Origin of the sequence: Serratia sp. 2C06 (assembly GCF_050037615.1) — a bacterium.
Classification (GTDB): Bacteria; Pseudomonadota; Gammaproteobacteria; order Enterobacterales; family Enterobacteriaceae; genus Serratia; species Serratia ureilytica.
Genome location: NZ_CP188299.1, coordinates 3,747,458 through 3,974,856, shown reverse-complemented (window position 1 = coordinate 3,974,856; position 227,399 = coordinate 3,747,458). Strand labels below are relative to the sequence as shown.

The window sequence follows — 227,399 nt, the reverse complement described above, 5'->3', positions numbered from 1 at the left end:
TCGGTTTGCCGCTGTCGCGGAACTCGCGCAGCGCTTTGCCGATATAGCGCAGCGACGGCTGATCGGCGCCGGCGAAGTCATTCAGCTGCAACACCATGCCGGTAATGTTTTTGTCGTCTTTGGCCTTGCGGATGCTGTCCACCACGTCGAACAGCGAGTTCTCCTGCAGGCGGCTGCTGGAGGCGCCCAACAGTTCACGCCCCCATTGCCGCACCCGGTTGTTTACCGAAGGCTGATCGACCACCACGCCGCTTAAATCGACCAACAGCGCGCCGCGCGCCGGGGCCGTCGAGGTGGAGGAACTTTGGAAGGACAGATAGATGCCGACCCCAACCAGGATCAGCAGGACCAGGAACAGGTTAAGGATCAGTTCCCTGATAAAATTCAGCAGACGCCATGTCCACCGGAAAATGCCGGCAATAATTTGCCACAATGTGCGCATGTGCTCTCCAACAAGAGTCGAGAATGTTCCGCTATCCTAATGAGCGGCCGGGTAAATGTCAGCTTTAAATCGTGGCACACAGACGCTACCGCCGAGGCTGTAACTCGCCGTTTAGCTATGTTAACGTGGCCGGAATGAAAATTGTTATCAGGAGTTTACGATGGATGCTCTGGATCTTTTATTGAATCGTCGCTCGGCTTCGCGCCTGGCGGAACCGGCGCCGGCGGGGGAAGTGCGCCAAAACATCATCAACGCGGGCCTGCGTGCGCCCGATCACGGCGCGCTGCAGCCGTGGCGTTTCGTGATGATCGAGAATCAGGGCCTGGAGCGCTTCAGTCAGCTGCTGCAGGCGGCGGCGAAGCAGGATCAGTTGGATGAAGCGGCGATCGAAAAAGCCACCAAGGCGCCGTTCCGCGCACCGCTGATCATCACCGTCATCGCGCATTGCACTGAAGAGACTAAGGTGCCGCGCTGGGAGCAGGTGGTTTCCGCCGGTTGCGCCGTGCAGGCGATGCAGATGGCGGCGCTGGCGCAGGGCTTTAACGGCATCTGGCGCACCGGCGCCTGGACCGAGCATGCGCTGGTGCGCGAAGCCTTCGGCTGCCGCGAGCAGGACGAGATCGTCGGTTTCCTCTATCTGGGCACGCCGCAGCTGAAGGCCGCCACCAAAGTGACGCCGCCGGACAGCACGCCTTTCGTCAGCTATTTCTAAGTATTATCCGACGGGGCGCGGCGAAAATGCGCCAAACCCCGCAAAATTGCATGGTTTCTGAGCAGGCCGTTCGCTTATCGGCGGCACGCTCTTATCAATCCCCTCGGCAAGCGCTACCCTATGTTATCTTGAGTGCCGTTATCGAAGGGAGTGGACTATGACATCGCCAGCGATCCGTTTAACCCAGTACAGCCATGGCGCTGGCTGCGGCTGCAAAATCTCACCGAAAGTTCTCGAAACCATCCTGCACAGCGAGCGGGAGAAATTTGTCGATCCGCGTCTGCTGGTCGGCAATGAAACCCGCGACGACGCGGCGGTATATGACATCGGCAACGGCGTCGGCATTATCAGCACCACCGACTTCTTCATGCCGATCGTCGACGATCCGTTCGATTTCGGCCGCATCGCCGCCGCCAACGCCATCAGCGACGTGTACGCCATGGGCGGCAAACCGATCATGGCGATCGCCATTCTCGGCTGGCCGATCGCCAAACTGCCGCCGGAGGTGGCGCAGCAGGTGATCGACGGCGGGCGTTTCGCCTGCCAGCAGGCGGGGATTGCGCTGGCCGGCGGCCACTCCATTGATGCGCCTGAACCTATCTTCGGCCTGGCGGTCACCGGCGTGGTCAATACCGAGCGGGTGAAGAAGAACAGCGCCGCGCGGGCCGGGGCTAAACTCTATCTGACCAAGCCGCTGGGCATCGGCGTGCTGACGACCGCCGAGAAGCAAAGCAAGCTGCGCCCCGAGCATCAGGGCCTGGCGACGGACGTGATGTGCCGCCTGAACAAGCCGGGCGCCGACTTTGCCGAGGTGGCGGGCGTCACGGCGATGACCGACATCACCGGTTTTGGCCTGCTGGGCCACCTGAGCGAGGTATGTCAGGGCTCCGGCCTGCAGGCGACGGTCTGGTTCGATCGGGTGCCGAAGCTGCCGGACGTCGAGGCGTATATCGCCGAGGGCTGCGTGCCGGGCGGTACCGGGCGCAACTTCGACAGCTATGGCCATCTGGTGGGCGAGATGAGCGATCTGCAGCGCCAGTTGCTGTGCGATCCTCAGACCTCCGGCGGTTTGCTGTTGGCGGTATTGCCGGAGGCGGAAGCGCAGGTGCTGGCGATTGCCGAACAGCATGGCATTACGCTCAACGCCATCGGCGAGCTGCATGTGGCATCGGCCGATAAGCCGCTGATCGAGGTCGTGTAGTGTCCAACATGCAAGGAAGGCCGGACAGCGACAATTACCAACGCATTTTCCTGCAGGACGTGCCGCTGATTGACGTGCGCGCGCCGATCGAGTTTCAGCAGGGCGCCTTCGCTCAGGCGCTGAACCTGCCGCTGATGATCGACAGCGAGCGGCAGGCGGTGGGCACCTGCTATAAACAGCATGGGCAGCAAGCGGCGATAGCGCTCGGCCACAGTCTGGTGAACGGCAAACTGCGCGAACAGCGCACCGCCGCCTGGCTGGCGGCCTGTGCGCAGCGGCCCGAAGGCTATCTCTATTGCTTCCGCGGCGGTCTGCGCTCGCAGCTGGTGCAGCAATGGCTGCATGAGGCCGGCGTCGAGTACCCGCGTATCATTGGCGGTTATAAGGCGCTGCGCAATTATTTGCTCGGCGTGCTGGCGCAAAGCGCAGCATTGCCGATGGCCCTGGTGGGCGGCAATACCGGCAGCGGCAAGACGTTGCTGGTCAACGAACTGGCCGACGGCGTCGATCTGGAAGGTGCGGCGCGCCATCGCGGTTCATCTTTTGGTCGAACGCTGGCGGGCCAGAGCTCGCAGATCGATTTTGAGAATCGTCTGGCTGTGTTATTGCTGAAAAAACAGCATGGTGGCAGCCGCCGTTGGGTGCTGGAAGACGAAGGGCGGATCATCGGCAGCAACAATTTGCCGCTGCCGTTGTTCAATGGGATGCAGCAGGCGCCGGTGGCGGTGATCGACGATCCGTTCGACATTCGCCTGGCGCGTTTGCAGGCGGAATATATCGACGGCATGCGCGAACAGTTCGAACAGGCCTATGGCATGGAAGAGGGCTGGCGACAGTACGACGACTATCTGCACCACGGCCTGTACGCCATACGCCGCCGCCTGGGGCTGGAACGCTTCCAGCAGCTGACGCAGCGGTTGGAAGCGGCGCTGCGGACACAGCGGCTCAGCGGCCAGGGCGAGGCGCACCGCGAGTGGCTGGCGCCCCTGTTGCAGCAGTACTACGATCCGATGTATTGCTATCAGTTGGAAAAGAAAGCCCAGCGGATTGTCTTCCGTGGGAACTATGCAGAAGTAAGAGAATTCTTGATGACGTTCAGCCAGAAAAACGGTGAATAATGCGACTGTTCATAGCCGAGAAACCGAGTTTGGCGCGCGCCATTGCCGACGTATTGCCCAAGCCGCATCGCCGCGGCGACGGGTATATCGCCTGCGGCAACAACGATGTGGTGACCTGGTGCGTCGGCCACCTGTTGGAGCAGGCTCAGCCTGACGCTTATGACAGCCGCTATGCGCGCTGGTCGTTGGCGGATCTGCCGATCATTCCTGAAAAATGGCGGTTGCAGCCGCGGCCGTCGGTCAGTAAACAGCTCAACGCCATTAAAAAGTTGCTGCTTGAAGCCGATGAAGTGGTTCACGCCGGCGACCCGGATCGCGAAGGACAACTGCTGGTGGATGAGGTGCTGGACTACCTGGATCTGACGCCGGAAAAACGCCAGAACGTGCGCCGCTGTCTGATCAACGATCTCAACCCGCAGGCGGTGGAGCGCGCGGTTGAACGCCTGCGCGACAACCGTGACTTCATCCCGCTGTGCGTGTCCGCCCTTGCGCGCTCACGCGCCGACTGGCTGTACGGCATCAATATGACCCGCGCTTATACGCTGCTGGGCCGCAACGCCGGTTATGACGGCGTGTTGTCGGTGGGCAGGGTGCAGACGCCGGTGCTGGGGTTGGTGGTGCGGCGCGATGAAGAGATCGAAAACTTCGTGCCGAAAGACTTCTTTGAGGTCAAGGCGCACATCGTTACGCCGAAAGAAGAGCGTTTCGTGGCGCTGTGGCAGCCCAGCGAGTCGTGCGAGCCTTATCAGGACGAAGAGGGGCGCTTGCTGCACCGGCCGTTGGCGGAGCACGTGGTTAAGCGCATCGAGGGCCAGCCGGCGCTGGTCACGTCCTATAACGATAAACGGGAATCAGATACCGCGCCGCTGCCGTTTTCGCTCTCCACGCTGCAAATCGAAGCGGCCCGGCGTTATAACCTCAGCGCCCAACAGGTGCTGGACGTTTGCCAGCGGTTGTATGAAACCCATAAATTGATCACCTATCCGCGTTCCGACTGTCGCTACCTGCCGGAAGAGCATTTCGCCGGTCGCCACGCGGTGCTGAACGCCATCAGCGTGCACCAGCCTGAACTGTACCCGCAGCCGGTGATCGACAGCGATCGCCGCAACCGTTGCTGGGACGATAAAAAAGTCGATGCGCACCACGCTATCATTCCCACCGCCCGTGCCGGCAAGATTAATCTGACGCAGGATGAACGGAACGTGTATGGGCTGGTGGCGCGCCAGTATCTGATGCAGTTTTGTCCGGATGCGGTATTCCGCAAATGCGTGATTGAGCTGGATATCGCCGGCGGCAAATTTATCGCCAAGGCGCGTTTCCTGGCGGAAGCCGGTTGGCGTACGCTGCTGGGGAGCAAGGAACGCGACGAAGAAAACGAAGGCGCACCGCTGCCGGTGGTGGCTAAAGATGATGAGCTGCTGTGTGAGCGCGGTGAGGTGGTGGAGCGCCAGACGCAGCCCCCGCGGCCGTTTACCGACGCCAGTCTGTTGTCGGCCATGACCGGCATCGCGCGCTTCGTACAAGATAAAGCGCTAAAGAAAATCCTGCGGGCGACCGATGGTTTAGGTACGGAAGCGACGCGAGCGGGGATCATCGAATTGCTGTTCAAACGGGCGTTTCTGTACAAGAAGGGACGCTATATTCACTCCAGCGAAACCGGGCGCGCGTTGATTCACTCGCTGCCGGATCTTGCTGCGCGTCCTGATATGACGGCAAACTGGGAGGCAACGCTGACGCAAATCAGCGAGAAATCCTGCCGTTATCAGGACTTTATGCAGCCGTTGGTCGGCACGCTGCAAGAGCTGATTTATCAGGCCAAGCAGAGCCGGGCGAGCATGGCGTTCCGTGGGTTGCCGCCGCCGCCTTCCAGCGGAGGCAAAAAACGCAGGAAAAGCGCCGGCAAGGCGCAGGAGAAGAGTGAATGAAGCACGGACTCAATGGGGTGCTGGCTGCCGCTGCCCTGGCCTACTGCGGCCTGGCGGCCGCCAACCGGGGCGATGTGGACGTGGTGTTGCCGGTTTCGCCGGAGATTTGGGGGACGGCGAAAAACGGCGCCAATTCGCCACCGGCGCAACCCTGCAACCGCTGTTGCGTCTACCAGAATCAAAACTATTCCGAAGGCGCGGTGCTCAAAGTCGAAGGCGAAGTGCTGCAGTGTGTGCGTGAGCCTAACACTATCGGCACCAACCCCTTGATTTGGGTGCGATTGAAGAAGTGACCATGTAACCTATCGCCGCGCTCAGCGTGCATCGCCTTGCGCGGCGATATAGTCCGCCAGCAGTGGAACGTCGGCCGGGGCCAGGGTATATTCCTGCGCCTGTTGCGGCGTGACCCACACCAGCGCTGAGTGACAATGCAGCTGCAATTCACCGGAGAACTCCGCGACTCGCCAGGCGTGTAGCCGGATGAGGCGTTCGCCTTGCTGCCACTGATTGCTGCCTACATAGTTGCCGATACGGGCGCAAATCCCCAATTCTTCATCCAGTTCGCGCGCCAGCGCCTGCGGTTGGCTTTCACCCGGCTCAACTTTGCCGCCGGGAAACTCCCACAAACCTGCCTGATCGCTGCCTGCGCCGCGTTGGGCCAGCAAAATGCGCCCATTTTGTTCCAGAATGGCGGCTACCACGTCAATAATTTTCATTGGCTTCACAGAGTAAAACCCCGGCGGGCGCCGGGGTGATGGGGTTACAGCGTAAATTCCGCCCAGACCGGCGCATGGTCGGAAGGTTTCTCCATGCCGCGGGTTTGGTAATCGATGCCGGTGGCGATGCAGCGCGAAGCCAGCGGGGTGCTGGCCAGCAGCAGATCGATACGCAGGCCGCGGTTGTCGTCGAACCCTTTGGAGCGGTAGTCGAACCATGAGAACTCGTCGTTGCGCCCCGGGTTGGCGTGGCGGTAGGTATCGACCAGGCCCCAGTTCAGCAGGCGATCCATCCATTCGCGCTCTTCCGGCAGGAAGGAACATTTACCGGTGCGCAGCCAGCGTTTGCGGTTGTCTTCGCCGATGCCGATATCGTAATCGCTGGGGCTGATATTCATGTCGCCCATGATCAGCACCGGGGATTCCGCCGACAGCTGCTGCTCCAGGTAGTTTTGCAGATCCTGATAAAAGCGTGTTTTAGCCGGGAATTTGATCGGGTGGTCGCGGCTTTCACCTTGCGGGAAGTAGCCGTTGATCACCGTCAGCGTGCCCTGCGGCGTAGCCAAATCGGCCATGATGATGCGACGCTGCGCGTCTTCTTCATCGGTCGGGAAGCCGCGGCGCACGGCCAGGGGCTCCGCTTTGGTCAGCAGCGCCACGCCGTAATGGCCTTTTTGCCCGTGATAGAACACGTGATAGCCGTGCTGGCTGACTTCTTCCAATGGGAACATGTCATCGTGAACTTTGGTTTCCTGCAGACCGATCACGTCGGGCTGGTGCTGTTCGATAATTGCCGCCAGCTGATGCGGACGCGCGCGCAGTCCATTGATATTAAAAGAGACAAACTTCATGAGCGGTGCCGTTTTCACGAGAAAAATGTGCTGTGATAGTAGCAGAGTTTGGCGGGAAATGTAACGCAGACAGCGGCGAGCCCGCTGACTGCGCAGCCGGCATTATTTCGCCCAGCGGTCGTAATTTTTGGGTTGATAGTCGTCAAACTGTTGCAGCAGCGTTTGCGCCGATTCGCTGATGTGCAGCGTACCGAGATAGTCGTGGCGCATGAAGCCCTGATCGGCGACGTGTTCGAGGAACTGGCTCAGTGGGCGGTAGAAACCGTTGACGTTCAGCAGGCCGACCGGTTTGTTGTGATACCCGATTTGCCCCCAGGTCCAGATTTCAAACAGCTCTTCCAGCGTGCCGATGCCGCCGGGCAGGGCGATAAAACTGTCCGCCAGCGCCGCCATACGGGCTTTGCGCGTATGCATGTCTGGCACCACTTCCAATTCAGTCAGGCCGCGATGCGCCGTTTCCGCTTCAACCAGGCGCTCGGGGATAATGCCGACAGCTTCACCGCCCGCCGCCAACACCGCGTCCGCCACAATCCCCATCAGTCCTTTTTTGCCGCCGCCGTAGATTAAACGGCGTCCCTGTGCGGCCAGCAATTGCCCCAGTTGGCGAGCCTGCTCGGCATAAGCGGGATTGACACCTTCGCTGGCGCCACAAAAAACGCAAATATTGTTTCGCATCCACCTGTTCCTTACTGCACTAAAGAAGCCAGTGGTATAGCGAATTGTCGGCCGGAGTTCAAGTTACGGGCGGAGGAGAGAAATAAAACGTCTGGATGAAAGCGGTAAATAAGGGGGAGATAACTTGATTTATTGATACGAGAACATTGGATGCAACGTGTTGGATGCGATGTGCTTTAAGTGGGTTTTGGGATTTTCTGTAAGAAATGGTGGTGGGGGAAGGATGATTCGTCGCTGCGCGACTCACCCTGCGGGCCGCGCTGAAGCGCGTTGTCTCACTGCGTGAGACTCGAACCTTGGTCGAAGCTTCTCATCCTTCCCCAATACGGAGCATTATGAATGCGATGTGCTTTTAATTCGGTTTTGGGATTTTCTGTAAGAAATGGTGGTGGGGGAAGGATTCGAACCTTCGAAGTCAGTGACGGCAGATTTACAGTCTGCTCCCTTTGGCCGCTCGGGAACCCCACCATGGTATTCATGGATTTGCTGATTTTTTAAGGAATGGGCTAAATTCCTATTGTGTGCTTCTAAGGATGACCGCGCTAAAGCGCGTTGTCTCGCTGCGCTCGGCTCGAACCTTGTCGAAGCTTCTCATCCTCCCCCTCGGCGTTTAATGATATTTCAGCTTTCGCTTCAAGTTCATCAACAGAGATGAAGATGGTGGTGGGGGAAGGATTCGAACCTTCGAAGTCAGTGACGGCAGATTTACAGTCTGCTCCCTTTGGCCGCTCGGGAACCCCACCATATACATGGCTATTTAACTGGCCTTGCTTGCGAGAGCGCTGTCTCGGTAAGCGGGGCGCATCATATCAAATGAAGCGGATGTGTAAAGCATTGAAATGCAGAAAATGAATCGTTTGCCGTTTTTTTATTCTTGGCGGTGCATCCCTGAACGAAATGCACCGATTTATTGAGCGATTACAGAATAACGGTGCGATTGCCGTAGACGAAGACGCGCTGCGCCAACACCTGATACAGGGCTCGGCTGAGCACGTTTTTCTCTACGTCGCGGCCGGCGCGCATCATATCCTCGGCGGAATAGGTGTGATCGACGTGGATCACGTCCTGCATGATGATCGGGCCTTCGTCGAGATTGTCGTTAACGTAGTGAGCCGTGGCGCCGATGATTTTCACGCCGCGTTCGTAGGCCTGGTGATAAGGCCGCGCGCCGATAAACGCCGGCAGGAACGAATGGTGAATGTTGATCACCTGATTCGGATAATGTTGCACGAAGGCCGGCGTCAGCACGCGCATATATTTGGCCAACACCACGTAATCCGGCTGATATTGATCGATCTTGGCCGTCATTTCGCGGTCGTGCTGTTCGCGCGTCAATCCTTCGTGGCTCACCAGATGGAAAGGAATATCGAAACGCTCCACCAGCGTTTGCAGCGTGTCGTGGTTGCCGATTACGGCGGCGATCTCAACGTCGAGGCCGCCATAGGCGCTTTTCATCAACAGATCGCCCAGGCAGTGTGCCTCTTTGGTGACCAGCACCACGATGCGCCGACGTCCGGTGCTGTGCAACTCACGCAGCGAACCTTCCGGCAGCGCGCTGTCCAGATCGGCCAGCAGCGTGTTGTCGTTGAAAATGCCTTCCAGCTCGGTGCGCATGAAGAAACGCCCGGTGCGGTGATCGACGAACTCATTATTCTGGACGATATTGAGCTCGTGTTTGTAACAGATGTTGGTGATCTTGGCGATCAGCCCTTTGGCGTCCGGGCAGATGGTGCGTAACACTTTTCGTTGTACATTTTGGTGTGGCATGGGTTTGAGGATCCTGTCTGATACTGAACGGCCTGTCTGCGCAGGCGTTAACGTGAAGCGCCGGCCGGCTAGCGCCCGCAGCACTTCTTATATTTTTTCCCTGAGCCGCAGGGACATATCGCATTTCGGCCGGGCTGGGGTTTGCTGCCGTCGATATAATACCAACGTTGATCGCGACGAAGGAAGCGTGAGCGCTCATGCATCGCCTGGGGCTCGCCGCTTTCGCCATCGGTGAAGCGGGCGATGAATTCGACGAAGCCTTCGTCCGGCTCATGGCCGGTTTGCTCCTCGACGATCGTCAAGCCCAGCCATTCGGTGTTTTTGAAACTGTCGACGATCGCATTGCGCCACGCTTCGGCGCCGCAGTCGGGGTGCCAGGTGGCGATCAGATAGTCGACGTTATGATTCACGTAGGCGGTGAAGCGTGAACGCATCAGTTGGCCGGGCGTCGGCGCCGGCTGACTGCCGCTGATAAAAGGGGCGCAGCACGCGTTATACGCCAGTCCGCTGCCGCATGGGCATGATTCGGGCAAAATAACTCCTGAGAAAACGAGGCTGAAAATGAATTTAGCGCATATGTTACCTAACAATATTCGTCAGTGACAATCTACCCTGAAAGCAGAGAACACCTTTTACCGAGAGGATGGCGCTATGCGGCAAATCAAGATCGGACTGGCGCTGGGGGCGGGCTCGGCTAAAGGCTGGGCGCACATCGGCGTGATCAATGCGTTAAAGAAACTGGGGATTGAGGTCGATATCGTTGCCGGCTGCTCTGTTGGCGCGTTGGTGGGGGCGGCATTCGCCAGTCACCGTTTGCCGGTGATGGAGCAGTGGGTACGGTCGTTCAGCTATTGGGATGTCATCCGTCTGATGGATTTTTCCTGGCAGCGCGGCGGTTTGTTGCGCGGCGATCGGGTGTTCAATGCCGTCGGGCAACTGTTGAAGATTAGTGATATTGCCGAATGTGCGCTGAAGTTCGGCGCCGTGACGACCAATCTCAGCACCGGCCGCGAACTGTGGCTGACCGAAGGCGATATTCATCAGGCGGTGCGCGCTTCTTGCAGCATGCCAGGCCTATTGGCGCCAGTGTGGGCCGACGGTTATTGGCTGGTGGACGGCGCAGTGGTTAATCCGGTACCGGTGTCGCTCTGCCGGGCGCTGGGCGCCGATATTGTCATTGCGGTCGATCTGCAGCATGACGCGCATTTGATGCAGCAGGATCTGTTCTCGATACGCGGCGAGGACGAAAGCCCGGACGATACGCCTGCGGAGACCTGGCGCGGGCGCCTGCGGGAGCGCGTCGGCAGAATGCGCAAGCGCAAACCGACGACGGCGCCGACGGCGATGGAGATTATGAGCACATCGATTCAAATGCTGGAAAATCGCCTGAAGCGCAACCGGATGGCGAGCGATCCGCCGGACGTTTTGATCCAGCCTTTTTGCCCGCAGATCTCAACGCTGGATTTCCACCGCGCCGATGAAGCGATCGAGGCGGGGTTGCTGGCGGTTGAAAAACAACTGGATCGGTTGTTGCCGTTGATAAAAAATAGATAATTATCGGTTCTTGGTTGGCAATGCGCGGTTGGTCTGTTTCAGACGAGCATAAGTGACCTTTTTGAGCCACTATTACACTATGGAAAGGGACGAGGCTCGGCTGATGGCATTACCACTCACTCACAAGCGTATCTTGATCGTTGAGGACGAACAGGTTTTTCGTTCCGTGCTGGTCGGTTATCTGACCTCGCTGGGCGCTGAAACCGGCGAGGCGACCAACGGTTTACAGGCGCTGAGTGCCGTCGATGACTTCAAGCCGGATCTGATTCTGTGCGATCTCGCGATGCCGGAAATGGGCGGCATCGAATTCGTTGAACACCTGCGTCTGCAGGGGCTGCAGATCCCGGTGCTGGTGATCTCCGCTACCGACAAGATGGCGGACATCGCCAAGGTGCTGCGTTTGGGCGTACAGGATGTGCTGCTGAAGCCGCTGACCGATCTCAATCGCCTGCGTGAGGCGGTGCTGGCGTGTTTATACCCCAATATGTTTACCTCCCAGGCGATTGAAGAGGTTGAGCTGTTTCAGGATTGGGACGCGCTGAGCAAGAATCCTTCCGAAGCCGTCAAACTGCTTAAGCAATTGCAGCCGCCGGTGCAGCAAACCATTGCGCATTGCCGGATCAACTATCGCCAGTTAACCACGGGCGAAAATCCCGGGCTGGTGCTGGATATCGCGGCATTGTCAGAAAAAGACCTGGCGTTCTATTGCCTGGACGTCACGCGCGCCGGTGATAATGGCGTATTGGCGGCGCTGCTGTTACGCGCATTATTTAATGGGTTGCTGCAAGACCATCTGGCTAATCAACAACATCGCCTGCCGCAAATGTCGGCATTGTTAAAGCAGGTTAATCAATTATTGCGGCAGGGGAAATTAGACGGTCAATTCCCGCTGTTGCTGGGATATTATCACGCCGAAAATAAAAACCTGATTCTGGTTTCCGCCGGGCTGCATGCCAACGTCAATACCGGCGACAATCAAATTCAGCTGAGCAACGGCGTGCCGCTGGGCACGCTGGGCGCCACCTACATGAACCAGATCAGTCAACGCTGTACGGCCTGGCAATGTCAGGTATGGGGCAGCGGCGGCCGATTGCGGCTGATGCTCAGCGCTGAATAATGGGCGTTGATCGGCGATATCTTAAGCTATTCACTTATCGGTAATTAAACCGTCTATTTCTTCTCCCGATTATCAGAACGGGTAATAGTCCTAAATGTTTTCTATTTGTGTTCTGGTTAATGCCAGGCGCGCATAAGCTGGTATACTCCGAAGGTTTTTTTATATCGAGCCCAAGCTCATAAAATGAGCGCTTCAGCTTTAAGAGAGGAAATAATGCCTGCTGTAAATCGCAAAGTCAGAAAAGCCGTGATCCCGGTTGCAGGCTTGGGTACGCGGATGTTGCCGGCCACCAAAGCCATTCCGAAAGAAATGCTGCCGCTGGTTGATAAACCGCTGATCCAATACGTCGTCAATGAGTGCATTGCAGCAGGGATTAACGAGATTGTGCTGGTCACCCACTCCTCCAAGAACTCGATCGAAAACCATTTTGATACCAGTTTCGAACTGGAAGCGATGCTGGAAAAACGCGTCAAGCGTCAACTGCTCGATGAAGTGCAGTCAATCTGCCCGAAGGGCGTTACCGTGATGCAAGTCCGCCAGGGGAATGCCAAAGGCTTGGGGCATGCGATTATGTGCGCCTACCCGATGGTGGGCGATGAGCCGGTCGCGGTGGTGTTGCCGGACGTGATCCTTGACGAATACAGCGCCGATCCGAAAAAAGACAACTTGCACGACATGCTGCAGCGCTTCGAAACCACCGGCATCAGCCAGATCATGGTTGAACCTGTGCCGCATAAAGATGTTGGCAACTACGGCGTAGCCGACTGTAAGGGCGTCGAATTGCATCCGGGCGAAAGCGCGCCGATGGTCAGCGTGGTCGAGAAGCCGTCGCCGGAGAAAGCGCCTTCCAACCTGGCGATTGTCGGTCGTTATGTCCTCTCCGCCGATATCTGGCCGCTGTTGGCGAAAACGCCTCCGGGCGCCGGCGACGAAATTCAGCTGACTGACAGTATCGAAATGCTGATGCAGCAGGAAACGGTGGAAGCGTATCACCTGAAAGGCGTGAGCCATGACTGCGGTAACAAACTCGGTTACATGCAGGCCTTCGTGGAATACGGCATGCGCCATGCCAGCCTGGGCAAAGAATTTTCTCAGTGGCTGCAACAGGTTGTTGCCGCTGACAAGAAGTAATTGAGTGATCTTTCGTCTTAATTTGAAAAACTAGGATTTTCACATGAAAGTAACAGTTTTTGGTATTGGTTATGTGGGTCTGGTGCAGGCCGCCGTACTGGCTGAAGTAGGCCATGACGTTATGTGTATTGACGTCGATGAGCGAAAAGTCGAAAACCTGAAAAAAGGGAATATCCCGATTTTCGAACCGGGTCTGACGCCGCTGGTGCAGCAAAACTATGAGGCCGGCCGTCTGCATTTCACCACCGATGCCAAAGCGGGCGTGGCGCACGGGACTATCCAGTTTATCGCCGTCGGCACGCCGCCGGATGAAGACGGTTCCGCCGATCTGAAGTACGTCACCGCGGTGGCGCGCACTATCGCCGAGCACATGACCGATCGCAAAGTGGTGATCGACAAATCCACCGTGCCGGTCGGTACGGCGGACAAGGTGCGTCAGGTGATGGCTGAAACGCTGGCGAAACGCGGCAGCAACGTGCCGTTTGACGTGGTATCCAACCCGGAATTCCTGAAGGAAGGCGCGGCGGTGGCAGACTGCATGCGTCCTGAGCGCATCGTGATCGGTACCGACAATAAAGATGTGATCGAGCCTATTCGCGAGCTGTACGAACCGTTTAACCGCAATCACGATCGTATGATCATGATGGATATCCGCAGTGCGGAGCTGACCAAATATGCCGCTAACTGCATGCTGGCGACCAAGATCAGTTTTATGAACGAAATGTCCAACCTGGCGGAAATGCTGGGCGCGGACATTGAGAAAGTGCGTCAGGGCATCGGTTCTGACTCACGCATCGGCTATCACTTCATCTACCCGGGTTGCGGCTACGGCGGCTCTTGTTTCCCGAAAGATGTCCAAGCGCTGATCCGCACGGCGGAGCAGATCGGTTACCAACCGAAGCTGCTGCAGGCGGTAGAGCAGGTCAACTATCAGCAGAAAGACAAGCTGAACAGTTTTATCAACGACTACTTCGGCGGCGATCTGAAGGGCAAAACCTTCGCGCTGTGGGGGCTGGCGTTCAAGCCGAATACCGATGACATGCGTGAAGCTTCCAGCCGCGTGCTGATGGAACAGCTGTGGGCCGCAGGCGCCACCGTTCAAGCCTACGATCCTGAGGCGATGAACGAAGTTCAGCGCATCTATGGCCAGCGTGACGATTTGAAGCTGGTGGGCACCAAAGAGGCTGCATTGCACGGCGCCGATGCGCTGGTTATCTGCACCGAATGGCAGAACTTCCGCGCGCCGGACTTTGATGTGATCAAGGGCGCGTTGAAGCAGCCGGTGATCTTCGATGGCCGTAACCTGTACGATCCGGAGCGTTTAGAGAGCCGCGGTTTCACCTATTACGCAATTGGCCGTGGCGCCTCGATTAAACCGGTTATTTAAGGAGTGAGCATGAAATTCCTGGTTACAGGCGCCGCAGGGTTTATCGGTTATCACGTTGCAGAGCGTTTATTGACCGCCGGTCATCAGGTTGTCGGCATTGATAACCTGAATGATTATTATGACGTGGGCCTGAAAATGGCCCGTCTGGATCGACTGGCGGATAAGCCGGGATTCCGCTTTATCAAGCTGGATTTGGCCGATCGTGAAGGCATGGCGGCATTGTTTGCCGAGCATCAGTTCCAGCGAGTCATTCATTTGGGGGCTCAAGCCGGCGTACGTTATTCGCTGGTCAATCCGTTGGCTTATGCCGATGCCAACCTGATCGGTCATTTAAACGTTTTGGAAGGCTGCCGTCATAATAAGGTTGAGCATTTACTTTACGCCTCTTCCAGCTCGGTATATGGCCTGAATCGCAAGCTTCCATTCGCCACCGAAGATTCTGTCGATCATCCGGTGTCACTGTATGCGGCGACTAAAAAAGCCAATGAGCTGATGTCCCACAGCTATTCCCATTTATACGGTCTCCCGACGACCGGGCTGCGGTTCTTTACCGTATATGGTCCCTGGGGGCGTCCGGATATGGCGCTGTTCAAATTTACCAAAGCCATATTGGCCGGGGAGAGCATCGACGTATATAACCACGGTGAAATGCACCGCGATTTTACTTACATCGATGATATCGCCGAGGCGATAGTGCGGTTGCAGGCGGTTATTCCGCAGGCGGATCCGTCATGGACCGTTGAGCAGGGCTCGCCGGCAACCAGTTCCGCGCCGTACCATGTTTATAATATCGGCAATAGTGCTCCTGTTAAACTGATGGAATATATCAGCGCTCTGGAGCAGGCATTGGGGGTAACGGCCCGTAAGAATATGCTGCCGATGCAACCGGGCGATGTGATGGATACCAGCGCGGATACGGAAGAGCTTTATCGTGACATTGGTTTTAAACCGGAAACCAGCGTTGAAGAGGGCGTGAAGCGCTTTGTTGACTGGTATAAGGCATTCTATCAGGTTAAATAATTGAACGAGGATAAATGCGATAGAAGGGGCCTTTAGGTCCCTTTTTTTTCGCTGCGCTCTCATGTACGGCGCAAAAGCGAATTAGGATATTTACTAAAAGGAGAGAGGAATGACGGGATCAGGGTTATACGCTCTAAAAATGAAAAGGCCCCCCGCAGGGAGCCTTTCAGATACGGACTGAATCGCTATTACAGCAGGAAATCATCCAGAGATTTACCTTGCTCTTCGATTGCTTTCTTAATCACCGCAGGAGTACGGCCTTGGCCGGTCCAGGTTTTCAGCTCGCCGTTTTCGTCTTTATATTGGTATTTAGCTGGACGTGCTGCACGTTTTGCTTTGCCGGCAGCCTTGTTGGCAGCCATGGTTTGCAGCAGTTCATTTGGATCGATACCGTCAGCAATCAGCATTTCGCGGTATTGCTGCAGTTTACGAGTGCGTTCTTCGATTTCTGCTTGAGCCTGGCTGTCTTCTTCGCGACGTTCGTTCACAACAACTTCCAGTTTCTCGAGCATTTCTTCCAGCGTTTCCAGTGTGCATTCTCTTGCCTGGGCGCGCAGAGTGCGGATGTTGTTCAAAATCTTTAATGCTTCGCTCATTGTCCTAGTCTCAAATTATATTGGTGGGGGGCGTCTCGATAATAATAGAGTGCTCTTTTCTTTTCTGCAATAGCCAAATTGGCTTGAATACTCAAATTTACCTTTAAAAAAACCGTTAATCGGATCAGTCCGACTAATAATAGGAAGGGCTGTTAACTATTACCCTTGGCACGCTTAAGTCAAAATTTCAGCAGACAGGCTTTAAAAGGCGCGTATCACAAGGCTTTCATCGATAAGTTATCGTAGTAATTTATATCAATATTACAATGAGTTCTGTGGACTTAATCACGCCACGGCAGGCCAGACATTGTAAACAATAGGGGTATATAGGTAAAGATTGCGTCAGTAAACCTTGGCGCGTCGGCGCAGGTGATTAAATGCCCGGTATTGGGCTCGCGTATAATAGACGGGGGCTCCGCCGCGGCTGCAGCGCCAGCGAGAGGGAATGGGCAAGTCGGCATTAATGGGCAAATCACCGGGCTTAACCATTAGCAAGAATTAATAGTGATGACAGGCATACATTATCCTGTAAATAGCTGTAAAAAGAACAGGCCGACAGAACGATATGTTTCGCTTGAAAGCGCATTATTACGGCGAACGCAATATTCGTTCGCTTTGGGCTGAGCCGGGGGGGCGGGTTATGGTACACTTACCGTCCTAATCAACATTTTGAATATTTCTTATACCATCGGAGTTGCGGGGCCATGGCTCAACTTTATTTTTATTACTCTGCGATGAATGCCGGCAAGTCCACCGCGCTGCTACAGTCTTCATATAACTATCAAGAGCGCGGTATGCGCACGCTGGTGTTCACTGCGGAGATCGATCACCGCTTTGGCGTAGGCAAAGTCAGTTCGCGCATTGGTTTATCCTCGCAGGCGCAGCTCTATAACAACGACTCGATGCTGTACGCCATGATCCAGCAAGAGCATCAACAGCAGCCGGTGCATTGTGTGCTGCTGGATGAAAGCCAATTCCTGACCAAAGCGCAGGTTGAGCAATTATGCGATGTGGTGGACCAACTGGACATTCCCGTATTGTGTTACGGCTTGCGTACCGATTTTCTCGGCGAGTTGTTTACCGGCAGCCAATATTTGCTGGCCTGGGCCGATAAGCTGGTGGAATTGAAAACCATCTGTCACTGCGGGCGTAAAGCCAACATGGTGTTGCGGTTGGATGAGCATGGCAAGGCGATGCACGCCGGCGAGCAGGTGGTGATTGGCGGTAACGAGAGCTATGTCTCCGTCTGTCGCAAGCATTATAAAGAGGCGATCCACTCCCTGGAGTAGGGGCGAAAATGCCGCCAGCGCCCGCTGAGGCGTTTTGGCGGCGGGATAAGAAAAACCGCGCGCCAGACGCAATAAAAAACCCGCCATTCGGCGGGTTTTTTCATCGGTTCACGGAACCGTTATTTCTTGGGCTTCTTTACTGCGGTTTTGGCTGCGACCGGTGCAGCCGCTTCCTCTTCCACCGTTTCGCTGAACTCGCGGCCATAGAAGGTATCCAGCATGATTTGCTTGAGTTCGGCAATCAGCGGATAGCGTGGGTTGGCGCCGGTGCATTGGTCGTCGAAAGCGTCTTCCGACAGCTTGTCGACTTTCGCCAGGAAGTCGGCTTCTTGCACACCCGCCTCACGGATGGAAGCTGGGATGCCCAACTCGGTTTTCAGCTCGTCCAGCCAGGCCAGCAACTTCTCAATCTTCTGCGCGGTGCGGTCGCCCGGTGCGCTCAGGCCGAGGTGGTCGGCGATTTCAGCGTAGCGGCGGCGCGCCTGAGGGCGGTCGTACTGGCTGAAGGCCGTCTGCTTGGTCGGGTTGTCGTTCGCGTTGTAACGAATGACGTTGGAAATCAGCATCGCGTTAGCCAGGCCGTGCGGAATGTGGAACTCCGAACCCAGTTTGTGCGCCATGGAGTGACAAACCCCGAGGAAGGCGTTGGCGAAAGCGATACCGGCGATGGTGGCGGCGTTGTGCACGCGTTCACGGGCAACCGGGTTCTTCGCGCCTTCTTTATAGCTGGCCGGCAGATACTCTTTCAACAGTTTCAACGCTTGCAGCGCCTGGCCGTCAGAGTATTCGTTCGCCAGCACCGACACGTAGGCTTCCAGCGCGTGGGTCACCGCATCCAGGCCGCCGAAGGCGCACAGGGATTTCGGCATGTTCATCACCAGGTTGGCGTCGACAATCGCCATGTCCGGGGTCAGCGCATAGTCGGCCAGCGGGTATTTCTGCCCGGTGGCGTCGTCGGTCACGACGGCGAATGGCGTGACTTCCGAACCGGTGCCTGACGTCGTGGTGATGGCGATCATCTTCGCTTTGACGCCCATTTTCGGGAACTTGTAGATACGCTTGCGGATGTCCATGAAGCGCAGCGCCAGATCCTCGAAGTGGGTTTCAGGATGTTCGTACAGCACCCACATGATTTTCGCGGCGTCCATCGGCGAGCCGCCGCCCAGCGCGATGATGACGTCCGGTTTGAAGGAGTTCATCTGCTCGGCGCCTTTACGCACGATGCTCAGCGTCGGATCGGCTTCCACTTCGAAGAACACTTCGGTTTCGATGCCGTGTGACTTGAGAACCTTGGTGATCTGGTCAGCATAGCCGTTGTTGAACAGGAAACGGTCGGTCACGATGAAGGCGCGTTTCGCCCCGTCGGTCGCCACTTCTTCCAGCGCGATTGGCAGTGAGCCACGGCGGAAGTAGATCGATTTCGGAAGTTTATGCCACAACATGTTTTCTGCTCGCTTCGCTACAGTTTTCTTGTTGATCAGGTGCTTAGGTCCGACGTTTTCAGAGATGGAGTTACCACCCCAGGAACCGCAACCCAGCGTCAGCGAAGGCGCGAGTTTGAAGTTATACAGGTCGCCGATACCGCCCTGAGAAGCCGGGGTGTTGATCAGGATGCGAGCCGTTTTCATTTTATCGCCGAAGTAGGCGATGCGAGCCGTTTGGTTATCCTGGTCGGTATACAGGCAAGAGGTGTGGCCGATACCGCCCATGGCGACCAATTTTTCGGCTTTGGCGACGGCGTCTTCGAAGTCTTTGGCGCGGTACATCGCCAGCGTCGGCGACAGTTTTTCATGGGCGAAAGGTTCGGACTCGTCGACCAGCTTCACTTCGCCGATCAACACTTTGGTGTTGGCCGGCACTTTAATGCCCGCCATCTCGGCGATTTTCGGCGCGGATTGCCCGACGATGGCCGCGTTCAGGCCGCCGTTTTTCAGGATGATGTCCTGCACCGCCTTCAGTTCTTTGCCCTGCAGCAGATAGCCGCCGTGGGAAGCGAAGCGCTCGCGTACCGCATCATAGATAGCGTCAACGACGATGACCGACTGTTCGGAAGCGCAGATAACGCCGCTGTCGAAGGTTTTGGACATCAGGATAGAGGCGACCACGCGTTTGATGTCTGCGGTCTCGTCCACCACGACCGGCGTGTTACCGGCGCCTACGCCGATTGCCGGTTTGCCGGAGCTGTAGGCGGCTTTCACCATGCCCGGGCCACCGGTGGCCAGGATCAGGTTGATGTCAGGGTGGTGCATCAGCTGGTTGGACAGCTCGACGGTAGGTTGGTCGATCCAACCGATGATGTCTTTCGGCGCGCCGGCGGCGATAGCGGCTTGCAGCACGATGTCGGCGGCTTTGTTGGTGGCATTCTTCGCACGCGGGTGCGGCGAGAAGATGATGCCGTTGCGGGTTTTCAGGCTGATCAGCGCTTTGAAGATCGCGGTAGAAGTTGGGTTGGTGGTAGGAACGATACCGCAAATCAGGCCGATAGGTTCGGCGATGGTGATGGTACCGAAAGTGTCATCTTCAGACAGGATGCCACAGGTTTTTTCATCTTTATAGGCGTTGTAGATGTACTCGGAAGCGAAGTGGTTTTTGATCACTTTGTCTTCGACGATACCCATTCCGGATTCTTCCACGGCCATTTTGGCCAACGGGATACGGGCATCAGCAGCGGCGAGGGCGGCAGCGCGGAAGATTTTATCCACTTGCTCTTGAGTGAAGTTGGCATATTCGCGCTGGGCTTTTTTGACACGTGCGACAAGCTCGTTCAGTTCAGCGACATTCGTTACAGCCATAATGCTCTCCTGATAATATTAAACTCTTTCAGTAAATAAGCCGTGCGAGCCACTAGTATAGTCGTAACGGGGATAAGCGGTGATGAGAATACCGGGGTCTTCCCGCGTTATTTCTTCGCATGCTGCTGATTTGCTTAAAGAGCTTCACCCTACGCCAACCGGAGGGGCAGGCAATGAGGAGAACGGAACCGGCGATGCCGCGGCCTACTTTGTTCTACTCCCTGACTACGACTAAGAGCTTACCCACTGTTGGGTAGTTGATTTGTGATCTAAATCATGAAAAGTGCAAGCTGACACCTTTCAGCTTGGTGTTTTTGAGAGTGATTCTCAATAACTGTGATCGGTGACTCTTTTTTCAACATAAAAAATCAAAAGGCCATACATCACTTTAACAAAGGGCATTTGTTTTGTTGCCTAACTTGCTGGTAGTCAAAAATGCTGCTCTGGCCGGATGGATTACCCGCGGCAATTCCATTACATTAGCGCGCATAGTCAGCACACCTTTACAGCAATTAACGCGGAGCCATCTGTGGGCCAATCTCTGTTGGATCTTTCCGGCTTTATCAAGTTCTTTGTCGGTCTGTTTGCGCTGGTCAACCCGGTGGGCATCTTGCCGGTATTTATCAGTATGACCAGTTACCAGGCGGAAGCGGGGCGCAATAAAACCAACCTGACCGCCAACCTGTCGGTTGCCATCATTCTATGGACATCGCTGTTCCTGGGGGAAGGGATATTGCGGATGTTCGGCATCTCCATCGATTCGTTCCGCATCGCCGGCGGTATTTTGGTGGTGACCATCGCCATGTCGATGATCAGCGGCAAGCTGGGTGAAGATAAGCAGAACAAACAGGAGAAATCGGAGAGCGCGATCCGCGAAAGCATCGGCGTGGTGCCGTTAGCGCTGCCGTTGATGGCGGGGCCGGGGGCGATCAGTTCCACCATCGTGTGGAGTTCCCGTTATCACAATTGGCAAAGCCTGCTCGGCTTTACGGTGGCGATCGCCTTATTCGCTTTTTGCTGCTGGTTATTGTTCCGCGCCGCGCCGCTGTTGGTGCGTTTGCTTGGGCAGACCGGCATCAACGTGATCACCCGTATCATGGGCCTGTTGCTGATGGCGCTCGGGATCGAATTTATCGTTACCGGCATTAAGGCGATATTCCCCGGCCTGTTGTAATCGCTCTCGCTTGGCCGCGCCTCTGACCTTGAGCGCGGCTAAAATTAATTTTAAAAGTTAAATTATTTATTGGTTCGCATTATTATAGTGCACAAGATGAATAAAATTTATGCCATTGCACTCTTATGTTGCATAAATCTCATGTTGCTGCTTAAAAAAAACGCTAAGCGTTATTTCAGACACTTTTCTTTCCCCATTTCCGCGCGTTTTCTCCTCGTTAAACGGTAAAGCTGTTGTTAAATTAATCACATCATTCTGTGGGGCTTGTCTCACTTTCATCCAGGTGTTATTAGTGATTAACCGCCTGTAGGCAGGTGTTTGTTCTTTGAATGGCTGGTTTGTTAACTGAATGTTTCTTTGTGCGGCAATGGTATTGCGTCGACAGTTTCAAATGAAACTAATTTTGAGTTTTCTCCTTTAAAATCAAAGTTTTTTTCATGTCTTCCTTTGCCCTTCATCACAAGGGCCGGATCGGGCTTGGTGCGATAAAAGAGAATTGCTTAACATTTTTGTAAAATTTATTGGCTATGGAATTTGGCTTCTGCTAATTTCCGAGCAACTTTCCCGTGGTCAATTAACTGAAATGCGCCATAAAAACGGGAATGATTTTTGCTGGTATCCGTTTATTTAGAATTCTTATAAACACTTCACAAACTTCGATAAGCGATGCTTGTCGGTGAAAAGGAGCCTCGATTATGCAGCAAACCCTGAAGCGCACTTCTTTGACCTTGTTGATTAGCGGCGCGTTGAGCGTCATTGCCGTAAATAGCAGTTTGGCGGCGGAGGTTCCGGCCGGCGTCCAATTGGCGCAGCAGCAGAATATTGTCATCAACAACGGCAGCGAAGTGGCTTCATTGGATCCGCATAAGGTCGAGGGCGTGCCCGAAAGCAATATCATTCTTAACCTGCTGGAAGGGCTGGTGAGCACCGACGCCAACGGGCATGTGGTACCGGCGGCGGCGGCGAGCTGGGAAAACCAGGATTATCGGCAGTGGACCTTCCACCTGCGCCCCGGCGCGGTATGGAGCGACGGCAGCCCGGTCACTGCGCAAGACTTCGTCTACAGTTGGCAGCGCCTGGCCGATCCGAAAATCGCTTCTCCCTACGCCAGTTACCTGCAGTACACCAAAGTCGAGAATATCGACGACATCCTGACCGGCAAAAAGAGCCCGCAGACTCTCGGCGTCAAGGCGTTGGACGATCAAACGCTGCAGGTGACCCTGAGCGAACCGGTGCCGTATTTCATCAGCATGCTGAGCCACACGTCGCTCAAACCGGTCAAACGCGCGGTGGTGGAGAAATTCGGCGATAAATGGACGCTGCCCGCTAACTATGTCGGCAACGGCGCTTACCGCCTGAAAGAGTGGGTGGTGAACGAGCGCATTGTGGTGGAGCGCAGCCCGAGCTACTGGAATAACAAGCAGACGGTGATCAACCAGGCGACCTTCCTGCCGATCGCTTCTGAAGTCAGCGACGTCAATCGCTTCCGCAGCGGCGAGATCGATATCACCAACAGCGCCATTCCGCCGTACCTGTACGTCAAAATGAAGCGCGAGGTGCCCGAGCAACTGCACGTTAACCCTTATCTGTGCACTTTCTATTACGAACTCAATAACCAGCGGGCGCCGTTCACCGATCCGCGGGTGCGTGCGGCGGTGAAGATGACGCTGGATCGCGACATTATCGCCAACAAAATCATGGGCCAGGGGCAGATCCCGGCCTACAGCTTCACGCCGACCTTCACCGAAGGCGTCAACTTCACGCAGCCCGCGTGGGCCGGCTGGAGCCAGGAGCAGCGCAACGCCGAAGCCAAAAAACTGCTGGCGGAAGCGGGTTACAGCGCCGCCAAGCCGCTGAAGTTCTCGCTGCTGTACAACACCTCCGATCAAAACAAACAGCAGGCGATCGCCGCCGCATCGATGTGGAAGAAGAACCTCGGCGCCGACGTCACGCTGCGCAACCAGGAGTGGAAGACTTCGCTGGAAAGCCGCCATCAGGGGCAGTACGACGTGGCGCGCGCCACCTGGTGCGGGGATTACAACGAGCCGAGCGCCTTCCTGAACCTGGTGCTGTCCAACAGCAGCATCAACACCGTGTTTTACAAGAGCCCGGCGTTCGACGCCATCATGGCCGCCACGCTGAAGGCGCCGGATGAAGCCGCGCGCGCCGCGCTCTACCAACAGGCGGAAACGCAGTTGGACAAAGACTCCGCATTGATTCCGGTGTATTACCGCGTCAGTGCGCGTTTGATCAAACCGACGGTAGGCGGGTTCACCGGCAAAGATCCGCTGGACTATACCGACGTTAAAAATCTGTACATCATCAAGCAGTAAAAGGGGTATTCCTCACGCTGAACCGCAGGGGAATATGGGGAAGGCCCGCCGCCGCATTCGTTCCGCAGCGGCGGGAAAACAGAGTCCGCTTACGGGCAACGCAGGTTCCACGAAGAGCCTGTGATAATAAAAAACTGGAGTCGATAAGTATGACCAACATCACGAAGAAAACCCTCATTGCCGCCGGCGTCATCGCCGCGCTCGGCATCACAGCAACCACCTCCGCCTTCGCGGCCGACGTTCCTGCAGGCGTGCAACTGGCCGACAAGCAAGAAATCGTCAAAAACAACGGTTCCGAAGTGCAGTCGCTTGACCCGCATAAAATCGAGGGCGTGCCGGAAAACAACGTGACCCGCGATCTGATGGAAGGCCTGGCGAACAACAGCCCGGACGGTTCCATCGTGCCGGGCGTCGCGGAAAGCTGGGATAACAAGGATTTCAAAGTCTGGACCTTCCACCTGCGTAAAGACGCCAAATGGTCCAACGGCAAGCCGGTGACGGCGCAAGATTTCGTCTACAGCTGGCAGCGCGTGGTGGATCCGAAAACCGCGTCGCCTTACGCCAGCTACCTGCAGTACGCCCACGTAGAAAATGTCGATGACATCATCGCCGGTAAAAAAGACAAGTCGACGCTGGGCGTGAAGGCCATCGACGACCACACCTTCCAGGTGACCCTGAGCGAGCCGGTGCCTTATCTGGTTGAAATGACCCCGCACTACGCCATGAAACCGGTCTATAAGGACGCGGTAGAGAAGTTTGGCGAGAAGTGGACGCTGCCGGCCAACTACGTCAGCAACGGCGCCTACAAACTGAAAGACTGGGTTGTCAACGAACGCATCGTACTGGAACGTAACCCGGAATACTGGGATAACGCCAAAACCATCATCAATAAAGTGACGTTCCTGCCTATTTCGTCGGAAGTGACCGACGTTAACCGCTACCGCACCGGTGAAATCGACATGACCTACAACAACATGCCGATCGAACTGTTCCAGAAGTTGAAGAAAGAGATCCCGAAAGAGGTGCACGTCGATCCTTATCTGTGCACCTACTATTACGAAATCAACAACCAGAAGGCGCCGTTCACCGATGCGCGCGTGCGTGAAGCGCTGAAGCTGGGCATGGACCGCGACATCATCGTCAACAAGGTGAAAAACCAGGGCGATCTGCCGGCCTACAGCTTTACGCCGCCATACACCGACGGCGCCAAGCTGACCCCGCCGGAGTGGTTCGGCTGGACGCAGGAAAAACGCAACGAAGTGGCGAAGAAACTGCTGGCGGACGCCGGCTACGGCCCGGGTAAACCGCTGACCTTCTCCCTGCTGTACAACACCTCCGATCTGCACAAGAAGCTGGCGATCGCCGCCGCCTCCATCTGGAAGAAAAACCTGGGCGTGGACGTGAAGCTGGTGAACCAGGAGTGGAAAACCTTCCTGGATACCCGCCATCAGGGCACCTATGACGTATCGCGCGCCGGCTGGTGCGCCGACTACAACGAGCCGAGCTCGTTCCTGAACATGATGCTGTCCGACAGCAGCAGTAACACCCCGCACTACAAGAGCGCCGAGTTCGACAAGCTGATGGCCAACGTGTTGACCGCGAAGACCAAAGACGAGCGCGCCGATCTGTATCAGAAAGCGGAAGTTCAGCTGGATAAAGATTCCGCCATCGTTCCGCTGTATTACTACGTGAACGCCCGTTTGGTGAAACCTTACGTCGGTGGCTACACCGGCAAAGACCCGCTTGATAACGTGTACGACAAAAACCTGTACATCATCAAGCATTGATACGGTAAGAGCCGGCGGCGCAGGCCGCCGGCCCATGTTGAGAATAATAAGCCGTCATCAGGCTGTCGCACAGGGTTAGGGCAATGCTGAAATTTATACTTCGTCGCTTGTTGGAAGCGATCCCGACACTATTTATCCTTATTACCATCTCATTCTTCATGATGCGCCTCGCGCCCGGCAGTCCATTTACCGGGGAACGCGCATTGCCGCCGGAAGTCATGGCGAATATCGAAGCCAAATACCATTTGAACGACCCGATCTGGAAACAGTACGGTCATTATCTGGCGCAGCTTGCGCAGGGAGACTTCGGCCCGTCCTTTAAATACAAGGACTATTCGGTCAACGATTTGGTGGCCAGTTCTTTCCCGGTGTCCGCCAAGCTCGGCCTGGCCGCGTTTCTGTTGGCGGTGGTGCTGGGCGTTAGCGCCGGCGTGATCGCGGCGTTGAATCAAAACACCAAATGGGACTATACGGTGATGGGGTTCGCCATGACCGGGGTGGTGATACCCAGTTTCGTGGTGGCGCCGCTCTTGGTGCTGATCTTCGCGATTACGTTGAAATGGCTGCCGGGCGGCGGCTGGAACGGCGGCGCGCCTAAGTTCATCATCTTGCCGATGGTGGCGCTGTCGCTGGCCTATATCGCCAGCATCGCCCGTATCACGCGCGGCTCGATGATTGAAGTGCTGCACTCCAACTTCATTCGCACCGCGCGCGCCAAAGGTTTGCCGATGCGCCGCATCATTTTCCGCCACGCGCTGAAGCCGGCGCTGCTGCCGGTACTGTCCTACATGGGCCCGGCGTTCGTCGGGATCATCACCGGCTCGATGGTGATCGAAACCATCTACGGTCTGCCGGGGATCGGCCAGCTGTTCGTTAACGGCGCGCTGAACCGCGACTACTCCCTGGTGTTGAGCCTGACCATTCTGGTGGGCGCTCTGACCATTCTGTTCAACGCGATCGTCGATGTGCTGTATGCGGTCATCGATCCGAAAATCCGTTATTAATCTGGAGCACGCGAATGATGTTGACTAAAAAGAACAGCGAAGCTCTGGAACACTTCAGCGAGAAGCTGGAAGTGGAAGGGCGCAGCCTGTGGCAAGACGCGCGTCGGCGTTTTATGCACAACCGCGCGGCGGTCAGCAGCCTGTTCATCCTGGCGCTGATCACGCTGTTTGTGGTGCTGGCGCCGATGCTGTCGCAATTCGCCTACGACGATACCGATTGGGCGATGATGTCCGCCGCCCCCAGCGTTGAATCGGGGCACTATTTCGGCACCGATTCCTCCGGGCGCGATCTGCTGGTGCGCGTGGCGATCGGCGGGCGTATCTCGCTGATGGTCGGCGTGGCGGCGGCGCTGGTGGCGGTGATCGTCGGCACCCTGTACGGCGCGATGTCCGGCTATCTGGGCGGCAAAATCGACTCGGTGATGATGCGCCTGCTGGAGATCCTCAACTCCTTCCCGTTCATGTTCTTCGTGATCCTGCTGGTGACCTTCTTCGGCCAGAATATCCTGCTTATCTTCGTGGCGATCGGCATGGTGTCGTGGCTGGACATGGCGCGTATCGTGCGCGGCCAAACCCTCGGTCTGAAGCGCAAGGAGTTCATCGAAGCGGCGCTGGTGTGCGGCGTCTCCACGCGCAACATCGTGCTGCGGCATATCGTGCCGAACGTGCTCGGCGTGGTGGTGGTGTATGCCTCGTTGCTGGTGCCGAGCATGATCCTGTTCGAATCCTTCCTCAGCTTCCTGGGGCTGGGCACGCAGGAACCGTTGAGCAGCTGGGGCGCATTGCTCAGCGACGGCGCCAACTCAATGGAAGTTTCACCGTGGTTGCTGCTGTTCCCGGCGGGTTTCCTGGTCGTCACTCTGTTCTGTTTCAACTTTATCGGCGATGGCCTGCGTGACGCCCTCGACCCGAAAGATCGTTAAGGAGTGCAACCATGAGCACCATTGAACATCCTCAACTGCAAACCGCCGCCGGCGTCAAAGCGTCGCCGCTGCTGGACGTGAAAGACCTGCGTGTCACGTTTTCCACCCCGGACGGCGACGTGACGGCGGTGAACGATCTGAACTTCGATCTGCGCGCCGGTGAAACGCTGGGCATCGTCGGTGAATCCGGCTCCGGCAAATCGCAGACCGCGTTCGCGCTGATGGGGCTGCTGGCCAGCAATGGCCGCATCGGCGGCTCGGCCAAATTCAACGGCCGTGAAATCCTCAACCTGCCGGAAAATCAGCTCAACAAGCTGCGGGCCGAGGAAATCTCGATGATCTTCCAGGACCCGATGACCTCGCTCAACCCGTATATGCGCGTTGGCGAACAGCTGATGGAAGTGCTGATGCTGCATAAGAAAATGAGTAAAAGCGAAGCCTTCGAAGAGTCGGTGCGCATGCTCGACGCGGTGAAAATGCCGGAAGCGCGCAAGCGCATGCGCATGTATCCGCACGAGTTTTCCGGCGGCATGCGCCAGCGCGTGATGATCGCCATGGCGCTGCTGTGCCGGCCGAAGCTGCTTATCGCCGACGAGCCGACCACCGCGCTGGACGTGACCGTTCAGGCGCAGATCATGACGCTGCTCAACGAGCTCAAGCGCGAGTTCAACACCGCCATCATCATGATCACCCACGATCTGGGCGTGGTGGCCGGCATCTGCAACAAGGTGCTGGTGATGTACGCCGGCCGCACCATGGAATACGGCAGCGCGCGCGAGGTGTTCTACCAGCCGAGCCACCCGTACTCCATCGGTCTGTTGAACGCGGTGCCGCGCCTCGACGCCGAAGGCGAAGCGTTGCTGACCATTCCCGGCAACCCGCCGAACCTGCTGCGGCTGCCGAAGGGCTGCCCGTTCCAGCCGCGCTGCCCGTACGCCATGGAACAGTGCGCGAGCGCTCCGCCATTGGAGCAATTTGGGGAAGGGCGCCTGCGCGCCTGCTTTAAACCGGTGGAGGCGTTGGTATGACAGCGGTAACCGACAAGAAAGTGCTGCTCGAAGTGGCCGATCTGAAAGTGCACTTCGACATTCATGACGACAAGCAGTGGTTCTGGCAGCCGCCGAAAACCCTGAAGGCGGTCGATGGCGTTACGCTGCGGCTGTTCGAGGGGGAAACCCTGGGCGTAGTCGGCGAATCCGGCTGCGGCAAATCCACCTTCGCGCGCGCCATCATCGGCCTGGTGAAGGCCACCAGCGGGCGTGTCGCCTGGCTGGGTAAAGATCTGCTGGGCATGAACGACGCCGACTGGCGCAAAACCCGCAGCGATATCCAGATGATCTTCCAGGATCCGCTGGCTTCGCTCAACCCGCGCATGACCATCGGCGAAATCATCGCCGAGCCGCTGCGCACCTACTACCCGAAAATGCCGCGTCAGGAAGTGAAGGACAAGGTCAAGGCGATGATGCTGAAGGTCGGCCTGCTGCCTAATCTGATCAACCGTTATCCGCACGAGTTCTCCGGCGGCCAGTGCCAGCGTATCGGCATCGCGCGCGCGCTGATCCTCGAACCGAAGCTGGTGATCTGCGACGAGCCGGTCTCCGCGCTGGATGTGTCGATTCAGGCGCAGGTGGTGAACCTGCTGCAGCAGCTGCAGCGCGAAATGGGGCTGTCATTGATCTTTATCGCCCACGATTTGGCGGTGGTGAAGCACATTTCCGATCGCGTGCTGGTGATGTATCTGGGCCATGCGGTGGAGCTGGGCACCTATGACGAGGTGTACCACAATCCGCAGCACCCTTACACCAAGGCGCTGATGTCGGCGGTGCCGATCCCGGATCCGGACAAGGAGAAGGAAAAGCAGATCCAGCTGTTGGAAGGGGAGCTGCCTTCGCCGATCAACCCGCCGTCCGGCTGCGTGTTCCGCACCCGCTGCCCGATCGCCGGGCCGGAGTGCGCCAAGACGCGCCCGCTGCTGGAGGGCAGTTTCCGCCATGCGGTTTCGTGCCTGAAGGTCGATCCGCTGTAATGCGCCGCTAGCCGGCAACAAAAAGCCCCGCTTATTCAGCGGGGCTTTTTTTATCCGAAACGTTAGCGGTGAATCACTCTTTCCACAGAATGTGGCACAGCTTGTGGTCTTTCTCGCGGCAGATCAGCACGCGGGCGAACACGTCGTTGATCGGCTCGCCGTCGCTGTCCGCCAGACCGATCACCACTTCGGCGAAGAAGTCCGGGTTCAGGTCGTAATCCACGTGCTCGCTCCAGTCTTCGGAGGGGTCGTACAGTTCTGCGCCGCCGCGCTCTTCAAACTGCAGATTGAACAGCAGAATATCCGCCGGATCCAGATTGTCGCCGGCCAATTCGAGGAAGATGTCGTAGGCCTGTTCCAGCGTTTCGTCTTCGGTAAGGCGGTTATTCAAATCCATAAAAAAATCCTGATAACAAATGATTTGGCGCTATTAAAGCACGCTCGCCGCGGCTTTTACAGCAACGGGCTGAAAAAGTAGAACAGGCGCTCGACCAGGCGGTGCCAGAACGGCCGCTTCAGCCACTCTTTGGCGTTCAGCAGCTTGGAGCGAGCGATGTAATCTTCCTGCACGCAGGCCAGATCGCTGCCGAAGCCGTCGTCGTCGATCACCAGGGTGATTTCGAAATTCAGCCACAGGCTGCGCATATCCAGATTGACGGTGCCGACCAGGCTGAGCTGGCCGTCGACCAGCACGCTCTTGGTGTGCAGCAGGCCGCCTTCGAACTGATAGATTTTCACGCCGGCTTCCAGCAGCTCGGAGAAGAACGCGCGGCTGGCCCAGCGCACCATCATCGAATCGTTGTCGCGCGGCACGATGATGCTGACCTCGACGCCGCGCAGAGCGGCGGTGCAGATGGCGTGCAGCAGATCGTCGCTCGGCACGAAGTACGGCGTGGTCATGATCAGCTGTTCGCGCGCGGAATAAACCGCGGTCAGCAGTGCCTGGTGGATCATTTCCTCGGGGAAGCCGGGGCCGGAGGCGATCACCTGAATGGTGTGGCCGCTTTCCTGCTCGAACGGCATGATGTTGACGTCCGGCGGCGGCGGCAAAATGCGCTTGCCGGTTTCAATTTCCCAGTCGCAGGCATAGACGATGCCCATGGTGGTGGCCACCGGGCCTTCCATGCGCGCCATCAGATCGATCCATTGACCGACGCCCGCATCCTGTTTGAAATAGCGTGGATCGACCATGTTCATGCTGCCGGTATAGGCGATGTAGTTGTCGATCAGCACCACCTTGCGGTGCTGGCGCAGATCCATGCGGCGCAGGAATACGCGCAGCAGGTTGACCTTCAGCGCTTCGACCACTTCGATGCCGGCGTTGCGCATCATCGCCGGGTAGGGGCTGCGGAAAAATTGCAGGCTGCCGGCGGAGTCCAGCATCAGACGGCAGTGTACGCCGCGCCGCGCGGCGGCCATCAGCGATTCGGCCACCTGATCGACCAGGCCGCCGGGCTGCCAGATATAGAACACCATTTCGATGTTGTGGCGTGCCAGCTCGATGTCGCGGATCAGCGCTTTCAGCGTGTCGTCGGTGGTGGTGAGCAACTGCAGCTGGTTGCCCTTGACGCCGTCGATGCCCTGGCGGCGGTTGCACAGCTGGAACAGCGGTTCGGCGACTTTACTGTATTCGGTGGCGAAGATGCGGCGACTCTCTTTCAGCTCTTTCAGCCAGCGCGCGGTCGACGGCCACATGGCCTTGGCGCGCTCGGCCCGGCGCTTGCCCAGATGCAGCTCGCCGAACGATAAATAGGCGACGATGCCGAACAGCGGCAGAATATAGATAACCAGCAACCAGGCCATGGCAGAGGGAACCGCACGGCGTTTCATCAAAATGCGCATCGTCACGCCGGCGATCAGCAGCCAGTAGCCGAACACCATGAGCCAACTGATTACGGTATAAAATGTTGTCATAAAGGCGAAAAATCCCGTTCGCAAACCACCAATGATGAGTGTACGCACAGATCGGTCAAGGCGAAACCTTTTATCGGCGCTTATGTTACATAAATATGATGAAGTTAAGGCACTTGCCGAAATCGAAAGGGCGGCTTTTAGCGGCGCGGCGCCTGCGATGTCGCCGATAACGGCGACTTGGATCGCGGGCTGAAAGGGCTATAATGCCCGCGGTTGGCATTAGACGAACGAGTGACGGAATTATGAGACGCAGTAGAAATGAAGTGGGCCGTTGGCGAATGTTGCGGCAGAGCCAACGCCGTCGGCATCGTTGGCTGGAGCGCCAGTCTTGCAGCAATCGCCATATTATCCGGGTGCGCCGTCGCCTGGACGATCAGCATCGGCGCGCGCTGCTGTTTGCGGTATCCTGCGAGTGGTAAAACGAAAACAGTCCCGTGAGGGACTGTTTTGTTATGGCGCCTGGGTTTATTTGCCGAGGTAGGCGTTAAGCATCCAGACCTGTTTTTCCTGCTCTTTGATGTAATCGCTCATCAGCGACGCGGTGCCTTCGTCGCCGGCGTCCGCCGCGACCGTCAGCAGTTCACGCTGCTGTTGCAGCAAGATTGAATACCCTTCCAACAGGCCGCGCAGCGTGCCCTTATCATCGGTCACATTGGTGTGTTCCTTGATATCGGCGGTTTTCAGATAGTCGCTGTAAGCGTGGCGCGGCTGCGAGCCCAGCGTCAGAATGCGTTCCGCCAGCTCATCCACCTTGGTCAGCAGATCGTTGTAAGTTTCTTCGAATTTCGCGTGCAGCTCAAAGAATTGCGGGCCGGTAATATTCCAGTGATAGCCGCGCACATTCATATACAGCACCTGATAATTCGCCAACAGCGCATTTAGCGCTTCGGCGAGTTTTGCCGATTGTTTACTGTCGAGGCCGATATGGGTTTTCGCTGCTTTCTTCGCCGTTGCCATAATAATCTTCTCCTGATTATTCGTTCCAAGGGTAGACAGAATCAATTTCCATAGCTGTTACAGTAACCGGATTTATCGCAGGGTTAAACACGATAACAGGCATCATTGCCATCGCTCAAACCGATGACGATAAATCCGTCGAGCAAATTGCCGAATCAGTTTACGCAGGATCCGCAGGCGAAAAAAGCCGCTTTTATCGGTTACTTGCGCAGCGCCAGTTTTACCACGCCGGCGCCCAGCGCCATTAACAGCGCGGCGGCGATCAGTACCATGATAAACGCGCGATCGAAGGCCAAACGCGCCAACTGCGTCAGCTGCTGCGCGCGATCGGCCGCCATCCCGGCCGCCAGGCGCAACGCCTCGTCGATGCTGTCGTAGGCCAACTCGCTGACCGGCAGCTCCGCTGGCAGCGCCAGACTATGGCTGTAGACCGCCGTCATCAGCCCGCCGAGCAACGTCACGCCCAGTACGCCGCCCAGCTCGTAGGAGACGTCTTCGATAGAGGCCGCCATACCGGATTTCTCCTCCGGCGCGTTCAGCATGATGGCGGTGGACGCGGCGGTGATCACGCCGCCGAGACCAAAGCCCACCAACGCCAGGCTCACCAGCTGCAGCGCTATGCTGCTTTGATACAACAGGGCGAGGCCGGCGATGCCGAAGGCGGTCAGGGCGAAACCGCCGAGGATGATGCTGCGTTCGCCATAGCGCGGCAACAGTAAACCGGCCATCGGCCCCGCCAGCGCCGAGGCCAGCGGGATCGGCAAGATGAACAGCGCCGCCTGCAGCGGACTGAGGCCGAGCACCAGCTGCAGGCGTTGGCTGAGCACCAGCTCGACGCCGATCAGGGCCACCATCGACAGCAGCGCCACGCCGATGCCGCCGGCGAACAGCCGGTTGCGGAACAGGGAGAAATCGATCATCGGGTGGGCGCTGCGCTGCTGGCGACGCACGAACAGCGCCAGGAACAGGATGCCGATCAGGGCCGCTGCGAGCAACGCGCTGACGTCAGGCGCCGGCTTACTCAGTTCCTTCAGCGCATAGATAGCGCCGACCAGACCGATCATGATTTGCACCGAGCCGACGATATCGGCGGGGCGCGGGTTATCGCCGCCGCAGCGGGGGATCAGTTTCCACGCCAGCGGCCAGACCAGCAACACCACCGGTACGTTGATCAGGAACACCGATCCCCACCAGAAATACTCCAGCAGCAGGCCGCCGACCACCGGGCCGATGGCCGCGCCGCCCGAGGCCACTGAAGCCCAGATGCCGATCGCCAGCGCGCGTTCGCGTTCGTCGGTAAAGACGTGGCGCACGATGGACAACGTGGCGGGCATCATCATTGCCGCGCCAACGGCGAGGAACACCCGTGCGGCGATCAGCCATTCGGCGGTTGGCGAAAAGGCGGCGCACAGCGAAGCGACGGCAAACACCGGCAGCCCGGCGAGGAACAGCCGCTTATGGCCGACGCGATCGCTCAGCATGCCGGCGCCGGGCAGCAGCCCGGCGACCACCAGCGGGTAGGCGTTGACGATCCAGAGTTTTTGCGAGGCGCTGGCGTCCAGCGCCTGGGTTAAACGTGGCAGAGCGGTATAGAGCACCGTCATGTCGATAACAATCAGGAAAAGGGCGCTGGCGACCATCGTCAGGATCAACCAGCGGTTCTTGGCGTACATAAGTCATAATCCAGTTTACGTGGGCGGCGCGAAGGCGCCGCCATTGCGGTAACCCTCCGGCGATGCCGGGTGGTATACTGGTGATAATATATATCCATACGTTCGTATTGAAAAGAAGGGTTTCTTAATGGGACGTCAACGCAGCATCGATCGCGACAAGGTTTTGGACACCGCCGAAGAGATCGTCGCCACCCAGGGCGCCGCCGGTTTAACCATCGACGCCGTCGCCAAAGCGATGGGGATCTCCAAGGGCGGGGTGCAGTATTGCTTCGGCAGCAAAGACGCCCTGATTGACGCAATGTTCGATCGCTGGGGCAGCGCCTATGAAACGCTGTTCGCGGAGATCGCCGGCGACGATCCTTCGCCGCAGACCAGCGTGCGGGCGCATATGTTGGCTACCCAAAGTTCGGATCAGACCGCCAGCGCCAAGGCCGCCGGGTTGATGGCGACGCTGATTCAAACGCCGGAGCATCTGGCGAGCACGCGCGAATGGTATCGCAGCCGCATCGCCGGGCTGGATTTGACTACCGAAGAGGGTAAGCGCGCGCGGCTGGCGTTTCTGGCCACCGAAGGCGCCTTTATGCTGCGTTATTTCGGTTTGATGGATATCGGCCAGGCGGAATGGGAAACGATGTTCGCCGATATGCAGGCGTTGATTTTAACGGGCAGCGCCTATCGCACTGATAGCTAGTAAAGCGTGCGGCGAAAGGCGTATGTTTATCGCACAAGATATTCCCTCGAAGAACTTTTTAGCCAGCCCCTCCGTGCTGGCTTTTTTTTGCCTGCGGCAAGCTTCGGAGCAAAGGCCCCCTGAGTGCAGGGGGCGCCGGACATTACTTGCGCGCGTCCAACAGTTGCTGGGCATTCTCTGCGGTGACGACGGTCCACGGAATATAATAATGCTTCTGCGTGCCGCCCTCCCATTTCAGATCTTTGGCGTACTGTTTCCAGATATCCGACTGTGGTTGATAACTTTTCCCTTTCACGGCGCGCAGCGCGACGTCGATGGAACCCTGCATCTGGCCTTTGGCATCTTGCAGGATAGAGACCATTTCACCGGCCTGCACCGCATGAATCGCGTCGGAAACGCCGTCAACGCCGGCAATCGCGAAGTCCTTCACATTCAGGCCGGCCCCTTTAATCGCTTCGATGGCGCCCAGCGCCATCTCGTCGTTCTGGCCAATCACGCCGTTGATTTTGCCCCGGTGTTTCTGCAGCCAGTTTTCCATCAGCGGCTGCGCTTCAGCGCGTGACCAGTTGGCCGTTTTACGTTCAAGCACGGTCACCTGGCCGGCGCCGCACTCGGCAATCGCTTTATCATTGCCCTTGCCGCGCTGGATCTCGCCGCTGCCGCCTTTCGGGCCTTCGATAATCACCACGTTCACCTTCTGGTTCTTGCAGTCGAGTTTGTCCAGTACGGCTTTGGCTTCCAGATACCCGCCCAGCTCGTCATTAGACACCACTTCAGACGTCATCGCGTCCGTGTTCAGGCGCGCGTTGGTGACCACCACCGGGATTTTGGCTTCGTTGGCATTGGTGACGATATCGATATTGGCCTCAAAATCCATCGGGTTGACGATAATGGCATCGGCGCGCGTCTGGATAGCGGTGGCGGCCTGATCGTTTTGCACCGATGCATCATAACGCCCATCGTAGAAAGTCAGTACGGCTTCGCCGCTTTTCACCGCCGGGTGTTCCTTGCCGAACCTTTCCATCAATTGCACGAACTCGGCTTTGTTGCCGTACATCAATACCGCGATTTTAACCGGGGTGGCCTGAGCCGCCGACAGGCTGCCGAACAGCATGGCAGAGGCAAACAACGCTATCTTGGTCTTATTCATGGTTTTCTCCTGGTAGAGTTGGGTCTGATGTTATTAATCGCGCTGTTGCTTACGCGATGGGTCGAGCAAGACGGCAAGAACGATCAATGCGCCTTTGATAATTTGTTGGTAGTACGATTGCACGCCGAGCAGATCGAGGCCGTTATTCATCACCCCGATAATCAGCACGCCGAAGAAGGTGCCGACCAGCGTACCGACGCCGCCGGCCATGCTGGTGCCGCCGATCACCACCGCCGCGATGGCGTCCAGCTCATACCCAGCGCCGGCGTTGGTTTGCGCCGAACCGGTGCGCGCGGTGAGGATCAGGCCGGCGATGCCGGCCAGCGCGCCGCACAGCGTATACACCAGTATTTTGATGCGCGTGACGTTAATCCCCGAGGTGCGCGCGCTTTTCGGGTTGCCGCCGACGGCGTAGATGTAGCGCCCGAAGAGGGTTTTATTCAGCACGAGCCAGGCGAGGGCGAACAGCACGATGAAGATGATGACCGGCACCGGAACGCCGCCGAGGTAGCCATTGCCTAACCAGCGGAAATCGCTGTTCAATTGCGATACCGGATTGCCGTTGGTGGTCAACATGGTTAACCCGCGCGCCGCGGAGAGCATGCCCATGGTGACGATAAACGGCTGCAGCCGGTAGCGAGCCAACACGGTGCCGTTCACCAGGCCGCAGACGATGCCGATCCCCAGCGCCACGATCAGCGGCGCCATAACGGCGGTCGCGGTATCACCGATAGCCAATCCGCTATTGTTGGTGGCGAAGCGGGCGGCGACGATGCCGCTTAACGCCAGCACCGAGCCGACGGAGAGATCGACGCCTGCCGTGATGATGACGAAGGTCATGCCTATCGCCAGAATGCCGTTGATCGAGACCTGGCGCAGTACGATCAGGGTGTTTTCATTGCTGAGAAAATAATTGCTGCTCCAGGCTCCCTGGGCGACCTGATATTCGCCAATCAGCGCCACGATCAGGCACAGCGCGAAAAAGGCGATGATAATGCCGTATTTGTGCATACGGCGCTTATTGCGGGTGAAAAATGACATTCCTGGTGATAAGGAGTGGGCGCTGCTCATTTTGTTTTTCTCTCTCTGTTAAACCGCAAGTTTCATCAGTGCTGCCTGAGTCGCATCGGCTGCCGCAAGCTCGCCGGCCAACTGCCCGTCACGAAACACCAGGATGCGATCGCTCATGCCGATAATTTCCGAAAGCTCGGAGGAAACCATGATGATCCCTTTGTTTTGCAAGGCGAACTCCGACATAAATCGATAGATCTCTTTCTTGGCGCCGACGTCGATACCGCGCGTCGGCTCGTCGAGCAACAACACCTCCGGATCCAACAGCGCCCAGCGGCCCAGCACCACTTTTTGCTGGTTGCCGCCGCTCAGGTTGCCCACGGGCTGTTCGCCATCGTGGGTTTTAACGTTAAAGCGCTGGATCATGTCGCGGGTTCGCGCTTGCTCCCGTTTTTCGCTGACGAACCCCATTCGGCTTATGCCGGCAAAAGAGGCGATATTGATGTTTTCACTGACGGAACGGCACAGCACCAGGCCGGTTTCCTTGCGATCTTCCGTCACGTAGGCAATGCCGCTGTCGATGGCCTCTCGCGGGGAATGGCGGTTCAGCGTCTTGTCGCCCAAGCGAATCGTGCCGGCGTCGGCATGCTGAATGCCGAAGATAAGATCGAGAAACTCGCTGCGGCCTGATCCCACCAGGCCGTAGATGCCCAGGATCTCACCGTGCTTCAGTTGCAGGCTGATATCCTTTATCTTGCTGCGCCAACACAGGCCGTTGACCTCCAGCAAGACCTCTTCGCCGGGTTGATTGAACTTGGCGAACTCGCTGTCGTACTCGCCGCCGATAATGTGTTCGATCAACTGCTCGCGGGTAATGTCGGCGATATAGCCCTCATGGATATAGGCGCCGTCGCGGAAAATGGTGTAGCTGTCCGCGATTTGGAATATCTCGGACAAACGGTGGGAGACGTAGATAATGCCTTTACCTTTCGCCGCCAGTTGCTGAAGTGTATGAAAGATTTTTTGCGCATCCTCTTCGCCAATCGCCGAGGTGGGTTCATCCATGATGATGATGTCGGCATTGGCGTGCGACAGCGCTTTGGCGATCTCGACCAGTTGCTGCTCGGCGACGCTCAGGTTGCGCATTTTTTCTCGCGCGTCGATCTTGAAATCAAGTTCCTCGAGCAGACGGGTGGTGCGTTGGTTGAGCGTCGCAAAGTCGACGAAACCCAGGCGTCTCGGCTCGCGGCCCAGCCAAATGTTTTCTGCCACCGTCAGGTCCGGGATCGCGCTCAGCTCCTGCTGCACGATGGCGATGCCGGCATTGAGGGCTTCCCGGGGATGATGAAATTCACAGCGTTGACCATTGATAAAAATGTCGCCGCCATCGGGTTGAATAAAGCCCATCAGAATGCTGAGAAAGGTGGATTTCCCCGCGCCGTTGCCGCCGCACAGGGCATGGATGGATCCGCGCCGCAGGCAAAACTCGGCGTTCTTGAGCGCCACGACCGGGCCAAAGGCTTTCCTGACGCCGCTGACTTCCAGCAGATAGGCAGGGGCTTGCGTATGGGGATCTCGCGTCACGATTGAACCTCCGGGTATGTCCGCTGCAAACGCTGCAGGTACCGTTGATAAAGCGTCTCGTATTGCGTTTGCCTGTCGGCGTTTGGCGTCGTGCGCGTGGCTTCATCCAGGGAAACGAAGCGTTGGCACAGTTCAGCCAAGAGCCCGGCGGCGTTCTGGTGCGGGCGATCGGCCAACGACGTCGCCCACATCGCTTGAATGGCGCCGCCCAGCGCGGCGGTCTCTTTGACGTTCAGGCAGACCACCGGGCACCCCATCACGTTCGCGACGATTTGTCGCCAGGCGGTGCTGCGGGCGCCGCCGCCGGTGAGGCGGATCTCGCGCGTTTCGATGCCCTGGCGGCGAAACAGCTCGATGCCATAGCGCAGGCCGTAGGTGGCGCTTTCAACCACCGCCAGGCAGAGATTGGCGCGAGTAAAATTGTCGCTATCGAGGTTATGCAGGCTGGCGCGCGCGTGGGGCAGCGGGGGAACGCGTTCGCCGTTGAAGAACGGCAGCATCTCGACGCCGCCGGCACCCGGCGCCGCCTGCGCCAATAAGCGGTTAAAGCCGTCAAGATCTTCGTCCAGCAGCGTCTGCATGGCCGTGGTGGCCGAGGTGACATTCATGGTGCATATCAAGGGCAGCCACCCGTTGGTGCTGGAGCAGAAACCGGCAATCATGTCGGATTCCGCCACGACGGGCGCGGCGGACCAGGCGAATAGCGTGCCGGAGGTGCCCAGGCTTAGGGTAACGGTGCCGGCCTCGATGTTGCCGGAACCGATGGCCGCCATCATGTTGTCGCCGCCGCCGGTCGAGACCCGAACTGCCGGGCCAAGGCCGAGCTTTTCCGCCGCGAAGGGGCGCACCGTGCCGATGCAGCATTCCGCGCTTTTGAGCGGCGGCAGGGCATGCCATAAACGGCCGCTGTCATCGATAAGATTGACGGCGGCTTGACTCCAGCTACGGGCGCGCACATCGAACAGCCCGGTGCCGGAAGCATCGCCATATTCCGCTACACGCTCCCCGGTCAGCCAGAAGTTCAAATAATCATGCGGCAACAGCACGGTGTGCAGTTTTGCCCAGAGCGCCGGATGGTGCGTCTTGAACCAAAGGATTTTTGACGCGGTATAACCGGTGGCGAGCCGCAGGCCGAGCTTGTCCAGCGAGCCCTTGGCGCCGCCGAGCCGCTGCAGCAGCAGTTCGTTTTCCTCCGCGGTTTCGGTATCGCACCACAGCTTGACGCTGTGCAGCACGTTGCCGTCTGCGTCCAGCGGCACAAATCCATGCTGTTGGCCCGAGACCCCCAGAGCGTTAATTTCCCCGGCATCAATACCGGCGTTAGTCACGGCTTGGCGAAACGCGGTGACCAACGCCTCAATCCACCAGTCGGCCTCTTGTTCGCGCCGGCCATTGGCTTGGCTGATGAGGCGGTGAGGGGCGCTGCCCTCACCGAGGATCACGCCCTGTGTGCTGTCGACAATCACGACTTTCGTGCCTTGCGTACCGCAGTCTATGCCAGCATAGAGCGCCATAGGATCACTCCATTTCCAGCATGATTTTGATGTCCGAGGCATATCCCGCCGCCGCGCGCTCGAAGGCGGCCACGCTGTCGGAGAATTTGTAGGTTTGGCTTATCAACGGTTGGACGCGCAATTTGCCGCTGCTCAACAACCGCAGCGTGCGCGGATACATGTTGGCGTAGCGGAAAATGGTCTTGAAGGTGATTTCCTTGGCCTGCGCGGCGACGATATCCATCGGCGCGGCGTCGATCGGCATGCCGACCAGCACGGCGGTCGCCCCTGGCGCCGCATGTTCGGCCAGCGTAGCGATAGCCGGTTTTGCGCCGCTGCATTCAAACACGATATCGACGCCATTGCCGCTGGTGAGCGCAGCCACTTTCCCCGCCAGGTCGCCGGTTTTGATATTGACGGCGTGCAGCCCTTCATAGCTGGCCGCCACGGCGAGTTTCTCGTCAAACAGGTCGCAGATAATGACGTCCGAGCAGCCACCCGCCAGCGCCGCGAGGGCGGTGACCACGCCGATCGGCCCAGCGCCGATCACCAGCGCGATATCGCCGGGTTTGATCCCGGCTTTGGTGGCCGCTTGCATGCCGATGGCCAGGGGTTCAACCATGGCGCCTTCAGCGAAACTGACGTTGTCCGGCAGTTTGAACGTGAATGCGGCGGGGTGGATGACGGTTTCGCGCAAACAGCCGTGCACCGGCGGCGTCGCCCAGAAGCGAACGGCGGGGTCCAGGTTGTAAATCCCGGCGCGCGTCTGCGCCGAGTTGAGGTCGGGAATGCCGGGCTCCATGCAAACGCGATCGCCGACGCTGAGGTGAGTGACGTTTTCACCTGTCGCGAGCACCACGCCGGCGGCCTCATGGCCGAGCACCATCGGGGCTTTGACCACAAACGGGCCAATGCGGCCATGCTGGTAATAGTGCACATCGCTGCCGCAGATGCCCACGGAATGAATTTTTATCTGTACATCGTCGGGCCCCAGCGTTTCGGCCAGTTGGACGTCCTCGATAGCGATTTCCCCCGCTTTGGCCAGCACTAATGCTTTCATATTGCCTCCTGGTGAATCATTTTTATGGTAACGATATCATTTCAATGCGGCGATAGTGAGCTAATGCGGGTGGTTAAACTGTGATCAATGTTGGAATTACTCGACGAGAGTTAATTTTGCTGGCGGGTTGTTATTCAATATAGCGACGGTGGTCACAAAATCGGCGTGGTAATGACGGTTTTAATATCGGCCTGCTGATATCGATACCGTTACTTTGCCGGGGGAATGATGAACAAACAACAAAGCGCCAGAGCCGCTACGCTGGAGTATTTGCGCCAGGCGGACATTATCTTGACCGAAGAAGAACAGCAACGCATTGAAATTGCGACGTTTGGTCTGGCCGACTATCCCGCGTCCGGGTTGCAGCTGCTGACCTACGTCAACTCACCTCGGTATTGCGCGAAAGAGCTGGTGCTGTTTCCTGGGCAGACTTGCCCGGAACATTTACACCCTCCCTTTGCCGGCACGCCCGGCAAGCAAGAGACGTTCCGTTGCCGTTGGGGAGAGGTGTTTTTGTTTGTCGATGATGAAAATCTGACGCCCAACGATCGCGGCGGCCAACCGGTATGCCGGGTGCCAGAGGGCGCGGAGCAGTGGTATACCTGTCATCGCTATATCCTCTTGCGGCCGGGGGAACAATACACCATTGCGCCCAATACCCGTCACTGGTTTCAGGCGGGGAAGCAGGGCGCGGTGGTGTCTGAGTTCTCTTCCGAGAGCCGTGACGAGCTGGATATTTTTACCGATCCGCGAATTAACCGTCTTGCCGGCGTAAACCATTAGCGCCAAGAACAAAGTTCTGTCATGATGCCGGAAATGATACAAAATGATACCTTCAAGCTAAGGAGCTGCATTTGGCCGTGGGTCGAGGACGGAAAGCGACGCTGGCTAGCGTCGCCGCACAGGCGAACGTCAGCAAAATCACCGCTTCGCGGGCATTTTCACAGCCGGACAAGGTCCATCCGGAAACGTTGAGGAGAATTCGGGAGACCGCCGCCGAACTCGGTTACGTGGTCAATGCCGCGGCGCGCAATCTGCGGGCGAAAAGCAGCAGAACCATTGGCATCGTCAACCCCGACATGGCCAACCCATTCTTTGGCGGCCTGACGCGTCTGATGACGCTTGAAGCGCAAAAGATGGGGTACGACACGCTGGTGTTCGACTCCTATGAGTCTCAGGAAAGCGAAGACAGGATCATCGACAAACTCATTGGCTACAACGTCGATGCGATTATTCTCTCGGTCATTTCCAACGATCATCTGTACCGGCCTTCCTACCTCAAACGTCTGGAAACGCTCAATATACCGGTGGTGTTGATCGATCGGGAATTGGAGAGTCACCACTGCAGCGGAGTGTATATTGATAATCTGGATTGCGGCCTTCAGGCGGGGCGTTGGCTTCTGGAACAGCAGGCGCAGCGGGTGGTGGTGATCTCCGGGCCGGAGAATTCCAACGTTGCGCGTGACAGGGTCACTGGCTTGCAGGCGGCATTGCAAGGGAAGGTGGCTTCGCTCGACGTGCGGTATGCCGATTTCTTTATGGATGTCGCCTGGCAAGAGACGAGCCGCTGGCTGGCCAATAACCCCGCCCCCGATTTTTTCGTCGGCTGCAATAACCAGATCTCACTGGGCATCATCAAGGCCTGTATCGAACATCGGTTGCCGTTGATGCAGGACGTGTCGTTGTTCAGCATCGATGAGGTTTCACATGCCGAGATCTACGGTTTCCATTTCCCCTGCGTGTCACACGACTTGCAAGAGATCGCCTGGCAAGCGTTGAATCTGGCGATCCGCCGTATTGCCGATCCCGAGATAAAGCCGGGCAAGGTGGTGGTGCGGGGAAAACTCGTCGTGTAACGGTGCCGGCAACGTGTAGCCGACATCTCCGTTAACCTTATCTGCCATTATTCATTTCAGCGCGTTCAGTCCGGCCCCTCATCGGGGGGCGGATAAGCAGCCACAAGCCGCTCCCCGCCGTTGCTGCACCCAGCAGCATGGGCCAGGAAAGGGGCTCATCGAACATTAACCATGCCCAGCAGAAGGTGACGAAGGGGCTGAGGAACAGCAGGCTCGTCACACGCAATGCAGAGGTATGCCTAAGGCAGAACCAATACAAACCGTAACCGGCCAGGGTGGCCAAAAGCGCGGTCCAAAGCACGCCGATAACCAACCCTGTCGTCATGGTTGGCAGCAGCGGGCTTTCTGCGCCTGCCAGTGGGGCAAAAGCCAGCGCTGAAATCGCGCTTTGTATCCCCAACCTGGCGGGCAGGCTCACCGCTTGCGCCTGCGGCAGCCGTTGCTGCCACAGCGTCGCCAGTGCCAGTGACAGCATCCCCGCCAGCGGCAACAGGTAGCTCCACAATGGCGCATTTCCCCAGGAAATAGCACCGCCCGTCGCCAATATCACCCCGAGAGAGCCTAATGCCAGGCCGAGCCAGACGCGGCCATCGGGCAGCCGGCGTAGAAACAGCATGTTCAAGAGTGCGGTGCCGAGAGGGAGCAAATCGGCGATGAGCGCGGCCAACCCGGTCGGCACGCCGTACTCGATGCCTTTACTGACGCCGGTCAGGTATCCGGTCATGGCAAGCAGCCCGATCCCGGCATGAGCGGCTACCGACTGCGGCGAGGAGCGCCTGATGGCGCGAAGGCTAAACGGCATCAGCAGTAAAGCGACCACGACACAGCGCCAGAACGCCACCAGCAACACCGGCGCGTAATCGGCGGCGAAACGGATGCCGACAAAGCCCGAGCTCCAGGCGACGATCAGCAGGACTTCCGCTGCCGGCAACCAGACGGCGGCTTTGTCGCCCACCTTATCGCGGCAGGAAGGTGGACGAAATTCTGACAGGGGCATGGTGATCTTCTCCTTTTTCCCCAAGGGTAGTGAGCCGCTATAATTTAATAAATCGAATAATTTTCGTTCAGTTGTTTAATGGAGTTAAACCATGCGGCCAACCCTGGACATTAATCTTTTGCGCACTTTTCACGCTATCGCCTGTTTGGGGCAATTTCGTGCGGCGGCGGCCTTTGTTCATCGCAGCCCAGCCGCGGTGAGCGTTCATATTCAGCGTCTGGAACAGGTCGTGGGCGGCCGCTTGCTGGAGCGCGACAATCAGTCCGTCGTGTTGACGCCCTTAGGCGACAAACTGCTGGCCTCGACGCTCGGGCTGTTGAATGCCCACGACGATATTCTGCGTGAGCTGCAGGGCGCACCGCTGAGTGGGCACATCAAGCTGGGAGTGCCTGATGAATACGCATCACATGTCATGCGCGATGTGCTGCCGGCGTTTGCCACCCGTTTTCCTGCGGTGATGCTGGAGGTTTCTACGGCCGCCAGCCAGGCGTTGGTTGAACAGATCGGACGCAACCGGCTACAGCTGGCGTTGGCGGTGCTGCCGATGGGGGGACTGCGCCAGATGCCGCTTGCGGTGACTGCGCCGGTTTGGGTTGGCGGCCGCCGGTTGGCGCTGGATATGGCCCAACCGATACCATTGGCGTTGCATGCCGCCGATTGCCCTTACCGAGAGGCTATGATCGATGCATTGAGCGGGGCGGGAAGGCATTGGCGAGTGGTTGTGAGCAGCCCTTCGGCCAGCGTGGTGGCTGCCGCCGTCGAGGCAGGATTGGCCGTCACGCTGCTCGACCGCGCACGCGTGACGGCGGCGATGCGGATCCTCGACGAATTGCCGTCGGTCGCTCCGCACGAAGTGCAGCTGCTGCGCTCTGCCGCTGCCGCCGGTCAATCGGCGGTGGCGATGCTGGAAAGCGTTATCGGTGAGTATTTCCGGGGCGGAACATGAATATCGACCGCGCGGGGAAGACGAACCGAGCGCGACGGTGACGCTGAGGTGTGGCTAGCGCCGGAAACGCCGTATAGCGGGGCGTTCCCGGTATTCGGAGGGCTGGAGATCAGAACACCTGCTTGAACGGCTTCACCGTCACGTCGGCGTAGACGCCGGCGGCGACGTACGGATCCTGCTGCGCCCAGGCCTGGGCTTCCGCCAGTGAGGCGAACTCGGCGATCACCGTTGAACCGGTGAAGCCGGCGGCGCCGGGATCGTTGCTGTCGATGGCCGGGTTGGGGCCGGCGACCACCAGACGGCCGGCGTCACGCAGCGCCTGCAGGCGCGCCAGATGTGCCGGGCGCACCGCCAGACGGTTTTCCAGTGAGTGGGGAACGTCTTGCGCGTAGATCAGATAAAGCATATTTCACCTGTAAAATCATGGCTATAAAACGGTGCTACCAAGGTAGCGCAAAAGGCGCGGCAGGGGAACGGCGCGCGGTGAATTTATGGGGGGGATTGGCGCTTATGCCTTGAAGCCGCTACTTTTTATTCGTATAGTGCGGCGCGCTTAAACAGATATGCCATTGAGGTGAGGACATGACGGAACTGGTAAGGGAAAAACTCGATTTGCCTGCGGGCAAAAGCAAACTGCTGCTGCATTCTTGCTGTGCGCCCTGTTCCGGCGAGGTGATGGAAGCGATCCAGGCGTCCGGCATCGAGTACGCTATTTTCTTCTATAACCCCAACATTCACCCGCAAAAAGAGTATTTGCTGCGTAAGGAAGAGAACATCCGTTTCGCCGAAAAGCACGGGGTGCCGATCATCGATGCCGATTATGACACCGACAACTGGTTCGAACGCGCCAAGGGCATGGAACATGAGCCGGAGCGCGGCATTCGCTGCACCATGTGCTTCGACATGCGTTTTGAGCGCACGGCGCTGTATGCGCATGAGCACGGTTACGACACCATCTCCAGCTCGCTCGGCATCTCGCGCTGGAAGAACATGCAGCAGATTACCGACTGCGGCATTCGGGCGGCGGAAAAGTATCCCGATCTGGTGTATTGGGATTACAACTGGCGCAAGAAGGGCGGCGCGGCCCGCATGATAGAGATCAGCAAGCGCGAACGCTTCTATCAGCAGGAATACTGCGGCTGCGTCTATTCGCTGCGCGACACCAACCTGCACCGCAAAGCGCAAGGGCGGCCGCTGATCAAACTGGGCGTGCTCTACTATGGTGATGAAGAATAACGCTTAATTACCGCAATCCACCCGCTACGGCGGGTTTTTTATTTTTTAGCGCCGTCTGAACGTTAACGAAGCGTGTTGATTCGGCGGTAAAAAAGCAACGTTCAGGTTAATATCCTTATGAGTTTGCTGGTTTTCGCCGCGGAGACTGACGATTAAAGCGATAGTTTGCCTTTCGTTATTGAATATGATTGCTATTTGCATTTAAACTTGGCGAACCAGAGGAAACAGAATCATTATGCCGCTAAAAAAGATGTTCCTTAATCGCCGTATATCCGTGCCTTTCGTCTTGTCCGTAGGCCTGCACAGCGCCCTGGTGGCGGGACTGCTTTACGCTTCGGTAAAAGAAGTGGTTGAGCTGCCAAAGCCTGAAGAGGCGCCGATCAGCGTCATGATGGTCAACACCGCCGCGATGGCTGAACCGCCGCCGCCTGCTCCGGCAGAACCGGAGCCGCCGCAGGTGGAACCTGAGCCGGAACCTGAACCAGAACCTATTGTGGAGCCGCCGCCGAAGGCGATTGTGAAACCGGAGCCGGTCAAGCCGAAACCGAAGCCCAAGCCAAAGCCGAAGGTAGAAAAACCGGTGAAACCGGAGCCGAAGAAGGTCGAGCCGCGCGAGCCTTCGCCGTTCAATAACGACTCGCTGGCCAAACCGATCGATAAAGCGCCGGTGAAACAAGCGCCCGCCGCGCCGGTACAGGGCAACTCGCGCGAGGTCGGGCCAAAACCGATCAGCCGTGCGGAACCGATTTATCCGCCGCGCGCCAGAGCCTTGCAGATCGAAGGCAACGTGCGGGTGCAGTTCGACGTCGACAGCGATGGCCGCGTGACCAACGTGCGCATCTTGTCGGCTGAGCCGCGCAACATGTTCGAGCGTGAAGTGAAACAGGCGCTGCGCAAATGGCGGTATCAAGCCAAAGAAGCGAAGGATCTTATCGTCAATATTCGTTTCAAGCTGAACGGCACCACCGAAATGAACTGATTTCGGTTTGCGCCAAGAAAAAAGGGTCGCCTCGGCGACCCTTTTTGCATTTGCGGCGCAGCCGCAGGCTTACTCTTCGAAGCCGACGCGGAAATTCATTTTACCCTCAGGCAGCGCGCGCGAGTTGCCTTCCGCATCGACCGCCACGTAGGTGAACACCGCTTCGGTCGCCCGGTAGCGTTGGCCGATTGGGGCGGAGGAGACTTTCTTTACCCACACTTCGATATTGATGGTGATCGAGCTGCGCCCGGTGCGGATGCAGTGCGCATAGCAGCAAACCACGTCGCCTACCGCCACCGGTTTCAGGAAGGTCATGCCGTCTACGCGTACCGTCACTACGCGCCCCTCGGCGATCTCTTTTGCCTGGATGGCGCCGCCGATGTCCATTTGCGACATCAGCCAGCCGCCGAAAATATCGCCGTTGGCATTGGTATCGGCCGGCATCGCCAGCGTGCGTAGCACCAGCTCGCCGCTGGGTAAAGGTCGTTGTTGTGTCATAGCAGTCTGCTTTTAAAAGGAAGGGATAACATCATACTGCCCGCGGCAAATGCCGCAGGCATTAACAATTTTGTAACTATTTTGTTTCTTCTGCCGGTACGTGCCGGTATTTGTAACTATTTTTTCTGTTCTGCCGGCATGTGCCGGTAAATATAGATGCCGCTGAGCAGGGTGAATACCAGCGTCAGCACCGTCAGGCCAAAGACTTTGAAATTGACCCAGACGCTTTGCGGCAGCCAGAAGGCGACATAGATGTTCGCCAGGCCGCAGGCCAGGAAGAAGAGGGCCCAGGCCAGGTTGAGGTTGCTCCACACTTTGTCCGGCAGCGTCAGCTCTTTGCCCAGCATGCGCTGAACCAGCGGCTTTTTGAGCACCCACTGGCTGATCAGCAGCGCCAGCGCGAACAGCGCGTAAATCACCGTCACTTTCCACTTGATGAATAAATCGTTGTGGAACACCAGCGTCAGGGTGCCGAACACCAGCACCATCAGGAAGGTGATCAGCGTCATCTTCTCGACCTTGCGGTATTTCACCCAGGTGAACACCAGCGCCAGCGCGGTGGCGACGATCAATGCGCCGGAAGCGACGTAAATGTCGTACAGCTTGTAAAAAGCGAAAAAGACAATTAACGGGAGGAAATCAAGAAACTGCTTCATAAATCAATCCATCATCTGTTCATCGGCCGACTATACCGGATTCGGCGAGTTCTGTGTACCGCCGGGCGCTGCCGATTATCGGCGTTTGGCCGGCGGATTTCTGCCGCGAAAGCAGGAATTTGCATAAACTTACGCAAGAAAGCACGGGCGCATTGCCAGCGCTGGCCGCAGATCGCATAGTAAGTGCCATAATAACCAGATAATTTACCGCGGAAAACAGCATGCAGTGGAAATCTCTCCAGGCCCTGACGCCTGGTTTGACGCATTTATTGGGCTATCAACGCAGTTGGCTCAAACCGGATATGCGCGCCGGTCTTTCCGTCGCCGCCGTCGCCTTGCCGGTGGCCATCGCCTATGCCGAACTGGCCGGGGTTAGCCCGGTGGTGGGGCTTTATTCCTGTATCTTGCCGATGGTGGCCTATGCGCTGTTCGGTTCGTCACGCCAGCTGATCGTCGGGCCCGATGCCGCCACCTGTGCGGTGATCGCCGCGGTGGTGACGCCGCTGGCGGCGGGCAATATGGAACGCCATTGGCAGTTGACCATCATGATGACCGCGATGATGGGCGGCTGGTGCCTGTTGGCCAGCCGGTTCAAGCTGGGGGCGCTGGCGGATCTGCTGTCGCGGCCGATCCTCAGCGGGCTGCTTAACGGGGTGGCGCTGACCATCATCGTCGATCAGATCGGCAAGGTGTTGGGGTTCACGGTGCGCCCGGCGCAGCTGATCGAGCGCATCTACGCGCTGCCGGCCAACCTGTTGCACAGCGACTGGCTGACGATGGCGGTGTCCTTGCTGACGCTGGTGACGCTGCTCGGATTTAAAAAATGGCGGCCTAACTGGCCGGCGCCGCTGTTCGCCATCGTGCTGGCGGCGTTCGTCACCTGGGCGGGCGGATTGCAGCAGTATGGCGTGGTGACGGTGGGCGGTTTCAGCGGCGTGTTGCCGATCGTCCAGTGGCCGGACTTTCAGCCCGGGCTGCTGCGCGACATGGTGATCCCGGCGCTCAACCTGGCGGTCGTGAGCTTTGTCAGCATGATGCTGACCGCCCGCAGTTTCGCGGCCAAAAACGGCTATGAGGTCAACGCTGACGCTGAGTTTCGCGCGCTGGGGATGGTGAATATCGTCTCCGCATTGTCGCAAGGCTTCGCCATCAGCGGGGCGGATTCGCGCACCGCGGTGAATGACGCCAACGGCGGCAAGAGCCAGCTTGTGTCGATCATCGCCGCCGCGGTGATCGCTTTCGTCTTGCTGTTCCTGATGGCGCCGCTGCAGTTTATTCCGGTGGCGGGATTGGGCGTGGTGCTGATGTATGCGGCCTGGTCGCTGCTGGATTTTCGCGGCATCTGGATCTTGCGCCGCCGCAACGCGCAGGCTTTTCGCCTGGCGATATTTACCTTCCTCAGCGTCTTGTTGGTCGGGGTGATCAGCGGCATCGGGCTGGCGGTGTTGCTGGGGCTGATGCAGTTTCTGCACACCGTCTTTCGGCCGACGGAACAGCTGCTGGGCGTTAACGACGAAGGCATGATCCATTCCATGGGCAACAACAATGGGGTGAAGGCGGTGCCCGGCGTCATGATGTATCGCTTCAATTCGCCGCTGACCTACTTCAACGTGGCCTACTTCAAACGCCGCATTCTCAATTTGGTCGACAGTACGCCATTCCAGCCGCGCTGGGTGGTGGTGGACGCGGTGGCCAGCTTTACCCATGCCGATATCAGCGTGCTGGCGGCCATCGACGAACTGAAACGCGATCTGTTGCAGCGTAACGTCAAACTGGTGCTGGCCGGGCGCCGCACTGAACTGACGCGCTGGTTCCGCATCAATCGGTTGGGGCGGGACAAGGAGCTGATTTTGGTGCCGGATCTCTATCTGGCGCTGAAGCTGATTCAGAGTAAGGAACAGGCGGAAGCCGCCACGGTGGGGTAAACAAAAAGGGGCGCGCCGAAGCGTGCCCCTGGGCATTTGTTGCGCCGGCGTCAGCCGCGCAGCAGCATATACAAACGGAACAGATAGATCAGCAGCAGGGCGGAGACCAGGTTGCTTAACGCGGTCAGCACGACGCTGGCCACGTTCGGCGTCAGCACTGACAGATGGCTCACTAAAAACAGCACCAGTAGCTTGGCCGCCAACCACAGCATCATCGCCGGCACAATCACGCGCGCATTGGCGAAGGCCAATTTGCTGCTCAGCTTGAGCGAAGCGAAGACGCCTTTCTTGTCGACGGAGGCGATCACTGGCGCCAACGCGAAGGCGATAGCCATGATCACGCCCGGCACCACGAACAGCGTCAGGCCGAGCTGGATCAGCAAGGTGCAGATAAACAGCAGCAGCAGCAGGCGCGGCAGATCGGGCGCCGAGGCGCCGAGCGCGCGCAGGGCGCTGGTGCGTTGCCCCTGAGACACCAGACGGATCAACGTCAGCATCCCACCGACCAGCAGCACGTTGCCGACCAGCGCGGAGAACGTGGCGGCGGCCGACACTTTCAGCAACACCATCTGCTGTTCCGGCGTCATCTGCTGGATCACGTCCTGAATGCCCATGCCGGTCGACGACGCAAAATCGCTGGTGGAGGCGGCCAGCGTCGCCAACTGTTCGGCATCGGGGCTGAAAGCTTGGTTCAGCAGCACCGAGATAAACGCCGTCAACAGCGCCAGCATCAGGATGCTGGCCAGTTGATTGCGTAAAAAGTTAAAACTGTCACGGTACAAAGCGTTGGCCGTGATAGGCATGCAGACTCCTTGGCGTCGAGAAAACAGAGATAAATCAGTGGGTGATTGTACCCTGTTCCACGCCGCTGTGGCACCCCGCGAATTGCACTACGTCTATTTCTTCAACGATCGTCGTCTCAGGCAACGACAGCGGCAAGGGCACCGGCAAGGGGGGCAGGCCGTAGCGTTCGCGAGCGCGATCGCAGGCTTCGTTGCGCAGGCCGTTTTCACCGGACTGATCGAACTCTCTGCACGGGCTTGGCCGATTAAGATAAATCGAGCACGACACGGCTTTGCCAATCTCGCCGTCCAGCGCGGTGCAGCGCGGAGACTTGCTGTTGGTCCCCTGCATGCAGCGCAGGAACGGGGTCAGAGGCTCCGTCAGGGAAAGGGGAACGGTGCCGCCGCCGTCTTCGGCTTCGGCCCAATAGAATGACACTCGAAAATAACCGCAGCATGCGCCGCAGCTGACACAGGGATTAAGGATTTCGCTCATCTTGATTGCCCGCCGACTCCTCACGGCACCAACCAAAACCAACACGGAAGATGAAATTACCTCAGCCGTATTTTTTTCCGCAACTGAAATTTGAACATGTAGATAATTTGCAACAAAATCGTTTTTTTGATGCAGATCAATCCTTGATTTATTAAGCGGTTAGGTAACCTTGTTTTTGGTGGGATTTTAAAATTTTACACATAAGATGTGATCTCGATGGGATCACAAATACCCGAAAGTAGGTATATTCCCCCTCGAGAGATTAACCACACAAATGGAATGGATAATGAAAAAGACAACTCTGGTGGTATTGGCGACGATGATGGCGCCTATGTTGGCAAGTGCGCATCAGGCCGGTGATTTCCTGTTCCGTGCGGGCACCGCGACGGTGCGTCCAAATGCGGGCTCGGACAACGTATTGGGTTTGGGATCGCTGGATGCGAAAAACAATACTCAGCTCGGTTTGACCTTCGGTTATATGGTGACGGACAACATCGGCGTTGAGTTGTTGGCCGCGACACCGTTCCGCCACAAGGTTACCCTGGGCGGCACCGATCTGGCGACCGTTCATCAACTGCCGCCTACGCTGATGGCGCAATACTACTTCGGCGACAAGCAGGACAAACTGCGTCCTTATCTGGGCGTCGGCGTTAACTACACCACTTTCTTCGACGAGAAGTTCAACGACTACGGCAAAAGCGCCGGGTTGAGCAACCTCGATCTGAAAGACTCCTGGGGCGTGGCGGCACAGGCCGGTCTGGATTACAACCTGGATGAGCACTGGATGCTGAACATGTCGGTGTGGTGGATGAACATCGAAACCAAAACGCGTTTCAACGACGCGAACGGTGGGCACCACAGCTTCGATACGCGATTGGATCCGTGGGTGTTTATGTTTGGGGCGGGTTATCGCTTCTGATGAAGGCCGCAAACAGGGAGGCATTGCGCCTCCCTGTGTCGGTATTATTTAACCTGCATGACGTTCTCAACAGATTTCACGCCGGCCACGCCGCGTGTGACCTGCACCGCACGATTGGCGTCATCGCTTGACGTCACGAAGCCGCTCAACTGCACGCGTCCTTTAAAGGTTTCCACGCTGATTTCGCGCGACTTGATGTTTTTATCCGCCAGCAGCGCCGATTTCACTTTGGTGGTGACCACGGTGTCATCGATATAACCGCCTGTTCCCTCCGATTTCGCCGTCGGTGCGCAAGCGCTCACCGCGACCGCCACAACGGCTGCCATGCACAAGGCCGAAAGGGTTTTAAACAGCTTCATAAATTACTCTCCATGCAATGTTATGGTTGAAATTCGATGCGGTTTTTTCGCCGCAGCGAACGCATTCCCCAAATCAAATGAAGAAATGCATAGCGAACAATGTTTATTGTGAGACAAGACGCGGGTTTGTTCAAATTTTTGCTGTAAATAAATAGAACAAACTTTGAGGGGAAACAAGCTGTTAAAGCGAGCGCCGGCAAGGCGCTCGCCGAAGGGGATCACGCGCGGGTCGCGTGCTTCATCGCGCTGACGAAGGCCGCCAGCTTGGTCAGCATTTCCGCCGGGTTGGCATGGTGCCGTTCGATGATTTTGACGATTGCCGATCCGGAGATGGCGCCGGCGGCGCCGGCCTGCAGCGCAGCCTTCACCTGCTCGGGCTCGGAGATGCCGAAGCCCTGCAGCGGCGGCGCGGCGTGATACTCGCGCAGCTTGTTCACCAGGTGATGCAGCGGCAACTGCGCCCGGCTTTCGGTGCCGGTGACGCCGGAACGCGACAGCAGATAGGTGTAGCCGCGACCGTGCGACGCGATTTCACGCAGCAGATCGTCATCGGCGTTCGGCGGGCAAATGAAGATGGGCGCGATACCGTGGCGCACGGCCGCGGCGCGGAACGGCGCCGATTCTTCAAACGGCACGTCGGCGACCAACACCGAATCCACGCCCACTTCCGCACAGCGTTGGTAAAAAGCATCGATGCCTTTATGGAACACCAAATTGGCGTACATCAGCAGGCCGATGGGAATGGTCGGGTGCTTCTGACGAATGGCCGCCAGCAGCTCGAAACACTGGGTCGGCGTAACGCCGGCGGCGAAGGCACGCAGCGTCGCGCTCTGGATGGTTGGGCCATCCGCCAACGGATCGGAGAAGGGGATACCCAGCTCCAGCGCGTCCGCGCCGGCTTCGATCAGGGTGTCGATAATCTGCAGCGACAGCGCCGGATTAGGATCGCCCAGCGTCACGAACGGGACGAAGGCGCCTTCCTTGCTGCTTTCCAGACGCGTGAACAGTTGCTGATAACGTTCCATCAGATTTCTCCCCGTGCTTTCAAAATGTCGTGAACGGTAAATATGTCTTTGTCGCCGCGGCCGGACAGGTTGACCACCAGGATTTGCTCTTTTTGCGGCGTTTCACGGATCATTTTCAGCGCGTGCGCCAGGGCGTGTGAGGATTCCAGCGCCGGGATGATGCCTTCATGGCGCGACAGCGCTTTGAACGCCTCCAGCGCTTCGTCGTCGGTGATCGACACGTATTCGGCGCGACCGGTGCTGTTCAGGTAGGCGTGTTGCGGCCCGACGGACGGGAAGTCCAGCCCGGCGGAGATTGAATAGGATTCTTCAATCTGGCCTTCGGCGGTCTGCATCATCGGCGCCTTCATGCCGAAATAGATGCCGACGTGGCCATGCTTGAGCGGCGCGCCGTGCTGACCGGTTTCGATGCCCAGACCGGCGGGTTCCACGCCGATCAGCCCAACGTCGGCGTCATCGATAAAATCGGCGAACATGCCGATGGCGTTGGAGCCGCCGCCGACGCAGGCGATGACCGCATCCGGCAGGCGGCCTTCGCGCTCCAGCACCTGCGCTTTGGTCTCTTCGCCAATCATGCGCTGGAATTCACGCACGATGGTGGGGTACGGGTGCGGGCCGGCCGCGGTGCCGAGCATATAGTGCGCGGTTTCATAGCTGCCGGACCAGTCGCGCAACGCTTCGTTGCAGGCGTCTTTCAGGGTGGCGGAGCCGCTGTGCACCGGGATCACTTCCGCGCCCATCAGCCGCATGCGGAACACGTTCGGCGACTGGCGCTCAACGTCTTTGGCGCCCATATAGATACGGCATTTCAGGCCGAGCAGCGCGCAGGCCAGCGCCGAAGCGACGCCGTGTTGGCCGGCGCCGGTTTCCGCGATGATCTCGGTTTTGCCCATGCGCTTGGCCAGCAGGGCCTGGCCCAGCACCTGGTTGGTCTTGTGCGCGCCGCCGTGCAGCAGATCTTCCCGCTTCAGATAGAGCTTGGTGTTGCTGCCGGCGGTGAGATTTTTGCACAGCGTCAGCGCCGTAGGGCGGCCCGCGTAGTTCTTCAACAGATCGATGAATTCCGCCTGAAACGCCGGATCGCGCTGAGCGCTGACAAAGGCTTCTTCGAGTTGTTTCAGGGCCGGCATCAGAATTTGCGGTACGTATTGACCACCAAATTCGCCGAAGTAGGGGTTAAGCAGCGTCATGAGAGTTCCCGTCATTATCCGTTATTAATATAGAGCCGTATTCAGTAAGCGCGCAGGGTTTGGAAGACCGAGGCCAGGCGCGCGGGATCCTTGATGCCCGGTTCGCTTTCCACGCCGGAATTGAAGTCCAGCCCGGCGCAGCCGAGCTTGGCCGCTTCGACGCAGTTGTCGGCGCGCAGACCGCCCGCCAGCATAACGTTGGTCAGATCTTCGCCTTGCAATACCGACCAGTCGAAGCGTTGGCCGGTGCCGCCTGCGCCGTTGTCCAGCAGATAGCGATCGACATGCTGCAGATCGCGCGCCGGTACCCGTTCTTTCACGCTCAGCGCTTTCCAGATGCGGCAATCGGCCGGCAAGCGGGCGCGCAGGGCGCTGATATAGGCCTGGTCCTCCGCGCCGTGCAGTTGCACCGCCTGCAGACCGAGGCGCTCTACGGTCAGCGCCACGGTATCAAGCTGGGCGTCGCAGAAGACGCCGACGTACTTCAGCGGCGCGCCGGAAATGACTTCGCGGGCGCGGACGATATCCACATAGCGCGGCGAGCGGCCGACGAAAATCAATCCGCCGTAGATGGCGCCGGCTTGATACGCGGCGGCGGCGTCCTGCGGGCGAGTCAGGCCGCACACTTTATTGTCGCCCAGGATCACACGGCGCACGGCGGCGCGCAGATCGGGTTCCGACATCAGCGCGCTGCCGATCAGGAAACCGTTGGCGTAGTGGCTGAGCTCGCGGATCTGCCCGTAATTGTTGATGCCCGACTCGCTGATCACCGTCACCCCATGCGGCACGCGCGGCGCCAACTGCCGGGTGCGGTCCAGATCGATGCTCAGATCGCGCAGATCGCGGTTATTGATGCCGACCACGCGGGCTTCCAGCGCGATCGCCCGCTGCAGCTCTTCTTCACTGATCACTTCGGTCAGCACGCCCATATTGAGGCTGTGGGCCACCGCCGCCAGCTGGCGGTACTGTTCGTCGGTCAACACCGACAGCATCAGCAGGATAGCGTCGGCCTGATAGTAGCGCGCCAGGTAAATCTGATACGGGTCGATGATAAAGTCTTTGCACAACACCGGTTGGCTGACGGTTTTGCTCACCAGCGGCAGGAAATCAAAGCTGCCCTGGAAGTATTTCTCGTCGGTCAGCACCGAGATCGCCGAGGCGAAATCTTTATAGACCGTGGCGATCTCCACCGGATTAAAGTTCTCGCGAATCAGCCCCTTGGAAGGCGAGGCCTTCTTGCATTCGAGAATGAAAGCCGTACGGGTGCCCTGCAGCGCGTGGTAGAAGCTGCGTTCGCTCGGTACGATGTCATTCTGAAAGCCGGCCAGGGGCTGTTGCTGTTGTCGCGCCGCGATCCATTGCGCTTTGTCGCGGACAATCTTGTGTAGCACGGTTTCCTGCATCATTTATCCTCTTGCCGCCAGTGCGATGACACGCTCATAGGCCTGCCCGCTGTTGATCATATCCAGTGCCTGCCGCGCATTTTGGCGCAGGTCTTCATGTCCGAATAACTTCAGAAGCAACGCGACGTTGGCCGCGACCGCCGCAGCGTGCGCCGGCTCGCCTTTACCTTGTAACAGCCGCGCCAAAATGTCACGGTTTTCTTCCGGCGTGCCGCCCAGCAAGGCCTCCAGCGGATAGGTTTCCAATCCGAAGGACTGCGGGGTAAGCTGATAACTGCAGATTTCGCCGTTGTTCAACTCCGCCACGTGCGTCGGGGCGTGGATCGCCACCTCGTCCATGCCGCCGCCGTGAACCACCGCCGCGCGCTGATAGCCCAACACGCGCAGGGTTTCGGCGATCGGCAGCACCAGTTCCGGGCTGTAAACGCCGATCAGCGCCAGCGGCGGACGCGCCGGGTTGATCAGCGGGCCCAGCACGTTGAACAGCGTGCGGGTCTTCAACTGCTGGCGTACCGGCATGGCGTGACGGAAGCCGGTGTGGTACTGCGGCGCAAACAGGAAGCACACGCCAAGATCGTCCAACGCCTTGCGCGCCTCTTCCGCCGGCAGATCCAAGCGGATGCCGAATGCCGCCAACAGATCCGAAGAGCCGGAGCGGCTGGAGACGCTGCGGTTGCCGTGTTTGGCGATTTTCGCGCCGCACGCCGCCGCCACAAAGGCGCTGGCGGTGGAAATATTGATGCTGTTGGTGCCGTCGCCGCCGGTGCCGACGATATCGGCAAACAGATAGTCAGGGCGCGGGAACGGTTGAGCATCTTCCAGCAGCGCTTTGGCGGCGCCGGCGATCTCTTCCGGGCGCTCGCCGCGGACTTTCATGCTGATCAACGCCGCCGCCAGTTGGCTCGGCTCCAGTTCGCCGCGCACGATGGCGCTGAACAGCTGCTGGCTTTCCTGCTGGCTCATCGATTCAGCGCGGTACAGTTTCTCAAGGATAGGTTGCATCGTCGTGTTCCTTTTATGACTTCGCCAGCGCCCAGGCCAGGGTCTGCTCAAGCAGGCGCGCGCCATGGGTGGTCAGAATCGATTCCGGGTGGAACTGGAAGCCGCATACGCGGCGGCGATCGTCGCGTACCGCCATCACCATCTCGCCGAACCGGGCGTTGACGGTCAGATCGGCCGGGATGTTGCTGCCGACCAGCGAGTGGTAACGCGCCACCGGCAGCGGGTTGGCCATGCCGGCGAACATGCCTTCACCGTCGTGAACGATCGCCGAGGCTTTGCCGTGCAGGATTTCCCCCGCCTGGCCGACCTGGCCGCCATAGGCTTCGACGATCGCCTGGTGGCCGAGGCAGATGCCGATGATCGGCAGCCGGCCGCGCAGGCGTTGCAGCAGTTCCGGCATGCAGCCCGCTTCGGAAGGGGCGCCGGGGCCCGGCGACAGCATCAGCACCGGCTGTTCCATCTGCGCCAGACGCTCGATGATCACCTCGGCGGCGATCTGGTTACGGTAAATCACCACCTGGTGGCCGCTGGCGCGCAGCTGATCGACCAGGTTGTAGGTAAAGGAGTCGACGTTGTCGAGCAGCAGGATATCGGCCATCAGAACACCTCCTTGGCATGGTGCGCAGTGGCGATGGCGCGCAGCACGGCACGGGCTTTATTACGGGTTTCGTCGGCTTCCGCCTGCGGGATGGAGTCCAGCACGACGCCGGCGCCGGCCTGCACGGTGGCGATGCCGTCTTCGACGTAGGCTGAGCGAATGACGATGCAGGTATCCAGATCGCCGGTGGCGGTAAAGTAGCCTACCGCGCCGCCGTAGCTGCCGCGGCGCGTGCCTTCGGAGGCGGCGATCAGCTGCATCGCCCGCACTTTGGGCGCGCCGCTCAGGGTGCCCATATTCATGCAGGCCTGGTAGGCATGCAGCACGTCGAGATCGGCGCGCAGGGTGCCCACCACGCGGGAAACCAGGTGCATGACGAACGAATAGCGATCCACTTTGGTCAGGTCGGCCACGTAGCGGCTGCCGGCCTGGCAGATGCGCGCCAGATCGTTGCGCGCCAGATCGACCAGCATCAGGTGCTCGGCCAGCTCTTTGTGGTCGGTGCGCATTTCCAGCTCGATGCGGCTGTCGAGATCCAGATCCAGTGAACCATCGGCTCGGCGGCCGCGCGGGCGGGTGCCGGCGATCGGGTAGATTTCGATCTGGCGATTGCCCGCGTCGTATTTCAGCGCGCTCTCCGGCGAAGCGCCGAACAGGGTGAACTCGTCATCTTGCATGAAGAACATGTACGGGCTGGGGTTGTTGTCTTTTAACGTCTGGTAGGCCGCCAGCGGCGCCGGGCACGGCAGGGAGAAGCGGCGCGACGGCACCACCTGGAAAATCTCGCCGTGACGGATCGCTTCCTGCAGCCCGCTGACCACCGCGCCGTACTCTTCGTCGCTCTGGTTGCAGCTCAGCTGCATGTTTTCCAGCTTTTGGTGCGGGATTGGCTGCGGGGTTTGTTTCAATTCGGTCTGCAATTGCGCCAGACGCTGCTGCAGGCGTTGTATTTCACTCGCTTGCTCGCTGAAGACGCTGGCCTGCAATCGGGCGGAACCGCGTTGATGATCCAGCACCAGCAGGGTTTCCGCCAGATAGAAGCAGAAGTCCGGGCAACGTTGATCCTGGCGCAGCGTCGGCAGGTTTTCGAAACCGGCGACCAGATCGTAGGCGAACAGGCCGCCCAGCATCACGGCTTCACGCTCGTCCGCCGGGGAGTCGACCAGGGTCAGCAGCGTGCGCAGCGCGTCGAATACCGACAGGGAGCGCAGGCGCGCGTCTTCGTCCTGCACCTCGTCGATCGCCGGGAAGGTCAGCTCGCGGCCGTTTGGGCGCGCCTGAATGCTGACCTCGGGCGGCAGCGCTTCGTCCAGCAGCGGCAGCAGCGCCGCGCCATTGGCGGTGAGCGCCTGCACGCTGACGGTGTGACCCAGCGCGGTGATGCGCAGCGCGCTGTCGATCACCAGCAGGCTCTGCAGATTCTGTTTACTGTTGATTTCCGCCGACTCCAGCAGCAGGGTGGCCGGCCGGGCGCCGCACAGCTGGTGGAAAAGGGTGGTGGGATCGCCCCGGTAACTGGCCTGCGCCTTCAGTAATGTCAATTGTGGTTTGATGTTCATCATCGGTGGTTCCAGTGAATTCTGTCCATAAAAAAGCCCGCATCAGGTGCGGGCTCAGGAAATCTGCATTGTCAGATGACAGCTATGCGCGATTACACCGCCCGCAAGAGGGAGGTACGCCACCAACCGTGAAGAGAAATGTATGTGTTCATTTGCAGACTCTCTTTGTTAACTCTCATCCGACACGGCCACTGCCGTGAACTTGTGTACTAGTTAACTGGTTCGCGAGGGCAAAGTCAACCCCCTTTTTGTACAATGTTTTAGCGGTCAGCATGAATTCTGTTCATCATCCCGCCCGCGCGCCCAGCCGGGGCAGAATAGATTTCCGTCCGGCCGCCGATCGCAGGTATGATAGAAAACCAAGCCATTGCCGGATAGCCGTTTTGACAGACAGTAACCCTCAATCCACCGCTTTTACCCTGTACGATCTCCACAGCCATACGACCGCCTCCGACGGCTACCTGACGCCGACGCAGCTGGTGCAGCGGGCGGTAGAGATGCGCGTGGGGGTGTTGGCGATCACCGATCACGACACGACCGCCGGGCTGGCCGAGGCCGCCGCCGCCATCGCGGAGCAGGTGTTGCCGTTGCGGTTGGTCAATGGAGTGGAAATCTCGACGCTGTGGGAAAATCATGAAATCCATATTGTTGGGTTGGGTATGGACGTCGCGCATCCGGCGCTGGTGGCGCTGTTGGCGGAACAAACCGAACGCCGCAACCGGCGGGCGCAGGAGATCGGCGTGCGGCTGGGCAAGGCGCGTATTCCCGACGCCTATGCCGGCGCCCAGCGCCTGGCCGGAGCCGGCGCGGTGACCCGCGGCCATTTCGCCCGTTACCTGGTGGAGATCGGTGTGGCGGACAATATGGCTCAGGTGTTCAAGAAATACCTGGCCAAGGGGAAAACCGGCTATGTACCGCCGCAGTGGTGTACAATAGAACAAGCCATTGATGCGATTCATCAATCGGGCGGCCAGGCGGTGATGGCGCACCCGGGCCGTTACGATTTGACCGCGAAATGGCTGAAACGCTTGCTGGCGCATTTCGCCGAACACGGCGGCGACGCCATGGAAGTGGCGCAGTGTCAGCAGGCGCCGCATGAGCGCACTCAGCTGGCGAAATACGCGCAAGACTACCGCCTGTTGGCCTCGCAAGGCTCTGATTTCCATCAACCTTGCTCGTGGATCGAACTGGGGCGCAAGCTGTGGCTGCCGGGCGGCGTCGAGCCGGTGTGGCGCGATTGGCCGCAGCCGGGCCAGGCGGTCTGATTTTACGCGCGTGGCAACGCGCGCGGGCATTATTTTAGGAGCAAGTCATGAGTCAGCTTTTTTATATTCACCCGGACAACCCGCAGCCGCGCCTGATCAACCAGGCGGTAGAGGTGCTGCGCAAAGGGGGGGTGATCGTCTATCCCACCGATTCCGGCTATGCGCTGGGCTGCATGCTGGAAGAGAAGGCGGCGATGGAGCGCATTTGCCGCATCCGTCAGCTGGACGGCAACCACAACTTTACCCTGATGTGCCGCGATCTGTCCGAGTTGTCGACCTATGCTCACGTCGATAATACGGCGTTCCGTCTGATCAAAAACAATACGCCGGGCAACTACACGTTCATTCTGAAAGCGACCAAAGAAGTGCCGCGCCGCCTGATGAATGAAAAGCGCAAAACCATCGGCCTGCGCGTGCCGTCGAACCCGATCGCGCTGGCGCTGTTGGAGGCGTTGAACGAACCGATGATGTCCACCACGCTGATGCTGCCGGGCAATGATTTCGCCGAGTCCGATCCGGAAGAGATCAGCGATCATTTGGGCAAGGTGGTCGATCTGGTGATCCACGGCGGCTTCCTCGGCCAACAGCCGACCACGGTTATCGATCTGACCGAATCCTCGCCGGAAGTGGTGCGCGAAGGCGCCGGCGACGCGGCGCCTTTCCGCTGATGTAAAATATTGCCACCTTGCCCATTGTCTGAAAAACGGCTGAAGCGACGCTATTTCGCGTGAAAGCCGCTATTCTTGAAGACTTCAGAATTGATAATGGGCAGGATGCGCAGCAATGATTAAACAGGTTTCTTTTTTAGCGGCCTTATTATTTTCCTCAATGGCGAATGCGGGTTTTTATTCGGGCAGCGGTTTGCTGGCGGAATCCGGCGGTTACGTAAAAAATAAAAGCGGTGAAGCCACCGTGGCCGAAGCGCTGAATGGCGGCATGTTTATGGGATACGTCGCCGGCGTATTCGATACCTATTCCATGCAGGGCAATCGCAATATCTGCCCAGAGGCCGGAATGAGCATCGGCGTAGCCGCCGACGCGGTAATGCAGTACTTGAACGAACATCCCGAGCAACTGCATTATTCCGCACCGTCGGTGATTATGCTGGCGTTGAGCGCCGCCTATCCCTGCGTGCGCCATTAAATTCCCATTCCAATAAGTGCGCATTTTTTCATAAGGTGCGCTCGGGTCTTTTCCGCACGAACTTCAATAGATCATGACCTGCTGCGCTGTCACCCTTAGCCCGTCGGTAATTCCCGAACGGGTCGGGGAGAGACGCGCAGGAGGTAATATGACCGCATTTCACAGTGCCAACATGACGCTCGATTATCAGGATATCGGCTCAGGGCCGCTCACGTTGGTGTTGCTGCCCGGCTGGTGCGAACCGAAAACCGTGTTTGAGCCGTTCATCGCGCTGGCGGCCGACGGTTATCGGACGATCAGCATCGATTGGCGTGGCCACGGCCTGTCGTCAAAAGCGGCGGAGATGTCGCTGACGGCGGACGATTTGCTGGAGGATGTGCGCCAATTGCTGACGGCGCTGCGTTTGGACAACGTGATCACCCTGTCGGTGGCGCACGCCAGTTGGTTGGCGGTGGCGTTGGCCGAGGCGTTGCCGCAGCAGGTGCAGGGCATGGTGTTTCTCGATTGGATCATGACGCAGCCGGAGCCAGCGTTCTTTGCGGCGGTGAGCCGCATGCAGCAGCCGCAGCAGTGGCTGGCGGCGCGCGACGCCTTGTTCGACTTCTGGCAGGGCGGCATCCGCCACGATCGGGTCAAATGCCATCTGGAGGTCGAGATGGCGCAGGAAGATGACCGGCTCTGGCGCGCCGCCGGCGTGGCCATCGAACAGGCCTACCGGCAGTTCGGCTCGCCGCTGCAACGCCTGGCGGGAATGAGCGCGCCGCCGCCGTGCCGGCATATTTACTCGCTGGATCGCCGCGATGACTATCTGCGGCAACAGCAGACATTTGCCGCCGAGCGGCCGTTTTTCTCCGTGGCGCGTTTAGAAGAGGCCCGCACTCACCTCGGCATTCTGGAACGGCCCGACGCGGTGCTGAGGGCGGTGGAGGACTTCTTGGCGCCGTGAACGCCGCTTGGGGGCACCGCCGATAAAGTGGGTTTCAACACCTTAGAAAGCCTGTATAATGCGCGGTTCGATCTTGATAAACGTATTATTACCGTTGCGGCGATTGGCCGCGGCGGTTATCCCCCCGACGCCTGTGAAGGCGACATTAGAGGTTGCTCAATGAGCGAAAAGTTACAGAAAGTATTAGCGCGCGCCGGGCACGGCTCGCGTCGTGAAATCGAAACCATGATTGAAGCCGGGCGCGTCAGCGTCGACGGCAAGGTCGCCAAGCTGGGCGATCGCGTTGAAGTGACCCCGGCGATGAAAATTCGTCTGGATGGTCATGTCCTGTCGATCAAAGAGTCCGAAGAGGTGGTCTGCCGCGTGCTGGCTTACTACAAACCGGAAGGTGAGCTGTGTACCCGCAGCGATCCTGAAGGCCGCCCGACGGTGTTCGATCGCTTGCCGAAGCTGCGCGGTTCGCGCTGGGTGGCGGTAGGGCGACTGGACGTCAACACTTCTGGTCTGCTGCTGTTCACCACCGATGGCGAACTGGCCAACCGTCTGATGCACCCAAGCCGTGAAGTGGAACGCGAGTACGCGGTGCGCGTGTTTGGCCAGGTCGACGATGCGAAAGTGAAGCAGCTGAGCAAAGGCGTGCAACTGGAAGACGGCCCGGCCGCGTTCCGCACCATCAGCTTCCAGGGCGGTGAAGGCCTCAACCAATGGTACAACGTGACCCTGACCGAAGGCCGCAACCGTGAAGTGCGTCGCCTGTGGGAAGCGGTGGGCGTGCAGGTGAGCCGCCTGATCCGCGTACGCTACGGCGATATCGATCTGCCGAAAGGCCTGCCGCGCGGCGGCTGGGCCGAGCTGGATCTGCCGGCGATCAACTACCTGCGCGAGCTGGTTGAATTGAAACCGGAAACGGTCAGCAAGATGCCGGTGGAGCGTGAGCGCCGCCGCGTGAAGGCTAACCAAATCCGTCGCGCGGTCAAGCGTCACTCGCAGGTGGCCGGCAGCGGCCGTCGCAGTGCGCCGGGCAGCAAACCGAGTAAATCGGGCAAACCGAGCAAACGCAGCTAATCCCGTCATTCTGGCCCCGTTCGGGGCCAGAACGTTTTGTTACCAATCGATCCCCTGTTGCGCCTTGATGCCCGCGTCGAACGCGTGTTTCACCGGCCGCATCTCCGTAACCGTATCCGCCATTTCCAGCAGCTCGCGATGGCAACCGCGCCCGGTCAGTATCACCGTTTGGTGCGCAGGGCGCTGCCGCAGCGCTTCTTTGAGCTCTTCCAGCTCCAGATAGCCGTAGGTCAACATGTAGGTCACTTCGTCCAGCAGCACCAGATCCAGGCCGCTGTCGGCCAGCATGCGTTTGCCGTGCTGCCACACCGCCTGGCAGGCGGCGGTGTCGCCTGCCTTGTTCTGCGTCTCCCAGGTGAAGCCGGTAGCCATCACCTGAAATTCAACGCCATGTTGCTGCAGCAGATTCTTTTCGCCATTGGGCCACTCGCCCTTGATGAACTGGATCACCCCGGCGCGCATGCCGTGACCGACCGCGCGGGTGACGGTGCCGAAGGCGGCGGTGGTTTTGCCTTTGCCGTTGCCGGTAAACACCAGCAGCAGGCCGCGGGTGTCCTGCGCCGCGGCGATGCGTGCATCGACCTGTTCTTTCAGGCGCTGCTGGCGCTGTTGATGACGATCTTCCGCCATGAAACGCTCCTTATTATTCGGCCGCGCCGGGTTTGCGGTTCGGCTGGGCGTCGAAGCTCATGCCGGTTTTTCGCCGGCTGTCCTCGCCCATCAGATACAGGTACAGCGGCATGATGTCAGCCGGGGTTTTCAGCTTGTTTTTGTCTTCGTGTGGGAAGGCGGATGCGCGCATTTTGGTGCGAGTTCCGCCCGGATTGATGCAGTTTACCCGCAAATTACGATTTTTGTATTCATCGGCCAATACCTGCATCATGCCTTCGGTGGCGAACTTCGACACCGCATAAGCGCCCCAGTCGGCGCGGCCGGTGCGCCCGACGCTGGAACTGGTGAACACCAGCGACCCGGCGTGGGATTTCAGCAGCAGCGGCAGCAGCGCCTGAGTCAGCATAAAGGTGGCGTTGACGTTAACCTGCATCACCTCTTGCCACATGGTTATCGACAGGTCGGCCATCGGCGCAATGTCGCCCAGCAGGCCGGCGTTGTGCAGCACGCCGTCCAGGCGCGGAATTTGGCGCGCCAGATCGTCGGCTATCTGCCGGCATTGCTCCGGCGTGGCGTGCAGCAAGTCGAGCGTGACCACCAGGGCCGGGGCGCCGCCCTGGGCCGCGATCTCTTGTTGTACCGCCAGCAGTTTGCTCTCGGTGCGTCCCAGCAGCACTAACTGGGCGCCGAAGCGAGCGTAGGTCAGCGCCGCTTCGCGGCCGATGCCGTCTCCGGCGCCGGTGACCAAAATAATGCGTTGTTCGAGTAGATCTTGTTTGGGTTGGTAATGCACGATAAATCCTCGCCTGGGTGGCTGTTCTCCCGCGTATCGTGGGGAGCAAGGGTGAAACGCGCGGCCAGGGCGGGAGCGAGAGCTCGACCTTCTGCGGGCCGCGCAGCGAATCTGTCTCATCATATTGATGAATAATGGGTGTTATATGCCTTAATCCGTACGCATTTTCAATGCGTAGCAGGCTGAAATGACATTCTTTTGTAACAAAAGCGGCGCGGCGGCGGCTTGGTTCGGCCTTGAATCGTCCCCATAGTGACGTGCAGAACGCAATGAATTTTCATTTAGCCGCGACAGCAGGCGCTGCGGTTGGCTAAAATGGAAAGAATCATACTAACAACCTGTAAATAAAGGCGGAATCTGTGGAGTTTATATCTGTTTATGGCCTGTTTCTGGCCAAGGTCGCCACGGTGGTGCTCGCCATCGCCGCGTTGGCCATCCTGGCGGTCAGTCTGGGGCAACGCAAGAGCCGTCAGAAAGGGGAGCTGCAGTTGACCGATCTCGGTGAGCAGTATCGCGAAATGCAGCGCGATATGCGCCTGGCGCGTATGGATACTGCCGAGCAAAAGGTTTGGCTGAAACAGTTCAAGAAGCAGACCAAATCTGATGACAAATTGAAGAAGCAGCGCGCCAAATCCGGCGCGGTGGAAGTGGCCAAGCCGTGCCTGTACGTGTTGGACTTCAAGGGCAGCATGGATGCGCACGAGGTGACGTCGCTGCGCGAAGAGATCTCCGCGGTGCTGGCGGTGGCCTCGGCGCAGGATGAAGTCCTGCTGCGTCTGGAAAGCCCGGGCGGGGTGGTGCACGGCTACGGCCTGGCGGCTTCGCAGCTGGAGCGCTTGCGCAAAGGCGGCATCCGCCTGACGGTGGCGGTGGATAAAGTGGCGGCCAGCGGCGGCTACATGATGGCCTGCGTCGCGGATCGCATCGTGGCGGCGCCGTTCGCCATCATCGGTTCCATCGGCGTGGTGGCGCAGATCCCGAATTTCCACCGCCTGCTGAAGAAGAACGACATCGACGTGGAGCTGCATACCGCCGGGCAGTTTAAACGTACGCTGACGCTGTTCGGTGAAAATACCGAGCAGGGGCGCGAGAAGTTCCGCGAAGATCTGAACGAAACGCACGAGCTGTTCAAACGCTTCGTGCACGAGCAGCGCCCGTCGCTGGACATCGACAGCGTCGCCACCGGTGAGCACTGGTTCGGGACCCAGGCCAAAGAGAAAGGCCTGATCGACGCCATCGGCACCAGCGACGATTTGTTGATCGCCGAGTTGGATAACCACGAAGTGATCGCCGTGCGCTATGCGCGTCGTAAACGTTTGATGGATCGTTTCACCGGCAGCGCGGCGGAAAGCGTCGATCGTTTGCTGTTGCGCTGGTGGCAGCGCGGGGAAAAGCCGTTGTTGTAAGGCGAGAAGAGCAGGAATCAACGGGGGCCAGGCGCCCCCGTTTTGTTTTCTCAATCGACCAAATGGTATTTTTCCGAAAGCAGGTGAGCCAAATGTTTAAACATATTAAATACGGCGGTGGTTTTGGCGGTGGGCAATCCATCGGCATCTAAAAAGTATTCGCCGCGAAAAACTAAAACGCCGCTTTTTTGTTCAACGTCGGTGGCGATCATGCCGTGCAGATAATCTTCGTGTTGGCGGATGATGTTATTTGCTTCCGCCAGCAGGGCCTCGCGGCCGATAGGTGCAGTATTCTTGTGCATTTATTAGACTCCAAACAAAAAACGCTGCGCATATTCTAACGCCGGTTCGCTTTTATCCGCAAACCGACTAAGGTTTATTTGCCGTCTGGATGGCCATGGGCGGCGGCCGGTTGGCGAAATCTGCCTTTCCGTGCTAATTAGGTTGCGTGACGCTTTTTATCAGGTACAGTGTGGGATTTTGCGGCGTCGGGTGGAAGGTTTTGTTTACGCCATGAATAAAAATCACGCAGCCATACTTCTGGGGCATGGGTGAATAGCAGGCAGGATCAACAACTTGCGTTCAGGTTGAGCAGTTGGGCAACCAAAAGAAAAAAATCTGTTGATCTCTTGCCAGACTGCCGCAATATAAAAAAAGAGACACGAATTGCCGCGGCACGGCGAGATAAAAGACTTCTTTTTAGAAGAAATAAATTAGGTAAAGGTAAATATGGGTAAAGCTCTCGTAATAGTTGAGTCCCCGGCAAAAGCCAAAACTATTAATAAATATTTAGGAAGTGACTACGTGGTGAAGTCCAGCGTCGGTCACATCCGTGATTTGCCGACCAGTGGCTCAGCCAGCAAAAAGAGCGCTGACTCAACCGAAGACAAAGCCAAGAAAAAAGTTAAAAAAGATGAGAAGGCGGCGCTGGTAAATCGCATGGGCGTCGACCCTTACCACGGCTGGAAAGCGCATTATGAAATCCTGCCGGGTAAAGAAAAAGTGGTCGCCGAGTTAAAATCGTTGGCGGAAAACGCCGACCACATTTATCTCGCAACCGACCTTGACCGCGAAGGGGAAGCCATCGCCTGGCACCTGCGGGAAGTGATCGGTGGGGATGACAAACGCTTTAGCCGCGTGGTGTTTAACGAAATCACCAAAAACGCGATCCAACAGGCGTTCAAACAGCCGGGCGAGTTGAACATTGACCGCGTCAACGCGCAGCAGGCGCGCCGGTTTATGGACCGCGTGGTGGGCTATATGGTCTCGCCGCTGCTGTGGAAAAAAATTGCCCGCGGCCTGTCCGCCGGCCGCGTACAGTCGGTGGCGGTGCGTCTGGTGGTTGAGCGCGAACGCGACATCAAGGCGTTCGTGCCGGAAGAGTACTGGGAGCTGCATGCCGATCTGCTGGCGAAGGGTGAAACCGCGCTGCAGATGGAAGTGACTCACGCGCACGACAAACCGTTCAAGCCGGTCAACCGCGAGCAGACGCACGCCGCGGTCAAGCTGCTGGAAAAAGCCCGCTACACGGTGCTGGATCGCGAAGACAAACCGACCAGCAGCAAGCCGGGCGCGCCTTTCATTACCTCCACGTTGCAACAGGCCGCCAGCACCCGCCTGAGCTTCGGCGTGAAGAAAACCATGATGATGGCACAACGGCTGTATGAAGCCGGCCACATCACCTATATGCGTACCGACTCCACCAACCTGAGCCAGGATGCGCTCAACATGGTGCGTGGCTACATCGGCGACAACTTCGGCGATAAATACCTGCCGAAGGCGCCGAATCAGTACAGCAGCAAAGAGAATTCACAGGAAGCGCACGAAGCCATCCGTCCTTCGGACGTGAACGTGCTCGCCGAACAGCTCAAAGACATGGAAGCGGACGCGCAGAAGCTGTATCAGCTGATCTGGCGTCAGTTCGTCGCCTGTCAGATGACGCCGGCGCAATACGATTCCACCACGCTGACGGTGAAAGCCGGCGATTATCAGCTGCGCGCCAAGGGCCGTACGCTGCGCTTTGACGGCTGGACTAAGGTGATGCCGGCTCTGCGCAAAGGCGATGAAGATCGCACGTTGCCGTTCGTCGAAATCGGCAGCGAGCTGGATCTGCAGAAACTGATCCCGAGCCAGCACTTCACCAAGCCGCCGGCGCGTTACAGCGAAGCCTCGCTGGTGAAAGAGCTGGAGAAACGCGGCATCGGCCGTCCGTCCACTTACGCCTCCATCATCTCGACCATTCAGGATCGCGGTTATGTGCGGGTGGAAAGCCGCCGTTTCTATGCCGAGAAAATGGGTGAGATCGTCACCGATCGTCTGGAAGAGAACTTCCGCGAGCTGATGAACTATGACTTCACCGCGCGCATGGAAGACGGCCTCGATGAGGTCGCCAACAACCAGGCCGAGTGGAAAGCGGTGCTGGACGAATTCTTCGTCGACTTCAGCGAGCAGCTTGAAACGGCGGAGAAGGATCCGGAAGAAGGCGGCATGCGGCCTAACCAGATGGTGATGACCAGCATCGACTGCCCGACCTGCGGCCGCAAGATGGGCATCCGTACCGCCAGCACCGGGGTCTTCCTCGGCTGTTCCGGCTACGCGCTGCCGCCGAAGGAACGTTGCAAAACCACCATCAACCTGGTGCCGGAAGCGGAAGTGCTCAACATCCTCGAAGGCGACGACGCGGAAACCAACGCGCTGCGCGCCCGCCGCCGCTGCCAGAAATGCGGTACGGCGATGGACAGCTATCTGATCGACAACCAGCGCAAGCTGCACGTCTGCGGTAACAACCCGGCGTGTGACGGCTATGAGATCGAAGAGGGCGAGTTCCGTCTGAAAGGCTATGATGGCCCGGTGGTGGAGTGCGACAAGTGCGGCTCGGAAATGCACCTGAAAATGGGGCGTTTCGGCAAGTACATGGGCTGCACCAACGAGAACTGCAAAAACACCCGCAAGATCCTGCGTAACGGCGATGTCGCGCCGCCGAAGGAAGATCCGGTGCCGTTGCCGGAGCTGCCGTGCGAGAAGTCCGACGCCTATTTCGTGCTGCGTGACGGCGCTGCCGGCGTGTTCCTGGCGGCCAACACCTTCCCTAAATCGCGCGAGACCCGCGCGCCGCTGGTGGAAGAACTGGCTCGCTTCAAGGATCGTCTGCCGGAGAAACTGCGCTACCTGGCCGATGCGCCGGTGGCGGATGCCGAAGGCAACAAAACGCTGGTGCGTTTCAGCCGTAAAACCAAGCAGCAGTACGTCTCCTCTGAAAAAGACGGCAAGGCGACCGGTTGGTCCGCGTTCTACGTGGACGGCAAGTGGGTCGAAGGCAAGAAGTAAGGCCGATGTCCTGCCCGCAAGATGAAAAACCAGCCCTGGCGGCTGGTTTTTTTATTGGTGAAAAGGGGCAAACGGATCTATCCTTTGCTGTTTTTATCCCTCCGACACCGCCGTTTCACGTTGATACCCATGCAAAATAATCGTTATCATAGTGTGACGCGGATCTATACTTGAAGCTGCATCGTGGTATAGTGGTTATATAAAAAGTTTTTTTATTATTAAAGCTTATTAACAACGGCGTTTTCTTCACCATCAGGGTAGAACACGGGGTTTATGGCTTGTGAGTTTCAGCATACCGGGGCGACACCGATATACCTGGCTGCGGGTAAGCCGCAGTGTTTAACCTAGGATGGTATAAGATATGAAATTGCAGCAGCTTCGTTACATTGTGGAAGTGGTTAACCACAACCTGAATGTCTCCTCGACGGCAGAAGGGCTCTATACCTCTCAACCCGGCATCAGCAAACAGGTGCGCATGCTCGAAGATGAGCTGGGCATCCAGATTTTCGCCCGCAGCGGCAAGCACCTGACCCAGGTCACCCCGGCCGGCCAGGAAATCATTCGCATCGCGCGTGAAGTGCTGTCCAAGGTAGACGCCATCAAGGCCGTCGCCGGTGAACACACCTACCCGGACAAAGGCTCGCTGTACGTCGCCACCACGCATACCCAGGCTCGTTACGCCTTGCCTAACGTGATCAAAGGCTTCATTGAGCGTTACCCGCGTGTCTCGCTGCACATGCATCAGGGCTCGCCGACGCAGATCGCCGAAGCGGTCTCCAAGGGCACCGCAGATTTCGCCATCGCCACCGAAGCGCTGCACCTGTATGACGATCTTATCATGCTGCCGTGCTACCACTGGAACCGTGCGGTGGTGGTGAAGCCCGATCATCCTTTGGCGGGCAAAAGCAGCATCAGCATTGAAGAACTGGCGGCTTACCCGATCGTCACTTACACCTTCGGCTTTACCGGTCGCTCGGAGCTGGACACCGCCTTCAACCGCGCCGGCCTGACGCCGCGCATCGTCTTTACCGCCACTGACGCCGACGTGATTAAAACCTATGTTCGTTTGGGATTGGGGGTAGGGGTGATCGCCAGCATGGCGGTGGATCCGGTGCAGGATCCGGATCTGGTGACGGTGGATGCGCGCGATATCTTCACCTACAGCACCACTAAAATCGGCTTCCGCCGCAGCACCTTCCTGCGCAGCTACATGTACGACTTCATTCAGCGCTTCGCGCCGCACCTGACGCGCGACGTGGTCGACAGCGCAGTGGCGCTGCGCTCCAACGAAGAAATTGAAGCGATGTTCAAGGACATCAAGCTGCCGATTAAGTAATCGTTGACGATATCAAATCAAACCCGGTTAGGCGCCTGCTAAACCGGGTTTTTTTAGCCCGGAAACCCGCACCTTCCTTGTTTCTCAGGATCATCCTGAAAAGCCGCCGTCCTCTTTTCAACCCGTTAGCCTCTAAGTAGACTGCAAAACGTTCGGATAATTGAGTATGGAAATTCAACGTTATGCAGATATGCAGGCTTAACTACGCTGATTTATCGAGTGATTTCCAGATCCTTCGGGATGCGCTGCTAAGACGTAGAAAGGTGAGAGTGCCTGGAGGTCGAGGGCTGATGGCGTACGGTCGTATAGATGTTCAAGGCGAGCCTGATTACAGTAAATGCGTGGTATCACAATGAAAAAAAGTCTCTGGATTGTTCTGTTCTTGTTGCTAACCTTTTTGTTGTTGCGCTACCTGCCAGACGGAATTTTCGACAGCTTCGTTTCCAACAACATAGAAATTAGCGGTGATGGTGAAATAGGGATGAATAGTTTCGACTCGGCTGTCATTGCCATTAAATTGGGTGTCTCTGCTATCATTGCTGCAGTTGTGCTCACAGTATGTCGCCGCCTGGTGCGCAAACCCCGCTAAAGCCGCGAGATTTTCGCTGCCAAAACGCCGCCTCGTTGCGGCGTTTTCGTTGACGCGTGGCCTAACCCCTTGGCTGCGCTCGCACTTCCTTCTTCTTGATTGTTCTCACCTATCGCTGTGATCAAATCGTGTTGTTATCAAAACGTTAACTTATCTTTGTGGTATCTTTAAACAAGACCTCACTGATTACCCTGTTTTAATCACAATAAGAAATGGAGGAGCTATGTCGTCCGATCTTCGTGAAACAAGTCTGGATAAGCTGGTTGCGCTGAATAGCGAATATTACTACTACAGTCTGCCGCTGGCGGCGAAGCAGCTGGGTGATATCGACCGGTTGCCGAAATCAATGAAAGTGCTGTTGGAGAACCTGCTGCGCCATGTGGATGGCGATACCGTGCAGGTTGACGACCTCAAGGCCATCGTCGCCTGGTTACAAACCGGCCATGCTGACCGTGAGATCGCCTACCGTCCGGCGCGCGTGCTGATGCAGGATTTTACCGGCGTTCCGGCGGTGGTGGATCTGGCGGCGATGCGTGAAGCGGTGCGGCGGCTGGGCGGCAATGTCGACCAGGTGAACCCGCTGTCGCCGGTGGATCTGGTGATTGACCACTCGGTTACCGTCGATGAATTCGGCGATGACAACGCCTTCGAAGACAACGTGCGTATCGAAATGCAGCGCAACCACGAGCGCTACACCTTCCTGCGCTGGGGGCAGAAAGCCTTCAACCGTTTCCGCGTGGTGCCGCCGGGCACCGGCATCTGCCACCAGGTCAACCTCGAATACCTCGGCCAAACGGTGTGGCACAGTGACGAAAGCGGTCGCCGCGTGGCCTATCCGGATACGCTGGTGGGCACCGATTCTCACACCACCATGATCAACGGCCTGGGCATTCTCGGCTGGGGCGTCGGCGGTATCGAAGCGGAAGCGGCGATGCTGGGCCAGCCGGTGTCGATGCTGATCCCGGACGTCGTCGGCTTTAAGCTGACCGGCAAGCTCCGCGAGGGCATTACCGCCACCGACCTGGTGCTGACGGTCACCCAAATGCTGCGTAAGCACGGCGTTGTCGGCAAGTTCGTCGAGTTTTACGGCGACGGCCTGGCCGATCTGCCGTTGGCGGACCGGGCGACCATCGCCAACATGTCGCCGGAGTTCGGCGCCACCTGCGGTTTCTTCCCGGTAGATGACGTCACGCTCGGCTACATGAAACTCAGCGGCCGCAGCGCCGAACAAATCGCGCTGGTGGAAGCCTACGCCAAGGCGCAGGGCATGTGGCGCAACCCGGGGGATGAGCCGGTATTCACCAGCTCGCTGGCGCTGGATATGTCGACGGTCGAGGCCAGCCTCGCCGGGCCGAAACGCCCGCAGGATCGCGTCGCGCTGCCGAATGTGCCGCAGGCGTTCAAGGCCGCTACCGAGTTGGATATCGGCGGCCACAAGACCAAGGCAGACAGCAAACCCTTTACGCTGGATGGGCAGCAGCACGAGCTGCACGACGGCGCGGTGGTGATCGCGGCGATCACCTCCTGCACCAACACCTCCAACCCGAGCGTGATGATGGCGGCTGGCCTGCTGGCGAAAAACGCCGTCAAGAAAGGGCTGCGCAGCAAGCCTTGGGTAAAAACGTCGTTGGCGCCGGGTTCCAAAGTGGTGACCGACTACTTCGACAGCGCCAAGCTCACCGCTTATCTGGAAGAACTGGGGTTCAACCTGGTGGGATATGGCTGTACCACCTGTATCGGCAACTCCGGGCCGCTGCCGGATCCTATCGAGCAGGCGATCAAAGAGGGCGATCTGACCGTGGGCGCGGTGCTGTCGGGCAACCGTAACTTCGAAGGGCGCATCCACCCGCTGGTGAAAACCAACTGGCTGGCCTCACCGCCGCTGGTCGTGGCGTATGCGCTGGCGGGCAGCATGAAGATCGATCTGACCAAAGAGCCGCTGGGCGAGGGCAATGACGGTCAACCGGTCTACCTGAAGGACATCTGGCCGAGCAGCCAGGACATTGCTCAGGCGGTGGAAGAAGTGCGCACCGAGATGTTCCACAAAGAATACGGCGAAGTGTTCGATGGCGACGCCAACTGGCAGGCGATCCAGGTGACCGGTTCGGCGACCTATCAATGGCAGGAGGATTCTACCTATATCCGCCATCCTCCGTTTTTCAGCACCATGAAGGTGAAGCCGGATCCGGTGCAGGACATCAAGGACGCGCGCATTCTGGCGATTCTGGCCGATTCGGTGACCACCGACCACATCTCGCCGGCGGGCAACATCAAGCGCGACAGCCCGGCGGGGCGTTACCTGAGCGAGCACGGCGTGGCGCCGCAGGACTTTAATTCCTACGGTTCGCGCCGCGGTAACCACGAAGTGATGATGCGCGGCACCTTCGCCAACATCCGCATCCGCAACGAAATGGTGCCGGGCGTGGAGGGGGGCTATACCCGCCATATTCCGTCGCAGCAGCAACTGTCTATCTACGACGCCGCCATGCAGTACCAGCAGGAGCAAGTGCCGCTGGCGGTGATCGCCGGTAAAGAGTACGGTTCCGGCTCCAGCCGCGACTGGGCGGCGAAAGGGCCGCGCCTGCTGGGCGTGCGGGTGGTGATCGCCGAATCCTTCGAGCGTATTCACCGCTCCAACCTGATCGGCATGGGTATTTTGCCGCTGGAGTTCCCGCAGGGCGTGACGCGCAAAACGCTGGGGCTGACCGGGGACGAGCAGATCAGCGTCGGCGGCCTGCAACAGCTGCAGCCGGGCCAGACGGTGCCGGTACATATCACCTATGCCGACGGGCGCAAGGAGGTGATCGACACTCGTTGCCGCATCGATACCGGCAATGAGCTGACCTACTACGAAAACGACGGCATCCTGCACTACGTAATCAGGAAAATGCTGTAAATCGGGCAGTAAAAAGGGCGCCGCAAGGCGCCCTGATTGTTTTCACCGTGGCGGCGATCACTTCTGGTCGAGCAAATGGCCCATTTTGGCGGCCTTGGTGGCCAGATAGTGTTCGTTCTTCGGATTGCGGCCGACGATCAGCGGCACGCGCTCGCTGATATTGATACCGGCTTCGGTCAGGATCTCGACCTTTTTCGGGTTGTTGGTCAGCAAGCGCACCGCGTCGACGCCCAGCAGTTTGAACATGTCGGCGCACAGGGTGAAGTCGCGTTCGTCGGCGGCGAAGCCGAGCTGATGGTTGGCTTCCACGGTGTCTGCGCCCTTATCCTGCAGGGCATAGGCGCGGATCTTGTTCAACAGGCCGATATTGCGGCCCTCCTGGCGATGATAAAGCAGGATGCCGCGGCCTTCTTCGGCGATCTGCTCCAGCGCGGCTTCCAGCTGAAAACCGCAGTCGCAGCGCAGGCTGAACAACGCGTCGCCGGTCAGACATTCGGAATGCACGCGTGCGAGCACCGGCGCTTCACCGGAAATATCACCGAATACCAGCGCCAGATGATCGTGCCCGGTCGCCAGTTCTTCGAATCCTACCATCAGGAAATCGCCCCAAGGTGTCGGCAGTTTAGCCTCTGCCACCCGTTTAAGCTGCATGTCACTCTCCACAAAAACCTACGATTCAATCATTGTCGCGCATCCTAAGTCCGGTCAGTGCATTGACCAAGACTAAAACGTGCTACGCCGATCTCTATTTCGTTAATTATCGGCTATTTTGCCACAACTTCTTGCCGGGCGGTGCTCAGCAAACCAGCAGATGGCGTTTTCTGGCCACCTATTATTGCGATAGGTTGTCTATCTGTTTAATTTTTCGCGTGTTATCAAGATTGCACTCTTGTTACACTGCAGCGTGATTCACGCAGAGGAAAACGGGAATGTATGAGATAGCAAAACGCACGGCGGGCGGCGCGTTGCTGCTGCTGGTGATGCCGCTGGCGGTCTGGGTATCCGGCTGGCACTGGCAACCCGGCGGCAATGACCGGCTGCTGAAAGCGCTGTACTGGGTGACCGAAACCGTGACCTCGCCGTGGGGCATTCTGACCAGCGCGATCCTCTGCGGTTGGTTTTTGTGGTGCCTGCGCTTTCGGCTGAAGCCGGCCATCGGTCTGGCGATGCTGCTTTTCGCCGCGCTGTTGATTGGGCAGGGCGTGAAGTCGTTGATCAAGGATCGGGTGCAAGAGCCGCGTCCTTTCGTGGTGTGGTTGGAGCAAACCCACGGCGTGGACGGCAAGTATTTCTACTCGCTGCAGCGCAAAGAGCGCAGCGCGCTGGTGCGCGAGCAACTGCAAGACCAGACGCTGGTGCCGGGCTGGCTGCGCAAGCACTGGCAGTTTGAAACCGGCTTTGCTTTTCCGTCGGGGCACACCATGTTCGCCGCCACCTGGGCGCTATTGGGCGTAGGGCTGCTGTGGCCGCGCCGCCATTACAAAACCGTCGCGATCCTGATGGTGTGGGCGGCCGGGGTAATGGGCAGCCGCTTGCTGCTGGGCATGCACTGGCCGCGCGATCTGGCAATGGCCACGTTGATCAGTTGGTTGCTGGTGGTGATCACCTGCTGGCTGGCGCAGCGCTGGTTCGGTCCTCTGACGCCGCCGCCGCAAGAGCAGCAGGAAATCGCGGCGCGCAAGCCGGAATAATCACTTCTTTCACAGGCGCCGTTCAGGCGCCTGCCACCAAGACCTTAACGCCTACCTTTTCAAATGCCTGCATGGCGGCATCGCTAATTCCGTTGTCGGTAATCAAATAGTCGATATGCTGCCAGTCACAAGGCAGCGCAAACATTGAAACTTTATCGATCTTGCTGGAGTCGGCCACCACATACACCGTGTTGGCTGCATTGATCATCGCCATTTTCAGTTTGATGTCGGTTTCGCTTGGGAAACTGAGCCCGTGGCGGGGCGAGATGCAGGCCGTCGCGAGGAACAGTTTTTGCGCCAGCACGTTTTCGAAGAAATTGGCGGCTTTGTCCCCGGAGGTGGAGAGCGTCGGAAATTTGAATGAGCCCCCGGTCAGCAAAATATTCACGCCCGGTTCGCCGCCCAGCTGCAGCGCAATATTGACGCCGGTGGTGATAACGGACAGTTTCTTTATGTGATTCAGGTGATTGGCGATAGCCGTGGTGGTGGTGCCCGAATCAAGAATGATGGTGTCGCCGGGTTCGATAAAACCGGCGGCGAGTTTGCCGATGCGATCTTTGGCGGTCAGGTTAACCTGGCGTTCCAGCAGCATGGCATGAGTATTTTGCTTGCCATCAACCAGGGTTGCCCCGCCGTGGAAGCGCTGCACATAGCCTTGCTGCTGTAGGACGCGTAGATCGGTGCGAATGGTCGCCTCGGTCAGCTTGAAGGTATCGGTAAGCATTTTGACCGTCGCCGAGCCGTCTTCGCGGATCATGTCGAGGATCTTTTCGCGCCGTTGCTGCATTTCCGCCAACTGCTCGCTTTTGCTTTTCAATCGAAAGACTCCTGCACCTGTCAGTTCCCGCCGCGCGGTTTGCCACGGCCACTCCTTATTGATGCGCTGAATTTTAGCTCGCGATTATTGATAAAGCCACGGATAAACCCAGTTAAGCAGCATTGATTTTTATTCGAAAATCATTGGCATCCGATGAAATCAACGGTAAAAACTAAATTAAAGCAGCTGGATTATTTTTATAGTGTTGTTATTTGTTGGTTTTTATCGGTGTGAGTGTTGTCTGGTAAGCGCTTTTGTTTGAAATTTGATCTTGCCCACATTAATTATCGTTTTTGCTGCATATGATTTCCATTCGAAAATCAATGATGGGTTAACGGATCGTTTTTGATGCGATAACGATAATCAAGGCGCTTAAGTAGAGGTGACGATGGACTTTCAGGCGATTAAAAATACGGCACGCCAGGCGCGCCGACATGTGGTGACCATGAACCATAAGGCAGGCAAGGGTCATACCGGCGCCGATCTGTCGGAAATCGACATCATCTGCACTTTGTATATGGCAGTGATGGATCGCAGCAATGCCCGGCCCGATCAGGATCGGTTCATTTTGTCTAAAGGGCACGGCGCCGGCGGTTTTTACTGCAGCTGTGCGGCAATGGGCTTGCTCGATCCGGCGGTGCTCGATCAGTTCATGGGCGACGACACCTTGTTGGCCGGGCATCCGGTGCGGCAGAAGTTGCCGGAGTTGGTGGAGATTAACTCCGGCGGTTTGGGGCATGGGCTGCCGATCGCCGTGGGGTTGGCGCTGGGCAATAAGCTGGCAGGGCGTGGGCATCGCCGCGCTTTCGTACTGCTGGGCGACGGCGAGCTGGCGGAGGGATCCAACTGGGAGGCGGCAATGGCGGCCAGCAAATTCAAGCTGGATAACCTGATCGCCATTGTCGATCGCAACCGGCTGCAGCTGGCGGGCAAGACGGAGGAGATCATGCCGCTGGAACCGCTGGCGGAAAAATGGCGCGCTTTCGGTTTCGAAACCGTGGAATGTGACGGGCACGATCCGGCGGCGCTGGTGGCGGCGATCCAACTTCCGAGCCAGGACAAACCGCGAGTGATTTTGGCCAATACCGAAAAGGGGCACGGCGTGTCGTTTATGGCTAACGTTGCCGCCTGGCATCACGCGGTACCGGACGAACAACAGCTGGCGCAGGCGCTGGCGGAACTGGAGGGGTAAACATGCAGGACTTACGCGATGCGGTGGTGACGGCGTTGATCGAACAGCAACGGGCGGGTGCAGATCTGAGCGTGATGGTGGCGGATTCCACGTCCACGTCAAAAATCGCGCCCTTTGAGCAGGCTTATCCGGAGCGGGTAGTGAACGTCGGTATCGCCGAACAGAACATGGTTGGCATGGCTGCCGGCATGGCGCTCAGCGGCCGTACGGTCTTTACCGCCAACGCGGCACCTTTCCTGTTCGCTCGTTCAAACGAACAGATGAAAAACGATGTTTGCTACACGGAGACCAACGTGAAAATGCTTGGCCTGAATGCCGGATTTGGTTACGGGCCACTGGGGGCGACGCACCACTGCATGAACGATATCGCCATCGCCCGTACGTTGGGCAATCTCAGCGTCTATGCGCCGGCGGATGCACGGCAAGCGGCAGAGATTGTCCGTCATGTCATCGCGCAACCCGGTCCGGCCTATATCCGCATGGACAGTGACAAGCTGCCGGTGTTGAACGCGGATTACCAATTCCGTCCGGGAGAGCCGGAGGTGTTGCACCAGGGGGAAGATAGCCTGGTGTTCTGTTTGGGCACGGTGGCTCATGAGGCGATGAAGGTGCTGGCATTGGGCGATAACCCGACCATTGTCTCTCTCCCTTCGCTCTGGCCGCTCAATGAGGAGGCGGTGGTGGCGTTGATGCGCTCGCACCGCCGGGTGCTGACTATGGAGGAGCATGCGCTCAGCGGTGGTTTAGGCACCATCATCGGTGAATTGTTGCTGCGGTATCAGCTGCCGCGGCCGTTTACCGCGCTGGGCGTGCCGGCTTACGAATTTACCCACAGCAGCAGCCGGGCGGCGCTGCGGCGGCAATATGCCATCGACGCTGCAGGATTGCATGCTCAGTTAACTCAATAGGGGGAAGCGATGGAGCGGAACGAGTATGACGTTAATTTACGCTACGGAGTAGATAGCGGACTGTCGCTGACGGGGAAGGTTGCGGTGATTACCGGCGGTTTGGGCGGCATCGCGATGGCCGCCAATCGCTTGCTGTTGGAAAAAGGCGCGCGTTTGGTGTTGATGTACCCGGCTTTTGAACAAGACAAGGCGACGGCGGCGCTGCGGGAATTAGGTGAAGAGCAGGTACTTTGCCAGGTTTGCGACGTGACGGATCCTGACTCGGTGGCCGCCGCTTTCACTGCGGCTCAACGGCGCTTTGGCCGCCTCGATATTTTGGTCAACTGCGCTGGCTACGTCAATCTGCAGCCGGCGACGGAGGTCACGCTCGAGGAGTGGCAGCGTCATTTGGCGGTCAACCTCACCGGACCTTTTCTATGCTCGCAGACGTTGGCGCGTCGCGCGATAGCCGCCGGTCACGGAGGGAAAATCATCAACATCGCGTCGCAGGCGGCCTCTATCGCCATTGACGAACACTGTGCCTATACCTCCGCCAAGGCGGGGCTGCTGGGCATGACCAAGGTGATGGCCAAAGAGTGGGCGCCGCATGGCATTACGGTCAACACGTTATCGCCCACCGTGGTGCTGACGCCTATGGGAGAGAAAGCCTGGCGCGGCGAGAAGGGCGAGGCGATGAAAAAGCTGATCCCACTGGGGCGTTTTGCTTATACCGATGAAATCGCGGCGGCGATCCTGTTTTTTGCCAGCAACGGCAGCGACATGATTACCGGCGCGGACCTGATGATCGACGGCGGTTTTACCATTTGGTAAGCGGCAACCGCGGCGATCGCCAACACCAGACGATGTTCAACACAACGATAAGAGAACACCATCATGAAAAAAATAGCCACTTACCTCACTTTGCTTACCGGTTTTGCCTGCACCACTGCCATGGCGGCGGAAAAAGGCACAATCGCCATTCTCGTCAACTCGCTGGATAACCCTTATTACTCCGCGGAAGCCAAGGGAGCCGAGGCCAAAGCCAAGTCTCTCGGCTACCAGACGCTGGTGTTGTCGCACGGCGAAGACGTCAAGCGCCAGGGGGAGCTCATCAGCCTGGTTATCGGCCGCAAGGTTCAGGGCATCATTTTGGATAACGCCGATTCCCAGGCCAGCGTCGCCGCCGTGCAGCAGGCGAAAAACGCCGGCATTCCGGTGGTGCTGATCAACCGTGAGATCCCGGTCGATGGCGTAGCGCTGGCGCAGATCACCCATAACAACTTCCAGGCCGGATCGGACGTCGCCAATCAGTTTGTGGAAAAAATGGGGGAGACCGGTAAATACGCCGAACTGACCTGTAACCTGGCGGACAATAACTGCGTCACACGTTCGCAATCGTTCCATAACGTGATCGACCAATACCCGGAGATGGTCAGCGTGGCGCGCCAAGACGCCAAGGGCAATCTGCTGGAAGGGAAGCGCATTATGGACAGCATCCTGCAGGCGCATCCGGACATTAAAGGCGTGATCTGCGGCAATGGTCCGGTCGCGCTGGGCGCAGTGGCGGCGCTGAAGGCCGCCGGCAGACAGGATGTCACCGTGGTGGGGATCGACGGCAGCAACGATGAGCGCGATGCCATTCTTAACGGCAGCCTCTACGCCAGCGTGATGCTGCAGGCGCAGGCGATTGCCGCGCAGGGCGTCGAGATCCTGGATGGCTACTTCCAATCCGGCAGCTATACCGGCAAGGAGCGCGTGATGTTCCGCGGCATCCTGATCGGCAAAGACAATGCCCAGCAAGTCAATGACTTCAACTTTAAACAGTAATCCGCGCTGAGCGGCGTCTTTCACCACCCCGTCCTGGCGGCGGGGTGCGATCGGAGGTGTTGTTATGTCGATGCGTATTGCGTTGACCCTCATCGTCGTTCTGGCGTTGAGCGGTTGCCGTATCGTCTCGGAGAAAAAGCTGGCGGAGCTTCGCTCCCCGGTGAATCCGCATGTGGCGCAGGCGGCGGAGATTTACCGCAGCAAAATCGCCCCGCAAGCGGTCAAAACGGCGCAGCCGCTGGGCGAACTGCTCGCCCGGATCGCCCAGGCCAAGGATTTCAACAGCGCCTGCGGCCTGCTTGGGTACCGTGCTCAACCGGAGTTTCCTTGTTACTTCAACGTTAAGGTCAGCGGTGACGTCGCGGCGGTCAACACCCGTTCACGCAGCGGAAAATTAACGCTCAAACTGACCGATGCGCCGCTCAGCAGCGTGGAGGTGCAGATCGGGCCGGTCTACCGCGGTACGGCGTTACGCGACAGCTATCGCGGCCTGAGCTACAGCGATTTCAATGACCAAGCGCTGTTCGGCGATTTTGCCAGGGCGATTAACCAGGCTTCGATCGACGAACTGGCCGGATCCCAGCCCAAGGTGGGTGACCACATTACCGTGTATGGCGTATTCAGCAGCTGGCAGGCACCTGCCGAGCCGCTGTTGATCACGCCGGTGCGCATTCAACCTTAAGGGGGCGTGATGAGCGATCCGATCATTATTCAAACGCGCAACGTTTCGCGCCTCTATCCGGGCGTCACCGCGTTGGATAGCGTGAGTTATCAAGTGTTTCGCAATCAGGTCAACGTACTGATCGGCGAGAATGGCGCCGGCAAGTCGACCATGATGAAGCTGCTGGCGGGGGTGGAAACCCCGTCCTCCGGCACTATCGAGCTGGAGGGGAAAGCGGTGACGTTAACCTCCACGCAGCAGGCGGAGCGGCTCGGGATCAGCATTATTTTTCAGGAGCTGAACCTGTTCCCCAACATGTCGGTCATGGACAACATTTTTATGGCCAACGAGTTCTTCCAGCGCGGCCGTATCAATGTGGACTATCAGTATCAGCTGGCCAAGTCCTTGCTGCAGCGGCTGGAGTTGGATATCGATCCGCATACGCCGTTGGGCAGCCTCGGTATCGGTCATCAGCAACTGGTTGAAATTGCCCGTGCCCTGGCGAAGGACACCCGGGTGCTGATCATGGATGAGCCGACGTCGGCGCTGAGTCAGGCCGAAGTGCGCACGCTGTTTCGGGTGATCGCCGATCTGAAAAAACGCGGCGTCACCATCATCTACATTTCTCACCGACTGGAAGAGCTGATGGAGATTGGCGACCGCATCACGGTGTTTCGCGACGGGCGTTTTGTTGCCGCCGAACCGGTCAGTAACGTCAGCATTCCGTGGATCATCGAAAAGATGGTGGGTGAAAAGAGCAAGCACTTCGATTATTGCGCGGCAGAACAAGGGGATGAAGTGCTGAAGGTCGAACAGCTGACGCTGCCGCGTGAAAACGGCGGCTATTGCCTTAACGACGTCAGTTTTTCACTGCGCAAAGGGGAAGTGATCGGCATTTATGGCCTGTTGGGGGCCGGCCGTACCGAACTGTTCAAAGTGCTCAACGGCGTGATGCGCCAGACGGCAGGTCGCATTTTGCTCAACGGCAAAAGCGTGGAGCGGCTAGGATTCCGTCAACGCATGGCGTTGGGCATGGCGCTGGTGCCGGAAGACAGGCAGGCGGAGGGGTTGGTGCAGATGATGTCGATCAAGGCCAACATGACCCTGGCCAGCCTGGGACGTAATGCGCTACGGCCGTTGGCGTCGGCCGGGGAGTGTACGTTGGTCGATGGCATGATCGAAAAACTGGCGATCAAGGTCAGTGACCGGGAGCTGCCAATTACCAGCCTGAGCGGCGGCAATCAGCAGAAAGTGGTGCTGGGCAAGGCGCTGCTGACCGGGCCGCAGGTGGTGTTTCTTGATGAGCCGACGCGCGGAATTGACGTCGGTGCCAAAACGGACGTTTACCACCTGATTGGCGCGATGGCGCGCCAGGGGCTGGCGGTGATGTTCTCTTCGTCGGAGCTGGATGAGGTGGTCTCGCTGGCCGACCGAGTGATGGTGATGGCGGACGGGCAGCTGACAGCCGATCTGCCGCGCGAACGGGCCGATCGCGAAACGCTGATCCGCGCCTCAACCCCTCATGCATAAGGATAAGGCAATGCAAACCAAGTATCGGTTGTATATGTATTTGCTGCAGGCGCGCACCTTCATCGCCCTGTTGCTGGTGGTGCTGTTCTTCAGCAGCATGGTGCCGAATTTTCTGACCGTTTCTAATCTGCTGATCATGACGCAGCACGTGGCGATTACCGGGCTGCTGGCGGTTGGCATGACGCTGGTGATCCTCACCGGCGGCATCGACTTGTCGGTCGGCGCGGTGGCGGGCTTGTGCGGGATGATTGCCGGTGCGCTATTGACCGTCGGTATCCCGCTGTGGGATGGCAATCGGCTGTTTCTCAACGTTTTTGAAGTGATCGGCGCGGTGGCGCTGTTGGGCGTGTTGTTGGGTTTGATCAACGGCACGCTGATCACGCGGCTCGGCGTTGCGCCATTCATCTGCACCCTGGGGGCGATGTACGTGGCGCGTGGGGCGGCGTTGCTGACGGCGGACGGCAAAACCTATCCCAATCTGGTGGGCATGGAGGCGTTGGGCAACACCGGTTTCGCTGCCCTGGGGTCTGGCACCTTCCTGGGAATTTACAACCCGATTTGGCTGATGTTGGCCATCGTGTTGTTGGGGATCTATCTCACCAAGAAAACGCCGCTGGGCCGTTATATCTATGCCATTGGCGGCAATGAGCCGGCGGCGTGGCTGTCGGGGGTGCCGATTGTCAAAGTGAAAATGTTCGTCTATGCGTTTTCCGGGCTGTGTGCGGCGCTGGTGGGGCTGGTCATCGCTTCTCAATTGCAGACCGCGCACCCGATGACCGGCAATATGTTCGAAATGGACGCCATCGGCGCGACGGTGCTGGGCGGTACGGCGCTCAGCGGTGGTCGCGGCAGGGTATTCGGTTCGATCATCGGCGCCTTTGTGATCGTTTTTCTGGCGGACGGCTTGGTGATGATGGGCGTCAGCGAGTTCTGGCAAATGGTGATTAAAGGGCTGGTGATCGTCACCGCCGTGGTGATTGACCAGTTCCAGCAGCGTTTGCAAAGCAAGGTCATTCTGATGCAGCGCCAGGAAAAAAAAGCGGTGCAGCCGCTGGCTGAGGTGAGCCATGGTTAAAGCGGACTGCATTGTCGCGTTGGACGAGGGCACCAGCAACGCCAAGGCCGTGGTGGTGGATGCACAGGGTACGATCGTCGCCAGGGCCAGCAGGCCACTGACGTTGCAGACGCCGCAGCCCGGTTGGGTGGAGCAACGGGGCGAGACCTTGCTGGCGGCCTCTCTGGCGGTATTGCGGGAGGCTATTGCGTTGGCCGGAGCATCCCGCATTGCCGGTATCGCCATCAGCAACCAGCGTGAAACCGCCATCGGCTGGCGTCGCGCTGACGGCCAACCGATCGGCCCGGCTCTCACCTGGCAATGCGCGCGTTCCACCGATTTCTGCGAACGACTGCGCCGCGATAGGCAGGAGGAAGCGGTGCGCCGCGCCACCGGTTTGCCGCTTTCACCGTTGTTCTCGGCGTCGAAAATGCGCTGGTTGCTCGATCACTGCGAAGAGGGACAGCGGTTGGCGGAGAACGGCGAACTGTGCCTGGGCACCATCGATGCCTGGTTGTTGTGGCAGTTGAGTGGGGGGCGGGCATTCGGCTGTGATGTCTCCAATGCCGCCCGAACTCAACTGCTGAATCTCGCTTCCGGGGAGTGGGACGAAGAGATGCTGGCGCTGTTCAATATTCCCCGTCAGGCGCTGCCGACAATCCATCCTTCCAGCCATCTGTTCGGCACGACGTTGGGATTGGAAGGCATTGCCGACGGCATTCCAATTGCTGCGATGGTAGGGGATTCCCATGCGGCGCTTTATGGCCATGCGCTGGGTCAGGCTGGGCAGGTCAAAGCCACCTATGGCACAGGATCATCGGTGATGGCGCCAATCGCCGAAGCGCAATGCGATACGAGCGCTCTGGCAACGACCATCGCCTGGCATGACGGTGGACGCATGCAGTACGCACTGGAGGGCAATATTCCCCACACCGGCGACGCTATCGCCTGGATGCTGGATGTCGCCGCCATACCGTCGGAGGGCGAAGCGCCGTTGAGTGAACTGCCTGTTCGCGTGCCCGACAGCGGTGGCGTCTATTTTGTACCGGCGCTGACCGGTGCCGGCGCACCCTGGTGGGATGAGCAAGCGCGCGGCGTGATTTGCGGGCTCAGCCGCGGCACGCGGCGAGAACATTTGGTGCGGGCCGCTTTTGAATCGGTGGCTTATCAAATCGCCGATGTGATCGGCGTACTGCGGCAACAACCGGGTTTTGCGCTGCAGGGGCTGATGGCAGACGGCGGCCCCAGCCGCAATGACTGGCTGATGCAGTTTCAGGCCGATCTGCTGGGTTGCCCGGTGTGGCGCAGCAACACGGCGGAACTGTCGGCCCTGGGGGCGGCTTTGATGGCGATGCGCAGCCTGTGGGGAGCTACCGATCGGCAACTGGCGGCACTGTTGCCTCAACATGATGAGTTTAAACCCGATATGCAGCGCCACCGGCAGCTGCAGGAAAACTACAGCGCGTGGCGGCAGGCGGTACAGCGCACCTTATGGCGGCCGCAGACGGCCTCATTGATGACAGGAGAACAATCATGAATCGTGACTTCACGGGGAAAACCGTGGTGATTACCGGCGCATGCCGCGGCATTGGGGCCGGTATCGCCGAGCGTTTCGCCAGTTTGGGTGCCAATTTGGCGATCGCGTCGAATGCAGAGCGCATTCTGACCACGGCGGAAACGCTGCGCCAGCGTTATCGGGCTGAGGTGATGCCGGTCATCCTCGACGTAACCGATGAAGCACAGGTGGTTGATTTTTATCGTCAGGTCTGGGAGCGATTTGGCGCGATCGACGTTTCCATTCAGAACGCCGGGGTGATCACTATCGATCGTTTTGACCAGATGCCCAAAAGCGATTTTGAGAAAGTGCTGGCGGTAAATACCACGGCGGTCTGGCTCTGCTGCCGGGAGGCGGCTAAATATATGGTCGGCCAGCGCAAGGGGCGCCTGATCAACACCTCTTCCGGTCAGGGGCGTAACGGGTTTATTTATACGCCGCATTACGCCGCCAGCAAAATGGGGGTGATCGGCATTACGCAGAGTTTAGCGCTTGAGCTGGCGCCACATGGCATCACGGTCAATGCATTCTGCCCCGGTATCATTGAAAGCGAGATGTGGGAATATAACGACCGCGTTTGGGGAGGAATTCTCAGCGGCCCGGAAAAAACTTACGGCAAAGGGGAGTTGATGGCCGAGTGGGTGGCGGGCATTCCGCTCAAGCGTGCCGGTCAGCCCGAGGATGTGGCGGGTCTGGTGGCCTTCCTTGCTTCGGACGATGCCGATTATATCACCGGCCAAACCATCAATGTGGATGGCGGGTTAATCATGTCATAACGTGACCATGTCACAAAAAGCGCGGCGCCAGATCGGCGCCGCATTAACCGCTTACATTTTCCCGCCATTGCAATCCGCGCCGTCGCCCCCATATCCTTATAAATTCGACGTTTTGAGAAGCTTTCTCATCAATTTGTTCGTTAAAGCCGTTTACTGCCGAATATGCCAGCAGATATGTGGTTTTATCGTGCCGCAGGGTTTCCCTGCCGCAACGGGAAATGCTAACTTAAGGGTTAGGGACGCCACGTTTTGGCATCGTTCATCCGATTCACTCGGCATCGCGGGAAAGAATGTGAAATATTTGCTGATTTTTTTGTTGGTTCTGGTGATCTTCGTGATTTCCGTCACCTTGGGTGCGCATAACGATCAGGTGGTCAATTTTAACTATCTGGTTGCGCAGGGCGATTATCGCGTATCGACCCTGTTGGCCACGCTGTTTGGCGCCGGTTTCATTCTCGGCTGGATCATTTGCGGTCTGTTCTATCTGCGTACGCGCATTGCGCTGGGCCGCGCCGAGCGCAAGATCAAAAGGCTGGAGCTGCAGCTTGAGCAGCCCGCTGAACCGGCGGCTCAGGCCGTTGTCAGCAAGGAATAACCCTCTATGTTAGAACTGCTGTTTCTGTTGCTGCCCGTGGCTGCCGCGTACGGTTGGTACATGGGGCGCAGAAGCGCTCAGCAGGATAAACAGCAAGAAGCCAACCGCCTGTCGCGTGAATACGTGGCAGGGGTGAACTTTCTGCTTTCAAACCAGCAGGATAAGGCGGTCGATCTGTTCCTCGACATGTTGAAAGAGGACAGCAACACCGTTGAGGCCCACCTGACGTTGGGCAACCTGTTCCGCTCGCGCGGCGAAGTCGACCGCGCTATCCGCATCCATCAGGCCTTGATGGAAAGCGCTTCCCTGACCTTTGAGCAGCGCCTGTTGGCGGTGCAGCAGCTGGGCCGTGACTATATGGCCGCCGGGCTTTATGACCGCGCGGAAGACATGTTCAGCCAGTTGACTGACGAAGCGGATTTTCGCGTCTCGGCGCTGCAGCAACTGCTGGTGATCCATCAGGCGACCAGCGACTGGCAGAAAGCGATCGACGTGGCGGAAAAGTTGGTCAAGCTGGGCAAAGAGAAACAACGCGTCGAGATCGCGCACTTTTATTGTGAACTGGCGCTGCAGGCGATGGGCAGCGACGATCTCGATCGGGCGATGAGCCTGCTCAAACGTGCGGACGCGGCCGATAAACAGTGCGCGCGTGTGTCCATCATGTTCGGGCGCATTTACATGGCGCAAAACGACTACGCCAAAGCGGCGGAGTCGCTGCAGCGCGTATTGAGTCAGGATAAAGAACTGGTCAGCGAAACGCTGCCGATGCTGCAGGAATGCTACCGGCACCTGCCGGAACAGCAGCACAACTGGGCTGATTTCCTGAAGCGCTGCGTGGAAGAGAACACCGGCGCAACCGCCGATCTGATGCTGGCCGAAATCATCGAGCAGCACGAAGGGCGCGACGTGGTGCAGGTCTATATCAACCGTCAGCTGCAGCGTCACCCCACTATGCGGGTGTTTTATCGGCTGATGGATTATCACCTGGCGGACGCTGAAGACGGCCGTGCGAAAGAGAGTCTGCTGTTGTTGCGCGATATGGTCGGCGAGCAAATTCGCACCAAACCGCGTTACCGCTGCCACAAATGTGGCTTCACCGCGCACTCGCTCTATTGGCATTGTCCGTCGTGTCGCGCCTGGTCATCGGTTAAACCGATCCGCGGTCTGGACGGACAATAGCGCGGCGGTGAGACAAAATAAAACGGGGCGATTGATCGCCCCGTTTTTCTATGTTCATCGCTTACTTTTTCTTGCCGCCTTTAGCGCCGGTTTTCAATAGCTGACGCAGCTTCTTCAGCTCTTTTTGGCTCAGAGGCTGTTCGATTTCTTCTTCGGTGCTTTGATTGTCGATCTCGCCGTGGCGCAGGTCGTCCGCTTTCTTGGCCGGTTTTTCTGCCTTGACGACGGGCGCGTTGAAGCTGCTTTCCAGGCGCTGGCACACTTCCACGCTCAATGAAAATTCGTTTTCAGCGGCGGCGGCGCGGATTTTCTCCTTCAGTGCCAGAGGAATTTTAATGGTAAGTGTCGATATCTCGCTCATTTTGAAAGCCTTTCTGCAGGAAGATGCCTTCAAGCTAAGCCACTGGCGATCGGGTGTCTAGTGTGTAATAAAAATTTAATATTTTTGTAACAATAAAGGGCGGGGCAAATGCGGGGTTTTTAAGCGGGAAACAGAGGCAGGGCCCGAAATCTCGGGCCCTGTACCGGAAACCTTATTTGTAGATGATCGCGGTGCCGCTCAACATGTTGTTACCGCCGGCGGAGATAATGCGGTAGCTGCTGGCGCCCTGAGCATCTGCCTTAGCGGCCAGTTTTTTCTCCAGGCTGCTGAGGGTGGTTGCGTGGCCTGCGGAAACGACGCCGGTCGCGGTCAGGCTATCGGCCTGCTGGCTGTTGATCGGCTCAGCGGCCAAAGTGGCGAAAGAGGTCAGTGCGATAGCGGCAGCGGCTGCAAAATATTTGATGGTTTTCATGGGTGACTCCAGTCTGTTTATTTAGGAAGGAAGCCATTCGCTTCCGATGTGGTGAATAATAAAGCATCTGGGCCGATTGAAAATCTGATAATGCTGAGCAAGTGGTTCAAAATATTTGATTGATAATTTACGCATCTTTACGGCGTTTTACGCTGCGTGGTTTATTGCTGACGCGCTTACGTTGACGCGCCATGACAAAGACGCAAGGTAACATGACAGAGCGCCGGTGCGCGCTGCGGCTGGGATTTCTGGCCCCTGGCATGTAGAATGCGGCGGTCAGTTTCGCGGGTGAGTCCCTGATTATCTCCATTTTACAGAAGGTAGAAGAAATGAAGTCTGAAAATAACACTAATAACAATGACTTAAAATCATCTCCAATCGTTGTGGCGTTGGATTACGCCGATAAGAACGCTGCGCTGGCGTTCGCCGACCGTATCGATCCGCAAGACTGCCGGCTGAAAGTGGGCAAGGAAATGTTCACGCTGTTTGGGCCGCAGCTGGTGCGCGATCTGCACGGGCGCGGCTTCGACGTATTTCTTGACCTGAAATTTCACGATATTCCCAATACCACGGCGCATGCGGTAGCCGCAGCGGCCGAGCTGGGCGTTTGGATGGTCAATGTGCATGCCAGCGGCGGCGCGCGCATGATGACCGCCGCTAAAGAAGCGCTGGTGTCATACGGGGCGGATGCGCCGCTGCTGATCGCCGTCACGGTGCTGACCAGCATGGAAGCGGAAGACCTTCGCGGCATCGGCATCGAGGCCAGTCCGGCAGAACACGCCGAGCGCCTGGCGCGCCTGACCCGCGACTGCGGGCTGGACGGCGTGGTATGTTCGGCACACGAAGCGCAGCGCCTGAAGGCCGCCTGCGGGCAGGCTTTCCAACTGGTGACGCCGGGGATCCGTCCTGAAGGCAGCGCGGCGGGCGATCAGCGTCGTATTATGACGCCGGTGCAGGCGCAGGCCGCCGGCGTGGACTGTATGGTGATTGGGCGTCCGATCACCCAATCTGCGGATCCGGCCGCGATGCTGCGCGCGATCCGCGCCTCTTTGGCCTGAGGAAGCGATGATGAATGACGATAACAGCCGTCTGGTGTATTCCACGGACACCGGTCGCATCAAGCAGGAAGAGGTTAAACCGCAACGCGCCAAAGGCGATGGCGTTGTGCGCATCCAGCGCCAGACCAGCGGCCGCAAGGGGAAGGGCGTGTGCCTGATTACCGGCGTCGATCTGGATGATGCCGCGCTCGACAAACTGGCGGCCGAACTGAAAAAGAAATGCGGCTGCGGCGGCTCGGTGAAAGAGGGAGTCATCGAGATCCAGGGCGATAAACGCGATCTGCTCAAACAGCTGCTGGAAGCCAAAGGCATGAAGGTCAAACTGGCGGGCGGTTGAGGCGAATCGCCATGCCGCAGTGCAATGCTGCGGCATGGCTAGAGGTTGTTGCTGCCGGGGGTTAGCCCGTTAACGGCGAAAGAACCATAGACTTAAAGTAAAACAGACCTGAAATCATCGTTATTGGTTAATACGTCAAAGCGCCGAGGCGCTTTTGCCCGCCCGTCGGCGGAGGAGCATCGGGCAGGTTATTTGCCAACCTGGTGACCGATGATGCCGCCCACCGCAGCCCCACCCAGCGTGCCCAAAGCGCTGCCGTTGGTCAGCACTGCGCCGCCGACTGCACCGGCGCCGGCGCCGATAGCGGTGTTGCGATCGCGTTTGGACATGTTGGAACAGGCGCTCAGTGAAAACGCCAGAGTCAGAGCCAGAGCGGCGGTGGCGAAACGTTTATTGATAATCATCATAATGACTTCTCCTTAGCATTGGCTATATGGAAGTGCCCTATAAGTATAGGCGTTAACCATAAATCAGGCCTGCTGTTGATTCCCATGCGGTATCGATATAAAAAATGGCATTTTTGTTAACGGCCGAATAATTAGCGAGTTACGGCCCAAAAGTTACCGAAGCTGAGTATAGGTTTCTCGGGAAGGATAAACAGGTAAATAGTCTTAAAATCCCGCTGCGCAAGGGAAACGGCGGGCGGCGTGGCCCGCGCGGCGCGTTATTCGTTGACCAGCTCCACCTGTACGCCCTGACGTTTCAGCTGATGCTGATACTCCAGCGCCAAACGTGAATCGGTGATCACCCGGCTGATTTGCCCCGGCTGCGCCAGCGGGTTAGGCTGGATCTGGCCGAATTTGCTGGAATCCGTCAGCACGATATTCTCCACGCCCTTGGCCAGCACCGCGCTGACCACATCGGCGCGCATCATGTCGCGGCCGGTAAAGCCGGTTTCGGCCTGAAAGCCGTCAATGCCGATAAACGCTTTGTTGAAATGCACCTGCTGAATGCACAGCCGTGTGAGCGGGCCGACCACGGTCTCGCTTTTCTTCTGGTACATGCCGCCCAACACAATCACGTCGCAGTCGGTTTCTTTGAGCAGGTTGGCGATGTAGTGGCTGACGGTGATCAGCGTAATGCGTTTGCGTTCGGCGATGTAGCGCGCCAGCAGGGCATTGGCGCTGCCGCTTTCGATAAAGATCGTCTCGCCGTCGTTGACCTGCGCCGCGGCGTACTGTGCCAATCGTTGTTTGAGGGTGAAATTGGACATCATGCGAGCGTCGACGTCGTCGCTCTCCAACGCCACGGCGGAACCGTGTACCCGTTTCAGATAACTGCGTTTTTCCAGCAGGTTGAGATCCTGCCGGATGGTGACTTCCGAGACGCCCGAGGCGCGCGCCAGCTCATTGACGCTGATCCGCCGGCGATCGTTAACCAACTGCAATATGGTCTGTTGTCGTAAATTCATATCGGCCTGATGATGCGGCCGCCAAGGCGCGGCCACTAAGAGTCAAAGGTTTAAAGAGTATGTTCTGTGCGCGCAATAATATCATCCTGCGCCTCAGGGGATAATGCGGTAAAGAAGGCGGAATAGCCAGCTACGCGAACCACTAAATCACGATATTGGTCAGGGTGTTGCTTCGCCGCCAGCAGCGTTTCGCGCGACACGATGTTGTACTGCACATGCCAGCCGCGATAGCTCTCGAAGAAGGTGCGCAACATCAGCATCAGCTTTTCCCGATCGCGCGGGTTGTCCAGCGTCGCTGGATTCAGCTTTTGATTGAGCAACACGCCGCCGAGGATCGCCTCGGTCGGCAACTTGGCGAGCGAATTGAACACCGCCGTTGGCCCCAGGTGGTCCGTACCAGACGCCGGACTGGCGCCTTCCGCCAGAGGCTGGTGCGCCTTGCGCCCATCCGGCGTGGCCAGGGTGGCGGCGCCGAAGGGCACGTTGGCCGAAATCGACGAGGTGCCAGCGTAGTAGCCGCCGCCGATCGGTCCGCGGCCGAAGCGGGTGTTGCGGTACTGCTTCAGTTCCTCGATGTAGGTTTGATAGGCTCGCACCAGCAGCCGATCGACGTCGTCCACGTCGTTGCCGTATTTGGGCGCGGCGTTGAGTAGCCGCTGGCGCAGCTGTTCGCCATCCAGCCCGGCGAAGTCTTCGGCCAGCGCCGTCGCCAGCTGCTGCTGGCCGATCGCCCCTTGGTCGAACACCAGTTTGCGCACCGCCGCCAGGCTGTTGCCCAGGTTGGCGATGCCGACCTGCAGGCCGGAAACCCAATCGTATTTGGCGCCGCCTTGTTTGATGCTTTTGCCGCGTTCAATGCAGTCATCCACCAGCGCTGAGCAGAGGATATCGTGGGCGTTCTCCTCCAGCACGCTGTCTACCACGCACTCGATCTCGATCGACTTGCGCGTGTAGTAGCGGATTTGCCGATCCCAGGCGGTTAAGACTTGCTCGAAATCGGCGAAGTTTCCTTTGGACAGCGCCTGTTCCTGCGGCAGGAAAATCTGCCCGGACGTGGCGTCGCGGCCTTGTTCCAGCGCCGCCAGCAGCACGCGGGCGAAGTTGATGAAGCTCATGCCGGTGCAGCGATAGCCCCATTTGCCGCCGACGGCGGTCTCGATACAGCCGATGGCGGCGTAGTCGTAAGCGTCCTGCGGTTCGACCCCCAGCTTGATGAACTCGGGAATGACGATTTCGTCGTTGTTGAATGCCGGCATGCCGAAGCCGCAGCGGATCACCTGTACGCAGGCGTCGAGGAAACCGGCGCTCATCCCGGCGTGGTAACGCACGCTGAGGTTGGGCTGGGTGGAACGCAGGCGGCCGCAGGATTCGAGAATGGCGTAGGACAGCGGATTGACCGCGTCACACGGCCGGCCGTCGATCAGTTTTTGCCCGCCGATGGTAACGTTCTGGTACAGCGGGCTGCCGGCGGAGGCCTTGGAGTGCGAGCCGGAGCGGATCTTGTTGACCTCCAGCAGCTTCAGCCAGCAGCTGTGCAGCAGCTCGATGGCGTCTTCCCGCGCCAGGTTTTGCTCCAGCTCCACGTCGCGCCGATACCAGGGATAGAGATACTGATCGAGGCGGCCAAAGGAAACCGAATGGCCGTTGGATTCGATCTGCAACGTCAGCTGGATGAAATAGCACAGCTGCAGCGCCTGCCAGAAGGTTTGCGGCGGGCGATGGGCGATCCGGTCGCAGTTGTCTGCGATAGCCAGCAGCTCGGCGCGCCGCCAGTCGCGGGCTTCGTTTTGCGCCATGTCGCGCGCCAGGCGAGCGAAGCGCAAGATGTGTTCGCTCAGCGCCGTCAGCACAATATCGATAGCGTTGAGAAACTGCGCCTTGTGCAGATCTTCCCACTCGGTCAGACGCAGGCGGCTGCGGCGCGCGTTCACCTTTTCACGCAGGCCATCGAGGCCTAACTCCAGCAGCAGCGGGAAGTTGACCGCCAGATGGGCGTCCCCGGAGGTCATATTGCCCTCGGCCTTGATGATGCCGGTGGCCAGCAGCGCCTTTTGTTCGTCGGTAAACATGCCGTAGCAGCGATCCTGCACCGTTTGGCCGCGCCACCAGGGGCACAGACGATGCAAAATTGCCTTGTTCTCGTCGCTGACCGAAAAACCGGCGCCCGGCCGGTCGGCCAACTGGTCTATTTCGTTTTCTATCCAGCCGACGGTGTATTCGGGGAAGATCGGCGCGGCGCGCAGCTCGCTGGCCTGGTTGCCGACGATCAGCTCGTCGTTGGCGATCCAGATGCTGCGTTTCGCCAGATGGTTGGCCAACGCCAGGGCGCGGCGCACCGGCAGCGGCTTGTCCTGATGCTGCTGATAGGCCTCGGTATAGTGCTGCGCGCGTTCGGTGCACACCGGCGGTTTGACGATGTGAATCAGCGCATTCTTATGCGCCTGGATACGGGCGCTCAGGGTAGTCAAATCCAACGTGGTCATGGTGTTATCCTCGCAAAATGGCGGTCAGGCCCTTGGCGCCGGCATAGTCTTCGGCGAAGGCCAGCAGGTCGGGTGCGTCCAGTGGCGTGCGGGCGGCACGGTAGGATTCGCCGAGCAGGTGGTACTTGTTGATGCCAAGCGTGTGGTACGGCAGAAAGTGGATCTCCGACACGCCGATCTCGTCGGCGGCGAAGTCGACGATGGCACGGACAGAGCGGCGATCTGCGTTGAAATCGGGGATCAGCGGCACGCGTACGGTCATTTGCGCGCCGTGCGCCGCCAGCCGACGAAAATTGCTCATCACCCGGCGGGCGGAACCGCCGGTCCAGGCTCTGAAGCGCGCTTCGTCGGTGTGTTTGAGATCGGCCAGCAGCAGATCCAGCCACGGCAGCGAAGGGGCGATATAACGCCATGGGACGTGCAGGCAGGATTCGACGGCGGTGTGGATGCCGGCCTCGCAGCCGCGCCGCAGCAGGTCCGCCGCGATGTCCGGCTGCATAAAGGGTTCGCCGCCGGACAGCGTTAAACCGCCGCCGCTGCGCAGGTAGAAAGGCTTATCCCGCATCACCTCGGCCATGATATCGTCGGGGTTGATCGGGCTGCCGCACAGGCTGAGCGCGCCGGTCGGGCAGGCGGCGGCCAGGGCGGCATAATCGTCTGCGCTAATCAGCTCGCGTTGCAGCGTCAGCGGCCCGTCGGTGCGTTGCAGCCCTTGCGGACAACGCTCGGCGCACAGCGTGCAGCCGCTCAGGCACAGGCGTTCGTCAAACAGCAGGTCTGCGTGGCGCGAGCGGCTTTCCGGGTTCTGACACCACCGGCAGCTCAGCGGGCAGCCTTTTAAAAAGACCACGCTGCGGATGCCCGGGCCGTCATGGGTCGAGTAGCGCTGCACATTGAAGATCATGAGTCACCCGTTTGGCGTTGCTGTATCTTTCGCCATTAAAGATGTTTCGAATGAAAGTTGAGTTGATTTTGATCAAAAGTTAGCGCGGTTTTTGCCCTATGATGATCAGAGTTTGAATCCGCCCACAGAACATGACACAGGAGTCCGTGATGGAGCTTTATCTCGATACCGCCGATGTGACCGCGGTAAAACGCCTGGCGCGCATTCTGCCGCTGCACGGCGTCACCACCAACCCGAGCATCGTGGCGAAGGAAGGCAAGCCGATCTGGGAAGTGCTGCCCGCGCTGCGCGACGCCCTCGGCGGCACCGGCAAGCTGTTTGCACAGGTGATGGCGACCGATGCGGAACGTATGGTGGCGGAGGCGGCGCTGCTCAGCCAGCGGGTACCGGGGCTGGTGGTGAAAATCCCGGCGACCGCCGAAGGGCTGGCGGCGATCAAGAAGCTTAAAACGATGTCCATTCCGACGTTGGGCACCGCGGTGTACGGCGCTGCACAGGGGCTGTTGGCGGCCTTGGCCGGGGCGGAATATGTGGCGCCTTACGTCAACCGGGTGGACGCGCAGGGCGGCGACGGCATCGAAATGGTGCACGAGCTGCAGCAGCTGTTGAGCCTGCATGCGCCGTCGGCGCAGGTGCTGGCCGCCAGTTTCAAAACGCCGCGCCAGGCGCTGGAGTGCCTGTTGGCGGGCTGCCAGGCCATCACGCTGCCGGTGGACGTCGCGGAGCAGTTCCTGAATGCGCCGGCAGTGCAGGCCGCGGTCGAGAAATTCGAACAGGATTGGCAAGGGGCGTTCGGCAGCAATTTGTTGAGCTGATAACGGCCTGATGTGTTAATTTTCTTCCCGATCGACAATTAATTTTAAAGGATGACGCATCATGGCGTCATCCTTCCGCAGTTTCGCCATTCTTCTCATGCCGCCGTCTCCCTTATGGTTTTGTGAACCGCAGTGCCATAAAGCTGTTGATTTTTCTCCCTCGAAGCTCATAATTCGCTCAAGAGTAAGTTTATTTACATTAATTTACGTAACTTATGATTTTGGTTAGATAAATAACTATAAGTAACAGTGAGGAGCCAAGGATGCGCTCAGATAATGCTCGTGCTTTACTCTATTCTATCCGCTGTGGGTTGTCGGGATTATTGATAGGCGTTGTACCCCTGTTTTCCGCTTCGGCGGCTACCAGCGATGGTATGGCGTCCATTGATGCCCGCGAGCAGCAGCGCCAGCAGGCGCGCGAGCGCGCCCTGCAACAGCAAAATGCCCCGCAGGCCGATGCGCGTCTTTCCCGCCCCGAGGCCGTGTTGCCGGATTATCCGGTCAATGAGTCCCCCTGCTTCACCATCAATCGGCTAACGTTGGTCGGGGAAGCGGCCGGCCGCTTTCAGTGGGCGCTGGACGCCGCAGCAGATGCCAGAGGCCGCTGTCTGGGTAGCCAGGGCATAGTGCTTGCCATCAATAAAGTACAGAACGCCATCCTGGCCAAAGGCTATGTCACCACGCGGGTGATGGCGCAGGAGCAGGACCTGACCAGCGGCGTGTTGACGCTCACGCTACAACCGGGGCGTATTGGTGACATTCGCTTTGAGGAGCCGGTCTCCTGGCGGGGACGGCTGTGGAACGCTATTCCGGCCTCGCGCGGCGATATCCTCAACCTGCGTGATATCGAACAGGGGCTGGAGAACTTCAGACGAGTGCCCAGCGCCAATGCCGACATAAAAATCGTGCCTGGCGCCCAGGAGGCTACCAGTGACCTGCAGGTCAACTGGCACGAGGGGCGGCCGGTGCGGCTCAGTCTGGGGCTGGACGACAGCGGCTCCAAAAGTACCGGGCGCTATCTCGGTTCGGCAACCCTTGCACTCGATGCGCCGTTTGCGCAAAACGACCTTTTCTACGCCAACATCGGCAAGGATGTGTTTCAGCACGGGCCGTTCGGCAACCGTTCACATACGCTGAATTACTTCTTCCCGGTGGGGTATTGGGCCTTCTCAGCCAACTACAACGACTACACCTACCATCAGAACATCCCCAACGCCAACGAGGTGCTGCGCTATAGCGGCAAGAGCGACAACATTCAGTTGACCGTCTCCCGATTGCTCTACCGCGACCAGTCACACAAGACCACGCTCAACCTGCGCGGCTACCGCAAACATTCCACTAACGCCGTGGACGACGTTGATATTGCGTCGCAAAAACGTCGGACCGCCGGCTGGGAGCTGGGGCTGAATCAGCGCAGCTATTTCGGTACCACTACGCTGGACGCCAATATCAACTGGCGCCGCGGCACCGGCGCATTCAATGCCCTGCCTGCGCCGGAAGAATCGCGTCACGAAGGCAGTGCGCGTACCGGCATTTTGCTCGGAGACCTGGGCATCAATCAGCCATTTTCCTGGGGTGGGCAGCCCTGGCGGTTTTATACCAGCGTACGGGGCCAGTGGAGTCCGAATGCGCTGACGCCGCAGGAGCGGATGGCCATTGGCGGGCGTTACACGGTGCGTGGCTTTGACGGCGAACAGATGCTGTCTGGCGAAAAGGGCCTGCTGTGGCGCAATGAAATCGCCTGGAATGTGTTTTCTCGCGGGCACGAACTGTACCTGGCTGCCGACTACGGCCGGGTTGACGGCCCGGGCACCCGCTACCTGGTGGGTCATCAGTTGGCGGGCAGTGCGCTTGGTGTGCGCGGCGCGCTGTGGGGGCGATTCAGCTATGACCTGTTTGCTGGCGTGCCGCTGTACAAGCCAGCAGGGTTCCATACCTCCGGTGCGACCGCGGGTTTTAGCGTAAATCTGGAAATTTGAACATCGCGATACCGGCAGCGTTGCTGCGCTGACCTGAACGGACTGACTTTTCTCACGGATGTGACCCATGAACAAACATTGCTATCGCCTTATCTTCAGCCGCACCCACGGGGAGCTGCGGGTGGTGTCCGAACTGGCTCGCAGTTGCAGCAGCGAACCGGGGCAGCGCATCGGTTCAGGAATAACGACTGGGAGTCGTCTGTGGGTCACCGTGCGTCGGTCAGTGTGGCTGCTGGGGCTGCTCATGTTCGCCAGCCCCGTCATGGCAGACGGCATTGTCGCGGACGGCGCTGCCAATCCTTCCCAGCGGCCGGAGGTCATCAATACCCAGAACGGCTTGCCGCAGGTCAACATCACAGCCCCCAACCAGGCCGGCGTGTCGCACAACCAGTACCAGCAGTTCGATGTCGACGCCAAAGGCGCCATCCTCAACAACTCGGCGGTGATGACCTCGACCCAGATGGCCGGGATGATCCAGGGTAACCCTAACCTCAATCCCAATTCCGCGCCGGCGCGCGTCATCCTCAACGAAGTCAACAGCAACAATCCCAGCCAGCTGCGCGGTTTTATGGAAGTGGCCGGCGGCAAGGCGCAGGTGATTGTGGCCAATCCCGCCGGCATTGTCTGCAACGGCTGCGGCACCATCAACGCCGGGCGCATGACGCTGACCACCGGTAAACCGCAACTGAACGCCGATGGCAGCTTGGCGGGTTACCTGGTTGAGCGCGGCGTGGTGCGCATCGAGGGTGGCGGACTTAACGGGGATACCCGTCATGATACCGAGTACGTCGATATTCTGGCGCGCGCGGTGGAGGTCAACGCCGGCGTCTGGGCTAAAGAAGGCATGTCGGTGGTGGCCGGTCGTAACCGCGTGAGTGCGGACGGTAAAACCGCGACACCGCTTTCAGACGACGGCAGTACCAGACCAGAGCTTGCCATCGACATGGGGCAGATGGGCGGCATGTACAGCGGCAGTATCCGCATGATTGGCACTGAGGCCGGCGTTGGCGTGCGCAACCAGAACGGGCAAGTTCAGGCAGGCAAAACGCTCACCGTCAGCAGCGAAGGCAAGCTCAGCTGGCGCTCTGATGCGCCGGATGCGGCCACGCAGGCCAACGGCGATATTCAGCTGGCGGCAAAAGGCGACATCGAGACGCACGGCAAAGTGTACAGCGGTAGCCAACTGGCCGCGCAGAGTCGCGAGGGAATGTTGACGCAGTCCGGTACGCTGGCGGCGGCCGGGGATGTGCACCTGAACGCCGCGCGTGGCATCCAGAGCAGCGGCCACCTGCTGGCGGGCAGCAATGCCGACAGCACGCTGGTCCAGGATGCCAATCTGCAGCTCGATAGCCAGGGCGATATCCGCGCCAGTGGCGGTCTGCTCAGTAAAAAGAGCGTCAACGTGTCCGGACGCCGGGTGGATATCAGCGGCGCACAGGTTGCGACTGGTCGTACCGCGCTGACGGCACGTGACGGCGGCGTTGCCTTGCGCCAGTCCACCGTTGACAGCGGTGAGCTGGCCGTGAGTACGACGGAAAATGTGGATGCACAGCAGGCCAAAGTCAAGGCTGGGCGCTGGACGGTAGATGCTGACAATCTGTTCAACCAACAGGCGACCTGGTCACAGACCGGTGATGGTGAGAGCCGTTTTACCCTAGCGGGCTCATTGGATAACAGTGACGGTGCCATCGAGGCGCAGAACCTCCGGCTTTCGGCCAGCCAGTTAGTCAATCAGCGAGGCCGCCTGGTGGCGCTGGGGAGCGCGGCGCAGCACTGGCAGGTCGGCGGCCTGCTCGACAATACCGGCGGGACGCTGGGCAGTAACGGCGACCTGCGTCTCGATGCCGGGCGCCTCGATAATCAGGGGGGCACGTTAAAAACCCAGTCGGGGCTCACGCTCCATGCTAATGGCGCGGTGAATAATGCCGGGGGCAACCTGCTGGCTGGGAACGGCCTGACGCTTGAGGCGGGCAGCGATCTGAATAACGCGTCCGGAACCCTGAGCGGTGATGACGTACGTCTGGTGGCGCAGCGGTTGGATAACACGCAGGGACAGGTCATCGGTCAGGGCAATCTCGATCTGACATCCAGCCGCCTGGATAATCAACGCGGCCTCATTGGTGCCGGCAAGGCGTTGGATATCCATACCGGCGACTGGGACAACCGCGGGGGTACGGCGCAAGGCGAAACGGCCGTCACGGCAACGGCAACGAACCTCAACAACGACGGCGGCAAGCTGCTGTCAGGCCAGGCATCAACCCTGACCACCTCGGGTAACACCAGCAACCGCGACGGCGAAATTAGCGCCGCGGTGCTGACGGTGAAGTCTGCTCGCCTCGACAACACGCAGGGCAAGGTGATTGGCCAAGCGCAGCTTGACCTGCATGCCCGCCAGGGGGTGGACAATACGCAGGGGGTGCTGGGCGCCGGGCAGACGTTGACCCTGCGCACCGACGGTAAGTTGAATAACCGCCGTGGCACGATATCGGGGAGCGGGCAAACCCACATAGCGGCAGGGAGCGTGCGCAACGAGGCCGGCAAACTGCTGGGCGGGCAACAACTGGTGTTGAACAGTGCGGCTGAGTTGGTGAACCGCGAGGGCGAAATCAGCGGCGAGTCACTCACACTGGCGGCGCAGCGCCTCGATAACGCTCAGGGCAAGGTAGTCGCCAGGCAGGATGCGGATCTGACGGCGAAGCAAGGGCTGAGCAACACCGCCGGCTGGCTTGAAGGCGGCAATAGACTCACCGTCAAGACCGATGGCGACTGGGACAATCAGGGCGGCACCGCACAAGGCGGCCGGCAGGTCACCGCCAGCGCGCAGTCGCTCGACAATACTGGCGGGCATCTGCAGTCCGGCGGTGACCTGACACTTGACGCCGCAGGCAATATCCTCAATCGCACCGGTATACTGACCGCGCAGCAGGCCCTTGCTGTTAACGGCGGTGCGACCAGCCTGTTCGATAATGATAGCGGCTCGTTGCAGAGCGGCGGCGATCTGTCTCTGCTGGGAGGGCAGTTGACCAACCGCGCCGCCGGTGTGGTGCTCGGTGGGCAGGTGCTTTTCTTGAACCTGACCGGCGACTGGGACAATCGGGGCGGCACGTTTACCGGCAATGGGCGCACCGAGGTGCGCGCCGCCAGTCTGCGCAATGCCCTGGGTGCAATCAACGCGCTGGGCAGCCTGGACATGCAGTTCACCGGCAAGCTGGATAACGGCCAGGGGCGGATTTTTAGTCAGTCGTCTCAAATGCTGCAGGCGCAGGACATTTTCAACGCCCGGGGCTGGATGGGCAGTCAGGGCGGCTGGCAGGCGAACAGCGGCGGTTTTGACAATACGGAAGGTAGCGTACAGAGCCTGCAGGCCGCACAGCTTGCGGCTGACTGGCTGGGTAACGCTAAAGGTGTACTACAGTCGGCACACGACCTGGCGCTGCGCATCAAGCAGGATATCGATAATCGCAACGGCAAGGTTTTGGCGCAGGGGCAGCTTGCTGTTACGGGTGCCAAAGACGGCGAACACGCCGGCGCCGTCAATAACGCTGGCGGTCAGTGGCTGGCCGGCGAGGGGCTGAGTATCGCCGCCCGTTCGCTCGACAATACGCAGGGCGGGCTGCTCTACAGCCAGAAACAACAACGCCTTATGCTGAGCGATGCGCTGAACAACCGCGATGGGAAAATGCAGAGTGGTGAGGCGCTTCAACTTGACGCACAAGCGCTGAATAACGCCGGCGGGACGATAGACGGCCAGCAACAGGTGACACTGCGCATTTTTGGCTTGCTGGAAAATACCGGCGGTGCAGTGCGCAGCAATGGTGGTCAAGAGGTGTCGGCCGCCGGTATCAATAATACGCGCGGCGTATTCAGCAGCCGTGGCGGCATCACGGTGACATCAAAGCAGCTGAACAACGACGGCGGCACGCTCATCAGTCAGGGCACGGGCATCTACCGACTCGACCGGCTTAACAATCAACAAGGCAAGTTACACAGCGGCGACGCGCTCACCCTTGAGGGGGCACAGGTCAACAACCAGGGTGGACAACTGGTGTCGACCCAGGGCCTGACGCTCAAGGCCGAAGCACTCGATAACAGCGGTCAGGGCACGCTCAGCAGCCAGGGGGCAATCAAACTGCTGACCGATCGCCTGAACAACCGAGACGGCGGGCTGATACTGGGTACCACGCGTACCGACATCACCGCCCGTGACATTGACAATACCGCAGGCCGCCTGCAGAGCAGCGGGCAGATGACCCTCTCGGGTGTCACGCAGTTGGACAACCGTCAGGGACGCATCCTGGCCGACGGCAATCTCGATATCAACGCTGCCCTCTCCCGTACCGACTCGCCGCTGGCGCTGCTTAACCAGGGCGGCCGCGTGGAGAGCTCAGGGCAACTTACCTTGCATGCGCGTGCCCTGAATAATCAGAATGGTACCCTGCTGGGGCTGCAGGCGTTGACGCTGTCCGCACAGCAGGACTACACCCATCAGACCGGCGAAACGATCAGTAGTAACGGCACGGTGACGTTCTCCCTGAGCGGCGCCTTTACCAACCTGGCGGACTGGTTGCTGCCGGGCAATCTGGTGCTCAATGCGGCCAGTATCACTAATCCGGCGTCTCTGGTAGGCAAAACGCTGCAGCTGACGACCGGGGCGTTGCAAAACACCGGGCGTATTGAAGCGGACAGCATGACGCTGAACGTCGATACCCTGGACAACACGGCGGCGCTGATGGGGGACGCTATCACCGTGCGCGGGCGCGTCATCGACAACCATGGTCAGCCTGCGGTGATGGCGGCGACCCAAAGCCTGACGGTGCAGGCCGGTGAGCGACTGACCAACCGGGATGGCGCCCTGATTTACAGCGCCGACCGCCTGCACCTGCACAGCGACGACCTGATAGATAACCGGGCGAGCTTTATCGAAGCGGACGGGGACGCCACCATTGAGGCCCGTCGCTTGAACAACCTGCGTGAAGGGCTCGTGATTGAGCGAGAGGCGGAAAAAAGTGACTACAAATGGCACCGCTACAACTATTACTGGCGCTCCTACGGCTCAAAGGTCAACCCCGACAAAAGTACCCTGGCGCCGACCACCCAGCAGTTGACCTTCCAGGATGACGCGGCGGCGCAAACCAACCGCTACGGCACCCTGCTGGCCATTGATGCGCCGGGCAAGCGCGCGCAGGTGCGGGTCAAGGACAACAAAGGCACACTTACCGACCTGTGGGTCAACTACCTGGCGCTCAAGCCGAATGCCGACGGCAGCTATGCGATGACGTTCTACGAGACGCGGGGGGGAAACCAACTGGCGACTATCCCGACGCCTTATCAAAACGGCTTCCATTGGGAACACGACTGGACGCAGGTGATGACCTGGGATCCCGAAAAGCATGTCGACATCGACAGCGCGCCATTCATCACCGATTACAACAACTTCCGCGAGCGAACCGAAAGCGGCACGCTGACGCGCGACAGGCTGGTCTCTGAAGGTATCGGCGCGCGTATTCTGGCGGGCGGCAACATGGTGCTGCGCATCACGGGAGCATTGCTCAATGACGCCAGCGTCATTACCGCCAACGGCAACCTGACGCAGGACGGCGGCGGCAGCGTAGACAACCGAGGTTACTCGGTTAACGAACGGCGCCAGGCGGTGATCGTTGACCACTATGACAAGGACACGCATCACTGGTACCCGACGTTCAATCGAGACGAGACCACGGCGCTGGCGACCGTTGATGGGATTATCTCCGGCAACGGCACGGTCACCATTAACGGGGCCCGTATCACCAATACCACGGTCAATCAGGCACAAATCAGCCAGCTTCAGGCGGCATTAAACGCCGTGGATGCCGAACGCGCCGAACTGGAGCACAATCCGCTGGCCTTCACGGTAGAGGGTGCTGCCCGATCTGACGGCGATACGACGCTGGCACCGGGCGAACAGATGACGCAACCCGGCGCCACACCGTCTTCGCCGCTGGGGCGCCCGCTGCTGCCGTCTGAGCTGGCGCTGACGCAGTTACAGCATCTGGGCAATGTGGCCACCGCCATCCCCAATAACGGCTTGTTTAGTCAACCTACGGCGACCGGCAGCCCGTTCCTGGTGGTGACCGATGAACGCTTTACCCGCCGCGACAACTTTATCAGCAGCGACTACATGCTCGAACGCGTAGGGTATGACCCCGCGCAGGCCCATAAGCGCCTGGGGGACGGCTTTTACGAGCAGCGTCTGGTGCGCGAGCAGGTGCTGGCGCTGACCGGCAAACCGTCCGTCAAGGGCTGGGATGCGATGGAACAGTATCAGCAGTTGATGAACAACGGCAGTAAAGTCGCCCAGGACTTCCATCTGGTGCCGGGCGTGGCCCTGACGCCGGAGCAGATTGCGGCGCTGCAGCAGGATATTGTCTGGCTGGTGAGCGAGACGGTGCAAACGGAAGGCGGCCCGCAAACGGTATGGGTGCCGAAGGTGTACCTGGCACAGACCACGCTGCGCCTGACCGGCGATGGCGCGGTGATTGGTGGTGGCGATCTGCAACTCTCGGCCAACAGCATCACCAATGCCGGCAACCTGTTTGCCGACAAAGCCCTGACGGTCGACGCCGGGCAGTTCCTGCATCAGGGCGGTGACATCAAGGCCGGCAGCATTGACGTGCAGGCCGACAGTCTGACCCTGAGCACCAATCTGCAGGATGCGTTGCGTCAGGCAACCCTAAGCGCCGGCGACATTCGCCTGCGCGGCACCGATATCACGCTCACGGGGGCAAAGCTCGATGCGACCGATACGCTCAACCTGAGCGCGCGCAACAACCTGACCATCACCGCCGCCAAAAGCAACCATACCGCCGACCTTGAGGTTATCTCGGGCTCTATGGGCAACCGTACCCGCGGCGGCACGGAAGCGGCAGGCTCCCGGATGGCGCACGTCAGCGGCGAATGGCAACAGGCTCAGGGGAGTGAGCTTAACGCCGGCGGCAACCTCACGCTCAATGCTGGGCGAGACGTCACGTTCATGGGCAGCCAGGCCAAGGCCGGCGGCAGCACCCGCGTGCAGGCCGGCGGCGATATCAACATCAAGGCCGAAAGCACCACCAATACCACACACCTGGATGCCAACAGCCGGACTTCCTCGGTAAGCAACGACCGCCAGGAAGAGAGCCTGACATTAAGCGCACTCGGCGGTGATCAGGGCGTCACTCTGGTGGCGGGTAACCAACTGCTGGCGGAAGGCGCGCAGATTGAGAGCAAAGAGGGGCGTATTGGCGCCAGCGCGCAAGACGTGACCATTAAAGACGCGCGCAGCCGCACGCAAGATCTGGACAGCGAAAACAAACGCGAGGGCAAAACCAAAAGCCATCGCATCGAACAAACCGAGCGCGAAATCAGCACCGGCAGCATCTTCAGCGATCAGCAGGGCGTCACGGTTATCGGGCGTGAGGGCGATGTCACGGTCACCGGCAGCACCCTGCACAGTGACCAGGGTGCCATCGCCCTGCAGGCAAAAAAGGATGTCACCCTCAATACGGCCACCGAGCGCGAGTCGCGCTACAGCGAGGAACGTTCCGAGAAAAAAGGCTTCCTGAACAAGAGCAGCAGCCACACTGTGACCGACGACCGAACCACGCGCGAGAACGGTACACTGCTGAGTGGTAACAGCGTCAGTGTCAGCGCAGGCAACGATCTGACGGTCACCGGCTCGGCCATTGCCGCTGATCGGGACGTGAACCTGCAGGCCGGCCGTAATATCGATATCGGTGCGGCCACCGAGACCGACACGCATTACCTGCTGGAAGAGAAGAAAAAGAGCGGCCTGCTGGGAAGCGGCGGCATCGGTTTCACGATTGGCAAACAGTCGAGCAAACACGAAGTCGACGAGAAAGCCACGACCCAGAGCCAAAGCGTCAGCACCGTCGGCAGCAGCCAGGGCAGCGTCAACATCACGGCGGGCAACCAACTGCACATTGGCGGCGCCGACCTGGTGGCGGGCAAGGACCTGGCGTTAACCGGCGACAGCGTGACTATCGACCCCGGCTACGATCGGCGCACGCGCAAAGAAACCTTCGAGCAAAAGCAGAGCGGCCTGAGCGTGGCGTTGTCGGGCACCGCGGGCGGCGCGCTCAACACCGCCGTCAGCTCGGCGCAACAGGCAAGAAAAGAAGGCGACGGGCGCCTGACCGCGCTGCAAAACACCAAGGCGGCGCTTTCCGGCGTGCAGGCGGCGCAAGCCGTTGAACTCGACAAGCTCAACACAGAGGCGGGGAAAGGCGCCACCAATACGGTGGGCATCAGCGCCTCCTACGGCAGTCAGTCGTCGAAAAGCGAAACCCGCACCGACAGCCGACAGTCGCAGGGTAGCACGCTTACCGCCGGGCAAAACCTGTCGATAACGGCGACCGGCAAGAACCACAATGCGCAAAGCGGCGATATCACCATCACCGGCAGCCAGTTGAAGGCGGGCAAAGACCTGTCACTGGATGCGGCGCGGGACATTACCCTGCAGTCGGCGCAGAACAGCGAAAGCACCGTCGGCAAGAACAGCAGCAAAGGCGGCAACGTCGGCGTCGGTATCGGCGCCGGCTCGGGCGGCTATGGCATCAGCGTCTCGGCCGGCGTCAATGCCGGCAAGGGACATGAGAACGGCAACGGCCTGACCCATACCGAAACCACCCTGGATGCGGGCAGTAATCTCAGCCTGACCAGCGGCCGAGACACCACGCTTACCGGCGCGCAGGCCAGCGGCGAAAAGGTTACCGTCGACGTGGGCCGTGACCTGACGCTGCAGAGCGAACAGGACAGCGAGCGCTATGACGCCAAACAGCAAAATGTCAGCGCGGGCGGCAGTTTCACCTTAGGCTCGATGACCGGTTCGGGCTACATCAGCGCGAACCAGGACAAGCTCAAAAGTAATTTTGACAGCGTCAAGGAGCAGACCGGGCTGTTTGCGGGCAAAGGCGGGTATGACGTCAAGGTCAAAGAACATACCCAGCTCGACGGCGCCGTCATCGCCAGCACGGCAGACAAAGAGAACAACCGCCTCGATACCGGCACGCTGGGCTGGAAGGACATTCACAACCAGGCGGACTACAGCGCGACGCACAGCGGCGGTTCATTCAGCACCGGCGGGCCGGTGGGCAAAGACCTGCTGACCAATATGGCCGGCGGCATGCTGTCGGGCGCCAACAACAGCGGGCACGCCGAGGGCACGACGAAGGCCGGCGTCAGTGAGGGGACGCTGATAGTTCGCGACAAAGACAAACAGCAGCAGGATGTGGTGCAGCTAAACCGGGATACCGAACATGCCAACGATGGCAGCATCAGCCCGATATTCAACAAGGAGAAGGAGCAGAACCGGCTGAAGCAGGCGCAGTTGATTGGGGAGATTGGCGGCCAGGCAATGGACGTCATCCGCACGCAGGGTGAGATTGCCGGGCTGAAGGCGCAGAAAGACCCGGCGGCGCTGGCGCAGGCCAGGGAGCAGCTTGAGAAGAGCGGGAAACCGACGAACGATGCGGCGGTGATGAAGCAGGCGTACGACAACGCGATGCGGCAATACGGCACCGGCAGCGACCTGCAGAAGGCGGCGCAGGCGGTGACGGGCGCGTTGACGGCGCTGGCGGGCAATAACCTGGCGGGCGCGCTGGCGAGTGGTGCATCGCCGTACCTGGCGACGGAAATCAAGAAACGGGTCGGTGAGGATAACATCGCCGCCAATGCGATGGCGCACGCGGTGCTGGGCGCGGTGACGGCGCAGCTGAACAACCAGTCAGCTGCGGCAGGCGGGGTGGGCGCGGGCGGCGGTGAACTGGCGGCGCGCTACATTGCCGGCCAGCTGTTCCCGGGCAAAACGGCGCAGCAACTGAGCGAAAGCGAGAAGCAGCAGGTGAGCACGCTGAGCCAGCTGGCCGCAGGGCTTGCAGGCGGCCTGGCGACGGGGGATACTGCGGGAGCGGTGACCGGCGGGCAGGCTGGGAAGAATGCGGTTGAGAATAACGCGCTGAGTGATGTTGTTGACGCTGTATCTCAGGGTAAGACACCTCAGCAGGTAGCCGAAGAGCGTGTCGACGCTGAAAATGAGCGCTATAAGCAGCAAAACTGTGCCGGAATGAGCGCGGAAGCGTGCTCGGTGAAGATGTATACTGAGCGCCGGGAAGAGCTGAAAGATATCCTGTCGACAGGTGCCGATTTTGTACCGGTGGTTGGAGATATCAAGAGCTTTGCGGAAGCGCAGAGTGCGCTGGATTATCTGGTAGCGGCGATAGGGATTATCCCAGGTGCTGGTGATGCGGCCGGTAAGGCGATCAAGGCGGCAGAGGCGGCGCTGAAGAAGGGGGATGTCGCTGAAGCGTCCAGGTTGATTAATAAGGCCAGTGATGAGGTATCGGCAACGATCCCTATGGGAAGCAAGCGTAATCCGATGAATCAACCAAGTAATCCATCTTATCAACCCGTCAGGAATCAACCAAGTACAATCGGAAACCGAGAGTATTCAGGTCATGCCTTAGATAGGATGCAGGATCGAGGAATAACTCCTTCTGTTGTTGAGAATACAATTAAAAATGGAAAGTCGACTCCTAGCCGCGGCGGAACAACAGTCCATTTTGATCCTGAAAGCAAAGTGTCAGTGGTAACGAACGAATCAGGAAGGGTGGTAACGGTTAAATATGGCGACAAATAAGAAGGATGCTATTCGTGAGTGTGCGTTTAGTTCTCTAAATAACGTTGTTAGCTTTGCTAAGTTCGTAAGCTATGCAGAGGATTTGGCTCAATTAAATGAGTTATTTGAGGATGAAAAAAGCAGAGATAATTACCTGAGAATCTGGTTTGAACTGGAAATCATCAATGCACTTGCTCTATCAGAATGGGAGGATGAAGGACGCCCAGTAGATTGGAAAACTCAGTGGGAATCAAGCTATAAAGAAGATGCTTCCGAACTAATGAATGAGCTAATGAAGATGCTGAAGTAAATATCAACAGCCTCTGCTAGGGCACTGATGCCGCTCAGCTGTTTCCGGGCAATACCGGGAAACAGCAGCAGGATGTGGCGCAGCTAAACCGGGATACCGAACATGCCAACGACGGCAGCATCAGCCCGATATTCAACAAGGAGAAGGAGCAGAACCGGCTGAAGCAGGCGCAGTTGATTGGGGAGATTGGCGGCCAGGCAATGGACGTCATCCGCACGCAGGGTGAGATTGCCGGGCTGAAGGCGCAGAAAGACCCGGCGGCGCTGGCGCAGGCCAGGGAGCAGCTTGAGAAGAGCGGGAAACCGACGAACGATGCGGCGGTGATGAAGCAGGCGTACGACAACGCGATGCGGCAATACGGCACCGGCAGCGACCTGCAGAAGGCGGCGCAGGCGGTAACGGGGGCGCTGACGGCGCTGGCGGGCAATAACCTGGCGGGCGCGCTGGCGAGCGGTGCATCGCCGTACCTGGCGACGGAAATTAAAAAGCGGGTCGGTGAAGACAATATTCTCGGGGGCGACATCTTCAAACAAATAACGGCTGGCCTCTGAACAGTACGCTGAGAGGCCGGCCGTTTCTCCTAACGGCGAGACTCAGCTGCGGCCGGCCTCTTCCCTCAGCGCGGCGCCGACCTCGTGCGCCGTCGGCTGTTCGGCGCGCAGCGCCCGGCGGATCGCGAAGAAGGCGGCGATCAGCATGGTCACCGCCACCAGCATAAAGAACCCGCACAGCGCGGCGTTGATCTGGTTGCTGAACACGATGGTTTCCATGTCTTTCAACGATTTGGCCGGCGCAATGATCGTGCCTTGCTCGATGCCGGTGGAGAACTTCTTCGCCTGCGCCAGGAAGCCGATGCTCGGTTTTTCGTGGAAGATCTTCTGCCAGCCGGCGGTCATGGAGGTCACGAACAGCCAGGCGGTCGGCAGAATAGTCACCCAGGCGTAGCGCTGCTTTTTCATCTTGAACAGCACCACGGTGCCGAGGATCAGCGCCATCGACGCCAGCATCTGGTTGCCGATACCGAACAGCGGCCACAGGGTATTGATGCCGCCGAGCGGATCGACCACGCCCTGATACACGAAGAAACCCCAACCGGCCACCGCCACCGTGGTGCCCGCCAGGTTGCCGAACCAGGAGCGGTTATTGGCCAGCTGCGGCACCGCCACGCCCACCAGATCCTGCACCATAAAGCGGCAGGCGCGGGTGCCGGCGTCGACGGCGGTCAGGATGAACAGCGCTTCGAACAGAATGGCGAAGTGGTACCAAAACGCCATCATCGCCCGGCTGTTGAACACCTCACTGATGATGTGCGCCATGCCCACGGCGAAGGTCGGGGCGCCGCCGGCGCGCGACAGGATGGCGTTCTCGCCCACCTCTTTGGCGATCAGCGCCAGCGTCTCCGGCGTGACGATAAAGCCCCAGCTGTTAATGACCTGCGAAGCATTTTCCACCGTGGTGCCGATCAGCGCCGCCGGTGAGTTCATGGCGAAGTAGACGCCCGGATCCAGCACCGAGGCGCAGATCAGCGCCATGATGGCGACGAAAGACTCCATCAGCATGGCGCCGTAGCCGATAAAGCGGATGTGGCTTTCGCGCTCCACCAGCTTCGGCGTGGTGCCGCTGGAGACCAGCGCGTGGAAGCCGGAAATGGCGCCGCAGGCGATGGTGATGAACAGGAACGGGAACAGGGCGCCGGCGAACACCGGGCCGCTGCCGTCGATAAAGCGCGAGACCGCCGGCATTTTCATCTCCGGCATGGCGAAGACGATGCCGATGGCCAGGCCGATGATGACGCCGATTTTCATAAAGGTGGAAAGGTAATCGCGCGGCGCCAGCAGCAGCCACACCGGCAGCACCGAGGCGACGAAGCCGTAGATCACCAGCACCCAGGTCAGGGTGGTGCCGTGCAGCGTGAAGAACGGCCCCCAATAGGGATCTTGCGCCACGTTGCCGCCGTAAACGATCGCCAGCAGCATCAGCACGAAGCCAATCACCGAAATTTCAGCGATCTTGCCCGGCCGGATAAAGCGCATGTAGATGCCCATGAACAGGGCGATCGGGATGGTGGCGGCGATGGTGAACAGCCCCCACGGGCTGTCGGCCAACGCTTTCACCACCACCAACGCCAGCGCCGACAGGATGATGATCATCACCCCCAGCGCGCCGAGCATGGTGATCACCCCGGCGAACGCCCCCAGCTCTTGCTTGGCCATTTCCCCCAGTGAACGCCCGTCGCGGCGCGTGGAGATGAACAGCACCAGAAAATCCTGCACCGCGCCGGCCAACATAACGCCGACCAGGATCCAGATGGTTCCCGGCAGGAAGCCCATCTGCGCGGCCAGGATCGGCCCCACCAGCGGCCCGGCGCCGGCGATGGCGGCGAAGTGGTGGCCGAACAGCACCCATTTGTTGGTGGGCACGTAGTCCAGGCCGTCGTTGTGGCGTTCGGCCGGGGTCAGACGGCGGTCATCCAGTTCAAAGACCTTGTCGGCGATGAACCGGCTGTAGAAGCGGTAGGCGATGCTGTAGCAGGCGACGGCGGCGACCACCAGCCAGACGGCGTTGACGTGCTCGCCGCGGCTGAGCGCCAGCATGGCGAAGGCGAAGGCGCCGACCAACGCCACCAGCAGCCAGATAAGTCCGGACCTGATGTTTCTCATGAAATAACTCCTTGGCGTGCAGAGGTAAAATCGACGTTGTTATTAGGAATGACGTTTTAACAGTAGAAGTTTTGCCGCCGAACCGTGGCAGGTCGGATGAGAAATGTGAAGCAGGTGGGGTTTTAGTGTAAAAACAACGTGATGAAACACCGCTGGCGCAGGCTGCGGCCCATGCGCTTCCCGGCAGAAGTTCATTCTGCACTTTCACTTCGCATACAGCGAATCATCGCCGTTTTTTATCAGAGCACGGCGTCTGGCGGCCTATTATTTTATCTGGCGAGGCGCGCCGAAATAAAATTACTCATGCCGTGTTATACCTTTATTTCAATTCGCACTTTTATTCATTCATTAAATAAATAATAAAGCTACGAAAGGAATTTAATTATGATAAATAAAGTCATTGAAGGGTATTTACCGCAGCTTACGGCCATCCGGCATGATATTCACCAGCATCCCGAGTTGGGTTTTGAAGAATTTCGCACCAGCGATCTGGTGGCGGATTATCTAAGCTCGTGGGGCTATGAGGTACACCGCGGATTGGCGGGCACCGGCGTGGTGGGGACGCTGCGGGTGGGCGACGGCGTTAAACGCCTCGGACTGCGCGCCGATATGGACGCCTTGCCGATCGAGGAAAACAACGGCAAACCCTGGAGCAGCAGCGTGGCCAACCGCATGCACGCCTGCGGCCATGACGGCCATACTACTATGCTGCTCGGCGCCGCCCGCTACCTGGCGCAAACGCGCAACTTCAACGGCACGCTGCACCTGATTTTCCAACCGGCGGAAGAGATGCTGAACGGCGGCGCGCGCATGGTGGAACAGGGGCTGTTCGAACGCTTCCCCTGCGATGCCATCTTCGCCATGCACAACATGCCGGGGATGCCGCTCGGCGAGTTCTTCTTCCAGCACGGCCCGTTCATGGCCTCGATGGATCAGTTCAACGTGCGGGTGCAGGGGCGCGGCGGCCACGGCGCCATCCCGCAGCTGGCGGTCGATCCGGTGCTGGTGGCCTCGCATATCACCGTCGCGCTGCAGAGCATCGTTTCGCGCAATATCGATCCGCTGGAGGCGGCGGTGATCACCGTTGGCAGCATCAAGGCCGGCGAGGCGGCCAACGTGATCCCGGATAGCGCGGAGATGAAGCTCAGCGTACGCTCGCTGGATCGCCAGGCGCGCGCTACGCTGCTGGCGCGCATTCCGGCGCTGATCGAAGCGCAGGCGGCAAGCTTCGGCGCCCACGCGACGGTGGAACACGTTAACGGCACGCCGGTGTTGGTCAACGACGAAGCGATGACCCGTTTCGCCCACCGCGTGGCGCAGCAGCAGTTCGGCGCCGCCCGCGCGCACTACGGCGCCAGGCCGCTGATGGGCAGCGAAGACTTCGCCTTTATGCTCGATGCGCATCCGCAAGGCTGCTACCTGATCATCGGTAACGGTGACGGCGAAGGAAGCTGCATGGTGCATAACCCGGGATATGACTTTAACGATGGGTGTCTGGCGGCCGGCAGCCAGTATTGGGGAGCGTTGGCGGAAGCGTATTTAAAATAAATTCGAAGAATAATAACAGGGAAGATAATGATGAGTGAAAATACGGCGGCGACGCAACCAACAATAAACGCGCCCGCGAGGGTAGGCGGCAAGAAAGTGATATTTGCCGCCTCCTTCGGCAATGCGCTGGAGTTTTTCGATTTCGGTATCTATAACTTCTTCGTTATTTATATCAGCGTATTGTTTTTTCCCCCCTCGAGCGATCCCAATTTGGCGTTGCTGTTGGCGTTCGCCACGTTTGGCGTCAGTTTTTTCATGCGGCCGCTGGGCGGCATTCTGATCGGCGCCTATGCCGATCGCCATGGCCGCAAGCCGGCGATGATCCTGACGATTTCACTGATGAGCCTCGGCACGGCGATGATCGGCTTTGCGCCGACCTACGCCAGCGCCGGTTATTGGGGAACCGTCACGCTGGTGGCGGCGCGTTTGATCCAGGGCGTGGCGGCGGGGGGCGAGGTGGGCGCATCGATGTCGTTGCTGGTGGAGTCGGCACCACCTAACCGGCGAGGCTTCTATTCCAGTTGGTCGCTGGCGACGCAGGGCATCGCCACCGTGGTCGGCGGCGTCACCGCGCTGGCGCTCAGCGCGGCGTTGCCGGCGATCTCCGGCGAGCCGAACGCCATGGCCGAGTGGGGATGGCGCATTCCGTTCTTTATCGGCGTGGCGCTGGCGCCGCTCGGTTGCTGGCTGCGTCTCGGATTGGAAAGCGACCGGCCGCCGGTGTCGCGGGCTCATGAACCGCCAGCGCAGCTGCGACGGCACTCGCGAGCGGTGGTGCTCGGCGTGATGCTGACCATTGGTGCCACCGTCGCCACTTACATCTCGATGTATTATCTCGGCACTTACGCGGTGAAATACTTAGGCATGCCGCAGGCCTACGGCTATGCCGCGATGCTGCTGGCGGGGCTGGTGACCTTCGGCGGCAGCCTGTTGGTCGGGCACTGGTGCGATCGCTATGGCCGCTTGCCACTGATCCGAGGCTCGCGCATCGCTATCTTGATCGTGGCCTTGCCGGCGTTTTGGTGGCTGAGCGCCGCGCCGCATCCGGCGGTGCTGCTGCTGATTGTCGCGATATTGGTCGGATTGACCACGCTCGGCTCGGTGCCGACCATGCTGATGATTTCGGAGCTGTTTCCGCAGCGCATTCGCGCATTGGGGTTTGCGTTGGTCTACAGCCTCGGCGTGGCGATTTTCGGCGGCTTCGCCCAATATATCGCCTCGCAGTCGATCGCGTTGAGCGGCTCGCTGCTGGCGCCCGCCGTCTACCTGATGCTGGCGACGCTGGCTTCGTTGGCGGTGCTGCCATTGCTGCGTGAAACCGGCGGTAACCCATTGCGTTAGCGAGTGCGGGCGAAAAAAAACGCCGGCGGTTTTCACCGTCGGCGTTTGGCGTCGCTACCGTTTCAGGCTGGCGTTCAGGCCGCCGGCCGGGCGATCACGCTGCGGGTTTCCATGCGCACTTCGGCGATGGTGACCTGCAAGGTATCGCTTTGGCGATAAACTACTTCGCCTTTGATCTGCACGGTGCCGGTTTCCTGGCTGCACTGCATCTCGTCACGCACCGCGTGAATAAACGGCGCCGGGATGAAGGCAACCGCGCCGTTGTCCAGCAGGCGCACGCGCAGGCCGCCGCGTGTCACGTCGATGATCTCGGCGTTGAAGCGGGTATCGGTACCGGCCTTGTCCTGCAGGAAGCGGGCGTACAGCCAGTCGCCGACGTCGCGTTCCGCCATGCGGTTCAGGCGGCGGCGTTCCGCCAGCTGCACCGTCACGTCATCCTGCGGTTTTTCCGCCGGCTGCTGGTTGATGATCGCCTTCAGCAGGCGGTGGTTGACCATATCGCCGTATTTACGGATCGGCGATGTCCAGGTGGCGTAAGCCTCCAGCCCCAGACCGAAGTGTGGCCCCGGCGTAGTGCTGATCTCGGCGAAGGTCTGGAAGCGGCGGATGCGGCTGTCGAGGAACTGGGTCGGCTGCGCATCCAGGTGGCGGCGCAGTTCGCAGAAACCGTCGAGGGTCAGCAGCTTCTCGGCTTCGGCTTCGACGCCGTTGGCCTGCAGTACGGTGACCGCTTGCTCAACCAGCGCAGGATCGAAACCGGTGTGCACGTTGTACACGCCGAAGCCCAGGCGATCGCGCAGCACGATGGCGGCGCAGACGTTGGCGGCGATCATGCACTCTTCAACGATGCGGTTGGCGCTGCGGCGCTGCTCGGTAACGATCTCCAGCACATCGCCTTTTTCACCCAACACGAAGCGGTAGTCCGGGCGATCTTTGAATACCAGCGCATGCTGGTGGCGCCAGGCGTTGCGCGCGTCGCAAACGCGTTTCAGCAGGGTGATCTGTTGCGCGATGGCGTCGCTCGGCGGTTGCCAGCCGGCAATGCCGTCCAGCCAGTCGGAGACTTCGTCGTACACCAGTTTGGCTTTGGATTCGATCTCGGCGGCGAAGAACTGAATATCTTCGCCCAGCGCGCCGTCGGCGGCGATGGTCACGCGGCAAGCCAGCACCTGACGGCGCTCGTTAGGGCGCAGCGAGCACAGGTTGTCCGACAGATCGCGCGGCAGCATCGGGATGTTGAAGCCCGGCAGATAGTTGGTGAAGGCGCGCACGCGGGCGATATCGTCCAGCTTGCTGCCTTGTTCTACGTAGGCAGTAGGATCGGCGATGGCGATGGTCAACTGCAGCGAACCGTCACCGTTGTCGGTCACGTACAGCGCATCGTCCATGTCTTCGGTGCTGGCGCTGTCGATGGTGACGAATTCGAGCGCGGTCAGATCTTCACGCACCAGCGCAGCGTCCGGCTCGCTGAGGGCCTGCATCTCCGGCGCCTCTTTTTCCAGGTTGTGACGCGCCAGCGTCACCCACCACGGGGCGAAATGGTCTTCACCGTCGGTGATAAACTGGGTCAGGTCGGCGTTGAAGCCGCGATCGCCTTTCAGCGGATGGCGGCGCATTTCTGCCACCGCCCAGTCGCCGGCCTGGAAGTTGTGGGTCAGTTCACGCACCGGGCGGCACGGAATCGCGTCTTTCAGCAACGGATGATCGGGCACGATGGACAGACGATCGTCGCGCTTTTGCACGCGGCCGACAAAGCGCGACAGGAACGGCTCGACCAGGGTTTCCGGCTCGGCGATTTCGCGCTCTTTCTCGGTGTGCAGGGTGGCGATAATGCGATCCCCGTGCATGACTTTCTTCATGTACGGCGGCGGAATGAAGTAGCTTTTTTGACCGTCTACTTCAAGAAAGCCAAAGCCTTTCTCAGTCCCTTTCACTACGCCTTCAACGCGCGGGGTCTGAGAGTGAAGTTGCTGTTTTAGCTGCGCCAGCAGCGGGTTATCTTGAAACATATCGTCCAGTGAATGGGTTGTGAGTGGCAAGATTTGCGGCTGACAGTTTTACGCGAATCACCCGCTGCGAGCAAGCCTAACGTCACGGAACCCCGCGTTGCCGCGCGATTTTGCGCAAGATTGGTCAATCGAAGGGCGAACGATGAAAAAGCCCGGCGCGCAGGCCGGGGTGAAGGAGGGGGGCAATCAGTCCTGCAGCGGCGTCGGCTGCAGGATTTCAATCCAGTAATCGTCCGGATCGCGAATGAACGCGACGTAGTTCATGCGGCCTTCATGCAGGCGTTTCTGGAAGGTGACGCCCAGGCGCTCAAAACGCTCGCAGGCGGCGCGCACGTCCGGCACCGTGACGCACAGGTGGCCAAAGCCGCGCGGCTCGCCGTTGCCGTTGTGGTAATGGAAATCCGCCTGATTTTCGGTGCCGTGGTTATGGGTCAGCTCGAGAATGCCCGGTTGGCTCAGCGCCCAGCGTTTGCGTTCGTCGTCATCCTGTGGGATCTGCTCGCGCGGGCTGCGCGTCAGGTAGCAGATGGTGAAGGCGGCCTCTTTGAATTCTTCCAGATAGACCGGGGTAAAACCCAGTACGCGAGTGTAGAAATCCAGCGCTTTGGTCAGGTCTTTCACGCGGATCATGGTGTGGTTGAACACGTAACCGTCGGTTACCGCGTCCGGTTGGGCCGCCACGCCGGGCAGCGTCAGTAAATCATTCAGTGGCATCAGTGATCCTCCTCAGGGTGTCGACAGACTGTAGGTGAAATCGATGCTAATCTAAAGTGATTGTTTTTAACTAAAACACTAACTAAAAGTGAATGATAGATGAAGCTGAGCCAGCTGAAGTTTTTCTGCACCGTGGTGGAACACAAAACCATCGCCGCCGCCGCCCGTGAGCTGCACTGCGTGCCTTCCAACGTCACGCTGCGGCTGCGCGAGCTGGAAGAGACGTTGGGCGGCGAGCTGTTTTTCCGCGATAAAAACCGGCTGTACGTCAATCCCAAAGGCCGGCTGTTCTACCAACAGGCGCGCGACATCGTGGCGCAGGCGGAGCGCAGTAAGCAGCTGTTCGCCGGAGAACATCAGCATGGGCTGCTGAACCTTGGGGCGCTGGATTTCTCGCTGGTCAGCCATTTGCCGGCGCGCATCGCCCGGCTGCGCCGTTTACAACCCCATCTGCAGATCAACGTGCTCAGCCGCGATTCATTGGTGCTGGAGCGCATGCTGATCGACAGTGCCCTCGATCTGGCGATCACCGACGGCCCGATTGAACATCCGTTGCTGGCCAGCCAAAAGGCGTTTGACGAACGGCTGGTGATGCTGATGCCGGCCGATGCCGGGCAGCCCGATGCCGCCACGCTGGCGGCGCTGGAATTTTACACGTTCAGCCGAGAATGCTCGTTCCGCCTGAAGGTGGATCACTGGCTGGCCTCGCGCGGGCTGAAACCGCGCATGACGCTGGAAATGGAGTCTTATGCCGCGATGGCGGCCTGCGTGCAGGCAGGTTGCGGCGTCGCCTGCGTGCCGGGTTCTTTGCTGCCGCAGATTTTGCCCGCTCCGGGGCTGAAGGTGGTGGAAATGGGCGAGGAGGGCGTGAGCGATCTGTACTTCGTCTGGCGACGGCATCAGCTGTCCGACGAATTACAGACCATCCTGGCGATATTGAAGCGCCCGGCGTAAACCGGGCGCGCGTTTTCAGGCAATGCGCAGCGAGGGTTGCTGTTCGCTGCGGCGAATCGCCACCGGGATCGACTTCGACGTCGGGGTGCCGGTGCCGTCGCCGAAGCTGGCCAGCGGCACCAGCGGGTTGGTTTCCGGGTAGTAGGCCGCCAGGTTGCCACGCGGAATGTCGTAACTCACCAGCTTGAATCCGTCCACTTTACGCACCACGCCATCGTTCCACAGGGTCTCTATCTCAACCCGTTCGCCATCCTGCAGGCCCAGCGCCGCCAGATCTTCCGGATGGATGAACAACACTTCGCGCTGGCCGTAAACGCCGCGGTAGCGGTCATCCAGGCCATAGATGGTGGTGTTGTACTGATCGTGCGAGCGCAGCGTTTGCAGGGTAAACGGCGCTTGCACGTCGCCCAGTTGCGGGAACAGGGTGGTCGGCAGCGCGGCGGCGCTGAATTCCGCCTTGCCGCTCGGCGTGGCAAAGCGCAGTTCGGCGGCGGCATTGCCCAGGTAGAATCCGCCGGGCTGCTCGCAGCGACGGTTGAAATCCTCAAAGCCGGGAATGGTGGCGGCGATATGATCGCGGATCAGCGAGTAGTCGTCGGCCAACTCCAGCCAGTCCAGCTGCTGCGTGCCCAGCACCGCGTCGGCGATGCCGCAGACGATCGCCGTTTCCGAACGTTGGGTATCCGCCAGCGGTTTGCCGATGCCTTCCGAAGCGTGAACCATGCTGAAAGAATCTTCGACCGTGATGTACTGCGAGCCGCTGGCCTGCATGTCCAATTCGGTGCGGCCCAGCGTCGGCAGGATCAACGCGTCTTTGCCGGTCACCAGGTGGCTGCGGTTAAGTTTGGTGCTGATGTGTACCGTCAAATCGCAGTTGCGCAGGGCGCGGGCGGTGCGCTCGGTGTCCGGCGCCGCGGCGGCCAGATTGCCGCCCAGCGCGATCAGCACTTTCACTTCGCCGCGCAACATCGCTTCGATCGCTTCCACCGTGTTGTGGCCCACCGCGCGATTGGCGGTGAAGTTAAAGTGGCGTTCCAGGCTGTCGAGCAGCGCCTTGGGCGACTTCTCGTCAATCCCCATGGTGCGGTTGCCCTGGACGTTGCTGTGGCCGCGCACCGGACAAAGACCGGCGCCCGGTTTGCCCAGTTGCCCGAACAGCAGTTGCAGGTTGGTGATTTCACGCACCGTCGCAATCGAGTGCTTATGCTGAGTCACGCCCATCGCCCAGGTGCAGATCACCCGCTCGGCGCCCTGGTAAGTGGCCGCCGCCTGGCGCAATTGCGCCTCGCTCAGGCCCGACTGCGCGGTAATGGCCCGCCACTCGGTCGCATCCACCTGCGCCAGGTATGCCTCTACGCCGACGCTGTGCCGTTCGATAAACGCCAGGTCGAACAGGGGGGGCTCACCGGCGGCCAGCCGCTGGCGGTGGGTTTCCAGCAGCGCTTTCACCATGCCGCGCACCGCCGCCATATCGCCGCCCAAATTCGGTTGGTAATAGGAGGAGCTGATCGGCGAGGATTTTGGCGTCAGCATCTGCACCGGATCCTGCGGATCGGCGAATCTTTCCAGCCCGCGCTCGCGCAGGGTGTTGAAACTGACGATGCGCGCGCCGCGTCGGGCGGCGTTTTTCAGGCTGTGCAGCATGCGCGGGTGGTTGGTGCCGGGGTTTTGACCGAACACGAAGATGGCGTCGGCTTTTTCGAAGTCATCGATGCGGATGGTGCCTTTGCCGACGCCGATGCTTTGCTTCAGCCCGACGCCGCTCGCCTCGTGACACATGTTGGAGCAGTCGGGGAAATTGCTGGTGCCGAGCATGCGGCCGAACAGTTGATAAAGGTACGACGCTTCGTTGCTGGCGCGGCCCGAGGTATACAGCTCGATTTGGTTCGGGTTGTCCGTTGCGTTGATGTGCCTGGCGATCAGCGCCAGCGCGTCCGGCCAATGAATAGGCTCATAGTGGTCGGTTTCGGCGTTGTAGCGCATCGGATGCGTGAGGCGCCCCTGATATTCGAGGAAATAGTCGCTCTGCTGCTGTAGGGTGCTGACGCTGTGCGCGGCGAAGAACTCAGGCTCGACGGCGCTGCGCGTCGCTTCCCAACTGACTGCCTTGGCGCCGTTTTCACAGAAGCTGAAGGTGCTGTGGTTGTCGTCGCCCCAGGCGCAACCGGGGCAGTCGAAGCCGCGCGCCTTGTTGACGCGCATCAGGTTGCGCATGTTTTTTAGGGTTTGTTTACTGTCGAGGACAAAGCGGGTGGTGGCTTCAAGCGAACCCCAGCCGCCCGCTGGGCCGGTATAAGGCTTGATTGACGGTTTGAATTTCATGGTGACACTTCGCAGGTGGTTGTAGCTAAAAAGTAAACGCTTTTTTATGCGTCTTGCGTATTTATGTCACAAGTTTAGGGGCGCGGCAGGCAGGCGTCTAATCGAATGGGGCAATGGCGGCATAGAGCATATCTATCGCAGGCGGACGCTGACCTAAACAAATGGTTGCATAAAGACACCCGCTGCAAAAGAGTAATGGTTTCGCCTGAAAGTGAATTCATGCAGTCTATCTCGCGGATTATATTGGCATTTTATTTAGCCTGCGGGCCTGAGGAACACAGCGTGAAGCGTTCAGTATCAGTGGTGATCGGCGGTATCTTACTGCCTTTAGCGGCGCAGGCGGCGGAAACGGCGTCCCATTTTCCCACCATGACCCCACCGGCGATAGACGCCGCCTCTTACGTATTGATGGATCACACCACCGGCCAGGTGCTGGCGGCCGGCAATGCCGACGAGCGGCGCAATCCGGCCAGCCTGACCAAACTGATGACCGGGTTGGTGGTCGATCATGCGCTCGATGAGCATAAGATTAGCCTCGACGATGTCGTCACCGTGGGGAAAGACGCCTGGGCGCAGGGCAACCCGGTGTTCAAAGGCTCCTCGCTGATGTTCCTGAAGCCTGGTGACAGGGTCACGGTACGCGATCTCAGCCGCGGCATCATCATCGATTCCGGCAACGACGCCTGCGTGGCGATGGCGGACTATGTGGCGGGCAGCCAGGCCAACTTCGTCAAGCTGATGAACGAGAAGAGCGCGCAGCTGGGCCTGCAGAACACCCATTTCGAAACGGTACACGGGCTGGATGCGCCGGGGCAGTTCACCACCGCCGGCGATCTGGCGGTGATTGCGCGCGCTATCATCATGAGCGAGCCGGCGGAATACCATATGTACAGCGAGAAATCGCTGACCTGGAACGGCATCACGCAGCAGAACCGCAACGGCCTGCTGTGGGATAAGACCCTGCACGTCGACGGCCTGAAAACCGGACACACCGCCTCGGCCGGCTTCAACATCATCGCTTCCGCCACCGAAGGAGATCGCCGTCTGATCGCCGTGGTGATGGGCGGCAAAAGTTCAAAAGGCCGCGAGGAACAGGCGCGCAAGCTGCTGAGCTGGGGGCTGCGCGACTTTAGCACGGTACACCTGTTCAGCGCCGGCCAGAGCCTGGGGGAAGAGCCGATCTGGTACGGCGAAAGCCACCGCTTGCCGGTCGGCAGCGCGCAGGACCAGTCGCTCAGCCTGCCGAAAAACGAGGCGGACAAGCTGAAGGCGCAGTACGTGCTCAACGTTGCGCGGCTGGAAGCGCCTGTCAACAAAGGACAAATCGTCGGCGAGATCCGCATCAGCGACAATGGTCAGGTGGTGAAAACCCTGCCACTGGTGGCGCTGCGGGCGGTGCCGCAGGGCGGGGTGTTCTCCCGCCTGGCGGATTACGTGAAGCTCAAACTCTGACTCACCGGGCGGGCGACGGCGCCCGGTGGTATACTGGTGCGAATGCCGATCATTGAGCCGCGCTATGGATATTAAACAACTGATTTATCTGTGTAATTTAGAACGGGAGCGCCACTTCGGCCGGGCGGCGGAAGCCAGCTTCGTCAGCCAGCCGACGCTGTCCATGCGATTGAAAAATCTGGAAAAAGAACTGGGCGTTTCGCTGATTAACCGCGGCAACCATTTCGGCGGCTTTACCGCCGAGGGCGAACGGGTGTTGGCGTGGGCGCGCGAGATCGTCTCGGTCTACCAAGGGCTGAAACTGGAGGTGGAGTCGCTCAAGCACGGCTTGCACGGCACGTTGCGCCTCGGCGTGGTGCCACAGTGCAGCATCTCGGTGGCGGAAATGCTCAAGGCGGTCAGCGAACGTTATCCCCATCTTGATTATCGGTTGGCGGTGCTGAGCGCCGATCAGCTGCTGGAGGCGCTGACGGCGCACACCGTAGATATCGGCATCGGCTTTTTCGAGCTGTCGACCTTGAAAGAACTGCATTTCCAATCGCAGCCGCTGGTGGAAACCGGCGTTGAGCTGGTGTTTCATCCGCAGCATTTCCCTAAGCTGGTGGGGGATGCGCCGTTGCCGCTGGAGGCAGTGGCCGCCTTGCCGCTGTGTCTGGCCGAGCCGACGCGTTATTTCCGCCGCTATCTCGATCAGCATTTCCGCGACGCTGGATTGACGCTGCACCCGCGGCTGGAAACTACCTCTATCTTCCAACTGCTGGAGGGGATTTTCGTCGGGTTGGGCTGCGGGTTGTTCCCGCGCGGCCAACTGCAATCGCCGCTGATGCCGGCATTGCAGCGGCGTCCGGTGGCCATCGCCGCCATGCCGCGTCATGCGGCGGTGGTGGTCGATATGTCGGAGCGCGCCACGCCGTTGGCGCAGAAGTTTTTCGATGCCGCCAGCGAGTGGTTGCGGCGGCAAAATGGATAGAAAAATTTAAGTTTATCCCGTGCCCGGCAATGATTATGGCCCCTAGGGGCCATAATCATTTCTCTTCTAATGGTTGCTGAAATACGTGTTAATTGCCGACGGTAATAGTCGGATCCCAATAGAAGTAACCTAATAGTTTTTGGTCTCCGCCGTTTGGTCGATAATAAAGGCCAAATTGAATGCAATAGTTTTCCGTGCCGGTATTGGTAATGTCAGCCTGTATGAACCAATAGGTTTGGTTGGTGAAAGTGACGGGGAATACGGTATTTTGCGCAGGCATCATCGAGCTGCGCGTGTACATTTTGAATGTCGGGTTGGAGAAAACCTGGGTGCCGCTGCCAAACTGCGGCAGCCCATAGATCAGGACGCCGGCATCGAAATTTGCCGATTCGGAAGTGCCGGTCCAACGGATGACGTCGCCGACATTGGCTTTAAAATTTAGGTCCGCCGTGCCGGAGCCGCCGATCACCTGTTCGGAAGTGACGACCATATAGGCATATTGGTGGCCGATGCCCGTCGGGCTGCCGGCATCCTGACTGGGGTTTTTATTCTCGAATGCTTCTATCAGCGCATCGGTATCGATGACGACAATAACGTTAACGATATTGTTGCTGGATTTAAGTTCTTGTTCAGACATAAGTTAGCCTCACAATATTTTTTGCTGTGATAGAAAGTGAAAATAATGGGGTTGATGGCAGCCGTTTATTGAATGGATATTTAAAATGAGGAGTGACAACGGCGCTATCGGCTTAATCATAGAGACTAAATAACAAGGCAGCCACCGGTGAAAATGTAGAGAAATTAATGGGTGCCTCTATTAATTAGCAGGGTTAAAACCTTGTTTTGATGATTCTGAGATAAATGCAGTTACAGAATGAGAGGCGAGCACGAACTGCCTATTATCCTGTTTGTAGTGATAATTTTCTCGAAGTGCGACGGGAGAATAAAATAGAGAAAAATGGAGTTTAACACTAATTTAATTAAATTATTTGGTTTTAAATTTGAAATTTAAATGATTATTGATATTTATCTCTAAAAAGGACGGGCGATGAGTTAGCGGCAAAATGGGCCGCCAACTCATTGATAGATTACAGGGCAGTCTGTGCCGGTTCCGCATCGCCCAGCGTTTGGCGCAGGCGGTTTTCCCAGGCGTAGAGCGCGACGGTGAGGATCACCTCCAGCGCCTGCGCCTGATCCAGGCCGCTGTTGAACAGCGGCTGCACGCTCTGCGGGGTGAACTTCTCAGGTGCGCGAGTCAGCTCGGCGGCGGTGCGCATCACTGCGAGTTTTACCGAATCTTCGGTATACGCCAGCCCCTGAGGCAGCCCGGCGAACAGCGCCTGAACCAATCCCTCATCCTGCAATTCTTGCGCGACGGTGGCCGCGCAGTAACGGCTGCCGTTGATGCGCGAGACCGCCAGCGTCGCCAGCGCCTTGAGGCGACTCGATAACCCATATCCTTCGGCATTGATGCCGTTGAACACCCCGTTGCGCTCGCGCAGGGTGGCGGCGTCGTGGGCTAACAGCAAATAATAAGATTCGGCGCGCGCCTGCGGGTGACTTTGATCCAACACATCAAGCTGTTCGGCGGCGGCGGTTTCCGCGTCGATCGGTGGCAGGCGGGCAGACCAATTCAGTTCGTCGGCGCTGAAAGCGATGCCATCGGCGTCTTCGACGTTAGGAAAGCCGGGCACTACCACCGCCGGGCGGCCGGCCAACGCCGCGACGCCGGCGACCACGCGCGCTTGATAGCTGACAAAACCGATCACCTGCGAAAAGGTGACAATATCCGCCGGGCTCAGCCCGACGTCGGCGAGTTGTTGCAGCGCCTTGCGGCAAATCAGCGTGGGCTGGCTGGCAAGCTGGCGGGCATATTGGGTGATCTGAGCAAGGCGGATATTGCTTTCCCGGGAGGCGTCCGGGCTGTGCAGCGGGGCGAGGCGGGCGGCGTAGTGGCTACAAAGCGATTGCACGCCCGTCACCTGAGCGACGGTCAACGCGGTGCTGAGGCGATCGTAGGGTGACAATGTCACGTATCGTGACAGCGGCACCTGGTCGGGAAACAGCGCGTGGTAACCGGCCAACGAGGCGCTGAACACCCCGGCGCGAGCGCTGAGCGCATTGTTTAAGGCTTCATCGGCGAAGGCGCCCAGCCCCAGCAGAAAGCGATCGCGAAGGGTGGCCGCCTGGGGTTCCAGCGGCGCATCGCCCCGCACGCTGCTTTGGGTTTCGTGATACCACTGGGCATTATGTTGTCGACGGAGTCGTTCCATAGGTCAATCCTTAATCATGATCAACAGCCGCCGCTGCGCGCGGCAGCGTCGGCTGGACAAAGAGGCAACATGCCCGCAGGCGGGGCGAAAGGCGGTTTTAGCGCAGCTCATCACAGCAGAGGGCGTGGCCGTAAACAGAAAAACCGGCTGCCAGCGTGAGCAGAAACTGCGTAAGGCGGCGATGGCGAATGCTGTTCATCAGTGCGATATCCTGTCGTATGAGAAGTGCAACGTAGGGGATATCCTCACCGATCGCCCTGGCGAGATAAAATAATGTTACGGACTAATCAATAACTGAAAGGAATAAAATATAAGGATATATAACAAGAATGTAATTTGCATGTGCGCTTTCTTGCTAAGCGGCAGGCGCGCAAGGCGATAAAAAACCCGCCGCAGCGGGTTTGAGGTAAAGGCGTGACTCAGAAGCGGCCGCCGTCGCGCCGCCAGGCATCGGCGGTCAACGCTTCGCCGAAGTGGCTGGCGATAAGGCGCTTGGTCAATTCGTGCAGCGGCGCCGCCAACACCTCCGCGGTGCTGCCGCGCTCGACGATTTCCCCTTCGTGCATCACCAGCACCTGGTCGCTGATATGTTTCATCATGCCGAGGTGCTGGGTGACATAAATATAGGAAATGCCGTGTTTTTCCTGCAGTTCCAGCATCAGGTTGATGATTTGCGAGCGCATCGACATGTCCAGCGACGCCAGCGCCTCATCGGCGACGATCACCTTCGGTTGCAGGATCAGTGCGCGGGCCAGCGCGACGCGCTGTTTTTGCCCGGAAGCCAGCATGTGCGGATAGTAGTAGGCGTGATCCGGCAGCATGCCGACCTGGCGCAGCGTTTGGTTGATGCGCTGCTCGCGCTCGGCGGGCTCAAGATCGGTGTTCAGCCGCAGCGGCGCATCCAGCAGCTGGCCGATGCGCTGGCGCGGGTTGAGCGAGGTGCTCGGATCCTGAAAAATCATGCGAATACGCTGGCTGCGGTAACGATAATCGCCGAACGCTAGCGGATGATCGTCGATCAGCAGCTCGCCGGCGGTGGGTTCCACCATGCCGGAGAGCATCTTCGCCAGCGTGGATTTGCCGGAGCCGTTCTCGCCGATCACCGCCAGCGTCTGGCCTTCGCGCAGGGTAAAGCTGACCGATTTCACCGCCTCGACGTGCTGGCGGCGAAACAGCCCGGTGCGGTAGCGGTAGGTTTTGCTCAGGTTGCGCACTTCCAACAGCGTTTCCATGTTATTGCTCCTCCATGTTCAGCGGGAAGTGGCAGGCGAAGAAGTGGTTTTTGACTGGGCGCAGGCGCGGCGTTTCGATGCACTTCTTCTGCGCGTAAGGACAGCGCGGCCCCAGGCGACAGCCGATCGGCAGGTGTTCCAGCGAAGGAATGGCGCCCGGCAGCGTATTCAACCGGCTTTTGTGCGGCAGCGAGCGGCCGAAGTCCGGCATGGCGCGGATCAGCGCCTGGGTGTAAGGGTGGTGCGGCGCCGCCAGCAACTCTTCGCACTGGGCGCTCTCCACCGTTTGCCCGCAGTACAGCACGTTCACCCGATCGGCCCACTTGCTCATCATCTGTAGGTCGTGGCTGATCAGCAGAATGGTGGTGTTGTTGTTCTGGTTGAGGCGCGCCAACAGACGGAAAATCTGCGCCTGCGTGGTCGGTTCCATGGCGTTGGTCGGCTCATCGGCGATCAGCAGGCGCGGTTGGTTGGCCAGCGCGATGGCGATCATCACTTTCTGGCACTCGCCTTCCGTCAGCTCGTACGGGAAGCTGCCCATGATGTCGTCATGATCCTTGATGCCGACACGGTGCAGCAATTCGATGGCGCGGCGTTTGCGCCAGTTGAAGCGCTGCCACCAGTGGCCCTTATAGGTCCAGCCTGGGATGGCCTGCGCAAGCTGGCGGCCGATGCTCTCGGAAGGATCGAGACAGGACTGCGGCTCCTGGAAGATCATTGAGACGTTGTGGCCCACCAGCTTGCGCCGCTCGCGCGGGCTCAGCTGCAGCAGATCGATGTCGTCGAAACGAAAGCGATCGGCGGTAACGCGCCAGTTGTCTTTGGTTACGCCGCAGATGGCCTTGGCGATCAGGCTCTTGCCGGAGCCCGATTCGCCCACCAGCCCGCGCACTTCGCCCTCGGTCAGCGTCATGCTGACGCGATCGACCGCCTTGACCGGCCCTTCGGCGGTCATAAATTCAATCGTCAAATTGCGGATATCGAGTAACGGCATTATTCCACCCCGGCATTGATTGCGCGGCGCATACCGTCGCCTAACAGGTTAACCAGCAGCACGCTGACGAGAATGGCCGCGCCGGGCAGCATCACCGTCCAGGGCGCGACGTACACCAGCTCGAGCGAATCGCCGAGCATCGCTCCCCATTCCGGCGAAGGCAATTGCGCGCCGAGATCGAGGAAGCCGAGCGCGGCGATGTCCAAAATGGCCATCGACAGCGCGCGGGTGAACTCGGTCACCAGCACCGCCGCGATGTTCGGCATGACCGCGTACCACAGGATCTGCAGCGTGGAAGCGCCGTCAAGCCGGGCCGCCACCACGTACTCTTTCTCCAGTTCGTCGTGCACCGCGCTGTAGATGGTGCGCACCATGCGCGGCAACAAGGCGAGCCACACCGCCAGCATGGCGTGTTCAAGTTTGGGGCCGATAAACGCCACCACCACGATCGCCAGCAGCAGCGACGGAATCGACAGCAGAGTATCGAGGATGTGGTTGAGCACCGCCGAGCGTAGCCCGTGGGTGACGCCGGCGAACACGCCGAGGATCACGCCGCAGAACGCCGCGGCCAGCGTCACCGCCAGCGCGGAACCGAAGGTGGCGGCGGTGCCGGTCAACAGGCGGCTGAGGATGTCGCGCCCGAGATCGTCGGTGCCGAGGAAGAACGACACGTTGCCGTAGCGCGACCAGGACGGCGGCAGCAGTTGATAGCCGAGGAACTGCTGATCCAGCGCGTAGGGCGCCAGCAGGCTACCGAACAGCGACAACAGCAACAGGGCGATCACGCCGTAAAAACCGATCATCGCCAGCGCGTCGCCGTAGAAAATCCGCCAGGTGTAGCGCAGCGGGCTCGGCATCTTTTTCTCGCGGTATACGTTATCGAAGGGCATACCATTCCTTATGTTTCAGCGGGTTGGTTGCCGCACCCAGAATGTCGGCCAGAACGTTAATGGTGATCACCAGCGTGCCGACCACCATCACGCCGGCGGAGATCGCCGCATAGTCCTGTTGGCGAATGGCGTTGATCAGCCACCGGCCGAGGCCCGGCCAGCTGAAGACCACTTCGGTGATCATCGCCAGCGTGAGCATGGTGGAGAACTGCAGCCCCAGTTTGGGCACGATCGGCGGCAGCGCGTTGTGCAACACGTGGCGACGAATGATGGTGAAGCGCGACAGGCCGCGGGTGGCGGCGGCCTTGATGTAGTTTTGGCTCAGCACGTCGTCGGTGCTGATGCGCATCAGGCGCACCACTTCGGTGGTGGGGGCCACCGCCAGCGCGGCGATCGGCAGGATCATGTGGCGCAGGGCGCTGCCGATCATCTCGGCGCGGTACGGCGAGTCCGACAGCCAGGCGTCGATCAGCGCGAAACCGGTGATGGGCTTCACCTGATACAGCAGATCGAAGCGGCCGGAAACCGGCAGCCAGCCGAGATGCAGCGAGAAGAACAGCATCAGCAGCAGCGCCAGCCAGAACACCGGCATCGAAAAGCCCAGCAGCGCGAAGGTGCTGATGGCGGTGTCCTGCCACTTGCCGCGCAGCACGCCGGCGATGATGCCCAGCGGAATGCCGATAAACAGCGCCAGGGCGAAGGCCAGCAGGCACAGTTCCATGGTGGCCGGGAACACTTCGCGCAGCTGTTCGCTGATCGCCTGGCCGTTGATGCTGGAGACGCCGAAGTCCCAGTGCAGCAGGCTGACGAAGTAGAATTGATAGGCGTCCAGCAGGGCGGCGCCGTTCAGCGGCGCGCGCGGCGTGAAATAGCTCAGGCTGAAGCTGACCAGCGTCAGGAAGAACAGCGTGATCAGCAGCAGCAGAATGCGGCGCAGGGTAAAGATAATCACTTTTTCACCTCCGGCGCGGATTCACGGTACACCCCGGCGAACGAGGCGTTGCCGAACGGGCTCAGCACCAATCCCTTGATGTCGTAACGATAGGCCTGCAGGCGCAGGGAAGACGCCAGCGGCAGCACCGGCAATTGCTGCTCGAGGATTTTCTGCGCCTTGCGGTAGTTGTCGATGCGCTGAGACAGCTGCTGCGACAGCAGCGCGTTCTGCAGCACTTCGTCGAAGCTCGGATCACACCAGTGAGCATAGTTGGTTTGCGAACGGATTGCCGCGCAGCTCAGCAGCGGCCGGAAGAAGCTGTCCGGATCGTTGCTGTCGGTGGCCCAGCCGGTCAGGGTCAGATCGTGGTTCATTTCCATCAGGCGCGCTTCCTGGAAGCGGCCCTCCACCGGCACGATGGTGACGTTGATGCCCACCTGGCCGAGGTCGGCCTGGATCAGCTCGGCGGTTTTCAGCGGGCTCGGGTTGTAAGACTGCGAGGCGGTAGGCACCCACAGCTTCAGGTTTAGCTGGCCGACGCCGGCCTGCCGCAGCATCTCGCGAGATTTGGCCGGATCGTACTCGGTGACGTGCGCGTCGTTGTCATAGGCCCAGGAGGCGCGCGGCAAGATCGAGGCGGCGGTTTCCGCCGTGCCGTAATAGATAGACTGCATCAACCGCTGGTTGTTGATCGCCAGCGAGATCGCCTGGCGCACATTGAGGTTGTCGAGCGGCGGTTTGCGGGTGTTGAACGCCAGATAGGCGATGTTCATCCCCGGACGCAGCGTCAGGCGCAGGCGCGGATCGTCGCGCAGGATAGACAGCTGGCTGGCCGCCGGATAAGCCAGCACGTCGCATTCGCCGGTCAGCAGTTTGGAGAGGCGGCCGGTACCGCCGGCGCCCAGATCGATCACCACCTGCGGCATGCGCGGCAGCCCTTTCCAGTAGGCGGCGTTGCGCGCCAGGCGAATATATTGCCCCGAGCGGTATTCGTTGAGCAGGAACGGGCCGCTGCCGACCGGCTCGCGGTCGATCAGCTCCTGATGGCCCTCACGCGTCAGCAGATCGGCGTACTCGGCGGACAGCACCGGCGCGTAGTGGGTCGCCAGATGCCACAGGAACGAGGCGTCCGGCGACTGCAGGCGAATCTCCACCGTATAGTCGTCGAGCTTTCTCACGCTCTGCACCGAATCGCCGAACTGCAGGCTGTCGAAATAGGGGTATTCGCCGCCGTTCACGTCGTGATACGGGTGTTTCTGATCGAATACGCGGGCGAAGCTGAATACCACGTCGTCGGCGTTCATCTTGCGGGTGGGCGTGAACCAGGCGGTGGTCTGAAACGGCACGTCCTTGCGCAGATGGAAGCGGTAGGTGGCGCCGTTGTCCAGCACCTCCCAGCTCTGCGCCAGCTCGGGGATCAGGCGATAGGTGTAGGGGTCGACGTCCAGCAGGCGATCGTACAGCTGGGCGGCCAGGGTATCCACCGTCAGGCCACTGCTGGCCATTTGCGGGTTGAAGGTATTCAGTATGCCGCTGACGCAATAAACAAAGCCGCTCTGGCGAATGTCCGGCAGCGGCGCCGCGCTGGGCGCGGGCGGTGTTGTCGCGGCCAGGGCAGAGCCCGTCAGGCACAACGACAGTATCCAAAAGGGTAAACCACGCATAGAGGCTCATGGGTTAATCAGCAATAGCGTTAGTGTATCGCACTCTGACCAGCAGCCCAATCCATTGAGCAAAATCGCTGAGTTTTCTGCGACTTGATTGATCAGCCCGTTCAGCGGCAAGAAAAAAGTTTTCCACGTTATGTTATAATATAACAAAATCATGTTACCGTTCCCCGGCAAAGTCACAATAACGCAAGGGGATGTATGAACGAAGTTGCACTTCCACCACGCCGTTCGCTGCCGGATGCTCAGGCATGGCGCGGCGAAATGAGTGATGTCGGGCTCGATTGGGTCGGGATGCAAGGGATCGCGCTGCCGCTGGAGCTGGCCGGCAAGCCATTGATGGCGAAGGTCGACGCCGGTATCAACCTGCGCGCCGAAGCGGCGGGCGAGCGCGGCATTCACATGTCGCGGCTGTATCTGGCGCTGGACGAGTTGACGCAGGGCGAGCTGACGCCGCAGCGCATCGGCCGAACGCTGCAGGCCTTTTTGGCTTCGCAGCCGGAACACAGCGATCGCGCCAGCTTGTCGATCGGCGGCGAGCTGTTGCTGTCACGCCCGGCGCTGCTGTCGCCGCAGCGCGGCTGGAAAGCCTATCCGCTGCGCATCGAGGCCACTCTGACGGATACGCTGACGCTGGCACTGACCGTCGGCGTGCCTTATTCCTCCACCTGCCCGAGTTCGGCGGCGCTCAGCCGTCAGTTGGCGCAGCAACAGTTCCAGTTTGATTTTGAACAGGCGGCGGAGCGGGTCAGCCAACGGCAGGTGAGCGAGTGGCTGCTGGAGCAAGGGATGCCGGCCACCCCCCACAGCCAGCGCAGCTGGGCCTGGATCACCGTGACGCCCGAGAATGAACGGGCGTTTGAGCCGGTGAAACTGATTGATCGCATCGAACACGCGCTGGGCACGCCGGTGCAAACGCTGGTGAAACGCAGCGACGAACAGGCCTTCGCATTGGCCAACGGTCAGAATCTGATGTTTTGCGAGGACGCGGCGCGCCGTCTGTATCGCATGCTGCGCAGCCAGTGCGACTACCGCGCTTTTTCGCTGCGCGTCGAGCATCAGGAGAGCCTGCATGCCCACAATGCGGTGGCGGAGCTGAGCTGGCGGGGAGAACACCATGCTGCGTAAAAACCCCAGTGGCCATCTGCCGCAGGTCTCGCCGCTGGCCTACATCGATCCCACCGCCATTATTTGCGGCCGGGTGATCGTCGAAGACTTCGTTTACGTCGGCCCTTATGCGGTAATTCGCGCCGATGAGTTGAACGCCGTCGGCGACATGGAGCCGATCGTCATCGGCTCGCACTCCAATATTCAGGACGGCGTGGTGATCCATTCCAAGAGCGGGGCGGCGGTGACTATTGGCCGTTACAGCTCGATCGCCCACCGCGCCATTGTGCACGGCCCGTGCCGCATCGACGATCGGGTGTTTATCGGCTTCAACAGCGTGCTGTTCAACTGCCACGTTCAGTCCGGCTGCGTGGTGCGCTACAACGCGGTCGTGGACGGCGTGACGCTGCCGGAAAACCGCTATATCCCCTCGACCGAGCGCGTGGGGCCGGACAGCGACCTATCGCGCTATCGCCAGGTCGATCGCGGCGCGCTGCAGTTTTCGGAAGAAGTGGCCGCCACCAACGTCGAACTGGTGCGCGGTTACCAGGCATTACGCAATGAATTTTAATGAGGTCCTCATGAAACAACTTCCCGTGACCGTGCTTTCCGGCTTTCTCGGCGCCGGCAAGACCACGGTGTTGAACCACATCCTGAACAACCGGCAGGGCATGCGCGTGGCGGTGATCGTCAACGACATGAGCGAGGTGAATATCGACGCCGCGCTGGTGGAGAATGAAGTGCGCCTCGATCGCCAGCAGGAGAAGCTGGTGGAGATGAGCAACGGCTGCATCTGCTGCACGCTGCGCGAAGACCTGCTGGTGTCGGTGCGCGAGCTGGCGCAGGACGGGCGCTTCGATTATCTGTTGATCGAATCGAGCGGCATCTCCGAACCGCTGCCGGTGGCGGAAACCTTTACCTTTGAGGATGAACAAGGGGAAAGCCTGTCGCAGTTCGCCCGGCTGGATACCCTGGTGACGGTGGTCGACGGGGTGAATTTCATCCGGCAATACCAGCAGGCGCAAAGCCTGCAGGAAGCTGGCCAAAGCCTGGGCGAGGACGATCTGCGCAGCGTGGCGGACCTGTTGATTGAGCAAATTGAATTTTGCGACGTGATCCTGGTCAGCAAGACCGATCTGTTGACGCCAACGCAGCAGGGCGAAGTGATGGCGCTGCTGGCCAGCCTGAATCCCGACGCCCGCATTGTGCCGATCGCGCCGGGCAAACTGCCGCTGGAGGCGGTGCTGAATACCGGCAGCTTCAGCTTTGAAAAGGCGCAGCAGGCGCCCGGCTGGCTGAAAGAGCTGCGCGGCGAACACGTGCCGGAAACGGAAAGCTACGGCATCAGCAGCTTTGTCTATCAGGCGCGACGGCCGTTTGCGCCGGACAAGTTCTACCGCGTGATCAACGGCGACTGGGGCGGCGGTAAGCTGCTGCGTTCGAAAGGCTTTTTCTGGCTGGCGACGCGGCCGCGGCAGGCCGGGCAGTGGAGCCAGGCCGGCGGCATCGCCCATTACGGCCTGGCGGGCACCTTTTGGCGCGCGATCCCGCAAGACAATTGGCCGCAAGATCCGCAAACGCGGGCGCATATACAGGAGAAATGGGTGGAGCCGTTCGGCGACATGCGCCAGGAGCTGGTGTTTATCGGCCAGCACTTGCAACAGGCGGCGATCGTGCGTCTGCTGGACGATTGCCTGCTGAGCGACGACGAAATGGCCGCCGGCGTGGACTATTGGCTGGAGATGGCAGACCCGTTCCCTGAGTGGTAATTGCGCAATCTTCGTGTGGTAATGAGAAAAATTCTCAACAAAGTGCTTTACAGACGATACTGATAACTATTATCATCGCCTGGCAGTTCACGGAAGGCCACAGTTTGCGGCTCTGATGTGGAAGGCACGACATTGCTCACATTGCTTCCAGTGTTTTTTAAGCCAGCTCGGGTGCTGGCTTTTTTTTTGCCTGTTTCAGACCGGAAACCTCGCCTGGCGAGCCGTCATGCTCCACTTTCTTCTTTTTTGCCGTGTAACCTGGACGATCTCGACAGAAGTTCGGGGTTTCATGCATTCACAGTCCCGTGACGAAATTTAATACTCCTTCTCATCGACGCGCCGGCTGCGTTTGGCCGGCCACTGTTAACCGTGAGGAGAATGCCTGTGATTACCCAACAAACCCCCATCAAGTCAGGATTCGGGCCCAAAACGACCGCCGGCGAGGTGCTCGCGGGCCAGGATCTGTCAGGCACGCTGGCCATCGTCACCGGTGGCCATTCAGGCCTCGGTCTGGAGACGACGCTGGCGCTGGCCAACGCCGGCGCACGGGTTATCGTCGCTTGCCGGGCACCGGCGGCAGCCAAAGCGGTATTAGGGCAGAGCGCCGGCGTCGAGATCGCCGAACTCGATCTCGCCGATTTGAACAGCGTGCGTCGTTTCGCTGCAGACTTTACCGCATCGAGCCTACGGGCGGATATCGTCATTAACAACGCCGGGGTGATGGCATGCCCGGAGGCGCGGGTGGGGAACGGTTGGGAAAGGCAGTTCGCCACCAACCATCTCGGCCACTATGCGCTGACCAATTTGCTGTGGCCGACCATTGCCGATGGCGGGCGGGTGGTCACCGTCTCCTCCGCCGGGCATCACCATTCGGCGATCCGCTGGGAAGATGTGCAGTTCGAACGCGGTTACGACAAGTGGCTGGCGTATGGTCAGTCGAAGACGGCGAATGCCCTGTTCGCCGTCTGGTTGGATCTTCTGGGCCGCTCGCGGGGGATCCGCGCATTTAGCCTGCATCCGGGTAGCATCGCCACGCCGCTGCAGCGGCACATATCGAGAGCAGAGATGATAGCCCTGGGCTGGATGGACGAAGAGGGCAATCCGGCCGATCCCGATGCCCTTAAAACGCCTCAGCAGGGGGCTGCTACGCAGGTCTGGGCCGCCACCTCACAGCAGTTGCAGGGATTGGGGGGCCTCTACTGTGAGGATGGCGATATTGCCGGCATCGCCGTCCACGACAGTCAGGCGCTGGTCGGCGTGAAGGAATACGCGATCGACCCGGAACAGGCGCAGCGTCTGTGGGCGCTTTCGGCATCGCTGACCGGCATTGATGCCTTCGCCTGACCAGGCCGCTAATCGGATAAGGGGGAGCCCATGATGTCGATGATGAAAGAAAAAAATCTGGCGATATCCAGCATGTTTTTCATGCTGGGGCTGTGTTTCGGCAGTTTGAGTTCAAGGATGGCGACGATCAAGGGAGGGCTTGCGTTGTCTGACGGCGTATTCGGTACCGTCCTGTTCGCCATGTCGGCCGGCGTGGTCGTGTCGCTGCCGATATCGGGATGGGCGATCGCCAAACTCGGCAGCAGGGTGGTCGGCGTCGCGGCTATTCTGATCAACGCCACGCTTTTGCTTCTGGTGCCCTTCGCCGCGACGGTCCTACAACTGGCGGTGCTGCTGTTTTTATGCGGGTTCGCTTACAGCGCGGTCAATGTCTCGAACAACATGCAGGCCAGTATCGCCGAGGCGGTCAGCGGTAAAACGAGGCTGCCGTTCTTTCACGGTATATGGGGCGTGGCGGGGTTCGTCGGCGCAGGGATCGGGGCGTTAATGATCGGTCGGGATGTCGCCTTGCCGCTGCACTTTGCGGGCATAGCGGCGGTGGCTCTGATGTCCGCCTTGCTGTGTCGGCGGGCATTGTTCGACAAACCGGAACTGGAACAGACCGGGCGCGCTTTCGCCATCCCGGACCGCTCGCTGTTCAACTATGGCCTGATCGTTTTCTGCTCGATGGCTTGTGAGGGCATTATGTATGACTGGAGCGTCGTTTATTTTCAGGACGTCGTCTCGGTCGATCGAAAATACATCGGCCTGGGTTTTACGGTATTTATGGCGGCCATGACGATCGGCCGGCTCATGCTGAACCGGTTCGTGGATCGGATCGGAGTGAGAAGAACGTTGCAATGGGGCGGGATGCTGGCATTCACCGGCATGACGCTAACGACCTGGTTACCGGGTTTGGTGACGTCGATAATCGGTTTTTTCCTGGTTGGGCTTGGCATTTGCGCCATTATTCCGCTGGTTGCGGGGGCGGCCGCAAGGTCTTCTTCCATGGCGCCAAGCGCCGCCATCGCGGCAGTGCTGACCATCGGTTTTCTGGGGACGCTGATCGGGCCGCCGTTAATCGGGTTCTTATCCGAAACTGTCGGTTTGCGCTATGCCTTTCTGGTCTGCGTCGCGTTGTCGCTCGGCGTTATTTATCGGGCAGGAAAAATACCGCTGTGATCTTACAAGAAGGTGATTCATCGGCGGGTTATTCGCAGATAGACGTGACCGTCGAGAAAGGCCGGCCTCTCCAGGCGGCCGTTCTCAGGCCACATCTCTCAACCTGGGGCTAATAGCTGACGGCCGGGAAAGACCGGCACCCAATCCCCGCGTTGCTAATCCTCGTCTTGCTCGCCGTTTTGCAGCAGCGCATGCTTTTTCAGCATGCCGCGCAACTGGTGGTAAGTGAGCCCCAGCAGCTGCGCCGCCTTGCGCTGGTTGAATCGCCCTTGCTGCAGCGCTGCTTCGATCAGCGCCTTCTCTTGCTCCAACTGCCAGTTTTTCAGCTCGAGCGGCAGCGCCGGCAACGCGCCGGCGCCTTCAGGGGCAGGCGTAAGCGGCGTGGCCTCGCGTGGCGCAAACGGGTTGATGACGATCTCATCCAGCGGGTTGTCGCTGTCGCCGTGACGATAGACCGAACGTTCCACCACGTTTTTCAGTTCGCGCACGTTGCCCGGCCAGCCGTAGTTGAGCAACGTCTGCCTGGCGCGTTCGGTAAAGCCGGGAAACAGCGGCAGCGCCAGCTCGCGGCACATTTGAATGGCGAAGTGCTCGGCCAGCAGCATGATGTCGGGCCGGCGTTGGCGCAGCGGCGGCAGCTGCACCACGTCGAACGCCAGCCGATCCAGCAGATCGGCGCGGAACTTGCCCGCCGCCGCCAGCGCCGGCAGATCGTCGTTGGTGGCGCACACCAGGCGCACATCTACCCGCAGCGGCTGGCTGCCGCCCACGCGTTCCAGTTGGCCGTATTCGATCACCCGCAGCAATTTCTCCTGCACCAGCATTGGCGCAGTCGCCAGCTCATCGAGGAACAGCGTGCCGCCGTCGGCGCGCTCGAAGCGGCCCAGATGACGTTTCTGCGCACCGGTAAAGGCGCCGGCCTCGTGGCCGAACAGCTCGGAATCCAGCAGGTTTTCATTCAGCGCCGCACAATTGAGCGAGATGAACGGCCCTTGCCAACGGTTGGAGAGGTAGTGCAGACGATGGGCGATCAGCTCTTTACCGGTGCCGCGCTCGCCGATCACCAGCACCGGTTTGTTCAGCTTTGCCACCTGGGAGACTTGCTCCAATACTTCGACAAAGGCGTTTGCTTCGCCCAACAAATTCTCTGGCTGTTCGTTCATGATGAAATTCGCCAATGTTTGGTGAAAATAATCACTCTACAGCAAGCGCGCAGAGAGTCAAAAATAAAGAGTTGTTGTTTTTCAATTAGATAAAAGTTGGCACGGGTTTTGAATATCTCTTTGGGCAAGCTGTACGACTTAACGCGGCGCCTCAGACGCCATCAGAACCAAGAGGAAGTGAATTATGGGTATTTTTTCTCGTTTTGCCGACATCGTGAACGCCAACATCAACACCCTGCTGGACAAGGCGGAAGATCCGCAGAAGCTGGTGCGGTTGATGATCCAAGAGATGGAAGACACGCTGGTTGAAGTCCGTTCTACGTCGGCGCGCGCGCTGGCGGAGAAAAAGCAGTTGCTGCGTCGCATCGAGCAGGGTGAAAGCCAGGTAAGCGACTGGCAGGAAAAAGCCGAGCTGGCGCTGCGCAAAGATAAAGAAGACTTGGCCCGCGCGGCGCTGATCGAAAAACAAAAGGTTGCCGACCTGATCGCCACGCTGACGCAGGAAGTGGCGACCGTAGAAGAAACGCTGGCGCGCATGAAGAGCGAAATCGGTGAGCTGGAAAACAAGCTGACCGAAACCCGCGCGCGGCAGCAGGCGCTGGCGCTGCGCCATCAGGCCGCATCTTCCTCGCGCGAGGTGCGCCGTCAGCTCGACAGCGGCAAGCTGGATGAGGCGATGGCGCGTTTCGAACAGTTCGAACGTCGCATCGACCATATGGAAGCCGAAGCGGAAAGCATCGGCATCGGTAAAAAGAAGTCGCTGGACCAGGAGTTTGCCGAGCTGAAAGCCGATGACGCCATCAGTGAGCAACTGGCGGCGCTGAAAGCCAAGATGAACCGCTCCGAGTAAGGCGAACCGCGGCCACACGCCGGAGGTGGCCGCCTATCCAGGATCCGATAAGAAGGAATAACAATGAGTGCTTTATTACTTGCCATTCCGCTGACAATTTTCGTGCTGTTTGTCGCGCCGATTTGGCTTTGGCTGCATTACAGCAATCGGCAACAGACCGGCATCCAGCTGAGTCAGCAAGAAATGCAGCGCCTGGCGCAGCTGGCGGAAGACGCCAAACGCATGCGTGAACGCATTCAGGCGCTGGAAGAGATCCTCGATGCGGAACACCCGAACTGGAGACAGTCCTGATGAGCATGACGCTGGGCAGTAAAAAGCTTTATCGCGTACCCGAAGAAGGCATGGTAAAAGGCGTCTGCGCCGGTCTGGCTCACTATTTCGACGTGCCGGTGCGCCTGATCCGCGTGATGGTGGTGCTGTCGCTGTTCTTTGGGCTGTTTTTCTTCACGCTGGTGGCCTATATCGCGCTGGTGTTCGTGTTGGACGAAGCGCCGGCCAGCCGTTTCGAGGGCGAGCATCAGAAGACGCCGCGCCAGTTGCTCGATCAGCTGGAATATGAGCTGGGCAGCGGCGAACAGCAGCTGCGTCAGGTCGAGCGTTACGTGACGTCCGACACCTTCGGCGTTCAGAGCCGCTTCCGCAAGCTGTAACTCTTCTTGCGATATCCGGCCTGTGCAGGCCGGATATCTCGCCGCCGTCATCCCGTTGAAGGTCATCTTAATCGTCTTGTGCCGGAGGGCATTGTCATGAATAAAATTGATGTCGCGAACGCCACCAGAACGGGTGGATTTAAATCAGGAGCGGCGGCAATGTTGAAGACATTGGCTAAAGTCATCATCATAGCGTTATTGAACTATGGCCCGGCGGGCGCCGCCGGCTGGCTGTTGAAGACCGTCGGCCGCAAACCGGTGCGCTTCGTGCTGGCGCTGGTGCTGGAACCGCTGTTCCGTAAAGGCCTGAACAAGGCATTCGGGCGTTACGTGGCGGGAGAGAAGATGCCACCCAAGTAGGGCGGCATGATATCGTTCATTCAATTCGCTGCGGTGACTTTTGTCCCCGGGGTTGCCAAATAGACCCAATTCGAACCGTTGCTTATGATTGCCTGTGCCGATGGATTTGCTGCGGTATTGGTGCAAAAAATAGCGGTGCCTTTGCAAACATTCGCAGCAGGAAGTTGAGCAAACGTCATGGAAGATAAGCTCGTGCCGAAACGACTGATGCGACTGGAGGGGCGCCACCCGGTAGTCGTTTTCACCCAGCTATAGATGGCACCTTCTTCGTCACCGGCCACAGCAGTATTGAACCATTCGGAACCAATGGGGCGCATTACGCCGCCGAGCTCTTTGGGGCCGTCGGCGATCCGTACTGCGGTATAGTTGGATTTTCCAGGCTGATATGAACAGCCGTAACTGGTGCTGATGGTCGTGTTGCCTTCAACGTCAACGTCAATGACCGAGCCAGCCCCCGATCGTGAGACATAGTAAAAATCTCCCGAGCAACGCCCGCCGAGGAAACGTAGATTGCTGGTATTGCTTTTCACGCTGCCATACTGGCAGTCGACCAAATCGATACGTGGGTTGGCTCCATCTTCTGTCAGAGCAACGTTGCCGGAAAAGTGGGTGTCCGAAATAGTACTTGGATAAGCAGGGTATCGCCAGGTCAAACTGGCTAGTCGGCAATTGCTGATCATGGCTTTTACACTGGATGAAAAGTCCATATCCTGAAGCCAGCACCCATTCATGAACACATTGAATTTTTTGCCTGATGCTGCGTGAGTAATATTCCCTCCTCGATTAATATTTGTAGCATATAAAACACCGTATCCAGAGCTATAGACTAAGTGTTTTATCTCTGATGCCTGAACTTCATTGAGGTAAACTTCGCCAGAATTATTCATATATAATAGACAGCTGGCATTGGGATTGTTGCCGATCAATTTTTGAAGCGGGCCGGTTCGATGTTCCATATGTAGGTTTTTAAACCAAAGTCCTATTCCACCGTTAACATAGATAGTCGGGCTTATCAAATTGGCTTCCCATTGACAATCTTCGAATCGTAACATGTTGCAGTGGTCATTTTGCATTGTTGATGTTAAATGAATGGGGGCAAGAAGCATCTTATTGAAGTCAGTGATGTCCAGGTAGTTATCATAATCTCCCGACGTTCTGCCGCAGCCTTGAACCTCGACGAATTTGAAGTAACTATCCTGAACCTTATCTAAATAAAGACCGGCTCCCCGACAGTAAAGAATGCTTACATTCTGGGCGTGCACATAGCTTGCGTATTTTATACTCAGTCCGCAAATCGTCTTGTTATTTCCCCTTAGCTGGAAGTTTCTGAAACTGACACCGCTATAGGTTATTTCTCCCTGAGCGGCGTCGATGGTTATAATCCCTGTTATATCAGTCTGTTCTGCCAAGTCTTGTCCGTTGTAGACGAACACGGCACGACCGTTGTAACTGCTTTCACCGTAAAGGGAAATTCCACTGTTGGCTGGAAAGACGACCGGTGTTTTAATATTCCAATAGCCGCTTGGAATCTTTACGGAGCGTTCACCTCTGATCAGTGCAATGTTTTGAATCAGGGGGCCATTATCGTCAAGAGTAAGATCACATCCCCCGTCGTATAAAGAAAGCTGGGTTAAGTCATTACGATACCACGCTGCTGGGGATTGATTGACTTTAAGCGTCGAATAGCCACCGTCGTCAATGGCATTTACCGCGTTGGTATGTCCTGTAAATACACCGCCACCTTTACCCTTTCCTTGATAATACTCGGTTAAGATTATGCGTTGACCGTCATATTCTGGTTGGGTGTTTTTAAGTGTTGCCATCGAATTTATAATGGTCAGGTCGCGCTCGAAATTAATTGTGCTCATCGGATTCTCCGGTTAGTATTCGTATTGACATAAACGTTTTGATGAAGGGGTTGTATCGTTAGTACGAGTGATTGTGATTATTCCTGTGGGGGTAATACTATCTCGTCTTTGTATAGGGGGCGATATTAGGTTGCTCGGCTATGTCTTACACAAAGCGTTGTCGGTTAAGTTGAGAAGGTGGCAATTTTCATCTGTGGCAAATCTCACTCTGCTTGTGGCTATAATAGTGAGCATAGGCCATGTGGTTAGCGAAGTGTTACCGTGTAACTGCATGTTTTAGTGAATAAAAGGATGCGACTCCAGGCAAAATGAAACGACTGCAAAATGAGTTAACCTCGCTGGTCAACCGCGGAATGGATCGCCATCTGCGCCTGGCGGTGACCGGCCTGAGCCGCAGCGGCAAAACCGCCTTTATCACCGCCTTCGTCAATCAACTGCTGCATGTGCACAGCGGCGCGCGCATGCCGCTGTTTTCACCGGTGCGCGAAGAACGCCTGCTGGGCGTCAAGCGCATCCCGCAGCGCGATCTCGGCATCCAACGTTTCACCTACGACGAAGGGCTGGCGCAGCTGTACGGCGCGCCGCCGGCCTGGCCGACGCCGACGCGCGGCGTCAGCGAAATCCGACTGGCGCTGCGCTACCGCTCCAACGACTCGTTGCTGCGCCATTTCAAAGACACCTCCACGCTGTACCTGGAGATCGTCGATTATCCGGGCGAATGGTTGCTGGATCTGCCGATGCTCGAGCAGGATTACCTGGCCTGGTCGCGGCAGATGACCGGGCTGCTGCAGGGGGAACGCGCCGAATGGGCCAAGCCCTGGCTTGACCTGTGTAAAACCTGCGATCCGCTGGCCCCGGCCGACGAAAATCGCCTGGCGGCGATCGCCCAGGCCTACACCGATTATCTGTTGCGCTGTAAAAGCGAAGGTCTGCACTTCATTCAGCCGGGCCGTTTTGTGCTGCCGGGCGACATGGCCGGCGCGCCGGCGCTGCAGTTTTTCCCGTGGCCCGATGTTGCCGCGGCGGGCGAGTCGAAACTGGCGCAGGCCGACAAACACACCAATATCGGCATGCTGCGCGCTCGGTTCAATTATTACTGTCAGTCGATCGTCAAAAACTTCTATAAAGAGCATTTTGTCCGTTTCGATCGGCAAATCGTGCTGGTTGACTGCCTGCAGCCGCTCAACAGCGGCCCGCAGGCGTTCAACGACATGCGCCTGGCGCTGACCCAACTGATGCAGAGTTTCCATTACGGCAAACGCACGCTGTTTCGCCGCTTGTTCTCGCCGACCATCGACAAACTGATGTTCGCCGCCACCAAGGCGGACCACATCACCGCCGATCAGCACGCCAATCTGGTGTCGTTGCTGCAACAGCTGGTGCAAGAGGCGTGGCAGAACGCGGCGTTCGAAGGCATCAGCATGGATTGCGTCGGCCTGGCCTCGGTGCAGGCGACCGAGAGCGGCATTGTCGATCATCAGGGGCAGCGTATTCCGGCGCTGAAGGGCAATCGCCTCAGCGACGGCGCGCCGCTGACGGTGTTCCCCGGCGAAGTGCCGGCCCGTTTGCCGGGGCCGACGTTCTGGCAGAGCCAGGGATTTCACTTCGATGAGTTTCGCCCGCGTGCCATGAGCGTGGACAGCCCGTTGCCGCATATCCGTCTGGATGCGGTGATGGAATTTTTACTGGGAGACAAATTGCGATGAGCGAGCCGATCAAACCGCGTATCGATTTTGACGAGCCGTTGCAGCCGCCGCAGGAACCGACGTTGCGCGCCGGCGTCGCTTTCGACGCCGAGCAGGCGGAGAGCTTCTTTCCGGCGGCGCCGGAGCTGCAGCAGGAGGAGGAAGAAGGGCGCGCCGAGGGCATCATCAACGCTGCGCTGAAGCCGAAACGCAGCCTGTGGCGCAAAATGGTCACCGCCGGGCTGGCGCTGTTCGGCGTCAGCGTGGTGGCGCAGGGCGTGCAGTGGGTGCATACCGCCTGGGTGCAGCAGGACTGGATCGCCATGGGTGGCGGCGTGGCCGGCGGCCTGATCGTGTTCGCCGGCGTCGGTTCGGTGGTCACCGAATGGCGGCGTTTGTATCGGCTGCGCCAGCGCGCGGAAGAGCGCGACGTGGCGCGCGAGCTGTTGCACAGCCACGGACTGGGGCAAGGGCGCGAATTCTGCGAGAAGCTGGCGCGCCAGGCCGGGCTGGATCAGGGGCATCCGGCGCTGCAGCGTTGGCAGGCCTCGCTGCATGAAACCCAAAATGACCGTGAAGTGGTGGAGCTGTACGCCAAACTGGTGCAGCCGGTGCTCGACAACCAAGCGCGGCGCGAAATCAGCCGCTCCGCCGCCGAATCGACGCTGATGATTGCCGTCAGCCCGTTGGCGCTGGTGGATATGGCGTTTATCGCCTGGCGCAACATCCGTTTGATTAACCGCATCGCCGCGCTGTACGGCATTGAACTGGGCTACTTCAGCCGCATTCGTTTGTTCCGGCTGGTGCTGCTCAACATCGCCTTCGCCGGCGCTTCCGAACTGGTGCGCGAAGTGGGCATGGACTGGATGTCGCAGGATCTGGCGGCGCGGCTGTCGGCGCGCGCGGCGCAGGGCATCGGCGCCGGGTTGTTGACCGCGCGGCTGGGCATCAAGGCGATGGAACTGTGTCGCCCGCTGCCGTGGCTGGAAGGGGAAAAACCGAAGCTTGGCGATTTCCGCAGCCAGCTGATCGGCCAGTTGAAAGACACGCTGAAAAAGAGCGACGACAAGGCCAAATAACCCCGCGACGGCGCTCCTGGCAGCGCCGTTATTTCACCGGCGCCAACGCCGGACGTAATCGAGACTTGACGATAGTCGATCCCCCTGCGCTTGCGTGATAAATATCTGCAAAATTAATTCTGTTTGTGATAACTCTCTGTTTGTGGGCTAAAATGACGCCGATGCTGTTATTCGCTTGCGTTTAAAATCAGCAACCACGGCAATAAATCAGAGTTCTGTCAACTTTTGCTGACAGATCGCTTCTACCGCCCGGTGCGAGGGAGTATCATCATCGCTAACGATCCCCGCACCTGCAGAGATAAGGCCAACACTGATGCGTTTGGAAGTATTTTGCGAAGACCGCCTCGGTCTCACTCGAGAATTACTCGATCTTTTGGTATCGCGCAGCATTGACTTACGTGGCATCGAGATCGATCCCATCGGCCGCATTTACCTCAATTTCTCCCAGCTGGACTTCGATACTTTCCGCGCGCTGATGGCGGAGATCCGCCGCATCGCCGGCGTGACCGACGTGCGCACCGTCAGCTTTATGCCTTCCGAACGCGAGCATCGCGCGCTGCGTGCGCTGCTGGAGTCGATGCCGGAGCCGGTGTTCTCTATCGACATGAAGGGCAAGGTCGAGCTGGCCAATCCGGCGGCGCTGGCGTTGTTCAGCCTGAACGAAGACAAGATCCGCAACCAGACCGCCGGGGCGCTGATCGGCGGCTATAACTTCAGCCGCTGGCTGGAGAGTGAGCATACGGCGCCGCACTCAGAACGGGTGGTGATCCGCAGCCAGGACTTCCTGATGGACATTACGCCTATCTATCTGGAGGACGAACAGCAACAGCCGGCTGCGGTCGGCGCGGTGGTGATGTTGAAGTCCACCGCGCGCATGGGTCGCCAACTGCAAAATCTGTCGGTGAACGACGATACCGAATTCGATCACATCGTCGCGGTGAGCGCCAAGATGCGTCACGTGCTGGAGCAGGCGCGCAAACTGGCGATGCTCGATGCGCCGCTGCTGATCGTGGGCGATACCGGCACCGGCAAGGATATTCTGGCTCGCGCCTGCCACCTGCGCAGCCCGCGCGGCAAACAGCCGTTCCTGGCGCTGAACTGCGCCGCGCTGCCGGATGACGTGGTGGAGAGCGAGCTGTTCGGCCATGCGCCGGGCGCTTATCCCAACGCGCTGGAAGGCAAAAAGGGCTTCTTCGAGCAGGCCAACGGCGGTTCGGTGCTGCTGGATGAGATTGGCGAAATGTCGCCGCGCATGCAGACCAAACTGTTGCGTTTTCTCAATGACGGCACGTTCCGCCGGGTCGGCGAAGAGCATGAGGTGCACGTCGACGTGCGCGTGATCTGCGCCACCCAGAAGAACCTGACCGAGCTGGTGCAGCGCGGCGAATTCCGCGAAGACCTCTATTATCGCCTCAACGTGCTGACCATCACCATTCCGCCGCTGCGCGAACGTCCGCAGGACATCATGCCGCTGACCGAGCTGTTCGTGGCGCGCTTCGCCGATGAGCAGGGCGTGGCGCGGCCCAAGCTGGCGAACGATCTGGGTAGCTTCCTCAGCAAATACGGCTGGCCGGGCAACGTGCGCCAGCTGAAAAACGCCATCTACCGCGCACTGACGCAAACCGAAGGCTACGAACTGCGGCCGCAGGATATCGTGTTGCCGGAGTTCGAGGTGGAGATGTCGCTGGGCGACGAGGTGCTGGACGGTTCGCTGGACGACATCAGCAAGCGTTTCGAGCGCTCGGTGCTGACGCGCCTGTATCGCACCTATCCCAGCACCCGCAAGCTGGCGAAGCGGTTGGGCGTTTCCCATACCGCCATCGCCAACAAGCTGCGCGAATATGGCCTGAGCAGCCGCAAAGGCGGCGCTGAGGGCGAAGAATAAAAAAGGCGCCTTGCGGCGCCTTCCCGTGTATCCAAAGCCGGCGTTCGCCGGCTTTATTATTTCAGCGCTGCCAGCGCCGCGTCGTAATCCGGCTCGGTGGTGATTTCGTTCACCAGCTCGCTGTACAGCACGTTGTCCTGGCCATCCAGCACCACGACCGCACGCGCGGTCAGGCCCGCCAATGGACCTTCGGCGATTTCAACGCCGTACGCCTGTTTGAACTCGGCGCCGCGCAGGGTGGACAGCGTGACCACGTTGCTCAGGCCTTCCGCGCCGCAGAAACGAGACTGGGCGAACGGCAGATCGGCGGAGATGCACAGCACCACGGTGTTATCCAGGCCGCTGGCCAACTGGTTGAATTTACGCACCGACGTCGCGCAGACGCCGGTATCGATGCTTGGGAAGATGTTCAGGACTTTGCGTTTACCCGCGAAGCTGCTCAGCGCTACGTCTGACAGGTCTTTGGCAACCAGCGAGAAGGCCTTGGCCTGTTCGCCCTGCTGTGGCAGTTTGCCCGCTACGCTGACCGGATTGCCTTGAAAATGTACTGTCTGAGTCATTGCTAGATTCCTTTTACAGGTGTTTATACAAAGGGTATGAACCTGATGAAACGGCGCGCCGGCGGCGGCTGTTAACATCAGGTTCACACCCTGACGCCAGTTTATGACAAGCGGGGCGGATTGGATATCAAAGTTTGCTAAATAGTTGTATATATTAGGCTGTTCTATAAAACATCACCGGCGCATCAGCCTGCCTGGATGCGCAGTTTTCGCTCAGGAGCCGTTATGAGAGACATGCGTTTTTACCCGGAAGCCTGGCCGCTGCACACCGCCTTCGTGATCGCGCGCGGCAGCCGCACCGAAGCCAGGGTGGTGGTGGTCGAAATCGAACAGCAGGGCGTGCGCGGCGTCGGCGAATGCACGCCGTATCCGCGCTATGGCGAGAGCGAGGAATCGGTGATGACGCAGCTGGCTGAGATGGCGCCGGCGATCGCGCAAGGCATCACCCGCGAACAGCTACTGACGCGGATGCCGGCGGGCGCGGCCCGCAACGCGCTGGACTCGGCGCTGTGGGATTTGGAGTGTGGTCTGCACGGGCAGAGCCTGTGGCAGCGCAGCGGCGTGACGGCGCCGGCGCAGATCCGTATGGCGCAGACCGTCAGCATCGGAACGCCGGAAGCGATGGCCTTCGCCGCGCGTGAGCTGGAGCGGCAGGGCGCCACGCTGCTGAAGATCAAACTCGACGATCACTATATCAGCGAGCGGCTGGTGGCGATCCGCGCCGCGGTGCCGCAGGCGACGCTGATTGTCGATGCCAATGAATCCTGGCAGGCGGAAGGGCTGGCGGCACGCTGCCAGCTGTTGGCCGATCTCGGCGTAGCGATGCTGGAGCAGCCGCTGCCGGCCGGTGACGACGCCGCATTGGAACACTTTATTCATCCGCTGCCGATCTGCGCCGATGAGAGCTGCCACACCCGCGCCGATCTGCCGCGGCTGGCGCAACGCTATCAGATGGTCAACATCAAACTGGACAAAACCGGCGGCTTGACCGAGGCGCTGGCGCTGGCGCAGGCCGCGCGCGAACAGGGATTCGCCATCATGCTCGGCTGCATGTTGTGTACGTCGCGCGCGATATCCGCCGCCTTGCCGCTGGCGCCGGCGGCGCGTTTCGTCGATCTGGACGGCCCGACCTGGCTGGCGCGGGACGTCGAACCGGGTCTGGCGTTCGAATGCGGGGCGATCGTCGATCTCGCCCCGTAGGGATTAATTCGGGTAGGTCAGCAGTTCGGTCATGGCGTCGATGTAGCGCTCGCTGGCGGCATCGGCGGAGATCGGCGGGAATTCGGCGGTGATGCACGGCAGCGACAGATCCGCGCACCAACTGCCGAACGAACCGGGCGTTTCATAGCCGACGCTGGTCACCAGCGGCAGCTCGAACTTGTGCGACAGCCAAACGCCGAGCCGCGAGCTGGCGGGATCTTCGATGCAGGCCAGCGGCTCATGGAACGACACCACCCAATGCGGCTTCAGGCGATGGATCAGATGACACAGCGCCTGGGTTTCCGGTTCGGAGCCGGGACGCCCGCCGGTGGAGAGCCTGACGTCGCGCACCGGCGCCGCGCTGTTCCAGCGATAGACGGTGTCCCCGGAGCGCCAGTTGGCGGCCGGGAAGTTGCGGTTCAGATCGACGCCGTTGGCATTGGCGCGCAGCCCCAGCTGACAGCCGTCGGGGTTGACCGCCAGCACCACGTGGTGGCGCAACTGTTCGGGGGCGATGCTGCGCAGCGCGCAGGACAGGGTTACGATGGCGGCGCTCTCATCGCCGTGGGTGCCGGCGATGATCAGCCCGGTTTCCGGGCCGCTGACCGCCGCCGGGAAATAGAGCAGCGGCGCGCCCAGCAGCGAGCTGCCGTAGTTCTCTCCTGCGACGGCCAACTGGCCACGTTCACTGCGCGGTCGATGTTCGGTCATGGTGTTGTCCCTGAGTTAAAGGCCGAGAGTCATTGTCATTTTATTCAGTGTATTACGCTTTGAGACATCTTTCCCATCGCAATTGTGCGGCGTTTGCGCGATCTGTGATGCGATAGCGGTGAAAACGCCAATTAAACCGCACCTGGCCTGAGGCTGTTGTTATACTAACGGCAGAGCTAAGCCAATCACCCGCAAGAGGATTTAACATGCCAGTAGCCAGAATCATCGCCAGCTATAGCGAAAATGAAAATGACACCATCACGCTGCTGTGCGGCGTAGACGCTGAAAACCAGATCCGTCAGGGGGAATGGTTCGGCGTGGTGAAAAATGACGACGGGCGCGGGGACGAATCGAACTATCCGTTCACCCTGCATATCGATTACCAAAAAGATGTCTTCTACCTCGACTACGGCTATGACGACGCCGACGCGCGTCAGCTGCAAAAAACCGATATTTCAGCCCGTCCGCTGGCTGAGAAAGGCTTTTTCACCGTGTTCGATGAAGAAGAGGGCGAAGAGTTCAGCTACCGCATCAACAGCATCCACCTGTACGACTGACGGTCGCCGCTGCAAACACCGCCCGTGCCGCCCTGCGCCGCACGGGTTTTTTATTGCCTGAATCGCACTTTTTGCAACTTCTCGGCCGTGAGCGCTAGGCCGGACGGATCTTGTGCTATATGATAAAAAATTCAGATGGTTAACGGGGGCAAATCATAATGACAGGAAGAAAAATACAACGAGGTTTTCGTTTGGCGCTCTGCGCGGCGGCGATCGGCGCCTGTATGAGCAGCGCCATGGCGGCGCAGGTTCCCCCGGGCACCGCGCTGGCGGCCAAACAGGAAATCGTGCGCCACATTAAAGACGAACCGGCCTCGCTCGATCCGATTAAAGCGGTAGGCCTGCCGGAGGCCCAGCTGGCGCGCGATCTGTTCGAAGGTCTGGTCAATCAGGATGCCAACGGGAAAGTGATCCCCGGCGTCGCCACGCGCTGGCAGACCAGTGACAACCAGACTTATATTTTCCATCTGCGCAAAGACGCTCGATGGTCAAATGGTGACCCTGTCACGGCAAAGGACTTCGTCTACAGCTGGCAGCGGCTGGTCGAACCGAAAAACCTGTCGCCGTTCGCCTGGTTCGCGCAGCTGGCGGGGATCCAGAATGCCGAGCAGATCATCAGCGGCAAACTGCCGGCCGATCGTTTGGGCGTGTCGGCGCCGGACGACTACACGCTTAAAGTGCAGCTGGACAAGCCGGTGCCGTACTTCGTCAGCCTGACGGCCAACTTCAGCCTGTTCCCGGTGAATAAGACGGTGGTGGAAAAATACGGCAACGACTGGACCAAGGTCGGCAATCTGGTGGGTAACGGCGCGTTCAAACTGCAGGAACGGGTGGTGAACGAGAAGCTGGTGCTGACGCCTAACGACCATTACTGGGACCATGCTCGTACCGTGCTGACCAAAGTGACCTTCGTGCCGATCAACCAGGAATCCAACGCCACCAAGCGTTACCTGGCGGGTGACATCGACATCACCGAATCCTTCCCGAAAAATATGTATCAGAAGCTGCTGAAAGACATTCCGGGGCAGGTGTACACCCCGGATCAGCTCGGCACCTATTACTACGCGTTCAATACCCAACGCGCGCCGACCAACGACGTGCGGGTGCGTCAGGCCTTGTCCTACGCCATCGATCGCAAGATTATCGCGGAAAAAGTGCTGGGCACCGGTGAGAAACCGGCCTATCACTTCACGCCGGATGTCACCGCCGGGTTCAAACCGGAAGCGAGTTTGCTGCAACAGCAATCGCAGGCGGAGTTGGATGCGCAGGCCAAGGCGTTGCTGCAGGCGGCCGGTTACGGCCCGAACAACCCGCTGAAGCTGACGCTGCTGTATAACACCTCGGAAAGCCACCAGAAGATTGCCATCGCCGTGGCCTCGATGTGGAAGAAAAAGCTTGGCATTGACGTCAAGCTGCAGAATCAGGAGTGGAAAACCTATATCGATAGCCGAAATACCGGCAATTTCGACGTGATCCGCGCCTCCTGGGTGGGTGACTATAACGAAGCGTCGACCTTCCTGTCGCTGCTGACATCGACCCACAGCGGCAACATCGCCAAGTTCAAGAACGCGGACTACGACAAGCTGCTGGCGCAGGCGGGGCGGGAAACCAATCCGGCGGCGGTGACCGCCGATTATAACAAGATGGAGCAAATCATTGCCGATCAGGCGCCGATCGCGCCGATTTACCAGTACACCAACGGGCGCCTGATCAAACCGTGGGTAAAAGGCTACCCGATCACCAATCCGGAAGACGTGGCCTATAGCCAAACGATGTATATTATCAAACACTGATTGGGTTTGTTTTTTTCACCCCCGCGTAATGCGGGGGCGTTATTTTCTCGACGGCGAAACCACGAGGCTAATTAATTTTTCCACGCGATAAACCCCGTTTAATAATAAACAGGGTTGCCATCATCACATTAATATTGTCTATTTCAGAGAGCGGTTACGCTTACAGACAGTCCCGCATGGCGTCCACCACTACGCGGCCGCTCATATCGGTCTGAGTAATGCGGTAGCTGGTGGGATAAGAACGACGGGTACTGAAACGATCGTGGACGGAGACCTTGCCAATCTGCAGGCCGGCTGCGTTTTTCACCACAAACTCACTGATCTCTTCCTGGCCCTGGTTTTGCAAATGGATATTGCTGATTTTTTCCAGCGTATCGCTGGCGTTTATTTTTAAATGGTCGCGTAACATAACTACCTCCTCGTAGTGAGAAAAGTATATGCCCCTAAAATTTGCGCTGAAACAGCTTTGTGTTGATTTATTATTATCATTTTGAATTAAAATTGATAGCAATATGTTAAGTCATAATAATAACGGCATTACCAGCGCTTTATCGGCGATATTGTCTGATTTATCGGCAATGGTTTATTTCAATGCCGTTATTATTAGTCTGCATTAATGGAGAACAGCGCTTGCCTGGCCGCCGGCGCGGGAAAGACGCAGGCGACGTTGTGTCCGCAGCCGGGAACGAGGGTTAACCGATGCGGCTTCTCCGGCGCCAGATAGCGCCGGTCATAGTCGGCATAGGCCAGGGCGCGCTGCAACCGGTAGGGGCCCTGCAGCTGGGCGGCGCAGGATTTGTCGAGTATCCGATCGTAGGCCCCCGGCGCGGTGCCGGTATCACCGTCTGCGGCCAGGTAGGTGATATCCGCCGCCGCATAGCGCCGGCGTGCTGCGTCGGCGGTGCGCTGCAGGTGAGCGGGAAGCGCTTCCGGACCATATTTCCACTGGTTAGCCTGCGGGCACTGGCCGGCGTCCAGCGTTTGCCAGCGGAAGCGACAGGTTTTTTCACTGCCACAGCGCTCCGGGTGAAGGGGCTGGGGACGCAGGTTGTCAAAATAGAGCCAGCTGCCCGGATCGGCGACGACATAGCGCAGACGCACTCCGTCCGGCGGGTTGGCGAAGCCGACATAATGCTGCACGAATTGGGCGCCGGCGGAGAAACCGGCGACGGTGATCGACTGCAACGACGGCCAGCGCCGTTTCAGATCGGCCAGCAGGTTATCCATGGCGTTGAACGAGCCGGTTTTCCCGCCATTATCCAAACCGCCTTCGATCCAGGAGCCGCAGCGCCACAGGGCGTCCCCCTCTTGCGGCGCCGGCAGCCCGGCGGAACGGCAGCGGGCGGCAAGCGTCTCCGGTACCTGGAACAGCGGGGCGACCAGCAAGCTGTTGTCTCCCGCTCCCTGCGCGGCGTCGATCGCCGCTTGCAATGTCTTGGCGACATCGCGCGGGTGGCCGTGCATCACCACCAGCGCGGTGCGCGGCTGGGGGGAGTGAGCGTGCGCGACAAAATAAGGCAGTGAACCCGCCGCCGTCGGCGCGTGATAGGGTGTGGCGAGGCGTTCTAACACCGGCTCTGCACGAGCCGATTGGCCGAACAGCAGCAGGGCGGCCATTGCGATGCAGCGCAGGCGGCGCATTCTCGTCAGGTTCGGCGCAGCGCAGCGCGCAGTTGTCTCAGGACTTCCCGGCATCGTTGTTCCTCACGCGCTCGTTGATAGTAGCGATAAAAGGCGCGTTCCGAACTGAGGTTGCCCGCGCGTGCCAGCTGCCTGAAGGTCAGGTATGCCAGGCTGAACATAATGATAATAAATAATAAACCGGGGAACAGCAGCTGCCAGCCGTCGGTGATGCGCGCATTAGGCAGATAGCGGAGTGAATAGGGCGTAATCAATACCCCTAACTGCTGCAGCCCCCATTGAGTCAACGCAGGGAACAGCACCAGCAACGTAACGAACACCAAATACAGCAAGAAATAGCGACAGGAAAGCAAGAAACGCTTGAACGCGTTATTGGCGCTTGGCCGCAAAACGAAGCCTGCGGGCGTGGCGCGCAAGATTTGCTGACGGCCACCGGTGAAACGATAGCGTTCCAGCGCCGCTACGCTATCCGGCAATGCCAGCAGCAGCTGCAGCGCAACAAGGCCGGCGCTGCGGTTGCCGATATAGTCGCGAAACCGCAACAGACGTATGGGGGCGCTTTGGGGCTTCTCGACGGATTCGAGCAGGTTTAACAGCTTATCGTGGTTTTCCCGCCGAATGCGAAAAGGCGTTTTGACCACGGCGATAAACAGCGTAATGACGGTCGGTAGGACGATTTTCAAGATATCTGCGGTGCTGATTTGTAACATGCGAGTTTCCTCTCGGGCTGTCTTGCGTTCCTGGCAGCAGAAGTATAGACCACGCTTATGGGACAACATGAAAACTGGCGTTACAGCTTGGTCTTTGATCTCCAAGGCGTTAACGCTAGACTCAGCAACATAAGCAAGACTGAGGGGATAAATGAATGGATGTGATTGAGGGGAGCGAGCTGCAGGTCGCCGACGCGGTCTACGCCTACCAGCTGGATGGCAAGGGCGGCGTCACGCCGATCGAGCGGGATGACAAGATCACCTGCGACGCGCCTTGCTGGCTGCATCTTGATTACGCGCACCCGGCCAGCGCCGAATGGCTGAGCACCACGCCGCTGCTGCCGGACTCGGTGCGCGAAGCGCTCTCCGGCGAAAGCTCACGGCCGCGCGTCAGCCGCCAGGGCGAAGGCACCATGATCACGCTGCGCAGCATCAACTTTAACGCCAACTCACGGCCGGACCAGTTGGTCACCATTCGCGTGTACATCACCGATAAACTGATTATCTCCACGCGGCACCGCAAGGTGTATTCCATCGATCAGGTGGTGAACGATTTGCAAAGCGGCGCCGGGCCGACCAACAGCGGCAACTGGCTGGTGGAGATTTCCGATGCGTTGACCGATCACACCAGCGAATTCATTGAGGATCTGCACGACAAGATTATCGATCTGGAGGACGCCTTGCTGGAACAGCAGGTGCCGGAGCGTGGCCAGCTGGCGTTGATCCGTAAACAGCTTATCGTGCTGCGCCGTTACATGGCGCCGCAGCGTGACGTTTTCGCACGGCTGGCCAGCGACCGCCTGCCGTGGATGAGCGACGACGATCGCCGCCGCATGCAGGACATCGCGGATCGCCTGGGGCGCGGGTTGGACGATCTGGACGGCAGCATCGCGCGCACCGCCATCTTGTCCGACGAAATTACCACGGTGATGGCCGACGCGATGAACCGCCGCACTTACACCATGTCGCTGTTGGCGATGGTATTTCTGCCGACCACCTTCCTGACCGGGCTGTTTGGCGTCAACCTTGGCGGCATACCGGGCGGCGGCAACCCCTTCGGTTTCGCGGCATTTTGCCTGATGCTGGTCGGGTTGGTGCTTGGCGTCGCCTGGTGGCTGAAGCGCAGCCGCTGGCTGTAGGCGAAAATGACGAAAACCCGGTTAACATTGAGCAAAATCAACATTTAGCCGGGGGAAATGGGGCATGATCTCTCTCGCAGGTGAATGCAACGTCAAGCGATGGGCGTTGCGCTCCATAATTGTCTTACTTTCTTATTTTTGAATTACTGCATAGCACATTTGATTCGTACAATGCCGGTTTAATCACCGGCATTTTTTTATTCGATTTCTCTCTTCCTCAGGCCGCGCTTTCATCCCAGAAGCTGGCTTCAATCTTATGCCCATCCAAATCACGGACAAAGCAGCCGTAGTAAGCCTCACCGTAATGCGGCCGCGAACCGGGCGCGCCTTCATCGACGGCGCCGGCCAATAGCGCCTGGCGATGGAATTCATCCACCTGTTGCTTGCTGGTCGCGAAAAAACCGACGTGCGTGCCGTTGCCGGGTGAAGCGGGCTGGCCGTCGATCGGCACCTGCAGCCAGAACTCCGGGTAGTCGCGGCCATAACCGATCGCGCCGGGATGCTCCAGCACCCGTCGGCAACCCAAGGCGGCCAGCGTGCGATCGTAAAAGGCCGCGGCGGCGACGAAATCGTTCGAGCCCAGCGAGACGTGGGACAGGCAGGGGGTGATATTCATTGCGCGATCTCCATATGACTGTATAAATGCACAGTATAGGGTAAAAACGGCATCGCCCAGCAAATTATGCGCAAACTGTGAACAGGATCGAGATCGTCGAGAGAGGGAAAAGGTCGCCGCTCGCAGGGTGGCGAGCGGCGAGGGGACTTATTTGATTTCCAGCACGTCCAAACGCGCCGGCGCAGGCGCCGCGTCGTCCGAATCTTCCGGCTGCCAGCCGACCGGCTGCATCGGAATGTCTTCGCGATCGAAGGCCAAATCGCCGCCGTCCACCACCGCGCTGCCGTGGTGAATGCCTTTGAAATCGAATAGATTGATATCGCTCAGGTGCGAAGGCACCACGTTTTGCATGGCGCTGAACATGGTTTCCAGCCGGCCTGGGTAACGTTTGTCCCAGTCGCGCAGCATGTCGCCGATCACCTGGCGCTGCAAATTAGGCTGAGAGCCGCACAGATTGCATGGAATGATCGGGAACGCTTTGGCGATCGAGAAACGCTCGATGTCTTTCTCGCGGCAATAGGCCAGCGGGCGAATAACCACGTGCTTGCCGTCGTCGCTCATCAGTTTGGGCGGCATGCCTTTCATCTTGCCGCCGTAGAACATGTTGAGGAACAGCGTCTGCAGAATATCGTCGCGGTGGTGGCCCAGCGCGATCTTGGTGGCGCCCAGTTCGGTGGCGGTGCGATACAAAATGCCGCGGCGCAGGCGCGAGCACAGTGAACAGGTGGTTTTACCTTCCGGGATCTTGTCTTTAACGATGCTGTAGGTGTTTTCTTCGACGATCTTGTACTCCACCCCCAAGCCTTCCAGGTAAGCAGGCAGAATATGCTCAGGGAAGCCGGGCTGTTTCTGGTCGAGATTCACCGCCACCAGCGAGAAATTGATCGGCGCGCTCTGCTGCAGATTGCGCAGGATCTCCAGCATGGTGTAGCTGTCTTTGCCGCCGGACAGACAGACCATGATGCGGTCGCCTTCTTCAATCATATTGAAATCGGCGATCGCTTCGCCCACGTTGCGGCGCAGGCGTTTTTGCAATTTGTTCAGGTTGTACTGCTCTTTTTGGCTAACGGATTGCTTTTCTGACATTTAAATCGTGCTCATTCTCAATGGGGGGCACTAGGGGCATGGCGTTGTAGACCGCGAGTTTACCATTCAACCGGCCGATTTTGATCATTATTCATCATCCAGCTTCCACGCGCCCGACGCGAGGCCTGTATGGTACGGATTGCGCGCAGGAATGCCAGCAGGTTTTATTGCTACGCCTTACGTCAACGGTAAAAGATCAGGGCGCGAATCACTCGCGCCCTGAGGGGGTTACTCAGCGGCGGACTTTTCCGCCTTGCCGGCCAGCAGGCTGAGGAAATCGTATTTCTCCTTCAGCTCTTTCTCGGCGGCCTGATACAGCGCGCTGGCCACCTCCGGCTGCTGCGCGTTCAGGCGGCGGAAACGCTGTTCTTTCAGCAGCGTTTCCGACAGGTTGCTGTTCGGCGGCCGCGAATCCAGCGCCAATGCGGCCTTGCCCTCGGCGCTGCGACGCGGATCGAAGCGGTACAGCGGCCAGAAGCCGGTGGCGGTCAGCTGTTTCATCTGATCGTGGCTGAGCGCCAGATCGTAGCCGTGCTCTTCGCACGGGCTGTAGGCGATGATCAGCGACGGCCCCGGATAGGCCTCGGCCTCCTGAATCGCTTTCACCGTTTGGTTAAGCTGCGCCCCCAGCGAGATCTGCGCAACGTAAACATGGCCGTACATCATCATGCTGACGCCCAAATCTTTGCGCGCCTTGCGCTTGCCGTGTTCGCCGAACTTGGTCACCGCGCCGAGCGGTGTGGCTTTCGACTGCTGGCCGCCGGTGTTGGAGTAGCATTGGGTGTCGAGCACCAGCACGTTGACGTTCTCCGTCAGGCTGAGGACGTGATCCAAACCGCCGAAGCCGATGTCGTAGGCCCAGCCGTCCCCGCCGATCAGCCAGATGGATTTATCGACCAGGTAATCGGCGTCGGCCGCCAGCTGGCGTGCGTCTTCACCTTCAATACTCGCCAGCAGCGTGCGCAGTTCGGCGATTTGCTTACGGCGCGGCTCTGGCGCCACATCTTCCATCTGCAAGGCATTGACCAACTGCTCCGGCAGCTGCGGCGCCAGCGAATTCAGCAGGCGCAGCACCCGCGCGCGATGTTGATCGACCGTCAGACGGAAGCCCAGGCCGAATTCGGCGTTGTCTTCGAACAGCGAGTTGGCCCACGCCGGCCCGCGCCCTTCGGCGTTGGTGGTGTAAGGCGTGGTCGGCAGATTGCCGCCGTAGATCGAGGAACAGCCGGTGGCGTTGGCGATCAGCAAACGGTCGCCATAGAGCTGGGTTAGCAGCTTGATGTACGGCGTTTCGCCGCAGCCGGAGCAGGCACCGGAGTACTCGAACAGCGGCGTGATCAGCTGTGAGGTGCGAATGTCGATACGCTCCAGCTGCGCCGGATCGATTTCCGGCAGCTGCAGGAAGAAGTCGTAGTTGTCTTTTTCCGCCGTCAGGTTTTCGAGGCGCGAAGCCATGTTGATGGCCTTGATCTCCGGGTTCTGGCGATCTTTCGCCGGGCAGACCTCGACACACAGGTTACAGCCGGTGCAATCTTCCGGCGCCACTTGCAGTACGTATTTCTGGCCGCGCATATCGCGTGATTTGACATCCAGAGACTGCAGGGAAGCGGGGGCGTGTGCCATCTCCGCCGGCTGAACCACTTTGGCGCGAATGGCGGAGTGCGGGCAAGCGGCGACGCAGTGGTTGCACTGGGTGCACAGGTCGGGCTGCCAGACCGGGATTTCTTCGGCGATGTTGCGCTTTTCCCACTGGGTGGTGCCCACCGGCCAGGTGCCGTCCGGCGGGAAGGCGGAAACCGGCAGCGCATCGCCCAGCCCGGCCAGCATCGCGGCGGTAACGGTTTTGACGAAGTCCGGCGCGGCGTCCGAAACCACCGGCGGGCGCATTGGGCTGCTGTCGTCGATCGGCTGCAGTGGAATTTCGGTCAGTGCGCCACGGGTGGCGCCCAGCGCTTGCCAGTTGCGCTCAACGATCTCCTGGCCCTTGCTGCTGTAGCTGCGGGCGATGGCATCCTGCAGCTGTTGCAGCGCCACGTCGCTCGGCAGGATCTGCGTCAGGTGGAAGAACGCCATCTGCATTACGGTGTTGATGCGCGCGCCGAGCCGGCATTCGCGCGCCAGCTTGGCGGCGTTGATGATATAGAAACGCGCCTGGCGCTGGTGCAACAGCGCCTGAACCTCCTGCGGCAGGCGCGACCAGACCTCGTCGGCGCCGTAAGGGGTATTGAGCAGGAAGGTGCCGCCGGGTTTGAGGCGCTCAACCATCTGGTACTTATCGATAAACTGCAGCTGGTGGCAGCCGACGAAGTCTGCGTGGCTGACCAGGTAGGCCGAATTGATCGGCTGCTCGCTGACGCGCAGGTGCGACACCGTCAGGCCGCCGGCCTTTTTGGAGTCGTAGACGAAATAGCCCTGGGCATACAGCGGTGTGGCGTTGCCGATGATTTTGATGTTGTTCTTGGTGGCCGAGACCGAGCCGTCGCTGCCCAAACCGTAGAACAGCGCTTCCAGCGAGGCGCGCTGCGGCAGGATTTCGTCGCTCAGCGGCAGCGAAAGCCCGGTGACATCATCGAAGATGCCGACGGTAAAGCGCGGGCGCGGCTGCGGCTGGGCCAGCTCGCGGAACACCGCCAGCGCGCAGTCCGGGCCGAACTCTTTCGACGACAGGCCGTAACGGCCGCCGATCACCCGCGGCAGCGTGGCGCGTTCACCCCGGCTGTAGGCTTCCGCCAGCGCGGTCATCACGTCCAGATACAGCGGTTCGGCCAGCGCGCCCGGTTCTTTGGTGCGATCGAGCACCGCGACGCTGCGCACGCTGTCCGGCAGGGCGTCGAGCAGGTATTTGGCGGAGAACGGTCGGAACAGCCGCACCTTCAGCACGCCGACTTTCTCGCCGCGGGTCAGCAGGGTGTCAATCACCTCTTCGCAGGTGCCGGCGGCGGAACCCATCACCACCACCACGCGCTCGGCCTGCGGGTGGCCGTAATAGTCGAATGGCCGATAGTGGCGGCCGGTAAGGGCGGCGAAGGCCTCCATGGCGTCGATCACGTGCTGGCCGGTAGCGTCATACCACGGGTTGGTGGCTTCGCGCGACTGGAAATAGGTGTCCGGGTTGGCGGAAGTGCCGCGCACCACCGGATGATCCGGCGACAGCGCTCGGCTGCGGTGAGCGTCGATCGCCGCCTGCGGCAACATTTGCCGCAGCGTATCGTCGCTGAGCGGCACGATCTTGTTGATTTCATGCGAGGTGCGGAAGCCGTCGAAGAAATGGATAAATGGCACGCGCGCGTTGAGGGTGGCGGTCTGCGAGATCAGCGCGAAGTCCTGCGCCTCCTGCACGTTGCCGGCACACAGCATGGCGCAGCCGGTCTGGCGCACCGCCATCACGTCCGAGTGATCGCCGAAGATAGACAGCGCGTGCGTGGCCACGGTGCGCGCGGCGACATGCAGCACGAACGGCGTCAGCTCGCCGGCCAGCTTGTACAGCGTCGGGATCATCAGCAGCAGACCCTGCGATGAAGTGAACGAGGTCGAGAGCGCACCGGTTTGCAAGGCGCCGTGCACGGTGGCGATCGCGCCGCCTTCCGACTGCATTTCCACCACCCGCGGGATATCGCCCCAGATGTTTTGCCGACCATCGCCGGACCAGGCATCCGCCTGTTCCGCCATGGTGGAACTCGGCGTGATAGGGTAGATGGCAATCACTTCGTTGGTGCGATAGGCCACGGAAGCGACTGCGTTATTACCATCTGTAGTTATCATCGACGTTACCTTTTCATTGCTCACAAAGCCGCGAAAGCGCACTTTCGCAGTAATGGAAAAAAGTCTAACAGAGGGTTTGAACGCGGCTTTATCGCGTTTGTGTGGCGGGTGATAAATCGTCAAGGGCGTATTTCCTCGTCGATTGGGGGCGACGGCAATAAATTGTTTTCGCCGTTTAAAGACAATTTATTGCCGGCGCGTCATAATTGCGCATCGGTAAACTGACAGAAGAAAATCATGAGCGCATTTGTGTATTTGACGATGGCGATTGTCGCGGAAGTGATCGCCACCACCATGTTAAAAGCCTCCGAGGGCTTTACCCGCCTGTGGCCGTCGCTGCTGGTGGTGCTGGGCTACGGCGTGGCGTTTTGGGGGCTGTCGATGGTGGTCAAGAGCATGCCCTTGGGTATCGTGTATGCGATTTGGTCGGGCATGGGCATCGTGCTGGTGTCGATCGCGGCGGTATTTGTTTATCAGCAAAAATTGGATTGGCCGGCGATCGTCGGCATGGGATTAATTATTGCCGGCGTGCTGGTGATTAATTTACTGTCCAAAGCCTCGGTGCACTGAGTGTTATTTTAATGTGAAAAAAGGCCGGCGTGACCGTAAGTCGCGCCGGTTGAAGAATTCAGCCATCATTCACTGAAAATAGTGGAATGCTAATTACTTAGCGCCGCCAGCATAGTCGCAAATATCATCCTCTCCGGTAGCAAAAAATGCGCCGTCACGCCGAAAGCACGCGGGGTTAATTAATACCGATATCATGCGAAGAAACCCCGTCGCCGACAACGGTGACGTTATCACTTTCTCTCTGCGGCCGGGGCGGGCGGTGGGGGCCGCTGTCACGTTTAACCTCCCGCAATGGGGGCGGAAATATTCTGCAAACAAAATAAATGTCCGGCCGGTGCAAAAAAACCACAAATAATGGCCGGAATATATTTTCATTATTTATATATCGAGCTAGATTAAACAAGTTTGCATCAAAGATAGCGAAACGTGTCCGCCAAGTGACGCGCGTTATCGGCAATGGCGATTTTACACAGCGCAGTTCCGGGTTCAGGAGTGGGATAATGACGACATCAAAATGGCTGCTTGCCAGCGCCGTGCTGCTTTTAGCCGCCTGCAGCAGCAACAACGAAGAGCCAGTACAGCAGGGCAACAGTGCCAGAATCAATACGTTGCAGACCAGCGCCGGTTGCGCGGCGGTCGGCGGCGTCACCACCATCGCGCACAACTTGAACGGTGAAGCGTTGCGCATGTGCCAGATGCCGAACGGCAAACAGTGTGAGGAACGCACGCTGGGCCTGGGCAGCTGCGCCGGGTAAGCCCACGGCGCCAGGCCTGGCGTCCAGAATCAATATACCCAGTCGCGCAGGGCATAAACCAGCGTGTGGCCGCTGCCGTTGAGCGTCAGCTGCTGCGCGCTCAGCGTCACTTCGGCGCCGTTTTCCAGCACGGTGCCGATCACCCGATCCCAGCGATTGCGCTGCTCATCAGGGCACAGCCTGCGCGTCGAGGCCAACGGTTTTACCGTCAGTACGCCGTCGCGTAATTGCCCCTGGCCGAAAAAGCGGTTGCACATCGCGCCGGACACATGCAGGTTCTCGCCGAACTCCAGATTGAGCAGGACGCCGCCCGTTGGGGATTTTGCCGCTTCGCCATCGACGCTCTGCAACACGAAATTATGATGCATCAGATCGCCGGGCGTAACGGTCGCGGGTGGTTTCATGCTGCATCCCCCCAAGACCAGCGCCGCAAGGGCGGCCATCGTTGTTCTCATCGTCGCGCTCTCAAATAAACAGGGCGCCGCAGGGGGCGCCCCGAAATGCCGTTCACGCGTTCAACTGGTTCGGGCAGGCTTCGCCGCGATCCAATTGGCTGATGTTCTGCAGCGTGGTTTGCGAAATGCTGGTCAGCGCCTCTTCGGTCAGGAAAGCCTGATGGCCGGTGAACAGCACGTTGTGGCAGGCCGACAGGCGGCGGAACACGTCATCCTGAATCACGTCGTTAGACTTGTCTTCAAAGAACAGATCGCGTTCGTTCTCGTAGACGTCCATCCCGAGCGCGCCGATTTTTTGCTGCTTCAACGCGTCGATGGCGGCGGTAGAGTCGATCAGCGCGCCGCGGCTGGTGTTGATCACCATTACGCCGTTTTTCATCATCGCGAAGGCGTCGGCATTCAGCAGATGGTGGTTTTCCGGCGTCAGCGGGCAGTGCAGGGTGATTACGTCGGATTGCGCGTACAGCGTTTTCAGGTCGACATACTCTGCGCCCAGTTCCAGCGCCTGTTCGCTGGGGAACGGATCGTAAGCCAGCAGCTTCATGCCGAAGCCTTTGAGAATGCGCATCGTCGCCACGCCGATTTTACCGGTGCCGATCACGCCGGCGGTGCGATTGTGCATGTTAAAGCCGATCAGCCCTTCGAGAGAGAAATTGGCGTCGCGGGTGCGTTGATATGCGCGGTGAATACGGCGGTTCAGGCACATCATCATGCCTACCGCGTGTTCCGCCACGGCTTCCGGCGAGTAGGCCGGCACGCGCACTACCTTGATGCCCAGCGCTTTGGCGGCGTCCAGATCGACGTTATTAAAACCGGCGCAGCGCAGGGCGAGAATTTCGACGCCCAGCGCCGCCAGTTCTTCGAGCACTTCACGGCTACCGTCGTCGTTGACGAAGATACACACCGCCTTGCAACCGGCGGCCGTTTTGGCGGTTTTTTTACTGAGTAAAAAGTCGAAGAATTCCAGCTCATAGCCAAACTGCTGATTCACCAGTTCGAGATATTTACGGTCATACTGTTTGGTGCTGTATATCGCCAATTTCATCGTGGTTTCTCCACCGTGATTTTGTGATCAATTTAACAGATTTTAGTAAATTCGACAATTGGTTAGCCACGCTGCAGGGCTGCTGTGGGCTGGCGGCGGTGAAGGGAAGGCGACGGTGAGGCGGGCGACAAAAAAATCCCCACGGGGGTGTGGGGAATGGCTTCTCTAGTACACAGTTAGCTAGCAGCTAAACTTTTATTAGAATGCTTGCAAGACTATTAATCATCAACGGTAACAACAATAACAAAAGTCTGAAAACTGTCCTATTTATGTGATGTATATGTAACGAAAATCTACAACTCCGCGCGCGCTTGCGCCAAAAGGGTGCAAATCGCCTCTGCGACCGCGCTCAGCTTCACCCTATGTCAAATTCGTGCCATCATTATTGTCAATTCAGGCATAGACTTAACCAATGCCTAACACAGGAACGAAGCAATCATTTAATGACCAGGCGATTGAAAGTATTCATAGGGACGGTGGCGGGCTGCGCAATCCTGGTGCTGGCGTTGTGGCAAACCTTGCCGCGCTGGCTGCCGGGGGTGTTATCGCATTGGTTGCCGGCGGGAAGCCGACTGGAGTTGCAGGGCAAATTGCATTGGCGCCAGGGCGGCCTGACGTTGGCGGGGGCGCGTTTCACCGCGCAAGATTGTCTGCTGGCCAGCGTCGGGCCGACGCGGCTGGCTTATCGGCAAGGCCGCTGGCAGCTGTCGAGCGATAAGGTCAGCGTCGATAGCGCCTGTTTGTCAAAACTGCCGGGCGGCGACGCCAACAGCGCGCCGCTTGCGCTCGATCAACTGCAGCGGCAGCTGCCGCCGCTGGATCTCACCATTCATGACCTCACGCTCATTCCCTGGCAGCGTTATGCCGGGAAGCTGCAGCTTTCCTCCGGCTCTGACGGGCAACGTCTGCATTATCGGGGGCCGAATCTCAGCGCCGAGGCGCAGTTGGATGAAAAACAACAGCTGACGTTGCACAGCCTGACCGTCATTCCGCCCAACAGCGCGCAACCGCTGCGCCTCGCCGGCAAGATAACCATTCCGCTGGATCTGGCCAGCCTGCCGACGCAGGGCGCGCTGCAGGGTGAAATGCAGACGGCCTATCTGGAAAAACCGGTTTTGCTGGATATGCGCTGGCAACAGCAGCAGGGCGTGTTGACGGTGAGCGAGAAAGGCGACGATCGGCCGCTGGCGGTGCTGCCGTGGGAAGTGACCCCGCAGCGGGTCAGCATCAAGCAGGGCGAGTGGCGTTGGCCCTACAGCGGACAGCCGTTGAACGGCGGCCTCAGCATCGCGCTGCACGACTGGAGCAAGGGACTGGATGAAACGGAGATCAGCGCGCGGCTGAACGTGATCACGGCCGGCCACAACGGCAAGGGCAATGCGGTGCTGACGCTTGGGCCGGGCAAGGTGGGGCTGACCGACAGCGATCTGCGGTTCCAACTGACCGGCCAGGCCAATCTGGCCGACTTCTCCGCTACCGCGTCGATCCCGGGCGTGCTCGGCGGCAGCATTCTCAACCCGACGCTGGTTCTGCAGCCGGGTTCGTTGCTGCGCCTGTGGGGCAAGGTGACGCCGGAAATGACGCTGGAAGAGGCGCGTTTGCCGCTGGCGGGCGTGAAGGTGACCGCTGCCGGTATTACCGGCCGCCTGCAGGCGATTTTGAGCGCCAGCGACAGTTACTGGGGCCGCTTCAAGCTGCATCTGGACGGCCAGGCGCAGGATTTCTGGCCGGACAAGGGCCACTGGCAATGGCGCTACTGGGGCAATGGCCGCTTGCCGCCGCTGCAGGCCGCCTGGGACGTGGCCGGCAGCGGCAGCTGGCGCGACAGCGAGTTGGTGCTCGATAAACTCTCCACCGGCTTCGATAAGTTGAAGTACGGCCTGGTGACGGTCGCCGCGCCGCGCTTGAGCCTCAACCAGCCGCTGCGCTGGCGGCGTGATGAACAAAGCCCGCAGTTCAACGGTGAGCTGCAGCTGGCGGCGGATAAGGTCAGCTTCAGCGATGGCGGCTATCTGCCGGCGCCGGTGCTGGCGCTGCAGGTGAACGGCCGTTCGCCGGACAGTTTCCAGATGCAGGGCAAGCTGCAGGCGCAACAGATTGGTCCGATCGCGCTGCGCGGCCGTTGGGACGGCGAACGTCTGCGCGGCGAAGGCTGGTGGCCGAAACAGTCGCTGAAGGTCTTCCAACCGCTGCTGGCGCCGGATCTGAATCTCACGCTGCGCGACGGTGAGTTCTACGCGCAATCGGCGTTTTCCGCCGCCCGTGAACAAGGATTCGAGGCCGGCGGTCATTGGGTGGTGAAAAATGGCGGCATGTGGCTGAAGGACGGGGAGATGAGCGGCCTGGATTTCATCCTGTCGTACCGGTTCAAGCAGCATCACTGGCAATTGGGAGCTAAACAGCCGGTATCGCTGCGCATCAAGTCTTTCACCAACCTGTTCGAGATGCAGAACATTTCCGCCGATTTGCAGGGCACCTATCCTTATAGCGAAGGGCAGCCGCTGACGTTGAGCAACGTCGGCGTGGACATGCTCAACGGGCATATCAGCCTGTCGGCGCTGCGGTTGCCGCAGCATGACGCCGCGGTGTTGAAGCTGGACAAGGTCGATCTCAGCGCGCTGTTCACCGCCCTGAAGCCGAAGCAGTTCGCCATGTCCGGCCGGGTCGACGGCGAGTTGCCGCTGTTCCTGAACCACCCGAAATGGCTGGTGCAAAACGGCTGGATCGCCAACGCCGGTACCCTGACGCTGCGGCTGGACAAAGACATGGCCGACGCCATCGGCAGCAACAACCTGGCGACCGGCGCGGCGATCGACTGGCTGCGCTACATGGAAATCAACCGTTCGCACGCCCGGGTCGATCTCGACAACCTGGGTGAGCTGATGCTGAGCGCGCGCATCGACGGCATCAACCCGCAGAAGAGCGCCAAGCGCGAGGTGATCCTGAACTATCGCCATCAGGAAAACGTGTTTCAGCTGTGGCGCAGTTTGCGCTTCGGCGACAATTTACAGGAGTGGCTGGAGCAGGCCCTCTCACAACCTGGGGAACAACAATGAAAATCATGAGTGTGCCGACGCTGGCAGCGGTGCTGTGCGTTTCGCTGCTGAGCGGCTGCGTGCCGCGCATCGAGGTGGCGACGCCGAAGGATCCGATCACCATCAATATGAACGTCAAGATCGAGCATGAAATTCATATCAAGGTGGATAAAGACGTCGAAAACCTGCTGAAAACCCAAAGCGGTCTGTTCTAGGAGCCGACATGAAAAAACGTTATTTGTGGCTGGTCGGTGCTGCCTGGTTGTTCAGTGGTATGGCGATGGCCCTAACGCTGGATGAGGCGAAGCAGCAAGGGCGGGTGGGTGAAACCCTGGGCGGCTATATCGCGCCGGTGAAGCAGGACGCGGAAACGCTGGCGCTGGTGAAGCGCATCAACGCCGGCCGTGCCGAGAAATATCAGGAAGTGGCGGACGGCAACCATATCGCCGTCGACGAAGTGGCGCGCATGGCCGGGCAGAAGCTGGTGACGCGGGCGCAGAGCGGCGAATATGTGCGCGGTATCAACGGCCAGTGGCTGAAGAAATAAAAAAAGCGCGCCGTCTGGCGCGCTAAAAGATACGGATAGATGATTATTATGAGGGTAGTGCAGGTTTGACAGGACTTGCCTTTTGTCCGGCAGGGACTCGGCGCCCCTGCGCAGGGTCTTAGGCAGCAACCACCTGAGACAGGGCCGCTTTGGCGTCTTCCTGTGCTTTGGTCGCCACTTCCGGGCCGTAGGCGATGCCTTCCGCGAAGACGAACTCCACGTCGGTGATGCCGATGAAGCCCAGGAACAGACGCAGGTAAGGTTCTACCAGGTCGGTCGGGGTGCCTTTATGGATGCCGCCGCGGCTGGTCAGGATCACGGCGCGTTTGTTTTTCACCAGGCCTTCCGGACCGTTTTCGGTGTAACGGAAAGTCACTCCGGCGCGGGCGACCAGATCGAAATAGTTTTTCAGCTGGGTCGGGATGTTGAAGTTGTACATCGGTGCGGCGATCACGATGACGTCATTGGCCTGCAGCTCGGCGATCAGTTCGTCCGACAGGGCCAGCGCTTCTTGTTGACGCGGAGTCAACGGAGCATCGGAAGGACGCAGCGCGCCAACCAGCTCGCCGTCCAGCACCGGGATTGGCTGTGCGGCCAGATCGCGCACGGTGATGGTGTCGCCGCTGTGGGCGTTGCTCCATTGCTCTACGAAGAAATCGGCCAGTTGGTTAGACTGAGAGTAGGTCGCCAGGATGCTTGATTTCAGAACCAATACGTTGCTCATCGATAATTCCTTACGTTGTGACAGTGACATCAGGACTCAGCGTCCCTTGCATGAACTACATGCTATTCACATTCCCCCAACAGTGATAGCGCAATATTTCGAGATCTTCGTTCGATTTTATTGAATAACATGCCGAGGCTTTACTCGCGAAAGTAGGGGGAAAAAGCCGTTTGTGATAGGCTGTGCGGCTAAAGCAAAAAAATCGCTAAAAAAACATTAAACCGTTGCTAAGCCTGGTCTTGGCCACGATGAAACAAGGAACACCGAACGTGAAATCTCCGCTCGAGGCACTGCCGGCCCAACTGGGCGAGCTGATGCTCCGCGATCAACAACGCCTGCGTCGTCGCCTGCAGGGCGCACGAAAAATCAAAAATCCCGATGCCCAGCTGGCGGTCGCCGCCGAAGTGGAAAGCGACATCGCGACGGCGTGGCAAAAAGTGCAGGCGCGCGCCGAGTCTTGCCCGCGCATTACCTATCCGGAAAGCCTGCCGGTCAGCCAGAAAAAGCAGGACATCTTAAACGCTGTCCGCGACCACCAGGTGGTGATCGTCGCCGGGGAGACCGGCTCGGGGAAAACCACCCAGTTGCCGAAGATCTGTCTGGAGCTGGGGCGTGGGGTGAAAGGGCTGATCGGCCATACCCAGCCGCGCCGCCTGGCGGCGCGCACCGTCGCCAACCGCATCGCCGACGAGCTGGAAACCCCGCTCGGCGGCAGCGTGGGCTACAAGGTGCGCTTCAACGATCAGGTAGGGGAAAACACCCTGGTCAAGCTGATGACCGACGGCATTTTGCTGGCGGAGATTCAGCAGGATCGCCTGCTGATGCAGTACGACACGCTGATCATCGATGAAGCGCACGAGCGCAGCCTGAATATCGACTTTATTCTCGGTTACCTGCGCGAACTGCTGCCGAAGCGCCCGGATCTCAAGGTGATCATCACCTCGGCGACCATCGATCCGCAGCGTTTCTCGCGCCACTTCAACAATGCGCCGATCATCGAGGTTTCCGGCCGCACCTACCCGGTGGAGGTGCGCTACCGCCCGGTGGTCGACGACGGCGACGATACCGACCGCGACCAGCTGCAGGCGATTTTCGATGCGGTAGATGAGCTTGGGCGTGAGGGGCCGGGCGACATTCTGATCTTCATGAGCGGCGAGCGCGAGATCCGCGATACCGCCGACGCTTTGAACCGCCTCAATTTGCCGCACACCGAGGTGCTGCCGCTGTATGCGCGCCTGTCGAACAGCGAGCAGAACCGGGTGTTCCAGTCGCACCACGGCCGCCGCATCGTGCTGGCCACCAACGTGGCGGAAACCTCGCTGACGGTGCCGGGCATCAAATACGTCATCGATCCGGGCACCGCGCGCATCAGCCGCTACAGCTTCCGCACCAAGGTGCAGCGCCTGCCGATCGAGCCGGTGTCGCAGGCCTCCGCCAATCAGCGTAAAGGGCGCTGCGGCCGCGTGTCGGAGGGGGTGTGCATCCGTCTGTACTCCGAACAGGATTTCCTCTCGCGGCCGGCGTTTACCGATCCGGAAATTCTGCGCACCAACCTGGCGTCGGTCATTTTGCAGATGACCTCGCTGGGGCTGGGCGACATCGCCGCGTTTCCGTTCGTCGAGGCGCCGGACAAACGCAACATTCAAGATGGCGTGCGCCTGCTGGAAGAGCTGGGGGCGATCACCACCGCCGATAACGGCCACTATCAGCTGACGCCGCAGGGCCGGCAGCTGGCGCAGTTGCCGATCGACCCGCGTCTGGCGCGCATGGTGCTGGAAGCGCAGAAGAGCGGCAGCGTGCGCGAGGTGATGATCATCACCGCCGCGCTGTCGATTCAGGATCCGCGTGAGCGCCCGATGGACAAGCAGCAGGCCTCGGATGAAAAACACCGCCGCTTCGCCGACAAAGACTCGGACTTCCTGGCGTTCGTCAACCTGTGGGATTATCTGCAGGAGCAGCAAAAGGCGAACTCCTCCAGCCAGTTCCGCCGGCTGTGCCGCAACGATTTTCTCAACTACCTGCGGGTGCGCGAGTGGCAGGATATCTATACTCAGCTGCGCCAGGTGGTGAAAGAGCTGGGGCTGCCGATCAACAGCGCGCCTTCCGACTACCGCAGTGTCCACACCGCGCTGCTGACCGGCCTGTTGTCGCACATCGGCCAGAAGGATGCGGACAAGCAGGAATACACCGGCGCGCGCAACGCCCGCTTCTCGATCTTCCCCGGCTCCGGCCTGTTCAAGAAGCCGCCGAAGTGGACCATGGTGGCTGAACTGGTGGAAACCAGCCGCCTGTGGGGGCGCATCGCCGCGCGCATCGAACCGGAATGGATCGAGCCGCTGGCTCAGCACCTGGTGAAACACAGCTACAGCGAACCGCACTGGTCGAAGTCGCAGGGGGCGGTGATGGCCAGCGAAAAGGTCACGTTGTTCGGTCTGCCGATCGTCGCGGCGCGCCAGGTCAATTACGGCGCCATCGATCCGCTGCTGTGCCGCGAGCTGTTTATCCGCCATGCGCTGGTGGAGGGCGACTGGCAGACGCGCCATGCTTTCTTCCGCGAAAACCAAAAGCTGCGCGCCGAAGTGGAAGAGCTGGAGCATAAATCGCGTCGCCGCGACATTCTGGTGGACGACGAAACGCTGTTCGGCTTCTACGATCGCCGTCTCCCCAACGACGTGGTGTCCGGCCGTCATTTCGACAGCTGGTGGAAGACCGCCGCCAAACAGCAGCCCGACCTGCTGAACTTCGAAAAAGAGATGCTGATCAAGGATGGCGCCAACAAGATCAGCGCGCTGGATTACCCGAACTTCTGGCATCAGGGCAACCTCAAACTGCGGCTGAGCTATCAGTTCGAACCAGGCACTGACGCCGACGGCGTGACGGTGCACATCCCGCTGCCGATCCTCAACCAGGTGGAGGAGCAGGGCTTCGAATGGCAGATTCCCGGCATCCGCCGTGAGCTGGTGATCGCGCTGATCAAATCGTTGCCGAAACCGGTGCGTCGCAACTTCGTGCCGGCGCCGAACTACGCCGAAGCGTTCCTTGGCCGCGTAACGGCGCTGGAATTGCCGCTGCTTGACGCGCTGGAGCGCGAGCTGCGGCGTATGACTGGCGTGACCGTGTCACGTGATGACTGGCAGTGGGATCAGGTGCCCGATCACCTGAAAATGACTTTTCGCGTGGTGGGCGAGAAAAATCAGACGCTGCGCGAAGGCAAAGATCTGGCCGCCCTGCGCCTGCAGTTGAAAGAGAAGGTGCAGGAGACGCTGTCGGCGGTGGCCGATGACGGACTGGAGCAGAGCAACCTGCATGTCTGGAGCTTTGGCCAATTGCCGGCGTTCTACGAGCAGAAGCGCGGCGGCTATTCGATGAAAGCCTATCCGGCGCTGGTGGATGAAAAGGACAGCGTGGCGATCCGCCTGTTCGACAGCGAAAGCGAACAGCAACAGGCGATGTGGCAGGGCACGCGCCGCCTGCTGTTGTTGAATATTCCTTCACCGATCAAATACCTGCATGAAAAGCTGCCGAACAAGGCCAAGCTGGGGCTTTATTTCAACCCGTACGGCAAGGTGCTGGAGCTGATCGACGACTGCATTTCGTGCGGCATCGACAAACTGATCGCCGAACACGGCGGCCCGGTTTGGCAGGAGGAAGACTTTGCACGGTTGCAGGAGCAGATCCGCGCCGAGCTGAACGACACGGTCGTTGAGGTGGCCAAGCAGGTTGAACAGATCCTGACGGCGGTCTTCAACATCAACAAACGGCTGAAAGGCCGGGTGGACATGTCGTTGGCGCTGGCGCTGTCGGACATCAAGACCCAGCTCGGCGGGCTGGTCTACCGCGGCTTCGTCACCGGCAACGGATGGAAACGGCTGCCGGACACGCTGCGCTACCTGCAGGCGATCGAACGCCGATTGGAGAAACTGGCTATCGATCCGCACCGCGATCGCGCGCAGATGCTGCGGGTGGAGCAGGTGCAGCAGGCGTGGCAGCAGTGGCTGAACAAGCTGCCGCCGAAGCGACAGCAGGAGGAAGAGGTGAAAGCGGTGCGCTGGATGATTGAAGAACTACGTGTCAGCCTGTTCGCGCAGCAGCTGGGCACACCTTACCCTATCTCCGACAAGCGCATTCTGCAAACCATCGAACAGCTTTCGGGCTAAGCTCAGGCGCGCCGGCCGGCAAACGGCCGGCGCAGCGCAAGTTGAAATTCAGGGAACAGAGAAACAGCAACGGCGCTTGATGCGCCGTTGCGAGAGCTACTTGCCTGTCGCCAGGGCGTCCAGCGCCTCGCGGATGCCGGGCACCGCCAGAGCGCGGTTATCGGCGCGGTAACGATCTTTCGCCGCCGGCGCCGAACTCTGGATGGCGATCAGCTGCCAGCCGTCGGCGGTTTTCAACAGCAGCGGTGAGCCGCTGTCGCCGGGCAGGGTATCACACTGGTGCGACAGCACCCCTTGCTGGGCCCAGCCGGTCACCTTGCAGTTTTGGTGGCTGTAGAGGTCATCCAGATGGTCCTCCGGGTAGCCCGCCTGGGTGATCAGCCGTTTGGCCTGTTTCAGGGCCTGAGTCAACGCCTTGCTGTCGCCTTGCCACAGCGGCAGCGGGGCGATCGGCAGCGGCGTTTTGTCTTTCAGCCGGATCAGCGCAAAGTCATAAGCGGCGGCAGCGGGCGGCACGATCCAGCCGTCGCCGTCCGCTTTCAGCTTTTTGCCCAGTTTGCTGTCGACCAGGGTTTCAATATTGTCGGTTTGATACTGCCATGATTTATCGCCCGCCACGAAGCGCAGGGCGACGGCTTTATCCAATTGTCCCGGCGGCGCCAGCACGCAATGGCCGGCGGTCAGCGCCAGGTGTGGGGAGATCAGCGTGGCGGTACACAGATTGCCGCTGGCGGTTTCGACCTGGCCGATGGCTTGCCACGGCTGGGCGGCGGTATCCGTGACCTTGATTCGTTCATCTTTGCCGAAAAACAGACGCGTTTGCTCGGCCTTGGACGGGCCGTCGGCGCGTGCCGCCTGGGAGGCGATGAGCGGGAGTGAGCACAGCAACAGTAAAACGGATATGCGCATAGATCTCTTGCCTGACAAATACGGATCATCCATAAACACACTGAATGCTAACTATAGACTGATTTAGCAGCCATGTGGATGGGCAATAACTGATTTTTCAATAATTTCCCGCCGGCGAGGCGACAGGCTACAGATAAAAAAAGACGGCGATCAGTCCACAGAGGATCAGGGCGGTCAGAATGATCTCGAACAGGTAGCGGCGCAGCATCAATGAGAACCCCCCGGATGAAAAAACACCCGGTGAACCGGGTGTCGTGCACGTCAAGCCTGAAGCGGTGAGGGGAACCTCACGACATTACGCTTTTTTGTGGCTGGCTTTCTTGTGGTGCTTTTTAGCCGCCTGGGCTTTTTGCGCCGGGGCTTTTTTGCCGGCTTTCTTGTGATGCTTTTTGGCCGCCTGAGCTTTCTGTACCGGGGCTTTCTTGCCGTGGTGTTTCACCTGAGCTTTAGCCGGCGCAGCGGTGGCGGTGGTTGCGGTAGCCGCAGATGCGGTAGTGGTGGCAGCCTCGGCAGCGAAAGCCACGGAAGACAGACCCATTGCAGCGGCAACAACCAGAGCTAATACTTTTTTCATCGCAGAATCCTCAACATGACTTTTGGGTATCAACCCCACTGCGGGGCCGTTGAGATGATAGTAGGCAAACGGCGTCCGGCTTTCCGTGAGTGATTGGTTTCGGCTTGTAACCTAATGTACAGGGCGGCGGCGGCAGGAGGGATTGCTGCTATAATGACCGTCAGGCTCGATAAAAGGGATTTAAAATGAACGAGATAACGGTTCGTTGTGGCGTGACGGAACAGGGTGAGGTGCCGCTGGCCTATGAAGACTGGGGCGATGAGGCGCATCCGCCGCTGTTGTTAATCATGGGCATCGGCGCGCAGCTTTTGCTGTGGCCTGACGATTTCTGCCGCGCTCTGGTCGCCAAGGGATTTCGGGTGATCCGCTACGACAACCGCGACGTCGGCCTTTCCGGTAAAACGCGGGCGCAGCGCAAGACGCCGCTGTGGCTGTTGATGTTGCGTGCCCAGCTCGGCTGGCAAACGTCGGTGCCTTATACTCTGGCGGATATGGCGACGGACGCGGCGCATCTGCTCGATCATTTACGCATTCCGCAGGCCCATGTCCTTGGCGCCTCGATGGGGGGGATGATCGCCCAGGTGTTGGCCGCCGAATACCCGCAGCGCGTCGCCTCGTTATGCATCTTGTTTTCCAGCACCAATCAACCGCTGTTACCGCCGCCGGCGCCTTCGCTGCTGTGGTTGCTGGTGCGCCGGCCTGCCGCCGATATGACGCTTCAGCAGCGCCAGGAAGGGATGAAGGCCTTTCTGCGCGCGCTTGGCACCGCGACTTATCCGCCGGAGGAGGCGGAGCTGGATGCCCTGGTGAAGCGGTTGCTGAAGCGGGGCTTGGATCCGGAGGGCATGCAGCGGCAACTTTCCGCGCTGCTCGGCAGCGGCGATCTGCGGCGTTACAGTCGGCGCATCGCCGCGCCGACGCTGGTGATTCACGGCGATCGCGATCGGCTGGTGCGCAAGGCCGGCGGGGTGGCGATCGCTCGGGCCGTCGCCAACGCCAGATTGCAGATTATGCCGGGCATGGGGCATGATCTGCCCGCCGCGTTGAGACCACAATTGGTGACGATGATCGCCCGTCATGCGCTGGGATGAGAGGCAGATAGGGGCGCGGCTGTTTATGGTATTAGTTACAACATACTATTGGTAGGTAACAACCCGCCACCCTGTAGCCAAGGCGTTGCCGGCAAGGAAAGCGCGCTATGTAGCATTATTAGGTCAAGCAGGGGAAAAAGGGCGCGGCCGTGGCCGCGCACGGGGAGAGATTACAGGTAGCGGTTTTCCAAATGCTGGCGGAAGTAGCGCGGATTGAGCGCTTCACCGGTTGCATTGGCGATCAGCGTGTCGGTCGGGAAACGGCTGCCGTGGCGCCAGATGTTATGCTGTAACCAGTGGAACAACGGCTGCAGATTGCCGGCGGCGATGTCCTCGTTCAGCGAAGGCAGGGCCTGACGCACGCTGTGGAACAGCTGCGCGGCGTACATCGCGCCGAGAGTATAAGTCGGGAAGTAGCCGAAGGCGCCGTCGGTCCAGTGGATATCCTGCATGCAACCGTTGCGGTAGTTGCCGATGGTATCGAGGCCCAGGTAAGCGTGCATCTTTTCATTCCACAGCGCCGGAATGTCCTCCACTTCGATCTCGCCTTCGATCAGCGCTTTTTCAATTTCGTAGCGCAGGATGACGTGGGCAGGATAGCTCACCTCGTCGGCGTCGACGCGGATCAGGCCCGGTTTCACCCGCTGGTTGAGGCGAATGAAGTTGGCTTCTTCCAGCGCCGGCTGTTCGCCAAACTGCGCGGTAACCAGCGGACGCAAGATTTTCAGGAATTCATTGCCGCGCGCCAGCTGCATTTCGAACAGCAGGCTCTGCGATTCGTGGATGGCTGTGGAGCGAGCCAGGGCGACCGGCTGGCCGAGCAGATCGCGCGGCAGGTTCTGTTCGTAACGGGCGTGGCCAGTCTCGTGTACGATCCCGAGCAGCGCGGTCAGGAACTCTTTCTCGTTGTAACGCGTGGTGATGCGCACATCCTCCGGCACGCCGCCGCAGAACGGGTGGGCGCTGACGTCGACGCGGCCGTTGTCGAAGTTGAAACCGAGCAGCTTCATCACGCTCAGGCTCAGCTGGCGCTGGGTGTCCACATTGAACGGGCCCTGCGGCGCCAGGCAGGGTTCATTGGCCTGTTTGGCCACCACGCGCTGCAGCAAATCCGGCAGCCAGGTTTTCAAATCGCCGAAGATGCGATCGAGATCGCTGCTGCGCATGCCCGGCTCATACAGGTTGAGCAGGGCATCGTAACGGCTGGTGCCGGCCGCCTGCGCGCGGATCTGCGCCTCTTCCCGGCTGAGTTTGACCACGTCGCGCAGATTCTCCGCGAAGCCATCCCAGTCGTTGGCCGGGCGCTGGGCGCGCCAGGCGTGTTCACAGCGGGCGCCTGCCAGCGATTTGGCTTCGACCAGCGACGCCGGCAGCAGCACCGCGTCTTCATACTGGCGGCGCATTTCGCGCAGGTTGGCGCGGTCGATCTCGTCCAGCGTCTCTTGCTGCGCACGATCCAACAGCGCGCCGGTGCTTTGTGCCGTTAAAATCTGGTGCTGCAGCACGCTCAATTCGGCCAGGGCTTCGGAGCGCGCCTTGCTGCCGCCCGGCGGCATCATGGTTTGCATGTCCCAACCGGCGATGGCGGACAGGTGGCCGAAACGCGACAGCCGGCTAAAAAGCGCGCGCAGGTGATCGTAAGCAGACGTGTTGGAATGTGCAGATGTCATTATTATTCGGCTCCAATGAGAAGGGTCCGGCGGTATTACGCCAGATCGGCTTTTAAACTGAATGTCGGCTTCACCGGCCAGCAGAAACGGAAGCTGGCGCCGCCGAGCGAACTGCCTTCGACGAACACCTGTCCCTGGTAGGCGACGGCGATGGAATGGACGATGGCCAGCCCCAGCCCGCAGCCGCCGGTGGCGCGATCGCGGCTGGGATCGAGGCGAACGAAAGGCTCGAACACCCGCTCGCGCTCTTCCGGCGGGATACCCGGCCCGTCATCTTCGACCTGCAAACAGGCGAGGTCACCGTCGAACCACAACCCAACGCGCAGGCGCTGCTCGGAATAGCGCAGCGCGTTGTTGACCAGGTTATCGAGCACGCGCTCCATCAGGCGCAGATCGACGCCGCCGAAGTCGCCGACGTGCGGGATGTCGAGCTGGATGTCGCGTTCCTGATGGATAAGGCGGATATCATCGACCTTGTCCTCCAGCCACTTTGGCAGATCGATGGGTTCAATGTTTAACGCAACCTGCGGCCGGTCCAGGCGGGCATAGGTCAGCAGCTCGTCGATCAGCGACTCCAGTTGGCCGATATCGCGGTTCAGCGCCTGCTGCTCGCCTTCGGACAGGTTATCGCTCATCTCGAGCCGATAGCGCAGGCGCACCAGCGGCGTGCGCAGCTCGTGGGCGATGCCGTCGATCAGCTGTTTCTTGCTGGCGATCAGGGTGTTGACGTTGTCGGCCATCTGGTTGAACGCCACGCCGAGCCGGCTCAGGCTGGAAGTGGGATCGAAGTTGGTGCGTTCATCCAGATGCCCGGCGCCGAGCCGCTGGGCGGCGTTTTCCAGTTTGAGCAGGTCTTGCCAGTGCGGCCGCATCCACAGAAACACCGGCAGCGCCAGCGACATGCCGATAAACACCAGCAACACCAGATCCAGCAGACGCATCTGGTGCAGATAGAACAGATAAGGAATGGGGCCGACCACCAACACATAGTGGCTGCGCGGAATGCGTTGCATAAAGGTGTACTGATCGTCGAGGGCGATGATTTCACCCAGCCGCAGCCGCTTTTTCAGATCCTCGCTCAGTTCCTGTTTGCCGAGCGGTTCGATATGAAGCTTGAACGACAGATTGAGATCCAGCGTGGCGATAGTTTTGTTCCAGTCCTTCAGCGGGATTTCGCGCAGCTCGCTGCGCATCAGGTACAGCGAGCTTTTCATCAAATCGTCCATCGACTGGCGGCCGGCGCGCTCGGCGGTCACCTTGTACACCAGGCCGACCAGCATCGCCATCACCAGAAAACAGACGAACAGCAACAGGAAGAACTGGACGAAAAGTTTTCTCATTGTTGCACCGATGCCCAGGCGTTAGGGGCGAACAGATAGCCCTTGTTGCGCACCGTCTTGATACGGAAAGGCTCCAGCGCATTGTCGTACAGTTTGCGGCGCAGGCGGGAGATCGCCACGTCGATGCTGCGGTCCATGCCGTCGTAGCTCACGCCGCGCAGGTTTTGCAGCAGCGCCTCGCGATCCATGATCTGCCCGGCGTGGGTCGCCAGCTCCCACAGCAGATCGAAATCAGAGGTGGACAGGGTGATGGTTTCCTCGCCCAACGTAACCTGACGGTTGACCGGATCGATGCACAGCAGCCCGAAATGCAGCGCGTTATGCTGGGTAAGCGGCTGAGCCGACTCTTCTTTCGGCTGCTGGCTGTGTTGACGCAGATGCAAACGCAGGCGCGCCAGCAACACCGCCGGCGGCGTGGTTTTCAGGATATAGTCGTTGGCGCCCATCTCCAGCGACAGGATATGGTTCATGTCGCTGTCGAGCGAGGTCAGCAGCACGATCGGGCCGGGGAAGGTGGGGCGCAGATCGCGGCACAGCGTCATGCCGTCTTTGCCGGGCAGCATGATGTCCAGCAGCACCAGATCGGGTTGCTCGCGCTCGATGCGCGCTTGCGCGCTGTCGCCGCGCGGTTCGATCAGCACCTCGATATCGTGTTTGCCCAGATAGGCGGCGATCAGTTTGCCGACTTCAGGATCGTCTTCCACAAAAACAATTTTATGCATATGCCCGTGTTTTAATAAGAAAAGCGGATTTCAGCATAGCGCGGCCCGCGAGGTTGCGCCAAGCGGATCTTTGCGTCAGCGCAGCGGCCGCCCGCCGTCGACGCCGTGGGTGCGGCCGGTGACGTAGCGGCTCTCCAGCAGGTAGTTCACCAGATTGACCACTTCGCTCTCGCCCGGCGCGACCTTCATCAGCGACTTCGCCAGCGCCTGCCGACGATAAGCTTCGTCGTCGCCCGGATTGAAGATGATCAGCGCCGGCGCGATGGCGTTGACTTTGACTTCGGGCGCCAATTTGCGGGCGAACGACCGGGTCATGTTGTCCAGCGCGGCTTTGCTGGCGGCGTAGGCGATATGCTTGTCGCTGCCTTTTTCCACCACATAGTCGGTCAGATGGATAATGTCGGCGCCGGCCTGGCCCTGGCCGGTCAGGCAGGACTCGAGCAGTTGATTGAGCAAATAGGGCGTGTAGACGTGAATTTGCAGCATCGCCTCCATGACCTGTTCCGGCGGCACCTCCGGTGACTCCGCCTGCCAGGCGCTGGCGTTGTGGATCACCGCGCGCAGCTTGGGCGCGGCCTGCCGCACCTGATCGGCGAAACGATAAATGCCTTCATGGGTGGAAAAATCGCCCTGAATGCAGCAGGCGCCCAAGGCTTTCAACTCGGCCATCGCCGGATATTCGCTGCGGTAGGCGATGATGACCGGAACGCCGCGCTGGAGAAACGCTCTGGCGAGCGCCAGCCCTATGCGCCGTGCGCCGCCGGTAATCAGCACCGGGGCGGAGTTGTGGTGTTCCATTGATTAAAGCTCCTGGACAGACTGGCAAACAATAGGGGAATTATGCCATCATACGGCGGAAAGTCGTTAAAGCTTCGCATGATTATCCATTTCTGGATATAAGATCCCCAATGCATTTCAGGTTGCCCCCGGCGGCGGCTTGAAAGACCACGGGTTAACACTGGCCATGAGAGGAATGAGGGGATGAACAGCAATCACCTTGCATCCATCGCGCGCAGTGAGAAAATCTGTTTCGACTATATGGATTTTCTGTCCGCATCGTGCAGGAAGCACTGGCGCTTTGTTGATGCTATTTATGGTGTGATGCCGATCTTCGGCATGGTGTTGAAATCGCGCGTGACCACCTCGCAAACGCGCAAAGAGCAGTTAAAAGAGTTGGCGCTGCAGGTGGTGTCGACGCAGGTCAGCGATGAAACCAACATCGTGCGCCTGATTGACCTGGCGCAGCAGCAGGGCCTGGCGGTGTTTGATATTCAGTTGCCTTATGCGCTGGAGGCTCAACAACTGGCGGCCATTCAGAAAGAGTGTGCGGAAGGCATTGCGATTACTCTGGTGGGTGAACGCATGACCGTCGCGATCCCTCCCAAAAGCTGACCGGGCATCAACCCGGCCGCCCGTTCATGGTTAGGCAATTGACTCGTCGCGATGGCCTAACCATGAACGTGATGTCTCACGCCGCATGACGGCCGGCGTCTAGAGCTGGGTCCCGGCATTCGGGCCGGAGCGCAGGGTATAAATACTGTCTATATGAATTAACACCGCGTACTTCGGCGGCTTCATTCCGTTTTTTTCCGCAAACGTCAACGCATCGTCAAACGGCTTGCCCGCCAGAAACAGTTCGGGCGTGCCAACGAAGCGGTAACCGTCCAGCGCCTCGCGATCGATGACCACAACGGCCATTTTCGAGCCGGCCTTGATGTTTTTCAGCGTTTGGCCTCCGGTATTTTCGTTGTAAATCAGCGTACGGTCATCATAGAGGCGCAAAGAGCGCTTGGGGCCGATATCGGGAACGCCGTTCGGGCTGCTGGTCGCCTGCACAGGCAGCTGTTTAGCCAGCATCTTCTTCATCTCGTCATTCAATTCATTCATTACAGATGGCCCTCAGATTGGTGTGTCACTTTTAATGCAAGGTAGCGGAAGCGTTGGCCGCCGGCGCGCAGACGCTGGTTTCCGGCAACCGGTGTTCGCGCAGCAAGTGCAGGGTTTCAATCCTGAAGCGCAGCAGGTGCCGTTCGGCGATCTGCTGCATCTGTTCGCACAGCGACGTATCGTCCAACAGTTGCTCGATAGCGACTCGGGCCTGATGAACATGCAGCTCGACGCCGCGCAGAGGCTTCTGCCGCAGGCGCAGATGGGTAATGTTGTTGAACGTGACGATCAGCGCGGCAAGGGCAGACTCGAAAATATTCAGCGCTTCAAATCTGGCGGTATATTCCGCATTCAGCCAGGGCTTCTCGGCGATGATCGCCTGAGCCCCCTCCAGCGCCTGTTGATAGCGCGCCATCGCTTGGCGATCGTGCCGCTGATTAAACGCCATGTTGCCCTCGGCGATCAGCGCCTCCCAGGCGGTAAACAAAGGTAATGCGTGCAGCAGTTTCTCAGCCATGAAATGCCTTCCATTTTCAGCCTGTCTTCATCCGCCGCCTGACGCCTCTCGCCAGGGGCACTCGCGTCTTACCACTAACCAATAAATGATAATGATAATTAATTGCATTTGAGATCGCAAGCGAGACGCATGGCTGACTGTGCAAAGGGGGGGGGAACGCGGTAGCAGGGGAAAAAGAGGAAGCAAAATGCGGCTGACGGGCAGCCGCATTGACGGGACACTTTAGTGCAGCATAAACCAGCCGGCGGGTAGCGTGGCCACCAGCAGCAGTAAGATGCTGCCTTTTTCCAGGCGATTCAGCAGATTGATATCCTGATGGCCGCGGCGGGCGTACATGAACACCAACAGGCCCGGCGCATACAGCAGCACCGACATCAGCAAGTGCATCAGCCCGGAAGCGTACAGCAGCCATAAACCATAGACGCAGGCGCCGGTGGCGGCGAAGATCAGGCGCTTGTCGCGGCGACGGTAAGCCACCTTGAACAGAAATGCGCCGACCAGGAAGTAAGGCACCAGGATCATTTCCGACGCGATGGTCAACAGCGAGTTGTAGTTGCTGCCGGTCAACCAGATCAGCACCAACGCCAGCTGCACCGCGATGTTGGTCAGCCACAGCGAAGACGATGGGGCGTGATGGCGGTTCTGTTTGCCGAACACGCGTGGAAATGCGCCGTGCTGTGCGGCCAGCAGGGGGACTTCCGCCGCCATGATGGTCCAGCTGAGGTAGGCGCCGCACACGGAAATGATAAGACCGGCGGCGATGATCACGTCTCCCCACGGGCCAATCAGTTCCACCATCAGCACTGCCATCGACGGGTTGCGCATGTCGGCCAGTTCGCTGCGGGGCACCACGCCCAGCGACAGCAAGGTGACCATCAGATACACCGCCAGCGCCGACAGTACCGCCAACATGGTCGCGCGGCCCACGTCCTTCTTATTGCGCGCGCGCGCGGAAACCACCACGGCGCCTTCCACGCCGATAAACACCCACAGGGTGATCAGCATGGTGTCCTTGACCTGTTCCCATACCGGCTTGCCGAGGGCGATCCCCTGGAAGTCCAGCGTGAACACGTCCATTTTAAAGGCGATCGCCGCCAGAACGGCGAACATCCCCAGCGGCAGCAACTTGGCGAGAGTGGCCGCAAGATTGATGCTGGCGGCGGTTTGCACGCCGCGCAGCACCAGCGCGTGCACGATCCACAGCAGGGCGGATTCGGCGATCAGCGCCTGCCAGGTATTGCCGTCACCGAGAATAACGTTGCCGCCGCGATCGGTGAAAATGCTCAATGCCGCGAACACGATCACCAGATACGAGACGTTGGCGATTACGGCGCACAGCCAGTAACCCCAGGCAGAGCAGAAGCCCATCAGCTCGCCGAATCCCTCTTTGGCGTAGGTGAAGATGCCGCCGTCCAGATCCGGGCGCAGACGCGTAAGCAACAGCATGGCAAACGCCAAAAACAGAATGCCGACGCCGGTGATCCCCCAACCCAGCAGCAGCGCGGCGGGGCTGGCGACCTGCGCCATGTTTTGCGGCAGACTGAACACGCCGGCGCCCAACATTGAGCTGAGCACCAAAGCGGTTAGCGCGGTAAGACCGAGTTTTTTTTCCAATGACGGATCCTGAACGCAGAATAAACAACTGGAAGGGAACTGCTTGGCGGCAACAATGTGTTAACAACCATTGCGCTAATAGACAATAGCCCTAAAAATTGGCGCAAATTCTACGGAGGGATGATTAGAGATGCAATGATTGAATATGCGGAATTTACAAAAAACTATTCAACGAGCGGCGAAAAGAGCGGCAATAAAAACGGGCAGCTCAAGGGCTGCCCGATGGTAAACCGAAAAGCGGGTTTTATTTGAACAGATCGGCGCTGACGGTCAGGTTGCCGCCGCTCTTGTTCTGCCACTGGCGAGTGACGTGGTAGTACTTGGCGCCTTTCTCGGCCGCGCGTTTCGCCACTTCGGTGGACACGTCGGTCATGCTGTTGAAGTGGCCGGTGAAGGTGACGGAATCGAACGGCACCATCTGCGCGGCGGTCACGTTGTTCACTTCCTGAATCTTGGTGCCGTTAGGCAGCGTGACGGTATAGCGTTGGCCGGTAGAGGACTGGGTTTCGAAGAAACGGCCCACTTCGCGGCTTGGTGAACCGGAAGACGCGACGCCAGGAATTTCGACTTTCGCGGCTGCGGCGCCGCCGGCGGCCAGCGCAGCGCGGCCGGCGTCAGAATCGGCTGGGATGGCGTCCGGGCTCTGCACGCGGCGTTTCGGCGCATCGGCCTTATAGATGTAGGCGGTGACGAACTGGTTGCCGCCGGAGTTGGCGTCAACCTGGCGCACGATGAAGAATGAGGCGGCGCCTTTTTTCTGCGCTTCTTTGGAGATGGCGTCGTTAATGTCCGGCTGGCTGCGGTAGAAACCGCTGACGCTCACGGTATCGTAAGGCTCCAGCAGATAGGCTTCCTCTTTAGGCAGTTCGTTCACGCCGTTAAATACGCGGTATTTTGGTGTTTTGCTCACTTCTGGCGCATCTTTATGATAAAGGTCTGCGGTGACGCGCCAGTTGCCGCCGTTGTTGCTGTTGTTGCTGTCCTGGATATAGAAGGAATCGGCACCCAGTTTGTCTGCACGGCGGGATACGGCGTCGACGGCTTCATTGATCGCATTGAAGCGGCCGGTAATCGTGATGCGATCAAACGGCTTCAGCGCCGCTGCTTTCTCAGGAGTTAACTCTTGCGCCGCATGAGCGGACAGCGCGGTGAGTGATAACAAGGCTGACGCGATGATCGTGGTCTTCAGCTTCATAAAAAATCCTTTCGCCTAGCGCATTAACGTTTATAACGTACTGAACTGTTTAAGTGTAATTCAGCCGTCGATTATTACATGTAATTCTGAAAACTGTCTCAGCATTTTATGTTATCCCGTGCGACAAATCCTTGACGGTGACGCGGGTCGCACGGATGGTGCCGCCGCCATAAGTTTCCATAATAAAGGCTTTGGTGTCATTAGTGTTAATTATTCACAAAATGATAACTTTTATGCTTATCCGCCCCGCATGGCGATAAATCGTTACGCCGGGCGCAAACCTCTAACCATGCAGAATGTGCTGTTCTGTATGCATTTTTTCACTGTAAATTGCGATTTGTCATATCGCGCCCGGCGTTTTTATGTAAAAACAGGGCTGAATGCGTAAGCAATTATGGATCATCGACCTTATTTTCAGTAGGTTATAGTTGGCGTCTGAAATCAGTGCGGGCAAGTTGACGCCTCGCTCGCCGATGGCGCCGTTCTATGGGCAGGAAAATAATAAACATCATCCAAGACAGGTGAGAAGGGAACATTATGCGTATTGGTGTACCAAGAGAGCGGTTGGCCAATGAAGCCCGGGTCGCAGCCACGCCGAAAACGGTGGAACAACTGCTGAAGCTGGGTTTTACCGTCGCGATTGAACGCGGGGCGGGCAAACTGGCCAGTTTTGACGACGTCGCCTACGAAGCCGCCGGCGCGGCGCTGGTCGACGAAAACGACGTGTGGCAGTCGGATCTGATCCTGAAAGTCAACGCGCCGCAAGACGACGAGATCGCCTTGATGCGCGAAGGCAGCACGCTGGTCAGCTTTATCTGGCCGGCGCAAAACCCCGAGCTGATGGCCAAGCTGGCGGCGCGCAACGTCACCGCGCTGGCGATGGACTCGGTGCCGCGCATCTCGCGCGCCCAGTCGATGGATGCGCTGAGCTCGATGGCCAACATCGCCGGCTACCGCGCCATCGTCGAGGCGGCGCATGAGTTCGGCCGCTTCTTCACCGGCCAGATCACCGCCGCCGGCAAAGTGCCGCCGGCCAAGGTGATGATCATCGGCGCCGGCGTGGCCGGCCTGGCGGCGATCGGCGCTGCGGGCAGCCTCGGCGCCATCGTGCGCGCCTTCGACACCCGCCCGGAAGTGAAAGAGCAGGTGCAGAGCATGGGCGCGGAATTCCTCGAGCTGGATTTTGAAGAGGAAGCGGGCAGCGGCGACGGTTACGCCAAAGTGATGTCCGAAGCCTTTATCAAGGCAGAGATGGCGCTGTTCGCCGCACAGGCGGCGGAGGTTGACATCATCGTCACCACCGCGCTGATCCCGGGTAAACCGGCGCCGAAGCTGATCACCAAAGAGATGGTGGCGTCGATGAAGCCGGGCAGCGTGATCGTCGATCTGGCGGCGCAAACTGGCGGCAACTGCGAACTGACCGTGGCCGACACCATTACCGTGACCGACAACGGCGTGAAAATCATCGGCTATACCGATCTGCCGAGCCGCTTGCCGACACAATCTTCGCAGCTGTACGGCACCAACCTGGTCAACCTGCTGAAGCTGCTGTCGAAAGAGAAGAACGGCGAGATCGATATCGATTTCGACGATACGGTGATCCGCGGCGTTACCGTGGTGCGCAGCGGTGAAATCACCTGGCCGGCGCCGCCGATCCAGGTTTCCGCCCAGCCGAAAGCGGCGCCCGCCGCCGCACCGGTCGCCAAACCTGAAGCCAAGCCGACCTCGCCGTGGCTGAAGTACGGCCTGATGGCTCTGGCGATCCTGCTGTTCGGCTGGCTGGCGGACGCAGCCCCGAAAGAGTTCCTGTCGCACTTTACCGTGTTCGCGCTGGCCTGCGTGGTCGGGTACTACGTGGTCTGGAACGTCAGCCATGCGCTGCATACCCCGTTGATGTCGGTCACCAACGCGATCTCAGGGATTATCGTGGTCGGTGCGCTGCTGCAAATTGGCCACGGCGGCTGGGTGAGTTTCCTCTCCTTTATCGCCGTGCTGATCGCCAGCATCAATATTTTCGGTGGGTTCACCGTCACTCAGCGCATGCTGAAGATGTTCCGCAAGAACTAAGGGGTAACAAATGTCTGGAGGATTGGTTACAGCTGCATACATTGTTGCCGCTATTTTGTTTATTTTCAGCCTGGCGGGCCTGTCGCGTCATGAAACGTCGAAGCAGGGCAACCTGTTCGGCGTCGCCGGCATGGCGATAGCGCTGATCGCGACCATTCTGGGGCCGGATTCCGGCAACGTCGGCTGGATCATCATCGCCATGATCATCGGCGGCTCGATCGGCGTCTATCTGGCGAAGAAGGTCGAGATGACCGAAATGCCGGAGCTGGTGGCGGTGCTGCACAGCTTCGTTGGCCTGGCCGCGGTGCTGGTCGGTTTCAACAGCTATCTGGATCACGGTGCGCCGATGGAACCGGTGATGGCGAATATCCATCTGACCGAAGTGTTCCTCGGCATCTTTATCGGTGCGGTGACCTTCACCGGTTCGATCGTCGCCTTCGGCAAACTGCGCGGCATCATTTCTTCCAAGCCGTTGATGCTGCCGAATCGCCACAAGCTGAACCTGGCGGCGCTGGTGATCTCGTTCCTGCTGCTGGTGGCGTTCGTGCGCACCGACAGCGTGGGCTGGCAGGTGGTGACGCTGCTGCTGATGACGGCGATCGCGCTGGCGTTCGGCTGGCATCTGGTCGCCTCGATCGGCGGCGCCGACATGCCGGTGGTGGTGTCGATGCTCAACTCCTACTCGGGGTGGGCGGCGGCCGCGGCGGGCTTCATGCTGAGCAACGATCTGCTGATCGTCACCGGCGCGCTGGTGGGCTCTTCGGGGGCGATCCTGTCTTACATCATGTGCAAGGCGATGAACCGCTCGTTTATCAGCGTGATCGCCGGCGGTTTCGGCAGCGACGGTTCATCCACCGGCGATGCCGAAGAGATGGGCGAATACCGTGAAACCACGGCGGAAGAGGTGGCCGAGCAGTTGAAGAACTCCACCTCGGTGATCATCACCCCGGGCTACGGCATGGCGGTGGCGCAGGCGCAGTATCCGGTGGCGGAAATCACCGAAAAACTGCGGGCGCGCGGCGTGAAGGTGCGCTTCGGCATTCACCCGGTCGCGGGGCGCTTGCCGGGCCACATGAACGTGCTGCTGGCAGAGGCGAAGGTGCCGTACGACGTGGTGCTGGAGATGGATGAAATCAACGACGATTTCCCGGATACCGACACCGTGCTGGTGATCGGCGCCAACGATACGGTGAACCCGGCGGCGCTGGAAGATCCGCGCAGCCCGATCGCCGGCATGCCGGTATTGGAAGTGTGGAAAGCGCAGAACGTGATCGCGTTCAAACGGTCGATGAACACCGGCTACGCCGGCGTGCAGAACCCGCTGTTCTTCAAGGAGAACACCCAAATGCTGTTTGGCGACGCCAAAGACAGCGTGGAAGCGATTTTGCGGGCGTTGCAGAAGTAAAATTGGGCAACCAAAGAAAAACGGGCCGCTTGTCAGCGGCCCGTTTCTTTATGCGCGAAGCTTAATCTTCGTCGTCGTGTTCATCGTCTTCATCCGCCTCGATCGGGCAGTTGAAGTTTTCCGGTTTAATCACCAGCAGGTCGCATTTCAGATGATCGATCACATGTTCCGCCGTGTTGCCGATAAAGGCGGCTGAAATGCCGGTGCGGCCCAGGGTGCCCAGCACCACCACGCCGGCCTGCAGATGTTCGGCCAAATCGGGGATCACCTCTTCCGGCAGGCCTTTTTCCACGTGGGTGAACTCTTCCTTAATGCAGAATTTTTGCCGTAGCGCCTTCATGGCGATCAGATGCTGGCCGCGAATGGCGTCGTTGTAGACGCTCGGGTCGAAGTCGGGCAACTCGATGGCTATGTTGATCGGGGTAACGGGATAGGCGCCGACCAGGTGAACCTCGGTCTGGTTGACGTTTTGCGCCAGTTCGACGGTTTCTTGCACCAGTTTGATATTGAGCGGGTCGTGATAGGGTTCTTCGCTGGCCAGATTGACCGCCACCAGCGCCTTGCCGCCTTCCGGCCAGGGCTGGTCTTTCACCATCCACACCGGGCAAGGGCATTTGCGCAGCAGGTGCCAGTCGGTGGGGGTAAAGATCACCGACTCCAACCGGTCGTGTTGGTGCGCCATTTTCAGCAGCAGGTCATGTTGGCCGGAAAGCACTTCCTGAATGATGGCTTCGAAGGGGCGGTTATGCCAGACCACTTTGATTTCGATCGGCACGCCGTCGTTGAGATAGAAGCGACACTGCTCGTTGATCCAGGCGGCGCGTTGGCTGATCACACCTTGCCGCATCGCCGTTCTTTCATCCGGGGAGAGCAGGGTCGTCATTTCGTAAGAGAAGTCATAGATGGGCAGGAAGGCCTTGATGCGCCCGCCGTTCCGTTTTACCAGGTACACGGCGCGGCGCAATGCCGGCTGATCGTCCTGATTGGGGTCAATAGCCACCAGAAGATTCTGATACTTCGCCATAGGGCCTCCTTACAGCTGAAATCAACAGTCTGTTAATTTACAGAGTAACCCAACATTGAAAAACAGAACAACAACAGAAGCGTGCCGGATCAACAATTTCGGGGAAATGGTGATCCGGCAGGAGAATCAGGCGTTGACGGTCACGTTGATACGCGGCGTACCGGCCAGCACCGACAGGGCGTCGGCGTTTTCGATGGTGATGTATTTGCCTTTCACGCTGAGGATTTCGCTTTTCTGGAAGCGGCCCAGCAGCCGGCTGATGGTTTCCACCGTCAGGCCGAGATAGTTGCCGATATCGCCGCGGGTCATGGTCAAACGGAACTCGCGCGGAGAGAAACCGCGCTCCGCAAAGCGGCGCGACAGGTTGTAAACGAACGCCGCCAGGCGCTCTTCGGCGTTTTTCTTCGACAACAGCAGGATCATGTCCTGGTCGCCTTTGATCTCGCCGCTCATCAACCGCATGATCTGCTGACGCAGGTTTGGCATTTTGCCGGACAGATCGTCGAGGGTCTCGAACGGAATTTCGCACACCATCGAGGTTTCCAGCGCCTGGGCGAAGCTTGGGTGCTTCAGGCCACCGATGGCGTCAAAGCCCACCAGGTCACCCGCCAGGTGGAAGCCGGTGATCTGCTCGTCGCCTTGCTCGGTGATGGTGTAGCTCTTGATGGTCCCGGAACGGATCGCGTACAGCGATTTCAGCTCGTCGCCGGCCTTGAACAGGGTCTGGCCTTTCTGAATAGGCTTTTTCCTCTCGATAATGTTGTCGAGCTGATCCAGCTCGTGGGCATTAAGGGTGAAAGGAATGCACAGCTGGCTGATGCTGCAGTCCTGGCAATGGATCGCACAACCACCAGACTGGATACGACGAATCACGCGTTTTTCCGGGATCATAGATTACGCTCATTCAATAATTGATATGAGTCAATTTTAACATCTTTTGCCGCAGCTGATAAGGGTAGCATTAGTCTGAATAGGGGCATTGTGTGCGAATTTTACGCACACATGCCGCCGATTATTCTGTAGGGGACTGAAGTTATGAGTATTATTTGTGACTTATGCGTTTTATTCACACAAGTTATTCATAGGGCCCAGCGGCCTGCGAGCGTGGCGTTGAGCAATGGGCTTTATTAAGCGTCGCCAAACAATGGCGCCGGATAATCGCCTGGCGCGGCTACAGCAGGCTTTTAGGCAGGTAGCCTTCGTGCTGCAGCAGCCATTGTTTGCGCTGTACGCCACCGGCATAGCCGGTCAGTGCGCCTTGCGAACCGATCACTCGGTGGCAGGGCACGACGATGCTGATCGGATTTGAACCGTTGGCCATGCCGACTGCGCGCGAGGCGGTCGGACGGCCGATGCGTTGCGCGAGCTGGCCGTAGGTCAGGATCTCGCCGCAGGGGATTTGGCGCAGCTGTTGCCAGACGGTGCGTTGGAACTCGGTGCCGGCGGTCATCACCGGCAACCGATCGATAATGCTCAGTTCACCGGCGAAATAGCGCTGCATGGCGTCGGTCAGCCCGCTGGGATCGCGCTGTTCGCGCAGGGTGAACCGATCGGCGCGGTAGTGGGTATTCAGCAGCTTCATCAGGCGCGCTTCGTGATCGGTCCAGTCAATCGCCCGCAGGCGCCCCTGTTCATCGGCAATCAGCACCAGTTCTCCCACCGGCGTGGCGGTACGATCAATCAAAAAAGTCTGCATCTGGATCACTCCTCGGTTTGGTAGGGCGATTATCGCATGAAATGGAAGGGAGCGATGGCGGATTTCGGACATGCTGATGGGCGACCGCAGGGTCGCCCGAATAGCCGGCTTACGGTAAGGCGGAGAGTTATTGTGCGATAAATTTATAAAATAAATTTATAAGTCATCAAGACAAGTTGTGTCTTGTTTATTATTTCAGCAGGCAGTAACGCTTTGTGGTTACTTATAGCTGATGGTCACGCGTTTTAAATGGGGATCGTTATTCACCATCTCACTGCTGACGGCAGAAACTAATTCTTTTGGCATCGCTTTTAACGAAGAGGATATATACCCGTTCTGATATTCCGTCACTTTACCGAAGCAGCTGGAGATAAGCTTTTCATCCTGATGTTTGACGGTGCATGCAGGCGTGGTAATGGCGCCGGTGAAGCGGACGACGCCAGAGGCGACCTGGCTGCCGGAAAGCGGTTTTGCTTGCAGAGCGAAGGGCAGAATGACCAATGCGCTTAATACGGCTAAGTAATGGTTCATACGCTGTTCCTTTCAGAGTAAAAACACTGCCAATTAAAAAACAAGCGCGCTTGTTTTCATCAAATAAGCTATTTCGCTTGGCGAAATAAAAACGAATGGGCAAAAATCCTACTGCCTGCATTCAATGAATTTGATAATAGAGAGGTAGGATGAGTAAAACCATGATTTGGATCATAGTGAAGACCGGTTAATGGTTTCAGGCGCGGGCGGGATAACAGGCTGTGATCGTTCTCTCAGGAAAGCGGAAAATGGCGGGATGTTTTCGCCCCCGTGGTGCAGCCACTGAAACCGGGGGCGGGCGTGGGGTTACAGCATGCCGCTGCTGCCGCAGATGCGGATCTTTTCCGCCACCACTTCTTTCATCGCCAGCTTGCCGGGGACGATGTATTTGCGCGGATCGTTGGCATCCGGGTGCTGTGAAAAGTAGCTTTTTACCGCATCGGCGAAGGCGATTTTCAATTCGGTGGCGACGTTGACCTTGCAAACGCCGAGCGAGATCGCGCGCTTGACCATCACTTCCGGAATGCCGGAGGCGCCGTGCAGCACCAACGGCACGTCCACCTGTTCGCGGATCAGCGCCAGGCGTTCGAAGTCCAGCTTCGGTTCGCCGTGATACAGGCCGTGGGCGGAACCGATCGCCACCGCCAGCGAATCGATGCCGGTGGCGGCGACAAACTCGCGTGCCGCCACCGGGTCGGTATAGAAGCTGTCCGCCGTATCGACGATCAGATCGTCCTCTTGCCCGCCCAGGCGGCCCAGCTCCGCTTCCACGCTGGCGCCGTAGCGATGGCACAGGGCCACTGCGGCGGCCACCTTGGCGATATTCTGCTCGAACGGCAAATGGGAGCCGTCGATCATGACCGAGCGGATGCCGCTTTTCACCTTGTGCTCGATGTCATCGAGCTCTTCGTGATGATCCAGATGCAGCGCCAGCGGCAGATCGTAGCGGTGCGCGGCCGCCTGACATATACCGATCAGGTAGTCGGTGCCGGCATAGCTGAAGGTGCCGGGCGTGCCGGCCATGATCACCGGCGAGCGCAGCTCGGCGGCGGTCTCCGCCACCACCTGCACGGTTTCCAGATTGTGAACGTTAAACGCCGGAACGGCGTAACCCTGGCGCTGCGCCTTGAGCAGCATGTCTCGGTTGGCTATCAGATACATGGGATCTCCTTACTGCACGGGGGAAGGAAAACGGTAAATCGTCACGCCTTTCACCACCCGGTTAACCTCGCCGGTCGGGCAGGGGTTATCCGGGGTCAGCCCCAGCGCCAGCGAACTCTCGAAGGCCAGCATCTGGGTGAACAGCAGATACGGGAACAGCAGCCAGATATCGTCTGCCGCATCGTGCATATGCAGCAGGGTATCGGCGAGGGGTTGGCGCCCGCCGGTCAATCCGACCAGCTGCATCGCCTGCCCATCGCGCTGCAGCTCGTTCCACAGATCGCGGTCATACTGGCGGGCGTAGTCGTCGCGCGAGAACATCAACACCACCAGCGTCTGGCCGTCGACCATGAATTTCGGACCATGACGCAGGCCGAGCGGCGAGTCGTAGCGCGTAACGATGCGCCCGGCGGTCAGCTCCAGCATCTTGAGCGAGGCCTCTTCGGCAAGGCCGGTAAAGCAGCTGCCGCCAAGGGTGATGTAGCGGCGGAAGCCGCCGGCGGCCAGCGCCTTCACCTGCGGCTGCAGCGTTTCTCGCAGTGCGCGGCAGCGCTGCACCATGGCGTGCAGCGGCGCCTGGGCGACCTCGAGCGACAGGGGGCCGAGCAGCAGCGCGGCGCTCAGCATCATGCAGCTGAAGCTGGAGGTCATGGCGAAGCTCTGATCGTTAGAACCTTGCGGCATCACCAGCGAACAGACGTTGTCGCGCTGATGTGCATACTGCGCCAGCTTGCTGTCCGGGTTGCACACCAGCATCAGGTGGTAGCTTTCCGGCAGCAGTTGGTCGGCCAGCTCCACCGTCGCCACGCTCTCCGGGCTGTTGCCCGAGCGGGCGAAGGAGACCAGCAGCGTCGGCCGCTCAGGGTCGAGATACTGCAGCGGGTTGGCGACGATATCGGTAGTGCCGTAGGCCACCACGTCGCGGCCGGTGCGTTCGCGCAGCCAGGGGGCCAGGGCGCGGCCGGCGAACGCCGAGCTGCCGGCGCCGCACAGCACGATCTGCAGGCGCGGATTGACCAGCAGCGGCGCCAGAAACGGCTGCCATTGCGCCTGTTGATCCTGCAGCTGCCGGTGCAGCGCCGCCCACAGATCCGGCTGTTGCCAAATTTCTGCGGCGGTGTGCCAGGCGTTGCGCTGCTTCAGCCAATTCGCCTCGTAAGAGAAATACGCGTTCATGATGACAGCTCCTTAAAAATCCTCGGTTAACGGTCGGCGATAATCACGTCGATCCCTAAAGGGTGCAGCGCCTGCAGACAGTGTTCCGGAATGCGGCTGTCGGTGACCAGGCGGTGGATCTGGCCGATGTCGCGATCGTGCAAAAACTTGTGCGGCCGAATTTGCTGGCGTCGGCGAGGGTGTGTTTGACGTCGCGATTGATGTGGATGGTGACGCTGGAGACCGAAAGCAGCTGGCTGAGCGGTTCCACGCGCGACGCGCCTTCGCGGCACAGCGGGTCGATAATTAATTCCCGGCGTTTTGCGGTAGTGATCATTAACGCAGACTCCTGATTTACCTGTAGCCGTGCCCGACCGCGGCTTAATAAGCCGCAGCGATACCGACCGGAGCGCTTTCAGTTGTTCGTGGCGAATTACAGCAAACGAAACACTGAAATGCAATCGATTAATTTTAAAATATCTATATCTATCAGTTGGTTATATTTGATTTTGCTTTCGTTTGAGCGCCAACCGAAAGCAGCGTCAACGCAAAGTGAAAACGGCAAATTCGTTATTTTTCAGTCGACAATTCCCGGCATTTAATTATTCAGTCCGTCGAGGCCGAAAGCCGCAGCGATAATTCGGCAGCCGCCGGGCTTTCACTGTTTTTTTATGCCGGCGCGTGTAATAGCGCCGCATTGCAGCGGGTGAGGGTGAACGACAGCGGCCATGCGTTTCCCTCCGGCGATCCGTTCGTGGCCCATCCCGGCGAGGATCTGCAGCCGATAGCGCCTGCGTGAGGCGGTGAACCGCCGCATTGAAGCGTTGCTGGCGCCGATGTGAGGGGAAGTGGGGGCGAAAATGCGTCTTTCGCTCCCAAATCGCCATTACTTTGCTATACCTGATAGTCGATGGATTCATTTTATTGTCATGTGACTGACATGTCAGAGTCATGGCTCTGGCTTAAGTTTGCAGCGACTACGTCAGGAGATAACGCGATGTTCAGCCTGGATTCTCTGTTGCAAGATGCATTTCCACACCGCAATACCCCTGCCTGGCAGCGCAGCCTGCTAAGAACCCTTCTCTTCGAAAAAGAATTCAAACAGTTCGCCGCCGACTATCCCCACCTGAAAGGGCTCGATCTGATCGAGCAGGTGGTGGACTACTTTAACCTCAGCTGCGAGCTGGTGGACGGCGATTTGGAAAACATCCCCAGCCAGGGGCCGGTGGTGCTCGTGGCCAATCACCCGATCGGCTCGCTCGACGGACTGGTGCTGTTGCGCGCCGTCGCGGCGGTGCGTCCGGATGTGAAAGTGGTGGCCAGCCAACTGCTGACTTACATCGAACCGCTGCGCAACCTGTTCGTGCCGGTGGATAACGTCGCTTATAAAACCAGCCGCAAACAGATAGAAGGCATGCAGCAGCAGCTGGACAATCAGGGCGCGCTGATCCTGTTCCCGGCCGGCGAAGTGTCGCGCATGAGCCCGAAAGGCATCCGCGACGGCCACTGGCATACCGGTTTTCTGCGTCTGGCCGCCAAGGCGCGCGCGCCGATCGTGCCGATTCATATCAGCGCGCGCAACAGCAACCTGTTCTACTTTACGTCGCTGGTCTATCGTCCGCTGTCGACGCTGCTGCTGGTGCGTGAAATGTTCCAGCAGCGGGGCGGGCGCATCAGGATCCGCATCGGCGGCCGCGTGCCGTTCGCCAACTGGCACGATGGCCACACCAGCGCCAAGGATCTGGCGGAGCGCTTTCGCCGTCACGTGTATCGCCTGGGCCAGGGCAAACCGGGGCTGTTCGCCAGCGAATCGCCAATCGCGTTGCCGGAAGAGCGTCTGGAGTTGAAAAAGGCGCTGGCGAACTGCGAAAGACTGGGGGTGACGCCGGACGGCAAAACCATCTATCTCTATCGCCGTCACGATGAAGCGCGCACGCCGATCCTGCGCGAGCTGGGGCGCCTGCGCGAGATCGCTTTCCGCGCGGTGGGGGAAGGATCCGGCCGCCGCCGCGATCTGGACAGCTACGACGACGATTATTATCACCTGGTGCTGTGGGATGAAGAGGAGCTGGAGATCGTCGGCGCCTATCGTTTTATCCCCACCGCCGAACAAATCGCGCGTAAGGGCCTGGAGAGCATCTACAGCAACAGCCTGTTCCACTATGACCGCGATATGGAACCGATCCTGGCGCAGGGCATCGAACTGGGGCGCAGCTTCATTCAGCCGGCCTATTGGGGCAAGCGCGGGCTGGACTATTTGTGGCTGGGCATCGGCGCCTATCTGTCGAAATACCCGCAGTATCGCTATCTGTTCGGCCCGGTATCCATTTCCGGCGGCATGCCGCTGGCGGCGCGGGATCTGTTGATCGCCTTCTATCGGCTCTATTTCTCGCCGGACCACGCCTTCGCGCAGTCGCGTCGTCCTTATCCGGCGTCGTTGCCGCAGGTGCTGGCGCAGTTTGCCGGGGATAACTACCAGGAAGATCTGGTGCGGCTGAAGAGCCTGCTCAGCAACATCGGCTGCTCGATCCCGACGCTGTACAAACAGTACACCGAGCTGTGCGAACCGGGCGGGGTGCAGTTTATCGACTTTGGCACCGATCCGGCCTTCAACAACTGCATCGACGGCCTGGTGCTGGTGGATACCTCGCGGCTCAAGCCGTCGCGTTATCAACGTTATATTGCGGTGCATCAGCCGCAGGAAGCCGAGACGGCATGATCGGCGTCTGACTCATGCCTTTTTGATCTAAGCACGACCTTGGGGCCGGCGACGGGATAGCGCTACGATAAACGTTTTGCTTTCCACCGCCGGAGCCTTTCATGCCTCATTCGTTTATCCCGCCGTTATTGTCCGCCGATGAACCGCCCGCCGCCGCCGTTGAAACCCCGCGCGGCAAAGCGCCATTTTTGCTGCTGTGCGATCACGCCGGCAAGGCGATACCGCAATCCCTCGGGGATCTCGGCTTACCGCCGGGGGAGATCGAGCGCCACATCGGCTGGGATATCGGCGCGCTGGGCGTATCGCGCCATCTGAGCCGCCAACTGGACGCCACGCTGATTCATCAGCGTTACTCACGGTTGGTGATCGACTGCAACCGGGCGCCCGGCATCGCCAGCTCGATCCCGCATTTGTCTGAACTGACGCCCATCCCCGGCAATATCGGCATCGACGCCGAACACGCGCTGGCGCGTGAGCGCGAGGTATTTTTGCCGTATCACCACGCCATCGATGAGCATCTGGGGCAACGCCAACTGCGTGAACTGCCGACGGCGGTGATCGCCATGCACAGCTTCACGCCGGTGTTCAAGGGCCAATCGCGCCCCTGGCAGGTGGGGCTGCTGTTTAACCGCTACCCGGAATTTGCGCTGCTGTTGGCTGAACTGCTGCGTGAAGAGGGGGATCTGCAGGTGGGTATTAACGAACCTTATGCAATGACGGACGCCACCGATTACACGTTGCCGGTGCACGCGGAGCGCCGCGGTTTGCCTTACGTCGGCATCGAAATTCGCCAGGATTTGGTCGCTGACGAACGCGGGCAACAGGCATGGGCGAAACGTTTCGCGCGCCTGCTGCCGCAGGCCTGGCAACGCTGGCAAATTTGACTTTAGGAATATTCCCAGAGATGATAACCGTAAGGAATACGTAAGACGTCATTAGAAAAAAGTCAGGAGACACGTGTGGAGCACAGCGATAACGGACTGTTTATCAAACGGGAGCGTTTTGAAGTTCTGGCGATTCTGCGAGAAATTTGCAAACAACGCACGCCGCTGCGCGTAGAAAATCAGCAGCACCGGTTTCAAAGTCTGTTATTGAGCGTCGGGCCGGACAATATCGTGTTTAGCGGTGAGGAAGCCTCGAGCGCCATCGACGGCGCTTGCACCATCGTGATTGAAAGCAACGACGCCAAAATCGAGTTTTCCGTCCCCCAGGCGGAGCTGACCGAACATCAGGGCGTACAGGCCTGTTCGACCCGGCTGCCGCAGGAGCTGGTCTATATCCAGCGTCGCCGTCAATTCCGCATCACTACGCCGCACTGGCGCCAATTCTTTTGTACCGGCGAATACCCGGACGGCACGCCGTACGAGCTGCGGATCCACGATCTCTCCGCCGGCGGCGTCGGTTTACGCTTCGACGGCCCGCTGCCGGATTTCTTCCAGCCAGGCTTGCAGTTCAAGAAAGCGGAGCTGGATCTGGGCAGCTACGGCAGCTTCAAGGTCAACATGGAGCTGGTGGTGGTCAACGACGATCAGGAAACCGACGATAACGACCAGGTGGTGCACTTCTCGCGCCTGTCATGCCGCTTTCTTAAGCTCGGATTGGCGATGGAGCGCAAAATTCAGAGCGCCGTGTTCGCCTTCGAGCTGGATTTCAACAAAAAGAAAAAACGCTGATATTTATCAGGGGCGGCACGCTGCCCCTGACTCTCCACAGGCCTTACGGTTTTAACGCCCGCAGGCTACCGATCTCTTCCCAACAGAAATGCGCCGCTTCGGCCAGTACGCCGCACACTTCATCGCCGGCGGCAACCACTGCCGCGTCGAGCGCAGCGCCCTGCAGCAGATGGCTGACCAGCAACGCGGTGAACAGATCGCCGGTGCCTTTGACCGCCGATTTGACCTTCGGATGAGTAAAGCACTGCGTTTCCTGCCGGGTGACCAGCATCAATCCCACTTCGTCTTCGTGTTGCGCTACGCCCGGTGCGCTGGTGACCAACACCCATTCGGTGGTGTCGTTCAACAGCGCCTGCGCGGCGTGTTGCGTCTGCTCGCGGTTGCTCAGTTGCCGGCCGCACAGCTGCTCCAGTTCGAAACCGTTCGGCGTCAGGCCGTTGGCCAGCCGCAGGAACGGCGAGCGATAGCAGTTGACGATGCGCTCATCCACGTAGATCCCCTCACCGTAATCGCCCATCACCGGATCGATATAGATGTTTATCTGCGGATTGAGCGAGCGCACCCGCTGCAGCCAGTTGGCCAGAATATGGCACTGCATCACGTCGCCCAGGTAGCCGACGATCACCGCCCGTGTGCGCTTCATGACGCCGCGGGCGATCAGGTCGTCGAGAAAACCGCCGAACCAATCGCCGGAGATGACGCCGCCGTGCGGTTTGCCGTAATAGGGCGGGCAGCCGAACAGCACGCTGGGCACCTGCAGCGCCTCCAGTCCCTTTTTCAGCAGAGCGCGGTAGGCGATGCCGTTGCCGACGCTGCCGTAGACCACCTGAGATTGAATGCTGATCACGTCAATAGACGGTGACCGCAAAGGTGAAGCCTGTTGCATGAGTTACTTCCTTGGTTCGTTGTTATCCAGCCAGCGCGCGAACACCTGCCGCGCGCGCTGTTCCAGCTGCGCGCCGTGGCGCGCGGCCTGGTCGCGCAGGGTCTGGGGCGCGATGCCGGCCAGTTCCAGCTCGCAGGCATGGCCAATCAGCCAGCGTTCGATATCGCGATAATCCGCCTCCAAATGGAACTGCAGGCCGAGCGCGAACCCCTGATAGTCGAAGGCCTGATGCGGGCATACCGCCGTGCCGGCCAGGCAGCGGGCGCCGTCCGGGATCATGAACATATCCCCGTGCCAGTGCAGTACCGGCGTGTCGGCCAGCGGCGCCAGCACCGACTCCTCTTCCGCCGGCGGCGTGGTCAGCGGGGCGAAGCCTATCTCTTTCACGCCGAGCGAAATAACCTCAGCGCCCAGCGCCTGGGCGATCACTTGCGCGCCGAGGCAAACCCCGAGGGTCGGCCGCCGCTGCGCCAGGCGCTGTTTGACCAGCGCGAATTCATGGTCGAGAAAATCATACCGCTGCTCGCCGGAAAAGTGCTGAGCGGCGCTGATCGGCCCGCCGAGCACCACCAACAGATCGGTCTCTTCATTATTGATAGCACGAATATCATCGCGGCCGGCATCGTAATAATCGATCTGATAGCCGCGCAGTGACAGCAGGGAACCGAGGATGCCCAGGTTTTCAAAGTTGACGTGCCGAATGGCGACGGCTTTTTTCATTGTTTAACCTCGCTAGCGTGAGTGAAGGGGATCAGCGCCAGCGACTCGCCCAGCACCGTGATGCCTTGCGCGCCGCTCTGGTAGACGATGCGGCGTTCGCTGACTTGGCTGAGCTGCACCTGATAACCCTGTGCGGCCGGGAACAGCGCGCAGGCCTGCTCCAGCTGATCGGCTGCCCACGGGGTGAACAGCTGCAGGCGGGCAAAGGCTTTTCCTGCATACTGAATGTCGAGCACGTAATGTTTATCCATGGAACCCCTTACTTTTGGCCGCAGAAACTGCTAATCTTATTTGAACTAGTACAAAAGGATTTATGTATGGCTTCATTGTATGCAAAAGGCGGCGGCGCTGTCCAGATTGCCGAGCAGATCGCAGCACGCATCAAAAACGGCGCGCTGCGGCCGGGCGAACTGTTGCCGCCGGTACGCCAGCTGGCGGCGGAGCTGGAGGTCAATCCGAATACCGTGGCCAGCGCATACGCCAGATTGCGCGATGCCGGCCTGGTGGCGACGCGCGGGCGGGCGGGTACGGTGGTGCTGGAGCCGCCGCTGGCGGCGGTGAGTGCGGCCTATACGCCGCGCCAGGTGCCGGCGGGGATGTGCGATCTGGCCAGCGGCAACCTGGATGCCGCTTTGCTGCCGGCACTGAGGCTTGGCGCGGCGGAGGTGTTCCCGCAGCAAAACGGCTATGACATCAGCGGCGACCTGCCGGTATTGACCGGTCTCGGGCGTGAGTGGCTCGGGCGCCAGGGCGTGGCCCTGGGGGAACCGGCGGTGTTTTCCGGCGCGTTGGACGCGATGGAAAAGGCGCTGCGCTGCCATGCCCAGCCTGGGGCGGCGGTGTGGGTGGAAGATCCCTGCTGGCCGCCGCTATTGACGCTGCTGCGTCACCTGCGCCTGCGGCCGCTGCCGCTGGCGGTGGATGAACAGGGCTGTCGGCTGCCGGAGAGTGGCACGGCCGACGCGGTGATCCTGACGCCGCGCGCCCATAATCCGACCGGCGCTTCGCTTTCAGCGCAACGTGCGCAGCAGTGGCGAGGTTTTCTGCGCGGCCATCCGCAGTGTCTGGCGATCGTCGACGATTTCTGGGGGCCGTTGTCGCAACAGCCGCTGCATCTGCCGTTCGACGGCGATCGCGGCCTGTACGTGCTGTCGCTCAGCAAGTTTCTCAGCCCGGATCTGCGCATCGCGTTGGCTTGCGGCAGCCCGACCTTGCTGCAGGCGATGCGCGCCGATCAGTACATCAGCGAACGCTGGGTCAGCCATATCTTGCAGCAGATCGCCGCCAGACTGTGGGAACAAGCCTTGCAGGAAGGGCAATTGCAGCGGGCGCAACAGGCGTATCAGGCCAGACGGGACGAGCTGGTCCAGCGGCTCAATGCGTTGAATCACACGGCGCTGGCGGTAGGTGAAGGGCTGCATCTGTGGGTGCCGGTGCGTTCGGAAACCGCCGCCGCGCAGCTGATGGCGCAGCGGGGATGGCTGGTGCAGGGCGGTGAACCTTTCCGCCTGAAGTGCGGTCCGGCGCTCCGCGTCAGCCTGGCGAACGTCACGCCGTCGCAGTTGGCGCCGCTGGCGCAGGATCTGTCCGAAGCCATGCGGGCGGCGGCGGCGATCAACTAAGCCGGCGTCAAACTCTCCTCCGCCAGTAACTGCAGCGAGGCTAACCGGGCGGCCGGTTCGGCGATCGGCGTGTCGATGATGAACTCTTCCACGCCGTACTGTTGCTGCAGCTGCGCCAGTTGCTGATGCACCTGCTGCGCGGTGCCGAGCAGAATATGGCTTTCCCGCGGCTCGATGCGGTAGTCGGTGGCGCCGGCCTGCTGCACGAAACTCTCCGCCTGCGCCAGGCTGCCGACGGTCACACTCTGCTCACCGGCAATGTGCACGCGGTATTGCCGAATGTCGGCCGCCAATGCCGCGGCCTGTTCCTCGCTGGGGGCCACGATCGCCGCCACCGCCAGCAGCGCCTTGCGGCCGCCGCTGTGTGCGGCGTAGTGCTCCAGCGCGTCGCGGATATCCTGCGGATTGCCGTTCAAATGCGCGGCGAACACGAAGGCCCAGCCGGACTCGGCCGCCAGCGTCGCGCTTTCTTTACTGGCGCCGAGCAGAAAACGCTGCGCGCCCTGCGGCGGCAGCGGTGTGGCGCTCAGGCCGGGCTCGGCGTCGTCGTTCAGATAGGCGGTCAACTGCGACAGCTGCTGAGGAAAGTCCGGCTTGCGTTGCCGATCGTGGGCCGCCTGCAGCGCCTGGGTTGCGAGCGGCAGCCCGCCGGGCGCTTTGCCCACCCCGAGATCGACGCGTCCCGGCGCCAGCGCCGCCAGCAGGTTGAAGTTTTCGGCCACCTTGTAGGCGCTGTAGTGCTGCAGCATCACGCCGCCGGAGCCGATGCGAATGCGCGTCGTCTGGCCGAGCAGGTAGCCGATCAGCACTTCCGGCGACGGGCAGGCGAGCTGCGGCGTGTTGTGGTGCTCCGCCAGCCAGAAACGCCGATACCCCCAGCGTTCCGCCCGTTGCGCCAGCTGCAGCGTGCGCGCCAGCGCCTGCGCGGCGCTTTCCCCGTCGGCGATCGGACTTTTTTCCAATATGCTCAAGGCATAAGCCATTTTTCCCGCTCCTTTCATCATCAGATATGCCTGACAAATACCATGCGGGCGGCGCGCGGCTTAATACTGATTGGCGATAGGATATTCCATTGATCCAAAACGGATTTGGATATGCGCAGAACGGTAAAGCGCCGCGATTTTACCGCTCCAGCCAGGCCTTCAGACGAATGGCGTCACGGTAGTGGCCGTAGCGCGGCTGCGCGCCAAGCAAGATCATCACCACCGGCTGCCCTTTGATGGTGGTGCGCATCACCAGGCAGTGACCGGCCTCGTCGGTAAAGCCGGTTTTCTGCAGCTGGATCTTCCAGGCCGGGTTGTTGATCAGACCGTTGGAACTGCGATAGACCAGCTGGCCGCGGCCAGGACGCACGATCTGCTGCTTGTCGGTGCTGAAGCGGCGAATCAATGGATAGCGATAGGCGTGATTGACCATTTTCAGCAGATCGCTGGCGGTGGCTACGTTGCGCGGCGTTAGCCCGGTCGGATCGTAGAAACGGGCGCGTTTCATGCCGATGGCGCGCGCTTTCTGATTCATTTTCGCCACGAAGGCCTTGCGCCCGCCGGGATAACTGCGGCTCAGCGCCGCGGCGGCGCGGTTTTCCGAAGACATCAGGGCGATGTGCAGCATGTCGCGGCGGCTGAGCACCGAGCCGATGGTCAGCCGCGAATGGGTTTTTTTCAGCAGATCGCGATCGGCGGCGGTGACTTTGAGTTGACTGCCCATGGGGCGTTTGCTGTCCAGGGCGACCATGGCGGTCATCAGCTTGGACAGAGACGCGATCGGCAGCACGCGGTTCGGTTGCTTCTGATAGAGCGTTTTTCCGGTACGCTGATTGACGACCAGCACCGATTTGGCATTCAACACCAATGGCGCCGCGGCGGCATGGGCGGGTGCCAAAACGAACAGCAGGCTGAACAGGGCGGCGGCGCCGAAGCGCCGGACGGACAGACGGAGAACAGGGAGAAATAAAAGCATAGCGACGGCAATAGTGACCCTAAGTGATTAAAAAATATCAAAAGAGTCTGCCCGGCAAATGTGAAGGAAATAGGGTGATAATCGCTCAAACTGTTACAGCAATCCCTTTTGCCGCAGCGTGAAGCGGGTGGCTTCGTTCAGATCGTAGTCCGCCAGGCGTTCGCGCGGCACCCAGGCGTAGTCGTCGAATTCATCGTTGATCGTCACGTCGCGGTTGGCGGCGTGGCAGTCGAAAATCAGGTAAATCATGTAGATTTGTTCCCGGCTGCCGTCGGCGTAGGTTTTGATGCGCACGTCGTCGCGGAAGGTCCAGGGCGTGATGCTGTCGAGGATCAGTGCGGGGCCCAGTTCTTCGTGCACTTCGCGCCGCAGCGCTTGCTCTATCTGCTCACCCAGCTCGACGCCGCCGCCTGACAGCGCCCACTGGCCGGGAAATACGCCCTTGTGCGCGGCCATTTTGCACAGCAGGAAGGCGTTATCGTTTTCAATCAGCGGGCAGACAATGATGCGTTGGCGCATGGAGGACTCCTGTCAGAAAGCAAAGCCGCAGGATAGCAGATTTGGCGGCGCAGGGCGGGAAGGTCGATCGCATTCTGTGCGGCGGCGGGAAATCCGGTCGGCGTCTGTCATGGGGTTGCCTCCGGCTTTGTTTTCTTCAACGGGAAATCAATCGCAGATGTTATTAAGTATCAATTCGAATAATTTCGCGTCAGGATAAAGCAGGGATTTTAACCTATCATGGAGTTGATAACGTATGCCTACTAATGGAATAAAACCGCTGTGCCTGATGACTCTTCTGCTGCTGTCGGCCTGCCACAGCGCGCCGGTCAGCCAGCCCCCTCAAGACGCCACGGCGACAGCCCCTATCGATGCCACCAAATCGCTGTTCCCGCTGGGGAACTATTCGCAGTCTGTCGATAAATGGTTGCCGCCCGGTCCGCAGCGGCGGGTGCCCGTGATGGATGCCGCCACGCAGCAACGTCATTTTTCCGCTCTTAAATCTCACTATTTTGGCATGGAGCCGAACGATGAATCCCCCTGGAATCCGCATTACATCGCTGCCGTCCTGAACCGCGAAGCGGAAAGCCACCGTGATGCCGCAATGGATAAATACCTTGGCCGTGGAAGTGTCTCCTGGGGGGAAAACTTCAGGACTCACACCGACCGCTGGAAACAGCAAGTCAGAGATAACGCTTCTACGGACATTAGCCAGGTTTATCATTCTTCGGCCCGAGGCATTGCGGTCAGGGAGACGCTGGTCAGGATCCTGCCGACGGACGATCCGGCTTATGACGATCCTCGCCTGGCTGGGCAAGGTTATCCCTTTGATAATTTGCAGGATTCGTCTATCCGCCCCGGCACTCCGGTATACGTTATTACGCAAAGCCGCGATAAACGCTGGAAATACGTCATGTCGCCTACGGTGATCGGTTGGGTGCATAGCGAAGACATCGCGGCGGCGGATCAGCGGTTTGTCTCAGAATGGCTGGCGCTGGCGGGGAAAAATCTGGGGGCATTCATTAAACAGCCGGTTTCGGTGCAAACGGGCGGCCAGTTTTATTTTACGGCGCGCCACGGCACGATTCTGCCATTTTACCGTCACCGACAGGGCCTTTTTGTGGTCGCCGTGCCGGTACGCCGAGAGGATGGCCGCGCACAGATGCGCCGGGTCGTTGTCAAGAAGGGGGAATTTGCCGCCATGCCGTGGAAAATGACGCCCGAACATCTTGCCGTACTGATGCGGTCAATGAGCGGCAGGCCTTATGGCTGGGGGAACTATAACTTCAATAATGACTGCTCCGCCGAACTGCGCAGTCTGTTGATGCCTTTTGGCCTCTTTCTTCCCAGAAATTCCGCCGCGCAGATACAGGCGGCCACCCGGGTGGTTGATCTTGCTCAAGCGAACACCAGTGAACGGCTGCGCTATCTCAAAGATCACGGCAAACCCTTCACCACGCTGGTTTACATTCCGGGCCATATCATGCTGTATATCGGCAATGCGCTCATTGACGGCCAGGTTGTGCCGATGACGTACCAGAATATCTGGGGGCTGCGCCCGGCAGATTCAAAGCGCCGCAGCATTATCGGCGGCGCAGTATTTTTCCCGCTGCTGGCGACCTATCCTGAAGATGCGAGCCTGATGTCGCTGGCGGGCAAGGCGCAGTTTAAACTGGGATTTATTGAATAGCCCTTTCTTTAGCTGATAAAGCGACCGCGAATGCGGCCGCTTGTTGTGCGGCGACAAATCGAACTGCGCTAATTGCCTAGCCGGCGCTGGATAATTTTATCGTGCTCATCCGTCAGGTTAGCGTAATTCCAAATAAATAATCCGCCAAGGTTAAAGTCCAAAACCTGATCGATAAAGTAATTTAAATTCCAGTCGGTCAATCCTTTGGTCGTCAGGGCCAGAATGCATTTTTTATTTTCGGCCCCGTTCGCCAACGATTGTTTTAATGCCGGGATCACATTAGCGAGAATATCGTCATTGCTCCACATCGCTGCCGCATAACAGTAATGGATAAAGCGGTCGCATTGGTCTGATTGAATGATTTTTCTGACTTTCTCGTTGAGCTTGTTGCCATTTCCCGTATTGGGGTGGTTGTAAGAATAACCGGCAATAAAACCAAAGCTGGTCTCTTTCCCGGCCTCTTTTAGCCGTTTCATGGCTTCGATGACCCGTTCGGTGTTCATATTGCATTCGTCATCAAAATCGACGCCATCCCAGCCCCGATCGACCGTGGCCGCGACGATCCTCAACACTTCATCCTCATTGGCCGGCTTTTGCTGTGGGGAGCATCCGCCGCCGCCGTAAACCCATAGTGTCTTTCCGTTAAAGCCGGGAAGCGTATCGGGTTTGTTTTGTTTTTCCGGGCTCCATCCTGGCTGGGCTGAGGTGCCTGTGGTTAAGCCATCAAGGTTGGTTACCATGCCGTACATCATGACATCGAACGCTTTATGCGGTTGGCCAGCCAGAGACTGGCTCCATCCGCCCGTAATAAACTTGTTCATTGTCGTTGTCTCCTTATTGAGCGTGTTCCTTAAATGAATGTGTCTTGCATGATGGAGGGTATCAGCCGCTATATTCATTTAGCCATTGTGCGGTTGCTGAACGGGCAAGGGATGAAAACTTTTTAAAATGAAATGACGTTTTTATGACGGAAATATTAATGAGCAAGAGCGTTGAAAATCATTAACGCCGAGCGATAAAGATTGTTATAACAGCGTGGACGATCTGGGCTAACGGCAATAGGCAGGATAAGGCGTTATGGTGCAAAGGGCAGCGGAAAAGATGCACAAGCTGGATTTTGATGATGAAGTGACCGGGCTGATCTACGGCCATGCGTTTCGCTCCGGCGAGCCGCCGGCGCGCCTGAACTCGCAGCAGGTTTGCCTGGCTTACCAAACGTTGTCGCCCGGCGACGGTTTTATCTGGCTGCACCTCAATCTCAACCACGCGGCGGCGGAGAAGTGGCTGAAAAACCATTTCGCCATTTCCGATTTTTTCTTTCACGAAATTCGCCACGGTTCCCACACTACTCGCATCGAGCGGCAGGGCGACGATCTGTTCGCCGTGCTCAACGACGTGATCTTCCACCCTGAAGACAACAACCCGGAAACGGCGACGCTGTGGCTGTATTGCCGCCGTGGGCTGGTGGTGACCGTGCGTCATAAACCGGTGCGATTGATCGAGCGGTTGCTGGGCCGCCTGACGGCGCTGCAGCTGGCGTCGTCCACCGAACTGCTGGCGCACCTGCTGGAAGAGCAGGAGGATGTGCTGGAGCAGGTGGTGCGGCAGGCCAACCAGTATGTCGATACCATCGAGGATCGTCTGCTGACGAGCCGCGTTAAACGCAACCGCGCCGAGCTGGGGCGCATGCGCCGCATGCTATTGCGCTTTCAGCGCCTGTTGGCGCCGGAGCCGGCCGCGCTGTTTCGCCTGTTGAACCGGCCGCCGAGCTGGCTGAGCCGTGAGGTGGTGCAGGATCTGCGGCAGTTTACCGAAGAGTTCACCGTGGTGTTGAACGATCTCGCCAGCCTGACCGAACGCATTCGGCTGCTGCAGGAAGAGCTGGGCGCCAAACTGATGGAGCAGAATAACCGCACGCTTTACACCCTGACGGTGATCACCGTGCTGGCGTTGCCTATCAACATCGTCGCCGGTTTTTTCGGCATGAACGTCGGAGGGATACCGCTGGCCAGCAATCACCACGGTTTTATCCTGCTGGTGTTGCTGGTCGGCAGTTTTACGCTGATCGCCGGTTATCTGGCGTTCAGGCGCAGGGACGAGTCGTAATTACAGGCGGGCGCGGTACTCTTCTTCCAGCCGGGCATGGGTGCTCCAGAACGGCTGCGGCGCCCGATCGTGCAGGCGATCCAGCAGAATATCCAGATGGGTATGCCAGCCGCCGGCGACGCTGAGCATCTCGTCGCGGTTAGCCAGGCGCCGGTGGGTGACCGTTAGCAGCACCGCGTTTCCCTGTTCCGTCAACTCGAAGGTCACTTCGGAAGGGCGCCCCTGCTCCTGTTCGGCCCAGGTAAAGCTCAGCAGGCGCGGCGGGAACAGGCAGGTGATGTGGCCGCGGTTGCTGACGCAGCCGCCATGCTGTTTGTACTTGGCCGGCGGTTGCTCGTGCTCGCCCGCCAGATCGGAGTTGCGAAACTCCAGCTCCAGCGGCGCGCCGTTTTCCAACTTCATGGCGCCGGCCGCCAGCCAGGTGGCGCGCTTGTCGGATTCGGTCAGGTAAGCCCACACCCGCTCGATGGGGCCGGGCAGCAACCGCTGGATGCGCAGCGTGCCGGGTTCGATAATCATGCCGTAATCATTCATGGTTCACTCCTTGGGAGGAAGCTGTTCGGGCTGCAGCAGCGCCTGTTCGAGCGCATCCAGCCGTTCAGTCCAGAAATGTTCATAGGTTTGCAGCCAGTGCATGGCCTGCGCCATAGGCTCGGGTTCGAGCCGGCAGATATGGTTTCTTCCTTGCACGGTGCGTTGCACCAGGCCCGCATGTTCCAGTGCTTTCACGTGCTTGGAGGCGCCGGCGAACGACATCTGCAACGGCGCGGCCAGTTCGCCGATGCTGCGTTCACCGCCGGCCAGCGCGCGTAACATCGAGCGGCGGGTCGGATCGGCCAGCGCATGAAAAATGGCGTCCAGCTGTGAGGAAGATAATTCAACCATATGGTTGAATATAGATCAGGCGGGCTAATATTCAACCGTTTTGTTGAATATTTTTTGCCCCGGCGCCAAACCGGGGCGAGGATCAGGCGTCGGCGTGCGCCAGCAGGGCGTTGAGCAACACATCGGCGCCGGCGGCGGCCCAGGCGGGGGTGATATCTTCCCGCTCGTTGTGGCTGATGCCGTCCACGCAGGGAATGAAGATCATGGCGGTCGGGGCGACGCGATTAAGGTAACAGGCGTCGTGGCCGGCGCCGGAAATCATGTCGCGATGGCGATAGCCCAACGCCTGTGCGGCGTGACGCACGCTGCCAATACACCCCGGATCGAAGGCGACCGGGGGATACTGGAAGATGCGCTCGGCCCGGGCGGCCAGGCCGCCGCCGTTGACCTCGTTTACCGCCGCCAGTAGGCGCTGCTCCATCTGCGCCAGAATAGCCTCCTGCGGATGGCGGAATTCGACGCTGAAAAAGACGCGCCCCGGCACCACGTTGCGCGAATTGGGGGTGATTTGCGCCATGCCCACCGTGGCGCGCGCGTCGGGCGCGAAATCCCAACCGATGCGGTTGACCGCCGTGACCAGCGCCGCAAAGCCGAGCAGGGCGTCGCGGCGCCGATCCATCGGCGTGGTGCCGGCATGGGCGCTGAAGCCGACGACCTCCAGTTCATACCAGCGCTGCCCTTGTGCGGCGGTGACTACGCCGATGTCGAGATGCTCCGCTTCCAGAATCGGCCCCTGTTCGATGTGCAACTCGAAGGCGGCATGGATCGGCGAACCGCCCACCGGATACTCGCCGGCGTAGCCGATGCGCTCCAGCGCGTCGCCGAGGCTGACGCCGTGCTCGTCGCGGCGCGTCAGGCCGTATTCCAGGTCGAATACCCCGGCGAACACGCCCGAGGCGATCATCGCCGGCGCGAAGCGCGCGCCTTCTTCGTTGGTCCAGTTGATCACTTCAATCGGGCGTTCGGTGACGATCTGCCGATCGTTAAGGGTACGAATAACCTCTAATCCGGCCAGCACGCCGTAGATGCCGTCGAAACGGCCGCCGCGGGGCTGCGAATCACCGTGCGAGCCGGTGACGACCGGCGCCAGCTCGGGGCGAGCGCCTTCACGCCGCAGGAACATGTTGCCCATTTTGTCGACGCGTACGGTGCAACCCGCCTCCAGCGCCCAGGCGCGCAGCTGATCGCGCGCTTGCCGATCTTCTTCACTCAGCGCCAGCCGGGTGACGCCGTTATTGGCGATGGCGCCGAACTGCGCCATCGTCTGCAGGCTTTGCCACAGGCGCTCGCCGTTGACTCGATACGTCATTGATCTTCTCCCGGCGTTTTAGCGGTGTAGCGGAAATCGCAGCAGGGGGCGCCGGACATGATGGTCTGGCTGCGCTGCAGGTCGACGTCAGGGGCATAGCCAACGATAAACTGACTGTCGCGAGCGCAGGAGAGCAGGTGGCCGATCTCCCCCAGCCCCATCTCGTGATACATCTCGGCGTAGCGGCAGCGGGTGACGTTATAGTCGAAGTGCTGCGCGTCCTGATTGATCACCTCGACGCGCAGCGCATCGTCTTTTTCCCACAGGTACTGCAAGGCGGCGAAGCTGCGCAGATCCGCGCCGTTCGGTTCCTGGGCGGCGAACTGTTTGCCCGCCTCGATGGCGGCATTCTCGATGGCTTCGCCGATCACCGCCTGAGCGCGCGCCTTGCCGATTTCACGCACCAGAATCTGGTAGATCGGCTTGATGATCTCCGCCTCGATCTTTCTGCGGGCCAAAATGCCCAATTCGTTTTTTGCACAGCTCATCGCCTTGCTCCTCTTGATTTATTGTGACTTGGCGCCGCCCAACACGGTTTGCGGCTGCCATTTGCCGTCAACCACCCGGTACAGGGTGAAGCTCGGCTGTTGCAGGTTGCCTTGCGCATCGAAGGCGATGTCGCCGGTGACGCCCTGGTAATGTATGGCGCGCAGTTTCGGCAGATAATCGGCCGGATTGGCCGAATCGGCTTGCTCAATGGCGGCGATCAGCACCCGGGTGGCGTCGTAGGCGAAGGGCGCATGCAGTTCGATGTGGGTGTGATAACGATCGCGGTAGGCTTGTTCAAACGCCTTGCCGCCCGGCATCTGTTCCAGCGGTAGCCCCGGCTCCAGCGCGACGACGCCTTCGCCTTCCCGCTGCGCCAGCGTCAGGAAGGTTTGGCTGACGAAGCCGCCGGCGCCCATCAGCTGCGCGTTCATGCCCAGCTGTTTCAGTTTGCGCGCCAGCGGCGCCGCCTGCGAATCCACGCCGCCGAAGAAGATCAGATCGGCGTTTTTACTGCGGACGGTGGTCAGTACGGCGCTGAAATCAACGGTCTTGTCATCCACATACTCACGGGTGACCGGCTGCACGCCCTGGGCCTGCAGCGATTTGATAAACTCGTCCGCCAGCCCCTGGCCGAAAGCGGTGCGATCGTCTATCACTGCGATGCGCTTGGCTTTCAGCGTCTTCACCGCATATTGCCCGGCGTAGTTGCCGCCGTCGTCGTCGTGGCCCATCACGCGAAAGCTGGTGTCAAAACCTTGCTGCGTGTAGCCGTGACCGGTCGCCACCGGCGCCACCTGAGCGATGCCGGCGTCGTGATAGATGCGCGCCGCCGGGATGCTGGTGCCGGTGTTCCAGTGGCCGACCACGCCGGCGACGCCTTCGTCGACCAAACGCTGCGCCACGGCCACGGCGGTGCGCGGGTCGGACTGATCGTCCTCGGACACCAGCTTGAAGGTGACCGGTTTGCCGTTCAGCGTCGGTTTCTGTGCGTTAGCGTCGGCGATCGCCAGCCGTGCGCCGTTTTCGAGATCTTTGCCGATGCGCGCGGAAGGGCCGGTCAGCGGCCCGGCAAGACCGATCAACACGGTGTCGTCCGCCAGCGCCGGGAGGCTCAGGATCATTGTCATGGCGGCCAGCGCCAACGGCTTGATGCGAATGTTCTGCTGCATGTCATACTCCTGGTGCGGTTAAAGGTAACAACGGTTATTCACCCAAATAGATCCGTTTGATTTTTTCATCGTCCAGCATGTCGGCGGAGCGGCCGCTGTGGCTCAGGCTGCCGCTGTCCAATACGTAGGCGCGATCGGTGGACGCCAGCGCCAGGCGGGCGTTCTGCTCGACCAACAGCAGCGTGACGCCGTCACGGGCTAACTGCTTGATGACCGAGAAAATGGCCTCCACCACAATCGGCGCCAGCCCCATCGACGGTTCGTCCAATATCAGCAGCCGCGGGCGGCTGAGCAGCGCGCGGCCCATCGCCACCATCTGTTGTTCACCGCCGGAAAGCAGCCCGGCCGGTTGATGCAGGCGCTCGCTCAGCCGTGGGAAGGTGGCGCACACGCGTTCAAAATCTTGCCGCACCGCCGATGCGTCACGCCGCGCATAGGCACCCAGCTGCAGGTTTTCTCGCACCGTCAGGCGGGTGAAAATGCCGCGTCCCTCCGGCACCATCACCAGCCCTTGTTGCAGCAAGCGGTGCGGCGGCATGCCGCGAATCGAACGGCCGTCGAACAGGATGTCGCCCTCAAACGGCTGCAGGCCGGTCAGCGCCCGCAGGCTCGAGGTTTTGCCCGCGCCATTGGCGCCGATCAGCGTCACCTGTTCGCCGGCGCTCACCGTGAAATCGATGCCTTTGACCGCATGAATGCCGCCATAAGACACTTTGAGTCGTTTAACGCTCAGCAGGGCTTCAGACATGCGCGCCGCCTCCCAGATAGGCTTGAATGACCGCCGGTTCGCGCCGCACCTGAGCCGGTTCGCCTTCGGCGATCGCTTTGCCGTAATCCAGCACCGTCAGCCGATCGCACAGACCCATCACCAGCTTGACGTCGTGTTCGATCAGCAGCAGCGTTTTGCCGCTGTCGCGGATGCGCAGCAGCAGTTCGCGCAGCGCCACTTTTTCTCCGGCGTTCATGCCGGCCGCCGGTTCGTCCAGCGCCAGCAATCGGGGCTCGGTCGCCAGCGCGCGGGCGATCTCCAGCCGCCGCTGATGGCCGTAGGCGAGATCGCCGGCGCGGTAATGGGCGAATTGGCTGATGCCGACGTACTCCAGCAGCGCATGAGATTTATCGCGCACCGCCTGTTCCTCCTCCCTGGCGCGACGGTGCCGGGCGATCGCCGCCCACAGGCCGTTGCGGGTGCGCACGTGGCAGCCGACCATCACGTTTTCCAGCACGCTCATTTCATTGAACAACCGCAGGTTTTGGAAGGTGCGGGCAATGCCGGCCTGCGCCACTTTGTCGATCGCCTGGGGCTTATAGCGCTGGCCCGCCAGGCGAAACTCGCCCGCGTCGGCGCGATACAGGCCGGTGATCAGGTTGAAGCAGGTGGTCTTACCGGCGCCGTTCGGCCCAATCAGGCCGTAGATTTCCCCCTGGCGGATGCTCATGCTGACGTCATCCACCGCCGTCAGGCCGCCGAAGCGTTTGCTGATATGGTGTAAAGCGAGCAGCGGCGTCATGCGGCGTTCCCCCGTGCGTGGCGGGCCGGCCACAGGCCCGCCGGGCGATACAGCATCACCAGGATCAGCGCCAGGCCGTAAAACAGTTGGCGGATGATTTCCGGGTCGATCAGCACCTGGCCGAATAGCGCCTGCTGCAGCGGCCCCATGCTGCTGCGCAGCAGCTCCGGCAGGGCGGCCAGCAGCAGCGCGCCCAGGATCACGCCGGGGATGTGCCCCATGCCGCCGAGCACCACCATCGCCAGTACGGCGATCGATTCCTGCAGGGTGAACGATTCCGGCGACACGAAGCCCTGAAACGCGGCGAACAGCGCGCCGGCCACGCCGCCGAAGGTGGCGCCGATGGCGAAGGCCAGCAGCTTGAAGTTGCGGGTGTTGATGCCCATCGCCCGCGCGGCGTCCTCGTCTTCGCGGATCGCCGTCCACGCGCGGCCGATGCGCGAGTTCTGCAGCCGCAGGCTGATGAAGAGGATCGCCAGCAGCAGGGCGGCGAACAGGTAGTAATACAGGTACAGGCCGGAAAAACGTACGCCGAACCACTCATGCATGCCGGAAAACTTCAGGCCGAACAGGCTGACCGGATCGATGCCGGAAATGCCTTTGGGGCCGTTGGTGAGGTTGACCGGGCGGTCGAGATTGCGCATCAGAATGCGCACGATTTCGCCGAAACCGAGCGTGACGATCGCCAGATAATCGCCGCGCAGCCGCAGCGTCGGCGCGCCGAGCAGGATGCCGCACGCCGCCGCCAGCAGCGCCGCCAGCGGGATCAGACCCAGCATCGACAGGTGCAGCCCGTCGGGGAACCACTGCAGCAGCAGCGGGAATTGCTGTGTCAGATGCGGTGACGACAGCAGCGCGGCCAAATAGGCGCCGACGGCGTAAAAGGCGATAAAGCCCATGTCCAGCAACCCGGTCATGCCCACCACGATGTTCAGCCCGAGCGCCAGCATCAGGTACAGCAGGGCGAAATCGACGACCCGCACCCAGTAGTTGCCCCCGGCGGCGCCCGCCACCCAGGGCGCCAGCAGCAGCGCGAGAATGAACAGCGTCAGCCCCAGCCTGGCGCGGCGCGGCGTGGCCAGAGGAACGGGAGGAGTCAAAACGGTCATGGTGATGTCCTTATGCGCGCGTGGCGATGCGTTCGCCCAAGAGCCCGGAGGGGCGGAAGACCAGCACGGCGATCAGCACCAGAAACGCGAACACGTCCTGGTAGTTGCTGCCGAACACGCCGCCGGTCAGCTCGCCGAGATAGCCGGTGCCCAGCGATTCGAACAGGCCCAGCAGCAATCCGCCGAGCATCGCGCCGCGCAGGTTGCCGATGCCGCCAAGCACGGCAGCGGTAAACGCCTTGATGCCCGGCAGAAAGCCCATCGAGAAACCGGCGTTGCCGTAGTTGCTGGCCATCATGATGCCGGCCACCGCCGCCAGCGCGCCGCCGAGCGCGAAGGTCAGAACGATGATGCGGTCAGGACTGATGCCCATCAGGCCGGCGACCTGCGGGTTTTCCGCCGTGGCGCGCATGGCGCGGCCGAAACGGCTGTGTTCGACCAGCAGCCATAAGCCGGCCATGACCGCGACGGCCACCGCCAGCGTGACGATCGCCGTGCCGGTGATCACCGCCGGCGCATGCCCGCCGCTGCCTGCGGTCAGGGCGATGGGGGTCATTGGCAGCAGCTGCGGAAACATCAGGGGATTGCGTGACCAGATCAGCATCGCCAGGGTTTGCAGCAGCAGCGAGACGCCGATACCGCTGATCAGCGGGGCCAGGCGCGGTGCATTGCGCAACCGGCGGTAGGCGAGATGCTCGATCGCCATCGAGGTGATGGCGCAGACCGCCATGGCGAACAGGGCCGCCAGCAGCAGCGTGGCGTACGGTGGTAACGCGGGAAAGTGGTGTTGCAACAGGCTTATCGCCGACAACGCGCTCAGCGCACCGACCATCAGCACGTCGCCGTGCGCGAAATTGATGATGCGCAGGATGCCGTACACCATGGTGTAACCGAGCGCGATCAGCGCATAGATGCTGCCGAGCATCAAACCGTTGACGGTTTGCTGTACCAGCGTATCCATAGAGAGAGTCCGGAGATAATGAGTCAGGAGGGTCACAGTAGAGAATTTAAAAAAATTGTAAAATACGGAAAAATACTTTCTTATACAAAAAACGAGTGATTTTAATGCGTTGATTTTTATGTATATTGAATCCATTCCTTCAGTGTCGATTTCCCAAAAACAGTCAATATATGAAAAAAACAGAACAGTACGATGAGCCATTGCCGATGCTGCCGAACGATCCGCCGCTGCGCGCCGTGCGGGCGTTCGAAGCCATCGCGCGCCTGGGGGGCATCAGCGCGGCGGCTAACGAGCTGATGATTTCGCCTTCGGCGGTCAGTCATCAACTCAAAACGTTGGAGGCATTTTTGCAGATGCCGTTGACCGAACGGCAGGGGCGTAACCTGGTGCTGCGCAGCGAGGGGCGGGAGTATTACCGTTCGATTCGCTCGGCGTTCAACGTGCTGCGCCAGGCGACCGAACACGTGCGCGAGCAATCCGCGTCGCGGCAGGTGACCATCAGCCTGATCCCGCTGTTCGGCATGGGTTGGTTCATTCCGCGGCTGCGCGGTTTCCTGCGCGAAAATCCGGATATCGACATCAATGTGGTCTACGCCAACCACCGCAATTACCTGAGCGACGCCGCCGACCTGTCGATCCGCTTCGGGGTCGGGCAGTGGACCGGCTATCGCAGCGAGAAGCTGATGTCCGGCAAAATGGTGCCGGTGTGCAGCCGGGCATTCAGTAAACTGCATGGTTTGCTCGATACGCCGGAGCAGCTGGCGACGCTGCCGCTGCTGCACGACGAGGAGCGCAATACCTGGATGCAATGGTTTCAGCAGGCCGGCGTCAAGCGCCCGCTGCGCAGTATCGGCCCGATGTTTGAGGACGGATTGTTGACGTTGGCGGCGGTGCAGGCGGGGCTAGGGTGCGCGTTGATGCGTGAACCGTTAATCGCCCAGTACCTTGAAAGCGGTGAATTGATCAAAATGTTCGATCTGCCGATCGACGACGGCCGCGATTATTACCTGTGCGCTCGACTGGATAGCGAGCTGTCGCAGGAAGGCGAAAATCTGCGGCAGTGGCTGCGCCGCGAAGCCGATGAGAGCCGGCTCGCGTAACGCCGGGCGGAAACAGGGGGGAGCCGGACGTTCATTTCACTTTCCCACGACGCACGCCACGCCAACAGGAAAGTAATAGGCCCTCCGGGGTGGGCGTTTTTAAACCGTTGCTCACCGGCGATGATTGCTGAAGCTCCAACGCGCGATGCTGTCACTGGCGAAGATGACGGCTATGCTTAACTTGCCGATCACGTGGCGCGACGGCCACAAAGTGACAATAATTCCCACTCTCAGCGCAACGTCAAGGAGCGAGCAGATGTCTGTCGGCAATGATACGGAAACCGTGAATAAGACGGGGCTGGCGCCGCTGGCGTTGGGCGCATTGGGTGTGGTGTTCGGCGATATCGGCACCAGCCCGCTGTACACCCTGAAAACCGTGCTGTTTCTCTCCGGCGACGCGCCTTCGGCGCCGGTGATCCTTGGCCTGCTGTCGCTGATATTCTGGACGCTGGTGATCGTCACTTCTCTCAAATACGCCATGTTCGCCATGCGCATCGGCAACCGCGGCGAGGGCGGCATCATGGCGCTGATGTCGCTGCTGGTCAGCAAGCGAAAATCCCGGCCGCTGGTGCTATTCGCCGGCCTGTTCGGCGCCGCGCTCATTTACGGCGACGGCGCCATCACGCCGGCCATCTCGGTGCTCTCGGCCCTCGAAGGGCTGAACATCGTGCTGCCGGCGTCGCAGCCCTTTATTCTGCCGGCGGCGGTGGTGATTTTGCTCAGTCTGTTCGCCATTCAGCCGCTGGGTACCGCGCGCATCGGCCGCGTGTTCGGGCCGATCATGGCGCTGTGGTTCCTGTCGATCGCTGCGTTGGGCGTGTGGGGCATCATCCAGCATCCGGCGGTATTGCTGGCGCTGAACCCGCTCTACGGCATTCACTTTCTGTTCTCCAACGGACTGACCAGCTTCCTGGTGCTGGGCGGCGTGTTTTTGTGCGTCACCGGCGCCGAAGCGCTGTATGCCGATATGGGGCATTTCGGCAAACGGCCGATTTGGCTGGCCTGGTTCGGCATCGTTTTTCCCAGCCTGTTGCTTAACTACGCCGGTCAGGCCGCGCTGATCCTGAGCGGCGCCGATGTCACGCAGAACATCTTCTTCCGTTTATGCCCGCCGGCGCTGCTGATCCCGCTGGTGATCCTGGCCACGCTGGCGACGATCATCGCCAGCCAGGCGATCATCAGCGGTGCATTTTCCATGACCCGGCAGGCGATCCAACTGGGGTGGCTGCCGCGGCTGCGGGTCAGGCAAACCACCGAGGAAAGTTACGGGCAGATCTACATTGGCGCCATCAACTGGCTGCTGATGGTGGTGACGCTGTTCCTTACCGTGTTCTTTAAATCGTCGGACAATCTGGCCGCCGCCTACGGCATCGCCGTCTCGTTGACCATGATCATGACCACCGGCCTGCTGTTCGTCGCCATGCGCGAGGTGTGGCGCTGGGGGCCGATCGCCAGCCTGTTGGTGGCGGGCGGTTTCTTCGTGGTCGATTTGAGCTTCCTGACGGCCAACATGACTAAAGTGCTGCAGGGCGGTTATATCCCGCTGCTGTTGGCCGCCGCGGTCTATACCGTGATGCTGATCTGGCATCGCGGGGTGCTGGCGGCCGCGCGCACCCTCGGTGAAACTACAGTGCCGGTAGCGGATTTCCTGGAGAAAATCCGCCGCGAATCCGTGCCGCGCGTGCCGGGCACCGCGGTATTCCTGACTCGCAGCCTGCAAGGGACGCCGCCGGTGATGAAATGGCAGGTCAAGCGTAACGGTTCGCTGCACGCCAACGTGCTGGCGCTCACCATTGCCATCGTCAATGAGCCGCGGGTCTCGAATGCTGAACGGTTGGTGATGCGCGAGCTGTCGCCGGGCTTTTGGTGCGGCGTGGCCAGCTATGGCTTTATGGAGCGGCCTAACATCCCGCAGCTGTTGCAGCACGTCGAGGCGCAGAAATCCGGTCTGAACTTCGACGAGGCGACCTACTATCTCGGGCACGAGACCGTGGTGCGCCGCGAAGCGAACGACCGGTTGCCATCCTGGCAGCGCAACCTGTTCGCGCTGATGGTGCGCAACGGCATGCACGTCACGGATTATTACTACCTGCCCAGCGATCAGGTGGTGGAGATTAGCCGCCGCGTGCCGGTATAGGGCGCGAAAAAGGCATCGCCGCAATTGCGGCTTGCATCACACAACGCGGTTTGCATTTCATTCCTGGCCGCCATAACCTGACAAGAAACGGATTGTTACTGACGCGATCAGGCAAAACCTAACTTCTCTCCCGGCATCGAACATGGCCGGATGGGCGGTTAGGTTTTTTTTTTTGCAAAAGGAGAAGGGAATGAAACTTGTCGTCGCTAATGACTACCAGGAAATGAGTGAGCTGGCCGCCAGCCTGTTGTTGAGTTACATGCTGCGCCCGCAGCGCGTCAATCTGGCTATCACCGCCGGCTCGACGCCTAAACGGATGTATGAGTTGTTGGCTCCGCGCGTCAAGGGCCACGCGGAATTCGCCAACGCGCATTACTATAATTTCGATGAAATTCCTTACGCCGGCCGATCGGGCTATGGCGTCACCATGGAGAATCTGCACCGTATGTTCTTTGGCCCGGCGGCGATCCCCGAGCGGCAACTGCACGTCTTGAATTCGGACAACTACCTGCAGCACGATCGGCGTATCGCCGAAGATGGCGGGCTGGATGCGATCGTGATGGGCGTCGGGGCGGACGGGCATTTCTGCGGCAATCTGCCGGGCACCACCGCCTTCGAAGACCGCACCTGTCGGGTGCCGGTTTCCGCCAGGCCGGATCTGGCGGACATTTTGCTCAAAGAGGTGGGCGGCCGCACTGAATGGCTGCCCGATCATTACGTCACCCTGGGGCCTGCAAGCGTGATGGCCGCCAAAAAGCTGGTGCTGCTCGTCAACGGTTCGCACAAAGCGGACATTTTGCGGCGCATTGTCAGCGGGCCGGTGGAGAGCGGGGTGCCCGCCAGCATTTTGATGCTGCATCCGGACCTGTTGATTATCGCCGATCGGGAGGCCGCGGCGCTGCTGCCTTAAGCGTTCATCCGGCGCATCTCGCCTCAGAACCAACGGTCATAACCTGCAACCAAAGCGTCTTTCCCTGCGGCGCAGAATCAGGCTAGAGTGCGTTTTTTCATGCACCTGGGGGATTCCGATGCTGTTCGATTTAAACCAGCAGGCGGCCGAACTGCCTGAGGCCTGGCGCTCTGCCGTGCTGGGCCGCGTCGGTGCGGCCAATATCAAAGTGCTGCGCATGGATGCGCGCAGCATTGCGGATGAAGTGCATGATTACAGCGAAGGGTTGCTGGTGATCAGCGGCCACCTGCGGCTGCAGGTGGCGGGGGAAGAAGTGGTGGTGCGGGCCGGTCAGCTGTATCAGGCCGCGGCCGGCGTGCCGCACCGCGTGTTGCCGGGCAGCGAAGGCACGCTGGTGATTGTCGATTTGCCGGAGGATTAAGTGCCGTCGTTGGGCTGAGGCGGCGCCAGAAATCTGACAACGCCCTGGAGAAAGCGTTGTCTGCCGGCGTTATCTCTATCGAGATGGACAAAATGTGTCGCTTCAGGAATGACCAGCTTTTCGGCTGAAGGGGCATCTTTCATGATGGCGTCAACATCCTCGGGCCGGCTCCAGAAATCCCGTTCCGAGCGAACAACCAAGACGGGAACAGTTGTTAAGGCTGTTGCGGACCACTGTTTTCTGCCCATCGCCAGTTCAAAGCTGTCAGCCATTGCACCGGTCGGTGCACGGAAGCTGTGTGGCGTTCTGCGCTGCGAGGTGTTGTCCGATGCCAGTGCGGCATCACCGTAAGCGCGTTTAACGGTTTCATCTCGCCACTGTGTTTTATCCGCCACGGGAATGCTGTTATCCCAGGCGACAAACAGACTGTCTCGCGTGTTGAGGCTCCAGCCGCCAAATTTGGCGGCGTTGAAGTGCCCGGGATTTTGAGGATCGTCCAGCGGCGATCCCTGGCCCAGCAGCGGGTGGTGGGCGGTTCCGCCATAAAGCGTGTTATAGAGCACCAGCCGTTCCACATTCTGTGGATATTGGGTTGCATAAGCGCCCGCCCAGTGTCCTCCCGTCGCCCATCCCAGGATATTAATGCGGGGAGCTCGACTCCATGCCTGAATAGCCTGCACGGCGCGATCGATATCGGTTATGGCGTCCGCAGTGCGGATCAACGGCGCTGACTGGTTAGGAGGGCTGTCCATCGCGGCCGGCCGGCTGGATAACCCATATCCCCGCAGATCGAGGATATATACCCGAAAACCGGCTAATGCCAGATCTGCCGCCAAAGAGCCGCCCTTGACGGGCAAATCAAAAGAGGCCAGGCCGGGAACCCGTGCGCCATGAATCAGCAGTACAGGTTTGCCCTCAGATTTCAGGCTGACTTCCCTGACGTGCAGTTGCTCTCCACCCGCAAGCAAAATGTATCTGTCTGTTCGATTTACCGGTGTGGGGATTTCATTTTCTTTTGATGCAGCCTGCGTTGACGGCGCTGACATGATAAGGAGGGCTAGCAACGTATTTAGGTTTCGATAAGTCAGTGACAACGATCTGAGTATGTTCATTGTTATTCCTGCTCCACGAATATATACAGGAAGCATCTTCATGTGCTCCCCTTGATGTGTCTAATACTATTGTGGCGCTTTCTTAATACATTTAAGGTATCACGACATGCTTACTCTGCGTCAGCTCCGCCAATTTCTTGTGGTTGCGGAAACAATGAATGTCCGGAAAGCGGCCGAGCGTTTGCATATGGCTCAACCCCCGCTGACAAAAGCGATCCGTCAAATGGAAGAGATTTTGGGCACCCGGCTTTTTGAGCGAACCAATCGAATAACGGCATTGACTCCCGCCGGGGCAGTGTTGCAGAAGGAAGCGGTTACGACGCTCATACAGATGGAACGGTCGATGTTACTGACACGACGCGCTGGCCAGGGAATGACGGGGGCTTTGCGCATCGGTTTTGTCGCTTCCGCCGTCAGACATCTGCTTCCCGAAATGGTCGCCCGTTTTCACTTTTCCTGTCCGCAGGTTGTTCTTGAATTGAAAGAAATGACGACGGCGCGACAGGTTGCGAGCCTTTTGGAAGACACGATTGATATTGGCATTGCGGTTTTACCTGTTCCTGAATACGCCATACCGAAACTGTCTTGCCATCCATTTTTTAGCTGCCCGCTGATTGCCGTTTTGCCGAGTAAACATCCTGCCGGAACAAGCGGCGTTCTTTCGCTTTCTGCCCTGGCCAGGGAGCCGTGGGTATTGTTTCCTGAGCAAGAAGGGCCAGGTCTCTATCGCGCTATCATTGAGGCCTGCGAAAAGGCAGGATTTGCTCCTGAGGTTGTTCAGCGAGCCGTACAGATGGAAACGATAGTCGGCCTTGTTGCTTCGGGATTAGGAGTCAGTCTGGTCCCTGAATTCATGCAAAAAAGCGGCTGGGCAAACGTTTCTTTTTGTCGGCTTAGTGGAGAACAGATCCCGTATCAGGTTGCTCTGATTCACAAGGCGGAAAATATCAATCCCCACGTCGCGGATTTTGTCAAAAACGCAGTTCCTCCACAGCCATAGGTAAAACGCGCCTGAGTTTGAACCGCATTCAAGAATCGATTAGGCGCGGTCGCCCAAGGCCGTCAGCGCCACGTTTACCGCCGCCAATAACCGCGCCTCGGTGACGCCGTCACGCGCCTGAATCGACAGGCCGTGCAAGAAGACGGCGAAATAGTCACCCAGGCTGTCGGCGTCGGTGTCGGCCGGCAATTCGCCGGTTTGCACCGCCTGCCGCAGCCGTTCGACGATCTGCTGCGTGCGCTGCAGCCGATGCTCTGCCAGCCAGGCTTTGAGCCCGTCGTTTTCCGCGCTGACGCTGGCGGCGGCGGAGACCACCATGCAGCCTTGCGGCAGATCGGGCCGGCTATAGAGCCGCACGGCGTCTTCCAGCAGGCGTTTGAGCGCCGGGCGAATGCCGCTTTCCGTCGCGAAGGCGCGATCGGCGAAGCCCCCTTCGGCGGTTTCATAACAGGCAATCGCCTCGCGGAACAGCTGCTCTTTGGAGCCGAACGCTTTGTAGATGCGTGCGGAAGCGATGCCCAACTCCGCCACCAGATCCGACATCGAAGTGCCTTCGTAACCTTGCCGCCAGAATAAGTTTCGCGCCTTCAATAGCGCCTGTTCGCGATCGAACTCGCGCGGTCTGCCTGCCATTCGCTGCTCCAATTTACCTGCCATTCAGCGACATAGGATCGCTTAAATCGACGGGAATACCAATGCCTTTATAAATTTCGCTTGCGGTCGCCGCGCTTTGCTCCTATTGTTTGTCAATCGACAACCAATAGGAGTTTACGATGAAAACCCTCAAAGGTCCAAGCCTGCATCTCGCGCAATTCAGCGATGACGCGGCGCCGTTCAACAGCTTGCCCGCCATTGCCGAGTGGGCGGCGCGGACCGGTTTTACCGCCTTGCAGATCCCGGCCTGGGATCGGCGTTTATTCGACGTGGCCACCGCTGCGGAAAGCCAAACCTACTGCGACGATTTGACCGGCATGTTGGCGGAGCAGGGGTTGGTGGTCAGCGAACTGACCAGCCATATCTTCGGCCAGCTGATGGCGGTGCACCCGGCTTACGATGCGCTGTGCGACAGCTTTGCGCCGCCGGAGCTGCAGGGCGATCCCAAGGCCCGCGGCGAGTGGGCGCTGCAGCAAATGCTGTTGGCGGTGAAGGCGTCGGCGCGGCTGGGGCTCAGCGAACTGGGCACCTTTTCCGGTTCGCTGGCCTGGCCCTATCTATTCCCGTTCCCGCAGCGCCCTGAAGGATTGATTGACACCGCGTTCAACGAGCTCGCCAAACGCTGGCTGCCGGTGCTCGACGCCTGCGAGGAGCAGGGCATCAATCTGTGTTATGAAATTCACCCGAGTGAGGATCTGCACGACGGCGTGACGTTTGAGATGTTTCTGCAGCGCGTCGGCAACCATCCGCGTTGCCGGGTGTTGTTCGATCCGAGCCACATGGTGCTGCAGCAGCTCAACTATCTGGAGTTTATCGATATCTATAAAGAGGTTATCGGCATGTTCCACGTCAAGGACGCCGAGTTCAATCCGACCGGTCGGCAGGGTATTTACGGCGGCTATCAATCCTGGATCGATCGCGCCGGCCGTTTCCGCTCGCTGGGCGACGGCCAGGTCGATTTCAACGGCATTTTCTCCCGTTTGACGCAGTATGGCTATCCGGGCTGGGCGACGCTGGAGTGGGAGTGCTGCCTGAAAAATCCACAGGACGGCGCTCGCGAAGGCGCGGCCTTCATTCGCGAGCGCATTATCCGTGTCACCGACAAAGTGTTTGATGACTTCGCCGGTGCGCCGGTCAATCCTCAGCAGATCAATGCATTGCTCGGCATTCGCTGAGCCTGACCCCACAGGGAGTTAACCCCATGAAACACAGTCAAAACGAGATCCTGTTGCAGGATCTCGCGGCGGAACACGTCTATACCCAGGTCAACGGCCGGCGCCTTCACTGCGTGGTGGCCGGCGAAGGGCGGCCGGTGCTGCTGATCCCCGGCTGGCCGCAAACCTGGTACACCTGGCGTTATGTGATGCGCGCCTTGGCGGCGGCCGGTTTTCAGGCGATCGCCGTCGATCCGCCGGGCATCGGCGACTCTGACAAGCCCGCCGGCGGCTACGACACCGGCAGCATCGGTGCGGCGTTGCACGCGATGATGGCGCAGCTGGGCCATCAACGTTACCAACTGGTCGGCCACGATATCGGCATGTGGATCGGTTACGCCATGGCGAGCGATTTCCCGCAGGCGGTGGAGCGTCTGGTACTGACGGAGGCGGTGATCCCCGGTCTGGCGCCGCCGCCGCCGATTTTCGTCGCGCCGGAGGAGAATATCTTCCTGTGGCATTTCATGTTCAACCAGCTGGCGGATTTGCCGGAGACCCTGACCCAGGGGCGCGAGCGGGAGTATCTTGGCTATATCTTCAACCGCTGGTCTTATCGGCGCGATCGGGTGGCGGCTGAGGTCTATATCGCCGCCTATTCGGCGCCGGGCGGCCTGCGCGCCGGATTCGACTATTACCGGGCGATCCCGGAGACCGTTCGCCAGAACCGGCTGCGCGCCGCCACGCCGTTGACGATGCCGGTGTTGACGGTGGGAGCGGAGCACGCCACCGGCGACGCGCCGCTGACGACGCTACGGGGCAATGCGCGCGATCTGCGGGGCGAAACGGTCGCCGGCTGCGGCCATTTCATCACCGAGGAGTGTCATGAGGAATTTATTGCCCTGATTACGCCGTTCCTGACGGGAGAGCAACATGCCGCTTGATGAACACATCGCCGCCTTTTTGGCGGCCTCGGCCGACGCGCCGCTACCCGTTTCGTTGGCGGACATGCGGGCGGCCACGGAAAGCGGTTTGCGTCTGCTGCAGGGCGCACCGCAACCGAGCGGCGGCGTCAGGGATTTTACGCTGGTCGCCACCGATGGGCACCGGATTGCGCTGCGCGCCTATCTACCGGCGGGGGAAAGGTGCGCTGCCGCACAACCGGCGATGCTGTTCGCCCACGGCGGCGGCTGGTGCCTCGGTTCGCTGTCGCTGTATGACCAGCCCTGTCAGGCGCTGGCTAACGCCACCGATCGGATAATCCTGTCGGTCGATTATCGACTGGCGCCGGAGTTTCCTTTTCCACAGCCGCTGGAAGATGTCTATCAGGCGCTCTGTTGGGCGGCGCAACAGGCGCCGCAGTTAGGGATTGACGCTGACCGTCTGGCGGTGGGTGGTGACAGCGCCGGAGGCAATCTGGCGGCGGCGGTCGCGCTGTTGGCGCGGGATCGCGGCGGTCCGCACATTGAACGTCAACTGCTGCTGTACCCGGCGCTCAGCCGCGAAATGGCGACGAAGAGCTATCGCGAATTCGCCGAGGGGCATTTTTTGACGCGCGACGCGATGGTGTTTTGTTGGCAGCAGTACCTGGCCCAGCGACGCGATCCGAGCGCCGAGCCGCTGCACGCCGCCACGCTGCGCGGATTGCCGCCGGCCACTATCCTGAGCTGCGAATATGATCCGCTGCGCGATGAGGCCGAACTGTATGCGCAGCGGCTGCGTGAGGCGGGTGTGGCGGTACGCTGTGAACGGTTGCCGGGCATGGTGCATGCCTGCATTCACATGTTGGGGCTGACCCCGGCGGCGCGGCGCCTGTTCGAGCTGGCTCGCGAGTAAAAAGTTCACGCTAAGACGCGATGAACCATTCTTATCCCATTCGTTTGATGTTGTGTTATGAAAGGCAATGAAAATAGTGAGATAAGCAGGGTGTTGGGCGCCCTTGAAGACGCCGAACGCAGGCATAGCGCATTAGGAGAAACCGCCATGGACGGCGGTTTCAGGTGAGACAGGCAGGGACGCCTGTCGCAACCGGCCTCAATGCGGTATGGCGGAGAGAGGGAAGTTGGCAAAGCCAACCGTCTGATAGGGCAAAGGCGCGGGTTGCCAGGGGCCGCGCCTTCGGCCCCTGGCTCGGTCGAAGCGTATGAGCTTCATGGCGCATCTCACCTTTATCGACCGAAAACTGCACAAATACGTTCAGAAAAACGCTAACTAACCAGGATTACCCGCATTGCGGGGCTTCTGGCTATTCATCCGACGTGCGATTAACGGCCGGCGACGGTGACAAAGCGCGTTTCCAGGTAGGACTCGATCGCTTCGCTGCCGCCTTCGGTGCCGTGGCCGGAGTCCTTCACGCCGCCAAACGGCGTTTCCGGCAGGCCGAAACCGATGTGGTTGATGCTCAGCATGCCGCTCTCCACGTCGCGCCCCAGCGCATTGACGGTGGCGATGTTGCGGCTGTAAGCGTAGGCGGCCAGCCCGTACGGCAGGCGATTGGCTTCGGCGATCGCCTCGTCGTAGGTGGCGAACGGGCGTAGCAGGGCGACCGGGCCAAACGGCTCTTCCAACATGGCGCGCGCGCTCAGCGGCACGTCACGCAGCACCGTCGGCTCGAAGAAGTTGCCTTTGCCCGCCACGCGTTTGCCGCCGGTGCTGGCCTTCGCCCCGTGGGCGATAGCGTCTTGCACCAGCGCCTCGATATTGTCGACGCTGCGGCCCAGCACCATCGGCCCCATCGTCACGCCGTCTTCCAGCCCGTTGCCGAGCTTGAGTTCACGCACCGCGGCGGTGAATTTCTCCACGAAGGCCTCATAAACGCCTTGCTGGATCAGGAAGCGGGTCGGGGCGATACAGACCTGGCCGGCGTTGCGGAACTTGGATTGCGCCAGCTCTTTGGCCGCCGCGTCGAGATCGGCGTCGTCGAAGATCAGCACCGGCGCGTGGCCGCCCAGCTCCATGGTGGCCTTTTTCATATGCTGGCCGGCCAGCGCAGCCAGATGTTTGCCCACGCGGGTGGAGCCGGTGAAGGAGATCTTGCGAATGGTCGGATGCGGGATCAGGTATTCCGAGATTTCCGCCGGGGTGCCGTACACCAGCGCGATCACCCCGGCCGGAATGCCGGCGTCGGCGAAGGCTTTGATCAGCTCAGCCGGTGAGGCCGGCGTTTCTTCCGGGCCTTTGACGATGATTGAACAACCCGCCGCCAGCGCGGCGGACAGCTTGCGCACGATCTGGTTGATCGGGAAGTTCCACGGCGTGAAGGCGGCCACCGGGCCGACCGGCAGTTTCAGGGTTTGCTGCTGCACGTCGCGAGCGCGGGACGGAATAATCTGCCCGTAGGTGCGGGTGGCTTCGCCGGCGAACCACTCGATCACGTCGGCGGCGTTGAGAATTTCGATTTTGGCCTGCGCCACCGGCTTACCCTGTTCCTGCGTCATGATGGCGGCGACGGCGTCGGCGCGTTCGCGCAGCAGCGCAGCGGCTTTGCGCATCAGGTTGGCGCGCTGGTGTGCGGCGGTGTTTCGCCAAACGTTAAACCCGCGTTCAGTGGCGGCCAGCGCCAGATCGAGATCCTCTGCGGCGGCGTGCGCCACTTGACCGATGATCTCGTCGGTAGCGGGGTTGGAGACCGGCAGGGTTTTTCCGGCCAGCGCGCTGCGCCATTGTCCATCGATATACAGTTGAGTATCCGGATACATTGTTGCCTCTTGTTTGCGGAGTGTCAGGGGCCGATGAGCTTCGCGATGCGGCCCGTCTGAAAGGGACAGGGACCTTAACCCTACGCCGAATGGCGCCGATCGTCCAGGCGAGGGGCACGAAAGGACCAGGGCGGCTACTCAACCGGCGATGTTTTGGCTATGCTGAGCAGATTGTCAGCACGGATGAGGAGGTCGGGTGCAAGGGGTTCCACAACAGTTTCCGTTCGAGAAGGACTGCGCGCAGTTCCGGCATTTGTCGCATCTGCCCGGCGTCGAACTCTATCAGGCGCATATCGAACGCTATGCCTTCGAGCCGCATACCCACGACGCCTTCGCCATCGGCACCGTGGACACCGGGGCGGAGCGCTTCCGCTATCGCGGGGCACAGCACCTGGCGGCGCCGGGCGCGCTGGTGCTGATGAATCCTGACGAGCTGCATACCGGCGAAGCTGAAACGCCGGGCGGCTGGTGTTATCGCATGCTCTATCTGGCGCCCGAGGCGCTGGAGCAGCTGTCCGGCGATCGGAGCCAGTGGTTTACCGATGCGGTGCGCCACGATCCGCGGGCGGCGCAGCGCCTGTCCGCCATTCTCGCCGCGCTGTGGCAAACCGACGATCCGCTTATGCTCGACGGCCTGCTGTTGGAAGCGGTGGCGTTGCTGCAACCGCACATCCGCACAGGGCGCCGGGAGAAAGCCGAGGCGGCACACCGTTTCGAGGTGGTGAAAAGCTACCTGCACGATAACTTCGCCGAGGCTATAACGCTCAACCAACTGGCCGAGCTGGTGTCGCTCAGCCCGTACCATTTCCTGCGCAAGTTCAAGGCCGAATATCACGTCTCGCCGCAGCAGATGCTGATGGCGATCCGGCTGTCGCAGGCCAAACGCATGCTGGAGCGCGGCATGCCCGCCGCACAGGTGGCGGCGGCGGCGGGGCTGACCGATCAGGCGCACCTGACGCGCGCCTTCGCCAACCGTTACGGCGTCACGCCAGTGCGTTTCCAGAAACAGGTGAAATTGGGCTAAAACAGCAACCTGCTACAATAATTCCTCCCCGCGTTTTCGTTACTCTGCCGCTGTCTTGTCGGGCGGGTTGGCCGCACCGGCCGTTTGTCGGAGTTGTTATGTTCATTGGCGTTGTGTTTGCCCTGGCCGCCGGGCTGATGTGGGGATTGATTTTCGTCGGTCCGTTGCTGGTACCGGACTATCCCGCCGCGCTGCAGTCCACCGGGCGCTATCTGGCCTTCGGGCTGATCGCCTTGCCGCTGGCGTGGTTCGATCGTCGCCGCCTGCGTAAGCTGCAGCGCCAGGATTGGTGGGAAGCGCTCAAGCTGACGGCTATCGGCAATCTGCTGTACTACCTGTGCCTGGCCAGCGCCATTCAGCGCACCGGTGCGCCGGTGTCGACCATGATCATTGGCACCTTGCCGGTCGTGATCGCCATTTGCGCCAATCTGTTTTACGGCCGGCACGACGGGCGCCTGGCCTGGGGCAAACTGGCGCCCGCACTGCTGTTGATCGTCTGTGGATTGGCGTGTGTGAACGTCGCCGAGCTGCGCGGCAATGCGGTGCCGATCGACGGCTGGCGCTATCTCAGCGGTCTTGGGCTGGCCGTGTTGGCGGTGGCGTGCTGGACCTGGTTCCCGCTGCGCAATTCACGCTGGCTGCGGGAGAATCCGACGCAGCGTCCGGCCACCTGGGCCACGGCCCAAGGGCTGGTGACGCTGCCGCTGGCGCTGCTGGGCTATCTGGCGGTCTGCGGTCAGTTGGCGCTGAGCGAGCCGGCGTTCGCCTTGCCGTTCGGCCCGCGCCCTGAGGTGTTTATCCCTCTGATGCTGATCATCGGCGTGTTCTGCTCCTGGCTGGGGGCGCTGTGCTGGAACGAAGCCAGCCAGCGGCTGCCGACGGTGTTGGTGGGGCCGCTCATCGTGTTCGAAATTCTGGCGGGGTTGGCGTATACCTTTCTGTTGCGCCAGGCCTGGCCGCCGCTGCTGACGCTGGCGGGCATCGTCTGTCTGATCGCCGGC

Annotated in this window: 204 protein-coding genes, 2 tRNA genes, 1 other RNA gene, 3 pseudogenes and 1 other annotated feature (2 of these 211 running past the window's edge); of the genes and pseudogenes, 106 read left to right on the top strand and 104 right to left on the bottom strand. The window is 59.4% G+C overall.

All coding sequences use genetic code 11. The features are described 5' to 3' along the window. Positions 1–442: the 5' portion of a signal peptide peptidase SppA gene (gene sppA / locus ACP3TA_RS19515; RefSeq protein ID WP_033643311.1), read on the bottom strand. It extends 1,415 nt beyond the left edge of the window; 442 of the gene's 1,857 nt are visible here — the first part of the coding sequence; it begins with the start codon at positions 440–442; its stop codon lies off the left edge, out of view. A 160-nt stretch (positions 443–602) separates the two neighbouring features. Here sppA and ACP3TA_RS19510 point away from each other — a divergent pair, with 160 nt between their 5' ends. The 5 genes from ACP3TA_RS19510 to ACP3TA_RS19490 all read left to right on the top strand — a co-directional run bounded on the left by ACP3TA_RS19510 (position 603) and on the right by ACP3TA_RS19490 (position 5,691). Then, positions 603–1,154 (top strand): NAD(P)H nitroreductase, encoded by a 552-nt coding sequence (locus tag ACP3TA_RS19510; protein ID WP_004932204.1) that lies wholly within the window; start codon positions 603–605, stop codon positions 1,152–1,154. Between the two features lie 157 nt (positions 1,155–1,311). Next, positions 1,312–2,355 (top strand): selenide, water dikinase SelD, encoded by a 1,044-nt coding sequence (gene selD, locus ACP3TA_RS19505; protein WP_042784711.1) that lies wholly within the window; start codon positions 1,312–1,314, stop codon positions 2,353–2,355. Positions 2,356–2,363: 8 nt separating this feature from the next. After that, positions 2,364–3,473: a tRNA 2-selenouridine(34) synthase MnmH gene (mnmH, locus tag ACP3TA_RS19500; RefSeq protein ID WP_089192610.1), complete on the top strand. Its 1,110-nt coding sequence runs from the start codon at positions 2,364–2,366 to the stop codon at positions 3,471–3,473. Further along, complete coding sequence (locus ACP3TA_RS19495; protein ID WP_021503851.1) at positions 3,473–5,398, top strand: DNA topoisomerase III; 1,926 nt, start codon at positions 3,473–3,475, stop codon at positions 5,396–5,398. The genes mnmH and ACP3TA_RS19495 overlap by 1 nt, the downstream gene beginning before the upstream one ends. Next, on the top strand, positions 5,395–5,691 hold the full coding sequence (locus ACP3TA_RS19490; protein WP_033643308.1) for a YnjH family protein: 297 nt from the start codon (positions 5,395–5,397) through the stop codon (positions 5,689–5,691). Before ACP3TA_RS19495 ends, ACP3TA_RS19490 begins: the two co-directional genes overlap by 4 nt. Before the next feature lie 21 nt (positions 5,692–5,712). Here ACP3TA_RS19490 and ACP3TA_RS19485 read toward each other — a convergent pair whose 3' ends face one another. The 8 genes from ACP3TA_RS19485 to ACP3TA_RS19450 form a co-directional block, all read right to left on the bottom strand. After that, the gene (locus tag ACP3TA_RS19485; RefSeq protein WP_169539615.1) at positions 5,713–6,114 is read right to left on the bottom strand and encodes a pyrimidine (deoxy)nucleoside triphosphate diphosphatase; all 402 of its coding nucleotides are present in this window, start codon (positions 6,112–6,114) and stop codon (positions 5,713–5,715) included. 44 nt (positions 6,115–6,158) lie between these two features. After that, on the bottom strand, positions 6,159–6,965 hold the full coding sequence (gene xthA, locus ACP3TA_RS19480; RefSeq protein WP_004932192.1) for an exodeoxyribonuclease III: 807 nt from the start codon (positions 6,963–6,965) through the stop codon (positions 6,159–6,161). 102 nt (positions 6,966–7,067) lie between these two features. Continuing rightward, positions 7,068–7,640: a TIGR00730 family Rossman fold protein gene (locus tag ACP3TA_RS19475; RefSeq protein WP_004932190.1), complete on the bottom strand. Its 573-nt coding sequence runs from the start codon at positions 7,638–7,640 to the stop codon at positions 7,068–7,070. 207 nt (positions 7,641–7,847) lie between these two features. Further along, positions 7,848–7,975, bottom strand: a non-coding RNA gene (locus ACP3TA_RS19470) — RtT sRNA. A 48-nt stretch (positions 7,976–8,023) separates the two neighbouring features. Next, a tRNA-Tyr gene (locus ACP3TA_RS19465) sits at positions 8,024–8,108 on the bottom strand. A 190-nt stretch (positions 8,109–8,298) separates the two neighbouring features. Then, positions 8,299–8,383: transfer RNA gene (locus ACP3TA_RS19460), tRNA-Tyr, on the bottom strand. 175 nt (positions 8,384–8,558) lie between these two features. Next, positions 8,559–9,407, bottom strand: coding sequence for a formyltetrahydrofolate deformylase (purU, locus tag ACP3TA_RS19455; protein ID WP_004932187.1), 849 nt, complete (start codon positions 9,405–9,407; stop codon positions 8,559–8,561). Between the two features lie 68 nt (positions 9,408–9,475). Continuing rightward, complete coding sequence (locus ACP3TA_RS19450; RefSeq protein WP_033643306.1) at positions 9,476–9,940, bottom strand: YchJ family protein; 465 nt, start codon at positions 9,938–9,940, stop codon at positions 9,476–9,478. Positions 9,941–10,058: 118 nt separating this feature from the next. On the opposite strand from ACP3TA_RS19450, the gene rssA reads away from it, so the two are divergent. From rssA to ACP3TA_RS19425, 5 genes are all read left to right on the top strand, one after another. Beyond that, on the top strand, positions 10,059–10,961 hold the full coding sequence (rssA, locus tag ACP3TA_RS19445; protein WP_164119581.1) for a patatin-like phospholipase RssA: 903 nt from the start codon (positions 10,059–10,061) through the stop codon (positions 10,959–10,961). 103 nt (positions 10,962–11,064) lie between these two features. Further along, positions 11,065–12,078 carry a two-component system response regulator RssB gene (rssB, locus tag ACP3TA_RS19440; RefSeq protein WP_004932178.1) on the top strand — a complete coding sequence of 338 codons (1,014 nt, stop codon included), beginning with the start codon at positions 11,065–11,067 and terminating at the stop codon, positions 12,076–12,078. A 213-nt stretch (positions 12,079–12,291) separates the two neighbouring features. After that, positions 12,292–13,209, top strand: a complete 918-nt coding sequence (gene galU, locus ACP3TA_RS19435) for a UTP--glucose-1-phosphate uridylyltransferase GalU (RefSeq protein ID WP_033650221.1) — start codon at positions 12,292–12,294, stop codon at positions 13,207–13,209. Between the two features lie 43 nt (positions 13,210–13,252). Next, complete coding sequence (locus ACP3TA_RS19430) at positions 13,253–14,596, top strand: UDP-glucose dehydrogenase family protein (protein ID WP_033643303.1); 1,344 nt, start codon at positions 13,253–13,255, stop codon at positions 14,594–14,596. 9 nt (positions 14,597–14,605) lie between these two features. Next, entirely contained in the window at positions 14,606–15,616 is a 1,011-nt protein-coding gene (locus ACP3TA_RS19425) for an NAD-dependent epimerase (RefSeq protein WP_206196484.1), read from the top strand. Between the two features lie 188 nt (positions 15,617–15,804). On the opposite strand, the gene hns is transcribed toward ACP3TA_RS19425, so the two are convergent. After that, a complete protein-coding gene (gene hns / locus ACP3TA_RS19420) occupies positions 15,805–16,212 on the bottom strand; it encodes a histone-like nucleoid-structuring protein H-NS (protein ID WP_004932170.1) in 408 nt (135 codons plus the stop codon). A gap of 704 nt (positions 16,213–16,916) precedes the next feature. Here hns and ACP3TA_RS19415 point away from each other — a divergent pair. Continuing rightward, positions 16,917–17,501 (top strand): thymidine kinase, encoded by a 585-nt coding sequence (locus ACP3TA_RS19415; RefSeq protein ID WP_033643301.1) that lies wholly within the window; start codon positions 16,917–16,919, stop codon positions 17,499–17,501. A 119-nt stretch (positions 17,502–17,620) separates the two neighbouring features. Here ACP3TA_RS19415 and adhE read toward each other — a convergent pair whose 3' ends face one another. Next, entirely contained in the window at positions 17,621–20,293 is a 2,673-nt protein-coding gene (adhE, locus tag ACP3TA_RS19410) for a bifunctional acetaldehyde-CoA/alcohol dehydrogenase (RefSeq protein WP_033643300.1), read from the bottom strand. A 529-nt stretch (positions 20,294–20,822) separates the two neighbouring features. Between adhE and ACP3TA_RS19405 the strand changes: the two genes are divergently transcribed. From ACP3TA_RS19405 to oppF, 7 genes are all read left to right on the top strand, one after another. Beyond that, positions 20,823–21,467, top strand: coding sequence for a YchE family NAAT transporter (locus ACP3TA_RS19405; protein WP_015378089.1), 645 nt, complete (start codon positions 20,823–20,825; stop codon positions 21,465–21,467). A 695-nt stretch (positions 21,468–22,162) separates the two neighbouring features. Further along, positions 22,163–23,800, top strand: coding sequence for an ABC transporter substrate-binding protein (locus ACP3TA_RS19400; protein WP_096242312.1), 1,638 nt, complete (start codon positions 22,163–22,165; stop codon positions 23,798–23,800). A 149-nt stretch (positions 23,801–23,949) separates the two neighbouring features. After that, positions 23,950–25,587: an oligopeptide ABC transporter substrate-binding protein OppA gene (oppA, locus tag ACP3TA_RS19395; RefSeq protein ID WP_033643298.1), complete on the top strand. Its 1,638-nt coding sequence runs from the start codon at positions 23,950–23,952 to the stop codon at positions 25,585–25,587. Positions 25,588–25,670: 83 nt separating this feature from the next. Next, complete coding sequence (oppB, locus tag ACP3TA_RS19390) at positions 25,671–26,591, top strand: oligopeptide ABC transporter permease OppB (protein ID WP_004932150.1); 921 nt, start codon at positions 25,671–25,673, stop codon at positions 26,589–26,591. 14 nt (positions 26,592–26,605) lie between these two features. Continuing rightward, a complete protein-coding gene (oppC, locus tag ACP3TA_RS19385; protein ID WP_004932149.1) occupies positions 26,606–27,514 on the top strand; it encodes an oligopeptide ABC transporter permease OppC in 909 nt (302 codons plus the stop codon). Between the two features lie 11 nt (positions 27,515–27,525). Beyond that, positions 27,526–28,542: an ABC transporter ATP-binding protein gene (locus ACP3TA_RS19380; RefSeq protein WP_047574933.1), complete on the top strand. Its 1,017-nt coding sequence runs from the start codon at positions 27,526–27,528 to the stop codon at positions 28,540–28,542. Beyond that, positions 28,539–29,540, top strand: a complete 1,002-nt coding sequence (gene oppF / locus ACP3TA_RS19375; protein WP_004932143.1) for a murein tripeptide/oligopeptide ABC transporter ATP binding protein OppF — start codon at positions 28,539–28,541, stop codon at positions 29,538–29,540. Before ACP3TA_RS19380 ends, oppF begins: the two co-directional genes overlap by 4 nt. 73 nt (positions 29,541–29,613) lie before the next feature. Here oppF and ACP3TA_RS19370 read toward each other — a convergent pair whose 3' ends face one another. After that, positions 29,614–29,937 (bottom strand): HI1450 family dsDNA-mimic protein, encoded by a 324-nt coding sequence (locus ACP3TA_RS19370; RefSeq protein ID WP_004932139.1) that lies wholly within the window; start codon positions 29,935–29,937, stop codon positions 29,614–29,616. A gap of 56 nt (positions 29,938–29,993) precedes the next feature. After that, positions 29,994–31,454 carry a cardiolipin synthase gene (gene cls / locus ACP3TA_RS19365; RefSeq protein WP_033643295.1) on the bottom strand — a complete coding sequence of 487 codons (1,461 nt, stop codon included), beginning with the start codon at positions 31,452–31,454 and terminating at the stop codon, positions 29,994–29,996. 242 nt (positions 31,455–31,696) lie between these two features. Here cls and ACP3TA_RS19360 point away from each other — a divergent pair, with 242 nt between their 5' ends. Then, complete coding sequence (locus ACP3TA_RS19360) at positions 31,697–31,873, top strand: YciY family protein (RefSeq protein WP_025159792.1); 177 nt, start codon at positions 31,697–31,699, stop codon at positions 31,871–31,873. Positions 31,874–31,919: 46 nt separating this feature from the next. Here ACP3TA_RS19360 and ACP3TA_RS19355 read toward each other — a convergent pair whose 3' ends face one another. Beyond that, entirely contained in the window at positions 31,920–32,411 is a 492-nt protein-coding gene (locus ACP3TA_RS19355) for a Dps family protein (RefSeq protein WP_019452735.1), read from the bottom strand. A 200-nt stretch (positions 32,412–32,611) separates the two neighbouring features. Beyond that, on the bottom strand, positions 32,612–34,084 hold the full coding sequence (gene smfY, locus ACP3TA_RS19350; protein WP_033643294.1) for a multidrug efflux MFS transporter SmfY: 1,473 nt from the start codon (positions 34,082–34,084) through the stop codon (positions 32,612–32,614). Between the two features lie 127 nt (positions 34,085–34,211). Between smfY and ACP3TA_RS19345 the strand changes: the two genes are divergently transcribed. Beyond that, on the top strand, positions 34,212–34,775 hold the full coding sequence (locus ACP3TA_RS19345) for a TetR/AcrR family transcriptional regulator (protein ID WP_033643293.1): 564 nt from the start codon (positions 34,212–34,214) through the stop codon (positions 34,773–34,775). Between the two features lie 142 nt (positions 34,776–34,917). Here the strand turns inward: ACP3TA_RS19345 and ACP3TA_RS19340 are convergent, their stop codons facing one another. The 5 genes from ACP3TA_RS19340 to ACP3TA_RS19320 are packed head-to-tail and all read right to left on the bottom strand — an operon-like array spanning position 34,918 to position 41,073. After that, positions 34,918–35,925 carry a substrate-binding domain-containing protein gene (locus tag ACP3TA_RS19340; protein ID WP_206196460.1) on the bottom strand — a complete coding sequence of 336 codons (1,008 nt, stop codon included), beginning with the start codon at positions 35,923–35,925 and terminating at the stop codon, positions 34,918–34,920. Positions 35,926–35,958: 33 nt separating this feature from the next. Further along, on the bottom strand, positions 35,959–36,996 hold the full coding sequence (locus tag ACP3TA_RS19335) for an ABC transporter permease (protein WP_033650230.1): 1,038 nt from the start codon (positions 36,994–36,996) through the stop codon (positions 35,959–35,961). Between the two features lie 18 nt (positions 36,997–37,014). Further along, positions 37,015–38,523, bottom strand: a complete 1,509-nt coding sequence (locus ACP3TA_RS19330) for a sugar ABC transporter ATP-binding protein (RefSeq protein WP_405053201.1) — start codon at positions 38,521–38,523, stop codon at positions 37,015–37,017. Next, entirely contained in the window at positions 38,517–40,034 is a 1,518-nt protein-coding gene (gene xylB / locus ACP3TA_RS19325; RefSeq protein WP_197780333.1) for a xylulokinase, read from the bottom strand. The genes ACP3TA_RS19330 and xylB overlap by 7 nt, the downstream gene beginning before the upstream one ends. Positions 40,035–40,038: 4 nt before the next feature. After that, positions 40,039–41,073, bottom strand: coding sequence for an NAD(P)-dependent alcohol dehydrogenase (locus ACP3TA_RS19320; protein WP_116286253.1), 1,035 nt, complete (start codon positions 41,071–41,073; stop codon positions 40,039–40,041). A 228-nt stretch (positions 41,074–41,301) separates the two neighbouring features. On the opposite strand from ACP3TA_RS19320, the gene ACP3TA_RS19315 reads away from it, so the two are divergent. Both ACP3TA_RS19315 and ACP3TA_RS19310 read left to right on the top strand, forming a co-directional pair. Continuing rightward, entirely contained in the window at positions 41,302–41,856 is a 555-nt protein-coding gene (locus ACP3TA_RS19315; RefSeq protein WP_033643287.1) for a D-lyxose/D-mannose family sugar isomerase, read from the top strand. A gap of 71 nt (positions 41,857–41,927) precedes the next feature. Next, positions 41,928–42,929 (top strand): LacI family DNA-binding transcriptional regulator, encoded by a 1,002-nt coding sequence (locus tag ACP3TA_RS19310; protein WP_033643286.1) that lies wholly within the window; start codon positions 41,928–41,930, stop codon positions 42,927–42,929. A 37-nt stretch (positions 42,930–42,966) separates the two neighbouring features. On the opposite strand, the gene ACP3TA_RS19305 is transcribed toward ACP3TA_RS19310, so the two are convergent. Then, a complete protein-coding gene (locus ACP3TA_RS19305; protein ID WP_122016333.1) occupies positions 42,967–43,926 on the bottom strand; it encodes a DMT family transporter in 960 nt (319 codons plus the stop codon). A 91-nt stretch (positions 43,927–44,017) separates the two neighbouring features. Between ACP3TA_RS19305 and ACP3TA_RS19300 the strand changes: the two genes are divergently transcribed. After that, positions 44,018–44,872, top strand: coding sequence for a LysR family transcriptional regulator (locus ACP3TA_RS19300; RefSeq protein WP_122016334.1), 855 nt, complete (start codon positions 44,018–44,020; stop codon positions 44,870–44,872). Between the two features lie 109 nt (positions 44,873–44,981). Here ACP3TA_RS19300 and ACP3TA_RS19295 read toward each other — a convergent pair whose 3' ends face one another. Continuing rightward, positions 44,982–45,278 carry a YciI family protein gene (locus ACP3TA_RS19295; RefSeq protein WP_033643283.1) on the bottom strand — a complete coding sequence of 99 codons (297 nt, stop codon included), beginning with the start codon at positions 45,276–45,278 and terminating at the stop codon, positions 44,982–44,984. Between the two features lie 176 nt (positions 45,279–45,454). On the opposite strand from ACP3TA_RS19295, the gene ACP3TA_RS19290 reads away from it, so the two are divergent. Both ACP3TA_RS19290 and tonB read left to right on the top strand, forming a co-directional pair. Then, a complete protein-coding gene (locus ACP3TA_RS19290) occupies positions 45,455–46,108 on the top strand; it encodes an epoxyqueuosine reductase QueH (protein WP_033643282.1) in 654 nt (217 codons plus the stop codon). Between the two features lie 235 nt (positions 46,109–46,343). Continuing rightward, entirely contained in the window at positions 46,344–47,087 is a 744-nt protein-coding gene (tonB, locus tag ACP3TA_RS19285) for a TonB system transport protein TonB (RefSeq protein ID WP_198772329.1), read from the top strand. Between the two features lie 69 nt (positions 47,088–47,156). Here tonB and yciA read toward each other — a convergent pair whose 3' ends face one another. Together yciA and ACP3TA_RS19275 are read right to left on the bottom strand one after the other, a co-directional pair. Further along, positions 47,157–47,585, bottom strand: coding sequence for an acyl-CoA thioester hydrolase YciA (yciA, locus tag ACP3TA_RS19280; protein WP_004932085.1), 429 nt, complete (start codon positions 47,583–47,585; stop codon positions 47,157–47,159). A 116-nt stretch (positions 47,586–47,701) separates the two neighbouring features. Next, entirely contained in the window at positions 47,702–48,241 is a 540-nt protein-coding gene (locus tag ACP3TA_RS19275; RefSeq protein WP_033643280.1) for a septation protein A, read from the bottom strand. A 221-nt stretch (positions 48,242–48,462) separates the two neighbouring features. On the opposite strand from ACP3TA_RS19275, the gene ACP3TA_RS19270 reads away from it, so the two are divergent. Next, positions 48,463–50,166, top strand: a complete 1,704-nt coding sequence (locus ACP3TA_RS19270) for a SulP family inorganic anion transporter (protein WP_123061737.1) — start codon at positions 48,463–48,465, stop codon at positions 50,164–50,166. A gap of 50 nt (positions 50,167–50,216) precedes the next feature. Here the strand turns inward: ACP3TA_RS19270 and ACP3TA_RS19265 are convergent, their stop codons facing one another. Both ACP3TA_RS19265 and ACP3TA_RS19260 read right to left on the bottom strand, forming a co-directional pair. Next, positions 50,217–50,969, bottom strand: a complete 753-nt coding sequence (locus ACP3TA_RS19265; RefSeq protein ID WP_033643278.1) for a YciC family protein — start codon at positions 50,967–50,969, stop codon at positions 50,217–50,219. Between the two features lie 34 nt (positions 50,970–51,003). Next, entirely contained in the window at positions 51,004–51,444 is a 441-nt protein-coding gene (locus ACP3TA_RS19260; protein WP_033643277.1) for a YkgJ family cysteine cluster protein, read from the bottom strand. A 286-nt stretch (positions 51,445–51,730) separates the two neighbouring features. Here ACP3TA_RS19260 and ompW point away from each other — a divergent pair, with 286 nt between their 5' ends. Then, positions 51,731–52,363 carry an outer membrane protein OmpW gene (gene ompW / locus ACP3TA_RS19255; RefSeq protein ID WP_019452715.1) on the top strand — a complete coding sequence of 211 codons (633 nt, stop codon included), beginning with the start codon at positions 51,731–51,733 and terminating at the stop codon, positions 52,361–52,363. Positions 52,364–52,407: 44 nt separating this feature from the next. Here the strand turns inward: ompW and ACP3TA_RS19250 are convergent, their stop codons facing one another. The 6 genes and pseudogenes from ACP3TA_RS19250 to ACP3TA_RS19225 all read right to left on the bottom strand — a co-directional run bounded on the left by ACP3TA_RS19250 (position 52,408) and on the right by ACP3TA_RS19225 (position 59,502). Beyond that, on the bottom strand, positions 52,408–52,722 hold the full coding sequence (locus ACP3TA_RS19250) for a BON domain-containing protein (protein ID WP_016927515.1): 315 nt from the start codon (positions 52,720–52,722) through the stop codon (positions 52,408–52,410). A 218-nt stretch (positions 52,723–52,940) separates the two neighbouring features. Then, entirely contained in the window at positions 52,941–53,747 is an 807-nt protein-coding gene (gene trpA, locus ACP3TA_RS19245; RefSeq protein WP_047574957.1) for a tryptophan synthase subunit alpha, read from the bottom strand. Beyond that, positions 53,747–54,952, bottom strand: coding sequence for a tryptophan synthase subunit beta (gene trpB / locus ACP3TA_RS19240; RefSeq protein WP_170852993.1), 1,206 nt, complete (start codon positions 54,950–54,952; stop codon positions 53,747–53,749). Before trpB ends, trpA begins: the two co-directional genes overlap by 1 nt. Before the next feature lie 26 nt (positions 54,953–54,978). Continuing rightward, positions 54,979–56,340 carry a bifunctional indole-3-glycerol-phosphate synthase TrpC/phosphoribosylanthranilate isomerase TrpF gene (gene trpCF / locus ACP3TA_RS19235; RefSeq protein WP_426784647.1) on the bottom strand — a complete coding sequence of 454 codons (1,362 nt, stop codon included), beginning with the start codon at positions 56,338–56,340 and terminating at the stop codon, positions 54,979–54,981. 3 nt (positions 56,341–56,343) lie between these two features. Beyond that, positions 56,344–57,940, bottom strand: a pseudogene (gene trpD, locus ACP3TA_RS19230) (bifunctional anthranilate synthase glutamate amidotransferase component TrpG/anthranilate phosphoribosyltransferase TrpD). Continuing rightward, positions 57,940–59,502: an anthranilate synthase component 1 gene (locus tag ACP3TA_RS19225; RefSeq protein WP_033643270.1), complete on the bottom strand. Its 1,563-nt coding sequence runs from the start codon at positions 59,500–59,502 to the stop codon at positions 57,940–57,942. Before ACP3TA_RS19225 ends, trpD begins: the two are co-directional and overlap by 1 nt. Before the next feature lie 24 nt (positions 59,503–59,526). Continuing rightward, positions 59,527–59,630: a sequence feature (Trp leader region), on the bottom strand. A gap of 252 nt (positions 59,631–59,882) precedes the next feature. Here ACP3TA_RS19225 and rnm point away from each other — a divergent pair. From rnm to rluB, 5 genes are all read left to right on the top strand, one after another. Further along, positions 59,883–60,764 (top strand): RNase RNM, encoded by an 882-nt coding sequence (rnm, locus tag ACP3TA_RS19220; protein WP_033643269.1) that lies wholly within the window; start codon positions 59,883–59,885, stop codon positions 60,762–60,764. Between the two features lie 47 nt (positions 60,765–60,811). Beyond that, entirely contained in the window at positions 60,812–61,432 is a 621-nt protein-coding gene (locus ACP3TA_RS19215; RefSeq protein WP_033643268.1) for an L-threonylcarbamoyladenylate synthase, read from the top strand. 115 nt (positions 61,433–61,547) lie between these two features. Beyond that, positions 61,548–61,907 carry a Rap1a/Tai family immunity protein gene (locus ACP3TA_RS19210; RefSeq protein ID WP_016927523.1) on the top strand — a complete coding sequence of 120 codons (360 nt, stop codon included), beginning with the start codon at positions 61,548–61,550 and terminating at the stop codon, positions 61,905–61,907. Positions 61,908–62,055: 148 nt separating this feature from the next. Next, positions 62,056–62,853: an alpha/beta fold hydrolase gene (locus tag ACP3TA_RS19205; protein ID WP_206196461.1), complete on the top strand. Its 798-nt coding sequence runs from the start codon at positions 62,056–62,058 to the stop codon at positions 62,851–62,853. A gap of 159 nt (positions 62,854–63,012) precedes the next feature. Beyond that, positions 63,013–63,918 carry a 23S rRNA pseudouridine(2605) synthase RluB gene (rluB, locus tag ACP3TA_RS19200; protein WP_033643266.1) on the top strand — a complete coding sequence of 302 codons (906 nt, stop codon included), beginning with the start codon at positions 63,013–63,015 and terminating at the stop codon, positions 63,916–63,918. Positions 63,919–63,957: 39 nt separating this feature from the next. Here rluB and cobO read toward each other — a convergent pair whose 3' ends face one another. Continuing rightward, the gene (gene cobO, locus ACP3TA_RS19195) at positions 63,958–64,548 is read right to left on the bottom strand and encodes a cob(I)yrinic acid a,c-diamide adenosyltransferase (RefSeq protein ID WP_033643265.1); all 591 of its coding nucleotides are present in this window, start codon (positions 64,546–64,548) and stop codon (positions 63,958–63,960) included. Positions 64,549–64,561: 13 nt separating this feature from the next. Further along, complete coding sequence (locus ACP3TA_RS19190; RefSeq protein ID WP_033643264.1) at positions 64,562–65,323, bottom strand: YciK family oxidoreductase; 762 nt, start codon at positions 65,321–65,323, stop codon at positions 64,562–64,564. A 359-nt stretch (positions 65,324–65,682) separates the two neighbouring features. On the opposite strand from ACP3TA_RS19190, the gene sohB reads away from it, so the two are divergent. Continuing rightward, positions 65,683–66,729 (top strand): protease SohB, encoded by a 1,047-nt coding sequence (gene sohB / locus ACP3TA_RS19185; RefSeq protein WP_033650242.1) that lies wholly within the window; start codon positions 65,683–65,685, stop codon positions 66,727–66,729. A gap of 50 nt (positions 66,730–66,779) precedes the next feature. Here sohB and ACP3TA_RS19180 read toward each other — a convergent pair whose 3' ends face one another. Continuing rightward, positions 66,780–67,031, bottom strand: coding sequence for a YciN family protein (locus tag ACP3TA_RS19180; protein WP_033650243.1), 252 nt, complete (start codon positions 67,029–67,031; stop codon positions 66,780–66,782). A gap of 427 nt (positions 67,032–67,458) precedes the next feature. On the opposite strand from ACP3TA_RS19180, the gene topA reads away from it, so the two are divergent. The 5 genes from topA (at position 67,459) to acnA (ending at position 74,877) form a co-directional block, all read left to right on the top strand. Next, complete coding sequence (gene topA, locus ACP3TA_RS19175) at positions 67,459–70,056, top strand: type I DNA topoisomerase (RefSeq protein WP_015378045.1); 2,598 nt, start codon at positions 67,459–67,461, stop codon at positions 70,054–70,056. Positions 70,057–70,061: 5 nt separating this feature from the next. Further along, the gene (locus ACP3TA_RS19170; protein ID WP_255201708.1) at positions 70,062–70,196 is read left to right on the top strand and encodes a hypothetical protein; all 135 of its coding nucleotides are present in this window, start codon (positions 70,062–70,064) and stop codon (positions 70,194–70,196) included. Positions 70,197–70,417: 221 nt separating this feature from the next. Next, positions 70,418–71,392, top strand: coding sequence for an HTH-type transcriptional regulator CysB (cysB, locus tag ACP3TA_RS19165; protein ID WP_004930690.1), 975 nt, complete (start codon positions 70,418–70,420; stop codon positions 71,390–71,392). Between the two features lie 352 nt (positions 71,393–71,744). Next, positions 71,745–71,981 (top strand): hypothetical protein, encoded by a 237-nt coding sequence (locus ACP3TA_RS19160; protein WP_050440103.1) that lies wholly within the window; start codon positions 71,745–71,747, stop codon positions 71,979–71,981. Positions 71,982–72,204: 223 nt separating this feature from the next. Next, positions 72,205–74,877, top strand: a complete 2,673-nt coding sequence (acnA, locus tag ACP3TA_RS19155; RefSeq protein WP_042784668.1) for an aconitate hydratase AcnA — start codon at positions 72,205–72,207, stop codon at positions 74,875–74,877. Positions 74,878–74,934: 57 nt separating this feature from the next. Here acnA and ribA read toward each other — a convergent pair whose 3' ends face one another. Continuing rightward, complete coding sequence (gene ribA, locus ACP3TA_RS19150) at positions 74,935–75,528, bottom strand: GTP cyclohydrolase II (protein ID WP_019452695.1); 594 nt, start codon at positions 75,526–75,528, stop codon at positions 74,935–74,937. A gap of 278 nt (positions 75,529–75,806) precedes the next feature. Here ribA and pgpB point away from each other — a divergent pair, with 278 nt between their 5' ends. Next, on the top strand, positions 75,807–76,568 hold the full coding sequence (gene pgpB / locus ACP3TA_RS19145; RefSeq protein ID WP_426784404.1) for a phosphatidylglycerophosphatase B: 762 nt from the start codon (positions 75,807–75,809) through the stop codon (positions 76,566–76,568). Between the two features lie 22 nt (positions 76,569–76,590). On the opposite strand, the gene ACP3TA_RS19140 is transcribed toward pgpB, so the two are convergent. Next, the gene (locus tag ACP3TA_RS19140) at positions 76,591–77,385 is read right to left on the bottom strand and encodes a DeoR/GlpR family DNA-binding transcription regulator (RefSeq protein ID WP_072627559.1); all 795 of its coding nucleotides are present in this window, start codon (positions 77,383–77,385) and stop codon (positions 76,591–76,593) included. A gap of 388 nt (positions 77,386–77,773) precedes the next feature. Between ACP3TA_RS19140 and ACP3TA_RS19135 the strand changes: the two genes are divergently transcribed. From ACP3TA_RS19135 to lapB, 11 genes are all read left to right on the top strand, one after another. After that, positions 77,774–78,577, top strand: a complete 804-nt coding sequence (locus tag ACP3TA_RS19135; RefSeq protein ID WP_047574978.1) for a transketolase — start codon at positions 77,774–77,776, stop codon at positions 78,575–78,577. Positions 78,578–78,579: 2 nt separating this feature from the next. Next, positions 78,580–79,485 (top strand): transketolase family protein, encoded by a 906-nt coding sequence (locus tag ACP3TA_RS19130; protein ID WP_033650249.1) that lies wholly within the window; start codon positions 78,580–78,582, stop codon positions 79,483–79,485. Positions 79,486–79,494: 9 nt separating this feature from the next. Further along, positions 79,495–80,295: a GolD/DthD family dehydrogenase gene (locus ACP3TA_RS19125; protein ID WP_426784403.1), complete on the top strand. Its 801-nt coding sequence runs from the start codon at positions 79,495–79,497 to the stop codon at positions 80,293–80,295. A gap of 63 nt (positions 80,296–80,358) precedes the next feature. Further along, positions 80,359–81,291, top strand: coding sequence for a D-ribose ABC transporter substrate-binding protein (locus tag ACP3TA_RS19120; protein WP_197665472.1), 933 nt, complete (start codon positions 80,359–80,361; stop codon positions 81,289–81,291). 64 nt (positions 81,292–81,355) lie between these two features. Next, on the top strand, positions 81,356–81,973 hold the full coding sequence (locus ACP3TA_RS19115) for a DUF2291 family protein (protein ID WP_197665471.1): 618 nt from the start codon (positions 81,356–81,358) through the stop codon (positions 81,971–81,973). Between the two features lie 9 nt (positions 81,974–81,982). After that, positions 81,983–83,482, top strand: coding sequence for a sugar ABC transporter ATP-binding protein (locus tag ACP3TA_RS19110; RefSeq protein WP_046898951.1), 1,500 nt, complete (start codon positions 81,983–81,985; stop codon positions 83,480–83,482). 10 nt (positions 83,483–83,492) lie between these two features. After that, the gene (locus ACP3TA_RS19105) at positions 83,493–84,557 is read left to right on the top strand and encodes an ABC transporter permease (protein ID WP_206196464.1); all 1,065 of its coding nucleotides are present in this window, start codon (positions 83,493–83,495) and stop codon (positions 84,555–84,557) included. Then, positions 84,550–86,073 carry an FGGY family carbohydrate kinase gene (locus ACP3TA_RS19100; RefSeq protein ID WP_123061733.1) on the top strand — a complete coding sequence of 508 codons (1,524 nt, stop codon included), beginning with the start codon at positions 84,550–84,552 and terminating at the stop codon, positions 86,071–86,073. The genes ACP3TA_RS19105 and ACP3TA_RS19100 overlap by 8 nt, the downstream gene beginning before the upstream one ends. Then, positions 86,070–86,867, top strand: a complete 798-nt coding sequence (locus tag ACP3TA_RS19095; protein ID WP_201884449.1) for an SDR family oxidoreductase — start codon at positions 86,070–86,072, stop codon at positions 86,865–86,867. Before ACP3TA_RS19100 ends, ACP3TA_RS19095 begins: the two co-directional genes overlap by 4 nt. 292 nt (positions 86,868–87,159) lie before the next feature. After that, complete coding sequence (locus ACP3TA_RS19090) at positions 87,160–87,462, top strand: LapA family protein (protein WP_033643257.1); 303 nt, start codon at positions 87,160–87,162, stop codon at positions 87,460–87,462. A gap of 6 nt (positions 87,463–87,468) precedes the next feature. Further along, entirely contained in the window at positions 87,469–88,641 is a 1,173-nt protein-coding gene (gene lapB, locus ACP3TA_RS19085; RefSeq protein WP_019452693.1) for a lipopolysaccharide assembly protein LapB, read from the top strand. Positions 88,642–88,702: 61 nt separating this feature from the next. Here lapB and ACP3TA_RS19080 read toward each other — a convergent pair whose 3' ends face one another. Both ACP3TA_RS19080 and bhsA read right to left on the bottom strand, forming a co-directional pair. Continuing rightward, positions 88,703–89,002: a hypothetical protein gene (locus tag ACP3TA_RS19080; RefSeq protein ID WP_426784646.1), complete on the bottom strand. Its 300-nt coding sequence runs from the start codon at positions 89,000–89,002 to the stop codon at positions 88,703–88,705. A gap of 172 nt (positions 89,003–89,174) precedes the next feature. Next, a complete protein-coding gene (gene bhsA, locus ACP3TA_RS19075; protein WP_033643254.1) occupies positions 89,175–89,435 on the bottom strand; it encodes a multiple stress resistance protein BhsA in 261 nt (86 codons plus the stop codon). Positions 89,436–89,764: 329 nt separating this feature from the next. Here bhsA and pyrF point away from each other — a divergent pair, with 329 nt between their 5' ends. Further along, complete coding sequence (gene pyrF, locus ACP3TA_RS19070) at positions 89,765–90,493, top strand: orotidine-5'-phosphate decarboxylase (protein ID WP_206196465.1); 729 nt, start codon at positions 89,765–89,767, stop codon at positions 90,491–90,493. Between the two features lie 10 nt (positions 90,494–90,503). After that, positions 90,504–90,830, top strand: coding sequence for a stress response translation initiation inhibitor YciH (gene yciH / locus ACP3TA_RS19065; RefSeq protein WP_004930637.1), 327 nt, complete (start codon positions 90,504–90,506; stop codon positions 90,828–90,830). Between the two features lie 188 nt (positions 90,831–91,018). Here the strand turns inward: yciH and osmB are convergent, their stop codons facing one another. The 4 genes from osmB to ACP3TA_RS19045 form a co-directional block, all read right to left on the bottom strand. Then, entirely contained in the window at positions 91,019–91,237 is a 219-nt protein-coding gene (osmB, locus tag ACP3TA_RS19060) for an osmotically-inducible lipoprotein OsmB (RefSeq protein WP_004930634.1), read from the bottom strand. A gap of 257 nt (positions 91,238–91,494) precedes the next feature. Further along, a complete protein-coding gene (locus tag ACP3TA_RS19055; protein WP_004930631.1) occupies positions 91,495–92,241 on the bottom strand; it encodes a DNA-binding transcriptional regulator YciT in 747 nt (248 codons plus the stop codon). Positions 92,242–92,291: 50 nt separating this feature from the next. Further along, positions 92,292–94,724, bottom strand: a complete 2,433-nt coding sequence (locus ACP3TA_RS19050) for a formate C-acetyltransferase/glycerol dehydratase family glycyl radical enzyme (RefSeq protein WP_046687151.1) — start codon at positions 94,722–94,724, stop codon at positions 92,292–92,294. Positions 94,725–94,728: 4 nt separating this feature from the next. Further along, entirely contained in the window at positions 94,729–95,628 is a 900-nt protein-coding gene (locus tag ACP3TA_RS19045) for a glycyl-radical enzyme activating protein (protein ID WP_426784402.1), read from the bottom strand. Between the two features lie 149 nt (positions 95,629–95,777). Between ACP3TA_RS19045 and fsa the strand changes: the two genes are divergently transcribed. After that, entirely contained in the window at positions 95,778–96,443 is a 666-nt protein-coding gene (gene fsa / locus ACP3TA_RS19040; RefSeq protein ID WP_047026015.1) for a fructose-6-phosphate aldolase, read from the top strand. A gap of 15 nt (positions 96,444–96,458) precedes the next feature. Here the strand turns inward: fsa and ACP3TA_RS19035 are convergent, their stop codons facing one another. Then, positions 96,459–96,614, bottom strand: coding sequence for a hypothetical protein (locus ACP3TA_RS19035; protein WP_172448688.1), 156 nt, complete (start codon positions 96,612–96,614; stop codon positions 96,459–96,461). A 203-nt stretch (positions 96,615–96,817) separates the two neighbouring features. On the opposite strand from ACP3TA_RS19035, the gene ACP3TA_RS19030 reads away from it, so the two are divergent. The 4 genes and pseudogenes from ACP3TA_RS19030 to ACP3TA_RS19015 form a co-directional block, all read left to right on the top strand. Further along, positions 96,818–98,422 (top strand): ShlB/FhaC/HecB family hemolysin secretion/activation protein, encoded by a 1,605-nt coding sequence (locus tag ACP3TA_RS19030; protein ID WP_226772910.1) that lies wholly within the window; start codon positions 96,818–96,820, stop codon positions 98,420–98,422. A gap of 67 nt (positions 98,423–98,489) precedes the next feature. Further along, positions 98,490–109,094, top strand: a complete 10,605-nt coding sequence (locus tag ACP3TA_RS19025; RefSeq protein ID WP_426784401.1) for a hemagglutinin repeat-containing protein — start codon at positions 98,490–98,492, stop codon at positions 109,092–109,094. Continuing rightward, positions 109,081–109,383 (top strand): hypothetical protein, encoded by a 303-nt coding sequence (locus tag ACP3TA_RS19020; RefSeq protein WP_033640149.1) that lies wholly within the window; start codon positions 109,081–109,083, stop codon positions 109,381–109,383. Before ACP3TA_RS19025 ends, ACP3TA_RS19020 begins: the two co-directional genes overlap by 14 nt. 56 nt (positions 109,384–109,439) lie before the next feature. Further along, a pseudogene (locus ACP3TA_RS19015) lies at positions 109,440–109,892 on the top strand (hypothetical protein); the annotation flags it as partial. Between the two features lie 84 nt (positions 109,893–109,976). Here ACP3TA_RS19015 and ACP3TA_RS19010 read toward each other — a convergent pair. Beyond that, a complete protein-coding gene (locus ACP3TA_RS19010) occupies positions 109,977–112,043 on the bottom strand; it encodes a carbon starvation CstA family protein (protein ID WP_046687146.1) in 2,067 nt (688 codons plus the stop codon). Between the two features lie 384 nt (positions 112,044–112,427). Here ACP3TA_RS19010 and ACP3TA_RS19005 point away from each other — a divergent pair, with 384 nt between their 5' ends. Then, positions 112,428–113,591 carry a M20 aminoacylase family protein gene (locus ACP3TA_RS19005; RefSeq protein ID WP_033643248.1) on the top strand — a complete coding sequence of 388 codons (1,164 nt, stop codon included), beginning with the start codon at positions 112,428–112,430 and terminating at the stop codon, positions 113,589–113,591. Positions 113,592–113,621: 30 nt separating this feature from the next. After that, positions 113,622–114,932, top strand: coding sequence for an MFS transporter (locus ACP3TA_RS19000; RefSeq protein WP_033643247.1), 1,311 nt, complete (start codon positions 113,622–113,624; stop codon positions 114,930–114,932). A 74-nt stretch (positions 114,933–115,006) separates the two neighbouring features. Here the strand turns inward: ACP3TA_RS19000 and ACP3TA_RS18995 are convergent, their stop codons facing one another. Beyond that, positions 115,007–116,941 carry an exoribonuclease II gene (locus ACP3TA_RS18995; RefSeq protein WP_033650269.1) on the bottom strand — a complete coding sequence of 645 codons (1,935 nt, stop codon included), beginning with the start codon at positions 116,939–116,941 and terminating at the stop codon, positions 115,007–115,009. Between the two features lie 186 nt (positions 116,942–117,127). Further along, the gene (gene gloA, locus ACP3TA_RS18990) at positions 117,128–117,655 is read right to left on the bottom strand and encodes a lactoylglutathione lyase (protein ID WP_019452681.1); all 528 of its coding nucleotides are present in this window, start codon (positions 117,653–117,655) and stop codon (positions 117,128–117,130) included. Between the two features lie 99 nt (positions 117,656–117,754). Here gloA and ACP3TA_RS18985 point away from each other — a divergent pair, with 99 nt between their 5' ends. Beyond that, a complete protein-coding gene (locus ACP3TA_RS18985; protein ID WP_089194821.1) occupies positions 117,755–118,609 on the top strand; it encodes a LysR family transcriptional regulator in 855 nt (284 codons plus the stop codon). Positions 118,610–118,624: 15 nt separating this feature from the next. On the opposite strand, the gene ACP3TA_RS18980 is transcribed toward ACP3TA_RS18985, so the two are convergent. Beyond that, positions 118,625–120,931, bottom strand: coding sequence for an FdhF/YdeP family oxidoreductase (locus ACP3TA_RS18980; protein WP_149542956.1), 2,307 nt, complete (start codon positions 120,929–120,931; stop codon positions 118,625–118,627). Positions 120,932–121,213: 282 nt separating this feature from the next. Between ACP3TA_RS18980 and dacD the strand changes: the two genes are divergently transcribed. After that, positions 121,214–122,383: a serine-type D-Ala-D-Ala carboxypeptidase DacD gene (gene dacD, locus ACP3TA_RS18975; RefSeq protein WP_164119838.1), complete on the top strand. Its 1,170-nt coding sequence runs from the start codon at positions 121,214–121,216 to the stop codon at positions 122,381–122,383. Between the two features lie 64 nt (positions 122,384–122,447). Continuing rightward, positions 122,448–123,353: a LysR family transcriptional regulator gene (locus ACP3TA_RS18970; RefSeq protein ID WP_033643241.1), complete on the top strand. Its 906-nt coding sequence runs from the start codon at positions 122,448–122,450 to the stop codon at positions 123,351–123,353. Positions 123,354–123,441: 88 nt separating this feature from the next. Here the strand turns inward: ACP3TA_RS18970 and ACP3TA_RS18965 are convergent, their stop codons facing one another. Further along, on the bottom strand, positions 123,442–123,990 hold the full coding sequence (locus tag ACP3TA_RS18965; RefSeq protein WP_033643240.1) for an inclusion body family protein: 549 nt from the start codon (positions 123,988–123,990) through the stop codon (positions 123,442–123,444). A 451-nt stretch (positions 123,991–124,441) separates the two neighbouring features. Then, positions 124,442–125,626, bottom strand: a complete 1,185-nt coding sequence (locus ACP3TA_RS18960; protein ID WP_047575019.1) for a CMD domain-containing protein — start codon at positions 125,624–125,626, stop codon at positions 124,442–124,444. A 16-nt stretch (positions 125,627–125,642) separates the two neighbouring features. Between ACP3TA_RS18960 and ACP3TA_RS18955 the strand changes: the two genes are divergently transcribed. Then, positions 125,643–125,900 (top strand): hypothetical protein, encoded by a 258-nt coding sequence (locus tag ACP3TA_RS18955; protein WP_004930590.1) that lies wholly within the window; start codon positions 125,643–125,645, stop codon positions 125,898–125,900. 145 nt (positions 125,901–126,045) lie between these two features. On the opposite strand, the gene sapF is transcribed toward ACP3TA_RS18955, so the two are convergent. Genes sapF through sapA form a run of 5 tightly spaced genes read right to left on the bottom strand, consistent with a single transcriptional unit; the run spans position 126,046 to position 131,340 of the window. Next, positions 126,046–126,858 (bottom strand): putrescine export ABC transporter ATP-binding protein SapF, encoded by an 813-nt coding sequence (gene sapF / locus ACP3TA_RS18950; protein ID WP_016927550.1) that lies wholly within the window; start codon positions 126,856–126,858, stop codon positions 126,046–126,048. Position 126,859: 1 nt separating this feature from the next. Then, positions 126,860–127,852: a putrescine export ABC transporter ATP-binding protein SapD gene (sapD, locus tag ACP3TA_RS18945; RefSeq protein WP_016927551.1), complete on the bottom strand. Its 993-nt coding sequence runs from the start codon at positions 127,850–127,852 to the stop codon at positions 126,860–126,862. Continuing rightward, positions 127,852–128,742, bottom strand: a complete 891-nt coding sequence (gene sapC / locus ACP3TA_RS18940; RefSeq protein WP_004930580.1) for a putrescine export ABC transporter permease SapC — start codon at positions 128,740–128,742, stop codon at positions 127,852–127,854. The genes sapD and sapC overlap by 1 nt, the downstream gene beginning before the upstream one ends. Continuing rightward, on the bottom strand, positions 128,729–129,694 hold the full coding sequence (gene sapB / locus ACP3TA_RS18935) for a putrescine export ABC transporter permease SapB (protein WP_004930575.1): 966 nt from the start codon (positions 129,692–129,694) through the stop codon (positions 128,729–128,731). The genes sapC and sapB overlap by 14 nt, the downstream gene beginning before the upstream one ends. Next, the gene (gene sapA / locus ACP3TA_RS18930; RefSeq protein WP_033643238.1) at positions 129,691–131,340 is read right to left on the bottom strand and encodes an ABC transporter substrate-binding protein SapA; all 1,650 of its coding nucleotides are present in this window, start codon (positions 131,338–131,340) and stop codon (positions 129,691–129,693) included. The genes sapB and sapA overlap by 4 nt, the downstream gene beginning before the upstream one ends. 204 nt (positions 131,341–131,544) lie before the next feature. Between sapA and folE2 the strand changes: the two genes are divergently transcribed. The 5 genes from folE2 to ACP3TA_RS18905 all read left to right on the top strand — a co-directional run bounded on the left by folE2 (position 131,545) and on the right by ACP3TA_RS18905 (position 136,724). Then, a complete protein-coding gene (gene folE2, locus ACP3TA_RS18925) occupies positions 131,545–132,471 on the top strand; it encodes a GTP cyclohydrolase FolE2 (protein WP_099785786.1) in 927 nt (308 codons plus the stop codon). Beyond that, complete coding sequence (locus tag ACP3TA_RS18920; protein WP_033643236.1) at positions 132,461–133,021, top strand: carbonate dehydratase; 561 nt, start codon at positions 132,461–132,463, stop codon at positions 133,019–133,021. Before folE2 ends, ACP3TA_RS18920 begins: the two co-directional genes overlap by 11 nt. A 10-nt stretch (positions 133,022–133,031) precedes the next feature. Further along, the gene (gene zigA, locus ACP3TA_RS18915; protein ID WP_033650275.1) at positions 133,032–134,219 is read left to right on the top strand and encodes a zinc metallochaperone GTPase ZigA; all 1,188 of its coding nucleotides are present in this window, start codon (positions 133,032–133,034) and stop codon (positions 134,217–134,219) included. 384 nt (positions 134,220–134,603) lie between these two features. Further along, positions 134,604–135,563 carry an SDR family NAD(P)-dependent oxidoreductase gene (locus tag ACP3TA_RS18910; protein ID WP_206196492.1) on the top strand — a complete coding sequence of 320 codons (960 nt, stop codon included), beginning with the start codon at positions 134,604–134,606 and terminating at the stop codon, positions 135,561–135,563. A 30-nt stretch (positions 135,564–135,593) separates the two neighbouring features. Further along, a complete protein-coding gene (locus ACP3TA_RS18905) occupies positions 135,594–136,724 on the top strand; it encodes an MFS transporter (RefSeq protein WP_046687137.1) in 1,131 nt (376 codons plus the stop codon). Positions 136,725–136,879: 155 nt separating this feature from the next. On the opposite strand, the gene pspF is transcribed toward ACP3TA_RS18905, so the two are convergent. Then, on the bottom strand, positions 136,880–137,887 hold the full coding sequence (pspF, locus tag ACP3TA_RS18900) for a phage shock protein operon transcriptional activator (protein ID WP_033650277.1): 1,008 nt from the start codon (positions 137,885–137,887) through the stop codon (positions 136,880–136,882). Positions 137,888–138,071: 184 nt separating this feature from the next. On the opposite strand from pspF, the gene pspA reads away from it, so the two are divergent. From pspA to pspD, 4 genes are all read left to right on the top strand, one after another. After that, positions 138,072–138,737, top strand: a complete 666-nt coding sequence (pspA, locus tag ACP3TA_RS18895) for a phage shock protein PspA (RefSeq protein ID WP_046687135.1) — start codon at positions 138,072–138,074, stop codon at positions 138,735–138,737. A gap of 63 nt (positions 138,738–138,800) precedes the next feature. Beyond that, entirely contained in the window at positions 138,801–139,028 is a 228-nt protein-coding gene (gene pspB, locus ACP3TA_RS18890; RefSeq protein ID WP_004930553.1) for an envelope stress response membrane protein PspB, read from the top strand. Further along, positions 139,028–139,387 (top strand): envelope stress response membrane protein PspC, encoded by a 360-nt coding sequence (gene pspC / locus ACP3TA_RS18885; protein WP_033643233.1) that lies wholly within the window; start codon positions 139,028–139,030, stop codon positions 139,385–139,387. Before pspB ends, pspC begins: the two co-directional genes overlap by 1 nt. A 96-nt stretch (positions 139,388–139,483) precedes the next feature. Continuing rightward, positions 139,484–139,747 carry a phage shock protein PspD gene (pspD, locus tag ACP3TA_RS18880; protein WP_071883554.1) on the top strand — a complete coding sequence of 88 codons (264 nt, stop codon included), beginning with the start codon at positions 139,484–139,486 and terminating at the stop codon, positions 139,745–139,747. A 20-nt stretch (positions 139,748–139,767) separates the two neighbouring features. Here pspD and ACP3TA_RS18875 read toward each other — a convergent pair whose 3' ends face one another. After that, positions 139,768–141,615: a hypothetical protein gene (locus ACP3TA_RS18875; protein ID WP_103101519.1), complete on the bottom strand. Its 1,848-nt coding sequence runs from the start codon at positions 141,613–141,615 to the stop codon at positions 139,768–139,770. Positions 141,616–141,923: 308 nt separating this feature from the next. Here ACP3TA_RS18875 and ACP3TA_RS18870 point away from each other — a divergent pair, with 308 nt between their 5' ends. From ACP3TA_RS18870 to tyrR, 3 genes are all read left to right on the top strand, one after another. Next, positions 141,924–143,321 (top strand): YcjX family protein, encoded by a 1,398-nt coding sequence (locus ACP3TA_RS18870; protein WP_103101518.1) that lies wholly within the window; start codon positions 141,924–141,926, stop codon positions 143,319–143,321. After that, positions 143,318–144,379, top strand: coding sequence for a YcjF family protein (locus ACP3TA_RS18865; RefSeq protein ID WP_046687133.1), 1,062 nt, complete (start codon positions 143,318–143,320; stop codon positions 144,377–144,379). Before ACP3TA_RS18870 ends, ACP3TA_RS18865 begins: the two co-directional genes overlap by 4 nt. A gap of 313 nt (positions 144,380–144,692) precedes the next feature. Next, positions 144,693–146,264 carry a transcriptional regulator TyrR gene (tyrR, locus tag ACP3TA_RS18860; RefSeq protein ID WP_033643230.1) on the top strand — a complete coding sequence of 524 codons (1,572 nt, stop codon included), beginning with the start codon at positions 144,693–144,695 and terminating at the stop codon, positions 146,262–146,264. Positions 146,265–146,320: 56 nt separating this feature from the next. On the opposite strand, the gene tpx is transcribed toward tyrR, so the two are convergent. Further along, positions 146,321–146,824 carry a thiol peroxidase gene (gene tpx / locus ACP3TA_RS18855; RefSeq protein WP_004930536.1) on the bottom strand — a complete coding sequence of 168 codons (504 nt, stop codon included), beginning with the start codon at positions 146,822–146,824 and terminating at the stop codon, positions 146,321–146,323. A gap of 225 nt (positions 146,825–147,049) precedes the next feature. Here tpx and ycjG point away from each other — a divergent pair, with 225 nt between their 5' ends. Next, the gene (gene ycjG, locus ACP3TA_RS18850) at positions 147,050–148,024 is read left to right on the top strand and encodes an L-Ala-D/L-Glu epimerase (RefSeq protein WP_047575037.1); all 975 of its coding nucleotides are present in this window, start codon (positions 147,050–147,052) and stop codon (positions 148,022–148,024) included. A gap of 3 nt (positions 148,025–148,027) precedes the next feature. Here the strand turns inward: ycjG and mpaA are convergent, their stop codons facing one another. Further along, a complete protein-coding gene (gene mpaA / locus ACP3TA_RS18845) occupies positions 148,028–148,735 on the bottom strand; it encodes a murein tripeptide amidase MpaA (RefSeq protein WP_033643228.1) in 708 nt (235 codons plus the stop codon). A 206-nt stretch (positions 148,736–148,941) separates the two neighbouring features. Between mpaA and ACP3TA_RS18840 the strand changes: the two genes are divergently transcribed. After that, positions 148,942–149,292: a hypothetical protein gene (locus ACP3TA_RS18840; protein ID WP_025302994.1), complete on the top strand. Its 351-nt coding sequence runs from the start codon at positions 148,942–148,944 to the stop codon at positions 149,290–149,292. Positions 149,293–149,450: 158 nt separating this feature from the next. Beyond that, complete coding sequence (locus tag ACP3TA_RS18835; protein WP_206196486.1) at positions 149,451–151,085, top strand: peptide ABC transporter substrate-binding protein; 1,635 nt, start codon at positions 149,451–149,453, stop codon at positions 151,083–151,085. Positions 151,086–151,245: 160 nt separating this feature from the next. On the opposite strand, the gene ACP3TA_RS18830 is transcribed toward ACP3TA_RS18835, so the two are convergent. From ACP3TA_RS18830 to ACP3TA_RS18820, 3 genes are all read right to left on the bottom strand, one after another. Beyond that, positions 151,246–151,494, bottom strand: a complete 249-nt coding sequence (locus ACP3TA_RS18830; protein ID WP_004930507.1) for a hypothetical protein — start codon at positions 151,492–151,494, stop codon at positions 151,246–151,248. Between the two features lie 194 nt (positions 151,495–151,688). Continuing rightward, positions 151,689–152,780 carry a hypothetical protein gene (locus tag ACP3TA_RS18825; protein ID WP_206196487.1) on the bottom strand — a complete coding sequence of 364 codons (1,092 nt, stop codon included), beginning with the start codon at positions 152,778–152,780 and terminating at the stop codon, positions 151,689–151,691. Beyond that, on the bottom strand, positions 152,732–153,436 hold the full coding sequence (locus ACP3TA_RS18820; protein WP_033643225.1) for a hypothetical protein: 705 nt from the start codon (positions 153,434–153,436) through the stop codon (positions 152,732–152,734). Before ACP3TA_RS18820 ends, ACP3TA_RS18825 begins: the two co-directional genes overlap by 49 nt. 155 nt (positions 153,437–153,591) lie before the next feature. Here ACP3TA_RS18820 and zntB point away from each other — a divergent pair, with 155 nt between their 5' ends. Next, positions 153,592–154,575, top strand: a complete 984-nt coding sequence (gene zntB / locus ACP3TA_RS18815; RefSeq protein WP_033643224.1) for a zinc transporter ZntB — start codon at positions 153,592–153,594, stop codon at positions 154,573–154,575. Positions 154,576–154,792: 217 nt separating this feature from the next. Here the strand turns inward: zntB and ACP3TA_RS18810 are convergent, their stop codons facing one another. The 3 genes from ACP3TA_RS18810 to nifJ all read right to left on the bottom strand — a co-directional run bounded on the left by ACP3TA_RS18810 (position 154,793) and on the right by nifJ (position 160,039). Next, positions 154,793–155,191 (bottom strand): VOC family protein, encoded by a 399-nt coding sequence (locus ACP3TA_RS18810; RefSeq protein ID WP_033643223.1) that lies wholly within the window; start codon positions 155,189–155,191, stop codon positions 154,793–154,795. Between the two features lie 147 nt (positions 155,192–155,338). Then, positions 155,339–156,277 (bottom strand): tRNA 2-thiocytidine(32) synthetase TtcA, encoded by a 939-nt coding sequence (gene ttcA / locus ACP3TA_RS18805; RefSeq protein ID WP_033643222.1) that lies wholly within the window; start codon positions 156,275–156,277, stop codon positions 155,339–155,341. A 228-nt stretch (positions 156,278–156,505) separates the two neighbouring features. Further along, positions 156,506–160,039, bottom strand: a complete 3,534-nt coding sequence (gene nifJ, locus ACP3TA_RS18800; protein ID WP_206196488.1) for a pyruvate:ferredoxin (flavodoxin) oxidoreductase — start codon at positions 160,037–160,039, stop codon at positions 156,506–156,508. A gap of 237 nt (positions 160,040–160,276) precedes the next feature. Here nifJ and ssmE point away from each other — a divergent pair, with 237 nt between their 5' ends. Together ssmE and ACP3TA_RS18790 are read left to right on the top strand one after the other, a co-directional pair. After that, positions 160,277–160,609, top strand: coding sequence for a multidrug efflux SMR transporter SsmE (ssmE, locus tag ACP3TA_RS18795; RefSeq protein ID WP_046687127.1), 333 nt, complete (start codon positions 160,277–160,279; stop codon positions 160,607–160,609). A 500-nt stretch (positions 160,610–161,109) separates the two neighbouring features. Beyond that, positions 161,110–161,364, top strand: a complete 255-nt coding sequence (locus ACP3TA_RS18790) for a DUF333 domain-containing protein (RefSeq protein WP_015377999.1) — start codon at positions 161,110–161,112, stop codon at positions 161,362–161,364. A 29-nt stretch (positions 161,365–161,393) separates the two neighbouring features. On the opposite strand, the gene hslJ is transcribed toward ACP3TA_RS18790, so the two are convergent. Together hslJ and ACP3TA_RS18780 are read right to left on the bottom strand one after the other, a co-directional pair. Continuing rightward, entirely contained in the window at positions 161,394–161,819 is a 426-nt protein-coding gene (gene hslJ, locus ACP3TA_RS18785; protein ID WP_033643221.1) for a heat shock protein HslJ, read from the bottom strand. 52 nt (positions 161,820–161,871) lie between these two features. Continuing rightward, on the bottom strand, positions 161,872–162,864 hold the full coding sequence (locus ACP3TA_RS18780; protein ID WP_033650287.1) for a 2-hydroxyacid dehydrogenase: 993 nt from the start codon (positions 162,862–162,864) through the stop codon (positions 161,872–161,874). Positions 162,865–163,307: 443 nt separating this feature from the next. Between ACP3TA_RS18780 and ACP3TA_RS18775 the strand changes: the two genes are divergently transcribed. From ACP3TA_RS18775 to ACP3TA_RS18765, 3 genes are read left to right on the top strand one after another with little or no spacing between them, the layout of a single operon-like run. Next, on the top strand, positions 163,308–165,920 hold the full coding sequence (locus ACP3TA_RS18775) for a YdbH family protein (protein WP_206196489.1): 2,613 nt from the start codon (positions 163,308–163,310) through the stop codon (positions 165,918–165,920). Further along, positions 165,917–166,114 carry a YnbE family lipoprotein gene (locus ACP3TA_RS18770; RefSeq protein ID WP_100395721.1) on the top strand — a complete coding sequence of 66 codons (198 nt, stop codon included), beginning with the start codon at positions 165,917–165,919 and terminating at the stop codon, positions 166,112–166,114. Before ACP3TA_RS18775 ends, ACP3TA_RS18770 begins: the two co-directional genes overlap by 4 nt. A gap of 8 nt (positions 166,115–166,122) precedes the next feature. Then, positions 166,123–166,446, top strand: coding sequence for a YdbL family protein (locus ACP3TA_RS18765; RefSeq protein ID WP_426784400.1), 324 nt, complete (start codon positions 166,123–166,125; stop codon positions 166,444–166,446). A gap of 118 nt (positions 166,447–166,564) precedes the next feature. Here the strand turns inward: ACP3TA_RS18765 and azoR are convergent, their stop codons facing one another. Beyond that, a complete protein-coding gene (gene azoR / locus ACP3TA_RS18760; RefSeq protein WP_015377994.1) occupies positions 166,565–167,170 on the bottom strand; it encodes an FMN-dependent NADH-azoreductase in 606 nt (201 codons plus the stop codon). A gap of 269 nt (positions 167,171–167,439) precedes the next feature. On the opposite strand from azoR, the gene hrpA reads away from it, so the two are divergent. Beyond that, on the top strand, positions 167,440–171,327 hold the full coding sequence (hrpA, locus tag ACP3TA_RS18755; RefSeq protein ID WP_426784399.1) for an ATP-dependent RNA helicase HrpA: 3,888 nt from the start codon (positions 167,440–167,442) through the stop codon (positions 171,325–171,327). A gap of 96 nt (positions 171,328–171,423) precedes the next feature. Here the strand turns inward: hrpA and ACP3TA_RS18750 are convergent, their stop codons facing one another. Then, on the bottom strand, positions 171,424–172,236 hold the full coding sequence (locus ACP3TA_RS18750) for a trypsin-like serine peptidase (RefSeq protein ID WP_103101512.1): 813 nt from the start codon (positions 172,234–172,236) through the stop codon (positions 171,424–171,426). 295 nt (positions 172,237–172,531) lie between these two features. Continuing rightward, positions 172,532–172,810 (bottom strand): acid resistance repetitive basic protein Asr, encoded by a 279-nt coding sequence (gene asr, locus ACP3TA_RS18745; RefSeq protein ID WP_103101511.1) that lies wholly within the window; start codon positions 172,808–172,810, stop codon positions 172,532–172,534. Positions 172,811–172,995: 185 nt separating this feature from the next. Here asr and ACP3TA_RS18740 point away from each other — a divergent pair, with 185 nt between their 5' ends. Then, complete coding sequence (locus tag ACP3TA_RS18740) at positions 172,996–173,901, top strand: alpha/beta fold hydrolase (protein ID WP_426784398.1); 906 nt, start codon at positions 172,996–172,998, stop codon at positions 173,899–173,901. 170 nt (positions 173,902–174,071) lie between these two features. On the opposite strand, the gene ACP3TA_RS18735 is transcribed toward ACP3TA_RS18740, so the two are convergent. The 4 genes from ACP3TA_RS18735 to folM all read right to left on the bottom strand — a co-directional run bounded on the left by ACP3TA_RS18735 (position 174,072) and on the right by folM (position 178,431). Continuing rightward, positions 174,072–175,571 (bottom strand): carboxypeptidase M32, encoded by a 1,500-nt coding sequence (locus tag ACP3TA_RS18735; protein WP_033650292.1) that lies wholly within the window; start codon positions 175,569–175,571, stop codon positions 174,072–174,074. Positions 175,572–175,606: 35 nt separating this feature from the next. After that, positions 175,607–176,911, bottom strand: coding sequence for a two-component system sensor histidine kinase RstB (rstB, locus tag ACP3TA_RS18730; protein WP_426784397.1), 1,305 nt, complete (start codon positions 176,909–176,911; stop codon positions 175,607–175,609). Further along, a complete protein-coding gene (gene rstA / locus ACP3TA_RS18725; RefSeq protein WP_042784624.1) occupies positions 176,908–177,633 on the bottom strand; it encodes a two-component system response regulator RstA in 726 nt (241 codons plus the stop codon). Before rstA ends, rstB begins: the two co-directional genes overlap by 4 nt. Positions 177,634–177,708: 75 nt before the next feature. Then, positions 177,709–178,431 carry a dihydromonapterin reductase gene (gene folM, locus ACP3TA_RS18720; protein ID WP_426784396.1) on the bottom strand — a complete coding sequence of 241 codons (723 nt, stop codon included), beginning with the start codon at positions 178,429–178,431 and terminating at the stop codon, positions 177,709–177,711. Positions 178,432–178,614: 183 nt separating this feature from the next. Here folM and ACP3TA_RS18715 point away from each other — a divergent pair, with 183 nt between their 5' ends. After that, a complete protein-coding gene (locus ACP3TA_RS18715; RefSeq protein WP_033643211.1) occupies positions 178,615–179,025 on the top strand; it encodes a hypothetical protein in 411 nt (136 codons plus the stop codon). Between the two features lie 99 nt (positions 179,026–179,124). Here the strand turns inward: ACP3TA_RS18715 and ACP3TA_RS18710 are convergent, their stop codons facing one another. The 3 genes from ACP3TA_RS18710 to ACP3TA_RS18700 form a co-directional block, all read right to left on the bottom strand. Next, on the bottom strand, positions 179,125–179,520 hold the full coding sequence (locus tag ACP3TA_RS18710; RefSeq protein ID WP_033643210.1) for a pyridoxamine 5'-phosphate oxidase family protein: 396 nt from the start codon (positions 179,518–179,520) through the stop codon (positions 179,125–179,127). A gap of 31 nt (positions 179,521–179,551) precedes the next feature. Then, positions 179,552–180,037, bottom strand: a complete 486-nt coding sequence (locus ACP3TA_RS18705) for a hypothetical protein (protein WP_047026034.1) — start codon at positions 180,035–180,037, stop codon at positions 179,552–179,554. Positions 180,038–180,259: 222 nt separating this feature from the next. Further along, positions 180,260–181,651 (bottom strand): amino acid permease, encoded by a 1,392-nt coding sequence (locus ACP3TA_RS18700; RefSeq protein ID WP_033643208.1) that lies wholly within the window; start codon positions 181,649–181,651, stop codon positions 180,260–180,262. A gap of 57 nt (positions 181,652–181,708) precedes the next feature. Between ACP3TA_RS18700 and ACP3TA_RS18695 the strand changes: the two genes are divergently transcribed. After that, a complete protein-coding gene (locus ACP3TA_RS18695; protein WP_127897184.1) occupies positions 181,709–181,903 on the top strand; it encodes a hypothetical protein in 195 nt (64 codons plus the stop codon). Here the strand turns inward: ACP3TA_RS18695 and ydgH are convergent. Continuing rightward, positions 181,896–182,846: a DUF1471 family protein YdgH gene (ydgH, locus tag ACP3TA_RS18690; RefSeq protein ID WP_025302966.1), complete on the bottom strand. Its 951-nt coding sequence runs from the start codon at positions 182,844–182,846 to the stop codon at positions 181,896–181,898. The two genes, ACP3TA_RS18695 and ydgH, sit on opposite strands and share 8 nt — an antisense overlap. A 537-nt stretch (positions 182,847–183,383) precedes the next feature. On the opposite strand from ydgH, the gene pntA reads away from it, so the two are divergent. Together pntA and pntB are read left to right on the top strand one after the other, a co-directional pair. Then, the gene (pntA, locus tag ACP3TA_RS18685; RefSeq protein ID WP_033643207.1) at positions 183,384–184,913 is read left to right on the top strand and encodes a Re/Si-specific NAD(P)(+) transhydrogenase subunit alpha; all 1,530 of its coding nucleotides are present in this window, start codon (positions 183,384–183,386) and stop codon (positions 184,911–184,913) included. 10 nt (positions 184,914–184,923) lie between these two features. Then, a complete protein-coding gene (gene pntB / locus ACP3TA_RS18680; RefSeq protein ID WP_025159771.1) occupies positions 184,924–186,318 on the top strand; it encodes a Re/Si-specific NAD(P)(+) transhydrogenase subunit beta in 1,395 nt (464 codons plus the stop codon). A 61-nt stretch (positions 186,319–186,379) separates the two neighbouring features. Here the strand turns inward: pntB and uspE are convergent, their stop codons facing one another. The 7 genes and pseudogenes from uspE to ACP3TA_RS18645 form a co-directional block, all read right to left on the bottom strand. Further along, positions 186,380–187,342 carry a universal stress protein UspE gene (uspE, locus tag ACP3TA_RS18675; protein ID WP_004938281.1) on the bottom strand — a complete coding sequence of 321 codons (963 nt, stop codon included), beginning with the start codon at positions 187,340–187,342 and terminating at the stop codon, positions 186,380–186,382. Between the two features lie 126 nt (positions 187,343–187,468). Beyond that, the gene (locus tag ACP3TA_RS18670; RefSeq protein ID WP_004938278.1) at positions 187,469–188,233 is read right to left on the bottom strand and encodes an FNR family transcription factor; all 765 of its coding nucleotides are present in this window, start codon (positions 188,231–188,233) and stop codon (positions 187,469–187,471) included. 280 nt (positions 188,234–188,513) lie between these two features. After that, complete coding sequence (ogt, locus tag ACP3TA_RS18665; protein WP_004938274.1) at positions 188,514–189,038, bottom strand: methylated-DNA--[protein]-cysteine S-methyltransferase; 525 nt, start codon at positions 189,036–189,038, stop codon at positions 188,514–188,516. A 219-nt stretch (positions 189,039–189,257) separates the two neighbouring features. Beyond that, complete coding sequence (locus tag ACP3TA_RS18660; protein ID WP_033643206.1) at positions 189,258–189,569, bottom strand: hypothetical protein; 312 nt, start codon at positions 189,567–189,569, stop codon at positions 189,258–189,260. A gap of 306 nt (positions 189,570–189,875) precedes the next feature. Beyond that, complete coding sequence (locus ACP3TA_RS18655; protein WP_033643205.1) at positions 189,876–190,730, bottom strand: tagatose bisphosphate family class II aldolase; 855 nt, start codon at positions 190,728–190,730, stop codon at positions 189,876–189,878. Between the two features lie 9 nt (positions 190,731–190,739). Beyond that, positions 190,740–191,906, bottom strand: coding sequence for an SIS domain-containing protein (locus ACP3TA_RS18650; protein ID WP_123061728.1), 1,167 nt, complete (start codon positions 191,904–191,906; stop codon positions 190,740–190,742). Positions 191,907–191,932: 26 nt separating this feature from the next. Beyond that, positions 191,933–192,084: pseudogene (locus ACP3TA_RS18645) on the bottom strand (transcriptional repressor AgaR); the annotation flags it as partial. A gap of 798 nt (positions 192,085–192,882) precedes the next feature. Here ACP3TA_RS18645 and ACP3TA_RS18640 point away from each other — a divergent pair. The 3 genes from ACP3TA_RS18640 (at position 192,883) to ACP3TA_RS18630 (ending at position 196,277) form a co-directional block, all read left to right on the top strand. Continuing rightward, positions 192,883–194,604, top strand: coding sequence for a lysophospholipid acyltransferase family protein (locus ACP3TA_RS18640; protein ID WP_033643203.1), 1,722 nt, complete (start codon positions 192,883–192,885; stop codon positions 194,602–194,604). Positions 194,605–194,705: 101 nt separating this feature from the next. After that, the gene (locus tag ACP3TA_RS18635; RefSeq protein ID WP_042784616.1) at positions 194,706–195,488 is read left to right on the top strand and encodes an N-formylglutamate amidohydrolase; all 783 of its coding nucleotides are present in this window, start codon (positions 194,706–194,708) and stop codon (positions 195,486–195,488) included. 75 nt (positions 195,489–195,563) lie between these two features. Beyond that, entirely contained in the window at positions 195,564–196,277 is a 714-nt protein-coding gene (locus ACP3TA_RS18630) for a flagellar brake protein (protein ID WP_033643201.1), read from the top strand. 43 nt (positions 196,278–196,320) lie between these two features. On the opposite strand, the gene ACP3TA_RS18625 is transcribed toward ACP3TA_RS18630, so the two are convergent. Genes ACP3TA_RS18625 through ACP3TA_RS18615 form a run of 3 tightly spaced genes read right to left on the bottom strand, consistent with a single transcriptional unit; the run spans position 196,321 to position 198,134 of the window. Next, the gene (locus ACP3TA_RS18625) at positions 196,321–197,163 is read right to left on the bottom strand and encodes a PfkB family carbohydrate kinase (RefSeq protein WP_206195946.1); all 843 of its coding nucleotides are present in this window, start codon (positions 197,161–197,163) and stop codon (positions 196,321–196,323) included. A gap of 3 nt (positions 197,164–197,166) precedes the next feature. Beyond that, entirely contained in the window at positions 197,167–197,883 is a 717-nt protein-coding gene (locus tag ACP3TA_RS18620) for a glutamine amidotransferase (protein WP_033643199.1), read from the bottom strand. Then, entirely contained in the window at positions 197,880–198,134 is a 255-nt protein-coding gene (locus ACP3TA_RS18615) for a hypothetical protein (RefSeq protein ID WP_033643198.1), read from the bottom strand. The genes ACP3TA_RS18620 and ACP3TA_RS18615 overlap by 4 nt, the downstream gene beginning before the upstream one ends. Before the next feature lie 66 nt (positions 198,135–198,200). On the opposite strand from ACP3TA_RS18615, the gene ACP3TA_RS18610 reads away from it, so the two are divergent. Beyond that, positions 198,201–199,505, top strand: coding sequence for an aminotransferase class I/II-fold pyridoxal phosphate-dependent enzyme (locus ACP3TA_RS18610; RefSeq protein ID WP_198772339.1), 1,305 nt, complete (start codon positions 198,201–198,203; stop codon positions 199,503–199,505). On the opposite strand, the gene ACP3TA_RS18605 is transcribed toward ACP3TA_RS18610, so the two are convergent. The 3 genes from ACP3TA_RS18605 to nudI all read right to left on the bottom strand — a co-directional run bounded on the left by ACP3TA_RS18605 (position 199,502) and on the right by nudI (position 201,983). Then, the gene (locus ACP3TA_RS18605) at positions 199,502–200,488 is read right to left on the bottom strand and encodes an MsnO8 family LLM class oxidoreductase (protein WP_046687114.1); all 987 of its coding nucleotides are present in this window, start codon (positions 200,486–200,488) and stop codon (positions 199,502–199,504) included. The genes ACP3TA_RS18610 and ACP3TA_RS18605 overlap by 4 nt on opposite strands. A 139-nt stretch (positions 200,489–200,627) precedes the next feature. Beyond that, positions 200,628–201,464 carry a D-alanyl-D-alanine endopeptidase gene (pbpG, locus tag ACP3TA_RS18600; RefSeq protein WP_122016621.1) on the bottom strand — a complete coding sequence of 279 codons (837 nt, stop codon included), beginning with the start codon at positions 201,462–201,464 and terminating at the stop codon, positions 200,628–200,630. 93 nt (positions 201,465–201,557) lie between these two features. Next, positions 201,558–201,983, bottom strand: a complete 426-nt coding sequence (gene nudI, locus ACP3TA_RS18595; RefSeq protein WP_033643194.1) for a nucleoside triphosphatase NudI — start codon at positions 201,981–201,983, stop codon at positions 201,558–201,560. Positions 201,984–202,251: 268 nt separating this feature from the next. Between nudI and ACP3TA_RS18590 the strand changes: the two genes are divergently transcribed. Beyond that, a complete protein-coding gene (locus tag ACP3TA_RS18590; protein ID WP_423153193.1) occupies positions 202,252–203,652 on the top strand; it encodes an SH3 domain-containing protein in 1,401 nt (466 codons plus the stop codon). A gap of 68 nt (positions 203,653–203,720) precedes the next feature. On the opposite strand, the gene ACP3TA_RS18585 is transcribed toward ACP3TA_RS18590, so the two are convergent. Further along, a complete protein-coding gene (locus tag ACP3TA_RS18585) occupies positions 203,721–204,473 on the bottom strand; it encodes a hypothetical protein (protein ID WP_206195949.1) in 753 nt (250 codons plus the stop codon). Between the two features lie 256 nt (positions 204,474–204,729). Between ACP3TA_RS18585 and ACP3TA_RS18580 the strand changes: the two genes are divergently transcribed. After that, the gene (locus tag ACP3TA_RS18580; protein ID WP_033643191.1) at positions 204,730–205,758 is read left to right on the top strand and encodes a transporter; all 1,029 of its coding nucleotides are present in this window, start codon (positions 204,730–204,732) and stop codon (positions 205,756–205,758) included. Here the strand turns inward: ACP3TA_RS18580 and ACP3TA_RS18575 are convergent, their stop codons facing one another. The 9 genes from ACP3TA_RS18575 to ACP3TA_RS18535 form a co-directional block, all read right to left on the bottom strand. Continuing rightward, on the bottom strand, positions 205,759–206,292 hold the full coding sequence (locus tag ACP3TA_RS18575; RefSeq protein ID WP_033643190.1) for an SRPBCC family protein: 534 nt from the start codon (positions 206,290–206,292) through the stop codon (positions 205,759–205,761). It lies immediately after the preceding gene. Between the two features lie 3 nt (positions 206,293–206,295). Beyond that, on the bottom strand, positions 206,296–206,643 hold the full coding sequence (locus tag ACP3TA_RS18570; protein ID WP_004938187.1) for an ArsR/SmtB family transcription factor: 348 nt from the start codon (positions 206,641–206,643) through the stop codon (positions 206,296–206,298). 82 nt (positions 206,644–206,725) lie between these two features. After that, positions 206,726–207,952 (bottom strand): Zn-dependent hydrolase, encoded by a 1,227-nt coding sequence (locus ACP3TA_RS18565; RefSeq protein WP_197754761.1) that lies wholly within the window; start codon positions 207,950–207,952, stop codon positions 206,726–206,728. Then, on the bottom strand, positions 207,949–208,440 hold the full coding sequence (locus tag ACP3TA_RS18560) for an L-2-amino-thiazoline-4-carboxylic acid hydrolase (protein WP_033643188.1): 492 nt from the start codon (positions 208,438–208,440) through the stop codon (positions 207,949–207,951). The genes ACP3TA_RS18565 and ACP3TA_RS18560 overlap by 4 nt, the downstream gene beginning before the upstream one ends. 18 nt (positions 208,441–208,458) lie before the next feature. Continuing rightward, positions 208,459–209,568: a branched-chain amino acid ABC transporter substrate-binding protein gene (locus tag ACP3TA_RS18555; protein ID WP_346405209.1), complete on the bottom strand. Its 1,110-nt coding sequence runs from the start codon at positions 209,566–209,568 to the stop codon at positions 208,459–208,461. 76 nt (positions 209,569–209,644) lie between these two features. Then, positions 209,645–210,358, bottom strand: a complete 714-nt coding sequence (locus ACP3TA_RS18550; protein ID WP_033643186.1) for an ABC transporter ATP-binding protein — start codon at positions 210,356–210,358, stop codon at positions 209,645–209,647. Beyond that, positions 210,351–211,121 carry an ABC transporter ATP-binding protein gene (locus tag ACP3TA_RS18545; RefSeq protein WP_033643185.1) on the bottom strand — a complete coding sequence of 257 codons (771 nt, stop codon included), beginning with the start codon at positions 211,119–211,121 and terminating at the stop codon, positions 210,351–210,353. Before ACP3TA_RS18545 ends, ACP3TA_RS18550 begins: the two co-directional genes overlap by 8 nt. Further along, entirely contained in the window at positions 211,118–212,230 is a 1,113-nt protein-coding gene (locus ACP3TA_RS18540; protein ID WP_033643184.1) for an ABC transporter permease subunit, read from the bottom strand. The genes ACP3TA_RS18545 and ACP3TA_RS18540 overlap by 4 nt, the downstream gene beginning before the upstream one ends. Before the next feature lie 10 nt (positions 212,231–212,240). Continuing rightward, positions 212,241–213,191, bottom strand: a complete 951-nt coding sequence (locus ACP3TA_RS18535) for a branched-chain amino acid ABC transporter permease (RefSeq protein WP_046687108.1) — start codon at positions 213,189–213,191, stop codon at positions 212,241–212,243. Between the two features lie 170 nt (positions 213,192–213,361). Between ACP3TA_RS18535 and ACP3TA_RS18530 the strand changes: the two genes are divergently transcribed. The 4 genes from ACP3TA_RS18530 to ACP3TA_RS18515 all read left to right on the top strand — a co-directional run bounded on the left by ACP3TA_RS18530 (position 213,362) and on the right by ACP3TA_RS18515 (position 217,759). Beyond that, positions 213,362–214,291 carry a LysR substrate-binding domain-containing protein gene (locus tag ACP3TA_RS18530; protein WP_033643182.1) on the top strand — a complete coding sequence of 310 codons (930 nt, stop codon included), beginning with the start codon at positions 213,362–213,364 and terminating at the stop codon, positions 214,289–214,291. Positions 214,292–214,547: 256 nt separating this feature from the next. Beyond that, the gene (locus ACP3TA_RS18525; RefSeq protein ID WP_160204326.1) at positions 214,548–216,428 is read left to right on the top strand and encodes a potassium transporter Kup; all 1,881 of its coding nucleotides are present in this window, start codon (positions 214,548–214,550) and stop codon (positions 216,426–216,428) included. Between the two features lie 190 nt (positions 216,429–216,618). Further along, the gene (locus tag ACP3TA_RS18520; RefSeq protein WP_033643180.1) at positions 216,619–217,338 is read left to right on the top strand and encodes a glucosamine-6-phosphate deaminase; all 720 of its coding nucleotides are present in this window, start codon (positions 216,619–216,621) and stop codon (positions 217,336–217,338) included. 118 nt (positions 217,339–217,456) lie between these two features. Continuing rightward, positions 217,457–217,759, top strand: coding sequence for a cupin domain-containing protein (locus tag ACP3TA_RS18515; protein ID WP_047026060.1), 303 nt, complete (start codon positions 217,457–217,459; stop codon positions 217,757–217,759). On the opposite strand, the gene ACP3TA_RS18510 is transcribed toward ACP3TA_RS18515, so the two are convergent. Further along, positions 217,756–218,913: an alpha/beta fold hydrolase gene (locus tag ACP3TA_RS18510; RefSeq protein WP_206195950.1), complete on the bottom strand. Its 1,158-nt coding sequence runs from the start codon at positions 218,911–218,913 to the stop codon at positions 217,756–217,758. The two genes, ACP3TA_RS18515 and ACP3TA_RS18510, sit on opposite strands and share 4 nt — an antisense overlap. Positions 218,914–218,977: 64 nt before the next feature. Here ACP3TA_RS18510 and ACP3TA_RS18505 point away from each other — a divergent pair, with 64 nt between their 5' ends. Then, positions 218,978–219,871 carry a LysR family transcriptional regulator gene (locus ACP3TA_RS18505; protein ID WP_089194795.1) on the top strand — a complete coding sequence of 298 codons (894 nt, stop codon included), beginning with the start codon at positions 218,978–218,980 and terminating at the stop codon, positions 219,869–219,871. Positions 219,872–219,910: 39 nt separating this feature from the next. Here ACP3TA_RS18505 and ACP3TA_RS18500 read toward each other — a convergent pair whose 3' ends face one another. Beyond that, entirely contained in the window at positions 219,911–220,504 is a 594-nt protein-coding gene (locus ACP3TA_RS18500; RefSeq protein ID WP_033643177.1) for a TetR/AcrR family transcriptional regulator, read from the bottom strand. A gap of 140 nt (positions 220,505–220,644) precedes the next feature. Between ACP3TA_RS18500 and ACP3TA_RS18495 the strand changes: the two genes are divergently transcribed. The 3 genes from ACP3TA_RS18495 to ACP3TA_RS18485 are packed head-to-tail and all read left to right on the top strand — an operon-like array spanning position 220,645 to position 223,512. Continuing rightward, the gene (locus ACP3TA_RS18495; RefSeq protein WP_198810449.1) at positions 220,645–221,700 is read left to right on the top strand and encodes a sugar phosphate isomerase/epimerase family protein; all 1,056 of its coding nucleotides are present in this window, start codon (positions 220,645–220,647) and stop codon (positions 221,698–221,700) included. 26 nt (positions 221,701–221,726) lie between these two features. Further along, positions 221,727–222,620, top strand: coding sequence for an alpha/beta fold hydrolase (locus tag ACP3TA_RS18490; RefSeq protein WP_042784598.1), 894 nt, complete (start codon positions 221,727–221,729; stop codon positions 222,618–222,620). Continuing rightward, a complete protein-coding gene (locus ACP3TA_RS18485; protein WP_198810453.1) occupies positions 222,610–223,512 on the top strand; it encodes an alpha/beta hydrolase in 903 nt (300 codons plus the stop codon). Before ACP3TA_RS18490 ends, ACP3TA_RS18485 begins: the two co-directional genes overlap by 11 nt. A 428-nt stretch (positions 223,513–223,940) precedes the next feature. On the opposite strand, the gene ACP3TA_RS18480 is transcribed toward ACP3TA_RS18485, so the two are convergent. After that, on the bottom strand, positions 223,941–225,374 hold the full coding sequence (locus ACP3TA_RS18480; protein ID WP_206195951.1) for an NAD-dependent succinate-semialdehyde dehydrogenase: 1,434 nt from the start codon (positions 225,372–225,374) through the stop codon (positions 223,941–223,943). Positions 225,375–225,570: 196 nt separating this feature from the next. Here ACP3TA_RS18480 and ACP3TA_RS18475 point away from each other — a divergent pair, with 196 nt between their 5' ends. Both ACP3TA_RS18475 and ACP3TA_RS18470 read left to right on the top strand, forming a co-directional pair. Further along, positions 225,571–226,398 carry an AraC family transcriptional regulator gene (locus ACP3TA_RS18475; protein ID WP_046687100.1) on the top strand — a complete coding sequence of 276 codons (828 nt, stop codon included), beginning with the start codon at positions 225,571–225,573 and terminating at the stop codon, positions 226,396–226,398. Between the two features lie 98 nt (positions 226,399–226,496). Beyond that, positions 226,497–227,399, top strand: the 5' portion of a protein-coding gene (locus ACP3TA_RS18470) for a DMT family transporter (protein ID WP_096242278.1). 66 nt of this gene lie beyond the right edge of the window; only the first 903 of its 969 coding nucleotides appear in the window; the start codon lies at positions 226,497–226,499; its stop codon lies off the right edge, out of view.

Excerpts from the sequence above, each read along its gene's own strand:
- ACP3TA_RS19510 (WP_004932204.1), top strand. The coding sequence starts at position 603 with ATGGATGCTCTGGATCTTTTATTGAATCGTCGCTCGGCTTCGCGCCTG.
- selD (WP_042784711.1), top strand. The coding sequence starts at position 1,312 with ATGACATCGCCAGCGATCCGTTTAACCCAGTACAGCCATGGCGCTGGC.
- mnmH (WP_089192610.1), top strand. The coding sequence starts at position 2,364 with ATGCAAGGAAGGCCGGACAGCGACAATTACCAACGCATTTTCCTGCAG.
- ACP3TA_RS19495 (WP_021503851.1), top strand. The coding sequence starts at position 3,473 with ATGCGACTGTTCATAGCCGAGAAACCGAGTTTGGCGCGCGCCATTGCC.
- ACP3TA_RS19490 (WP_033643308.1), top strand. The coding sequence starts at position 5,395 with ATGAAGCACGGACTCAATGGGGTGCTGGCTGCCGCTGCCCTGGCCTAC.
- ACP3TA_RS19485 (WP_169539615.1), bottom strand. The coding sequence starts at position 6,114 with ATGAAAATTATTGACGTGGTAGCCGCCATTCTGGAACAAAATGGGCGC.
- xthA (WP_004932192.1), bottom strand. The coding sequence starts at position 6,965 with ATGAAGTTTGTCTCTTTTAATATCAATGGACTGCGCGCGCGTCCGCAT.
- ACP3TA_RS19475 (WP_004932190.1), bottom strand. The coding sequence starts at position 7,640 with ATGCGAAACAATATTTGCGTTTTTTGTGGCGCCAGCGAAGGTGTCAAT.
- purU (WP_004932187.1), bottom strand. The coding sequence starts at position 9,407 with ATGCCACACCAAAATGTACAACGAAAAGTGTTACGCACCATCTGCCCG.
- rssA (WP_164119581.1), top strand. The coding sequence starts at position 10,059 with ATGCGGCAAATCAAGATCGGACTGGCGCTGGGGGCGGGCTCGGCTAAA.
- rssB (WP_004932178.1), top strand. The coding sequence starts at position 11,065 with ATGGCATTACCACTCACTCACAAGCGTATCTTGATCGTTGAGGACGAA.
- galU (WP_033650221.1), top strand. The coding sequence starts at position 12,292 with ATGCCTGCTGTAAATCGCAAAGTCAGAAAAGCCGTGATCCCGGTTGCA.
- ACP3TA_RS19430 (WP_033643303.1), top strand. The coding sequence starts at position 13,253 with ATGAAAGTAACAGTTTTTGGTATTGGTTATGTGGGTCTGGTGCAGGCC.
- ACP3TA_RS19425 (WP_206196484.1), top strand. The coding sequence starts at position 14,606 with ATGAAATTCCTGGTTACAGGCGCCGCAGGGTTTATCGGTTATCACGTT.
- hns (WP_004932170.1), bottom strand. The coding sequence starts at position 16,212 with ATGAGCGAAGCATTAAAGATTTTGAACAACATCCGCACTCTGCGCGCC.
- ACP3TA_RS19415 (WP_033643301.1), top strand. The coding sequence starts at position 16,917 with ATGGCTCAACTTTATTTTTATTACTCTGCGATGAATGCCGGCAAGTCC.
- adhE (WP_033643300.1), bottom strand. The coding sequence starts at position 20,293 with ATGGCTGTAACGAATGTCGCTGAACTGAACGAGCTTGTCGCACGTGTC.
- ACP3TA_RS19400 (WP_096242312.1), top strand. The coding sequence starts at position 22,163 with ATGCAGCAAACCCTGAAGCGCACTTCTTTGACCTTGTTGATTAGCGGC.
- oppA (WP_033643298.1), top strand. The coding sequence starts at position 23,950 with ATGACCAACATCACGAAGAAAACCCTCATTGCCGCCGGCGTCATCGCC.
- oppB (WP_004932150.1), top strand. The coding sequence starts at position 25,671 with ATGCTGAAATTTATACTTCGTCGCTTGTTGGAAGCGATCCCGACACTA.
- oppC (WP_004932149.1), top strand. The coding sequence starts at position 26,606 with ATGATGTTGACTAAAAAGAACAGCGAAGCTCTGGAACACTTCAGCGAG.
- ACP3TA_RS19380 (WP_047574933.1), top strand. The coding sequence starts at position 27,526 with ATGAGCACCATTGAACATCCTCAACTGCAAACCGCCGCCGGCGTCAAA.
- oppF (WP_004932143.1), top strand. The coding sequence starts at position 28,539 with ATGACAGCGGTAACCGACAAGAAAGTGCTGCTCGAAGTGGCCGATCTG.
- ACP3TA_RS19370 (WP_004932139.1), bottom strand. The coding sequence starts at position 29,937 with ATGGATTTGAATAACCGCCTTACCGAAGACGAAACGCTGGAACAGGCC.
- cls (WP_033643295.1), bottom strand. The coding sequence starts at position 31,454 with ATGACAACATTTTATACCGTAATCAGTTGGCTCATGGTGTTCGGCTAC.
- ACP3TA_RS19360 (WP_025159792.1), top strand. The coding sequence starts at position 31,697 with ATGAGACGCAGTAGAAATGAAGTGGGCCGTTGGCGAATGTTGCGGCAG.
- ACP3TA_RS19355 (WP_019452735.1), bottom strand. The coding sequence starts at position 32,411 with ATGGCAACGGCGAAGAAAGCAGCGAAAACCCATATCGGCCTCGACAGT.
- smfY (WP_033643294.1), bottom strand. The coding sequence starts at position 34,084 with ATGTACGCCAAGAACCGCTGGTTGATCCTGACGATGGTCGCCAGCGCC.
- ACP3TA_RS19345 (WP_033643293.1), top strand. The coding sequence starts at position 34,212 with ATGGGACGTCAACGCAGCATCGATCGCGACAAGGTTTTGGACACCGCC.
- ACP3TA_RS19340 (WP_206196460.1), bottom strand. The coding sequence starts at position 35,925 with ATGAATAAGACCAAGATAGCGTTGTTTGCCTCTGCCATGCTGTTCGGC.
- ACP3TA_RS19335 (WP_033650230.1), bottom strand. The coding sequence starts at position 36,996 with ATGAGCAGCGCCCACTCCTTATCACCAGGAATGTCATTTTTCACCCGC.
- xylB (WP_197780333.1), bottom strand. The coding sequence starts at position 40,034 with ATGGCGCTCTATGCTGGCATAGACTGCGGTACGCAAGGCACGAAAGTC.
- ACP3TA_RS19320 (WP_116286253.1), bottom strand. The coding sequence starts at position 41,073 with ATGAAAGCATTAGTGCTGGCCAAAGCGGGGGAAATCGCTATCGAGGAC.
- ACP3TA_RS19315 (WP_033643287.1), top strand. The coding sequence starts at position 41,302 with ATGAACAAACAACAAAGCGCCAGAGCCGCTACGCTGGAGTATTTGCGC.
- ACP3TA_RS19305 (WP_122016333.1), bottom strand. The coding sequence starts at position 43,926 with ATGCCCCTGTCAGAATTTCGTCCACCTTCCTGCCGCGATAAGGTGGGC.
- ACP3TA_RS19300 (WP_122016334.1), top strand. The coding sequence starts at position 44,018 with ATGCGGCCAACCCTGGACATTAATCTTTTGCGCACTTTTCACGCTATC.
- ACP3TA_RS19295 (WP_033643283.1), bottom strand. The coding sequence starts at position 45,278 with ATGCTTTATCTGATCTACGCGCAAGACGTTCCCCACTCACTGGAAAAC.
- ACP3TA_RS19290 (WP_033643282.1), top strand. The coding sequence starts at position 45,455 with ATGACGGAACTGGTAAGGGAAAAACTCGATTTGCCTGCGGGCAAAAGC.
- tonB (WP_198772329.1), top strand. The coding sequence starts at position 46,344 with ATGCCGCTAAAAAAGATGTTCCTTAATCGCCGTATATCCGTGCCTTTC.
- yciA (WP_004932085.1), bottom strand. The coding sequence starts at position 47,585 with ATGACACAACAACGACCTTTACCCAGCGGCGAGCTGGTGCTACGCACG.
- ACP3TA_RS19275 (WP_033643280.1), bottom strand. The coding sequence starts at position 48,241 with ATGAAGCAGTTTCTTGATTTCCTCCCGTTAATTGTCTTTTTCGCTTTT.
- ACP3TA_RS19270 (WP_123061737.1), top strand. The coding sequence starts at position 48,463 with ATGCAGTGGAAATCTCTCCAGGCCCTGACGCCTGGTTTGACGCATTTA.
- ACP3TA_RS19265 (WP_033643278.1), bottom strand. The coding sequence starts at position 50,969 with ATGCCTATCACGGCCAACGCTTTGTACCGTGACAGTTTTAACTTTTTA.
- ACP3TA_RS19260 (WP_033643277.1), bottom strand. The coding sequence starts at position 51,444 with ATGAGCGAAATCCTTAATCCCTGTGTCAGCTGCGGCGCATGCTGCGGT.
- ompW (WP_019452715.1), top strand. The coding sequence starts at position 51,731 with ATGAAAAAGACAACTCTGGTGGTATTGGCGACGATGATGGCGCCTATG.
- ACP3TA_RS19250 (WP_016927515.1), bottom strand. The coding sequence starts at position 52,722 with ATGAAGCTGTTTAAAACCCTTTCGGCCTTGTGCATGGCAGCCGTTGTG.
- trpA (WP_047574957.1), bottom strand. The coding sequence starts at position 53,747 with ATGGAACGTTATCAGCAACTGTTCACGCGTCTGGAAAGCAGCAAGGAA.
- trpB (WP_170852993.1), bottom strand. The coding sequence starts at position 54,952 with ATGACGGGAACTCTCATGACGCTGCTTAACCCCTACTTCGGCGAATTT.
- trpCF (WP_426784647.1), bottom strand. The coding sequence starts at position 56,340 with ATGCAGGAAACCGTGCTACACAAGATTGTCCGCGACAAAGCGCAATGG.
- ACP3TA_RS19225 (WP_033643270.1), bottom strand. The coding sequence starts at position 59,502 with ATGATGAACATCAAACCACAATTGACATTACTGAAGGCGCAGGCCAGT.
- ACP3TA_RS19215 (WP_033643268.1), top strand. The coding sequence starts at position 60,812 with ATGAGTCAGCTTTTTTATATTCACCCGGACAACCCGCAGCCGCGCCTG.
- ACP3TA_RS19210 (WP_016927523.1), top strand. The coding sequence starts at position 61,548 with ATGATTAAACAGGTTTCTTTTTTAGCGGCCTTATTATTTTCCTCAATG.
- ACP3TA_RS19205 (WP_206196461.1), top strand. The coding sequence starts at position 62,056 with ATGACCGCATTTCACAGTGCCAACATGACGCTCGATTATCAGGATATC.
- rluB (WP_033643266.1), top strand. The coding sequence starts at position 63,013 with ATGAGCGAAAAGTTACAGAAAGTATTAGCGCGCGCCGGGCACGGCTCG.
- cobO (WP_033643265.1), bottom strand. The coding sequence starts at position 64,548 with ATGGCGGAAGATCGTCATCAACAGCGCCAGCAGCGCCTGAAAGAACAG.
- ACP3TA_RS19180 (WP_033650243.1), bottom strand. The coding sequence starts at position 67,031 with ATGCACAAGAATACTGCACCTATCGGCCGCGAGGCCCTGCTGGCGGAA.
- topA (WP_015378045.1), top strand. The coding sequence starts at position 67,459 with ATGGGTAAAGCTCTCGTAATAGTTGAGTCCCCGGCAAAAGCCAAAACT.
- ACP3TA_RS19170 (WP_255201708.1), top strand. The coding sequence starts at position 70,062 with ATGTCCTGCCCGCAAGATGAAAAACCAGCCCTGGCGGCTGGTTTTTTT.
- cysB (WP_004930690.1), top strand. The coding sequence starts at position 70,418 with ATGAAATTGCAGCAGCTTCGTTACATTGTGGAAGTGGTTAACCACAAC.
- ACP3TA_RS19160 (WP_050440103.1), top strand. The coding sequence starts at position 71,745 with ATGAAAAAAAGTCTCTGGATTGTTCTGTTCTTGTTGCTAACCTTTTTG.
- acnA (WP_042784668.1), top strand. The coding sequence starts at position 72,205 with ATGTCGTCCGATCTTCGTGAAACAAGTCTGGATAAGCTGGTTGCGCTG.
- ribA (WP_019452695.1), bottom strand. The coding sequence starts at position 75,528 with ATGCAGCTTAAACGGGTGGCAGAGGCTAAACTGCCGACACCTTGGGGC.
- pgpB (WP_426784404.1), top strand. The coding sequence starts at position 75,807 with ATGTATGAGATAGCAAAACGCACGGCGGGCGGCGCGTTGCTGCTGCTG.
- ACP3TA_RS19135 (WP_047574978.1), top strand. The coding sequence starts at position 77,774 with ATGGACTTTCAGGCGATTAAAAATACGGCACGCCAGGCGCGCCGACAT.
- ACP3TA_RS19130 (WP_033650249.1), top strand. The coding sequence starts at position 78,580 with ATGCAGGACTTACGCGATGCGGTGGTGACGGCGTTGATCGAACAGCAA.
- ACP3TA_RS19125 (WP_426784403.1), top strand. The coding sequence starts at position 79,495 with ATGGAGCGGAACGAGTATGACGTTAATTTACGCTACGGAGTAGATAGC.
- ACP3TA_RS19120 (WP_197665472.1), top strand. The coding sequence starts at position 80,359 with ATGAAAAAAATAGCCACTTACCTCACTTTGCTTACCGGTTTTGCCTGC.
- ACP3TA_RS19115 (WP_197665471.1), top strand. The coding sequence starts at position 81,356 with ATGTCGATGCGTATTGCGTTGACCCTCATCGTCGTTCTGGCGTTGAGC.
- ACP3TA_RS19110 (WP_046898951.1), top strand. The coding sequence starts at position 81,983 with ATGAGCGATCCGATCATTATTCAAACGCGCAACGTTTCGCGCCTCTAT.
- ACP3TA_RS19105 (WP_206196464.1), top strand. The coding sequence starts at position 83,493 with ATGCAAACCAAGTATCGGTTGTATATGTATTTGCTGCAGGCGCGCACC.
- ACP3TA_RS19100 (WP_123061733.1), top strand. The coding sequence starts at position 84,550 with ATGGTTAAAGCGGACTGCATTGTCGCGTTGGACGAGGGCACCAGCAAC.
- ACP3TA_RS19095 (WP_201884449.1), top strand. The coding sequence starts at position 86,070 with ATGAATCGTGACTTCACGGGGAAAACCGTGGTGATTACCGGCGCATGC.
- lapB (WP_019452693.1), top strand. The coding sequence starts at position 87,469 with ATGTTAGAACTGCTGTTTCTGTTGCTGCCCGTGGCTGCCGCGTACGGT.
- ACP3TA_RS19080 (WP_426784646.1), bottom strand. The coding sequence starts at position 89,002 with ATGAGCGAGATATCGACACTTACCATTAAAATTCCTCTGGCACTGAAG.
- bhsA (WP_033643254.1), bottom strand. The coding sequence starts at position 89,435 with ATGAAAACCATCAAATATTTTGCAGCCGCTGCCGCTATCGCACTGACC.
- pyrF (WP_206196465.1), top strand. The coding sequence starts at position 89,765 with ATGAAGTCTGAAAATAACACTAATAACAATGACTTAAAATCATCTCCA.
- yciH (WP_004930637.1), top strand. The coding sequence starts at position 90,504 with ATGAATGACGATAACAGCCGTCTGGTGTATTCCACGGACACCGGTCGC.
- osmB (WP_004930634.1), bottom strand. The coding sequence starts at position 91,237 with ATGATGATTATCAATAAACGTTTCGCCACCGCCGCTCTGGCTCTGACT.
- ACP3TA_RS19055 (WP_004930631.1), bottom strand. The coding sequence starts at position 92,241 with ATGAATTTACGACAACAGACCATATTGCAGTTGGTTAACGATCGCCGG.
- ACP3TA_RS19050 (WP_046687151.1), bottom strand. The coding sequence starts at position 94,724 with ATGACCACGTTGGATTTGACTACCCTGAGCGCCCGTATCCAGGCGCAT.
- ACP3TA_RS19045 (WP_426784402.1), bottom strand. The coding sequence starts at position 95,628 with ATGATCTTCAATGTGCAGCGCTACTCGACCCATGACGGCCCGGGCATC.
- fsa (WP_047026015.1), top strand. The coding sequence starts at position 95,778 with ATGGAGCTTTATCTCGATACCGCCGATGTGACCGCGGTAAAACGCCTG.
- ACP3TA_RS19035 (WP_172448688.1), bottom strand. The coding sequence starts at position 96,614 with ATGAGCTTCGAGGGAGAAAAATCAACAGCTTTATGGCACTGCGGTTCA.
- ACP3TA_RS19030 (WP_226772910.1), top strand. The coding sequence starts at position 96,818 with ATGGCGTCCATTGATGCCCGCGAGCAGCAGCGCCAGCAGGCGCGCGAG.
- ACP3TA_RS19025 (WP_426784401.1), top strand. The coding sequence starts at position 98,490 with ATGAACAAACATTGCTATCGCCTTATCTTCAGCCGCACCCACGGGGAG.
- ACP3TA_RS19020 (WP_033640149.1), top strand. The coding sequence starts at position 109,081 with ATGGCGACAAATAAGAAGGATGCTATTCGTGAGTGTGCGTTTAGTTCT.
- ACP3TA_RS19010 (WP_046687146.1), bottom strand. The coding sequence starts at position 112,043 with ATGAGAAACATCAGGTCCGGACTTATCTGGCTGCTGGTGGCGTTGGTC.
- ACP3TA_RS19005 (WP_033643248.1), top strand. The coding sequence starts at position 112,428 with ATGATAAATAAAGTCATTGAAGGGTATTTACCGCAGCTTACGGCCATC.
- ACP3TA_RS19000 (WP_033643247.1), top strand. The coding sequence starts at position 113,622 with ATGAGTGAAAATACGGCGGCGACGCAACCAACAATAAACGCGCCCGCG.
- ACP3TA_RS18995 (WP_033650269.1), bottom strand. The coding sequence starts at position 116,941 with ATGTTTCAAGATAACCCGCTGCTGGCGCAGCTAAAACAGCAACTTCAC.
- gloA (WP_019452681.1), bottom strand. The coding sequence starts at position 117,655 with ATGCCACTGAATGATTTACTGACGCTGCCCGGCGTGGCGGCCCAACCG.
- ACP3TA_RS18985 (WP_089194821.1), top strand. The coding sequence starts at position 117,755 with ATGAAGCTGAGCCAGCTGAAGTTTTTCTGCACCGTGGTGGAACACAAA.
- ACP3TA_RS18980 (WP_149542956.1), bottom strand. The coding sequence starts at position 120,931 with ATGAAATTCAAACCGTCAATCAAGCCTTATACCGGCCCAGCGGGCGGC.
- ACP3TA_RS18970 (WP_033643241.1), top strand. The coding sequence starts at position 122,448 with ATGGATATTAAACAACTGATTTATCTGTGTAATTTAGAACGGGAGCGC.
- ACP3TA_RS18965 (WP_033643240.1), bottom strand. The coding sequence starts at position 123,990 with ATGTCTGAACAAGAACTTAAATCCAGCAACAATATCGTTAACGTTATT.
- ACP3TA_RS18960 (WP_047575019.1), bottom strand. The coding sequence starts at position 125,626 with ATGGAACGACTCCGTCGACAACATAATGCCCAGTGGTATCACGAAACC.
- ACP3TA_RS18955 (WP_004930590.1), top strand. The coding sequence starts at position 125,643 with ATGATCAACAGCCGCCGCTGCGCGCGGCAGCGTCGGCTGGACAAAGAG.
- sapF (WP_016927550.1), bottom strand. The coding sequence starts at position 126,858 with ATGGAAACGCTGTTGGAAGTGCGCAACCTGAGCAAAACCTACCGCTAC.
- sapD (WP_016927551.1), bottom strand. The coding sequence starts at position 127,852 with ATGCCGTTACTCGATATCCGCAATTTGACGATTGAATTTATGACCGCC.
- sapC (WP_004930580.1), bottom strand. The coding sequence starts at position 128,742 with ATGCCCTTCGATAACGTATACCGCGAGAAAAAGATGCCGAGCCCGCTG.
- sapA (WP_033643238.1), bottom strand. The coding sequence starts at position 131,340 with ATGCGTGGTTTACCCTTTTGGATACTGTCGTTGTGCCTGACGGGCTCT.
- folE2 (WP_099785786.1), top strand. The coding sequence starts at position 131,545 with ATGAACGAAGTTGCACTTCCACCACGCCGTTCGCTGCCGGATGCTCAG.
- ACP3TA_RS18920 (WP_033643236.1), top strand. The coding sequence starts at position 132,461 with ATGCTGCGTAAAAACCCCAGTGGCCATCTGCCGCAGGTCTCGCCGCTG.
- zigA (WP_033650275.1), top strand. The coding sequence starts at position 133,032 with ATGAAACAACTTCCCGTGACCGTGCTTTCCGGCTTTCTCGGCGCCGGC.
- ACP3TA_RS18905 (WP_046687137.1), top strand. The coding sequence starts at position 135,594 with ATGATGTCGATGATGAAAGAAAAAAATCTGGCGATATCCAGCATGTTT.
- pspF (WP_033650277.1), bottom strand. The coding sequence starts at position 137,887 with ATGAACGAACAGCCAGAGAATTTGTTGGGCGAAGCAAACGCCTTTGTC.
- pspA (WP_046687135.1), top strand. The coding sequence starts at position 138,072 with ATGGGTATTTTTTCTCGTTTTGCCGACATCGTGAACGCCAACATCAAC.
- pspB (WP_004930553.1), top strand. The coding sequence starts at position 138,801 with ATGAGTGCTTTATTACTTGCCATTCCGCTGACAATTTTCGTGCTGTTT.
- pspC (WP_033643233.1), top strand. The coding sequence starts at position 139,028 with ATGAGCATGACGCTGGGCAGTAAAAAGCTTTATCGCGTACCCGAAGAA.
- pspD (WP_071883554.1), top strand. The coding sequence starts at position 139,484 with ATGAATAAAATTGATGTCGCGAACGCCACCAGAACGGGTGGATTTAAA.
- ACP3TA_RS18875 (WP_103101519.1), bottom strand. The coding sequence starts at position 141,615 with ATGAGCACAATTAATTTCGAGCGCGACCTGACCATTATAAATTCGATG.
- ACP3TA_RS18870 (WP_103101518.1), top strand. The coding sequence starts at position 141,924 with ATGAAACGACTGCAAAATGAGTTAACCTCGCTGGTCAACCGCGGAATG.
- ACP3TA_RS18865 (WP_046687133.1), top strand. The coding sequence starts at position 143,318 with ATGAGCGAGCCGATCAAACCGCGTATCGATTTTGACGAGCCGTTGCAG.
- tyrR (WP_033643230.1), top strand. The coding sequence starts at position 144,693 with ATGCGTTTGGAAGTATTTTGCGAAGACCGCCTCGGTCTCACTCGAGAA.
- tpx (WP_004930536.1), bottom strand. The coding sequence starts at position 146,824 with ATGACTCAGACAGTACATTTTCAAGGCAATCCGGTCAGCGTAGCGGGC.
- ycjG (WP_047575037.1), top strand. The coding sequence starts at position 147,050 with ATGAGAGACATGCGTTTTTACCCGGAAGCCTGGCCGCTGCACACCGCC.
- mpaA (WP_033643228.1), bottom strand. The coding sequence starts at position 148,735 with ATGACCGAACATCGACCGCGCAGTGAACGTGGCCAGTTGGCCGTCGCA.
- ACP3TA_RS18840 (WP_025302994.1), top strand. The coding sequence starts at position 148,942 with ATGCCAGTAGCCAGAATCATCGCCAGCTATAGCGAAAATGAAAATGAC.
- ACP3TA_RS18835 (WP_206196486.1), top strand. The coding sequence starts at position 149,451 with ATGACAGGAAGAAAAATACAACGAGGTTTTCGTTTGGCGCTCTGCGCG.
- ACP3TA_RS18830 (WP_004930507.1), bottom strand. The coding sequence starts at position 151,494 with ATGTTACGCGACCATTTAAAAATAAACGCCAGCGATACGCTGGAAAAA.
- ACP3TA_RS18825 (WP_206196487.1), bottom strand. The coding sequence starts at position 152,780 with ATGCCGGGAAGTCCTGAGACAACTGCGCGCTGCGCTGCGCCGAACCTG.
- ACP3TA_RS18820 (WP_033643225.1), bottom strand. The coding sequence starts at position 153,436 with ATGTTACAAATCAGCACCGCAGATATCTTGAAAATCGTCCTACCGACC.
- zntB (WP_033643224.1), top strand. The coding sequence starts at position 153,592 with ATGGATGTGATTGAGGGGAGCGAGCTGCAGGTCGCCGACGCGGTCTAC.
- ACP3TA_RS18810 (WP_033643223.1), bottom strand. The coding sequence starts at position 155,191 with ATGAATATCACCCCCTGCCTGTCCCACGTCTCGCTGGGCTCGAACGAT.
- ttcA (WP_033643222.1), bottom strand. The coding sequence starts at position 156,277 with ATGTCAGAAAAGCAATCCGTTAGCCAAAAAGAGCAGTACAACCTGAAC.
- nifJ (WP_206196488.1), bottom strand. The coding sequence starts at position 160,039 with ATGATAACTACAGATGGTAATAACGCAGTCGCTTCCGTGGCCTATCGC.
- ssmE (WP_046687127.1), top strand. The coding sequence starts at position 160,277 with ATGAGCGCATTTGTGTATTTGACGATGGCGATTGTCGCGGAAGTGATC.
- ACP3TA_RS18790 (WP_015377999.1), top strand. The coding sequence starts at position 161,110 with ATGACGACATCAAAATGGCTGCTTGCCAGCGCCGTGCTGCTTTTAGCC.
- hslJ (WP_033643221.1), bottom strand. The coding sequence starts at position 161,819 with ATGAGAACAACGATGGCCGCCCTTGCGGCGCTGGTCTTGGGGGGATGC.
- ACP3TA_RS18780 (WP_033650287.1), bottom strand. The coding sequence starts at position 162,864 with ATGAAATTGGCGATATACAGCACCAAACAGTATGACCGTAAATATCTC.
- ACP3TA_RS18775 (WP_206196489.1), top strand. The coding sequence starts at position 163,308 with ATGACCAGGCGATTGAAAGTATTCATAGGGACGGTGGCGGGCTGCGCA.
- ACP3TA_RS18770 (WP_100395721.1), top strand. The coding sequence starts at position 165,917 with ATGAAAATCATGAGTGTGCCGACGCTGGCAGCGGTGCTGTGCGTTTCG.
- ACP3TA_RS18765 (WP_426784400.1), top strand. The coding sequence starts at position 166,123 with ATGAAAAAACGTTATTTGTGGCTGGTCGGTGCTGCCTGGTTGTTCAGT.
- azoR (WP_015377994.1), bottom strand. The coding sequence starts at position 167,170 with ATGAGCAACGTATTGGTTCTGAAATCAAGCATCCTGGCGACCTACTCT.
- ACP3TA_RS18750 (WP_103101512.1), bottom strand. The coding sequence starts at position 172,236 with ATGCGCATATCCGTTTTACTGTTGCTGTGCTCACTCCCGCTCATCGCC.
- asr (WP_103101511.1), bottom strand. The coding sequence starts at position 172,810 with ATGAAAAAAGTATTAGCTCTGGTTGTTGCCGCTGCAATGGGTCTGTCT.
- ACP3TA_RS18740 (WP_426784398.1), top strand. The coding sequence starts at position 172,996 with ATGAACGAGATAACGGTTCGTTGTGGCGTGACGGAACAGGGTGAGGTG.
- ACP3TA_RS18735 (WP_033650292.1), bottom strand. The coding sequence starts at position 175,571 with ATGACATCTGCACATTCCAACACGTCTGCTTACGATCACCTGCGCGCG.
- rstB (WP_426784397.1), bottom strand. The coding sequence starts at position 176,911 with ATGAGAAAACTTTTCGTCCAGTTCTTCCTGTTGCTGTTCGTCTGTTTT.
- rstA (WP_042784624.1), bottom strand. The coding sequence starts at position 177,633 with ATGCATAAAATTGTTTTTGTGGAAGACGATCCTGAAGTCGGCAAACTG.
- folM (WP_426784396.1), bottom strand. The coding sequence starts at position 178,431 with ATGGAACACCACAACTCCGCCCCGGTGCTGATTACCGGCGGCGCACGG.
- ACP3TA_RS18715 (WP_033643211.1), top strand. The coding sequence starts at position 178,615 with ATGAACAGCAATCACCTTGCATCCATCGCGCGCAGTGAGAAAATCTGT.
- ACP3TA_RS18710 (WP_033643210.1), bottom strand. The coding sequence starts at position 179,520 with ATGAATGAATTGAATGACGAGATGAAGAAGATGCTGGCTAAACAGCTG.
- ACP3TA_RS18705 (WP_047026034.1), bottom strand. The coding sequence starts at position 180,037 with ATGGCTGAGAAACTGCTGCACGCATTACCTTTGTTTACCGCCTGGGAG.
- ydgH (WP_025302966.1), bottom strand. The coding sequence starts at position 182,846 with ATGAAGCTGAAGACCACGATCATCGCGTCAGCCTTGTTATCACTCACC.
- pntA (WP_033643207.1), top strand. The coding sequence starts at position 183,384 with ATGCGTATTGGTGTACCAAGAGAGCGGTTGGCCAATGAAGCCCGGGTC.
- pntB (WP_025159771.1), top strand. The coding sequence starts at position 184,924 with ATGTCTGGAGGATTGGTTACAGCTGCATACATTGTTGCCGCTATTTTG.
- uspE (WP_004938281.1), bottom strand. The coding sequence starts at position 187,342 with ATGGCGAAGTATCAGAATCTTCTGGTGGCTATTGACCCCAATCAGGAC.
- ACP3TA_RS18670 (WP_004938278.1), bottom strand. The coding sequence starts at position 188,233 with ATGATCCCGGAAAAACGCGTGATTCGTCGTATCCAGTCTGGTGGTTGT.
- ogt (WP_004938274.1), bottom strand. The coding sequence starts at position 189,038 with ATGCAGACTTTTTTGATTGATCGTACCGCCACGCCGGTGGGAGAACTG.
- ACP3TA_RS18660 (WP_033643206.1), bottom strand. The coding sequence starts at position 189,569 with ATGAACCATTACTTAGCCGTATTAAGCGCATTGGTCATTCTGCCCTTC.
- ACP3TA_RS18655 (WP_033643205.1), bottom strand. The coding sequence starts at position 190,730 with ATGTATCTGATAGCCAACCGAGACATGCTGCTCAAGGCGCAGCGCCAG.
- ACP3TA_RS18650 (WP_123061728.1), bottom strand. The coding sequence starts at position 191,906 with ATGAACGCGTATTTCTCTTACGAGGCGAATTGGCTGAAGCAGCGCAAC.
- ACP3TA_RS18640 (WP_033643203.1), top strand. The coding sequence starts at position 192,883 with ATGTTCAGCCTGGATTCTCTGTTGCAAGATGCATTTCCACACCGCAAT.
- ACP3TA_RS18635 (WP_042784616.1), top strand. The coding sequence starts at position 194,706 with ATGCCTCATTCGTTTATCCCGCCGTTATTGTCCGCCGATGAACCGCCC.
- ACP3TA_RS18625 (WP_206195946.1), bottom strand. The coding sequence starts at position 197,163 with ATGCAACAGGCTTCACCTTTGCGGTCACCGTCTATTGACGTGATCAGC.
- ACP3TA_RS18620 (WP_033643199.1), bottom strand. The coding sequence starts at position 197,883 with ATGAAAAAAGCCGTCGCCATTCGGCACGTCAACTTTGAAAACCTGGGC.
- ACP3TA_RS18615 (WP_033643198.1), bottom strand. The coding sequence starts at position 198,134 with ATGGATAAACATTACGTGCTCGACATTCAGTATGCAGGAAAAGCCTTT.
- ACP3TA_RS18610 (WP_198772339.1), top strand. The coding sequence starts at position 198,201 with ATGGCTTCATTGTATGCAAAAGGCGGCGGCGCTGTCCAGATTGCCGAG.
- ACP3TA_RS18605 (WP_046687114.1), bottom strand. The coding sequence starts at position 200,488 with ATGGCTTATGCCTTGAGCATATTGGAAAAAAGTCCGATCGCCGACGGG.
- pbpG (WP_122016621.1), bottom strand. The coding sequence starts at position 201,464 with ATGCTTTTATTTCTCCCTGTTCTCCGTCTGTCCGTCCGGCGCTTCGGC.
- nudI (WP_033643194.1), bottom strand. The coding sequence starts at position 201,983 with ATGCGCCAACGCATCATTGTCTGCCCGCTGATTGAAAACGATAACGCC.
- ACP3TA_RS18590 (WP_423153193.1), top strand. The coding sequence starts at position 202,252 with ATGACTCTTCTGCTGCTGTCGGCCTGCCACAGCGCGCCGGTCAGCCAG.
- ACP3TA_RS18585 (WP_206195949.1), bottom strand. The coding sequence starts at position 204,473 with ATGAACAAGTTTATTACGGGCGGATGGAGCCAGTCTCTGGCTGGCCAA.
- ACP3TA_RS18580 (WP_033643191.1), top strand. The coding sequence starts at position 204,730 with ATGGTGCAAAGGGCAGCGGAAAAGATGCACAAGCTGGATTTTGATGAT.
- ACP3TA_RS18575 (WP_033643190.1), bottom strand. The coding sequence starts at position 206,292 with ATGAATGATTACGGCATGATTATCGAACCCGGCACGCTGCGCATCCAG.
- ACP3TA_RS18570 (WP_004938187.1), bottom strand. The coding sequence starts at position 206,643 with ATGGTTGAATTATCTTCCTCACAGCTGGACGCCATTTTTCATGCGCTG.
- ACP3TA_RS18565 (WP_197754761.1), bottom strand. The coding sequence starts at position 207,952 with ATGACGTATCGAGTCAACGGCGAGCGCCTGTGGCAAAGCCTGCAGACG.
- ACP3TA_RS18560 (WP_033643188.1), bottom strand. The coding sequence starts at position 208,440 with ATGAGCTGTGCAAAAAACGAATTGGGCATTTTGGCCCGCAGAAAGATC.
- ACP3TA_RS18555 (WP_346405209.1), bottom strand. The coding sequence starts at position 209,568 with ATGACAATGATCCTGAGCCTCCCGGCGCTGGCGGACGACACCGTGTTG.
- ACP3TA_RS18550 (WP_033643186.1), bottom strand. The coding sequence starts at position 210,358 with ATGTCTGAAGCCCTGCTGAGCGTTAAACGACTCAAAGTGTCTTATGGC.
- ACP3TA_RS18545 (WP_033643185.1), bottom strand. The coding sequence starts at position 211,121 with ATGACGCCGCTGCTCGCTTTACACCATATCAGCAAACGCTTCGGCGGC.
- ACP3TA_RS18540 (WP_033643184.1), bottom strand. The coding sequence starts at position 212,230 with ATGACCGTTTTGACTCCTCCCGTTCCTCTGGCCACGCCGCGCCGCGCC.
- ACP3TA_RS18535 (WP_046687108.1), bottom strand. The coding sequence starts at position 213,191 with ATGGATACGCTGGTACAGCAAACCGTCAACGGTTTGATGCTCGGCAGC.
- ACP3TA_RS18530 (WP_033643182.1), top strand. The coding sequence starts at position 213,362 with ATGAAAAAAACAGAACAGTACGATGAGCCATTGCCGATGCTGCCGAAC.
- ACP3TA_RS18525 (WP_160204326.1), top strand. The coding sequence starts at position 214,548 with ATGTCTGTCGGCAATGATACGGAAACCGTGAATAAGACGGGGCTGGCG.
- ACP3TA_RS18520 (WP_033643180.1), top strand. The coding sequence starts at position 216,619 with ATGAAACTTGTCGTCGCTAATGACTACCAGGAAATGAGTGAGCTGGCC.
- ACP3TA_RS18515 (WP_047026060.1), top strand. The coding sequence starts at position 217,457 with ATGCTGTTCGATTTAAACCAGCAGGCGGCCGAACTGCCTGAGGCCTGG.
- ACP3TA_RS18510 (WP_206195950.1), bottom strand. The coding sequence starts at position 218,913 with ATGAAGATGCTTCCTGTATATATTCGTGGAGCAGGAATAACAATGAAC.
- ACP3TA_RS18505 (WP_089194795.1), top strand. The coding sequence starts at position 218,978 with ATGCTTACTCTGCGTCAGCTCCGCCAATTTCTTGTGGTTGCGGAAACA.
- ACP3TA_RS18500 (WP_033643177.1), bottom strand. The coding sequence starts at position 220,504 with ATGGCAGGCAGACCGCGCGAGTTCGATCGCGAACAGGCGCTATTGAAG.
- ACP3TA_RS18495 (WP_198810449.1), top strand. The coding sequence starts at position 220,645 with ATGAAAACCCTCAAAGGTCCAAGCCTGCATCTCGCGCAATTCAGCGAT.
- ACP3TA_RS18490 (WP_042784598.1), top strand. The coding sequence starts at position 221,727 with ATGAAACACAGTCAAAACGAGATCCTGTTGCAGGATCTCGCGGCGGAA.
- ACP3TA_RS18485 (WP_198810453.1), top strand. The coding sequence starts at position 222,610 with ATGCCGCTTGATGAACACATCGCCGCCTTTTTGGCGGCCTCGGCCGAC.
- ACP3TA_RS18480 (WP_206195951.1), bottom strand. The coding sequence starts at position 225,374 with ATGTATCCGGATACTCAACTGTATATCGATGGACAATGGCGCAGCGCG.